A 230,686-nucleotide genomic window follows, 5' to 3' on the forward strand; every position below is an offset into this window, starting at 1 on the left:
GTGCTCGAGGACGCGGTCACCAAGTGGCATTCGGCTCTCGAGGTCCTCGCGGCCTCGGGCGAGCTCGGCCAGGGCAAGGTGTCCATCATCCGCATGACCCGGGTCATCGACGTCGATGGCACCCTGGTCCTCGTCGCGGGCTCCTCGTTCGCCAAGGACATCATCGACAAGTCCCGCGACCCCATCGGCCGTGCCCTCATGACCGCCTGGGGCAAGGAGGTCCCCTTCGAGGTCATGATCGACACCTCCGGGGACCCTGTGCCCCCGCCGGCGCCGCCCATCGCGCCACCGGTGGTCCACCCCACTGCCATGGCCGATGCCGGATCAGCGCCGTCGACCCTCTCCCCACCATCGGTGCCGTCGGGCGTCCCCCTTGCCCAGCAGATGCCGTCGGCCCTCATGGCGGGGCGCACCGACTTCGCGATGGGTGAGAACGGATCCTCGACGGGGAGCACCGGGTCCAATCCCTTCGCCGCCACGGCGCCCGCGGGCTCTGACGGCTCGACCCTCAACCCGCGCTACACCTTCGACGCCTACGTCACCGGCTCCTCCAACCGATTCGCGCACGCGGCGTCGATCGCCGTCGCCGAGGCTCCGGCGCGCGCCTACAATCCCCTGTTCATCTACGGGGGCTCCGGGCTGGGCAAGACCCACCTCCTCCACGCCATCGGCCACTACGCGCGCACGCTCGACCCCACGATGCGAATCAAGTACGTCAACTCCGAGGAGTTCACGGCCGATTTCATCGCCGCCGTGCGCGACAACCGCGACAACGGCAGCCTCGACTCCTTCAAGCGCCGCTACCGCGACGTCGACATCCTGCTCGTTGACGACATCCAGTTCCTGGCGGACAAGGAGCAGACCCTCGAGGAGTTCTTCCACACCTTCAACGCCCTCCACTCCGCGGGCAAGCAGGTGGTCCTCACCGCGGACCAGCCGCCCAAGGCCATGAACAACCTTGACGAGCGCCTGCGCTCGCGCTTCGAGTGGGGCCTGCTCGCCGACGTCCAACCGCCGGATCTCGAGACCCGCATGGCGATCCTCTCGCTCAAGGCTCGGGCCGAGGGACTCGACCTGCCCATGGACGTCCTGGAGTACATCGCCTCCCGGGTGACCACCAATATCCGCGAGCTCGAGGGCGCCCTTATCCGGGTGACCGCCTTCGCCTCGCTCAATCAGCAGACGATCGACCAGACCCTGGCCGAAATGGTCCTGCGGGACATCATCTCCGACCCCGCCAGCGAGGAGATCACCACCCCCCTCATCATGGCGCAGACGGCGGACTACTTCGGCATCACCGTGGACGACCTGTGCAGCGCCAACCGCTCGCGCCTCATCGTCCACGCGCGCCACATCGCCATGTACCTGTGCCGCGAGCTCACCGATCTCTCCCTGCCCAAGATCGGCCGGGAGTTCGGCGGACGCGACCACACCACCGTCATGAGCGCGGACAAGAAGATCCGCCAGCAGATGGCCGAGCGCCGCTCCACCTTCAATCAGGTCACCGAGATGACCAGCCGCATCAAGCAGGCGGCCCTGGAGCAGAACTGATCTCTCGTCGAGACCGGTCGAAAATAGGAGCGAGACCGGTCCTCCATCCACAGACCCGCATGTGAAACGGAGCGCTGGCGCCGTCACCGCACCCTCCGAACCGGTTTCGATCATCATTTCGACCGGTCTCGGATATAGGGGGTATGCCAACGATCATGAGGCCTATGTGACTCATGTGATTCGTGGGATGTTTGATCATTGATCCACGCCTGTGGACAGACCTGTGGACAACATCACCGACGCGGTGGACGCCGAGCCCCGGTCTGTGGCGCTCATCGGGTCTCGCTGTGACTCGGCCCTGATCGCTGCTGCGCCCCTCCACCCCTGCCATGCCCCAGGGCACCGAACCACTCCTTTGTCATTCCACACCCCCACCGGCGCCCAGCCAGCGCGGAAGTGCGTTTCCCACAGGATCCACACCTCCTACAACACCTACCAACTCACTACACCGACCCGAATCGCATGACCGGCCAACGAGGTGCCCGGCCCCCCAGCCCGAGCGCCTCCGGCCATGCGACGTGCGACCGACGCAGCAGGCGCCTCGTGCGCCAGGCGCAAACCGTCTACACTCGCCGATGTTGTTTGTCCGCACTCTCCTCAGGGGGCCACAGTGAAGCTCAGGGTCGACCGCGATGTCCTCGCGGAGGCTGTCACCTGGACAGCCCGCTCCGTTCCCGCCCGCCCGCCCGTGCCCGTCCTGGCCGGCGTGCGGCTGGAAGCCTCCGGATCGACACTCGTCCTGGCCTCCTTCGACTATGAGGTCTCCGCCCACTGCGAGGTGCCGGCCGACATCGAGACCGAGGGCGTCGTCCTCGTCTCCGGGCGCCTACTGGCGGACATCGCCAAGGCCCTGCCCGCCAAGCCGGTCGACCTCGAACTCGAGGGCACCAAGGTGATGGTCACCTGCGGCTCCTCGCATTTCTCCCTAGCCGCCATGGCCGCCGATGACTACCCGGCACTGCCCCCCATGCCCCAGGCCGCCGGCACGATCGACGCTCACGACCTCGCCCAGGCGGTCGCCCAGGTCTCCATCGCCGCCTCCCGCGACGAGACCCTGCCGCTGCTGACCTCCATCCAGGTCGATGTCCAGGGCGATGCCCTCACCCTTATGGCCACTGACCGCTACCGGCTCGCCGTGCGCGAGATGACCTGGACGCCGTCGGACTCCTCCTTGGAGACCACCGCCCTGCTCAAGGCGCGCACACTGTCCGACGTGGCCAAGTCGCTCACCTCCTCCGGAGACGTCACCCTCGCCCTGTCCGACGGCGGCGGGACCTCCTCGGGCCTTATCGGCTTCGAGGCCGGCGGGCGCCGCACCACGTCCCTGCTCACCGACGGCGACTACCCCCCGGTGCTGCGCCTCTTCCCCGAGCAGACCCTCATCCACGCCACCGTCGGGCGTGAGGAGCTCATGGCCGCGGTGCGGCGCGTCAGCCTCGTCGCCGAGCGCTCCACCCCGATCCACATGTCGTTCACCCAAGGGACCCTTACGCTCGAGGCCGGTCAGAGCGATGACGCCCAGGCCTCCGAGAGCATCGTGGCGCACCTGGAGGGCGAGGACATCGCCACCGCCTTCAACCCCGGCTACCTCCTCGACGGCCTCGGGGCCATCTCCGATCCCTACGTGCGCCTCGACTTCACCCACGCCTCGAAGCCCGCGGTCCTGACCGGCATGAGCGCGATCGGCGGCGAGGAGGACTCCTCCTTCCGCTACCTCATCATGCCGATCCGTTTCGGCGCCTGACCCGGCGCGAGGCCCCAACAACGTTCTCGCGCCGTCCTCGCGCACCGCTGTGTACGTCTCCGACCTGGCACTCGACGACTTCAGGTCCTATCGGCACCTCGTGGTGGGCCTGGAACCGGGCATCAGCGCGTTCATCGGCCCCAACGGGCAGGGCAAGACCAACCTCGTCGAGGCGATCGCCTACCTGTCCACGCTGAGCAGCCATCGCGTGGGCGCTGATCGGGCCCTCGTGCGGCGCGCGGATGACGGCGAGCAGCCCGGTGGCGCCGTCGTGCGGGCCAAGGTGGTCCACGGCGAGCGCCCCAGCGTCATCGAGATCGAGATCATCGCGGGCAGGGCCAACCGCGCCCGCCTCAATCGCGGTGCCTGCCGGCCGCGGGACCTCGCCGGGATACTGCGCACCGTCGTCTTCGCGCCCGAGGACCTCGCCCTCGTGCGCGACGAGCCCGGGGTGCGACGCCGCTTCCTCGACGATCTCGCCGTCATGCTGCGCCCCGCCCTCGCCGGGGTGCGCCTCGAGCACGACAAGATCCTCGCCCAGCGCGCGAGCCTCCTGCGCTCGGCGCGCGCCCACCGGGGCCGGGGCGCCTCCTCCTCCATCGAATCGATGATGTCCACCCTGGAGGTCTGGGACGCCCAGCTCGCCGCCGCTGCTTCACGGCTCATCGCCGCGCGCATCGAGGTGGTCCAGCGCCTGCGTCCCTGGGTCGAGTCCTGTTATGAGGCCGTCTCCGACAATCAGTCCGAGGCGCGCCTCGCGTACCGCTCCAGCCTCCTGGCCCATGAGGGCGCCATCGACCCCGAGCCCGGACCGGCGTGGGAGGAGGCGCTGACCGCCGAGAGCGGACTCGCCGATGCCGCGGCGGTGTCCGCCCGTCTGGAGTCGGCGATGGGCGGGCTCCACGCCCGTGAGATCGAGCGCGGCGCCAACCTCGTGGGCGCCCACCGCGACGACCTCTCCCTCTTCTTGGGCTCCCTGCCCGCCAAGGGCTTCGCCTCCCACGGCGAGCAATGGTCGCTGGCGCTGGCACTGCGCCTGGCTTCCTACGAGATGCTCCGGCACGACGTCGATGCCTACGGGGGCGACGGCGAGCCGGTCCTCATCCTCGACGATGTGTTCGCCTCACTCGATGACGGGCGCCGCGCCGCCCTGGCCGCCATGGTGGCCGGCGCTCAGCAGGTGCTGGTCACGGCCGCCGTCGACGCCGACGTGCCGGAGGGCCTGGCCGGAGTGCGATTCCGCGTGGCTGGATCGGAGGTGACCCGTGACTGAGCCCGCACGGGAGGCCGGAAACCAGGACGGACACCACCTCGGGGGAAGCGGGACCGGCTCCGCCGGGGACGGCGCGAGCCTCGCCTCGCGAGCCCTGTCCCGCGTGCGGGCCTCCGCATTCGAGCGCGGCCAGATGCGCGCCCCTGCGCGCTCCAGCGGGCGCGCGGGGGCGGATGATCCTGCGCCGTGGGACGCTCCCCGGCACCGCGTCGGCATCGACGGTGGCCGGGGCGGTGATCCCGGGAGCGAGGACTGGACGAATCGCGCGCCCGGGTTGGCCGCCGATCGCGGCCGTCCCGGCCCCAGCCGTTTCGACCCGCGAACCGCGAAGAAAGACCTCGCCCGCATGGTCGAACGCAAGGGGTGGGCGGGGATGCTCGCAGTGGCCGGCATCGCCGCCCGCTGGGAGGAGATCGTCGGCCGGTCCATCGCCGAGCACTCGCGCGTGGAGTCCTTCGAACCCGGCAGGATCACCATCAGGGCCTCATCCTCCAGCTGGGCGCAGCAGTTGCGGCTCATGATGCCCACGATTGCGCGGCGCATCAGTGAGGAGGCGGGTGGCGCTGCCGTCGATGTCCACGTGCTGGGGCCGGCCGGACCCACCTGGCGCCATGGCCGCTTCCCCGTGCGGGGCGGGCGCGGTCCCCGTGATACCTACGGCTGAGCGCCGCAGGGGCTGCCACGATCGCGCCCCGAGGCCCTTGCCCCAGGGCCACTCGGCACGCCCCATCTCCGAGGGTGACGCCCGGCACGCTCCGCTAGGCCCCCTGAGGTCGGGCTCAGGAACGGTTTCGCGATAAGATCGCCTCGGACAAGCCCATGTCGCGTCGAAGGCGTTGATGGCGCTGACACGTACCCCTCCCCACGGAGGGACCCCGCCTCCCAGGAGAGCCCTGTGAGAGCGGAATGCCGACGACCGTCCCGGCGACGCGGCGGGGCCACCGCCGCGCACCGCCCGGCCCGCCCGCACTGCGGGCGCGAGAACTGAGGAGCAGCAAACACGTGCCCGACCAGGACGCCTCTGAGAACTCTGTGCCCGAATCCAGCTCCGCCGGTGTGGCATCGCCCCAGGTGGAAACCCACCCGGCGACGCCCGCCTCGCCCGCGACTGCGGGATCCGCGGACTACGGCGCTTCCGACATCACGGTCCTGGAGGGACTGGAGGCCGTGCGCAAGCGTCCGGGCATGTACATCGGCTCCACCGGCGAGCGGGGCCTGCACCACCTCGTCTACGAGGTCGTCGACAACTCCGTCGACGAGGCCCTGGCCGGCTACTGCGATCACATCGAGGTCACGATCCTCGCCGATGGCGGGGTGCGCGTCGTCGACAACGGCCGCGGCATCCCCGTGGACATCCACCCCACCGAGGGCAGGCCCACCGTCGAGGTCGTCATGACGATCCTCCACGCCGGCGGCAAGTTCGGCGGCGGCGGCTATGCCGTCTCCGGCGGCCTGCACGGCGTGGGTATCAGCGTCGTCAACGCCCTGTCGACCCGTGTGGATACCGAGATCCGCCGTCAGGGATACGTATGGCGCATGTCCTTCGCCGACGGCGGCCGTCCCATCACCGAGCTCGTCAGGGGTGAGGAGACCGACGCCACCGGCACAACGCAGACCTTCTACCCCGACCCCGAGATCTTCGAGACGGTCGACTTCGACTACGAGACGCTGCGCCGACGCTTCCAGCAGATGGCCTTCCTCAACAGGGGGCTGCGGATCACGCTGAGGGACGAGCGCCCCAGTGCCGTCGAGGAGGGTGACGAGATCGCCGGGGACGAGGTCAAACCGAGCGATGAGGCTCCGGTGCCCGTCAAGGGGCACCGCTCCGACACCTTCTGCTACGAGAACGGGCTGCGCGATTACGTCGCCTTCCTCAACAAGTCCAAGAAGGTTGAGCTCGTCCATCCCGAGATCATCGACTTCGAGGCCGAGACCGTCCTCGAGGGCGCCCGGGCCATCAGCCTCGAGATCGCCATGCAGTGGACGAGCGCCTACTCCGAGTCCGTCCACACCTACGCCAACACCATCAACACTACCGAGGGCGGTACTCATGAGGAGGGCTTCCGCACCGCGCTGACCACCCTGGTCAACAAGTACGCCCGGGACAAGGGCCTGCTCAAGGACAAGGATGACAACCTCACCGGTGATGACATCCGCGAGGGCCTCACCGCCGTCATCTCCGTCAAGCTCTCCGAGCCGCAGTTCGAGGGCCAGACGAAGACCAAGCTCGGCAACACCGAGGCGCGCACCTTCGTCCTGCAGACCGTCAACGCCAAGCTCGGCGACTGGCTCGACTCCCACCCCGCGGACGCCAAGTCCGTCATCTCCAAGGCCCTCCAGGCGGCGGCCGCCCGGGTGGCCGCCCGCAAGGCCCGTGAGGCCACGCGCCGCAAGGGCGTCCTGGAATCCGCCTCCATGCCCGGCAAACTGCGCGACTGCTCGAGCCGCGACGCCGCCGACTGCGAGATCTTCATCGTCGAGGGGGACTCCGCGGGAGGCTCCGCCGTGGGCGGGCGCGATCCCGAGCACCAGGCCATCATGCCGATCCGCGGCAAGATCCTGAACGTGGAGAAGGCCCGCCTGGACCGCGCGCTGTCATCCGACACGATCCGCAGCCTCATCACTGCCTTCGGCACCGGTATCGGCGAGGACTTCGATCTTGCCAAGCTGCGCTACGGCAAGATCGTCATCATGGCCGACGCCGATGTCGACGGCCAGCACATCGCCACCCTCCTGCTCACACTCCTGTTCCGCTACATGCGTCCCCTCATCGAGCATGGGCACACCTATATCGCGATGCCGCCCTTGTACCGCCTCAAGTGGTCCAACGCGGACCACGAGTTCGCCTACTCCGACGCCGAGCGCGACAAGCTCCTCGCCGCGGGCGCTGACGCCGGTCACCGCCTGCCCAAGGAAGGAGGCATCCAGCGCTACAAGGGACTGGGCGAGATGAACGATCACGAGCTGTGGGAGACCACCATGGACCCCTCCTCCCGCATCCTCAAGCAGGTCACCCTCGATGAGGCCGCGAACGCCGATGAGACCTTCGCGATCCTCATGGGTGACGACGTCGAGCAGCGCCGCTCCTTCATCCAGCGCAACGCGACCGACGTCCGCTTCCTCGATATCTGATCGCCGCGGCCGGCGCCCCGCGCGCCGCCGTCGGCCCCACGCCACCGCCCGGCAGGGCACTCAAGGCACTGAAGGACACTGAAGGATCCACGTGAGCGACGAGACCACCACCCCCACCGACGTCCGCGGGCACGACCGCATCCAGCCGGTCGACCTCCAGATGGAGATGCAGCGCTCCTACCTGGACTATGCGATGAGCGTCATCGTCGGGCGCGCCCTGCCGGATGTGCGCGACGGCCTCAAGCCCGTCCACCGCCGCGTCCTGTACGCCATGTACGACGGCGGCTACCGACCTAACTCCTCCTTCTCCAAGTCCTCCCGCGTGGTGGGCGAGGTGATGGGGAACTACCACCCCCACGGTGACGCCGCCATCTACGACGCCCTCGCGCGCCTCGTGCAGTGGTGGTCCCTGCGCTACCCGCTCGTGGCCGGGCAGGGCAACTTCGGCACCCCCGGCAACCTGGGGCCGGCAGCTCCCAGGTACACCGAGTGCAAGATGGCCCCGCTGGCCATGGAGATGGTCCGGGACATCGACGAGGAGAGCGTCGACTTCCAGGACAACTACGACGGTAGGAACCAGGAGCCGGTCATCCTGCCGGCCCGCTTCCCCAACCTGCTCGTCAATGGCTCCGAGGGCATCGCGGTGGGCATGGCCACCCGCATCCCCCCGCACAACCTGCGCGAGGTCGCCCGCGGCGTCCAGTGGTTCCTCGACCACCCCGACGCCACTCGCGAGGAGCTCCTCGAGGCTCTTCTCGAGATCATCCCCGGTCCCGACTTCCCCACGGGCGCCACCATCCTGGGCCGGCGCGGCATCGAGGACGCCTACCGCACCGGGCGCGGCTCCATCACCCAGCGGGCCGTCGTCAACGTCGAGGAGATCCAGGGCCGCCAGTGCCTCGTCGTCACCGAGCTGCCCTACCAGGTCAACCCCGACAACCTCGCTGACAAGATCGCCCAGCTCGTGCGCGACGGGCAGGTCGGCGGGATCGCCGACATCCGCGACGAGACCTCCGGACGCACCGGTCAGCGCCTCGTCATCGTCCTCAAGCGCGACGCCGTCGCCAAAGTGGTCCTCAACAACCTCTACAAGCGCACCCCGCTGCAGGACAACTTCCCCGCCAACATGCTCGCCCTGGTGGACGGGGTGCCCCGCACGCTCAGCATCGACGGCTTTGTGCGCCACTGGGTGGACCACCAGATCGACGTCATCGTTCGACGCTCCCGCTACCGCCTGCGCAAGGCCGAGGAGCGCCTCCACATCCTGGAGGGCCTGCTCAAGGCCATCGACGCCCTCGACGCCGTCATCGCCCTCATCCGGCGCTCGCCGACAACCGAGGAGGCCCGCACCGGCCTCATGGGGCTGCTCGGCGTCGACGAGGCCCAGGCCGAGGCGATCCTGTCCCTCCAGTTGCGCCGCCTGGCCGCCCTGGAGCGCCTCAAGATCCAGACCGAGGCCGAGGACCTGCAGGCCAAGGTCGCCGATCTGCGCGACATCATCGCCTCCCCGCAGCGCCAGCGCGACATCGTCTCCAACGAGCTCGCGGAGATCGTCGACAAGTTCGGCGACGAGCGCCGCACGAGGATCGTCCCCTTCGACGGCGAGATGAGCATGGAGGATCTCATCCCCGAGGAGGATGTCGTCGTCATCATCACCCGCTCCGGCTACGCCAAGCGCACCCGCACCGACGCCTACCGCTCCCAGCACCGCGGCGGCAAGGGCGTGCGCGGCGCCGCCCTGCGCGAGGACGACGTCGTCCAGCACTTCGGGGTGACCACCACGCACCGCTGGCTGCTGTTCTTCACCAACCTCGGCCGGGTCTACCGCGCCAAGGCCTACGAGCTGCCCGAGGGCGGGCGCGACTCCAAGGGCCAGCACGTGGCCAACCTGCTCGCCTTCCAGCCGGGCGAGGAGATCGCCCAGGTCATGGAGCTCGGCGCCTACGACCAGGCCGACTACCTCGTGCTGGCCACGCGCCGCGGCCTGGTGAAGAAGACCCGCCTGTCCGAGTACGACTCCAACCGCTCGGGCGGCATCATCGCCATCAACCTGCGCGATGACGAGGACGGCAACCCCGATGAGCTCATCTCCGCCTCGCTCCTGTCGGCCGGCCAGGACCTACTGCTCGTCTCCCGCCACGGCCAGTCCCTGCGCTTCCACGCCGATGACTCCACCCTGCGCCCCACTGGGCGCGCCACGAGCGGCGTAACAGGGATGCGCTTCCGGGAGGGGGACTGCCTGCTCGCCATGGGCGTCATCGACCCCTCCTGGGAGAACGCCGACCTGTTCGTCGTCACCGAGGGCGGCTTCGCCAAGCGCACGAACGTGCGCGAATACCCGGTCAAGGGGCGCGGCGGTCTGGGTGTCAAGGTCGCCAATCTCGTCGAGGAGCGCGGCGACCTCGTGGGCGCGCTCGTCACCGTTCCCACCGATGAGGTGATGTGCATCATGGCCTCTGGCAAGGTGGTTCGCTCCGCCATCGCCGAGGTCTCCGTGACCGGCCGTGCCACACAGGGCGTGACCTTCGCGAAGCCGGACGACGGCGATCGCATTATCGCGGTGGCCCGCAATGCCGAGCACGACCTCGATGCCGATGACTCTGCACAGGCCCCCGCCGACGCGGTAGCGTTGAGCGAGGACGAGAGTGAGGACCAATGAGCCAGCCCGACGCCGCCCAGCCCATGAACGCATCCATCACAACGAACCCGCCCGCGGCCGGCGCGGCTGGCACCGGCAAGGGCGCCAAGCAGCCCGCGCTCGGCAGCCCCCGCCGCGTGCGGCTCGTGATCAATCGAGTCGACCCCTGGTCCGTTCTCAAGGTGTCCCTGCTGCTCAACGTGGCGATCGGCATCATGATGGTGGTCGGCGCGGCCATCGTGTGGTTCATGCTCGACTCGCTGCACGTGTTCTCCCAGATCCAGGACCTCGTGGGCTCCGTCGTCGAGACGCAGTCCAATGCCTTCACCGGCGTCGTGGAGTACATGAAGTTCTCCCGGGCCATTTCGATGTCCACGATCATCGCGGTCGTCAACCTCATCCTGAGCACCGCCCTGTGCACGCTTGCGGCCCTCATCTATAACGTCATCGCCTCTCTCGTGGGAGGGATTCATCTCACACTGGCGGATGACTGACCGATTTGGTCCTCCCAGACCCGATGAGATAATCTCGTCTGGTCTCAAGGGCCTATAGCTCAGTTGGTTAGAGCGCATCCCTGATAAGGATGAGGTCGCTGGTTCGAGTCCAGCTAGGCCCACGGCACCGCAGCGCGACGGCGAGGAGGCTCCACATGAGGAACCGGACGGCCCTGACCGCTGCGGTTTTCTCGTGCATGGGCGCGATCGCCTACGCGGCCTGGCTCACGTACGAGGCCGCTCGCAAGGAGCAGACCGCCTGGGTCGAGGTCACGGACCCGGTCGAGGAGATCTGACCCTTCCCCGAGGGGCCATGGCGCAATTGGTAGCGCACCTGCTTTGCAAGCAGGGGGTTACGGGTTCGAGTCCCGTTGGCTCCACTCCTGTCGTCCGCGATGGCGCGGCGCGCCGGGTCCTCCAGCAGGCGATGGCTGGTTCAGCGACTCCCGCCGGGACTCCGATGGCCCCGCCGCCCCACCGCGCCCGGAATCCCGCTGACGAATGGGACGTCATGGCATGGGAGGCGACTTCGCTGGACCTGTTGGAGACGGCGTTGATCGCCCCGTCCCGCAGAGGCGCGATGGCCCGCTGCCGATAGGACACGGCGGCCTCGGGGCGCGCCAGCAGCTCGTGGGCGATCCGGATGATGACCGGCCGAGGGCGCTTGCCCACAGGCTGCGAAGAGACTCGGCCGCTAGCCCTGTGGAGACCTGTGGACAGTCAAGCGACTGCAATTCCGGGCTTTCCCCACTTGGGGACAGCTCTGTGGAAAACCACAGCGCTGTTCTTCCACATGGTTATCCCCAGCTGTGGATGAACCACACTGATGTGATTCGTTGGCGAGAAGTTCCTCAGAGGCTCGCCAGGCGCAGCGCCACGAGGCTCACCAGTGCCAGCGCCACGGCGACGGTGCCAGCCGCCGAGAGTGCTCCCCGGCGCTCGCGGGGCGCCCAGGCGTAGACCGCGGCGACAACGCCTCCGGTAATGAGCCCTCCCAGGTGCCCCTGCCAGGAGATCCCAGCGGCGGTGAAGGAGAAGACCAGGTTGAGCACGAGGATCCCTACGATGCCCGTGGTGTCCCGTCCGAAGCGCCGCTGGATGACGAACATGGCGGCGAACAGGCCGAAGACCGCACCGGAGGCTCCCACCGTCGCGGTGCGCCAGTCCGGTGACCCCGGCGAGGACAGCCAGTACACCGCCGTCGATCCGCCCAGGGCGCTCAGCGCCATGAGCGCGCTGTAGCGCCAGCGGCCGAGCAGGGGCTCAAGGGCCTCGCCCAGCACCCACAGGGCCCACATGTTGAAGGCCAGGTGCATGATCGAGCCGTGCAGGAGAGCGCTGGTCAGCAGGCGCCACGGCTCAGCGCCCACGAAAGCCGGCACGAGTGCGAGCTCCCTGATCACGTTCAGCCCCATCCCCGTCGAGGCGGGGAGCTTCTGGGCGATGAAGACAGCGGCGCACACGGCGATGAGCGCCTTGGTGATGAGCGTGGAGCCGTCGGAGAGCCGCCCGCCGAGCGCCGTCGTCGGGACCCGGCGCCCGGCGCTGGCGCGAGCGGTGCAGTCCACGCAGTGCACGCCGACGGCGCTGGGCACCTGGCAGGTGGGACACACCGGGCGGCCGCAGCGCTGGCAGCGCACATAGGCCACCCGATCGGGGTGGCGCGGGCAGACCGGTGCGCCTGGGGTACCCGGGCCGCCCGCCGCCGTCACTGGACGACGCTCACCGAGGTGATGGTGACGTCCTTGAGGGGACGGTCCGTGCTGTCCGTCGGCGTCGCCGAGATCGCGTCCACCACGGCCTTCGACTCGTCGTCGGCGACGGCTCCGAAGATCGTGTGCTTGCCGTTCAGCCAGGCCGTGGGAGCGGTGGTGATGAAGAACTGCGAGCCGTTGGTGCCCTTGCCCATGTGACGGCCGGCATTGGCCATGGCCAGGACGTAGGGGGCGTCGAAGGTGAGACTCGGGTCGATCTCGTCGTCGAAGGTGTAGCCGGGGCCGCCGCGGCCGGTGCCCAGTGGGTCACCGCCCTGGATCATGAAGTTCGGGATGACCCGGTGGAAGACGACGTTCTCATACAGGGGCGCGTTGGAGCCCTCACCAGTGCGCGGATCCGTCCAGGTCCGCGACCCGGTGGCGAGCCCGACGAAGTTCTCAACGGTCACGGGCGCCTGCTCCGGGAAGAGGGACAGGCGGATATCTCCGAGGGTGGTGTGAAGAGTCGCTTCCATGGACTCATCGTCCCATGGGCGGGCGGTCGGGGCTCTCTCCGCTCACGGGTGGCGGGGCGTGTTCACCCCAGGCAAAACGCTGCCATCAAGAGCACCCGCCCGGGCGAGATACAGTGCCACCATGGGTCCCAGTTCGCCTCACGCCGCCCTGGCATCCCGCGACACGACCATTTGAACGCCCCCAGGAGGAGAGCGCCATGCCTTGCAAGACCGCCGACAAGAGGATCGACTCCGACCACCTCCGTCAGGAGGCCGCCAACCTCGCCGAGGCCATCGCCGAGCGGGCCGAGCGCGCCGCCGAGTGGGCCGCCCCGCGCGTCGCGCGCGCCGGGGAGAATGTCTCGCGCGCGGCCAAGGAGGCGCAGACGCGCATCGAGCCCGCTTACAGCGAGGCCCGCGCCCGCGTCGTCGACGACTACCTGCCGCGCGCCCAGCGCGCCGCCGAGGCCGCCCGCGCCGCGATCGCCGAGGCCCCGGCGCCCGTCGTCGCCCCCAAGAAGCGCCGCTGCCGCCGCGGCCTCAAGGTTCTCACCTGGACCACCGTGGTCGCCGCCGCCGCCGGTGCCGCCTACATCGCCTGGCGCCGCAGCCAGCCCGTCGAGGACCCGTGGGCCGAGGAGTACTGGGCCGACTCCGCCGAGGAGGGCGCCGAGGCCATTGAAGAGCCCACCGGGGCCTGAGCCCACCGGCTGATCGCGCCCGTGACCGCATGACGACGGCGCCCCCGACCTGACATGGTGGGGGCGCCGTCATCGATCATCGCCCGGGTGCGGTGCTGGCCGCAGGGTCGGCGAGGCCCTCGCGGGGGTCTACTTCCAGCGCAGCAGGCCGAGGAAGCCGACCATCATGATGATGAAGCCGATGTAGAGGTTCCCATTGGACAGCCAGTCGGCGGCGTGGTGGCTGAGGAAGTACGGCAGTGGGTACTTCCCCTTGAACAGGTAGGTCACCACGACCCACAGGAGCCCGATGACCATGAGCGCGACCATCGACGGCGCGTACCAGCTGGGGCTGCCGGTGCGCACTACCTTCTGGGGCACGCGGGACACGCGATTGGCCGCTGCGCGCGACTCCTCCTCGGCGGCCTTCGCCGCCTTGGCCGGGTTGCCGGAGCGCTTGACGCTGCGCTTCGCGTCATCATCAGATTTCTTGAGCTTGTTCAGCAGGGCCACGCGGGCCTCCTCCTAGCATGACGAGCCTGGGGAAGGGCTCGTGTGCGGGTACTAAAACGCTCCTAGCCTAGGGCATGGGCGGCGGCGAGCGAGAGATGGGACTGTGATCACGCTTGCCCCTACAGGCAGGGACGACGCCCTAGACTGGCGGCCGAGCGGCGGGCAGGCTACCAGTCCCGCCACAACCCTGGGGAAAGTCCTGCGGAAGACGGAGTGCGGATGACCACCATGAGGCACGGCGGCGCGGCGGCGCGCAAGAAGCACTCGGCACTCGACATCATGATCACCGGTGTCGGCGAGATCCTCATCACCGTGGGCCTCGTCATCGTCCTCTTCCTCACCTGGCAGCTGTGGTGGACGAGCCTGGACGCCCAGGAGGAGGCCGCCGCCACGCGCTACGCCTTCGAGAGCCAGCAGGTCGACTCCCCCAAGACCGAGGGCATCAAGCACTATGACGCCCCGCCCGCCTTCACCCCCGTCGGCAACGGGGAGACCATCGGCATGCTCATCGTCCCCAAGTGGTACGGCAAGACGAACAACAACATGCCCATCCTGGAGGGCACCGCCGCGGACATCCTCGACTCCGCCGTCGCCGGCCACTATCCCGAGACCCAGCAGGTGGGCGATATCGGCAACTTCGCCCTCGCCGGCCACCGGCGCACCTCCGGCAACTCCTTCCGGCGCATCGATCTCCTCGAGTCCGGCGACGAGGTGGTGGTGGCCACTAAGGACACCTGGTACGTCTACACCGTCACCGAGCACGAGATCGTGGCCCCGAGCGTCGTCGAGGTCATCGCGCCGGTGCCCCACCACCCCGAGATCGCGGCCACCGATCGCATGCTCACCCTGACCACCTGCCACTCGCTGACAGTCGGCGAGTGGGGCAATGACCACCGGTGGATCACCTACGCGAAGTTCTCCTACTGGATGCCCCGCTCCGAGGGCCGCCCGGCCTCGGTCCTCAACGACCCGGAGGTCAACTGATGTACGGATTGATCTGGCGCCGCCTGCCCGGACCGGTGTGGCTGCGCCTCATTGAGGCACTCGTCCTCGCTGCACTCGTGGTCCTCGGGTTGTTCGAGTTCGTCTTCCCGTGGGCCAACGAGACCTTCCACCTCTCTGGCGAGGCCACCGTATGACCGAGCATCCGCCCTCGGCCTCGCGCCCCGCCGCCCTATAGCCCCTCCTTACATGCGAGACCGGTCGATATCAGGATCGAGACCGGTTCGGAAGGAGTGGGTGGTAGCGCTGTCGGGGCGCGTGTTCAGCAAGGATGGCGGCGTTATCCACCGGAGTCGCACTTTCAACGTACCCTTCGGTGCTCACGGCACCGGTGCGCGCAGCACCCGTCGACGAGGACGATGCTCGGCGGGAGGGCGGCCGGTTCGCAATCTCGCCGTACTGATCGACCGGTCTCGGCGATAAGGAGGGGGTCAGCCGCCGGTTGGGGACGTGGTTTGGGTCGATGAAGGCTTCCCGCTCGGCTTCGGGGCGGGCGTTGTTGGCGCGGGCTGGTAGTCGAACTTCTTGTAGTCGATGGTGATCTGGGAACCGGCCTCCACCGAGCTGCCCGGCGCGGGCGAGGTCCCCGTGACCTCGCTGCTGTCCTTCTTGGCCTGGTCGGAGGTCTTCTCCGTGGTCGGACTGTTGACATTGTAGGTCAGGCCCGCGTCCTGAAGGGCCGACTGCGCCTGCTCCAGCGTCATGCCCTTGACATCGGGAACGGTGACCCGGCCGGTGGACAGCACGAGCGAGACAGTGGTGCCGCGCTGCACGGAGGTCCGTGCCACCGGATCAGTGCGGATAACCTTGTCCTTGCCCACTTCCGCGGAGTCCTCCGAGGTGGAGGTTCCCACCTTCAGACCCGCCTTCTCCAGGGCCTCGCGCGCCTCCTCCTGGGTCTTGCCGGAGACATCGGGGACATCCACCATGGCCGTGCCGAGCGAGTACTGAACTGTCACCGTGGAGCCGGGAGCCGCATCCGTGCCCGCAGCGGGGTCGGTGGATGCCGCGCGGCCCGAGGGAATCGTGTCAGAGGCGACGTCGTCGCCTTTGGCGTAGACCAGGCCGACGGACTCGATCGCCGCCTTGGCCTCCTGCTCCGATTTGCCCGTGACATCCGGGACGGCGACGGTGGTCGGCGTCGGCGAGGCGGTCGGCTTGGGATCGGCCCCGCCGAGGATCCCCGAGCTGACCGCCCATACGCCCAACCCGGCCGCGACGAGGAGCGCCGCGATGAGCAGCCATAGGCCGAGACGGTTCTTGGACTCGCGCTGGTCATCCTCCTCGACGGGCATGGGCAGGGGCTGGCGGGCCGCAGGGGGCGGCGGGGCGGGCGTCTCGGGGTGAGCGGGGCTGAAGGCGTCGGCCTGCTGCGGGAGCGTTGTCGTCGGAGCGGCGGCCCAGGCGGAGGCCGCGGGCGCGGACACGGCACTGCCCCGCTGCGCGGCCAGGAGGTCGGTGCGCATGTGGGCGGCATCCCCGTAGCGGTCATCGCGACGCTTGGCCAACGCCTTGAGGACCACCCGGTCGATCGCCTCCGGGATATCGGCGGCAATCGACGACGGCGGCTTGGGCACCTCCCGCACATGCTGGTAGGCGATGGCCACAGCGGAGTCGCCTGTGAACGGCGGTTGGCCGGTGAGGAGCTCGTAGAGGAGGCAGCCGGTGGAGTAGAGGTCCGAGCGGGCGTCCACGACCTCCCCGCGGGCCTGCTCGGGGGACAGGTACTGGGCGGTCCCGACGACGGCGTGCTGCTGGGTGACGGTCGCCGCGGAGTCCTCGATGGCGCGGGCGATGCCGAAATCCATGACCTTCACCGCGCCGGTGGAGGTGATCATGATGTTCCCGGGCTTGATGTCCCGGTGGACGATGCCGGCGTGGTGGGAGTACTCCAGGGCGTCGAGCACGCCGGTGACGATCTCGACCGCTTCGGGGATCGGGACGGCCTCGCCGTCGCCCAGGAGCTCGCGGACCGTATGGCCCTCCACGTACTCCATGACGATATACGGGACGGTGCGGCTCGTCCCGTCCGGCTGGACGAGGGCCTCCTCGCCGGAGTCGTAGACGGCGACGATCGAGGGATGGTTGAGCGCGGCGGCGGATTGGGCCTCGCGCTGGAAGCGGGTCTGGAACGTGGAGTCGCTGGCCAGGTCCGAGCGCAGGAGCTTGATGGCGATGACGCGGTTGAGGCGCCGGTCGTACCCGAGGTGCACCTCCGCCATGCCACCACGGCCGATGAGGTCACGGATCTCGTAGCGTCCGGCCAGGATCGCGGGGAACGTGTCGGTCACGGTGCCTCCTTGACTGAGGTGACGGGCACTGGGGCGGGGAAGCCGGAGGCCTGCGCGATCAACTCTGAGCCTGCTTCGCTCAGGGCTCCGGCGGTGGTGGGCGGTTGAGGGGCGGCGTCCGTCGTGCCCGGTTGCGCTGAGGCTAGGGTACTCATGAGCGCCACGACGGCGGCAATGAGGATGAGCACTGCTCCGGCGAGCATGAGCAGAGCTGAGACGGACAGGCTGCTCAGGAGCGGCAGGCCGAGGCGGCCCCGACCCGAGCTGCGGCGGGGGCGACGAGCATCACGCGCACGGTGGGACACCGGCAGGGCCCGCATGCGCGAGCCGTGCGTGCTCCGGCGGGCGCTGTGGATCTCGGGTCGGCGCTCGGGCCAGCGTTCGGGCGCTGTCTCGACGATCGCGGCGGCCCACTCCGCGGCACTTGCCGACGCTCGCGGGCGCTCGGCAGCCTTCGATGGCTTCGAGGACGTCGGCACGGCGCTCTGCTCGTCAGTGGCGGCACTGGCCGGAGAGGAGCTGGAGGACGCGGAAGCCCGGCCTCTGCCCGCTGCGCCGGTGCCGATGGCGCCACCGGCAGTGGGGGCGGCGCCCGACCCCCGGGCCGACCTGCCTGTTGAGGCCCAGGCGAGGCTGTCCTCGGGATCCCAGTGCTCCTCCGGCAGGTGGATGACGATCCGATCGAGGCGCCGGGCGAGCTCGCGAGCCGAGGCAGGCCGATCGGCGGGCTTCTTGGCCAGGAGTTCCATGACGACCTGGCGGACCTCGGGGGGCACGCTCTTGGGCATCGGCGGCACGGGCTCGTTGACATGCGCGAAGGCGATGTCCACCTGAGTGGACCCGGTGAAGGGGCGGCGGCCCACGAGAGCCTCGTAGGCGATGATCCCCAGGGCGTAGAGGTCGCCGGAGGGCTGGGCGGCATTGCCCATGGCCTGCTCGGGCGCCAGGTACTGGGCGGTGCCCATGACCATGCCGGTGGCGGTCATGGGCCGCTGGTGGGGGCCGGTGGAGATCCCGAAGTCGGTGAGCTTGGCCAGGCCCTCCCGGTTGATGAGGATGTTGGAGGGCTTGACATCGCGGTGGACGACGCCGGAGTCGTGGACCACCTGGAGGGCGCGGGCCACCTGTGCGAGGATCGGCAGGATCTCCGCGGGCGCCATCGTGCCCTTCTCCTCCAGGATGTCGGACAGGGCGCGGCCCTGCACGAGCTCCATGATGATCCAGCCCGAGCCCTTGCGCTCCCCGAAGTCCAGGACGACGGCGAGGTTGGGGTGGCGCAGTCCCCGGGAGTTGGCGGCCTCCGCCCTCAGGCGGGACAGAAAGATCTCATCCCCGGTGAGCTCGGGGCGGAGGATCTTGGCGGCGACGATCCGACCTGAGTTGAGATCGGTGGCGCGCCAGACCTCCCCCATGCCGCCCAGGGCGATGCGCTCCAGGAGCTGATAGCGGCCCTGGAGCTCGAGCCCCACCTGTGGGATCACTGGTTCACCGCCGCGTCGATGACGGCGGCCGCGATCGGCCCCGCCTCCGAACCACCGGTGGCGGTGGGTGAGGTCTGCTGGCCGCCGTCGATCACCACGGCCAGGGCGATGGACGGTTTGTTGATGTCCGTGCCGGCGAAGCCGACGAACCAGGTGACAGGGCCGCCCTCGTCGGAGCCGGTCTCCGCGGTGCCGGTCTTGCCGGCGACCTGCACGCCGGCGACCTGCGCGGTGGTCCCGGTGCCGGAGGAGACGGCGTCCTGCATGAGGCCGGCGAGGGTCTTGGCGGTCTTGGCGTCGATCGGGGTGCGGGCGACCTCGGGGCCCGTCGTCGAGACAACGGACAGATCGGCGTCCAGGGTGCGGGAGACCAGGTACGGCTTCATCTGCTTGCCGTCATTGGCGACCGTGGCGGCCACCTGCGCCATCTGGAGGGGGGTGACGCGCACGGACTGCTGGCCGATCCCCGCCATGGCGGTCTCCGCGGCGGAGGAATTGGCCGGGTAGGTGGAGGCCGTCACCGGCAGGGGGAAGTCGTCCTTCGTGCCGAAGCCCCAGGCCTCGGCCTCCTTGGCCAGGGAGTCATCGCCCACGTCCATGGCGAGCTGGGCGAAGGGCGTGTTGCAGGACTGCGCGAAGGCCGTGGACAGGGTCGCGGTGCCGTTGCCGCAGGACTCGCCCCGGTAGTTGGACAGCGAGTGGTTCGTGCCGGGCAGCGTGATCGAGTCCGGGGCGTCGAGGGAGGTGGAGGTGGTGACCTTGCCGGCGCGCAGCGCGGCCGAGGTGGTGAGGATCTTGAAGGTCGAGCCCGGGGGGTAGAGATCGCCGCCGGTCGCCCGGTTGACCAGTGGCTTGCCGGGGTCGGCGGAGTACTGGTCCCAGGCGGCGGATACGGTGGCGGCGTCGTGGGAGGCCAGTACATTGGGGTCGAAGGACGGGGAGGAGACGAGCGCCAGGACCGCCCCGGTGGACGGATCGAGCGCGACGACCGCGCCGCGCCTGCCCCCCAGCGCGTTCGAGGCGGCCTGCTGGGCCTGGGCGTTGATGGTCAGGTCCACCGACCCCCCTTCCTGGGAGGTGCCGGTGATGAGGGCCTTCACCCGCGAGGAGAACAGGGAGGGGTCATCCCCGTTGAGCACCTCGTTCTCGGACTTCTCCATGCCGGTCAGTTCGGAGCGGATCGGCGAGGAGTAGCCGGTCACCTGCGCGTAGAGCGAGCCGGAGGAGTAGACGCGCTGGTAGGAGTAGACGTCGTCGGAGGGCTGCGAGGAGGCCACGGGGGAACCGGCCACGAGGATCTGGCCGCGATGGGCCCCGAAGGCGGCGAAGGCCGCGCGCTGGTTGCGCCGGTCGGTGGTCAGACTGCCCTCGGAGGACTCCGATTCCCACAGCGCGGGGCGCGCGAAGCCCTGCACGCTGGTCACGGACACGGCCAGTGCGAGGAACATGATGGTCACGAGCATGGCGACCTGGTGGATCTGGCGGTTCATGGCTGGAGTCCCTCCACTCTCGGCGTCCTCTGGGGAGCCGTACCGGTCGGGGCGCTGCCCTGCTGCTTGCTCACGCCGTCGGGCGGAGTGTCGATGGTGATGTCCGGATCCTCGTCGAAGGAGCGGCCTGTGCCCGACGGCGTGCCGGCCGGGCCGTCCGCACCGTGCATCTCATCGAAGTCGAAATCGGGGTCGAGGACGAGCTTGCGCAGGCCCACCGGCAACTCGGCGGTGTCGATGATGCGCGGCGCCGTCGATGGCGGTCGGCGGGCGGCATCGGATAGGCGCATGAGGAGCGCGAGGATCACCCAGTTCGCCACCAGGGAGGAACCGCCGTAGGCCAGGAACGGCATCGTCAGCCCCGTCAGCGGTATGAGGCGGGTGACGCCGCCGACGACGACGAAGACCTGCAGCGCGATCGTGAAGGACAGGCCGGTGGCCAGGAGCTTGCCGAAGCCATCGCGCAGGCTCATGGCGGTGCGCAGGCCGCGCTCGACGAGCACGATGTACAGCACGAGGATCGCCAGGATGCCGGTCAGGCCCAACTCCTCGCCGATGGAGGAGACGATGAAGTCGGAGTTCGCGAAGGGCACGAGCGTGGGGTAGCCCTTGCCCCAGCCCGAGCCCGTCAGCCCGCCCGAGGCCATCCCGAACAGGGCGTCGGGCAACTGGCGCGACGAGTGCTCGTAGACGTCCCGGTCCATGGCGTGCAGCCAGTTCTGGATGCGCGCCTGCACGTGGGACAGGTGCGTGGCGGCGAACCAGGCGGCGGGCACGAACAGGCCGGCACCGATGAGCAGCCAGGAGGGCCGGTCCGTGGCCACGTACAGGGTGACGACGAACAGCCCGAACAGGAGCAGGGAGGTGCCCAGGTCGCTCTGGGCGACGAGCACCATGATGCTCACCCCCCACACGATGAGCAGCGGCACGAGGTGGCGGGCCCGGGGCAGATTGATCCCCATGACCCGGCGCCCCGCCAGGGCGAGGTTGTCGCGGTTGGCCACGAGGAAGGAGGCAAAGAAGACCGCGAGGAGCACCTTGGTGAGCTCGGCCGGCTGGAAGGACATGGGGCCGAGCCGGATCCAGATCCTCGCGCCGTTGATCTGCACGCCCAGGAATGGGATGAACGGCAGGATGAGGAAGACCAGGCCCGCGACCATCGCCGACCAGTCCCACCGGCGCAGGACGCGGTAGTCGGGGATCATGAGCACCGCGCAGAACAGGGCGATGCCCAGGCCCGTCCAGATCGCCTGGCGCGGCCCGACGTAGTACTGCCAGGCCTCGAGGATCTTGTAGGACATGTCGAGACGGGAGATCATCGCCAGGCCGATGCCGTTGAGCGCGATGGCGGTGGGCAGGATGACGGGGTCGGCCCAAGGGGCCTTCCACCGCACCCACAGGTGCACGATGATGCCGATGAGCACGAGGGCCCCGCCGAGCAGGAGGGCCTGGGCCGGGGAGGCGCCGGTGCGGTTGAGGGCGGTGAGGACGAAGCCACTCAGGCCGATGATGACGGCGACGACGATGAGCGCGGCCTCCGCCCAGCGTCCCGTGGTGCGTCGCGCGCCCAGGGGGCTGGCGGGGGGCGCGCTCATCGGTTGGCTCTCGGGCCCGCGGGATCGGAAGCGCACGTGATCACCCCTGCGTGGTCGCCGATGGTGTGGGCGGGGCGGGGAGCGTGGCGCTGGGCGCGGGCGTCGCTGAGCCGCTGGCGGTGGGTGTCGCCGGGAGGACGGTCGCGGCGGTTACCGTCTGGGAGACGTAGGCGCGGGCCTCCTCCAGCGAGTCCTTGGCAACCGTGCCGGCGAGCCGGGACCGCATCTCCGCGGTGAGGGTGTCCACCGGTGGAACGTCATAGGTCTCGACGACGTGGCTCAGGTGGATGGGACCCACAGACTGCGGGATCCCCTGGTAGATGGCGATCTGCTCCTGACCGTTGGCCGGGGCGGTGGTCACGTAGTACTGCCGCTGCGTCCACATGTACCCCAGGTCGAGGGCCGCGGCCAGGGCGATGAACAGGATGAGGGAGGCGACCAGTGAGCGGCGGCCGCGACGGCGCTGGGCCTCGGCGCGCTCGGCCTGCTTGGCGGCCTCCTCGGCGACGAGCTCGCGCTCGGAACGGCTGGCCTCCTTACCGGCCTTCGGATCGAGGCCCGCCACGAGGGCGGCGGCCTTGGCGGCCGGGGTGTCGGCGGAGCCCGGCGCGGGGCGCGCCGCGCTATCGGCGCCCTCGTCCTCCTCGCCCTCCTCCCCGGGCTCGGCGTCGGCCGGGGTTCCGGCGCTCTTGGCGCGGGCCGCGGCGGCCAGGGCGCGTCGGTTGGCGGCCGAGCCGACGACCTGGGTGTCGGACTGGGGCGACTCGTCGTCGTCGACGATATCGACGACGACGACGGTGACATTGTCCGGGCCGCCGGCGCGCAGTGCCAGATCGATGAGCTGGTCGGCGGCCATCCCCGGCTCGGGGATCGAGGTGAGGACCTCGCCGATAGTCTCAGCGGTGACCGGGCCGCACAGTCCGTCGGAGCACAGGAGCCAGCGGTCCCCGGGGACCGCCTCGCGGATCGACTCGTCGAGCTGGACGTCGCCCTCGGCGTCGCCCAGAACGCGCAGCAGGACGGAGCGCTGGGGGTGCCGGCGCGCCTGCTCGCGGGTGAGGCGGCCGGACTCCACGAGGTACTCCACGAAGGTGTGGTCGGTGGTGACCTGGGTGAACTCGCCGTCGCGCAGGAGGTAGGCGCGCGAGTCCCCGACGTGGACCATGGCGAGCTTGTTGCCGGAGCGCATGAGACCCACGCAGGTGGTGCCCAGTCCTGACAGCTCGGGGTCGGAGGCGGAGCGGTCGATGAGTTCGGCATGGGCGTCCTGAACCGCTGAGCGCAGGAGGCTGAGGAGCTCGCCGGCCTGGTGGGAGTCGGCGTCGAGGGGCGCCAGGTGCTCGATGGCGACCGCCGAGGCGATGTCCCCGCCGGCCGGGCCGCCCATGCCGTCGCACAGGACGCACAGGTGGGGGCCCGCGTAGGCGGAGTCCTGGTTGGACTGCCTCACGAGTCCGATATCGCTCCGGGCGGCGTAGCGCAGGGAGATCGTCATGGGCGCAGCTCCAAGGTGGTCTGACCGATCTTCACGGGCACGCCGATCGGCAGCTCGACGGCCCCGTGCACCGAGCGCCCGCCCAGCATGGTGCCGTTCGTGGAGCCCAAGTCCTCCAGCCACCAGGACCCGTCCTTGGGGAAGACGCGGGCGTGGCGGCTGGAGGCGTAGGAGTCATCGAGCACGAGGGTTGATGACGGCGATCGGCCGATGATGATCGACGAGGGGGAGAGGGGAACGGTGGAGCCGGCGAGCGGCCCCTCGGTGATGATGAGGCGGCGGGCGTCGTTGCGCCTGGGCGGCGCGGGCGGGGCCTGAGGGGCGAGCTGGCCCTGCCCCCGCTGCGCGCGGGGAGCGGAGGGGAGCGCGCGCCCGGGGCGCCCGATCGGGATATCGGCCATGTCGCGCTTCAGGACGCGGATGACGAGATATACGAAAACCCACAGCAGGACGATGAACCCCAGTCGCAGAGCAGTGAAGGCCAACTGGCTCAAGTGGCCGCTCCTACGGGTGACGGCGCCTGGTCGGCGCTCTGCGACCCGTCCCAGAACATGATCCGGGTGCGGCCGATCGTCAGCGTGTTGCCGTCCAGGAGGGTGGCGGCGTCGACCCTGTGGCCCTCGACGAAGGTGCCGTTGGTCGAGCCGAGATCGGTGGCGATGGCGTGACCCTGGGTCAGGCGGATCTCCAGGTGGCGGCGGGAGACGCCGGAGTCATCGACGATGATGTCCGCTTCGCTGCCGCGGCCGATGACCGTGACCTGTCCGGTGAGCAGGTAGCGCTGGCCGTCGATATCGAGGATCGGTTGGGTCGGCGACGGCGTGGCGACCGGGGTGGAGGCGCCGCGGCGCGTGGAGGAGTCGATCTCGATGGCCGAGGCCGTGAGGGCGGAGTCGGAGGCGAACACGACCTCCACGGGCCCGACGAAGGAGTAGCCCTGCTCGGCGGCGTGGGACGTGGCGACGTCGATGAGCTGGTGGGCCATCTCCTCCTCGCCCCAGGCGCGGACTTGCTCGATGGCGGTGGCGGGGAGCCGGACGCGGAAGTGGTTGGGAACCACGGAGCGGTCGCGCGCGAATGAGGCGGCCCGCTTGTCCATCGTCTCGCGGATCTTGGAGGCGATCTCGATCGGCTCGATGTCGTCCCCCAGCCGTGACATGGCACGGCTGGTGACGCTCCCTACGCCCTTCTCGAGCTTGTCCAGGAAACCCATGGACTCAACCTCCCTGTGTGGGGACCGTGCCCGGCCGCATGAGACCGGGTTCTCTCCGCGTCCATCGTAACCGCTGATCCGGTGCGAGCCGAGTGGGGTGCGTTGCAAGACGGTCGACATTCGCGGAGCGGTGCTCCCTGTGGAGGAGCCGGGTGACTGGTGTCACTTCCGAGGGGGAGGTCCTCAATTGGACTCCGGGGGCGCCCAGCGGCTATCGTCTCTCTCGCTTCTCGCGCGAGTGGCGGAATTGGTAGACGCGCACGGTTCAGGTCCGTGTGATCTCACGATCATGGGGGTTCGAGTCCCCCCTCGCGCACCGAATGCGGTGCGGGCCCGGTCCAGATGGACCGGGCCTTCGTCGTCGTAGTGGTGATCCCGGTTGTCCCGGCCGCTGGCTGCCCCGCGGTTCGGCGGGGTGGGGGACGGCGGCCACGTGCGGCTCAGGCGCGGCGTCGGCGCTCACCGAGGCGGGCGACCATGAGGCCGACGGCTGCTCCGCACCAGGAGCCGACGGCGTTCTGGGCGACGTTGGCCAGGCTCGGCCTGCGCTCCAGGGCGGGGATGAGCGCCTGGGCGAGCTCCGCGCCCGCTCCGATGAGGCAGCCCAGCAGTGCCCACGCCCACCAGGGCACCCTCGGCCAGGCCAGCGTGAGGATCGCCGTCAAGGGCGCCAGCATGACGAGGTTGAGAACGACGTCCTTGCCCGCCTCGCTCAGGAAGAACGGGCCGAGGAGGTCCTTCGTGGAGGCGATATCCCCTCCCGAGGGCCAGAGCACCGCCATGAGCACCGCGATCCCGTATAGCACCGCCAGAGCTCTCGCCGTCCTCCGGCGGGGGCCGGGGCGGTGGGCGTGCCCGGGCGTGGTGAGCTGATCAGGCCCGAGGAGGGGGAGCCCCTCGGCGGAGTCCGGATCGATGGTGCTGGGCGCTCTGACACGGGAGGAGTGCGAGGTCATGGGGGCGGGCACGCCTCTCAGCGTAGGTGCGGGACGGGACGGGTGTTGAGACCGCAGCGGCTCGAAATGATCACGAGGCCGGGTGATCGGCGCGAGACCGGTCGATACCAGGAGCGAGACCGGTCCTCCATCCACAGGCCCTCCCCGCCCCCGCAAGGGCTAGGAGGGCCTGTGGAGGACCGACCGGTCTCGATGCTGTTTTCGACCGGTCTCGGCGTGGTGGGGCCCGGGGATCAGCAGCAGCCGGTCTCGATGCTCTGCTCGGCGAGCTCGCGGCGGGCGCGCCAGTACTCCCTCTCGCTCATCGGTTCGTGATCCGGATGCTCGCGCCGGTGACGGGCGATGTAGCGCTCGTACCCGGATTCGCCGGTGAAGTCCCGCCACATGGCGCGCGCCTGGCGCAAGCCGTTGGGGAGCCCCGTCAGGGCGCGAGTCATCCGAGTCATCTCCTTCTCCAGCCGGTTGTCAGTGGGCGCCGTGGGGCGCCTGGCCTGGGATGAGCGCCGGGTCGCCCACGGTCTCGTACTCCTTGACGAGCTTCTTCTGCAACGGCGATGCGAACATCGTGCTCGGTGCGTAGAAGTTGGACTCCTGGTACGGGTCCTCGGAGTTCGAGGTGTTGCCCGTGCGGATCGACTTGACGACCCGCAGGAGTGCCATGACCATGACGAAGGCCACCATGACCACGAAGACGACGGACAGTGTGCCCTGGATCATCGTGTTGCGCACCACGGCCTGGGTGTCGGCGATCGCCGCGGCGTCGGTGAGCGTGGGCAGGAGCTTCTTGGCGTCGCGCCACTGCTGGAAGTAGCCCACACTCCGATCGGTGGAGAAGATCTTGTGCCACGACGCCGTGAAGGTGACCACCGTGTCGAAAACCAGCGGGATCATCGGGATCCACACGTACTTCGTGTAGCCCTTGCGCACCACCATGACCGTGCACACCAGCAGCGCGACGGCCGCGATGAGCTGGTTGGCGATGCCGAAGAGCGGGTAGAGGGTCTGAATCCCTCCTCGTGGATCGGTCACGCCCATGAGAAGCAGCGATCCCCAGGCCGCCACGACGACGGCGGTGGTCGCCCAGGCGCCCACGTGCCAGGAGGGGTCGCGGAACCTGGGCCAGATGTTGCCCAGGGCGTCGGAGAGCTGGAAGCGCGCCACACGGGTGACGGCGTCGACGGCCGAGAGGATGAACAGGGCCTCGAACATGATGGCGAAGTGGTACCAGAAGCCCATCATGGCCCTTCCGCCGCCGATCTGGTGGAGGATGTGCGACATCCCGACGCTGAGGGTCGGCGCCCCGCCGGTGCGCGAGACGATGCTGGGCTCGCCGACATCGGAGGCCACCTGCTTGAGCGCATCGGCGCCGGTATAGGTCGTGGGGGTGCCCGCCTCGTCCCAGGAGTCCCAGGTGGGCTCCATCCGGTTGCCGTGGGCGTCGGTGACGTTCAGGTTCTCGACGGCGGCATCGGCGATCTCGGCGCGCGCGGCGGCCTTGTCGTCGCCGTGGCGGGCGGCGGCCGTGGCGACGACGCCGGGGCCGGCGAGCTTGTTCATCGTAGCCTCGGAGGTGTTCATCGAGAAGTAGATGCCGGGGCTGAGCGAGACGGCCGCCGCCAGGGCCATGATCGCCACGAAGGACTCCATGAGCATGCCGGCGTAGCCGATCATGCGGACCTGCGACTCCTTCTGGATCATCTTGGGGCTGGTGCCCGAGGAGACCATGGCGTGCATGCCGGACAGGGCGCCGCAGGCGATGGTGATGAACAGGAACGGGAAGATCCCGCCGGCGAAAACCGGTCCCTCGGTGTTGAGGGCGAACTCGGAGACGGCGGCCATCTTGACGACGGGGTGCACGATGATGATCCCGATGGCCAGGACCGCGATGGTGCCGACCTTCATGAAGGTCGAGAGGTAGTCGCGCGGGGTGAGCAGCACCCATACCGGCAGGACGGCGGCGAGGAAGCCGTAGATGACCATGGCCCACACGAGTGTCGTGGGGGACAGGTGCAGGAACCTGCCGAAGGAGGACTCGGCCACCCATCGCCCGCCGATGATGACGCCGATGAGGATGGCGAAGCCGACGATGGAGACCTGTGTGATCCTGCCGGGCTGGACGTAGCGCAGCCAGAGGCCCATGCCGATGGCGATCGGGATGGTCATGCCGACGCTGAAGACGCCCCAGGGGGACTCGGCGAGGGCGTTGACGCAGACCATCGCGAGGACTGCGAGGACGATCATGAGCATGACGAAGACGACGATCGTGGCGACCGTGCCACCGATCTTGCCGATCTCATCGGTGGCCATTTGGCCCAGTGACCGCCCGCCGCGTCGCATGGAGAAGAACAGGACGAGCATGTCCTGCACGGCCCCGGCGACGACGACGCCCAGGATGATCCACAGTGTTCCGGGCAGGTACCCCATCTGGGCGGCCAGGACCGGACCGACCAGTGGTCCGGCGCCGGCGATGGCGGCGAAGTGGTGGCCGTAGAGGACCACGCGGTGGGTCGGGTCGAAGTCGCGGCCGTTGTTGATGCGCTCGGCCGGGGTCGCGTTGGTGTCATCGGGGCGCATGATCGTGCGCTGGATGAACAGGCCGTAGAAGCGGTAGCCGATGGCGTAGGTGCAGATGGCGGTCACCACGAACCAGATCGTGTTGACCCTCTCCCCGCGCGCCACCGCCAGCATCCACCAGCCCAGCACGCCCAGGGCGGTGATGACCACCCAGGTCGCGATGCGCTTGGGGGTCCAGGTGGTGTCCATCCTGGTGCCGACGGGCACGCCGGCCTTGTTCCTGATGATGAGGCGCTCCTCCTGGGGAGTGTAGGAGGGGATATCTCTTTGGTCTTGGGAGTCCATGGCTTCCCTTCTCGGCGCTGAGAGAGCGTTGTGCGGTGGGGATCAGAGGCGCGCTTGGGACAACGGCCTGGCACAGGCTACTCATTGCCCCGAGATTTGGCCATGTTGCGCACACCCGTGTCATCAAGAGAACGGCGCGCTGCCCGCCCCGGGGCGTATGGGCGGGCGCTGGCGACCGTCCACCGCTCGCGCGAAATGGGCCAGGAGCCTCTCCACCCCCGGGCGTCGTCGCCGTGCCCGGGGCAGCACCAGCAGGAGGCGGCGGCGCAGATCCAGTCCCACTGGCACGGTGCGGAGCTCACCGCTGCCCACGAAGCCCTCAGCGGCCGCATGGGGAACGACGGCGTGCGCCCCGGAATGGCGCACGGCTGTGAGGATCGCCGAGGTCGAGCCCAGTACGGGCGCGTCTGCGGGCACCGTGAGGCCCAGGCCGCCCAGCGCCTCCTCCAGCACCTTACGGGCGCCTGAGCCGGGCTCCCGCAGGACCAGGGTGCCGCAGCTGGTGGGATGCAGCAGCTCCTCGGCGCCCACGGGCGGCTCCCGCCGCGCCCAGGGGTGCCCCGGGCCGACTACCAGCACAAGCTCGTCCCTGCCCATGAGCCGCGACTCCAGCTGCTCACTGGCCCCGGCCCCCTCGATGAACCCGACCTCGGCACGGCCGCTGAGGACCCGATCCTGGACCGCCTGGGAGTTGCATACCTCCACTTGCGTGCCCACCTCCGCACCCGTGAGCCACACCGGCAGCAGCTGCTCCGCCACCGTGTAGGAGGCTGCGATCCGCACCGGTGCGGGGGCGGCGCGGAGTCCCTCCAGGGCGGCCCCCACCTCATCGAGCGCGGTGAGGGCCTCCTGGGCCAGGGCGAGGATCATCTCGCCCTCAGTAGTCAGCCGGGTGCCCGAGGTGGTGCGGTGCAGCAGCGCGGTGCCGGCGCTGCGCTCCAGACGGGCCAGAGTCGCCGAGACCGTTGGCTGGGCCAGCCCCAGTACCTGTGCGGCGGTCGAGATGGAGCCGGTCTCGGTCACGGTGATGAGTGCCTCCAGCTGCGCGGTGGTCGGACGCATAGCCACGCACTATAGCGCTCCAGGGATCCTGCTCTTGCCGGCGGTCGGCCTTGAACCCAGCATGGTCGGCGTGAAGAACCGTCCCACCGATCTGCTGCCGGGCCTGGCCCTGTGCGGCGCCGTCGCCATCGCCTCCATCCTCATCAACAGGCAGGTGCCACTGCTCTCCAGCATGCTCCTGGCCGTCCTGACGGGCCTGGTCCTGCGCAATATCGGCCTCATCCCCGGCAGCGCCGAGGCCGGGATCGCCTTGAGCGGCAGGACGCTCCTGCGCCTGGGCGTCGTCCTGCTCGGCCTACGGCTGTCGATCAGCGCCGTCCTGGCCCTGGGCTGGGGGGCCGTGGCGGTCATCGTCATGACTGTCACCACGGTCTTCCTGGGGACCCTGGGGCTGGGGCGCCTCCTGGGGCTGGGGCGCGCCACCTGCCTGCTCACCGCCACCGGCACCGCTATCTGCGGGGCGGCCGCGGTGGCCGGGGTGAGCGCCGTCGTGCGCCCCGGCCCGGGGGCGCGGCAGGACGAGGTCGAGGAGGCGGCGGCAACAGCGGTGGCCACTGTCACCCTCTACGGCACGCTCGCCGTCCTCCTCATGCCCCTGGCGGTCGGAGCCCTGGGCCTACCGGCGGTGCCCGCCGGGGTGTGGGTGGGCGCGTCGGTCCACGAGGTGGGTCAGGTCACGGCGACCGCCGGCGTCATCGGCGGGGAGGTGCTCGACGCCGCCGTGGTGGCCAAGCTCGGCCGGGTCGCCCTCCTGGCTCCCCTGGTGGCACTCGTCGGCGTGGCAGAGGGGCGTCGGGCCCGGCGCGAGCAGCAGCACAGTATCGAGCGCAGCGAGGTCAGCGCCGTTCTGGCCGGAGCGCCCGTCCCGCACCCCTCGCGCGTGACCCCGGTGGTGCCCCTGTTCGTGCTGGGATTCCTTGCCGCAGTGGCCCTGCGCTCCGTGGCCGGTGGAATCCTGCCGTCCTGGCTGCTGGCCGGGGCGGAGACCACCTCCGGCCTGCTGCTGACCATGGCCATGTGCTCCATGGGGGCGGGGGTCAACCTGCGCCGACTGGCGAGTGCCGGGCTACCGGCGCTGGGGCTGGGGGCCGGGGCCACCGCTATCGCCGTGCTGGTCTCACTGGCCGGCGTGCTGATGACGGTCGGCTGAGCGGCACTGGCGCGCGATGAGGGGATCCGGGCCCGATCGGGTCCACGCGCCCCTCAGGAGGGCCCGTCGTCCAGGTGCGCCACCAGGGATGCCGCCAGGCCCGTATAGGTCGCGGGCGTGAGTGCCAGGAGGCGCTCCTCCACGTCGGCGGGCATCCCCAGGTCCGTGATGAAGGCCCGCATCCCCGCGGCGCTCACCGCGCGACCGCGGGTCAGATCCTTGAGCCGCTCGTAGGGGTCGGCCATGCCCTCGGCGCCGGCCACCGACGCCGCCCGCATCGCCTGCTGCACCGGCTCCCCCAGCACCTCCCACGTGTCGTCCAGGTCCTGCGCGAGGCGGCTCGCATCGACGTCGAGACCGGCCAGACCCCGGCGGATGTTGTCGATGGCCAGTAGGGAGTGGCCCAGGCCGACGCCGATATTGCGCTGCGTCGTCGAATCGGTGAGATCGCGCTGGAGGCGGGAGGTCACCAGCGTGGCGGCGAGTGTGTCCAGCAGCGCCCCCGAGATCTCCAGGTTCGCCTCGGCGTTCTCGAAGCGGATCGGGTTGACCTTGTGCGGCATCGTCGACGAACCGGTGGAGCCCTGCGCGCTCAGGCGCTGGCGGAAGTAGCCCAGGGAGATGTAGGACCAGGCGTCCGTGGCCAGGTTGTGGGCGATCCGGCCGAAGCGCGCCACATCGGCGTAGAGCTCGGCCTGCCAGTCGTGGGACTCGATCTGCGTGGTCAGCGGGTTCCAGGTCAGGCCCAGGTGCTCCACGAAGGCGCGGGACACCGCCTCCCAGTCGGCCCCCGGCACGGCGACGACGTGCGCCCCGTAGGTGCCGGTGGCGCCGTTGATCTTGCCCAGGTACTCGGCGGCCTCGACACGGCGCGCCTGGCGGCCCAGCCGGTGGGCGAGCACGGCGATCTCCTTGCCGAGCGTGGTGGGCGTGGCGGGCTGGCCGTGCGTGCGCGCCAACATCGCGACATCGGCGTGCTCGCGAGCCATGGCGGTCAGGTCGGCCACGAGCCCGTGGGCCGCCGGGAGCCAGGCCTCGGTGATGGCCGAGCGGATCGTCAGGGCGTAGGCGAGGTTGTTGATGTCTTCGGAGGTGCAGAAGATGTGGACGATCTCGCCCACCTCCGGCAGGACGGAGGCCCCGCCGTCGGCGCCCGTGACCCCGGGGGCCTGGGCCGCGGCGGCGAGGCGGCGCTTGAGCAGGTACTCCACGGCCTTGACGTCGTGGCGGGTCTCGGCCTCGATGGCGGCGAGCTCGGCGATCTCGTTCGGCCCGAAGGTCTCCACGAGCCCGCGCAGGTAGGCGGTCTCGGTGTCGGTCAGGACGGGTGCCCCGGGGAGCACGCGGGTGGCAGTGAGGTGGATGAGCCACTCGATCTCGACGTGCAGGCGCGCCCGGTTGAGCGCGGCCTCGGAGAGGTGGTTGGTCAGCGGGGCGACGACGGCGCGGTAGCGGCCGTCGAGCGGGCCCAGGGCGATGGGGGGAGTCACGGTGGCGAGGTCGACCATGCGCTCATTGTGGCAGGTGCCGGGCGCCCCGCGCGGGGCGCCCGGCGGGAGGGCGGTCAATCGCGCTCGCGGTGGAGGGCGGCGACGACGACCGTCGAGACGACCGAGGCGATGAGCGCGGCCGGGATCGCCCCGGACCAGCCGTCCACCGTCAGCCCCACAGTCAGGCGGTCGCCAGCGGCGCCGCTGAGGAACTCCTCTGTGATCCAGCCCGTCAACCGCAGCATCGCCCCGTTGATCACGAGGGCGAACAGCCCGAGGGTGAGGAGGCGCAGGGGGAGGGTCAGCACCTTGACCACCGGCTTGACCACCGAGTTCACGGCGGCGAGCACCGCGCCGATGATGAGGAGGTTGGTGATCGTCGGCAGCGTCGTCGCGTTGGCGGGCAGGGACAGCGAAGCGGGCAGGAGGAGCGAGGCCAACCACAGCCCGGCGGCGTTCCCAACGATCCGGATGGCGAGTTCCATGCCCCTTATCCTGCCAGCCCCCGCGCGGGCCGCGCTGTGACAGGGACGTGAGGGGGCGTGGAGGCGCCCAGGAGGATGGCTGGACTTCGGTCCCGCTCTCGCTACGCTCAGCCCATGACGCATGACGACTCGCGCTCCACCGCTTCGCGGCGTGCCGCCCGCAGTCCCATCACCACCCGCCAGAATGAGTGGGAGGCCCGGTACTGCGGCGTTCACCGTCCGGGGACGGCATGAGCGAGCCGCTGGGCGGCGAGGGGACCGAGCCTCCCGAGCTTCCCGCCTGGATCGCCGAGTTCGTGCCCGTGGCCGATCGCGCCAGAGAGCCCCTGATCACCGCTCTTCCCTGGATCGGCGCCGGCGCCCTCCTCATGGCGGGCGCCGGCGCCTGGGCGGCCCGCCTCTCCTTGCGCGACCTGTCCGTGGTGCCCTGGCCCACAGCCCTGCTCCTCCTGGCCGTCGGCACCGTCCTCGCCCTCGACCGCGATCGGCCCGCGGACCACCGCCTGCCCGCGGGCGTGGTCACCGCCACCCGCGTCCTCCTCGTCGACCTCACCGTGAGCGCCCTGTCCCTCGGGCTGTGGATCGGGTTGCGTCTCGCCGGCGCCCCGCATGCGCTCCTGACCGCCACGACCTGCGCGGGCGGGGCCATGGCGATCGGCAACCTCGGGGCCTGGTTGCGCGCGGGCCTCGGCGCCCGGGCGCGCCGGACAGCGACAGCGCCGGCCGTGGTGGGTGCGCTGGCCGTCGTCGCGGCGGGACTCGCGGCGGGCATGGCCGGGGGGCCGCGACTGCCGGGCCCCTCCTGGTGGTGGGTGGGTGCGCTGGCCGTCGTCGCCGATATTGAGGCGGCGCTCGCCGTGCGCCGCGAGCGCGGGGCGCGTCGCCGGGGCGCGGCCGCCTGAGGCTCCCCCGCTCCTTGCGCGGGACGACCGCGGCGCGCTGGCCGTGCTCGGTCCCCGCCCCTTCCCCGTGAACCACAGGCCTCCTCATGTACGACCCAGGACGGCCCCTGGGGACTGCCCGTCCAGGGCACTGCGGGGCCGACCTACCGTCGAGCCATGGCACAGCTCGACATCGCGTCGGCCGGCACCGCAGTCGACGCCGCATCCGTTCCCTCCGCCGTCCCCGCCAGTTGGACAGGGCTGGCCGCCAGCCAGTGCCAGAGCGCCCTGGACTCGGCCGTCCTGCTCATCCCGGCCCTCAACCTGCTCCTCGACGCCGCCGCCAAAGCCGCCAAGGACTTCGACGCGATGCGAGGAGGCGCGTCATGACGCCCATGGCCGCCAGTCCGCTGAGCGCGGGCCCCGTCCTGCCGCCCAGCCCCCCGTCGACGCCGATGGGCCGGGCCCACCATGCCGAGCTCTCGGCGGATCCCCATCCCTCGCCGTCGGCGGATCCCCATCCCTCGCCGCCGCCCACCCAGGCGCCGAGGCCCGTGCCGACCGCCCAGGCGAGACCCGCTCCCACCCCGATGGAGCCGTCCTCAGCGACGCCAGTGACCATGGGTCACAGCTGGGCGATGACCCAGGGCCGCCCGCTCGTCCTCGTGGCCGGGGGGTCATCCATCTCAGTGAGCACGGCGGACCTGGATGCCCTCGCGGCCTCGCTCACCGCCGCCGCCGGCCAGCTCGACACCGCGGCGGCGCATGTGCGCAGTGCCAAGACCGACGCCGAGGGCGCGCCCGTCCCGGCGGACATCATCGCCCAGGACCCCAGTAACAACACGGCCATCATCGCTCAGACCGGCAGCTCCCTCCTTCCCGACGCCGATTCATCATTCGTCGCGGGCCTCGTCGAGCTGCCCGTGGCCGCCTTCGAGCGCAAGCGCGACGCCCTCATCTCCGCTTGCGACGACCTGCTCACGGGCGCCGGCTCGCTCAGCGCCGCCTCGAGCGTCCTCACCTCGCTGGCGGCGGACGTGTCAGCCTGCTCGCTCATGTACACCGACGCCGAGAACGGCGCCACGGTGCGCGCGGATGCCGACGTCGGCGCCCGCGCCCACGGCCCGTCCCAGGAGGCTCTCGCGGCCGGCGCGGTCATTGGGAGCGGGCTGCTGCTCACCGCCGGCGTCTGGCTGCCCACCGTCGTCCTCGTCGACATCCTCACCGCATACGGCCTCATGCCCGATGACGCCCAGGTGGTCCTGGAGAACCTGCAGCTCCTGCTCAAGAGCGACATCACCTCGGAGTGGGCCATGAGCAACCTCATCGGGCTGGCCTGTCTCGGCGCCTGGGCGAGGAAGGGGGAGACCGGCAGGGAGGGAGCTACCATCCAGGAGTTCCTGAGGGCCTCAGCGAGCCAGCTCGACGCCAGGGCGACGGCGGAGCTCCCCCCTGAGGTGCAGGTGGGCAGTCGAAAGGTGCCCACCTCCTCCCTCACGCCCATGCAGCGCGTCGCCTACGCCCTGGCGCTCGAATCGGAGAAGGCCGGGGCCACCCGCCACGGCGAGCCGACCGCCCTGCTCATCGCTCCGCACAATAGGAGGGGCGCCACGGGAACGGCCGTCCGCGTCCCGCCCGGCCCCCAGGACCCCTTCGGCCTGGGCAGCGACATCGCCGCTCAGGACCTCACGGGCAGTCGGATCGACTCGCCCCCATCGACCGCCTCCGAGCTCCTCGACCACGCCCGGACCATCAAGGGTCAAGCCCGGGCCGACGGCGCCGGCGCCATCTCGATCCTGCGCACGGACCACGCTGACGGCACGCGCAGCTGGGTGGTCGTCGTCCCCGGAACCACGGAGTGGACCAGCGGGGATACCAACCCCCAGGACCTCCAGACCAACCTCCAGGCCGTCTCCGGTCGCCCCACGGACATGGAGGCCGCCGTCGTCACGGCGATGAGGCAGTCAGGGATCCAGCCGGGCGAGGAGGTCGGGATCTACGGGCACTCCCAGGGCGCGATGACGGCGGTCAACATCGCCTCCGACCCCGCCGTCACCGAGAACTACACGATCACCAGCGTCCTCACCGCGGGCGGCCCCACCTCCGGGGTGGCCCTGCCGGACGGCACCCGCGCCCTCCACCTGGAGTCCACTAGCGATGTCGTGCCCGGGCTGGACGCCTCGACCAATCCGGTCACCCCCAACCGGGCCACCGCCTACGTCGACACCCGCGGGGGAGGCGCTCACAGCGAGTCGGTCTACGCCGACGCCGTGCGCGGCGTCGAGAGCAACGAGCAGGCCTTCGCCGACTACTCGCGCGACCTCTCCGGGCTCACCGGGGCGGGGGAGCAGGGGGCCACCACCACCGAGGTGGTCTTCGACGTCACCCGCGAGTACTGACGGAAGCCGGGAGAGCCGGGGCTCGGGCAGCCGGAATCGGGTGTCGGCGGCCGGGTGCGAGCGCGGAAGGCGGGGGTGCAGAAGTCCCCTTGGTGGGAGGATACGGGCATGAGCAGCACGAGCACCTCCGCCATGGGCGCCGCAGCGCCTGCTCCCGCCACCCCGGCCGTCCCGCTGCGCCGCGATATCGCCGCCCTGCCCGCCTACGTGCCCGGCGCCCGCCCCCAGGGCGAGGGCATTGCCAAGCTCTCCTCCAACGAGCTTCCCTACCCGGTCCAGGACTCCGTGCTCGCCGCCCTCACCGACGCCGCCGCGGGCGTCAACCGCTACCCGGAGATGACCGGGCAGCGGCTGGCCGAGGCCCTGGCCTCCCGGCACGCCGAGCACGGGATCGACCCCTGCCAGATCGTGCTCGGCAATGGCTCCGTGGCCCTCATCCAGCACCTGCTCGACACGGTCTGCGAACCGGGCGACGAGGTCGTCATCCCCTGGAGGTCCTTCGAGGCCTACCCGATCTGCATCGCTGTGGCCGGAGCGCGGGCCGTGCGCGTCCCCGTCACCGCCGAGGGCCGCCACGATGTGCCCGCCATGCTCGCCGCCTGCGGGCCGGCCACCCGGGTCATCATGGCCTGCACCCCGAACAACCCGACCGGTCCCGCTCTCACCGCCGCCGAGTTGGAGGCACTGGTGGATGGCGCCCCCGACGGCGTGCTCGTGCTCGTCGACGAGGCCTACCTCGACTTCGTCACCGATCCGGCGGTCGGCAACGCCCTCGATCTCCTGGCCGACCACCCCGGTCTCGTGGTCTCCCGAACCTTCTCCAAGGCTCACGCTCTGGCCGGCATGAGGGTGGGCTACCTCATGGCCGAGCCGGCGCTCGCTGCGGCGATCTGCTCCGTGACCACGCCCTTCGGGGTGAGCCTTCCCGCGCAGGCCGCTGCTGCCGCCGCCATCGCCCCACCGGCCTTGGCCGAGACGGCCGGGCGTGCGCGCGCCGTCGCCGCCGAGCGGGACCGGGTCCTCGCCGCACTGCGCGATCAGGGCTGGACGGTTCCGGATGCCCAGGGCAACTTCTATTGGCTCGAGGCGGGTGAGGAGGCCGCCCGCCTGGCTGCGCACTTCGAGGCGGCCGGCATCCTCGTGCGGCCCTTCGTCGGGGAGGGCGTGCGCGTCAGCGTGGGCACGCCCGAGGACAACGAGCGCGTTCTCGCCGCGACGGCCGCCTGGCCGGGCAAGCGCGCCTGACTGACCCGCTTCGCCTGCGCCCTCATCCCGCCCTTGCGCCCTCGCCTTCCACATACCGTCTCATCCCCGCGTTGCGCCCTCAAACTGCGAGGATGAGGGCGCAACGCCGGGCCGAGACGGTTTCTGCGGGCTGAGGGCGTTTCTGCTTAGGCGATCGTGACGAGGAGTAGGACGCAGAAGACCATCTCCACGATCCCCATCGTCCCCGGCCGCAGGGGCCGGTGCTTGAGGCGCACCTGGCGCCACTGGAGTCTCGGCATGACCCAGGCGCGGATCGCCAGCACGACCCACAGGATCGCGTGCGCCCAGGGGAGCCACCCACCAACGGCCAGCCATAGGGCGCCAGCCGCGACGACGGCGTGGGCGCCCACCGTCCATGCCAGCAACCGGTAGTTGAAGCGCTCGCGGATCATCGACTTGATGTACGGCACCGTGCCGCAGAAATAGGCCGCGGTCGACGCCGTCACCAACCACATCCAGGGCCAGCCCACCAGCCGGCCGTTCGGGCTGGATCCGGGCAGACCGGCGCCGTCGGCCCCGCCGGTGCCCAGGAATCCGCCTGCGCCGTGGACCGCCAGGCAGTAGGTGATGCCGGCCATGAGGCTGGCGGCCGCCGTCGTCGACAGACCGGAGGGCAGTGAGCGCTCACGGCCGCGCCACACCTCATGAGCGGCGATGCCCAGAAGTGGCAGCATCGGGACGGCCCACTGCAGCAGGTAGGGGGCCAGGAGGATCGTCAGCAGCCCCAGTCCCGCAGTGAGCCCCGTGTAGGTGACCATCGGGGGGATGAGGAGGGCGCGCTTGCGGGCTGAGCGCGTGCGCAGCCACTGGGACCAGGCCCAGTAGGTGAGGTAGCCGTTCCACCAGGCGGGCAGGAGCAGGAGGTTGAGCCAGCTCCAGCCGCCGACCACCCAGCCGACCATCGGCGGGACGATGAGCATCGCCCACGCTCCGTGCTGGTTCGGCACCCAGGCTCGGCGGCCCGGCTGGCGGCGGATCTGCTCCTGCGTGAGGCGGGGCTCGCGGCCCGGCCGACGGGGAGTCCGCTTCGACGGCGCGGAGGGACGGGTCTGCGTCATGCGGATCAGCCTACGGGCTCCGCCCACCAGCGTGTCAGCTCTGTCAGCTCCCGGGCGCCGCACCGTCGGGCTGCGCGATCGGGCGAAGATCGGGGTGGTGGTGCGGCCCCGCGGACCGGCACCACCACCCCTGAGGAGAGTCCGTCAGCTCCCGAGGGCCGCGGCGACGACCTTCTTGGCCTCCTCCTGAACGAGGGCGAGGTGCTCGGCGCCCTTGAAGGACTCGGCGTAGATCTTGTAGACGTCCTCCGTGCCGGATGGTCGGGCCGCGAACCAGGCGCTCTCGGTGGTCACCTTGAGGCCGCCGATGGGCTGGCCGTTGCCGGGGGCCTTGACGAGGCGCGCGGTGATGGGCTCACCGGCGAGCTCGGTGGCCGTGACGTCCTCAGGGGCCAGGGCGGCGAGCTTGGCCTTCTCCTCCTTGGAGGTGGCGGCGTCGATGCGCGCGTAGGCGGAGGCGCCGAAGCGCTCGACCTGCTCGTTGTGGAGCTGGGAGGGGGACTTGCCGGTGACGGCGATGATCTCGCTGGCCAGGAGCGCCAGGATGATGCCGTCCTTGTCCGTGGACCATACGGTGCCGTCCTTGCGCAGGAAGGAGGCGCCGGCGCTCTCCTCGCCGCCGAAGCCGACCGAGCCGTTGAGCAGGCCGGGCACGAAGTGCTTGAAGCCGACGGGCACCTCGATGAGTTCGCGCCCCATCGCGGCCACGACCCGGTCGATGAGGGAGGAGGAGACGAGGGTCTTGCCGACCTTCGCGTCGGCTCGCCAGCCGGGGCGGTGCGTGAAGAGGTACTCGATGGCGACGGCCAGGTAGTGGTTCGGATTCATGAGCCCGTCGGGGGTCACGATGCCGTGGCGATCTGAGTCGGCGTCGTTCCCGGTGGCGATGTCGTAGGGGGTGGCGCCGTCGGCGTCGGGGGTCATGGCGGTGCGCAGGGAGGCCATGGCGTTGGGTGAGGAGCAGTCCATGCGGATCTTGCCGTCCCAGTCCAGCGTCATGAAGGACCAGGCGGGGTCCACATTCGGGTTGACGACCGTGAGATCAAGGCCGTAGCGCTCGCCGATGGCGCCCCAGTAGTCCACGGAGGCCCCGCCCAGCGGGTCGGCGCCGATGCGCACGCCGGCGGCGCGGATGGCCTCCATGTCGATGACGCTCTCGAGGTCGGAGACATAGGTCTCGAGGTAGTCGTGCTTGACGACGTGGGGCCCCTGGAGGGCCTCGGCGATGGGCGTGCGCGGCACGTCCCGCCAGCCGGAGGCGAGCAGCTCGTTGGCCCGGGCGGCGATCCAGCTCGTGGCGTCGGAGTCGGCGGGGCCGCCGTGCGGCGGGTTGTACTTGAAGCCGCCGTCGCGCGGCGGGTTGTGGGAGGGGGTGACGACGATGCCGTCGGCCAGGCCGGGGCCGCTGGTGCGCGGGCCGGCCTCGGTGCCGGCGCCGTTGGCCAGGAGGATGGAGTGCGAGACGGCGGGGGTGGGCGTGTAGGAGCCGCGGGCGTCGACGGCGGTGGTGACGCCCGCGCCGACGAGCACCTCGATGGCGGTGCGCCAGGCGGGCTCGGACAGGGCGTGCGTGTCGCGGCCGATGTAGAGGACACCGTCGGTGCCCTGGGAGCGGCGGTACTCGACGATCGCCGCAGTGGTGGCCACGATGTGGGCCTCGTTGAAGGCGGTGTCGAGGGAGGAGCCGCGGTGCCCGGAGGTGCCGAAGACAACCTTCTGGGCGGGGTTGGCGGGGTCGGGGACGAGGTCGTAGTAGGCGGATGTGACCTCGTCGACGTTGATGAGGTCCTCGGGCTGGGCAATTGTTCCTGCGCGTGGGTGCATAAGAGCAGTGTGTCATGCGCCACCGCTGAGGCCGAGCGTATCCGCCAAATGGACGGAGGATCCACGTCCAGCGAGATGGAATGGAGGAGGGCCGCGTGGGCCGGATCCAGCCATGGTGGGAGGGGCGCGCTGCGCCGGCTCTGCGCATCCGCCAGTGCTCAGGGACGATGCCCGCCCTGACAGTGGCCGGGCGCCGGGCCGGCGCAGCGCTCATTGCGGCCGTCTCATCTATGGTGGCTGTTGTCCAGGCAACCCCGATCGAGAATCGCAGGAAACCCATGCCCACCCGTATCGCCACCACCCAGGCCCCGGCCGCCGTCGGCCCATACTCCCAGGCCGTGAGCGCCTCCGACGCGCCCGGCTCCCTCGTGTTCATCTCCGGCCAGGTGCCGCTCGACCCCGTCACCGGTGCGCTCGTCGACGGCGGCATCACCGCCCAGGCCGAGCAGTCCCTGAAGAACATCGGCGCGATCCTCGCCGAGGCCGGCCTGGGCTACGAGCACGTCGTCAAAACTACGGTCCTGCTGGCCGACATCGCCGATTTCGCCGCCGTCAACGAGGTCTACGCCCGCCGCTTCACCGGCGAGCCCCTGCCCGCCCGGGCCGCCTTCGCCGTCGCAGCCCTCCCGCTGGGGGCGCGCGTGGAGATCGAGGCCATTGCCGTTCGCCCCTGAGGGGGCTGAGTCGCGGTCGCCCCTTGGAGCCCCTGAAACGTTGGGATTCCTGGCTTGCTAGGCTGCCGTTATGACTTCCCCGCCCCCGCGACCCTCCGGGGGTCGCGTCCCTCCCGCGCTCATCACCAACGGCGTCATCGCAGCGATCTTCTTCGCCATCCCCCTGGCCCTCATCATCATGCTGGACCTCGATCCGGAAGGCTGGTTCATCGTCGCCGTGCTGGCGGCCCTCGGCGTTCTGATCGTGGAGCACGAGATCGTCGCCCCACCGCGGCGCGGCCGCCGGATGCTCCTCAAGGCGCAGGAGTCCTACGCGCGGGCCGAGGCCGGTGCCGGGGCCGCGAGCGCCGCCGCCGCCCGCATCCCCACCGGTGATGCCCATGGCGCCCAGGTCCTCAAGCGCCTGCGCTGGTACGAGGGGAGGCGGCGCGAGACCGGCGAGGTCCTCGCGGGCCTTGGGCGGATGCGCTGGATCGACTGGCACGACCCCGCCCTGAGCGAGGCCGCCGCCAAGCTGAGCGACGACGTCTCCGGCCTGAGCGCCATCAACGACGCCGTCCGCAACGCCGCCGCCCTCCTCACCCGGGCCCCGGGCTGGGAGGACGCCTGGGAGAACGAGTGCGGGCCGTTGCGCGAGGACCTGGACATCTTCCGCGAGCTCTGCCAGGAGGTGGGCGACGAGGCCCCGGCCGCGCCCCCCATCGCCGACTCCGAGCTCGGCTGGGCCCGCGCCTGCGGCGCCCGGCTCACCGCCCTGCGCGCCCAGCTCGCCTCCGGGGCCCTGCCCCCGGGCGCCGCCCTCGACGAGCTCGATGCGATGGCGGCGGAGATCCGCGCCCGCGCCGACGCCCTGGCCCGCCGCGCCCTCGCCGCCGAGGCCCCGCCCGGAGAGGAGGCGGGGCTCGCGCACTACCGCGAGTACATCGGCACCTGGAAGCTTCCCGATGATGATGACCGCTACGCGTACTCCGGAACCTGGCAGGACGACGACGAGACCGGTGCCAGCCCGGCCGCCGGCGAGAACGGGGAGCGGGCGGCGGTCTCCTACAATCCCGCAGCGACCATTCGCCTTCACGACTACTCCCCGGGCATTCGGGTCGCGGGCATCCGCTGGCGGGGCCTGGCGACGGCGTCGCAGTACTCCAGCCCGATCGAGCGCATCCTGGACGTGTACCTTCAATCGAGGAGCACGGGTAAGGAGTAGCTGCCGTAGCTGCCGGGGAGCCGCACCATGGGTCGAGCCGCGCGGCCGCGCCGTCGCCGCCCCCGACGGCGCCCGGGCCTGCGGGCAACCGCACGGGCTCCCGGTAGTCTTGCCCCCATGTCGAAGAAGAAGCGCCAGCGCCGTCAGTCCGACGCCGCCAAGGCCCCCAAGAAGCAGCAGGTACCCTTCGTCGCCCGCCCCTTCGAGGGCCTGGCGGACGAGGAGGACCTCGTCGCCATGATGCAGCTCATCCCGGCCGCCACCCTCACCGCCCGCCTCACCGAGGAGCACGGCGGCACCGAGATCACCTTCGTGAGCCTCCTGCCCGAGCTCGCCCAGGGCCTCAAGCGCGCCGACGGCGCGGTCCTCATCGCCCTGCAGACCTCCCTCCACTCCGGGGATGCCTCCCGCGACGTCGCCGCCGCCCTCCAGACCACCCTCGGCCTCGAGCCGGGCACGGGTCTGACCGCGAACGCCCTGCCCGAGCCCGGCCTGCGCCTGCAGGACATGCTCGACCCCTCCTTCGCATCCGAGTTCACCGTCCACGAGTCCTTCGGCTTCTGGCTCACCGACGAGCAGCGCGAGGACCCGGACACGGTGCGCGTCATCGAGGAGGCCAAGGACGACATCGCGCCCACCGAGCCCGTGCCGGGGGTGCCGCACGCCTACTGGTGCCGCATGAACGGCAAGGAGTTCGTGCGCTGGGTGCGCGGGGAGGATGAGGACGCGTTCTTCAACGCTTTCGCCCGCGTCCATGCCTCCCGCCAGTCCGACCTCGCCGAGGGCGTCCGCTTCATCGGCGCCTTCCGCGCCTGCGGCCTGGCGATCCCCGTGTGGGAGCTCCTCCCCGGCACGACGGCGGCCGACCTCACCGAGCCCATGCGGGCCATGGCCGAGCGCCTCGACGCCGCGCTCGCGGACGACTCGCCGCTCGACGCCGACGCCCGCCGCGCCAAGGCCGGCATCATCTCTCGCCAGGTGAACCTCTGACCCGCTGACCGGTGCCTCCAGCACTGAGAGGCGCCGTCCGCCCCGACGGGTGCGCTCAGCGCCAAGAGGTGCGGGGACACGCACCCCTCGGCGCCGGCGGCACCTGTCAGGGCGGGGCCCGCATCGGGCCGCCGCCTATTCGCCGTCGGCGGTCTCCTCGGGGAGCACCCAGGCGCGGGAGGCCTCGATACCGATCATGACGTCGTCGCCCTCGGCGTGGACGGAGGCGGGCTCAGGATCGGATTCCACGCACAGGATCGTGCCGGCCTCCGTCTCAACCTCGTACTCGACGTGATCGCCGTAGAACACGGAGGACAGCACCCGGCCGTGCGCGCCGACGAGCTCGCTGCCGCCTGCGCCGCCCGCGCCCTCACCCGTGCTCGGGCTCAGGCGCACCGACTCGGGCCGCACGATCACCGTGGCGCCGCTGCCGGAGGAGACCCCCTCGTGGCAGGGCGCCTGGATGGTCGCGCCGAGCACCCGCGCCGAGCAGCGCCCGCCATCGACGTCCCGGGCGGTGGCCGCCAGGAAGTTGGCCCGGCCGATGAAGTCGGCGACGAACACGCTGGCCGGCCTCCGGTAGATCTCCTCGGGAGTGGCCACCTGCTCGATCCGGCCGGCGTTCATCACCACGATCCGATCCGACATCGTCATGGCCTCGGCCTGGTCGTGCGTGACATAGATCGAGGTGATGCCCATGCGCTGCTGGAGGCGGCGGATCTCCAGGCGCATCCGCACGCGCAGCTTCGCATCCAGGTTGGACAGCGGCTCGTCGAAGAGCAGCACCTTGGGGCGCGTGACCATAGCGCGGGCCAGGGCCACGCGCTGCTGCTGCCCGCCGGAGAGCTCATTCGGCGCGCGATCCGCCAGGGAGTTCAGGTTCATTGAGGTCAGCGCCACCTCCACCTGCTCACGGATCTCCTCGGGCCCGGTACGGCGCAGCTTGAGCCCGTAGGCGATGTTCTCGCGCACGCTCAGGTGGGGGAACAGGGCGTAGGACTGGAAGACCATGGACATGGGACGCTTGTTGGGCGGCAGGGACACCATATTCCGGCCATCGAGGACCACCCGGCCGGAGGTGGCGTCCTCGAATCCGGCGATCATGCGCAGCGTCGTCGTCTTGCCGCAGCCCGAGGGCCCCAGGAGGGTGACGAACTCGCCGGGGGCGATGTCGAGGCTGACGCCGTGGACGGCGTGGACATCCTTGCCCCGGTTGGAGAAGACCTTGACGACATCGCGCAGCTCAAGGCGGCCGGTGGCGGTCGGGCCCGCCTCGGGGCCGGGCGCGGTGGGTGCGGACGGTGCGGGCATGGGGAGCCTCCTTGGCTCGGTGTGCTCGTAGGGGATTCGGGTGCTGGTACTCGGTCAGTGGGCAGGTCAGGTCCGGTCAGGGCTGGATGAGCGCCGACGGCGCCGGTGGGCGGTTCTAGCCGGCGTCGCTGCGGGCGCGGCCGGCGCGGCCCCGCATGAGGAGGTTGAGGCCGCCGATGACGGTCATGACGATGACGATGAGGATCGTGCAGAAGGCGAAGGCGTTGCCGAAGCGTCCGGCGTCGACCTCCGCGAGGATCTGGGAGGTCATGATCTTCGTGTGCGGCGTCGTGATGAAGATGATCGGGGACAGTGTCGTCATCGAGCGCGCGAAGGCGTAGACCAGGCCAGTGAGGAACGCCGGCCGGATGAGCGGCAGGGTGATGCGCCGGAAGGTCTGCGCCCCCGAGGCGCCCAGAGATGTCGAGGCCTCGTCGATCGCCTTGTCGATCTGGTGGAGGGAGGCGATGCCGGAGCGCTGGCCCGCGGGCATGGATCGCGCCGTGTACACCATGACGATCGCCAGGACACCGCCCATGACGGCCCCGCCCCCGGCCAGCGGCGGGATGATGTTGGCGCCGAGCATCGCCACCGGCTTGTTGAAGGTGACGAGGTAGCCGATGCCGATGACCGTGCCCGGAACGGCCAGTCCCAGCATCCCGAGGAAGTCGACGATCCCGGCGCCGCGCCTCATGCGCACGACGACCAGCCAGGCCACCAGCATCCCCAGCAGGCCCGCCACCGGGGTGGCCAGGAGCGCGAGGACCGTGGTGCCGACGATGGCGGCATTGCCGATGCCCGAGAGCACGTAGTCGAAGTGCCGCATGGTGAAGGCGTTGTTGACCCCCAGGATCTCCACGAGGCCTCCGACGACGACCGCGGCGTAGACGGCCACCACGAGCGCCAGGATCACCCCGCTCACCGCCAGCAGCGGCACGCGGGACGCTCCGCGCAGGAGCTTGAAGGAGCCGGCCGGCTTGCCGGTCACCGTGACCGTGGAGGCGCGCCCGGACCAGTACCGCTGCGCGAGGAAGACGAGCAGCGAGGGCACGAGCAGCACGAGGGAGTAGGCGGCGCCCGCGGCGGTGTTGTACTCGCCGGTGATGGCGATGTAGGCCCGCGAGGCCAGAACCGTGAAATCCCCGCCGATGACCAGGGGGTTGGCCAGGTCCGCGATCGCCTCGGTGAACAGCAGGAGGAAGGAGGCGCCCAGGCCCGGCACGAGCATCGGCAGGGTGACCGTGTGGAACACCGTCCAGCGCGAGGCGCCGAGGGAGGCGGCCGCCTCCTCCATGGCCGGGTCGAGGCTGCGCAGCATCCCCACCAGGTTCATGTAGGCCACCGGGAAGAAGGACAGCACGAGCACGAGCGTCAGGCCGCGCAGGCCGTAGATGTTCCAGTTCTGGCCGAGCATCTGGGTGGAGATGATGCCGTTGCGCCCGAACAGGGTGATGGCCGCCGTCGCCACCGCGAAGGGCGGGGAGACCACGGGCAGCAGGCAGATGAGGTGGAAGAGCCGTTTACCGCGGAAGCGCACCCGCACCTGTACATAGGCCAGGAGGAAGCCCACGAGTGTCCCGATGGCGCCTACGACGACTCCCAGCAGGAGCGTGTTGAGCACCGTGGTGCGATTCGTCGACGAGCTGATGATGCTGCGCAGGACGGCCATGCCCTTGCCGGACACGGCCTCGCCGAGGACGCGGGTCAGCGGTAGGAGGACCAGGGCGATGAGGGCGGCCAGGACGACGACGAGGATCGCGATCGACACCGGGTCCCGCTTGACGCGGGTGCGGGACCGACGCCCCGCCGGTGCCTGGCCGCGGGAGGCAGGGGCGACGGGGCCAGCGGGAGCGGTGCCCCCGGAGGAGGGGAGGGGGAAGGCAGTCATGGTGATGTCCTTACGCAGACGCCGACCGCGCCGTCACTGCTTGGGGGCGGCGGCGATCTCCTCGTCGAAGCGGGCGGTGAGCTCCGACTTCGCCTTGGCGGCCGCTGCGAAGTCGTAGTCGACCAGGGCGAGGGTGGACAGATCGACGCTCTTATCGCTCGGGGTGGCCTCCGGGTTGGTCAGCGCCTGGTAGGAGCCCACGGTCCGCCCGACGTTCTGCGCCTTGGCGGAGATGGCCCAGTCGATGTACTTCTGCGCCGAACTCTTGTGCTCCGAGCCCGCCACCAGGGCGATACCGCCGACCTCATAGCCCGTGCCCTCCTTGGGGAAGGAGACGACGAGGTCGCTCATGCCCTCCTCCTGGTACTTCACGCAGTCGTGGGAGAAGACCAGCCCGACGGCGACCTCCCCGCGCCCGGCGATCTGCCCGGGGGCGGTTCCCGACTTGGAGTACTGGAGGACGTTGTTGTGCATCTTCTTCATATAGTCCAGGCCGGCGTCCTCGCCGCCCAGGCGGGTGACCTGCGTCCACAGGGTGGTGAACGCGGTGCCGGAGGTCGAGGGGTGGGCGGTGGAGACCTGGCCTTTGAGGGCGGGGTCGAGGAGGTCGCCCCAGGAGTCGGGGACCTCCACCCCGAGCTTGTCGAGTTGGGCCTTGTTGGAGCAGAAGCCGAGCGCGCCGATGTACACGCCGGTCCAGTTGCCGTCGGCGTCCTTGTACTGGGCGGGGATCTTCTCGGCCTCGGGTGACGCGTAGGCCTCGATGAGCCCCTGGTTGGCGGCCTCCCCGTAGCCGTCGACGGGGCCGCCGTGCCATACGTCGAACTCGGGGCTGTCCTTGGCCGAGGCCAGACGGGCCACCGTCTCACCGGAAGACAGGCGCACATAGGTGGACTGGATGCCGGTGTCGGCGGTGAAGGCACTGGTCCAGGCCTGGCACAGGTCCTCCATGGCGCCGCAGGCGATGGTGATGGGGCCATCCCCGTCGCCGCCGGAGGATGAGCCGGTGGTGCCCGTGCATCCGGCGAGGCTGAGGCTCGCGGTCAGCAGAGCAGCGGCGGTGGTGCGGCGGAGAGGGGAGCGCATGGGGGTGCCTTTCTGTCGTCAGCGGCGCCTCATTGCGCCGATCGGATCCATCGTGTTCCGTGGGCGTGGTCATGATCCATGCCTCGACGGTCACGGATCGTGACAGTGCTGTTATGCGTGCCGCCATGCTTCACGCGTCGTCGAGCCGAGGCATGAGGTAGCCGCGCCCGCGCGCGGAGATGACGATCTGCGGGCCGATGCCCCGGGCCTGGAGGTGACGGCGCAGGCGGTAGACGGTGGTGCGCACCATCTCCCTGCCCCCGGAGTCGTCGCTCGTGCCCCAGACCTCGCCGAGCAACTCCTGCCAGGTGACGACCGTGTCATGGCGGCGGGCCAGCGCCGCCAGCAGTCTGGCCTCGGTATCCGGCAGCGGGATCGAGCGCCCCGCCCAGGAGACCCGCCCGGTGAGCGTGGAGACCCGCAGGGGCCCGTTCTCGATCGCCTCCGGGCCCGCCCCGGTGCGCCGGGTGACCGCGCGGGCCCGGAGGGCGAGCTCCCGGGGCGAGAAGGGCTTGGCCACGTAGTCATCGGCTCCGGCCTCGAGTCCGGCGATCCGGTCGAGCTCGTCGCCCAGCGCCGTCAGGAGGATGACGGGCGCTCCGATCCCCGCTGCCCGGATGCGGCGGCACAGGTCCACGCCGTTGGCGCCGGGGAGCATGACGTCGAGGATGACGAGGTCGATGGCCTGACCGGACAGGATCGTCCAGGCCTCCTCGGCGCTGGAGGCGCTCAGGCAGCTGAAGCCCTGGGTCTCGAGTGCGAAGGTGATGATGTAGACCATCTGCGGCTCGTCGTCGACGACGAGCGCGGACAGCGATGGCGGGGTTGGGGGCGCGATCACGACGGTTGGCCCTCCTTCGGTGGTGTGCCGCGGCGCAGGGGGAGCGAGAGGTAGACGGCGGTGCCCTTGGCCATGATCGTGTCGATGAGGACGCTGCCCGCGTGCGCCTCCATGATGCGCTGCGTGACGAGCATGCCCAGGCCCGCGCCCCGGCTCGCCGGGGCCGCCAGGGGGTTGGTTGTTGCGTACGGCTCGAAGGCCTGGCTGCGCTCGTGGGGGGTCATGCCCGGGCCGTCGTCCATGACGGTGATGAGTGCGTCCTCGGCCTCGGCGCTGACGCGCACCGTCACGGCGCTGCCTTCGGGGGAGTGGCGCAGGGCGTTGGTGACTGTGTTGGCGATGGCTTGGCGCAGGAGGCGGTGGTCGGCGTGCGCGCGGATGGGGCGGCCCCGCTCCTCCAGTCGGATCGGATTGCTCGCCGTGCGGCGCATCTCCTGGATGAGCTCGCGCACGAGGCCGCGCAGTTCCACGTGCGCCAGCCGCAGGGAGAACAGCTCGTGGCCCAGGCGGGCCTCGGTGAGGAAGTCCTCGGCCATCTGCTGGGCCTGGCGGGCGTTGTCCTGGATTGTGTGGACGAAGCGCCGCTGCACCTCGTTGAGCTCCCCGGGGGTTTCCTCGGCGAGGAGCTCGGCGGAGGCGCCTATGAGGGCTAGCGGCGTGCGGATCTCGTGCGCCAGGACGTCGCGCGGGGTCGCTCGGTCCTGGGCAGTGGCGCGCAGGCGCGCGTTGTCCAGGCGCACCAGGCGCAGGAGGTGGCGCTGCCGGGCGGCGATGCCGCAGGCCGCGGCAAGGACGAGGCACAGGGCGGCCAGAAGCGCGGGGGTCCAGGCGCTGGGCATGGGGTCATTGTGCCGCCTCGCCCGGGAGCACCCGCGCCGAGGGGCGCGTCCTGCGCCGAGAGGTGCCAAGAACACCGACCGGTGCGCTCTGCCCGCTCCTCTCGGTGCCGGCGGCACCCGTCAGGGGAGCGCATCCGGTCAGGGCAGAGCGCATCCGTCGGCGCGCGCGGGCCGGGAGTAAGGGGGCGGTGGAGCTGGGTGCGGTGCGGATGCGGGCGAGCTGGTCGGGGTTGGGCGTGATTCCTCCTCGCAGGGGATCGGGTCGGATACGTGACATCTCATCCGAGAATCGTTATCATTAATGTGTCGGCTCCAGTGGTGCGGAGCTCCAGGTGGCCGCCGCCGGAAGGCTCGCAAGCCCCGGCGGCGGCCACCTACCCTCCCGCGAGACCGGTCGAAAACAGCAACGAGACCGGTCGGAGCCGCCCGTCGCCCCCGCCGCGCCACTGCCCTGTGCTGATGCCGACGGCGCCCGGCCGCCCTGAGCTCCGGTCCTGGAGGGGCAATGCCCGTAACCGACGGCGCTGTCGGCGGGTGCTCACGCGACACGCGGGCGGCCCGCTGAGAAGAGATGGGGGGAGGACGGGGAGCCCGTCGCCGTTGACGGGACCCTGCGTCCAGGCTTCCACGCTCCGGCGGCGGTTTCCACCGCCCGCGGAAGCCACCTAGGCGAATGCATGGAATCCGCAAGCTTTCAGCAACAGAGCCGCTGCCCGTTGCCGAGCTGAGACCCGAGGAGGTGGTCGTCTGATCCCACACGGGAGCCCCGATCATGACTAGGCTTGCCCCGTGAGTTCGTCCTCCGCACCACGAGCCGATCAACGAGTCGCCGTGGTCATCCCCGCCAAGGACGAGGCCGACCGTATTGCGGCCACGGTCCGCGCCTGTCGCGCCATCCCGCGAGTCGACCTCGTCGTCGTCGTCGATGATGGATCCAGCGACTCCACTCAGAGCGCGGCGCGGTGCGCCGGCGCCGTCACCGTCCGTCACTCGGTGAGCCGGGGCAAGGCCTCCGCCATGGAGACCGGCGCGGGCGTCGTCGCCATGCGCGACTACGAGGACGGCCCCACCCGCCTCCTGCTCTTCCTCGACGGCGACCTCGGGGACTCCGCTGCCGCCTGCGCCGACCTGGTTCCACCGGTCCTCGACGGCGCAGCGGACATGTCCATCGCCGTCCTGCCCAAGCCGGCGGGCGCCGGCGGGCGGGGCCGCGTCGTGCGCGCCGCTCGCCGCGCCATCGCCGCCACCACCGGCTGGGCGCCGATCGCCCCTCTGTCCGGCCAGCGCTGCCTGACCCGGGCCGCCTACGACGCCGCCCAGCCCTTCGCCGAGGGCTGGGGCGTGGAGGTCGGCATGACCATCGACGTGCTCGTCGCGGGCCTGACCGTCATCGAGGTCCCCTGCGACATCCAGCACCGCGCCTCCGGGAATGACATGGCGGGCAAGCTGCACCGCGCCGCCCAGTACCGCGCCGTCATCCACGCCATCGCCCGGCGCAAGCTCCGCGGCCAGCGCGTGCCGATTCATGCGCGGGACGAGGGCGCGATCCGCGCGCAGGCGCCCTTCATGGCGTTCCGGGCCGTCAAGCCCGCCACCGATGACTCGCCGGCGGATGGGGCAGTCGATGAGCAGGGCGCCGGCGGCCAGGCGCCCGCCGAGGCGCGCCCCGCCTCCCGGGATTGAAGGGCCCGAGACACCCGTCGGGTGCGGGCCGGGCGCATCGCGAAGGCCCCGGGCTATCGCTCAGGCCGCTGCCCCGGGGACTCCGCCAGCAGCCCCCGAAGGATGAGGGGCGCCGCCGCCGCCGCTGAGATCACGGCCATGGACAGCCCCGAGTCGTTGAGCAGCGTTTCGACGACGACGAGCACCCCCAGCCCCACCAGTGATGCTCCGACCCAGCGCGGAGCGGCGGAACCCGTGACGAGCCACTGGTAGGCGGACTGCCCCTCGCGCCACGCCCGGTGCTCCCGGGCCCCCCACCAGGCCGCGCCGACGACGGCGACCAGCCCGGCCATCAGCGTCGCCAGGGCGAGTGCGTTGCTGAGGAAAGGGGCGATGAGCGCCCCGGCCTTGCGCCCCAGCGTGCCCCATGCCGAGCCGTCGGCGAGGCCCGCCGCGAAGCGCCCCAGGTGGGTGCGCCGATCAGCCGGGCGCACGAGGTCGAGGGCCGCCAGGATCGCCCCGACCACCAGCATGCCCGCGCCGGCGCCCAGGCCGGCGCGCAGTCGGCCGCGTCGGTCCAGCCGTGGAGCGGCGAGGGCGACGGCCAGCACCACGAGCACGGGCGCGAGCGTGAGCGCTCCTCCGAGGTCGGCGCCGAGCCAGGGAGCGCCGTCAAGCGCGAGGGCCCCACCGCCCATGAGCGCCACCAGCCCCAGGGCCCAGCCGCGGCCGGGGGGCGCGAGGACTCGGAGCGCGGCGATTGCGATGACGAGCGCGGCGGAGGCGATCGCGAACCCGGTGTTGGACATGCCGTAGAAGCGGCCCGCGACGACGGCGTCCATGCCCAGGGTCCCGTTGAAGGCCAGCGGCGCCCCGAGGGCGGCGTCGAGCAGCCAAGCCAGCGACGTGAGCCCCGCGACGAGCGCCACGGGATGCCCCACGGCCCGGGCGATGAGGGCGACGAGGGCGACGAGGGCGACGCCGATGACCAGGATCGAGGCGACGGCAGCGGCCACGGCGGCCGATGAGGGCTCGCCCGCCGACGCCCCGGCGCGCCACCAGGGAATGGCTCCGGACAAGAGCGCGGCGAGCGGCAGGCACGAGGTCGTCAGCGCGGCTCCGCGCAGAGCGATCAGTGCGCGCGGCGGGCGCGCGCGCCGCAGGGCGAGGGCTGCCGTGAGCGCGAGCATCCCGGAGGCGGCGATGAGGAGCAGAGCGGACGGGATCGTGGTCAGGTGGGAGGCGCGGGCGCGCAGGGCGTCGTCGGCGAGCGCCTCCACGGCGCTGGGGTCCGCGGAATCGGTAGCCCCCGGCTCCGCGCTCGCGGCCGAGGGAGGGGAATCGGGCAGGGCGAGGGCGCTGCCGGTCATCCGCGCGGAGGCGCCGCCCGGGTGGGGGCTCCCGGTGAGCGCGGCGAGGATCGTGGGGGCGAGGTCGGTGAGTTGGATGAGTCCTGCCTGGTGGGTGGACTCGCCGACGAGCAGCCCGCCGTCACGGCCCCGCGGGGAGGTGGTGCCCGCGGGCAGGATGCCGATCTGCGGGCTGGGACCCTCGGCGTCGGCAACGGAGACGATGACGACCCTCGCCTGCGGCATCGCGGCCAGGACCGCCTCGTGGGCCCGCGCCAGGGTCGTCACCCGCTGCTCGGCGGTGGCGGCCCCGGCGGCGGTGTCGACGAGGGCCAGCCCGCTGGGGCTGGAGGCCAGGAGGTCCTCGAGGCTGTCGCCGGTCGTTGCGGCCCCGCCCTCGGCGGCCAGTGCGAGGGAGGCGGTATCCCCGATGGCGGTGGCGGGCACGCCGGCCTCCGCCAGGGCAATGGCCAGCGCCCCGGGGCGGGCCTCGTAGCCGGAGTCTCTGGAGGTGGCCAGGGCGGATGCCGCGTCAGGGGCGTCCAGGCAGGCGGGGGTGGTCGGGGCGGATGCGGCGCCGGGGGGCAGGGCGCGGGCGCGGGACCCGGCGCCGAGGGTCATCCAGCCGTCGGCCGGGCAGGTGGCCGGGTTCGCCGAGCGCACGACGACATTGACGGGCTCGCCGCTGCTCGCGGCGTCGAGGAGGGAGCCGGCATCGCCGGCGGCGGGGGAAGAGGAGCCCGCGATCTCGCGAAGGCCTCCCCAGCTCAGATCGCGGGTCCCCAGTACCACGATGGGGGCGGGCGCAGCGGTTCCCCCGTCCTGCCGGGCGGCGGGGGGCGCCGTCGCCGGGGCCTGGGCGAAGGCGGTGGTGGCCATGCCGACCATCGTCAGGATCATCCCGAGGATGGTGAGCAGGATGATGCCGTAGACCACTGCGCGCGCGAAGCGCTGCTGGGGGTTCCGCCGTCGTCTGCTCACTCGAGAAGCCTACGGCCCCCGCGCGAGACCGGTCGAAACCAGTATCGAGACCGGTCGAAATGAGGGTCGAGACCGGTTCGGGGGCGGTGGGGCGGAGTCAGAAGACGTAGGAGTGGGCCGCCCTGGTGACGGCCACCTCCGGGTCGCCGCTCCCCGACAGTTCGACCGTCCCGGAGAAGGCGTACTTCACCGTCTGGTCCTTCGGGTTCTTGTTCCACGTGGAGGGCTTCTTCCGGTAGGTGAAGACGATCGTCCCGCTCTTGAAGATGGAGGTGTTGTCCATGGTCACCGTGCTCGCCGGAGTTGTCACTGAGAGCGACGCCAGATCCGTGGCCCGCAGCTCGTAGGGGCAGAAGCTGTCGGTATTGGTCGGCGGCGTCACGCAGCTCGCGGCCTTCTCGTTGATCTTGGTCAGGACGTACTGCTTGAGCTCCTCGGTCGGCTTGCCCTCGACGGCGAGAAGGATCCCTGAGGCGCCGCCGTCGCCGGGCAGGACCGTGACCGAGGATTCGTCAGTGGTGACATAGGCGGAGGTCGCCGACGTGCTGGTGATGGGGTAGATGCCGGGGTACATGTACTGGGTGGCGGTTCCGCCGGTGCGCTCCGAGGACGTCAGTCCCTTCGAGCCCTTGCCCGGGTTCTCCAGAGTGACCTCGGTGCCGCCCACGCTGAGGCCTCCCAATGACTCGGAGGACAGCTGGACGGGCATGGCCAGCGAGGTCTCCACCTTCCAGTTGTTGAGCAGGCCGAAGGACTTGTCCTCGGAGGACACGGTGAAGATCTGGGTGATCTGCTTGCCATTGAGGGACAGGGTGGCCTCGACCCGCTTCTTGTCGTTTCCCCTTCCTTTCTCCTCGACGTCGACCACGGTGATCCGCGATGTCGTCGCGGACATGGCCGAGTCCGTCAGGAGCGCGCGCTGATCGTTCGGCACTCCTGGGTCCACCATGGCCGTCGCCTCGGAGGCCTTCCCGGCGGCCACGAGATCGAGGTACTTCTCGACCTCCTTCTTGGGCGTGCGCTGGGAGTTGAGCACCTCGACGGCGATGAAGACGCCCATGAGGAGCGCGAGGCAGGCGACGACGGCGGCCGTGGCCAGTTTGAGGTGGCGGCGCGCCTGGGGGCTCATGAGGGGCGGGATGGCCGACGCGGATGCCGTGCCGCCCGCGGCGAGAGTCGCGCCTGCGGGGAATGATCCTGTGGCCGGGGCAGCGAGCGGGAGGGCGCCGGTGCCGGGCGCGCTGAGCGGGAAAGCCCCTGTACCGGGACTGACCGCGGGCACCTCCGGCGGTGGAGGCGTTGCCGCGGTGGGATCAGCGGAGGCGATCGGACTGGTCGAGATGGCCGGCGCTGGCGCGAACTGGTCGGATGCCATCGGGAGCGCTCCGGTGGTCGGCAGGCCCGTAATCCAGCGGTCGACAGCGGTGCCGCCACCGATGAGGCGCAGCAGCGGGCCCGCATGAGCGTGGAGCAGGCCGGGGATGTACTCGGCGAGCAAGGAGATCACCAGCAGGATGAGCGCGAGTGCGAGGGAGGACCACCACGATGCGCCGAGGGAGAAACCCGCGCTGCTGGACGCCAACCGTGCCACGGAGATGCCGATATGAACCCTCAGAGGAACCAGCAGGTGGAGCGCCACGACGGCGAGGACGAGAGCCGCGACCGGCATCTGCCAGACGCGCTCGAAGGAGGGTGCGGCCAGGCGCTGGCGGCGCGTGCCGATGCGCGCCGCGGCCACCACCAGGAGCACCAGGATCGCCAGGAACAGCAGGGCCGACCAGCCCCCCAGCGCATCCCAGGCCAGGATCGTCGTCCCGGCGTCGACCGGCATGTCCTCGAATATGTCCAAGGCGTTGCGCAAGTCCGTCGAGAGCGACACTCCGCCGAGCGTGCCCAGGCTGAGCGCGTAGACGAGCAGGTTGCCGAGGTAGACGGGGATGACGAGGATCGCAGGGGCGGCGTCCTTGAGCGCGGCGCCCACGATGGCGCCCAGTACGACGACGGGGCCGAGGACGACGCCGACAGCCCAGGCGAGCCCGCCGAGCTCGCGGACCAGCTGCTGGATGGCCTCGGGGGCGCGCGCCAGCAAGGCGCTACCAGCGCGCGCGGCCGTCAGTGCGCCGAAGACGAGGACCCAGACGCTGAGGAGGATCCACACCGGCGAGGCATGGATCTCGCCCTTCTCCAGGCCGCGGCTCATGCCGTCGCCGGACAGGGAGACGATGCCGGTCAGGAGGCAGGCGACGATGGCGGTGGCTAGTGCTTCCAGGGCCGCGCGCAGGGCGACGGCGCCGAACGGCCCCCAGGATTCGTCCTGGCGCGCGCGGCGGCGCGCGAGGAAGTAGACCGTCGTCGCCGCCGCTGCGAGTGTGCCCAGGGGGAGCATGGACGCCCCGATGGATACCGATCCGTGCGAGCCCTCGTCGATGCCGCCGGTCAGATGGCCGCCCAGGCTGTAGCCCATGGCGACGAGGAGCAGCGGGATTCCCGATGGCGCCTTGTCCGTGGAGGATGTGATGGCCACGAGGATGAGGATCGCGGAGATGAGCGCTGTGCCGAGCACCGCCGCGAGGGTCAGCAGGAAGGAGATCTGCGCGGGCGCACGGCCCAGCGGCGATAGCGCCTGCGACACGATGCTCGGCGGCGCCTGAAAGGCCGGCTGGCCGGGGAGCCCCTGGGCCGCGACCGGCTGGCCCGCGTAGGCGGTGCCGGAAGTGGGGCGGGGCTGCTCGGCGAGTGGCCGGAGCTCGGGGGCGGGCTGGGGCGGTGCTGTTGAATCCGGGGGCTGCGCCTCGGCCGCGGTGGGGCCGGAGGGGGGCTGATCATCTGGAACCGTGGATTCATCACTCATGATGCGCCTTTGAGATCGAGGGTGAGGTAGATCGCATCCTTGCATGAGTCCGCCCCTGACGTACGGTGAGTCCGCATTCTGGGGTTGCTCCCACCCTCTTGGCGAGACCGGTCGAAAATAGGAGCGAGACCGGTCCACGGACCGGTCTCGCTCCTATTTTCGACCGGTCTCGCGGACGGCTGCGGCGTGTCGCGACGGGCGCGGATACCCTCGGGCCCATGAGCGCTCCTGTCTGGTCCTTCCTCGGTCCCGCCGGCACCTTCAGTGAGATGGCCCTGCGCGCCGTCGCGCCCGCGGCCGTCGACGTCGAGCCCTGCCCCGATGTGCCCACCGCCCTGGACCGGGTGCGCGAGCGCGAGGCCGCCTCCGCCGTCGTCCCCATCGAGAACTCGGTCGAGGGCGGAGTCAACGCCACGATCGACAACCTCATCGCCTCCTCCCCGCTGGTCATCACCGCCGAGGTGGCCATCCCCATCACCTTCGTGCTCGCCGGTCGCGCCGGTACCCGCCTGGAGGACGTGCGCGCCGTCTCCACCCACCCCCACGCCTGGGCGCAGTGCCGCGGCTGGGCCCACGCCAACCTCCCCGACGCCGTCTACGTGGCCTCCACCTCCACCTCCGCCCCCGCCAAGGCGCTCGCCGAGGGCTCCGAGACCGGCTTCCAGGCGGTCCTGTGCAACCCGCTGGCCGCCCAGCAGTACGGCCTGGATGTGATCGCCGGCGGTGTGGCGGACAACCCCGATGCCGTCACCCGCTTCGTCGTGATCTCCCGGCCCGGGCGGGTCTGCGAGCCGACCGGCGCGGACAAGACGACGCTCATGGTCCAGCTCCCGCACGACCGCGCCGGCGCCCTGCTCGACATGCTCGAGCAGTTCAGCGCCCGCGGGGTCAACCTCTCGCGCATCGAGTCCCGCCCCGTGGGCGACTCCCTGGGCCGCTACCGCTTCAGCATCGATATCGAGGGGCATATCCGCGAGGAGCGCGTCCAGGCCGCCTTCATCGGCCTGCACCGGACCTGCCCCATGGTCCGCTTCCTCGGCTCCTACCCCCGGCTCGACGGCCGTCCGGTGGTGGTCAGCGCCGGCACGAGCGACAAGGACTTCACCGTGGCGCGCGCCTGGGTGGCCGACGTCCTCGCCGGCCGCACGCTCTAGCCGGACCCGCGCTCACCCCGTCCGCGGCACCCGGACGGCGACGGCGCCGGACTCGACGCGCACGCGCGCCCACCTGGCCGGGGCGAGGATCTCGCCGTCGATCTCCAGCGGGGCGGGCTCGACCAGGTTCACCACCGCCTCGCGCCCGCGGGCCAACCGCACGTCCGCTGCTCCCCGTCCGGGCGGCGAGTAGCGGGCGGGCGCGGGCGGCAGGACCTGGCGGGCGAGTGAGGCCCAGCCGACCAGGCCGTGCCTGACGTCGATCGCGGCCACGTCGAGCACGCCGTCGTCCATGCGGGCGCCCGGCAGCAGACGGATCCCGGCGGGCAGTCGACCTGAGTTCGCGATGAGCAGGCAGCGGGCGCGAGCCTCCTCCGGGGTCCCGCCGTCGACGGCTATGCGCATTGGCAGGCGCGGCGACCTCAGGCTCCGCGCGGCGGCGATCGCGTAGGCCCCCCAGCCGGTGCGGCGCTTGAGCCCGGCGCGGGTGGCGGCCACGAGCCGGGCGTCGAATCCGATCCCGGTGACCACCAGGCAGGGCTCAGGAGGCGCCCCGGCGGCCTCGAGCGCCTCCGTGCTCACCCGCAGAAGGTCGATCGGCGCTAACCGGTGCGCCGCCGTGCCCGCCGCCAGGCGCAGTGCGGGCCAGCGGCGCAACGGCAGGCCGAGGCCGCGGGCCGCGAGGTTCGCCGTGCCGAGTGGGATGATGCCGAGCTCCACCCCGCTGCGAGGGCCGCCGGCCCGGGCGATGCCGTCGGCCACGGCGCGTGCGGTCCCATCCCCGCCGACGGCGATGACCAGCCCCGCGCCGGCCTCCACGGCTCTGGCGGCTTGGCGCGCCCCGTGCTGTTCGGGGGCTGTGTCCGCCCAGTCGACGCGCGCCCACCCCGCGGCGCGCAGCTCGGCGGCGAGGGCGGCGCGCAGGCGCGGCGTCGCCCTCCGCTTGGAGGGGTTGATGACGACGCAGGCCAGCCCGCCCATTCGGCCGCGATCTGCTCAGGAGGCCGGCTCAGGCGGCCTCGGCGATCGGAGTCGGCTCCAGGACCGGCAGCCCGGTGGACCGCATGAGATCGGTGCCGATTGCGGCGAGCTGGGCGAAATCCTCGGTGCGCGAGGATGAGGCCCGGTGGACCAGGGCGATATGGCGCACCGGCGTGGGAGCGGCGAAGTGGGCCACGCCGTGGGCGTCCGCACTGCTGAGCATGCTCAGCGCGCCCTCGGGGATGACGGTGATGCCCACCCCGTGCGCCACCATCCGCATGACCGTCGACAGCGTCGTGGCCACCGCGATCGGGGGACGGTTGCCGTAGCGCTGGCACAGGGCGAGCGTCTGGTCGCGCAGGCAGTTGCCCTCGTCGAGGAGGAGGAGGTTCTCGTCATCGAGATTCTCGGGGGTGATGTCCTCGCGGCCCGCCCAGGGGTGGTCGGCGGCGGTGAGGATGATGAGCGGCTCATCGAACATCGGCACTGCGGTGATGCGGGGGGTGTCGGAGTCGACGGCGATGATGGCGGCATCGAGGCGGCCCTGGCCCAGCATGTCCAGGATGTCCCCGGTGACCATTTCGCGCATATCGGGCTGGAGCCGCGGGCGGTTCTCGCGCAGGCCGTCGAGCAGGACGGGCGCGGCATAGGGGGCGAGGGTCGGGATGATCCCCAGCCGTAGCGCCCCGGTCAGGGCCTCTCCCTGGTTCATGACGGCGTCGGAGAAGGCCTCCGCCGCGAGGACCGCCTCACGGGCGTAGGACAGCAGGGTCTCGCCGAGAGGGGTGACGAGCACGCGCCGCGTGGTGCGCTCGACGAGCTCCCCGCCCACACGCTTCTCCAGGGCGGTGATCGCCTGCGAGAGGCTGGGCTGGGAGACACCGAGGGTGGCAGCGGCCTCACCGAAGTGCTGGTGGTCGCACAGCGCGACGAAGGCGCGCAACTGCGAGAAGGAGGGCAGCGAGGAGGAGGGCATAGCGATTCCTGGGGTGAGGATGGGGGTGTGTATCGGGTCGGGAGGATGGAGGGATGCGGGATGCGCTCGTCCGCGCAGGGACGGGCCGCGTGAGGAGTCGGGCGGCCCAGGGCAGCCGCATTGGTCAGGTGAGCTCGCAGGTGGAGCCGCTATTGGCCTCACTATAGGCGCTTATCCAATGAATGCAGAAGTTTTCTAAGGAGCTCCGGAGTGTCTGCGTGATCAATGGTCATTGCGCGGGTGACCGCCACCGCTGCCGGCCCTCCGCCGCGCGCGGCCTCGACGGCGCGCCCCGGCCCGGCCGCTGGCTACACTCGGCCTCATGATCGATCTGCGCGAGCTCCGTGAGAACCCAGAGCCGTACCGCGCCAGCCAGCGCGCCCGCGGCGCCGACGTCGGCCTCGTCGAGCGCATCATCGCCGCTGACGAGTCCCGCCGTTGCCTCCTGGGCGCCTTCGAGGCCCTGCGGGCCGAGCAGAGGAGCGTGTCCAAGTCGATCGGCAAGGCCTCCCCGGGGGCCGAGCGCGATGCCGCTCTGGCCAGCGCCAAGGAGCTCGCCGAGCGGGTCAGGGCCGCCGAGGCCGCCGCGAATGGCGCCGCCGCCGAGCTCGACGATCTCGCCCGCCAGTTCCCTAACCTCATCGCCGGCGCCCCCACCGGGGGCGAGGAGGACTACGTCCTCCTGCGCCACGGGGGCGGCGAACCGCGCGACTTTGCTGCCGAGGGCTTCACCCCCGCCGACCATCTCGCCCTGGGCGAGGGCCTGGGCATCATCGACACGCGCCGCGGCGCGAAGGTCTCCGGCGCCCGCTTCTACTACCTCAAGGGCGCCGGCATGCGCCTGGAGCTCGCGCTCATGACCGCCGCCCTCGACCTGGCCGATCGCCACGGCTTCACCCCCATGACGACGCCGACCCTCGTATCTCCCGCCATCATGGGCGGTACCGGGTTCCTCGGCGCCCATAGCGACGAGATCTACTACCTCCCGGCGGATGACCTCTACCTGACCGGCACCTCCGAGGTGGCCCTGGCCGGCTACCACACCGATGAGATCCTCGACCTGACCGCCGGCCCCAAGCGCTACCTCGGCTGGTCCACCTGTTACCGGCGCGAGGCCGGCGCCGCCGGCAAGGACACCCGCGGCATCATCCGCGTCCACCAGTTCAACAAGGCCGAGATGTTCTCCTACTGCCGCCCCGAGGACGCCGAGGCGGAGCACGCCCGCCTCCTGGCCATGGAGGAGGAGATGTTGGCACTGGTCGGCCTGCCCTACCGGGTCATCGATACCGCCGCCGGGGACCTGGGCAGCTCGGCCGCCCGGAAGTTCGACTGCGAGGCCTGGCTGCCCACCCAGGAGCGCTGGATGGAGGTCACCTCCACCTCCAACTGCACCACCTTCCAGGCCCGGCGCCTGGGCATCCGCGAGCGGCGCGAGGGCGGCACCGCGCCGGTGGCCACGCTCAACGGCACCCTGGCCACCACCCGCTGGATGGTGGCGATCCTGGAGAACCAGCAGCGCGCCGACGGTGCCGTCGTCGTCCCCGAGGGCCTGCGCCCCTACATGGGCGGCCTCGAGGTCATCGAGCCCGTCGAGCGATGAGCCTGGACCGGTCGCGTCGCCCCGAGGCGGGGGCGGCAGAGGTGCCCGGCCCGGGTGAACGGTGGGGGGCGGCCGATGAGGTGCGCCCCTCGGGCGCGCCGCTGACGGACTTCGACCCCGACTCCGCCCCGGCCCTCAGCCTCGGCGGAGCCACCCATTACCCGGGACCCGCCGGGGCCCGCCCCCTGGATGACGACGCCTACGCCCGCCTCGTCGCCAACCGGGCCGAGGCCATCGCCCCGATCCTCGACGCCGCGGGCCCGGCCGCCCAGGCCGGACCGGCTGGGACCGCCGCCCCGGGCGCCCCGGGCTTTTGCCCGGCCCTGGGACCCGGGCTCATCGTCGCCCTCGACGTCGATGGCACCATCCTCGACCGCGACGGGCGCGTCTCCGATCGCGTCCACGCCGCGCTGTCCCGTCTGGACGCCGCCGGCGCCCGGATCGTCGTGTCCACGGGGCGCAGCGTCAGCGCTTCGCTGCCGGTGGCCCGCCATATCGGCGTCCGCCACGGCTGGATGGTCTGCGCCAACGGCGCTCTCACGCTGCGCCTGGACCCCGGCCTGGAGCGCGGGCACGAGGTCGTCGACTCGGTGACCTTCGATCCCGCGCACGTCATCTCCACGTTGCGCCGGGCCATCCCGGAGGGCATCTTCGCCGTTGAGGTCCCCGATGAGGGCTTCCTCGTCACCCGGCTCTTCCCCGACGGCGAGCTCATCGAGGACCAGCGCGTCGTCAGCTACGAGGAGATTGTCTCCCGGCCGGTCAACCGCGTGGTGCTGCGCGCACCGGCCATGAGCCTGGAGGAGTTCAGCGGTCTCGTGCGCTCCACGGGCTCCTCGACCGTCGAGGAGTACTCGATCGGCTGGACCTCCTGGCTCGACGTCGCCCCCGAGGGAGTCTCGAAGGCGACGGCGCTCGCGGGCCTGGCCGCTCGTCTGGGCACCGACGCCTCCCAGGTGGTGGCCGTGGGGGACGGCACCAATGACATCGAGATGCTCCGCTGGGCGGGCCTCGGCGTGGCCATGGGCTCGGCTCCCGACTCCGTCAAGGCCAGCGCCGACATCATCACCGAGTCGGTCTGGCATGATGGATGTGCTGCGGTCCTCGATGCCCTCGTCGATCTTCTGACCACTTGATCCCTGCGGGCCGCCGAGAGAGAAGAGCCCTGATGAGCCCCGTCATCCGCCGTCCCAATCCCGTCCGGCGCGCCAGAGGCGCCGGCATCGTGACCGGCGCCGCCGGCTCCGGCGGTGGCCCGGTGCTTCCCCGCCCCTCGCGCCGAGCCATGGGGGCGGTGACGGCGCGCGCCCTGGTCGGCGCCGCTCTGGCCGGCTGCGCGCCCAAGGGCGTCAGCGGTGCTCAGGCCGGCGGTGCGCCCGGCTGCAAGGCGGATCCTGCGCTGCGGGGCACCTCCCTCACGCTCACCTCCCCGCTGACGGGCGTCGAGGCGCAGCGCCTGGAGGCCTCCCTGGAGGCCTTCACCACCTGCACCGGCATCAGCGTCGTCCACACCGGCTCCGACATGCTCGAGGAGGACCTGTGCGCCGGGCGCCACGGTGATCTCGCGATCGTCCCCCAGGCGAGTATCGTCTCCGAGCTCGTCTCCGATGGTCGGCTGGTGGCCCTGTCCAACCAGGTCGGGGCGAACGTGGAGCGCGGATGGGAGCGCACCTGGGGCGATGCCGGGACCTACAACGGCACGCTCTACGCCGCGCCCCTCATGGCCGCCGTGAAGTCCTTCATCTGGTACTCGCCGGCGGCCTTCTTCAGGGCCGGTTACAAGGTGCCCACCACCTGGGCAGAATTGGAGTCCCTCACGAAGAAGATGGCTGCGGGCCCGGGCGCCACGGCCAGAGCGACGGCGAGCGCGAGCGCCCTTCCGAGTGGTGAGGCCGCCGCGCAGGCCTCCCCGAGCGCCAGTCCCGGGGCCAGCGCCGAGCATCCGGTGCCCTGGTGCCTGCCGGTGGCCGACGGCCCCACGAGTGGCTGGACGGTCACGGACTGGCTGGAGGATGCGATCCTGGCCACCCAGGGCCCGGGCGCCTATGACGCCTGGGGGGCGCACAGGGTGCCGCTCAACGACTCCGCCGTCGTGCGCGCCCTGGACTCGGTGGCCTCCCTCGTCCTCGCCGACGGGCATGTGCTCGGCGGACGGGCGGGCGCCTCGGCCATGACCCTGGAGGATGCCGCCACCGCTCTGGCCGAGGGCCGCTGCTACATGGTCCACGCCTCGAGTTCCTTCGAGACCCTCCTGCCCGACGGCGGCGCCGACCTCGACGCCTTCCTCGTGCCCAGCGCCTCGGATGATGAGACTCCCGTCCTCGTGGGCGGCGACTACCTCGTCTCCTTCTCCGACGGCCCGGGTGCGCAGGCGCTGGCCGAGTACATGACCAGCGCCGAGTGGGCGCAGACGAGGGCCGCGCTCGGCGGGGTGGCCACCGCCAACCAGCGTGTGGACGCCTCTTCCATCAGTTCGCGCGTGGGGCGGCGGGCCACCGAGATGCTCCAGTCGCGTTACTCCCTCATCCGCATGGATGCCTCTGACGGCATGCCCCCCGAGGTCGGCGTGCACGCGCTGTGGAGGGCACTGGCCTCCTGGGCCGCGGGATCCTTGGACTCCGAGGCTGCCCTCGCCCAGGCGGAGAGGGCCTGGCCCACCAGGTGAGCCCATCGGGTGGGCTGGCCCCGCCGACTGGTAGCCTGCGCTGCATCAGGCATGGGCGGCGAGGGCGCTCCGCCGCGTCCGCTCCCGCCCATGCGCACTGGGGCGAGGAGGGCTCATGGGACTGGGATGGTTCGGCGCGCCGGAGCACAACCGTTGGCTCGCCGAGGAGATGCAGGCGCTCCTGCGCCACGGGCGGGCCGCGCGGGTGCCTGCGGGCTTCGGCTGGATCGGGCCCGACGGCGCCGTGGACGCCTCGCGCCCCGTCGAGCTGTGGATCGCCGGCCGTATGACCTTCGCCTTCTCCCTGGGAACACTCCTGGGGGTCCCAGGCTGCCGCCGCTACGCCGATCATGGTGTGCGGGCCCTGTCCCGCGCGCTGCGCGACCGCACCCACGGGGGCTGGTACTCCGCCGTCGGCCATGAGTTGGACGCCGAGGGTCATGGCGTTCCCACTCGGGAGGCGGCTCGCAAGGAGTGCTACCAGCACGCCTTCGTCATGCTCGCCGCCGCTGCGGCGACGGCCGCGAACCGCCCCGGCGCCCATGAACTGCTCGCCGAGGCCTGCCGCGTCGTCGAGGCGCACTGGTGGGACGAGTCCTACGGGATGCCGATCGAGTCCTACGCCGTGGACTGGAGCGATCCTGAGGATTACCGCGGGCTCAATGCGGCGATGCACACGGTCGAGGCCTTCCTGGCCACCGCCGATGTCACCGGGGATCCGGTGTGGCTGGAGCGCGCCGTCCAGATCATCGACTCTGCCGTCAATGTCCACGCCCGCGACCATGACTGGCGCCTCCCCGAGCACTACGACACCGCTTGGCGCCCGCGCCTGGACTATAACGAGGACGCCCCCGACCACCCCTTCCGCCCCTACGGGGCCACGCCCGGGCACGGCCTGGAATGGGCGCGCCTGACGGTCCAGGCCCGCGCCGCGCTCGTGGGCCGCCGCCTGTCCGCGCCCGACTGGATGCTCGACGCCGCCGAGTCGCTTTTCGACCGTGCCCGCGTGGATGCCTGGAGGATCGACGGCGGGCCGGGCTTCGTCTACACCACGGACTTCGACGGTCGGCCCATCGTCCATGAGCGCATGCACTGGGTCGTTTGCGAGGGCATCTCCGCCGCCGCCGCGATCCGCCAAGCCCTGCTCGACGACGGCCGCGGCGAGATCGAGGTCGAGCTTTACGAGCACTGCTACCGCACGTGGCTGGACTACGCCGAGGAGTTCCTCATCGCCTCGCCCGGTGTGTGGTGGCACGAGCTCGACAGCTCCAATGCGCCGTCCGCGCGGACCTGGGACGGCCATCCGGATATCTACCACGCTCTCCAGGCGGTGCTCATGCCCCGGCTGCCGGTGTGGCCCTCGATGGCTCAGGCCATCGCCGAGGGCCGCCTCGACCGGCCCTCTTCGGCGCCGCCCGTCGAAGAGCATGGGAGGGGTTCGCGCCGTCGTGGGCTCTTCGGCCGTGGGTGAGGCGAGCCGGCGAGTGCCGTGAGCGCGGCGCCCTCCACGCAGTGACCGGCGTCCGACTGGCAACCGGCAGGGCACGATGCTGTAAGGTCGATCCTGCCCGGCGGTCGCGCCGGGCCAGGGAGGAATGACAGAGCGGCCGAATGTGGCGGTCTTGAAAACCGCTGTGCGCCTCGCGCACCGGGGGTTCGAATCCCTCTTCCTCCGCTGCGGCTGTCCGGCGCTCGCGCCTCGCTTTGCGGGGCCGGGACGCCCTGGGGTAGTCTCGCAGCGCGCTTCGCATCTGGAGACGTCGCATAGTGGCCTAGTGCGCCTCCCTGCTAAGGAGGTTGGGGTGGAAGCCCCTCGGGGGTTCGAATCCCCCCGTCTCCGCCGGACTAGCCCCGGGATCGCTCTCCCGGGGCTTCTCTGCGCTTGGTGGAGGGTGAGGGGCTTTCGCCCGGATGGAGCGTCAGGCCCGCCGCGCGGTGGCAACCCTGCCGCGCGTCCACAAGCGCAGTGCGCGGCGGCAACCGGGGGAGGACGGGCCCGGCCCACCCTCTCGCCTCATCCGGGCGGCCCATCCGAATGGCCTGGGATGGAGGATCATGGAGGATCGAGGTGTCTTGAGCGCCGATGGGCCGTTGAGGCACCGCCTGGCCGTCAGGAGCATCGCGGGGAGCGCTGCCCTGGACGGCTGCCTTGAGCGCCACGGCGTCGGGCTTCGAGCGCCTGCTGGATTTCCCAGGCGGTTCACAGTGAAGTCGAGGGTGTGCTCCCAGGTCCGCGGAGTTATATGGATGTTACCGCCGGGCGGAACGGATCGGGAGGGTTGGGGAGCCCGTTGATCGGTTCGGGCCGAGGCTGGTGCAGGTCTTAGGGAGCCTGCTCCAAGCGCTCCGGTGAAGGAGGCCGGCTCCTCCCTTGTCATGGGAACCGGGGGAGTTGAGCGGCCTCACGAACGAAGGGCCCGTGGGCCCGGGTGACACCCGGGCCCACGGGCCCTGATCGTTCCCGGAATACTTCTGACCGGCCGTGATGCTGACGAAGATCAACGACGGGGAGTCGCTTGGGGCGCATAGCCTGCTTCATGACCGTCGGGAGCAAGGGAGCGCCGGCACCACGGGCAGGAATGGAGAGGAAGGGCGGAGCGGATGCTGGACCGCGGGAGCGCTCTGAAGGCGGCCCTGATCGCCGGCTCCCATCCAGAGGATCAGGCGCACCCGGTCGGAGAGCTCTGCGCGGATGGGGAGCATCGCCATCGGGCTCTGGCGGGCCTACCGTGAGCCCAGCCCTGTGCCGCGCCTCACGGTCGGGCGATTTGGCGAGCCCAGGGGCTCGGCGTAAAGTCCTGCCTGTCGAAAACGACATGCGCCAGTAGCTCAACGGATAGAGCAGCTGACTACGGATCAGCAGGTTGGGGGTTCGAATCCCTTCTGGCGCACCAGCACCCCGTCATCGGCTGGATCGACAGTCGGAGTCGGGGTGTTTTCAATGCTCGGGAGGCCGAGTCCGGCCGACAGGCGCGGTCATGAACAACCCGAATCATGTTCTGACGAGACTCACTGCCCAGTCGCGGTGTCGGCGGGGCAGGTGGTGCCCTCGGTCGGGAGGCTGCCGTCCAGGAGGGTTTCGTTGACCGCCTTCGTCGCGCAGGAATTCCTGCCGACTGCCCCGTGGATGGCCTCGTCGACGCTGATGAGGCGGCTGCCGGTGAGCTCGCGGCCCAGGGACTCCGACCAGGCGTACGGCGTCGTCGGGTCGTTCTTGTTGCCGATCACGAGGACCGGGCCGGTGGTCGGCGAGGAGAAGGCCTGGTGCTGTGGGGCGGAGGCGGAGCGGCCCCAGCCGTGGCAGATCGCGTCCATGTAGGCCTTCCGCCCGCTGTAGGCCAGTGGTGCGGCCTTCTTGGCGTTGGCGGCCTGGGCGTCCCAGCCCGTCGCGTCGCCGAGGTTGGGGTAATCGGCGCAGTGCACCGCGTAGGAGACGTACGTGGTGTTCCACAGCTTGGTGAGCCGCTGGTCCGCCGTCAGGGGCGGCCATGTCCGGTTGCCCTTGCGGCTGGAGGCCTGCAGGGCGGCGCGGTACGTGCTGTAGAGCTTCGTGGCGTTGCGCGAGCTCATCGCCTCGCTCAGGCCGGGGAGAGACTGCGCCCAGTAGATGTCGGAGTGCTTGGCGATGTAGAGGATCATCGAGCGGAGCTCGGCGGAGCGCAGGGTCGTCGTGGTCGTGTCCAGTGCGAGGGGCTGGGCGTCGGCGCTCTCGATGAAGCCGAGCAGTTGCGCCCGCCCCTCCTCCGGGGTGCCGGTCAGGGGGCAGCCGGGGGCTGACTGGCAGGCGGTGATGTACTCGAGTGCCCGCCTCTCCGTGGAGGCCATGTCCTCGGAGTGGACCTGGGCGCGGGTGAGCGACGGATCGAGGGCGGAGTCCAGGATCATCGTCCCGGTGCGCTGGGGGAAGGCCCGGATGTAGGCGGCGCCGAGATAGGTGCCGTAGGAGGCGCCCAGGAAGCTCAGCTTCTCGTCGCCGAGGACGGAGCGAATGACGTCCATGTCCCGGATGACCGTTTGGGAGTCCATGTGGTCGAGGAGCTCGGGGACCTGGGAGTTCTGAGCGCAGGCTTTGGCGAGAGCGGCGCCTTGGGCCTGGGCCTCGGCGGCCGTCGTCGGGTCGGTGGAGGTCTCGGCCGCTCCACCGGCGGCCGCGTCCAGATCTGGGGACTCGGCCCCGCCACCGGCCGCGCCTCCCACCTGGGCGGCTTCGTCCGGGACAGTCGTCTCTTCGCTCTCGGGGGTGGCCTCCTGTCCCTCGGAGACCTGCTCAGAGGCCTGATCGGAGGCGGTGGCGAGGTCGGCGGCGGTCCAGCAGGTCAGCGGCGTGGACTTCCCGACGCCGCGCGGGTCGAAGCCGACGATGTCATAGGCGTTGCGAACCCGCGGCGACAGGGAGTCGGAGATGATGGGGACGTAGTCGAGCCCGGAGGCCCCGGGGCCACCGGGGTTGATGACGAGGCTGCCCTTCTCGCCCTTGCCGTCGGCGGCGATCATCTTGCGCAGCGCAAGTGTGATCGTCTGCCCGCCGGGCTGCGAGTAGTCCAGCGGGACCGCGATCGTCGCGCACGTGGACGCGTCGCCCAGGTCGCAGTTCTCCCATGCGACCGACTGGGACAGGAATGCGCTCAGGTCCGCAGCCCCGGGGGCGGCGCTGGGCGCGGTGGCCGCGGTGGCCGACGGCGATGCGGAGGCGGTCGGGCTGGCCGCAGCGGTGGTGCTGGTAGCGGGATCCGTCGCGGGTGCGACCGCTGCGCTCGATGCGGGTGCTACTGCGGCGGAGCTGGAGGAGGCCGCCGGTGCTGCCGGGCCGGGGGCACCGGGACCAGTGGCCCCCGGGCCGCCGGGGAGGCAGGCGGTGAGACCGAGCGACAGGGAAGCCGCTGAGAGAATGGCCAGGAGCGTGCGGTGACGTGCGCGAACCAGGGATCCCATAGGGGAAGCCTCAATCTCCTCTCATGCTTCGTGCATCCTCCTTAAGGATGAGGGTAAGGGTCTCTCATCTCGATGTTTGGGGTTCCTAGGGACGCTGGAGCGATGCATCGGCCGATTCGCCGCAGGACGACGGTCGTCCCCGCCGCGACTCGGTTAAGCTCTGGAGGTGAAGTTCCTCAACGGGCTGGACCCGTCCTTCGACCTGACCTACGACGACGTCTTCATGGTGCCCTCGCGGTCCTCCGTGGGCTCGCGCATGGGTGTGGACCTCACCACTGACGACGGCACCGGCACGACGATCCCGCTCGTCGTGGCCAATATGACAGCCGTCGCCGGCAAGCGCATGGCCGAGACCGTGGCCCGTCGCGGCGGGCTGACGATCATTCCGCAGGACATCCCCGTCGACGTCGTCATGGACACGATCGCCCAGGTCAAGGCCTCCCACCTGGTCTACGACACCCCCGTCACCGTCAAGCCCCACCACACCTGCGGCTACGCCATGGGCCTCATCCCCAAGCGCTCCCACGGCGCCGCCGTCGTCGTCGACCCGGAGACCGATCGGCCCGTGGGCATCGTGGATCTCTCCGACGCCTCCGACGTCGACCGCTTCACCCAGGTGCGCGCCGTCATGTCCACCGAGCTCGTCACCCTTCCCGAGGGCATCGACGCCCGCGAGGCCTTCAACCGCCTCAAGGCCGCCCGACGCCGCATGGCGCCCGTGGTCGACGCCGAGGGCCGCCTCGTCGGCGTCCTCACCCGCGCCGGGGCCGTGCGCTCCACGATCTACCGCCCCGCCGTCGATGTCGCGGGCCGCCTGCGCATCGGCGCCGCCATCGGCATGAACGGGGATCCCGCCGGGCGCGCCGCCGAGCTCGTCGAGGCCGGGGTGGATGTCATCGTCGTCGACACCGCCCACGGCCACCAGGACCGGATGCTCGACGCCGTCGCCTCCGTGCGCGCGGCCCTGCCCGAGGGGGCGCCGATCGCCGCCGGGAACGTCGTGACCGCTGCCGGCGTGCGCGACCTCGCCGCCGCCGGCGCCTCCATCATCAAGGTCGGGGTCGGCCCGGGCGCCATGTGCACCACCCGCATGCAGACCGGCGTGGGCCGGCCCCAGTTCTCCGCCGTCCTGGAGTGCTCGCAGGCCGCCCGCGACCTCGGGGCCTCCGTCTGGGCCGACGGCGGCGTGCGCCACCCCCGCGACGTCGCCCTCGCGCTCGCCGCCGGGGCCTCCAACGTCATGATCGGCTCCTGGTTCGCCGGCACCCACGAGTCTCCGGGCGACGCCCAGATCGACGCCGACGGGCGCGCCTACAAGGAGTCCTTCGGCATGGCCTCCACACGCGCGGTCCTCGGGCGCACCGAGGGGGAGAACGCCTTCGACCGGGCCCGCAAGGCCCTGTTCGAGGAGGGCATCAGCGGCGGACGCATGTACATCGACCCGGCCCGCCCCGGCGTCGAGGACCTCATCGACCAGATCATCTCTGGCGTGCGCTCCTCCTTCACCTACGCGGGTGCCGCCTCCATCGCCGAGTTCCGCGAGCGGGCGATCGTCGGCCTGCAGTCCGCCTCCGGCTACCGCGAGGGCGCCCCCGTCCCCGTCTCATGGTGAACATGCGGGTCAAGCCGCCATACTCCGAGTAACCGAGTAACCGAGTAACCGAGTAACTCAGTTACTCATGCACAGGCGGGCAGCCCGCATGAGTATGGGAGGGACGAGCGCGCGGACGATTCTCGGAGCAGAGCCGCGAGGCGGCCGGCGCGAGGCGCCGTGAATGCTCAGAACGCTCACCTGGACCCGGCCTCGAGGGCCTGGAGGAGGTCCGCGGTGAGATCCGCGGCGTCCTCGATGCCCACGCTCAGGCGCAGGAGGCGGTCGGACAGCCCGTAGGCGGCCCGCCGCTCCGGCGGGACATCGGCGTGGGTTTGCGCACTCGGGTTGGTCACGAGGGACTCCACGCCCCCGAGGGACTCGGCGAAGGTGAAGACCCTCAGGGCGGCGAGCATCGCCGCGATATCCACGCTCTCGGCCACCTCGAAGGACACCATCCCGCTGCGTCCCGGGTAGAGCACCCGATCCACCAGCGGGCTCGGATCGAGGGCCGCGGCGACGGCGCGCGCGTTGGCCTCATGCCGGTCCATGCGCACCCCCAGCGTCTTCAGGCCCCGCAGCAGCAGGAAGCAGTCGAAGGGGGACAGCGTCGCGCCGGTCGTGTTGAGCCGGTACTGGATGCGCTCGCCCGCCGTCTCGTCGGCGACGACGATCGCTCCGGCCATGACGTCGTTGTGCCCGCTCAAATACTTCGTTGCCGAGTACAGGACGATGTCGGCGCCGAGTTCCAGCGGTCGGCACAGGTACGGGGTGAGGAAGGTGTTGTCGACGGCGAACAGCGCCCCCGCGCTATGGGCCAGCCGGGCTGCGGTGGCCAGGTCGATGAGCGCCATCATCGGATTGGTCGGCGATTCTACGAGGACGAGCGAGGCGGGCCGGTCCGGCCCCAGGGCCTCGCGCAGGCCCTCGTCTCCCAGGACGAAGTCGACCTCGTAGGCGCCCTCTGAGGCGAGTACCTCCAGGAGCCGGTAGCTGCCGCCGTAGAGGTCCTCCAGCGCCACGATCCTCGAGCCGGCCGGGACCAGCGCGCGGATCGCCAACTCGATCGCCGCCATCCCCGAGGATAGGGCGAATCCGGCCGCTCCGCCGTCGAGCCTGGCCAGGGCGTCTTGGACGACGTCGCGGGTGGGGGAGGCGGTGCGCGTGTAGTCGTAACCGGTGGACTCGCCCAGGCCCGGGTGCCCGAAGGCCGTGGACAGGTGTATCGGCGTCGTGATCGCGCCGGTGAGCGGGTCGGTGCGGGTGCCTGCCTGTGCGAGCAGCGTGCTGATCCGCAGGGAGGGGCCGGTCCCGCGGGGACAGGCGGTGTCGACGTCCCACGTGGGATGGCGGTGGACCGGCGAGGTGCGGGCGGGGGAATGGGACGCGTCGGGGGTCCTGGTGCGGTCGGTGGTCGGAGTACTGGTCATGGTGGATCCTGGGTGCGCTGGTGGGGGCGGGGATGAACGCGTCCCGCCTAGGCCGACGGGAGCGGAGTCGGCGGGCGCCGCGAGCAGCGACGACCTCGGACTCTGACCGTGATTGGGGGACAGTGACGGCTGGCGCTGTCAGCGCATCCGCATTCGGCGCATGCCGTGGGCGCGCAGACGCTGGGCGCGGGGCATGCTCATCGAGGCCGTCATGGGACGGACGGTAATGCCACCACCGGCCGCTCGGTCAAGTGCCGCCCGGCATCTGGGCCGGACCTGATCCGCGGCGATGCCGTGCGATCTGTCTCATCCTTCACATAGTGCTCACACAGCGCGGTACTCTTGCCCTGGTCACGGTCGCTCAGGCGTGTCTCGGGCCGGCTTCCCCACTCCCGCTCATAGCCGAATCCCCTCGCTCCCCGAAGGAGAAGCCTGTGCGATTCCCGTCCTTCGCGCGCCTGCACACCGCCATGGGAGCCGCCGCGCTCTCGCTGCTGCTCGTCGTCCCCCAGGCGCTCTTGGCTCGGGCCGCCGCAGCGCCCCCGGCTCCCCCGATCCTCCAGCGGGCCGTCGGTGAGGCCGTCGGCCAGGCGCAGGCCGGTACCGCGGAGCGGGTCCGGGTCGTCGTCATGCTCAAGGACCAGCCCTCCTCGCCGTCGTCGGCAGCGGAGTCGGTCAATCTCGCCGCGCAGGACTCGCTCATCGCCGCCTGGAGTAGTGCCTACGGCCTGCAGGTCGATGACCGATTCGGCTACCTCGTCAACGGCATGACCGCCACCATGCCCGCGGATAGGGTCACCGCGCTCGCCCTCGACCCCGCCGTGGCATCGGTGCGCAAGGAGCGCGTCTACTACCCGAGCGAGTACTCGGCGCGCAATGAGGAGGGCGTCCCCGCGGCCCTGGCCGGCTATGGCGCCGACGGCACCGGCACGGTCATCTCCATCATCGACTACGGCATCGACCCCTCCCACCCCGACCTGCGCCTCGATGACTGCGGCGCCGCCAAGATCAAGGAAGTCAACCCCTCCGGAGGGCACTTCACCTGCAAAGTCCCCAACGGGTACAACTACGCCGACGAGTCCTTCGAGATCCGCGACCTCACCGGCTCCCAACACGGCCAGCACGTGGCCGGCATCGCCGCCGCCAATGGCTCCCAGGGCAGCGAGCCGGACTTCGCGGCCTCGGGGCGCATCGACGGCGTCGCCCCCAACGCCCAGCTGCTGGCCATGAAGGTCTTCTCCAATGACCCGGCCAAGGCGGGCCAGGCCCGCGACGGGGACATCATCGCCGCGATCGAGGACTCGGTGAAGATGGGCGCCGATGTCATCAACCTCTCCCTGGGCGGCCCCAATGGCGTGCCGGACTCCTCCGACGGCGCCAGGGCGGCCATCGAGCAGGCCCGCCGGGCGGGGGTCCTGACCGTCGCCGCCGCCGGTAACGATGGCCTCAACTTCTCCATCGCACAGGGCCCGGATGACGCGCTGGGCCGCTTCGACGACGGGACCGTGGCCAGCCCCGGCGTCCAGGGATCGGCGCTCACCGTCGCCTCCCTGAACAACTCCCAGTTCACGATTCCCAGCGGGTCTCTTGGCGAGGGCGAGAACGCCATCCCCTTCGACTACGCGCGGCTCGGCGGTGCCGCGCCGAGCACGGCATCGCGGGTGGTCGATGCGGGGCTCGGGCGCGCCCAGGACTACGCGGACGGGGCCGACCTCTCCGGAGCGATCGTGCTGGTCGAGCACGGGGAGAACCCCTTCACGGACAAGCTCGCCAACGCGCAGGCCCGCGGGGCCGCGGGCGTGCTCCTCTTCAACCCCCAGGCGGGTCAGGGCCGGCCCATCAACCCGGCCGGCGCCGAAGCCTACCCCCTGTTCTCCGCGATCATCCCACCCGACCGGGCGCAGGCGATCCGCCAGGCCCTCGCCGAGGACCCGGGCCGGAGGATCCGCTTCGACGGGCCGCCGACGTCGGCCCCCTACCCGGGAGGCACGGCCCCCTCGCCCTTCTCCTCCTGGGGCGCCACCCAGAACCTCGATTTCGAGCCGGAGATCGCTGGCATTGGCGGCGACGTCTACTCCACGGTCGGCTCCGCCGGCTACGCCACCATGGAGGGCAGCTCGATGGCGGCGCCGAACGTCTCGGCCATGGGGGCGCTCCTGCTCCACGACCTGGCCGCGCGCTACCCGCAGATCCAGGGCGCCGAGAGAATCGACCTGGTCAGGACCCTGCTCATGAACACGGCCCGCGTCCCCTCGGCGGCCGACGGCTCCCCAGCCGCTCCGCGCCAGGTGGGCGCCGGGCTGGCGCAGATCGACAAGGCCCTGGCCTCGCCCGTCAGCGCCACCGTCGACGGCGCTCCGTCGGTGGCGCTGCGCGAGGTGAACGCGCCCAGGGCCTTCACCATCACCCTGAAGAACCGTTCCGGCGCCGATGCCTCCTACACACTGCCCGCCCAGGAGGTGCTCACGGAGAGCAACGCCGCCGGTGCGCTGACCACCGTGTTCGTGTCCGCCACCGAGAGCCTGACGCCGTCGAGCACCGAGGTGACCGTGCCCGCGGGCGGCACAGCCACCGTGGATCTCACCCTCGCCCCGGACACTGCCTCCTCCCACTTCATCGAGGGCTGGGTCCGCCTCGTCTCCACCACGGGCGCGCCCGACCTCGTTGTCCCCTACATGGGATTCGTGGGCGACTGGAACGCCGAGTCCATCATCCAGCCCGAGGGCCGGACCTGGGGCATCGCCGGCGGCGCCACGGACACCACCGGTCTCATCGGGAGGGTTGACGCCTACACGGTCCCCGTCGCGGGGGCCGACGGCCAGCGCCGAGCGCTGTCGCCCAACGGCGACGGCAAGATGGACGCCGCCCTGCCCTCGCTCGTCATGATGCGCAACGCGCGGGACATCCACTACGAGGTCCTCGACACGGCGGGCAACCGGGTCGTCGATCTGGGCGATGAGCAGAACGTTCAACGCTTGACGGGCCGGATCTTCGCCAATCCCGCCTACAGCGGCAGCCTCGGCCACGCGGGAGCGGCCTTCGACGGCACCGCTTGGAACGCTCAGGCGGGCGCCTTCCGGGCGCTGCCCGACGGGCAGTACACATACCGGGTCTCCGCGCGCCTCAGCGAGGACTACGGCTGGCAGAACGTCGACCTCCCCCTGACGATCGACACCACCGCGCCCACCGTCACGATCCTGGGCAAGAGCGAATCCTCGGTGCGCTTCACCGTGGAGGACTCCGGCTCCGGGATTATGGGCGAGCCCATGGTGGTCCTGGCCGACGGCACGACCGCGCCCGTGGCAGAGCAGGCGGACGGCTCCTGGACGGCCACGCTCGCTGGCACCACGCCGTACGCGACGATCAGCGCGATCGACGCCGGCTTCAACGTCACCGAGAAGCATGTGATCTACGCCTCCTCCGGGATGTTCGTCGCCGTCGATGGCCACCTGGGCTCCGCCAGCGTCATCCTCGGCGCCGACCAGACCCGCGACATCCCCATCACCGGCTTCGTCACCCCCGACATCACGCGGGTGACCGTCGATGGCGCCGACGCCCCCCTCACGGGCGGTGAGTTCGCCGCCACCCTGGCCGGCAACCACCCCGCCGGCACGGTCATGGTGCGCGGCTACGGCGCCGACGGGGCCCTCATCGACGAGTTCGCCGTCGCCGTCATCCGCGACACGACCCCGCCCACCGTCACCCTCACCGGGGGCGTCGATGAGGCCGGACAGGTGATCGCCGGCGCCGACGGCGCGATCAGCCTGACCGGCGCCGTCTCCGACGACCGCGCCGAGCCGGCGGATATGACCCTGACCATCAATGGTCAGGGCGTGACGATCAAGGAGGACGGCACCTTCAGCCTCGCCACGACCCTCGACCCCTCCACGACCTCCCTCGGCATCGCGCTCAACGATGGGGCCAACACCTCCGCACTCACCGTCCCGGTCGCCGGCCGGGCGCAGGCGCCCGAGGTCGCCGCCATCAGCCTGACCAACGGCGAGTGCTACCGGAACATGATCTGCGAGGTCTCCTCCGGCTCGCCCGATCGCGGCGCCGACGGCGCCTTCACCCTGCGCGGCACCACCAGCGGGGGCGTGGCGAGCCTCGAGCTCACACCCGGCTCGCGCGCGGGGGATGACGGCGTGATCGGCGAGAACGCGCCCATCGCAGCGACCGTGGCGGCGGACGGTTCCTTCACCGCGCCCGTGCCTGCGCCGTCGGGTCTCACCCAGTACCGGGTGGTGGCCCGCGATGCGGCGGGAATGATCCTCACCGAGGGCGTCGTCAGCCTGTACGTGGATGTGATGCCCCCGTCAGCCGACTTCACCGAGCCGCCCCTCCACGGTGGCGAGCTCTACACCAACCAGGACTCGGTGGCCTTCACGGGCACCGTCTCCGACGACCAGTGGGGCTACAGCCTGCGCCTCAACAACGAGGTCGCGGCGGACTTCTTCCGCCGGACCAACCCCGGAGCGAACGTGAATGCGCAGGACTTCTCCGAGTCCCTCGCCGTCAAGGACGGTGACACGCTGTACGTCGGGGCGGTGGACAGTCTGGGCAACTCGCTTGAGGCCCGCATCCCCGTTCATGTGGACAAGGAGGCCCCCGGCGCCGCCCTCGACGCCAAGGATGGCGAGGTCATCCGCGACAAGCACGAGCTGACCGCCACCGCTACCGACCCCAATATGGCCGGCCTGTCGGTGAGTGTGGACGGCAAGGAGGTGGACTCGGTGTCCACATCCCGCGCCAAGCGGCGCACCGACGTCGAGGACGTCCTCGCACCGGCGGGCCGGGCGGCGGGCGGCGATGATGGCGGTGCGGCCCCTGGGGGGCCGGGCGGGCTCTTCGCCGAGCAGACCGGCTCGGTGGACGCGGGTGCCCTCAATATCGCCGTGCCCACGGCCGACATGGCGGCCGGGACCCACGTCATCACCATGACGGCCACGGATCTCGCCGGCAATACGACCACGCTGTCCAGGGCTGTGGTCGTTGATGCCGACGCCGTCATCAACGGGCCGGACTCGGCCACGGTGACCGTCGAGCCCGGAGGCCTCGCCGATCAGTCCGCCGTGGCAGCGAAGGTCCTCGCGCTCTACTCCGTGACTGACGACGGCTCGGCCACGGCCGCCGGTGACACCGCGCTGTCGCTGGCGCCGAGCACCGTGCTCGTGCCGGGGGAGAACACCGTGACCCTCGTGGCCACGGACGCCGCCGGCCGGATCGTGACCCGTCAGGTCACCATCACGATCTCCTCCCCGGAGCAGCCCTCGCCCGGGGGCGACGGTGGCAGCGGCGGCTCCGCTGGGACGGATGGTGCGACTGACGGCTCCGGGAGCACTGGCGCGCAAGGGACTGCGGATGGGCCGACCATCCGGCCCAGCCAGCCCGGTGAGCTGCCCGCCGTGCCTGTCCGGCCGGGCCAGGCTGTCGATGCCGGAGGCCGGTCCTCCGGGCGCCCCCCGATGAACGCGGGGGCCATGGCCAGCACCGGTGCCGACGCGGCGGCCGCACTGGGAATGGCGGCCGTGGCGCTCCTCGCCGGAGGGGCTGTTATCTGGCGCCGCCGTCGGAGCATGGAGCTGTCGAGCACTGCCGCTGAGTGAGACCCGGGCGCGCTGGGCGCTCACTGAGCAGGCGTCGCGAGTGGTTGGGGCCGCCGTCCTCTCAAGGGCGGCGGCCCCAACCGTGCGCTCAGTCCCGACGAAGTGCTGCTATCGTGCAATTTCCGAAAAAATTTTCCCCATTGACACCTGTCGTAGTAGCATGTGTGCGTGCTGCTGACATTCTCTGTCACCAACTTCCGATGCTTCACGGACGAGGCCGTCCTCGATCTCGTCCGTCCGTCCCTGAAGACTCTCATGCCCGGGCGCGACTCCTCCTGGATCCAGGAGACCCAGCGAGCGGCCGTGATCTACGGCGCCAACGCCTCTGGTAAGTCCACGCTGCTCGACGCCCTCGAGGCGCTGCACCGGGCCATCGGCGGTGCGCGCGGAATCCTCTACCAGCCGGACAGGTTCAGGCCGGGCGCCTCGGAGCCCACCACCTACCGGCTCGAGTTCACCGCCGAGGGCGGGCGCTTCGCCTACACGGTGACAGCCGAGGTCTGGGGTATCTCGAGCGAGGAGCTGTGGGAGGTCGGCAGGCGGTGGAAGAAGGTCTTCGCCCGGCGTCAGCCGAGCGCGACTGCTCCTTTGGAGATCTTGGCGGGTCCATCCCTTCGCGGAGCCAATCGCGAGGTCAAGAACCTGACGAGTGCGGATGACCTCTTCCTGGGCGTGGCCTTCCACTACCGCCACGAGACGCTCTTCCCCCTGGTCAAGGAGCTGCGCACCACGTCCTTCGTCCACCATTCGGACGATGGGAGGCTCGCGCGGATCCGCTGGCTCACGATCCGGCTCGCAGATGATCCCCAGGCGTGGGGCGAGATCAGCGCCGCCCTCTCCCAGATGGCGGACTTGGGCATTCTCCGCATCGAGCTTGAGGAGCAGGAGATCCCCCCGAAAGTACTCGAGGAGATCCGCTCCCTCGCCGAGCGCCTTCAGGGTGAGGACGTCGGGCTTCCTGATGAGTTGCTTCGCCAGCTCCGTCATTCCCTGGTCTTCATCCATCGCGGCCCCGACGGCGCCGAATGCCGTCTAGGACTCGGCGCTCAGAGTGAGGGCGCTCTCACCTGGCTCGCCACCGCCGGTCCGGCCATCCAGACCCTGCGTCAGGGCGGTGTGCTCGTCGTCGATGAGCTCGATGCGAGCCTCCACCCCCATCTCGCCTCCGCGCTCATTGAGATGTTCCAGGATCCGGATCTCAATACGACCGGCGCCCAGATCATCGCCACCACGCATGACGCGTCGCTGCTGGGCAACACGCCGACCCCCAGGCTCGAGGCCGCTGAGACGTGGTTCTGCGAGAAGGATGCTGACGGCTCCTCAAGCATTTACTCGCTCGCTGATTTCACGGATCTTCGCCGGGCCAGCAACAAGCAGAAGCGCTACCTCGTGGGCGCTCTCGGCGGTGTTCCCAGGGTCGATCCCTCAGGCCTGCGCCGCCTCCTCGCAGTTACGGGGGACTGAGATGGGTCGAGGAGGGCCGTCTCGGAGGCGCGCGCCCCGCCAGCAGCGCCGAGCGATCATGACGGCGAGAATCGATCTGACTTCCTGCGAGCTTGCGGGAAGCTGAGCAAGAAGAGCCGCCCGGTCCACGGCGTCGTCTCAGTGCCCTGCTTCGAGGTGTGGCTCGCCGCGCACTACTGCCAGGTCCGCAACTACCAGGACCAACATGACGCTCGGCGCCACTGCGCGCAGATCGCTCATGTGCGCGAGGGGGAGAAGTTCCTTCCCAAGGACTTCCCGTGGGATGCCGTTGCGGAGGCCGCCCAACGATGCCGGCTCGCGGGCGTCCCCGAGCCGGAGCTGGGCACGCAGGGTCCCTGCCCATCAACGACCATGCCCCACCTCATGCGCGGCCTCGGCCTCCTCTGAGGAGAACCGGTCTCGCTCCTATTTTCGACCGGTCTCGGCGAATGGGTTGGATCGGCAGGGGCGGGTCATGGGAGGGTGGGCCCATGAAGGACGCGAAGGGGCGTCGGCACACCGCGCCCAGTGCCCACCACGAGGCGCCGGTCAAGCACGGGGCCCCCGGGGCGGGGGAGTCCCGTGCCTACTGGCTCGATACCACCACCCTCGCCTGGCCCGCGAGCCTCCTGCCCACCGGCGTGCTCCCATCCGAGTTGGGCTCGACCGCTCGCCCGCCGGTCTCCTTCGACCTCATCGCCAGCCCGCGCGGCGGCACCGCGGTCGCGGATGGCCTGCTCAGCCTCGGCGACGGCGCCCTCGTCGTTCCTCTCGTCGTCGCCGGGATCATCGACGAGGTCCGTCCCGGGGCGCTCGCCACGCACCCGCCACTCGCCGGATACCTGGCTCTGAGCACGCAGGACGCCATCGCCGGGCCCCGATTGCCCGATGACGCCGTGGAGGCGGCGCTCACCGGTCAGCTGGTGATCGTGCAGCGCACGGTGGACTCCGACGCCGTCGGCCACTGGATCACCGCCTGCACCGGCGTTCAGATCTGGCCGATCCTCGACCTCCTCTACAGCGGCGCGGCCAGCCGCGACGGCTCCGCTCCCCTCGGTCCCACGTGGAGCAGCGGCGGCCGTCGCCAGGATGGGGAGGGCCCCGCCTTCGCGCTCTGGGCGCCCACCGCCGTCGAGGTCGCCCTCCTGAGCTGGGCCGCCGATGACCCCACCGGTTCCGTGCCCCTCATCGATGGCGAGCCCCTGCGCTCCCCCGCCCAGCGCCTGTCGGACGGTCGCTGGGAGGTGCCCGCGAGCCCTCGTATCAGCACGGGGGATCAGTACCTGTGGGAGGTCCGGGTCTACGTCCCCGCCACCGGGCGCATCGAGACGAACCTCGTCACCGACCCGTACTCCACCGCCCTGACGACGGACTCGCGCCGCAGCGTCGCCGTCGACCTCTCCGATCCGGCGCTCGCCCCCGCCGCCTGGGCGAACCAGGCCGCCCCCGTCGCGGGAAGCGAGCTCGGAGGAGACGCCGCCCGGGCCATCTACGAGCTCCACGTGCGTGACTTCTCCGCCGCGGACCCCACCTGCCCGGCCGAGTCGCGCGGGACCTACGCCGCCTTCAGCGCTGACAGCGCGGGAACCCGCAGCCTGCGCGAGCTCTCCGAGGCCGGCATCGACACGCTCCACCTCATGCCGACCTTCGATATCGCCTCCATCCCGGAGGACCGAGCCGCCCAGGCCGTCCCCGATATCCCCGACGGCGTCCACCCAGCCTCGCGCCGCCCCCAGGCGGCGATCGCCGCCGTTGCCGACGACGACGCCTATAACTGGGGCTACGACCCCTACCACTGGGGTGTCCCCGAGGGCTCCTACGCGCGCGCCGGGCACCAGGATGGCGGAGCCCGGATCATCGAGATGCGAGAGATGATCGGCGCCCTGCACGCCATGGGCCTCCAGGTGGTGCTCGACCAGGTGTACAACCACACCGCGGCCAGCGGGCAGGACCCGCGCTCCGTGCTGGACCGAATCGTGCCCGGCTATTACCACCGCCTCGATGCCGCCGGCGCCATCGAGGACTCCACGTGCGCGAACAACATCGCGACCGAGCGGTCCATGGCGGAGCGCCTCATGATCGACATGTGCGTGCGGTGGGCGCGTGACTACCGGGCGGACGGCTTCCGATTCGACCTCATGGGGCACCACTCCGCGGCCACGATGCGCGGCGTGCGCGAGGCCCTGCGTGCGGAGGCGGCTGAGGTGAACGGCCACGACCCCTTCCTCTACGGGGAGGGCTGGAACTTCGGGGAGGTGCGGGACAACAGGCTCTTCGTCCAGGCCGTGCAGGGCCAGTTGACGGGGACCGGCATCGGCTGCTTCAACGACCGCCTGCGCGATGCCCTGCGCGGCGGGAGCGTCGCGGATTCCGACCCGAGGGAGATCCAGGGGCTCGGGACGGGCCTGGCGCAGGCGCCCTCGCCCTTCGACACTCGTCCCGCGGATATCCGGCGGGCGGATCTCGTCTGGCGCGGCGATCTCATCCGCATCGCCCTGGCGGGCAACCTGCGCGACGTGGCGCTGCACTCCGGCCATGGCCACTGGGCGCGGGGCGATGAGCTGCGCTACGGCACGGATCCGGCCGCATTCGCCTCAGAGCCGGTGGAGTCCATCAATTATGTGGACGCCCATGACGACGAGACCCTCTTCGACGTCCTCGCCTACAAGCTCGCCCCGGACGAGCCGATGGAGGCCCGCGCGCGCATGGCGGCGCTGTGCCTGGGCGTGGTCGCGCTCGGGCAGTCGCCGGCGTTCTGGGCGGCCGGCGCGGAGATGCTGCGCTCGAAGTCCCTGGATCGCGATTCCTACAACTCCGGGGATCACTTCAACGCCCTCGACTGGTTATGCGCGGACAACGGTTGGGGACGGGGCCTGCCCCCTGCCGAGCGCAACTTCGACCGGTGGCTCATGCAGGCCGGGCTGCTCACTCGCCCCGGGCTGCGGCCCACCGCCGAGCGCATCGCCGCGACCCGCGCCCAGTGCCTCGACTTCCTGCGGCTGCGGCGATCCACCCCGTTGCTGGCGCTGGGCAGCGCCGAGCTCATCCGGGAACGGGTCTCCTTCCCGGTCACCGGCGATCCTGGCGTCATCGTCATGGTGATCGACGACGGCGCCGGGCCCGCTGATCTCGACCCGACCCTCGACGGCCTCGCCGTGGTCATCAACGCGGGAGCCCGGGAATCAGTGGTGCGCCCGGGCTCCATGATGGGGCGCGGATTCATCCTCAGCCCGATCCAGGCCGCGGGTGCGGATGGCGTCGTCAAGGGCACGGCCTTCAATCCGACCACGGGCGAGCTGTGCGTCCCCGCGCGCACGGTGGCGGTGCTCATCGAGCCCTGAGCGAGTGGGACGTCACTATCCTCCCGCCGGGGCGTCACCGCGTCACCGGTGGACGCCGGTGAGGCGCGCGCAAGGCATGGAGGAGCGGGGGAGCACAGGAAATAGCCCGGGCCCGTCTCGAGGAGACGGGCCCGGGCTCCGCACAGGAAGGTGAACGATATGGGGTGCGCCAGCTCAGCAGAGCCAGCCCATGAAGTAGGCGCAGCGGATGTGCCAGTAGGCCGGGGCGACGGCGTTGCCGGACCGGTCGAACTGGGAAGCGGCCTGAGGGGCCTTGGGGCTGGCCTCGGCGGCCGAGGCGGCCGGGGCGACAGCGGTGAGAAGAGAAGCGGCGAGGAGGGCGCCTGCCAGGGTGCGACGACGGGTCACGGTGATCTCCTATGTTGGGGTCAGGGAGCTCTGTAGTGGCTCCAGTCTTACGGGTTCATGGGACACCGCCATCGCCCCTAGGGTCAAGGGCTCTCATTCTTTTGTAGGACTGATTTGTCTCGGGAAGGTCCCGGAAGGATCCGCGCCGGGACCGAGTGGGAGGGTGAGTGTGAGGGTCCAGTGGTGGTCGGTGGTGGTGTGGGTGAGGGTTCCGTCGAGGGCTTGGGCGCGTTCGTGCAGTCCGATGAGTCCGAGTCCTGAGGTTAGGGCGGGGTCGGTGGGTCGGTGGTGGTCGGCGATGGGGTTGGTGGCCAGGAGGGTGGCTTGGTGGGGGGTGGCGCCGATGATGATGGTGCAGTGGGCGTCTTTGGCGGCGTATTTGGTCATGTTGGCGACGGTTTCGTCGAGGGCGCGGGTCAGGGTGGTGGTGATGGTGGGGGGTAGGTGGGTGAGTTCGCCGTCGGTGGTGATGGTGGCGTGTAGGCCGGCGTTGGTCAGGGTGGTGCGGGCGTTGGTGATGGCTTGGGTGAGGCTGGGGGTGGGTGCTGTGGGGGTGGGGGTGTCTTGGCGCAGGAGGCGCAGCATGGTGCGCAGGTCGGTTACCGACCGATGACCCATCGCCATGACGTCCTCCAGGGCGCTCGCCACGCACCGACTGCGCGGGTGCTGGCCCAGCGCCTGCTGGGCCAGGAGCACCATCTGGGTGTTGGCGCGGGCGAGGGTGTCGTGCAGGTCCCTCGCGATCGCGGTCCGCTGCGCGGCCAGGGCGGCGAGGCGCTCCGCCTCCATCCGCTCCATCTGCGCGCGGAAGTAGAGCAGGGCCATCCCCGCGCTCGCCGAGCCGCAGAGGAGGACCGGTGCCTGGAGGATCACGTAGGCGCCGGCGCCACCGGCCTGCGCGCGGAGGGTGACGTTGACGCAGGAGGACGCCAGGATGAGGCCCGCCTGTCGGAAGCGTCTGACGGGGATGAGGAGCGCGGGGCTGAGGAATCCTGCTGTCTCGAGTGGGGCCGCGAGGAGCAGGTGGGGCGCGGCGGCGATGCCCGTGGCCAGGGTGATCGGGACTGCCCAGGGGAAGCGGTCGATGAGCAGTAGGCAGGCAACCGCGAGAATGCTCGTGGTAAGTGTGAGATCCTGGAAGTATGTGACGAGCGCGGTCGCTTGGAAGACGACGAACGCTAATATGACGGCCAGGCGCAGGGCGTTCCGGGTCTGATACCGGTGCGGATCGAGCACGCCCAGGAATCTCATGAGAGGCCGCTCGAGAGGCCCCTGCGGTGCGCCTCGACGACGATCTCCAGCCTGCTCGCGACATTCATCTTCCGCATGATCGCGGAGACGTGGGTCTTCACCGTGGTCTCGGCGACGTTGAGGCGGCGGGCGATCTGGTGGTTGGAGCGCGCCTGGCACAGGAGCTCGAGGACCTCCTTCTCCCGCTCGGAGAGGTCGAGCTCCTCGGCGGCATTCGTCTTCGGGGGCTGGCCGGAGATGTAGCGGTCGAGGATCCTGCTCGTGGGGCCCGGCGAGAGAACCTTGTCGCCCTCGTGGATCGTGCGGATCGCGGCGATGAGCTCGGCCGGGGGCGTCGTCTTGAGGAGGAAGCCGGAGGCTCCCGCGGCCAGCCCTCCGTCGAGGAAGGTGTCGTCGTCGAAGGTCGTCAGGATGAGCACGCTCGTGGCCGGCGAGATCTCCCGCACGCGCCGGGTGGCCGTTACCCCGTCGAGGATGGGCATCTGCACATCCATGAGGACCACGTCGACGGTGCGCTCGTGGACGATGCTCACCGCGTCGGCGCCGTTCTCCGCCGTCGCCACCACCTCGATGCCGGGCGCGTCCCGCAGGGTGCTGGCGATGGTATTGCGCACGATCGGGTCGTCGTCGACGACGATGATGCGGATGTCGCGGTCAGTGGCTGAGGGGGGCATGGCTCGTCTCCAGGGAGAGTGGGAGGGTGAGTGTGAGGGTCCAGTGGTGGTCGGTGGTGGTGTGGGTGAGGGTTCCGTCGAGGGCTTGGGCGCGTTCGTGCAGTCCGATGAGTCCGAGTCCTGAGGTTAGGGCGGGGTCGGTGGGTCGGTGGTGGTCGGCGATGGGGTTGGTGGCCAGGAGGGTGGCTTGGTGGGGGGTGGCGCCGATGATGATGGTGCAGTGGGCGTCTTTGGCGGCGTATTTGGTCATGTTGGCGACGGTTTCGTCGAGGGCGCGGGTCAGGGTGGTGGTGATGGTGGGGGGTAGGTGGGTGAGTTCGCCGTCGGTGGTGATGGTGGCGTGTAGGCCGGCGTTGGTCAGGGTGGTGCGGGCGTTGGTGATGGCTTGGGTGAGGCTGGGGGTGGGTGCTGTGGGGGTGGGGGTGTCTTGGCGCAGGAGGCGCAGCATGGTGCGCAGGTCGGTTACCGACCGATGACCCATCGCCGCGATCTCGTCGAGGAGCGCGGCGACGCGCGGCTCCTCCTCCGCCAGGGGGCGCGCGGCCTGGACCCGCATGACCATCTGGGTGTTGGCGCGGGCGAGGGTGTCGTGCAGGTCCCTCGCGATCGCGGCCCGCTGCGTGCTCAGAGCCGCCTCCCGGAGCCTCCTCTCCCGCGCCACCATCTCGTGGGAGTAGCGCAGGACGAAGCCGATATTGGCGCCCGAGGCGAGCAGGAACACCTCAACCAGCGGCACATCCGTCAGGGGATAGCCGAGGATGAGCGCCGCCAGCCAGCCGGTGGGGAAGCAGAGGAAGAGCGAGGCCGCCTGGCGAACCCTGCCGTCGACGATGAGCAGGGGGATGATGGTGATGCTCGCCAGGAGCGCCGCGGTCAGGAATGACCTGGCCACGAGTGGGACGGTGACCACCATGAGGACGCAGGTGACCGTCCAGGGGAATCGGCGGCACAGCACTGGCGCGGGCACGGACAGCAGGGAGGCCGTCGTGTACAGGTCAGTGCCATTCGCGCTGAGGTCGGCTCCGGCCAGGAGCAGGAGGAGAGCGGTGAGAACGCCGCGGACCGTCCACTGGATACGGGGTGCGTGAGGCCGTTTCCGCCACGGGGTGCGGGGAGCGGGGAGCGTCCCCAGGGGTGCGGATGCCGGGCTCATATAGCGAGGCTAGCCCACCTTCCTGGACGGAAGGTGGGTCAGTCGGCGACGGTGGTGTTGCATCCGCCACGGGGTCGACGGCTCCGCGTCCATGGCGGCAAGCGGTCATCGCCGTCGACCTCAGGGCGAGCGATCCGCCTTTGGGAGGAGCGGCGTCGCGCGGAAGGCAGGATTCCGCCCCGGCGGCTGAGAGGCGATGCTGAATTGAGTCCGACGGCAGCCGGCGACCCGCCTCCTGCCGACCGGTGTCCGGGATCGCATCCATCGCGGTCGCGGATGTAATGAACCCTGATACTGCGACCGACTGCTGAGCGCCTGACGGCAACTGCCACGACGCGCTCCGGCACGGGAGGATTGAGCCCATGACCGCTGCCCTCGGCGCCTTCGCGACGCGCGATGGCCACGCCGCCGCGGTGAGCGCTCGGGGCGTCAAGCAGTCCTTCCGTGGGCGGGAGATCCTCCACGACGTCGACCTCGTGGTGGAGCCCGGGTCTTTCCACGGGCTGATCGGTCCGAGCGGAGCGGGCAAGACCGCGCTGCTGAAGGTCCTCTACGGCGCGCGGCGGGCTCAGGCCGGCGAGGTCTCCCTTCTCGGCCGCGCCCCCGACGGCCGCGACTGCGCGCTCCTGGCGCGGGTCGGCGTGCAGGGCGCGGTATCAGCCTTCTTCTCGCATGCCACCGTGTGGGAGCACCTGAGCACGGTGGCCTCCCTCATGGGGGCATCTCAGGCCCGCGCCCACCAGTTCCTCGACCAGATGGGCCTGGGCAGGCTGCGTGACTGGCGCGTGGAGTTGATCCCGGTGGGCGCCCGTCGAATGCTGGTCCTCGCCTCCGCGATGGTGCACCACCCGGAGGTCCTCTTCCTCGACGAGCCCATGGCCGATCTGGACACCTCGGAGCGAGCCGATCTCCTGGACGCGCTCGATGAGGCGCGTGACGAGGGGACTACCGTGGTCTGCGCCGCCCGCCTCCTCGGCGAGCTGGGGACCCTGTGCGATGCCGTCTCCGTTCTCGATGAGGGCCGAGTGGTCGCCGTCGGGCCGGCCTCCTCCTTCGTCGCCGACTCGAATCGGTGCCTGACCCCGCAGCTCGGTCGGACCGCTTTGCACCGGCCTCGGGGCCGCATCGGCGCGCTCGATCCCATGCCCGGCGTCCTGGGTTCCAGGGGGGTGCTGGCATGAGCCCCTACAAGGCGCTGACCCGCTCACTGGCCCGGACCTACCTGCGCGATCCCGTTGCTCTCGTCTTCTCCCTCGTGCTGTCGCCCGTGCTGCTCGTCGGCCTCACGTTTGCCACGGGCGGGCGGACCGTCGCGGCCTCGGGCCCGGTGCTCGACGTCATCGGTCCCGGCGTCATGACCTTCGCCGCGGCCTGCACCGGGGTGCTCGCCGGCGCTCGCGGTGTGGCCGATTGGCGGGACTCGGGCCTGGGAGCGCTTCTGCGCTGCGCGCCGGTGCGGGTGCCCACGCTCCTGTCCGCCGTGCTCAGCGTGGCGATCGTCGTCGCGCTCGTGCAGGCGCTCGTCCTCGCCGCCATCGGACTCGGCATGGGCGCCGGGATGACCGCTACGGCATGGATCCCCCTCGCTTTGGTCCCGACCGTCCTGGGGACGTTCCTGTTCTGCTCGGTCGGCGTCCTCGTGGGGGTCGTGGCACCGTCAGCCGCGGTGGCCACCGCCGTCGTCCTGGCGATCGTGGCTCCCATGGTCATTCTCTCGTCCGCTGCCGCGATGACTGGCTCCCTCCCCGGGGTCCAGGCCCTTTCCTCATTCCTTCCCACCACATACCTGCTGGATGGGCTGCGTTGGCCGCTGACGAGTGTCGGCGATGCCGCCCACGCCCTGTTCGGCTGGTCCATACTCGCCGCTGGCGGCGCTTCTCTCTTCGGGGCCGCCACGTGGTGCATGCGCTGGGAGTAAGCGGATTTGTGCGAGGGCCAAGCGCCCCGCCGAAACCACGCGCATGGTGAAAGCGCCTCTGCCCATCTCGGGCGGGGGCGCTTTCGCCTGTTCGAGCGGGCGGTGGCCGCCGCCCACCGGTCACCAAGGGCTGATCTTCCGATTACCGGCTTCTCAGTTACCTGCCGCCGGTCACTGGTTACCTGCTGCGAGCCGCTGGCTGTCGGTCGCCAAGGATCAGTCCCCGCCCGCCAGCCACCGCTCCTCGGGTCTTCCCCGCGCTGCGCCTTCGCCCCTGAGATACCGTTTCACCTCGAAGAAACCGTCTCGCCCCGGTGTTGCGCCCTCAAACTGCGAGAATGAGGGCGCAACACCGGGGCGAGACGGTATGTGCGGGCTGAGACCGTATCTGTGGGGTGAGGCGGTATCTGTAGGCCTAGGGCGTGTGAGTGCTCAGCGCAGGGGGACGATGCCGCCATTGGCGAGGATTTTCAGAAACCTCTCGGGTCGCATGAGGTCATCCCATGTCCATCGGATCACTTTGAGACCGGTAACGACCTCAATGCGGTTCTCCCTCTGACGCTCGTCGAGCAGGGCCCGCTCGGGAGCTATGCCGCTGACCTCGCGCCGGTATTTGCCCGCGCCGTCGAACTCTCCGACGCGCCGCAGCTCCGGCCAGGAAAAATCCACGCGGGCGACGAATCTCCCATCGCGGTCGTAGTAGGAGACCTGCAGGTCGGGAGTGGGCAGGTGCTGCTCGATGAGAACGGCACGGGACAGGCTCTCGCCCACGGATTCTGAGCGCGCGTCACCGTGCTTGAGACAGAGGCGCGCCCGTGAGTTGCCTTGGCGCCCTGGCTGGGTCGCGATGATGTCGAGCAGTTCCTCGGGCGTGGCGAGCCTCTCGCGGAGAACATGGTCGAGAGTGACGAGCCCGGATTGGAAGGAACGGTGGCGCATGAGGTCAACCGCGGTATGCGCTGGATCGGTCACCGGCAGGCCGTGCGCCATGACGATGGGGGTGTCCTCCGGGGCAGTGGCGACATGCGCCAGTGGCGTGGTGTCTCCGTGGCGGCCGCCAGGGAGCACGAACTGCAGACGACTCGGCAGGGGGCCGATCATGGGGATGCCTAGGACGACAGCGGCGGATTCGCGAGCGAGGACTCCGGTGCGCCGTCCGCGTGGCGCGTGCGCGTTGGCGAGGATCCTCACCAGGTGTCGTTTGGTGTAGGGCAGGGAGTCCCATTCCTTCCGCGGCGCGTAGACGCCGGGCCGTAGGCGGTAGAGCTCCGCGCGCGGTCCCTGGCTGCGCCGGAAGAGGGTGGAATGGGGGCCGCCCGCCGGGTCCTCGTCCGCGAGGAGCAGGTGGACCGGGCTGCTCAGTGGTGCTTGCCGGCCTGTGGTATTGGAGAGGAGCGCGCTCATGGGTACGACGGTCCCAGGAGGATTGCGCTCCTACCGAGCTCTCTCCACAGGGGTGACTGAGGGAGATGCCTCGGAGGCGGTGTGGTTCTCAGGATAGAGATACCGTCTCGCCCCCGAGATACCGTTTCACCTCGAAGAAACCGTCTCGCCCCGGTGTTGCGCCCTCAAACTGCGAGAATGAGGGCGCAACACCGGGGCGAGACGGTATGTGCGGGCTGAGACCGTATCTGCGGGGTGAGGCGGTATGCATTGCGGGCCGTGTTCCAGTTGGGGGCGCGGCCCGTCCGCGGTCCACTCCCGCTCAGGCCTGCTGGCCCCGGTGGACGGCTTCGAGCATGAGGGTGGCGACGTCGGCGACGCGCACATCCGCCCCCTCGCCGGCGACGCCGTCGGAGAGCATCGTGGTGCAGAAGGGGCAGGCGGTGGCGATGACTCGCGCGCCCGTGCCAATGGCCTCGCGTGAGCGCTCGACGGCGATGCGCGTCCCGATGGACTCCTCCATGAATGCCCTCGCCCCGCCGCCGCCGCAGCAGAAGGCCTCCTCGTGGTGGCGGGGCATCTCGACGGCGGTCGCGCCCGTGGCCTCCAGGAGCTCGCGCGGCGGGGAGTAGACGCGGTTGTGCCGCCCCAGGTAGCAGGCGTCGTGATAGGTGACAGCGGGGATGGTGCTGGGGACGGTACTGGCGGCGGTGGGTGAGGCGGCGCCGTCCCCCGGGGCGCTGCCGGCGCTGTCCGCGGCTCCGCTCCCAGACTCGGGCGGGGCCGGCCTCAGGCGCCCTTCGCGCACGAGGCGGTTGAGCAGCTGCGTGTGGTGCAGGACCTCGTACTGGCCGCCGACCTGCGGGTATTCGCGGGCCAGGGTGTTGAAGCAGTGCGCGCAGGTGACCACGATGCGCGTCGCCCCGGCCTCGTCGAGGGTTTCGATGTTCTGGGCGGCGAGCATCTGGAAAAGGATCTCGTTGCCGGCGCGGCGGGCCGGGTCGCCGGTGCAGGACTCGGCGTCGCCGAGCACCGCGAAGCTCACCCCCGCGGTGTGCAGGAGCTCGGCGACGGCGCGGGTGGTCTTCTTCGCGCGGTCCTCGAAGGCCCCGGCGCAGCCCACCCAGAAGAGGTAGTCGACGTCGGCTGCGGACTCCACGTCGTCCCCGATGACGGGCACGTCGAAGTCGAGTCCCTTGGCCCAGTCCATGCGCTTGCGGGCCGCCAGGCCCCAGGGGTTGCCCTTGGACTCGAGCTTGCGGAACATGCCGCCGAGCTCCTTGGGGAAGGCGGACTCCATGAGGACCTGCTGGCGGCGCACGTCCACCACGTGGTCGACGTGCTCGATGTCCACGGGGCACTGCTCCACGCAGGCGCCGCAGGTGGTGCAGGCCCACAGGACATCGGCGGGGATGACATCGCCCGCCAGGGGGGCGGGCCGGGCGGCGACGCCGGTCTCGGTGGGCGCGGCCTTGGCGGCCAGCAGCGCGCCGAGGATGTCGCCGGTGTGGGCCGAGCCTGGGGCGAGCCCGGCGCTGCCGGTGGGGCTGGAGATGCCCCGGGTGGGCAGGGCGTCGTCGTCAACCTCCTCAGGGGCGACCCCGAGCTCGGCGGCGGCGCGCAGGTAGGGCGCGGCGGCGGCCGCGTGGTCGCGCAGGGCCAGGGTGAAGAGCTTGGGGGACAGGGGCTTGCCGGTGTTCCAGGCGGGGCAGAGGTCCTGGCAGCGGCCGCACTCGGTGCAGGTGTTGAAGTCGAGCAGGCCCTTCCAGGTGAACTCCTCGATGCGCCCCACGCCCAGGCGCACCTCGGGGCCAGTGCCCTCGTCGGCGGCCTCCATGGCGGCGTCGAGGTCGTCCATCGTCTGGGCGGTGAGGGGGCTGCCGTTGGGCAGCGTGATGGGGGCGAGCGGTCCGAGGGCCTTGGAGCCGTCGAGCTCGCGGCGCGCGTAGATGTTGATGAAGGCGAGGAAGCGGTGCCAGGCCACGCCCATGGACGGCTGGCGGCCGACGACGACGAACCACGCCATGGATACCACCACCTTGATGGTGGCCACGATGGTGATCGCGGCGGCCAGGCCCGTGTATCCCAGGGGCTCGAGCGCGGCGCCGACCCAGGCGGTGAGCGGGAATCGCGTCCAGGTGGCCAGGGCGCGCTCCGCGGCGTCGGGGGAGGCGGCCAGGTGAGCGTGCTCCAGCATCCGCAGCGCGAGGACGCAGGCGACGACGGCGGCGATGATCCCCTCCACGAAATGCGCCTGGCGGGCGGTGGAGCCGGCGAAGCGGGAGGTGCGGGGGCGCGCGCCCCCCTCGGAGTCGGCGGCGTAGGGCGGTTCGGCCGCGCCCCGGCGGGTGAGGCGCCGGCGCACGGCCACGAGGTGGATGATGCCGGCCAGGCTCAGCCAGGCGATGATGTCGACGACCCACCCCCACCAGGCGGCGTGCCCGAGAAGCGGCAGGGTGAAGGCCGCGCCGCCGAGCACCTGCCCGTACCCGGTGACCAGGGTGAGGAAGAGCAGCGGGAAGCTGATCATGACCAGCCAGTGGGCGGCCCGGATCCAGGGGCGTCTCCGGAAGGCCCGGTGGTTGAGCGCGGCGGAGAGGGAGAGCCAGGCGCGGCGGCCGACGGGGCGCAGGCGCTCGCGGGGCACGGAGCGGCCGACCCGCAGTCTCCGGGCGATCGTCAGGCTGGCGCGGCCGAAGACGGTCACGCCGACGATGGTCGACACGAGCACGATGGCGGCGCAGACGGCCTGGAGAACCTCGAGCGATGTCACGGGCCCCAGCCTACGTGCGCGGCGGCGCCCCGCCCGTCATCAGGGCCGGCTGGTGAGCGCGTATGGGAGGGTGCGGGGCCCGGGGCGGTCGGGGCTGAGGGGCGCGTTGCGCAGGAGGCGGTCGGTCCGGTCCGGGTCGATGATCAGAGACCATCAGGCTCGGGGCCAACGGTTCCACGGCCCGCGACGTTCGGGAATGGGGAGTTCTCTCAGGAGGTGAGGGGGTTGTGGCCACGACCGCCGTACCAGGCGGCCGCCTTGCGGAGGGCGAGCTCGCGGGTCACGGCCAGCGCGGCTCCGGAGAGGGCGGCGAAGGCGACGACCTCCATGAGCCGGTAGTCCAGGAGCTGGGACTCGTCGTTGGGGGCCGGCTTGCCGGTGACGGTCTTCCAGACGGTGCCCAGCGCCCTGTCGGCGACGAAGCCGGCGGCCAGGGTGGCGACGGCAGCAGTCGCCTTCCAGGCGAAGTCAACGGTGGTCTTGCCGGGCATGGCGGGGCTCCTTCGGTCGGCGGGCGATGCGATGGGACGATCATGCCCCATCTTTGCGCCCTCACCCCCGAGATACCGTCTCATCCCAGCGTTGCGCCCTCAAACTGCAAGGATGAGGGCGCAACAGCGGGCCGAGACGGTATCTGCGGGCCGAGGGCGCAAGAAGAGGAAGGGGAAGAGATCCGGGGCGCGCAGTGGGACCGCATGACCCGCGCCCGGCTATGCTGGGGCCACTACGACAGGGGAGCGCCGAATCCCGCCGCCGATGGTGGGGCGGGCGCTGAGAGTGCGGGGAACCGCAGACCCTCGAACCTGCTCCGGCTCGCACCGGCGAAGGAAGTCGAGTTCTCCCCGCGCGCCGCCCGGGCGCGGGCCCTCCAGGCACCCGACCAGGAGGCATCATGACCGCTACGACCACCCCGACCAGCCCCAATGCCCCGCGCCGCACGGCTCCCGCGCCGATCCTCACCCGTCGCGCCCTGCTCGCCGGCTCGGCGGCCGTCACCGCTGCCACCGCCCTGACGGCCTGCGGCAAGAAGGGCGGCGACGACGCCAATACGATCACCGTCCTCACCCACGACGACTTCAACCTCCCCGAGGACCTCCTCGCCGCCTTCCAGAAGGACTCCGGCCTGACGGTGTCCATCTCGAAGTCCGGCAGCGGCGGCGAGCTCGCCAACCAGCTCGTCCTCACCAAGGACGCGCCACTGGGCGATGCCTTCTTCGGCGTCGACAACTCATTCATCTCCCGCTTGGCCGCGAGCGGCGTGGTCGATCCCGCCTCCACCATCACCCTGCCCGCCGGCGCCGAGGACTACCTCGTGGACGGCGCCGCCGCCATCGCCCCCATCGATTTCGGCGAGGTCGCCCTCAACTACGACGTCGCCTACCTCACCGATCACGGCCTCACGCCACCAGCCTCCTTCGAGGATCTCACCAAGCCCGAGAACAAGGGGCTCGCCGTCCTCATCAACCCCTCCACCTCCACCACCGGCCTGTGCTTCCTGCTGGCCACCATCGCGCATTTCGGGGAGGACGGCTTCGCCGACTACTGGAAGCGGCTCGTGGCCAACGGCGCCAAGATCGTCGAGGGCTGGACCGCCGCTTACAGCGTCGACTTCTCCGCGGGCGAGGGCAGGGGCGCCTATCCGATCGTCCTGTCCTACTCCTCCTCGCCCGCCGCCACCGTCAGCGCCGATGGGACGACGTCGACCACCGCCTCCGTCCCGGCCACCGCCTTCCGGCAGATCGAGTATGCGGGCGTCCTGGCCGGCGCCAAGAACCCCTCCGGCGCCAAGGCCTTCATCGAATGGCTCCTCAACAAGGACGTCCAGACGGCGATCCCCGACTCGATGTACATGTACCCCGTCAGCGCCGAGGCGACGCTCAGCCCCGCCATGACGACCTTCGGCGCCCTCTCGGCCTCCCCGCTCGCCCTCGATCCCGCCGCCATCGCCGACAAGCGCGAGACCTGGCTCGCCGCCTGGACCGAGGCCGTCGGGCAGTGAGGCCGGGGCCGGGTGCGGGGCGGCTCTCGCCTGTGGCGATGTCTCCACGCCAGGCAGGGGTGGGGGCGGCCCTCCGCGGGCGTGGCGGGGCCGGCGGGAGCGCCCCGAGGAACGAGGAGCGCGGATGGTAGTCCAGGAGGGCCGCCCTCGGCCCGGGCCTCATCGTTCGGGCCCCTCGCGCACCCCGGGGGAGGCGATCGGTTGGGCGGCGGCGGTCGCGGTGCCGCTCGCCTTCCTCGCGGTGCTGTTCTTCTGGCCGGTCGCCACGCTCATGGGTCGCGGCCTCGCCCCCGACGGCGCCCTCGACCTCACCGGCTTCGCCGAGGTCCTCACGGCCCCGCGCACCTGGCGGATCCTTGCCCAGACCCTCACTCAGGCGACGGCGGCCACCGTGATCTGCGTCGTTCTCGGCGTGCCCGGAGCGCTCGTTCTCTACCGGCGCTCCTTCCCGGGGCGCGACCTCCTGTGCGGGATCGTTATCGTGCCCTTCGTACTGCCCAGCGTCGTCGTCGGCGTCGCCTTCCACGCACTGGTCACGAAGGGCGGGCCGCTGGGAGGCCTCGGCCTGGACGGGACGCTCACCGCCGTCGTCGCCGCGCTGGTCTTCTTCAACTACGGGCTCGTCGTGCGCACCGTGGGCACCATGTGGTCCCGGCTCGACCCCCGCGCCGTCGAGGCCGCCCGCGCGCTCGGCGCCTCGCCGTGGCGGGCCTGGCGCACCGTCACCCTGCCGAGTCTCGCCCCCGCGATCGCGTCGGCCGCCTCGCTCACGTTCCTGTTCTGCGCCACCGCCTACGGGGTCGTGCTGGTCCTGGGCGGGGTGGGGATCGGCACCATCGAGACCGAGATCTACGTCCAGACCGCCCAGTACCTGAACCTGCGCGCGGCCGCCGTGCTGTCCGTCGTCCAGCTCTTCGTCATCGCCGCGGCCCTCTGGGGGGCCGAGCGCGCCCGCGCCGCCTCCACCGCCCGGCTCCGCCTGCGCCTCGACGTGCCCGCCACCCCGCTGCGCCGTGCCGACGTCCCCGCGCTCGCGCTCACCGCCGTCACCATCGGGGGGCTCCTGGCCGCCCCCGTGCTCGTGCTCGTGGTCCGCTCCCTGCGCCGGGGCGGGCGGTGGACTCTGGCGAACTACACGGACCTGGGCACGCGCGGCCAGGGGGGCGCCCTGCTCGTCACCGTCTGGGAGGCCGCCGCCACCTCCCTGCGCGCGGCCGTCGTGGCGGCCGCGATCGCGCTCGCGGTGGGCAGCGCGGTGAGCCTCGTGGTCTCGCGCAGCCCCCGCAGCCGCGCCCTGGCCCGTGCCGTCTCGCTCCTCGACGCCGCCTTCATGCTGCCGCTGGGCGTGTCCGCCGTGACGGTCGGCTTCGGCTTCCTCATCACCCTCGCCCCCACGGGCCTGACGGCGTCATGGTGGATCCTGCCGCTCGCCCAGGCCGTCGTGGCCGTGCCGCTCGTGGTGCGCACCCTCCTGCCGGCCCTGCGAGCCATCGATCCCCAGCAGCGCGAGGCCGCTGCCGCCCTCGGTGCCGGTCCGGGGCGCGTCCTGCTCACCGTCGATGGCCCGCACCTGGCGCGCGCCGGGGGCCTCGCCGCCGGATTCGCCCTGGCCACGAGCCTGGGGGAGTTCGGGGCGACCTCGTTCCTCGCTCGCCCCACCGAGCCGACCCTTCCCGTGGTGCTCTACCGCCTCATCGGCCGTCCCGGCGCGCAGAACCAGGGGATGGGCTTGGCCGCCGGTGTCATCCTGGCCGTCGGCACCGCCGTCCTCATGCTCGGCTGCGAGTGGTTGCAGAACCGCTGGGCGCGCCGCGAAGGCGCGCGTCCCGGCGAGCCCGGTACCCCTACGACCAGCAGGGAGGCCCTATGGCAGACGGACTGAGCATCGACGGGCTGCGGGTGGTCTACTCCGCAGGCCGGGGCGCTGGGCCGGTGGTGGCCGTCGACGGCGTCGGCCTGGAGATCCCCTCCGGGCGGATCACCGCGCTCCTGGGGGCCTCCGGGTCGGGCAAGTCCTCGTTGCTGCGTGCCGTGGCAGGCCTGGAGCCCGTTGCGGCCGGCGCCATCCGCTGGGACGGGCGCGACGTCGTCGCCACCCCGGTGCACAAGCGCGGATTCGGGCTCATGTTCCAGGAGGGCCAGCTCTTCCCCTTCCGGGACGTCGCCGGGAACGTCGGCTACGGGTTGACGGGCATGACCCGGGCCCAGCGGGCGCGCCGCGTCGCCGAGATGCTCGATCTCGTCGGTCTGCCCGGCTACGCGGCGCGGCCCATCACCACCCTGTCCGGCGGGCAGGCGCAGCGCGTCGCCCTGGCTCGAGCTCTCGCGCCCCGGCCCCGGCTCCTGCTGCTCGACGAGCCCCTGTCCGCGCTCGACCGCGCTCTGCGCGAGCAGCTCGCCGGCGACCTGCGCGCCATCCTCACCGAGCATGGCGCCACCGCCCTCTACGTCACCCACGACCAGGACGAGGCGATGACCGTCGCGGATGAGGTTGGTGTCATGGAGGCCGGACGGCTCTCGCGCCTGGCCGCCCCCGAGGCGCTGTGGGCCGATCCGGGCAGCGCGGGCGTCGCGGCCTTCCTCGGCTTCGCCCCGATCCTCGCCCGCGAGCAGGCCGAGGCCCTGGGCTGGGGGAGTCTGCTCGCGGGCGACCGGCCGGGCGCACGGGGGTCGCGGCTAGACGGAGCCGGCGTCGGGCTGGCGCTCGCCCCAGGGGCGCTTAGCATCGTCGGCCCGCAGGAGGGCGGACCGGGAGCCGATGGCGCTGGGACGCGCGGCTCCGCGGAGCTTCCGGGGGCGAGCGGGACGGTGCTCGCCAGGCGGATGCGCCGAGGCGGGGTCGAGGTGGATGTCTCCCTCGATGTCCCTGGTGGGCCGGCCGTCGTCGCTGCTGGGGCGGGCGGGGGCAACGGGTTGGCGAACGGGGTCGGCACGAGGGTCCGCCTGGGACTGGATCCGTCCCGCACCGCCATCATCGAGTTCTGATCGTGTCCTGCCGGCCGGGGTGTCGACTTGACGCGAGCGAATGCCCGACTAATCACATCCCGGCCTGAACGGCGGTATTCCCCGATACCCTCCCTACGAGGGGTCTGATGACGCGCGATCCCGGGCGAGACCCCGTCGTCGAGCAGCAGCATGATTCGCGCAGGAGGGAGGGGCTCATGGCGGCGTTATCCCTGGTAGGCGCGCATGCCCCCTCGCCAGTGATGGGCCGCCGCGTCGGGCCTCTCACTCCGTGGCGCACTCTGCGACGCGGATCACAGAACGGGTGTCGAGGCCGGTCGCCTGTGATCAAAACGCAACCAGAGTATCCTCTGCCCCATACGTCACGGGAATATCACGAAGGAGGGCTGATCGGCGCCCCCGGGCCCGGTCTTTCGGCGTATCGTCAGATGCCCGAGGGCCCTCCGATCCTCTCGTCTCGGCCCGGGCGTCCCGGCGGGTTCCCGTCCTCTCTGGCCTTCCGGGCTTCCCGGGCGCATCCCGCGCCGCCCCCGGTGCCGGGATAACGGGGCCGGATCCCCTCCCGCCATGACCTCCCGTCGGCTTCCTGAGCCGCCCTGACCGCCATCGGAAGGACCATCATGACAACCCGCGAGGACATCACTGCCAGGCTCGCACATACGGCCGGCCTGGAGCACACGCCGGCCGTGTCAGCGCTGACGGCCGAGGCCGTCACCTGGGCGGATGCCCTTGGCGCCGAGGTCCTCCAGGTCTCCTCCCGGGTCGCCCTCACCCGCGAGTACTTCCTGGGCAACGAGCAGTGGCGGGCGCTGGACCCGCTCAACTGGAGCCTCGCCCGGTTCTCCCAGCGGCCCGAGCTGTTCAGCTCCGAGGCGTTGCGCACTCTGACCTGGGACTGCACGTGGGCGGTGGCGGTCGCCGCGAGCAATCCCGCGGTCTCGGTGGAGCAGCTGCGGTTCCTCACGCGCAAGGTCGAGGCCTTCCACTCCTCCCAGGGCGGTGCGATGCGGGGCATCTACGGGCAGCGCTCCAAGGTCGCCTCCCTCCTGGGCCGCGAGGATGAGGCCGCCAAGGCCCTCGCGCAGTGGCGGCGCGCTGAGCCCGAGGAGGACCCGGCCCGCGACATCTACCAGCCCCTCCTCGAGATCGATTGGGCCACTCGCAACGAGGAGTGGGACCTCGCGGTGTCCACCGCCGCCCCGATCCTCAGCGGCGACGTGGGCGTGGGGCCGATGCGCGAGACCGTCCGCGCCGCCTCCCTCCTCGCCCTCCTGGCCTCGGGCCGCCCGGCAGCGGCCTGGAACGCCCACCTGCACGCCTACCGGGCCCAGGAGTCCAGCCCGGGCAGCCTGCGCTCGATAGCCCTGCACTGGCAGTACCTCGCCCTGTCCGGCAAGCCCGACCGCGCGCTCACCCTCCTGCGCCGCCACCTCGGCTGGCTCCCGACGGCGGAGTCCGGCGAGGTCCTCCTGACGGCCCTGCGCGGAGCGGCCCTCGTGCTGCGCGAGGCCGAGGCCGCGGGATGGGGCAACGAGATCCTCGGCGCCGACGCTCCCGTCCAGGCCACCTGGTGCCCCGATCCGGGCATCCCGGCGGTCGTGCGCATCGCCCAGGCGCGCGTCGACATGGAGGCCTGGGCCCGCCGCCTGGCCGGCCTCTACGACCGCCGCAACGGCAACCGCACCATCTCCGAACAGCTCGATCGCGACCTGGCCCGTCCCGTCATCGGCGACGGCGGGATCGTCCTGCCCTCGGCCGACTCCGAGCATCCCGGCACGGAGCCCCTCGACGAGAATCCGCCCCACAGCGCCCACGTCTCGCGCCTCGCCGGCCTGCTCGACCCCGACGACCAGCGCAGCCGTCGTGAGAACGACGCCTGGGCCGCCACCTTCGGCAGCCAGTCCGGCGAGGTCGGCATTGACGCGGCCTCCCTCAAGGGGGAAGCGCGGGCCGCCGCGATGTCCCCCGCCACCCCGGCCGGTGGGCAGGCGAGCATCGGCGCGAAGGAGACCGGGGGCATCACGGGCTCGGCCGGAAAGGCGGGCGCCGCCGGTTCCGAGGGCGCCGTCGGCGCGCTCTCCGCTGCCTCCGCCCAGGCGGCGCCCTCGTCCGCGCCGTCGGCCGTCTCAGCGCAGATGGCCCGGACGGCGCCACCGCCCCAGCCGGGCCAGGAGAGCATCGCCGGGCCGACGGACATGACTCCCGCCACCCCCGCCAGAGGCCACGCCCGCGTCCCCGCGCTCGGACCGGGCGGCCGCGGCGGCGTCCTTATGCCCGACTCCGTGCCGACCGCGCCCAGCAGCGGCGATGAGCGCCCTCCCTCCACGACCGCTCACGAATTGGTCGAGGATGTTCCGACGGCGCCGCACCAGCCAGTGACCGTTTCGGCGAGCCCGGCTGCTCCCGCCGGCCCCGTGGCCCCCTCCCCTGAGGTGGCGCGCCCGGACGGCATCGCCGCCCAGGCCTTCAGCGGTCCGGTCCGCCGCTCGATCGTGCAGCGGGTCGCCAATGAGTTCTCCGCCGAGGAGATCACCCCCGTCGAGGGGGCCGCCGATCGTGCCGGCGCTCCGTCCCGACCAGCCGCCTCGCCCGTCGCATACGGGTACGTGGCATCGCCGTCCCCGGCCTCCTCGAAGAGGGGCACCGTCCCCAATTGGGTCAGGGTGGCGCGGGCGGCCGAGGCCGCCCAGGCTGCCCGCTTGGCCCAGTCCGCTCAGGCCGCCCCGGCGGGCGAGGCCCCCGCGCCGCCGCCGGGCCCCGTCCCGCCCCCGCCACCACTGGTCTCCCCGGCGCCCGCCCCGGCCCTGACCGCTCCCGCCATCCTGGCCGATGTCGCCGATTTCGCCGATTTCGCCGATTTGAGGACCCCGACCACCCCGCCGGATGCCACGAGCTCCGATCCCCTGGCCGCCAGTAGCGCCGGGACTCCGTCAGTTCCGAGGAGCGTCTGCGCGCCCGCGACCCAGTCCGCGCCGCCCGCCCCGGTGGTGCCGTCGGGCCCCTCGGCTCCCTTGACCACCGCCTCCCCCGCGCTGCCCGCAGATACGCTGGTGACTGGCCCGATCCTGGCGCCCGCCTCCCCAGCGTCCCCGGCGCATGCCCCGCTGCCCGCGCCGATCGCGGAGCCCGGCTCCGACGCGGGCAGTGCCGGCAGCGCGCCCCACGCGCCGAGCGTTCCCGGCTCCCCGGAGGCCGTCAGCGCCCAGAGCGCCCCCGGCGCTGCCGTGGCCCCGACCGTCCTGCCCGAGCAGCTCGTGCCCGCCACCCCCTCCGGTGTGGGGAGCCGCTGCAAGCCCGAGCCGATCATGGAGGACACCTTGGCCCCCGACCTCGAGGGCCCCTACCCCGAGCTCGAGATCAAGCCCGTCATGCCCGTCTACGGCCCCAAGGATGCCGTCCTGCGCTACTCGCGCTCGCTGGCCAGGCTCGGCGCGGACCTGGATGGATTCGTCGTCGTCGACCGCGTGGCCGCCGGCGGGATCCTCGAGGCGGACTGGCCGGGCCCCGCCAACTTGCAGATCGAGACCGCCTTCCTGCGCGCCGACGCCAAGCGCCTCCTGCGCGACCACCAGGGCGCCATCCGTGAGCGCCACCGCATGCGCTCCTCCATCGGGGCGCGCGACGGCGAGCTCGGCTTCCTGCGCCTGGACATCCTCAGCCTGCGCGACGAGTTCGCGGCCGACGCCGCGGACGTCCCCGAGGGCGAGGGCCTCGACGCCGTCCGCGCCGCCGCCCTGTCCGAACGCGCCCATCACTACCTGGAGGCCCTGTGGGGGCTCGTCCAGGACTCCCTGGAGCGCCTCGGCGCGCTGGAGCGCGCCGGCAAGCGCGACAGCGCCGTCCAGGGCACCGAGTACCGCCGCCTCGTCCAGATGGGCAACACCGCCGCCGATCTCGCCCAGGTCCTCTCGGCGCTGTCCGACCCCGATGGCGCCGATGCCGCCATCGCGCTCTTCGAGTGGATCCTCGACGCCGTCCCCGAGGGGTTCCACGGCGACCATCCCGCCGACGACCTCGACCTCCTGCGGGCCCGGCGCCTCAACGAGGCCGGCTTCCCGCATCGCGCCAGCGACCTGGCTGACGGCGTCCTGCGCCGTCACGATCGCACTCCCGTGCTCGCCGCCGTGACCGCCCGCACTCTCCTCGCCGAGACCACCGCCGCCGATCACGCCACCAGCGTCTCGCTGGAGCAGCGGCGCGGGGCGGCCGACGCGCTCACCGCTCTCAAGGCCCCCGTGAGCGGCCCACTGGCCACGGTCTCACTGGGCCGCGCCCTGGCGCAGGACGGCCGTCCCGCCGAGGCCGTCGAGGCCTTCTCCGCAGCCCTGTCCGAACTGGGCGCCATCGACGCCCCCGGCGTCGAGCTCTACGTCCGGGGCCTGCTCGCCTCCGCGCAGTCCGACATGGGGGAGAGCCGGGGCGCCGTTGACAACGCCACCGCCGCTGCCCGGATCCTTGTGCGCGACGGCCACGTGGACAGGGCCATCGAACAGCTGACCACCGCGGTAACGGCCGCCGCCGACCTCGGCGACAACGCCACCGCCGCCGACCTGCACCGCCAGATCGCAGACCTCCATGGCACAGGCACTGAGGGCGGCAAGCGCCACCGCTCTCGCTCCCTTCGCGAGGCCGCCCGCGCCATCGTCGACGCGCCCGGCCGGGACGAGGCCGCCGAGCATCTTGACGAGGCGCGCATCCTCATGGAGGAGTCGCGCGAGCTGCTCGTGGAGTCCTTCTCCGGGAAGGACCGGGCCTGGGAGCGCGGCGCCTGGCACGACGCCTATGCGTTCATCCTGGGGCGCGTCGGCCATGACTCGGAGGTCGTCCCGTACTGCGAGGCCGCTGTCGAGGGATTCATGGCCAAGGACGACCGCCAGGCCGCAGCGGAGTCGCTGACCCGCATGATCCGCGCGCTCATGGAGCTCGATGAGCGTGATCAGGCGCGCCGCGCCTGCGAGCGCGTCCGCGAGCTCCTGGCCGATCCGGCATGGGAGGGCAGCGATGCGCTGGCCTTCGTCGACGAGGTGGCCCCGGCCCTGGCCTAGTGGGCGACGCGGTTGTCGTCCGGCGGGGGATCGTGGGCAGGGCCACCGATGAGCGCCGCAAACACTGCGCGGACCGCATGACAGGGCTCGCGAACTGGGGGACCATGTCCCTGTGGGGGTGACGTCGCCCTCCGCCGCGCACCGAGCACAGGGAGTTCTCATGGCCATCGCCACCTCGCACCGCTTCTCCGCCGACGATCTGCCCGTCGAGGCGGGCCGCTACCGGCTCGTCGCCTCGCCATCATGCCCCTGGTCGCGCAGGGTCCTCATCGCCCGGCGCGTGCTGGGCCTGACCCAGGCCATCGCGCTGTCCATGTGCTACGACCGGGGGGAGGACGGTTTCTGGGAGTTCACCGGCCCCGATGGCGAGCCCGGTACCGATGCCGTCCTGGGCGCCCGCTCCCTGGCCGAGGTCTACGCCACCACCCCCGGCTACGCCCCGCCCCCCACCGTCCCGGCCCTCGTGGACACCACCACCGGGCAGGTCGTGTCCGACGACTCCGGCACGCTTCTGTTCGACCTCGCCACAGCCTGGTGGGACCTGCACCGCGAGGGGGCCCCGGACCTCTACCCCTTGAACCGCCGCAACTCCACTGATGCCTGGGACGAGTGGATCGGTGAGCACATCAACCGCGGCCACGCCGTCGCCACCCACTGCGAGGACGAGGCCGAGGCGGCCGTGGCCGCGCAGGGCGTGCTCGTGGCCTTCGACGTCGTCGACACGATGCTCGCGCGCGCCACCCGCATGCACCCCTCTCGCGAGGGCGGCATGACACTGGTGGATCTACCACCGCTGTCCTCGCTCGTGTCCATCGGCCAGTTCCTGTGCGGCACCGAGCCCACCGGCTCCGACATCCGCCTGTTCACCACCGTCCAGGCCTACGAGTACGGCGGCCGCCAGTCCTACCCGGGCGGCGAGGCGCCCCAGATCAGCTTCTGGCCGGCCCTGTCGCGCTGGTTCCGCGCCCTGGAGCAGCGCCCCGGCTGGGTCAGCTCCGACGAGCGCGGCGCCCTGGGGCTGTGAGGCGAGGGACGACAACTCTCCGGCAGCAGCGCTCATCGGGCGGATCCTCACGCACTGGTGCGACCGCGGGACGGCGCACTGGGGGGCTCCATCGCGCGGAAAGCGCGCCGTCCGATTCCCTCCGGGAAAAGGACCGCACGCTCATCTGCTCAGGACGGGGTTGTAGAGGAGGCGGTTGGGGGTGGTCGGGCACTCCTCGCCCACCGACATGGGTGCGATGAGGCGGTCCGCCCGCAGATCCTCCAGCCGCGCCACCACGCGCTCGCGCAGGTTCCACGGGTCGATCGTGTTGAGGTAGATCTTCGTGCCGCCCTCGAAGCCCGCCAGCGTGGAGACCCTCCACTTCAGCGTCACATGCCACGGCATGGGCTGATCGACGTCGATCGGCTTGTGGTGCCACTCCTCATTGCTCGGCACGTCGGCACCCGTGGCGGCGTGCAGGGCGTGCAGGAGATCGGCGACGGCATCGACCTCCTCCCGGCTCATCCGCCACGGCTCGCAGATCGCCGATGTCGAATACACCTCCAGCGTGGGGTAGCGGTGCCCGAATCCCGCGAAGGCCACCGCGTGCTCATTCGACGCCACGAGCAGTCCCTGGTAGGCGGCGTAATCCACCGCCATCTCGTTGTACAGGTTCGGATTGGCCCGCACCTTCTCCAGCTCCAGCTGGGCGGAGACCCCGCGCTCGTCGATCGCCACGAGCTGCTTATGCAGATGGTCGAAGGACGCGCCGGCAGGCCGCAGCCAGTTCTGGAAGACCACCACATAGCGCACCCACCGGTTCGCCTCGTAGAGGTCGTGCATCGCGGACACGGCCAGGCGGATGTAGGCGCGGTGCTCAGTCGCGCTGAGCGTTCCCGAGCCCGCCAGGCCGGCCGAGTCGATCGCGTCGTCGGTGAAGTGGCGCCGGCTCACGATGACGTCGTGCCCGCCGGCGAAGAACGAGGCCAGGTAGGCGCGCCGCTCCGCGGCCCCCCAGGTCTCCCACATCGCAGGGTCGGTCCCGGAGGCGCGCAGCTTGGCCCGGGCGATGGATGCCGCGTGCTCGGCGCCGGCCGGATCGGCGAGATAGGCCTCCATGCGCTCGCGGGCGGCGTCGGGGATCTCGAAGCCGTGGTTGGCGCGCCAATAGTCGAAGGAGACGATCTCGAAGAGGTTGGGGATGCGTCGGAACTCCGCCGTTGTCGCGGCCAGCTCGGAGGCGGGGACGCCATCGATCCGCTCGAAGCCCCCGCCCGCTCCGACGACGACGCGCGACTTCTCCGGCGGGGTCTCGAAGTAGCGGCCCGAGCAGAACGCGCAGGCCCGCTCGCGCTCCCCGGGCGCCAGCGGGTGGCGCTCGACGACGGGATGGGCGATGGGCCGATTCCCGCGCCCGGGCACGGTCCACACCTCCGTGCCGGTGAAGGGGCTGATCTGCTTGATGGTCCCGTCGGCCAAGCGGGTGAGCGGCTCGGCGGTGGGGGAGTACGGCATGAGCATGCCCCCATTCTGGCCCGTCCATCCGTCCCCGGAGTGGGAACGAGGAGGGGAAGCGGCCTACCCGGCGGCGGCTCCGACGGCGGAGGATGCGCCGATGGCCGCGATCACCGCGGCGCTCACCGCGTTGGCGGCGGCCCTGACAGCGGTGCTGGCGGGGTCGGCCTCCGAGATGATCCTGATCCGGCGCTTCACCTCGCGCGTGCTCAGCCCGATGCGCTCCTTGGGCAGGGCGATGCGCGTCGCGTTCATCGCCTCCAGGATGCCGAGGAGCACGCCATCGGCCTCCTCGGCCGGGGCCTCGCCCCTGATGACGGCCTCGAGATGGGCGCGCAGCGCGGCCTCCGGGGCGGGGTTGAGCGCGGGGTAGCGGGTGAACCAGTTGAAGATCCCGCCCTTGGTCTCACCGAGGATCCCGGCGCTCTTCAGCGAGTCGGCGGTGAGCTCCAGTGCCCGCAGGCCGCCCCACCGCGCGATCGTGCCGATGCGCTTGCCGTCCTTCGGGGCCAGGGCGGCGAGCGCGGCGTCGAGGACGGGGTCGCCCGTGAGGGAGCGGTCGATGATGCGGATGGTCTTCTTCTTGTCCTCACTGATGCGGATCCGGCCGGCCTGAGCGAGGTCGATGAGCACTGCGGCGCGCAGCGCCACCGGCGCCATCGAACTGGCGCGGGACTCGCGAGAACCGGAGTCCGTGAGCAGGAGGAGGAGCAGTTTCTCGGCGATCAGCATGCTTCGGGTATAGGCGCGGGTTATGGGCCGCTTCCCATCCCGGAACCATCGCACAGGCGGATCGGCGGCCCCGGATGCTCAGCGGTTGTCGTCGACCGTGGCCACGATGATCGTCAGGGCCGCGAGGGTGTCCGTCATGGTGCGCAGGGGCTCGCCCGGGGCGTTCGTATCGGTGATCTCCTTGATCCGCCGGTACAACCCGCTCCAGCCCAGGCCCGTGCGCTCGCTGGGAAGCACCGCCCTGCCCAGGCCCAGCCCCTTGAGGATCGACAGCAGCACCTGATCAGCCGCGGTGGCGGGCCGCTTCCCGGCGAGAACCGCGATGAGGCGGTCCACGATCCCGGCCCCCGGCTCCGGGGCGGGGTCGGCGTCCTCGGGAGCGCCGTCGTCATCGGGCTCGGGGAGCCCGACTGCCCCATGCTCGGCGATGATGTCCTCCAAGGAGCACTCCCCGCGTCCGATGACCGAGGAGATCCGAATGCCCTCCCCGGTGGGGAGTTGGGAAAGGACATAGTCGAGGATGGGGTTGTTGGTCGGTGTGTCGTCGATGACGCGCATCATGGGATCCCGACCCGGGGTGAGGTCGAGTCTGCCAGCGAGGAGGAGGTCGGCGAGCACTGCGCCGCGCAGCCCGTAGATGCTGCGCAGGGCCCAGTCCCCGCTGCCTTCGCTGCTCCCGCTCAGGATCGGGAACAGCTGTTCAGAGATCAGCATGCCCACACGGTATGACGAATTCGCCGGGGTCTCCTCATTCTCTCGGCGGAATCTCAGGGTTCGTACTCACCGCGCTCCACGCGCATCACTCAAGTCGCGACGGCGGTCGCCCTCCGAGCGCGGGCACTGATGACGCCGACGGCGCTGCTGATCGAGGCGATCGCCTCCTTGATCGCGCCGGTGACCGGGGCCTGCTCCGCGATCTCCTTGATGCGCTGGGCGAGACCGGAGCGGCGCAGGCCCGTGCGCTCAGCCCTCAGGATCCTCCAGGCCGCACCGGTGGACTGCAGCAGCGCCAGGAGAGCGCTGTCGGCGGCGTCCGGGGCCCGGGTCCCCGCGATCTCGCCGTAGAGCCGCTCCCGCAGCTCGGCCTCCGGGCGGGGGTCGCGGGTGGGGAAGGCGGGAACGAGCGCGGTGGCGGTGCTCTCGGTCAGGACGCCGGCTTTGACGAGGGAGGCCCCGGCGGCGTCGTGGGCGCGCAGGTCGTCCCAGGTGACGGCGGAGGCGATGCGCCTGCCGTTCTTGGCCGACAGGGCGGCCAGGGCGTCGTCGAGCACGGGATGGCCCGTGGGCGTGGTGTCGACGATGCGCATCCGTGGGCGGCGCGCGGTGCGGGCGGTATCGGCCTCGATCCGGCCGGCCAGCATGAGATCGGACAGGAGGGCCCCGCGCAGCATGAGGTCGTTGTCGCTCGACCAGCCCTCGGGCCTCCCCGAGTCCTCGGTGAGCAGTAGGAGCAGCGACTCAACGATCAGCACGGCCTCAGGATAGGGGCGCGCCATCGCGGGGTGCTTCGGTCGATCAGCCGATCCGTCCTCCTACCAGCGGATGACACGGGGCGACGAGGGCGGGGAGCCGGCCTCCGCACCGGGAGCCCAACTGACCGGGCCGGCGGGCGGGAGCGCCGTCGTCGTAGCCGCAGGATCCGGGAACCACAGGCGGCGAGGTGCCCGTGCGCGGTCCGATTCTGTGGAGGAGCGTGCCCGAGGGGTCCCCGATGGGCTCACTCTCGGGGAGCGGGCATGGTGCCCGCGGGGCCGAGCGCCCCCGATCCCGAGGAGATCCCCATGAAGAACGCCCTGCTCACCCTCCACCGCGCCTGGGGCCTGGCCCATCCCGGCGCCGAGTACGCCCTGCTGACCGGGCCCATCGCCGCTGCCCTGGAGCGCGCCGAGGCAGCATCGCATACCGCCCCCGACGGCGGGGCGGACCCGGCGGGGGAGGCCGGCATGGCCACCGCCGAGTACGCCATCGGCACTCTCGCGGCGGCCGCCTTCGCCGGGTTGTTGCTGGCGATCATGCGCTCAGGGAGCCTGAGGGGCACGCTGCAGTCCCTCATCGAGTCGGCGCTGTCGGTCGGATGAGCGCCGCGCAGCCGCTCCCGCGCGCCCGCAGGCCGCCCGCGCCCCGGGGCGAGTCCGGCATGGCGACGGCGGAGCTCGCGGTCGCCATGCCCGCTGTCGTCATCGTCCTCCTCCTGGCCCTCTCCGCCCTCGCGGCCGGCGCCACCCAGATGCGCATCACCGACGCCGCCCGCGTGGGCGCGCGCCAGGCGGCCATCGGCGCAGATCCGCTGGCCGCCGCGAGCGCCGTCGTCCCCGCCGGCTCCTCCATCGCGGTGGGGGCCGAGGGGGATCTCACCTGCGTGAGCATCAGCCGAGGCGCGCCCGGGCCGCTCGGGCGCGCGGGGCTCGTGCTGCGGGCGCGGGCCTGCGCCTACACCGAGCCGGGCGGTGACGGGCGGTGAGGCGCGGTAGTGTGCGGAGGCCCGGGGAGGGGCTGCCGGCTCGGCCGGGCCGGGCGGGGCGTTGGGGGAGGCGCCTGGCGGGCGAGCGGGGTGAGGGGACGGTCCTCATGGTCGGCGTCATCGGGGTGCTCCTCGCGATCACCCTGGGCCTGAGCGGGCTCATGGGCGCGGAGGGTGCGGCCGGCCGGGCGCGGACCGCCGCCGATATGGCCGCGTTGGCCGGGGCGACCGCCCTGAACTCGATCGTCGCACCGGGTGATCCCTGTGCCGCGGCGCAGCGCCTCGCCTCCGCCAATGGCGCGACTCTCGACTCCTGCCGGGTCGAGGGCGGGGACGTCGTCGTCGGAGCCTCGGTGGATGCGATCATCCTCGGGGTGCCCCGTCAGGCGCGCGCCCGCGCCCGGGCCGGCCCCGCCGATGCCTCCCTCGCCCCATAGCCCCTCCCTATAACCGAGACCGGTCGAAAATAGGAGCGAGACCGGTCCGCGAGCCGGAGGAACGGCGCACGGGTCGGACTACGGGCCGCGGCGTGAAGAATCCGCAGGTAGCGCTATCATCACTCGCCATACCGCTGCGCTGCGGCCCGCCCCGATCCCCCATCCCCCCCATTCGAGATGAATCCCAATAACCAAACGCTCGTCCTGCGCGGTCTTCTCGACCTTCTTCCCCTGCATTTGCAACCGTTCACCCGTCGTGCGCTCGAAGACCTCGGGCCCGCGAAGGCGCGCATGGCACTCGAGGGCGCGCACGAGCGCCAGGGCCCCCTCGATCTCGCCGATCTCTCGGCGCAGATCCGCGTGCTCACGATGCGCGACGACGCCGGGCACTACCTCATCCCCCTGCCGATGGGCCTGGGCGCCAAGCTCCACGAGGTCCGCCGATGGCGCAATGACGTCGTTCATGGCGAGCGCCTCGACCCCGAGCGGAGCCTGGCCGCGCTGGTCGCCGTCAGCGAGGCGCTCCGGCTCATCGACGCCCCGGTCGCGGCACGTCACGAGGTGCATGGGCTCATCGAGAGGATCGACGGCGATTGGGTGTCCTCCGGGAGCCCCTTGGACGCCGTCGCGGTCGAGGCCTCCTGCGAGCCGGTGCTGAGCCGTGCCCACGCCATGGCGGGCATGAGCCTCCGGGTACGGCTGGCCATGAGCCCCACTGCGGCGCAGGTGCAGCACCTGCCCGTGGGGGAGGGTGAGGCCCGGCTATCCGCCGTCGGCCGACCGGGCGCCCCGACGGAGGGACTCGGCGCGATCGATGTCCGTGTGAGCGTCGTCGAGCGCGGCGGTGCCACCGAAATCACCGCGCCATGGACATTCCACTGGGATACCGCTGTGGGGCGCATGACGGCCACCGCTGATCTCGCGATGCTCGATGCCGCCCTGAGGGATGTCGAGCAGGACGGCCCGGCAGCGGTGAGGGTCGAGATGACCGCGGGGGACGGACGGTCGCAGGTGCGCTTTCTCGACGGACTCACGGTGCTGCCGCCGCGCCGCTGGACGCTGATCGGGTCGGGGCGCTGGGCGGGCTCGGCCCTGGCGGCGCTGGTGCGGCCGGATCAGGAATCGGATCGGGAGGTGGTGGGGGATATCGCTCATGCGGCTCGGAGGCAGGCCCGGCGGAGCGCGCCTGACGTCTTGGTGGACAAGGCCATCGCCGTCGTGCGCCAACGCGGGCTCGCCATCGAGCGCGCGCCGGGCGGATGGGCGGCAGGCGCGCATTCTGTGCGAACCGCCAGTGACATCCTCGACACCCGCTCGGCCTCGCCGTTGGAGGCCGCGGTCCTCCTCGCCGGGGTCCTGCGGGCGCTTCGTGTCCCGCCGACCCTCCTGCTCACGGATAACGGCGTGGTGCTGGCATACTCCCGGCACTCGGATCGCCCGGAGGCCGGTGATGCCGCAACCGATCGATTCGTCGAACTCGCGCGGTGCGGCGACATCGGGATTCTGGACCCGGCTCTCGCCATGAGCTCATCCGCGGCGCTTCTGCATCGTCTGAGGCGCCCTGCTCGTGAGCGCGCCCTCGACGCCATGCGCCAGGTCATCCTCGCGGTGGCCCTTGCCGAACCGCGCGAGGCGGAGGGCGAGCCCTTCCCAGAGCCGGAGGGGACTGCTGAGGAGGCGGGGCATGTCGTTGGGGGCCCGGCGAGCCCCTCCGACGCGGCCGATGACGCTCCAGCGTCCAACGATGAGGGGCCCGACGCCGAGCCGCCGTCCTCTGGCCCCCTGCCGGCGATGTCCGAGGTCGAGGCGTGGAAGCGGTCCTTGCTCGATGTCACCCGTCGCAACCCCCTCATCAATCGCGACTCGCGAATGGCCATCGAACTGCGCGTCCCCGAGGAGTTGCTCGCGCGCCTCGAGGACCTCGTCAACCAGCGCGACCGGGTAATGCTGCGCAGCGCCGATACCGGGTCGGGGAGCGCGCCCGAGGCCGGTGCGCGGGCTCCGGGGGAACTGCTCGGGCGCAGGATCGTCACCACCGCCCTCGAGGGTGAGGAGCATCAGCGGCGCCTGGCGTCGATGGCCGCCCAGGCGCGCACAGTGATCGAGGAGACCGGCGCCAACAATCTCTACCTGGCGCTGGGAACCCTCACCTGGAAATCAGCGGGGCGCATGCTGCGCTCCCCACTCATCCTGGTGCCGGTTCGCATCGAGCAGGACGAGGAGGAGTTCGGGATCGTCCTCGATGAGGCTGAGACCTCCACGCCCAACTACTCCCTGATCGAGCGCTTCATCGCCGACACGGGTATCGACCTGGCCGAATTGCGCGAGCCGATCCGAGATGGTCGGGGAATCGACGTCGAGGCGACGCTCCAGGCGGTTCAAGCGCGGCTCGCCGACTATCACCAGTACGCCGGGATCAGTCGCACGGCCCACCTGGGGCTCTTCCGCTTCTCCACCTACCGCATGTGGAAGGACCTGGAGGAATCCTGGCCCCAGCTGGCCCATAGCCCCGTGGTTCGCCGACTGGCCAGCGCTGAAGAGCGCGCCCCCGTTCCCGACGAGTCGGACGGTGGCACTGCGCGCGCGACCGCGCCCCTGTCCGCGCCCCATTCCCCGGAGCCGATGGAGGATCTCGACGCGCTGATCGAGAACCTGCCGCTCGATGCGGACTCCAGTCAGGCCCACGTCATCGCCGATGCTGTTACGGGCAGGAGCCTCGTCGTCGAGGGCCCGCCCGGAACCGGTAAATCACAGACGATCGCCAATCTCATCTTCCGCGCGGTACGCGAGGGCCTGTCCGTGATGTTCGTCGCGGAGAAGGCCTCCGCCCTGGAGGTGGTGGCCCGGCGACTGCGCGACGAGGCCGGTATGGGCTCCCTCCTCCTCAACCTCCACGACAACGGGATGCGGCCCACACAGGTGAGGCAGGCTCTGCGCGGCGCGCTCGAGACCAGTGCCGTCGGGTCCGGGAGCCGCGAGGCCGATGACCTGCGGTCCCGCATGGCCGAGCTGCGCCTCCACCTGCGCGCCTACCGGGCATCCCTGCACGGCGAGGACCCCGGGGACGGCGGCTTCTACGCCGCCCACCTCCCACGCGACGGCGGGGACTCCGATGCGGCCGGCGCGCCTGATGGACGCGGGGTCGCCGAGGATGCTCCCGACGCGGCGAGTTACTCCGCCGCCCTTGAGGAGTACCGCCGTGCTCGGGAGGCGTTGCGCGCCCTGCTGCCCGCCGAGCTCATGCACCTGGTTGCCGGACGTCGTGACCGAGTGCTCGCCGAGGCGGGGGCGCGGGGCGAGGAGCTGCGCCGTGAACTCGGGCGCCGTCGCTCCTCGAGCAGCGTGCGCGAGCTCATGGACCGCTACGGGGACCTCGTGGCGGCGATCACCCCTTGCATCCTCGTCTCCCCGGACTCCGTGGCGCGATTCCTCCCCGCCCATCGCACGCGCGTTGATCTCGTCGTCATCGATGAGGCATCCCAGATCACGACCGCTGGGGCCATTGGCGCGCTGGGGCGGGGGCGGACGGCGATCGTCGTCGGCGACCGCAGGCAGATGCCCCCGCCGAACGGCGCGACAGCGTCAGGTCGAGGTCAGGGCGCGTCCATCCTCGAGCGCTGCCTGGGCGCCGGGGTCCCTGAACGGGAGCTGACGTGGCACTACCGCAGCAGGGTGGAGTCACTCATCGCCTTCTCCAATAAGCGCTACTACGGTGGGAGGCTCCTGACCTTCCCGAGCCCTCTCGCCCTGCGTCCCGACGCCGATGCGGGCCCCGGGGGATACGGCGTCGTCCTGCGCAGGGTCAATGGCGAGTACTACGGGGCGGAGGATCGACGACGGCGCCGGGGAATCCGTCCCCATACGAACCCGGTGGAGGCCCGGCAGGTCGTCGAGGAGGTGCTGCGCCGATTCGAGGCCAGTCCGGAGGCGACGCCCTCCATCGGTGTCATCACCCTCAACGCGCATCAGCGCGACCTCATCGAGGAGCAGCTGCGCAAATGCGGATCGGCGCGCGTGCGCCGCGCCCTCCAGGAGCGCGACGGGCTGCTGGTGCGCAACCTGGACAACGTCCAGGGCGAGGAGCGGGACGTCATCCTGCTGTCCCTGACCTTCTCCAGCAAGAAAGGAGTGGGCGTCCCCCTCACCTTCGGCTCCCTGAGCCATGAGGGGGGCGAGCGCCGACTGAATGTCGCCCTGACTCGCGCCAGGCGCCAGATGATCGTCCTGTCCAGTTTCGATCCCGAGGACCTGCGCGCCGAGTTCTCCACCCACCAGGGGGTCAAGGACGTGAGGATGCTCCTGGAGACACTCCGCACGGACCGGCGTCCACGCGCGCTCCCCCGCACGAAGGACTCCGTGGACCCGTATCGGGTGGAGATCGCCGAGCGCCTGCGCGCGGCCGGAGTGGGGGCCACCACCGGGGTCGGCCATTCGAGCTTCGATATCGACCTGGTCCTCTCCCATCCCGGGCGTCCGCATGATCCCGCGGTGGCGGTGATGCTGGATGGTCCTGGCTGGAACCGGCGTGAGAGCGTGATGGACCGAGATCTCCTGCCCGTCGACGTCCTGAAGACGATGGGATGGCGGCGGGTCGAGCGCGTCTGCATCCCTCAGTGGGTGGCCGACCCCGACGGCGAGCTCGCCCGCCTCGCCGAGATGGCGGGCGGGGGAATCGCCATGACGGCGCTTGACGGCGCGGCGGCCGCGCCCGAGGCGCCCGACGATCCCGAGGCGCAGGAGTTCGTCGGCACCGGGACCCGGGCGGAGGGGGCCGCCTCCGGCGGGAGTGGGGCCGCTCGGCCCGCGCCCATCGCGGAGCGCCCGACCTCGAGGGACTACCAGGAGTGGAGGCCGGAGGGGGTCAGACCGCGCAGCATTCTCGACGCGGCCATTGAGGACGAGGAGGCCGCGTCGCAGGTCAAGGAGGTCGCCAAGGCGATTTGCGCTCAGGAGGGGCCCATCAGCTGGCATCGCCTCATCGTCGCGGTCTGCCGGGCCTTCGGTCTGTCGCGCACGACCGCCGGCCGCGAGGAGAAGGTCCGCCAGGTGCTGGGCGAGAGCTTCGCCTACCCTGATGGGGAGGGCTTCGTATGGCGCTCACTGGAGGCGTACAGGCTCCCGACCGGTTACCGGCGCAACGCCCTGGATCACGTGGGATCGATCGAGGAGATCCACCCGCGCGAGCTCGATGCGCTCATGCGCGACGTGCGTGGAGGAATACCGGAATGGTCCTCGTCGGAGGAGGTGTGCCGCGTCGCGCTGAGGAAGTTGAGCGTCAAGAAGCGCAGCCTGAATGCCCGAGGTGTGATGGAGGCGCTCCTGGCGGCGCTTCGCAGGGTCGAGGCCGAGGCCGACGCGCCCCGGGAGGCGTAGGCCGGGTGCCCCGGGCCCGCGCCCGGGGCATCGACCTGCTGCCGCCCCACCGGACCCCCTGCGCCGCGCCCTCACCCGCACCACGCGCGTCGCGCCCAGGCGCCGTCCCGCTCCTGGGCCGCCCCGGCCGGTAGGATCCCACCCGGTTCTCGCCCGAGGGCCGACGATGGGAGGAGAAGGAGAATATGGCCCACGCGTTTGTCTCACTGCTGTGGATCGTCGCCGTCGCTTTCCTCGCGCCGCTGATCTCCCTCAACATCCCGCACCGCATCGTCCCCGAGACCGTGCTGCTCATCCTGGGGGGCCTGCTCATCGGCCCGAGCGCTCTGGCGATCGCCGATAAGGGCGAGCCCATCACGTTCCTCTCCGAGCTCGGCCTGGGGTTCCTCTTCCTCATGGCGGGCTACGAGATCGACGTCAACGAGCTGCGCGGCAGCGGCGGCCGCCATGCCACCATCGCCTGGTTCGGCTCGCTCGCGCTCGCCTTCGCCACGGTCACCGCGGTGGGCGTGACCGGCGGGCCCCTGTCCGCCAACGGCATCGCCATCGCCATCGCCATGACCTCCACCGCGATCGGCACCATCCTGCCGATCCTGCGTGAGCGCGGCCTCCTGCCCACTGCCGTGGGCGCCGCGATCCTCAACCACGGCGCCGTCGGGGAGGTCGGCCCCGTCATCCTCATGGCCCTCCTGCTCGGAAGCCGCTCCACCTGGCAATCCGCCGCAGTGCTCGCCCTCTTCCTGGCCATCGCCCTGCTCATCGTGCGCTTCACCGACCGCGTCAAGGCCGCCGGGCAGCGCCTCGTCGCCCTCATCCACCTCGGAGGCTCCACGACCGCGCAGACCACCATCCGCGTCACCGTGCTGCTCCTGGTGGGCCTGTGCGCGCTCGCCGAGGTCTTCGACCTCGACGTCGTCCTGGGCGCTTTCGCCGCCGGCTTCATCCTGCGCTACGCCGTGCCCGACGGCAACCGCGAGCTGGAGGAGAAACTCGACGGCCTCGCCTACGGCTTCTTCGTGCCGATCTTCTTCGTCACCTCCGGCATGGCCATCGAGCTGGAGATCACCACCGACTCGATGACCTACCTGGGCGCCTTCCTCGTGCTCCTGGTCCTCACCCGCGGCCTGCCGGTCTGGCTCTCCGCCCGCCTCGAGCGCCGACGCGACGGCCTGCGCGCCTACTCCATGCGCCAGTGCCTGCAGATTGCCACGTACTCCACGACCGCCCTTCCGATCATCGTGGCCGTCACGCAGGTCGCGGTGACCGCGGGCGCCATGAGCCCGTCCATCGCCTCCACGCTCGTGCTCGCCGGCGCCGTGAGCGTCCTCCTCATGCCGCTGCTGGGCCTGGCCCTGGGCGCCGATGCCGACCACGTCCCGGCCGTCGAGGCCCTCGCCATCGTCCAGGGCCCGGTGGACTCGGTGGGCAGCGAGGTCAAGGGCGCCTCCACCTCAGCGATCACCGAGGAGGACGGGGAGATCCGCGTGGCCTCCAAGCCCCGCCAGCCCGCGTACCCGTCGACGGTGGAGCATGATCCGAACGACGGTGCCGCCCGGGCCGCGACTGCTGCCGGCCGGCTCGACGGCGGAACCGACCCGCAGCGCGCGGGCGGCACGGCCCGCCACGTCCTCCCCTCACTGCCCAAGCCTCTGCCCGGGTTGCGCCGCGGCGAGTCGCGCGTCACCCGACTGGGCCTGAGCGAGGAGGAGGCCGCCGCCTTGGTCGAGCGGCTGCGCCGGGTGGAGGAGGAGCGGACTCGCTGGCGCGAGCAGATGCGCCGCCAGATTCACCTCGATCGCGAGGAGTCCCAGCAGCGGCGCGCGGTCATGCGGGCGCAGCACCGAGCCCAGGTCCGCAAGGAATGGGACGAGCTGCGCGACATCAAGCGCCAGGTCCGCCGGGCGCGGCGCAACCGCGACTCCTGACTCCCCCTGCCGTGCCGGCCCGCCCCACCGCTCTCATGCGGGTCCTCAGTCCGAGTCCGGCTCCCGGCCGGCGAACTGGGCGGCGTGCAGCCGGGCATAGGCCCCACCGCGTTCCAGCAGCTCGGCGTGACGGCCCTGCTCCACGACGTCGCCGTGCTCCATGACGAGGATCGTGTCGGCGTCGCGGATCGTGGACAGTCGGTGCGCGATGACGAAGCTCGTCCGGCCCTCGCGCAGCCGGTTCATCGCCCGTTGGACCAGCAGCTCCGTGCGGGTGTCCACCGAGCTCGTCGCCTCATCGAGGATGAGGACGGCGGGGTTGGCGATGAAGGCGCGCGCGATCGTCAGCAGCTGGCGCTCACCGGTGGAGATATTCGCGCCGTCCTCCTCCAGGAGCGTGTCGTAGCCCTGTGGGAGGGCCTTGATGATGTGGTCGACGAAGCACGCCTCGGCGGCCGCCTCCACGTCCTCATCCGATGCCCTGGGCCGCCCGTAGCGGATGTTCTCGCGGATCGTCCCCTCGAACAGCCATGGCTCCTGCAGCACCATCCCCGTCCGACGGCGCACCTCATGGCGCGTCATCGACGCGATGTCCCGGCCGTCCAGGGTGATGCGGCCCCCGTCGAGCTCGTAGAAGCGCATGAGCAGGTTGACCAGGGTGGTCTTGCCCGCACCCGTCGGCCCGACGATCGCCACGGTGCGGCCGGGCTCCACGCGCAGGCAGAGGTCCCGGATGAGCTCGGTGCCGGGCGAGTAGGAGAAGCGGGCGTGCTCCACCTCGAGGACGCCGGCGCCGGCCGCGCCGTCGGGGCCCCGGTCCTCACCGGCGGCCAGGGCGCCCCCGGCCTGCTCGGCCAGGGCGCCCCCGGCGTCCGGGCTCTCCTCCTGGGCGTCGAGCAGCTCGAAGATGCGCTCGGCCGAGGCCGTGCCGGACTGCACCGAGGTGGCCATCGCGCCGAGCTGGCCCAGCGGCTGGGAGAACTGCTGGGAGTACTGGATGAAGGCCTGCACGCCGCCCAGGCTCAGCGACCCCGAGGCCACCATGATCCCGCCGACCACCGCGATCGCCACGTAGGAGACGTTCGAGATGACCAGCATGAGCGGCATCATGATGCCGGAAAGGAACTGCGCGCGCAGCGCCGATCGGTAGAGCTCGTCGTTCTCCGCGGCGAAAGCGTCCCGCACCGCTTGCGTGCGCCCGTACACCCGCACGAGGGCGTGCCCGGAGAAGGACTCCTCCACTCGCGTGTTGATGCGGCCCGTGCGCGCCCACTGGTGGGTGAAGGCCTTCTGGGAGCGCGGCCCGATGACCCCGAACACCCCGCCCATGAGCGGGATGATGGCGAGCGCCACCAGCGCCAGCCTCCAGGAGATCGACAGCATCATCCCCATGACGCCGATGACCGTGAGGATCGAGGTCAGCGCCCCGGACAGCGACTGCTGGAGCGTGTTGGTGACGTTGTCGACGTCGTTGGTCACGCGCGAGAGCATCTCGCCGCGCTGCATCTGATCGAAGTAGGACAGCGGCAGGCGGTGGATCTTGGCCTCCACCTGCTCGCGCAGCCGGTACATGGCGGTCACGGTGATGCGGTTGAGCAGGAAGCCCTGCAACCACATGAGGAGCGCGGAGGTCACGTACAGCACGAGGACGGTGGCGAGGATCGTGCCGAGGCGCTCGAAGTCGATGCCCCGGCCCGGATGCAGATCCATCGCGGCGGCCACATTAGCCATATCGGTCTCGCCCGCCGCGCGCAGGCCCTCGACCACCTCGGCCTTCGTGGCGCCCTCGGGCAGGCGCGAGGAGATGACGCCCTCGAAGATGACGTTCGTGGCGTTGCCCAGCACCTTGGGGGCGGCCACGGACAGGATGACCCCGATGACACTGGCCACCGTGATGATCACCAGCGTCCCCTTGAAGGGCGTCAGCAGGCCGATCATGCGGCGGAAGGAGGGCCAGAAGGCCTGAGCCCTGCCCGGGGGCGGGCCGGAGTGCCAGTCGTCGGAGGCGGCCCGCGCCGAGGCGGCGAGCCTGAGGTCCTCCTCGCTCAGCTCGGCGGCGCCGTCCGCGCGCTCGGCGCCCTTCGCGATCTTCGCGCGCGTGCCGCGCTCGTCGCTCTTGTCGCGGCTCATGCGGCCACCTCCTGTCCGAGCTGGGAGGAGACGATCTCCCGGTACACCTCGCAGGTGCCCAGCAGCTCCTCATGCGTGCCGGTGCCGACGAGCCGTCCGCCGTCGAGCACGAGGATCTGATCGGCGTCGGTGACGGTGGTGATCCTCTGGGCGACGACGATCTTCGTCACCCCGGCCGTGGCAGGCGCGAGGGCCGCGCGCAGGCGGGTGTCCGTGGACACGTCGAGCGCGGAGAAGGAGTCGTCGAAGATGAGGACGTCCGGGCGGCGCACGAGGGCGCGGGCGATGGCCAGACGCTGGCGCTGCCCGCCTGAGACGTTCGTGCCTCCCTGGGCGATGACCGCCTCCAGACCGCCGTCCATCTCCTCCACGAAGTCGCGGGCCTGGGCGACCTCCAGGGCTGCCCACAGCTCGTCGTCGGTGGCCTCCTCGCGGCCGAGCCGCAGGTTCGTGGCGACCGTGCCGGCGAAGAGGAAGGGCTTCTGGGGGACGAGGCCGAGGGTGGCCCACAGGGCCTCGGGCTCAGCGCGGCGCACATCCAGGCCGCCCATGAGCACCTCGCCGTCGGTGGCGTCGACGAGCCGGGCCAGCAGGGACACGAGCGTGGACTTGCCCGAGCCGGTGGAGCCGACGATCGCCGTCGTCGACCCGGGGGCGACGCGGAAGGAGACGCCGGCCAGAACGGCCGCCTCGGCGCCGGGGTAGGAGAAGGCGACGTCGCGCATCTCCACGCTGCCGGGCTCCGGGAAAGCGGTGACGGCGTCCTCCGCGACGGTCAGCGACGAGTCGATGGCCAGGACCTCACCGATGCGCTCGGCGCACACGGCCGCGCGCGGGATCATCATCGTCATGAAGGAGGCCATGACGATGCCCATGAGGATCTGCATGAGGTAGGCCATGAAGGCGATGAGGGTGCCGACCTCCACGTCACCCGAGCCCACACGGTGGCCGCCGTACCAGAGGACGCCGACGATCGTGACATCCAGGATGAGCATGACCAGCGGGAACAGGACGACGAAGAGGCGGCCCACGCGCTCGCCCACCCATGCCATGTCGTGGTTGACGACGGCGAAGCGCTCGGTCTCGGCCTGCTCGCGCACGAAGGCGCGCACCACGCGGATACCGGTGAGCTGCTCGCGCAGGACCCGGTTGATGGCGTCGAGCCGGTCCTGGTAGGAGCGGAAGAGCGGCACCATGCGCCATACGATGAGGCCGACGATCAACAGCAGCACCGGCACGCTCACGGCGATGAGCCAGGCGAGGCCCGGGGCTCGCGTGACCGCCATGATGATGCCGCCCACCGCCATGATCGGCGCCATGACGAGCATGGTGCAGCCCATGAGGACGAGCATCTGGACCTGCTGGACGTCGTTGGTGTTGCGGGTGATGAGGGAGCCGGCGCCGAAGGAGGAGACCTCCCGCTCGGAGAAGGAGCCGACCCGGTGGAAAATCTTGGCCCGCAGGTCCCGCCCCAGGCCCATGGCCGATCGCGCCGCCAGGTAGGTGGCGAGCACGGTGCAGGCGCCCTGGGCGGCGCTCACGGTGAGCATGAGTCCGCCGGTGCGCCAGATGTAGCCGGTGTCGCCGGTGGCCACGCCGCGGTTGATGATGTCCGCGTTGAGAGTCGGCAGGTAGAGCGAGGCTATGACCTGTGCGAACTCGAGAACGAGCACGCAGGCCAGCAGGCCGTAGTAAGGGCGCAGGTGCGTCCTCAGCAGTTGTAGCAGCACGCGAGTGAGCCTAGACCCCTCACGCCGTGTCAGGACAAGGGGACCGCCGCCTGCGCGGCCTGGGCGAGCAGTCGCAGCAGGGCGATGGCGCCGGCCTTGTCCAGGGGCTCGTTGTTGTTGCCGCATTTGGGGGACTGGATGCAGCTGGGGCAGCCGTCGGCGCAGCGGCACTGGGTGACGACATCGAGCGTGGCCTCCAGCCAACGCGCCCCGGCGCGGTGCCCGCGCTCCGCGAATCCTGCGCCCCCGGCGGCGCCATCGTGGACGAACACGGTGGGGCGCATGGTCTGGGGGTGCAGCGCGGTGGACAGCCCGCCGATGTCCCAGCGATCGCAGGTGGCCAGGAGGGGGAGGATGCCGATGGAGGCGTGCTCGGCGGCGTGCAGGGCGCCGGGCAGCCGGGCCGGGGTGACGCCGACGGCCTCGCAGGCCTCGAGAGGGATCGTCCACCAGACGGCGGCGGTGGGCAGGACGCGCTCGGGCATGTCCAGCGGGTGCTGGGAGACCACCTCCATACGGGGCAGGGCGAGCTTGTTGTAGCCGGTGACCTGGCTGGTGACCTCCACGCTGCCGAGGTTCCAGGTGAGGCCATCGCCCCAGGTCTCGGCGCTCCGCTCGGCGAGGATGCGCACGCTGGAGCGCTCGCGGGCCCGGGTCCGGTAACCCACGGCCAGACGCGGGGTGACGATGGCGGCCTCCTGGGTGAGCTCCTCGACGACGTAGGCGCGCCCCTGGTGCATGTAGACGGCGCCGGCATGGAGGGAGGAGTCGGCGCTGGCGCCGGGCGCGGTGCCGATGACGGTGCCGGAGAGGGACTCGACGATGGGGACCTCGGGCGAGCCGTCCCCGCGCAGAGTGGTGAGGTCCTGGGGGCGCCCGGGCAGGGCGGCGTTCCAGAACCAGCCGGTGGGGCGCCGCCGCAGGGCCCCGCGCTCGGCGAGGTCGGCCAGGAGGCTCTCATCGGGGAGGCCGAAGAGGTCGAGGTCGGCCTCGCGAAGGGGCGCCTCGGAGGCGGCCGCGCACAGGTGCGGGGCGAGGACGTAGGGGTTGGCGGGGTCGAAGACGGTGGCTTCGGGGGCGGTGAGGACGTCCTCGGGGTGATGGACGAGGTAGGCGTCGAGGGGGTTGTCGGAGGCGATGAGGACGGCGACGCCGGGGCTGCCCGCGCGCCCGGCGCGCCCGGCCTGCTGGCCCAGCGAGACGCGGGTGCCGGGCCATCCGGCGATGAGGACGGCGTCCAGGCCGGTCACGTCGATGCCCAGCTCGAGGGCGTTCGTGGTGGACAGGGCGCGCAAGCGGCCCTGGCGCAGGTCCGTTTCCAGGTCTCGGCGCTCCTCGGGCAGGTAGCCGCCCCGATAGGCGGCGACGGCGTCGGCCAAGTCGGCCAGTGGCGGGCCGGAGCGGGTGAGGATGCGGCGTGCGTGCTCGGCGACGATCTCCGCGGAGCGGCGCGAGCGCACGAAGACGAGGGCCCGGGCTCCGGCGCTGAGAAGGTCGACGAGCACCTCGGAGGCCTCGGCGGTCGCCGAGCGGCGCGGCGAGGGCAGGTCCGGGGCGTTGGGGGTGTCGGCGGGGCCCGAGCCGGGATCGGCCGTGGAGACGGCGGGGTCGGCACCCCACGGATCGATGAGGGCTGGCTGCCAGAGGGCCAGCGCGCGCTCCCCGGCGGGGGCGCCGTCGTCCGTGATGGCGACGACATCGGCGGGCGGGGCCCCGATGAGGCGCGCGGCGGTGAGGGCGGGCTCGGCGGCGGTGGCCGAGGCGGCGAGGACCGTGGGCCCCGGGGAGTCCGGGTTCAGGCGGCGGGCGAGGCGCAGGAGGCGGCGCAGGACGAGGGCGACATGCGCCCCGAGGACTCCCCGGTAGGCGTGGCACTCGTCGACGATGACGTAGCGCAGTGAGCGCAGGAGGCGGGCCCAGCGCTCATGGCCGGGCAGGAGGGAGAAATGGAGGAAGTCGGGGTTGGTCAGGACGATGTCGGCGTGGGCGCGGGCCCAGTCGCGCTCGGGCAGGGGAGTGTCCCCGTCGCAGGTGCCGGAGCGCAGGGTGAGGCGCGGCGCGCCTGCGGTGCCTGCCTGGACGGCCTCGATGCGGGCGGAGAGGCGGTCGAGGGCGGCGGCCTGATCGGCGGCGAGGGCCTTGGTGGGTGCGAGGTAGAGGGCGGTGGGGCGATGGCCGTGGGCGGAGATGCGGTGCCCGGTGCCGCTGGCGTGAGCGGCGCGCTGGGCGCCGAGGACGTCGGAGACGGCGGGGAGCCAGGCGGCCAGTGACTTCCCGGAGCCAGTGCCGGTGGCGATGACGGTGTGGTGGCCGGCGTGGAGGGAGTCGGCGGCTCGGGCCTGGTGGATCCAGGGCCGAGGGATGCCGGAGGCGACCAGGGCGGCGACGAGGGCCGGGTCGGCCCAGGACGGCCAGTCGGCCGGGCGGGCCGGTCGGGCGGGTGTGCGCTCGAGGTGGACCAGCCTGCCGTCGCGCGCGCCGATGGTCTCCAGCAGTGCGGTGAGATCTCGCGCGGGAAGAGGCGCAGCCGAGATGGGCGCTGCGGGGGCCGGTTCGATGGGCTCCGCGGGTGGCTCAGGACTCACCGCCCCAGTCTGCCCCAGCCCGGCGGCCCTTCCGCCTGCCGAGATCGTCCCTTCGATGCCGGCCTCGGTCTCTATCGGCTGATGGCGTCATCGAGGGCGCGATGTCGGCGATGAGGGTGGCCGCCATCTGAGGAGCGCCGTGTCCAGCGCCTCGCGGATCCGTTCCTCCTGACCGCTGTCATTCGTTCTGAGGCGCAAGAGCGGGATATTGCAAGAGGTGAGAATTGAGTCCTTGGTCCGATCGCGCCGGATCCGCTCCTCTGAGCATTCGTGCTGGGAACCATCGACCTCGATCACTAGAACGAGCCGCTTGGACACTTGTCCTGGACGCCCACGATCCGTGGATCCCCCAGCTCGCCGACACGAGCTCGACCTCCATACGGAGGGCCACGTTCTGACGGTGAGCGGTCTGCGCGGCGACGGGGAGGGGCCCGACGCGGATACGACCGCGGACCTGCTGGAGGAGGCGCGCCGGTGATCGGCTCAGCCGACGTCGTCTCGTATGGCGGGCCCGAATCGCGGCACATGCGCACAGCGCGGGCGACAGCTGCGGACAGCGAATCGGGGTCGTCGGTGGTGGACGGGGACACGGAGAAAGCCACAAGCATGATGCCAGCGTGGGCCGTTGCTCAGCGGGCGGGACCGGTTTCGATTGCGATATCGACCGGTTTCGATGCTGTTTTCTACCGGTTTCGGTGGGAGGACGGGGCGCAGGTCCAGAGCTCGTCGCACCGGGGGGCGCTGGCCTCCACCAGTGCGGCATTGGGAAGATCGACGACGCGCACCCAGTGGGCCGCAGCCACGCGGTCCCGCCCGAAGCTCATATGCCGCGCCACGAGCCGGGCGGCCAGCTCCTCGCGCCCCACCACCAGCATGATGAGCAGGTCGATGCGCTCACGCGCAGCCTGCCAGCCGCCCTCGCCCAGTGCCAGGTAATTCCCCTCCGTGACGACGACTCCGCCCCCGGACACCCGCGTGCCCGCGGCCACCGGCTCATGCAAGTCGCGCCGGTAGACCGGCGCCAGCACCTCCTCGCCGCGCCGCACTCGGTCCAGGGTCACGAGGTAGCCGCCCACATCGAAGGTGTCCGGAGCGCCCTTGCGCCCATGGCGCCCCAGCTCGTCGAGCACCGCGTTGGACATGTGGAAGCCATCCATCGGCACCTCGCCCGCCAGCGCCCCCGCCTCGGCCAGGAGCCCCGTCAGCTCGCGCGCCGCCGTCGACTTCCCGGATCCCGGCGCCCCCGTGAGCCCTACGATCACGCGCCCACCCGGATCGCGCCCGATCTGCCGCGTCAGGCGCTCGGCTAGGTCGGCGGCGAGATCGGCGGCGGTGCCGCTGCGGGTGATCGGCGGGGCAGTGGACGCGTCGGCCTTGGGCAGCATGACTCGATTGTGCTCACACCGAGGGTGCGCACGCACGCCCCTGCCGGGTCTGCCCCTCGCCCGCACGCGCGCTCGGGGGCGCCGTCGAGCCCCGTAGGACGAGTTCGGTGGGGATGATGATGCTCCTCGAGCCGTCCACCACTCCAGAGGCCACCTGCTCCAGGACGAGGCGCACCATCTCCCGCCCATGGCGCTTGAAGTCCTGGTGGACCGTCGTCAGCGGCGGGAAGCTGAACTCGCCCAGGTCCAGTCCGTCGAAGCCGACGACGGACACATCGGCCGGCACGGCGCGCCCCTGCTCGTGCATGGCGCGGATGAGGCCGAGCGCCGTTTCGTCATTCGCGCACAGCACGGCCGTCACCTCGGGGTCGGCGGCCAGGCGCAGGCCCGCCCGGTACCCGGAGGCCGCGCTCCAGTCCCCGGGCAGCGGCTCGGGCGTTGGCGCGCCGGCCTCCCGCAGGCTCGCCGCCCATGCGGCGCGGCGGATGAGCGCGGATTGCGAGCCCTCGGGGCCGGCCACGTGGTGGACGGTCCGGTGTCCCAGGGCGAGCAGGTGACTGATGGCCTCGCGTACCCCGCCGGCCTGATCCGCGCTGACCGAGGGGTAGTAGCCCATGAGCGCGGAGTCGGAGACGGCCACGGGCATGGTCGGCGGCAGGGCGAGGTGCTCGCGCCCCGCCCGTCCCGCCTGGACGACGACGAGCCCGTCGATGGCCTGGTGGGCGAGCCGGACCGCCGCCGTGCGCATGTCATCGGACTCGGGCCGTTCCACCTGCACGAGGCTCACCGCGTAGCCCGCGTTCGTCGCCTCCTCGACGACGCCCGCCGTGGTCAGGGCCTCACCGGTGCGCTGGATCTGCTGGGTGAGGACGCCGATCGCCTTGAAGGAGCCGCGGCGCAGCGCCTGAGCCGCGCGGTTGGGGGAGTAGCCGAGCTGGCTCATGGCCCGTAGCACGCGCTCGCGGGTGGCCGGGCGAACATTGCCGGCGCCCATGGAGACGCGTGAGGCCGTCTGTGTGGAGACGCCGGCCAGGCGGGCGACATCGCCGAGCGACGGCGCCCCCGAACTCCTGCTCCCACCGGCCATGGCGCGAGGCTATCAGGGGTGGATATCGGCATTCTGCCGCCATTTCGTGGTGACGTTCCCATGGTTGGGGCCAGGTGAGGTCCGATGCGCGGGTGCGAACGAGCCATTCTCTTGCCCATGTTGCGGATCACCTTTATGATAACGTCAACATTAAGGAGCTCGAACGGGCCGCATCGGAGCGGGCCGCCCCCAACGCCGCCAGTCGCAGGAGACCGCAAGCGATGATCATCCCCCGACACTACGAGGACCTCGGCGTCCTCCACGAGAACACCCTTCCTGCCCGCGCCTACTACGTCCCCGCCTCCACCCCGCCCGACCCCAGCCCCTGGAAGCGCCAGGACTCCGACCGCTTCCAACTCCTGTCGGGCACCTGGCGCTTCGCCTACCTGCCGTCGGTCCGCGACCTCTCCATTCCCTTCTGGGAGGGCGAGGCCGCCCCCGGCCCAGCGGCCTGGGCCGTCCTCGACTTCGCCGAGGTGCCCGTGCCCAGCACCTGGCAGCACACCGGCTACGACCACCACCAGTACACGAACGTCCGCTACCCCATCCCCTTCGACCCGCCCCGCGTCCCCCAGGACAACCCCTGCGGCGCCTACCTGCGCGAATTCGACTACACCCCCATTGCCGAGGCCCCCTGCGCGCATCTCGTCTTCGAGGGCGTCGACTCCTGCTTCTACGTCTGGCTCAACGGCGCCTACGTCGGCTACAGCCAGGTCTCCCACGCCACGAGCGAGTTCGACGTCACCGAGCACATCCGCCCCGGCGCCAACCGCCTCGCCGTCCTCGTCCTCAAGTGGTGCGACGGCACCTACATGGAGGATCAGGACAAGTTCCGCACCAGTGGCATCTTCCGCGACGTCTACCTCCTGGCCCGCCCGCGCGCCTCCCTCCTCGACTACGCCGTCACCACCACCCTCGGCGATGGGGGCGCTGCCGACGCCCCCGCCGCCGTCGAGATCCGGGCCTCCTACCGGGGCGGGGCCGTCCCCACCAGGGCAGTGCTGACGGACCGCGACGGCCTCACGGTGGCCTCGGGCGCCCTCGAGCCCGACGCCGCCCCGGCAGCGGGCGCCGCTGGCACGGAGGCGGCCGACGACCGGGCCGACGCCCCCTACACCCACCGGCTGCGACTGGAGGTTCCCCATCCGCACCCCTGGACCGCGGAGGACCCCTACCTCTATACCGTCACCCTCATCACTCCCGGCGAGTCCATCGCCGACCGCGTTGGCCTGAGGGAGGTCAGCGCCGACGGCGCCGTCGTGCGCCTCAACGGCCGGCCCATCACCCTGCGCGGCGTCAACCGCCATGACTCCGATCCCGTCACCGGGCCCGCCATCGACCTCGCCCATATGCGGCGCGACCTGCGGCTCATGAAGGAGCACAACATCAACGCGGTGCGCTCCTCCCATTACCCGAACGACCCTCGCTTCTACCAGCTCTGCGATGAATACGGCCTCTACGTCATGTCCGAGGCGGACAACGAGAGCCATGGCGCCCAGACCCGCTTCCTCGCCGACCCCTCCTGGGATAACCGGGCCGAGCACTGGAACGAGCCCATCGCCGACAATCCCGAGTGGACCGGGGCCACTATCGACCGCATGCGCCTGTGCGTCCACCGGGAGAAGAACCGCCCCAGCGTCATCGCCTGGTCCGCCGGAAACGAGTGCGCCTACGGATGCACTTTCGAAGCGGCGCTGGCCTGGGTCAAGGGCTTCGACCCCACGCGCCTGACCCACTACGAGAGCGCCTTCCACCGCAGTTCCAGGCGCGCCTACGACTACTCCGATCTCGACCTCTACTCGCGGATGTACCCCGGCCTCGATGAGATCCGCGCCTACCTCGACTCCGATCCGGACAAGCCCTTCCTCCTCGTGGAGTACTGCCACGCCATGGGCAATGGCCCCGGCGACCTCGAGGACTACTGGGAGATCATCCGGGCCGATGAGCGCATGTGCGGCGGATTCGTCTGGGAGTGGTGCGATCACGCCGTCGCCGCCGGCACCGACCCGGATGGGCGCGTCATCTACCTCTACGGCGGGGACAGCGGCGAGCAGATCCATGACGGCAACTTCTGCGTCGACGGCCTCGTCTCACCGGATCGCGCGCCCCACTCCGGGCTCGCCGAGCTCAAGAACGTCCAGCGCCCCGCGCGCGTGGTCTCCTACGACGCCGAGGCCGGCATCCTCACCCTACGCAACGAGCTCGACCACACCGACCTGGCCTCCTACGCCCGCGCGACCTACGAGCTCACCCGCGACGGCGAGAGCCTGGCCAGCGGGGACATTCCCTTGACGGCGCCCATCCCGCCCCACAGCGAGGCCTGCCTCCCGCTGCCCCTGAGCATCCCGGACACCGGGCGCTGCCACCTTCTCATCACCTACCGCCTCGCCCGCGACGAGCCCCTTCTCCGCGCCGGCCACGAGCTCGGATTCGATGAGGTCGCCCTGCCCGGTGCGGATCGCCGCCACCGGGCGGTGGCCGCCCTGGATGAGCGCCCCGCCCCCCGGGGCCCCGTGACCGCCATGCGGAGCGGAGGGCGGATCGACGTCGTCGCCCCCGGGCTCACCTGCTCCTTCGATACGCGTACCGCCCTGCCCACGAGCATCCGCGCCGGCTCCGCCGAGCTCCTGGACCGCCCGGCCGAGCTCATCATCTGGCGCGCTCCCACGGACAACGACTGCCATATCCGCGCCGAATGGGAGCGCGCCGGCTACCACTGGGCGACGGCGCGCGCCGAGGGCCTGCGGGTCGTGGAGCCCTCCGAGGAGGGCCGCGTGGTCCTGAGCGCTGGGATAGCCATGGTCGCTCCCGCCCTCCAGCCCGCCCTGCGCGGCACCATCACCTGGACCGTCCGGGCCGACGGCGATATCGACCTCGCGCTCGACATGAGCCGCACCGAGGGCTTCCCCGCCCTGCCGCGCCTGGGCCTGCGGCTCTTCCTCCCCGAGAGGATGGACCGGGTGTCCTACTACGGGCTGGGCCCCGGCGGCGCTTACATCGACAAGCGCCGCGCCAGCCGCCACGGCGAGTTCGCCGCCGCCCTGCGCGAGCTGCACGAGGACCACATCAAGCCCCAGGAGAACGGCAGTCACACCGACTGCGACTACGTCGCCGTCGTCAGCGGCGATGGGGCGGGAGGAGCGGCGCCCGGTGGGCCGCGCCCCGGCCTGACCGCCATCGGCCGCAGCCCCTTCTCCTTCAACGCCTCCCCCTACACCGCGGAGGAGCTGGCGGCCCGCCGCCACAACACCGAGCTCGTCGAGTGCGGCTCCACGGTCCTCACCCTCGACGCCGCCATGGCGGGCATCGGGTCGAACAGCTGCGGGCCCGTCCTCGCCGAGCGCTACCGGGTGGCCGAGCGCGATCTCGCCCTGACCCTCACCCTCCGTCCGAGCTGCGAGGAGAACCGGTGAGGAGCGCGCAGAGCCCTCAGGACCCATCGAGCGCCGAGGAGCGCGGATGCCTCACGTGGCGCAGCAAGGTGGGATACGGCTCCGGGGGCGTGGCGGGCGACGTCGTCGTCCGCATCATCGCCGTCGTCGGGCGCTGTCGTTAGCATGGGCCCACCGCGGCCGGCCGCGGTGGGCCCATCCCTTTCGGAGGAAGAACATGCACGATCCCATCAAGCTCATCGACCGCGTTCAGGCGATCAACTGGAACCGCCTCGTCGACGACAAGGACCTCGAGGTCTGGGACCGCCTCACCGGGAACTTCTGGCTGCCCGAGAAGGTGCCGCTGTCCAACGACATCCAGTCCTGGGCCACCCTGACCGAGGCCGAGAAGAACATGACCACCCGCGTGTTCACCGGCCTGACCCTCCTGGACACCATCCAGGGCACCGTCGGTGCCGTCTCCCTCATCCCGGACGCCCGCACCACCCATGAGGAGGCGGTCTACACCAACATCGCCTTCATGGAGTCCGTGCACGCCCGCTCCTACTCCTCGATCTTCTCCACCCTCATCTCAACGGCGGAGATCGACGAGGCCTTCCGATGGAGCGAGGAGAACCAGAACCTCCAGCGCAAGGCCCAGATCATCCTCGACTACTACCGGGGCGACGACCCGGAGAAGCGCAAGGTCGCCTCCACCATGCTGGAGTCCTTCCTCTTCTACTCCGGCTTCTACGCCCCCATGTACTGGTCCAGCCACGCCAAGCTCACCAACACCGCCGACCTCATCCGCCTCATCATCCGCGACGAGGCCGTGCACGGCTACTACATCGGCTACAAGTACCAGCTGGCGGTGCGCGAGTCCTCCCCGGAGCGCCAGGCGGAGCTGCGCGAGTACACCCTCGACCTGCTCATGGAGCTGTACGACAACGAGGAGCAGTACACCGAGGACCTCTACGACGAGCTGGGCCTGACGGAGGACGTCAAGAAGTTCCTGCGCTACAACGCCAACAAGGCCCTCATGAACCTGGGCTACGAGGCCGTCTTCCCCGCCGAGACCGTCGATGTCAACCCCGCGATCATCGCCTCCCTGTCCCCCAACGCGGATGAGAACCACGACTTCTTCTCCGGCTCCGGATCCTCCTACGTGATGGGCACCGCCGAGGCCACCGAAGATGATGACTGGGACTTCTGATGTGACCGAGGGGGCGGATGCGCCCATGAGGCCCCGGCCGACGGTCCCGCCCGTCTACCGGGGATCCAGCAAGGTGACGCAGGCCCGCGCCCGCAACTGGGGGCTCGACGACGTCATCGACGCCGCCTTCTTCGCCTTCGCCGCGGGCGCCGCCCTCTGGCTGGCCTGGCTCGTCATCGGCGCCGGATGGCACCCGACCCCCTGGGCCCTCCTCGCAGGAATAGCCTTCTGGGGCCTGCTCGCCTACCTCGCGATCCCCCGTATCCACCAGGTCCTCACCTGGCTCTATGTCCCCGACTACTTCATCGGGCGCACCCGCACGCCCGACGGCCTCCTCGGCGACCCCGTCAACCTCGCCCTCCTGGGCGACGAGGAGGACCTCCACGAGGCCATGCGCAGCGCCGGCTGGGTGCGGGCCGACCCGATCACGCCGCGCTCGAGCTGGCGCATCATCATCTCCTCCCTCCTGCGCCGCTCCTACCCCGGCGCGCCGGTGTCCACCCTCCAGCTCTTCGGCCGCGCCCAGGACGTCGCCTACCAGAAGGAGGTTGAGGGCAACCCCTCCCAGCGCCACCACGTGCGCCTGTGGCACACCCCCGCGAACTGGGTGCTTCCCGGCGGACGCGCCGTTGACTGGCTGGCCGCCGCCACCTACGACCGCGCCGTCGGCCTGTCCACCCTCACCCTCCAGGTGACCCACAAGATCGATGCGGATATCGACGTCGAGCGCGACTACGTCGTCGACGACATCCGATGGGCCTCCCCAGCCGCCACCCTCCAGATCTGGCCCGACTTCTTCACTGCTTACCACGACAAGAACGGCGGGGGCGACCAGGTCATCACCGACGGCGACCTCTACGTCCTCGACCTCCACGACGTCGTGCCCGATTCCCAGCACTCCGTGGAGCTGGCCCGCGCCAGGGCTGCCGATAAGCGCGCCTCGCGGCACAGGCCGGGCCAGCTCGTCATCGCGCTCGGCCTCATCGCGCTGCTCGTCGCCGCCAGGATCGGCTCGACGATCGCCTCAGCCGCCCTGTCCACGACGATCGACCTCCTCTGGTCCAGCGGGGTCAGCGATGCGCGGACCGTCGTCTACGCGGCGGTGGGCACCATCTCGGTCATCCTCACGCTCGTGGTCCTCGGCCTGGGGTGGGCGGCCTGGAACGGTCACCCGCGAAGTCGGATCGGCCTGCTCATCGTGCTCGCCCTGAGCGTGAGCATTGACATGTCCCAGGTGGCGGCCCTGGGCGTGCGCCACGCGCCCGCCTGGATCCTCACCACCTCCGCGCTCGCCGTCCTCGCCCTCCTGGCACTCACCGCGCGCCCCGTCCACCGCTGGGAGCGGGCGCGCAAGGCCGAGCGACGCGCCGCCCGCCGGCCCGAGCGCGTCCAGCGGCCCTAGGCGCGCCGCGAGCCCGCCGATCCGGTCCGGGGCCCGGGCGCTGAAGGGGGACGGCGCCCGGGCCGCCCTCCCGTTCGGGCCCGTTCCAACCCCATCCACCGGGCCCGGTCGGCGAGCCCCGCTACCCTGGCCCCATGAGCGACTACCTCGTGGGCCCCGCCGGCGAGCCCGCCCCAGCGCCGACGATCCCGCCGCTGCCGGCGCATGTGCGCTTCGGCATCCCCTTCAACGGGGTCGTCCCCCTGTGGTTCGACGGCGACCAGATCGCCTGGTACCGGCCCGCCGATGGCACTGATCTCGCCGATGTCCTGGGGCTGGGGCACGTGGAGACCGAGCCCGGGCCCTCCTGCGTGCCCGAGGGGTGGGCTGAGCGCGTCGAGGTCGGGACGCTGGAGGAGGGCGGCCTGCGCCTGCGCGCCGAGGGCCCCACCGGGCGGCGCGCCATCAACGACGCCGGCACGGGCGTCCTCATCCCCCTCGACGGGCCGTTGAGCGTGCCCGAGGCGATGAGCGGGGGCTTCGACACGGCATCCTTCGCCGTCCACATCGCCCGGCTCATGCTGAGGGCGGCTCGCGACGGCGCCATCCTCGTCTTCACCCTGCGCGCTCCTCGCGACCCCGAGGCCCACCACATCCTCTCCGTGCCCTCCGAGGTGGACTCCCAGCGCGTCATGCGCTTCCACTTGGGAACGCTCATGGAGATGGAGGGGGGCGCATGGGACAAGGCGGATCGGCGGGGCGGCATGTCGCTGCTCGACCTGTCCATCCCCTACGAGTCCCTCCTGGCCGGCGCCGGTCCCGAGGCCGAGCGGGGCCTGGACGCCGGCCTGCTCATCGAGCTCGCCGAGCCCGTCGTCGCCTGCCTGCTCAAGCCCGGCTTCCCCTTCGCCCTGGGCTGCTCCTACGTGATGCCCCAGCAAGGCTGACCGCCTCCGCGCCGGTGAGGCGGGCGCCGGCCCTCGCGCCCTGTCGACCCCGCGCCCCTCACAGGCTCCTCGCGCAGCAGGCCTGGAAATGAGCAGTGCTTCCGACTCCGACTCCCGGGCCGCGCCGCTCAGCGGGTCCGCGCCAGGGCGGTGACGCGGGACATGAACTCGGTGAGGAACCTCTCGGCGTCGACGGCCACGGCCGCCCGGCTCGTCCTCGGGGCGCTCAGGCGCTCCACATCCCCGATGGTGCGCCCCCGGGTCGGGCCCTCCAGATCCACCGCGAGGTTGATGGGCAGCATCGTCACCAAGGAGGGGTCCACGGCGACGCCGACCGCCAGCGGATCGTGCAGGCCGCAGCCGCCGAGCCCGGGCGCCGTCGTCTCATAGGCCCGGATGTAGTAGTCCGTCATATCCGCCAGGAAATCTCCCGCGGCCGTCCCCAGCTCGCGCCAGCGGCGCGTGTGCTCATAGGTGAGCAGGGTCCGGAGGGTGACGTCGAGGCCGACCATCGTGGCGCTCACCCCCGAGCGCAGGACGGCGTCGGCGGCCTCCGGGTCCTGGCTGATATTCGCCTCCGACCACGGGCTGACATTCCCGCTCACCGTGAGCGCCCCGCCCATGAGCACCACGGTCAGCCGCTCAGCCAGGCCCGGGTCCTTCTTCAGGGAGGCTGCCAGGTTGGTCAGCGGACCAGTGGGCACGTACACGAGATCCTCCCCGTGGGCGCGGGAGGCCTCGATGATGAAGTCGACGGCGCTCGTCCCCTCCACGGCGCGGGGCGAGGGAGTCAGTGCCGCATCGCCCAGGCCGTTGCGGCCGTGGATGAAGGCGGAGATCTCCAGAACCTCGAAGCCGTCGCGGGCCAGGGCGTGGGGCAGGCCGGGGTAGACGGGCACATGCGGCGCTCCGAGCAGGTCGAGCACCGCCAGGCAGTTGCGCGCCGAGTCCTCCACGAGGACATTGCCGTAGGTGGTGGTGATGCCGATGAGCTCGGCCTCCGGGCTGCCCAGGGCGTAGGCGATCGCCAGGGCGTCGTCGATGCCGGTGTCCAGATCCAGAATGAGCTTACGGGTCATGATTCGCTCCTCCCTCACCAGACGAACAGACCGACCATTCCGGCCGATAGCAGCGAGACGAGGATCCCGGACAGGAGCATCCGGCCCACGTTCTTGGAGATGAGGTCATTGCGCTCCTTGTCCACCAGGCCCTTGAAGCAGCCGATGATCATGCCGAGCGTCCCGAAGTTCGCGAAGGATGTCAGGAAGACGGTGAGTACCGCCTGGTAGTGGCGCGCGTAGTCGCCGATGTGGGGCTGCACCTGCCCCATGGCCACGAACTCGTTGGTGACCAGCTTGAGGCCCATGATCCGGGACATGTCCCAGGCGGTGGAGGTGTCCAGGCCCAGCAGGAGCGCGGGTCCGTACATGACGACGCCGAGCGCCGACTCCAGGGAGAGCGGCTCCCAGATCGCTCCGAGGATCTTGTTGATGAGGGCCGCCAGGGCCACGAAGGTGATGACGTTGGCGGTGATGATGAGGATGAGCTTGCCGGCGCCCAGGATCGAGTCGCCCAGGAAGGAGAAGAACGGTTCCTTCGCCGCTCTGCTCTGCGCGCCGTCGGCGTCCTCGGAGTCGTCGACACCCTCGTAGGTGACGATGATGTCCTCCTCGGGCGGCACGTGGACGGGGTAGAGCATGGAGGTGACGATGAGCGCGTTGAGGCAGTTGAGGGGCACCGCTGTCAGTACGAACTCCGCCGGAACGATCTGGATGTAGGCCGCCAGGATCGATGCCGTCACGCAGCTCATCGACATCATGGCGATGACGACGTTGCGCGCCGGGCTCATCCGCTGCACCTGCAGCTTGGAGACCGCCAGGGCCTCCGTGTTGCCCAGGAACATCATCTCGATGGAGTAGAAGGCCTCGAACTTGGGCTGGCGGGTGACCGCGCTGAGTCCCCAGCCGATCCACTTGATGAGCCAGGGCAGGAAGCCGATATAGGTGAGGATGTCGAAGACGGGCACCACCAGCAGGATCGGCAGCAGGGCGCTGACCACGAAGTTCACGGGCGTCGGGTCCACTCCCTCGGCCCCCACCCAGTTCGCCAGGGCGAAGTTGATGCCCTTCCAGGCCACGGAGACGAGCTCGTTGAAGCCCGCGGCCGCGCCCTCGATGGCCGCGCGCCCCCAGGTGAAGCTCGTGAGGACCCAGGCGATCACGAGGTTGAGGGCGGTCAGGATCGCCACGGACTGCCAAGGGATCCTCTTGCGGTCATGGGAGAGCAGCCAGCCCGCCGCCAGGAAGACGGCGATGCCCAGGACGTTGATGGCCAAGTACATGATCGGTTCCTTCGAGAGACGCTCGGGGGCGGGGAGGGGATGAGTCAACCGAGGCGCGCGAGCGCGTCGGCCACGAGCTCCCAGAAGCGCTCGGCGTCCAGTCCCGTCCCCACCCGGGTGGTGCAGGCGGGGTCGGAGTCGTCGACGAGCGCGCGCATGTCGGTCACGGTCATCCCGTAGGTCAGCGTCCCGCGCAGCTCGACGTCGATCGGGCAGCGCCTGGTGGGAATGAGGCTCGGGTCGATGACGCGGGCGACGGCGCAGGGGTCGTGCGTGGGCGGATCCGGGAAGGCCTCCTGATCCCGGTAGGTGGAGCGGAAGAAGTCCATCAGCCCGCCGACGGCATCGGCCAGGCGCGGGTTCGCCTCGCACAGATCCGCCTGGACCTCGGGAGTGCACAGCGCCCGGTGGGTGACGTCCAGCCCGATCATGGTCACGGGCCAGGACTCGTTGAATACGATCTGGGCGGCCTCGGGATCGCACAGGATGTTGAACTCGGCCACCGGCGTCGCGTTGCCGACCCCGTAGGCGCCGCCCATGAGGACGATCTCCTTGACCCGCGCGACGATGCGCGGCTCCAGGCGGGCCGCCATCGCGATATTCGTCAGCGGACCCGTGGGGACGATCGTGATCGTCCCGGGCTCACGGCCCATGATCGTCTCGATGAGCCAGTCGACGGCGTGCTGGGCGGCGAGCGGTCGGGACGGTTCGGGCAGGTCGACGCCGTCGAGACCGGTCTCGCCGTGGATGTAGGCGGCGTCAATGGGCCGGCGGATGAGGGGGCGCCGGCAGCCGGCGTGGATGGGCGTCTCCGGGCGGCCCGCGAGTTCGCAGACGGCGCGGGCGTTATGGGTGACCTTGTCCAGGCCGTGGTTGCCGCCGATCGTCGTGATGCCGATCAGGTCGACCTCGGGGCTGCCCAGCGCGAGGAGGATCGCGATGGCGTCATCATGACCCGGGTCGCAGTCGAGAATCATCGTGGTGGCCACATTCGACTCCTTCGTCAGCGTGACTGCCAGGGAGGGCGCGCCGGACAAGGGGCGAGTGGGCCGGCGCCCCTGATCGGCGACTCCCATTCTAGGCCATCGATCATCGGAAAAGGCGGGGATGGCAGGGGAACGGGCGGTACCCTGATAGCCCGTCCGCCCAAGCGAAGGAGCTCATGCCATGGGGCGCGTCATCGTCGTCGGATCGGTCAACCAGGACATCACCGTCACCGTCGAGCGCTTCCCCGCGCCGGGGGAGACCCTGGCGGGGACATCCACGAGCTACAGGCTCGGCGGCAAGGGAGCCAACCAGGCCGCGGCCGCCGCTCACGGGGGCGCCGAGGCCCTGCTCGTCGGCCGTGTGGGCGGGGATGCCGCAGGCATCACCCTGCGCGAGGAGCTGCGCGGCCACGGCGTGGACGTGAGCGCGCTGCGCACGGATGAGGAGAACACCACCGGTATCGCGTTCATCACCGTCAGCGCCACCGGGGAGAACACGATCATCCTCGACGCCGGCGCCAACGCCCGCGTCACCGGCGCGCAGGCCGCCGAGGCGATCGACGTGGGCGTCGACGACGTCGTCGTCCTCCAGGGGGAGGTCCCGGCAGTGACCAATGAGGAGGTCATCGAATGGGCCCACCGGGCCGGGGCCCGTGTGGTCCTCAACCTCGCGCCCGTCTACTCGATCGCGCCGGAGACCCTGGCCGGCGTCGATGTGCTCGTGGTCAACGAGACCGAGTGCGGGCTCGTACTGGGCTCGCCCGCGCCCGGTAGTCCGGAGGAGGCGCTCGCGGCGGCGGCCGCCCTGCGCGAGCGGGGGATCGCGGGCGTGCTCGTCACGCTCGGCGCCGCCGGGGCGGTGTGGGCCTGCGCCGAGGGCAGCGGGCATATGCCGGCCATTGATCTGGGGCCCGTGGTGGATACGACGGGCGCCGGGGATGCGAGCGTCGGCGTGCTCGCCGCTGCGCTCGCCGCGGGGCACGGCTTCGCCTCGGCCGTGGCCGAGGGCATGCGCGCCGGCTCGACGGCGGTCCTCGCCGCCGGCGCCGCCGCCTCCTACGTGGCTATCGCCCCCGTCTCCTGAGCGAGACCGGTCGAAATCACGATCGAAACCGGTCACAGTTCTCGGGGGCCACTGCCGTACCAGCCGCGCGGGACTGAGGGTCGCCCGCGGGCTCCCGGCCGGCCTCAGGCGGCCAGTGCCTCGCGCATGACGTCCAGACCCACGCTGCCCAGGCGCAGCGCCCTGGCGTGGAATGCCTTGAGGGAGTCATCGGCCCCTGCCGCGCGCGCCGCCGCCAACGAGGCGTCCCGCGCCTCCTCCCATAGGCGCTGCCCGACGGCGTAGGACGGCGCCTGCCCCGGCCAGCCCAGGTAACGGTCCAGCTCGAAGCGCAGGAAGGACTCGCCCATCGCGGCATTGGCCCGCAGGAAGGCCCATGCCGAGCCCGCGTCCCAGTGCCCCTCGCCCACGCCCGGCAGGGCGGCGAGCTCAGCGGGCCGCTCCTTGCGCAGGTGCACGCCGATGTCGAGCACGACGCGCGCCGCCCGCAGCCGCTGGGAATCCAGCATCCCCATGCGGTCGGCCGGGTCTTCCTGGAAGCCGAGGTCCGCCATGAGCCGCTCGGCGTACAGGGCCCAGCCCTCGCCGTGCCCACTGACCCAGCAGCCGTGGCGTCGCCAGGAATTGAGCTCATCGCGCAGAAGAGTTTGCATGCCGATCTGAAGGTGATGCCCCGGCGCCCCCTCGTGGAACACCGTGGTGCGCTCCTGCCAGGTCGCGAAGTCCTCCGTCCCGGCCGGAACGGACCACCACATGCGGCCCGGGCGGGAGAAGTCGTCGCTCGGCGCGGTGTAGTAGATGCCGCCGGTGGACGACGGCGCGATCCGGCACTCCAGGGCGCGCAGGGGGGCGGGGATGTCGAACTGGGTGCCGTCGAGCGCCGAGATCGCCGCGTCCGAGGTCTCCTGCATCCAGGCCCGCAGCGCCTCCGTGCCGCGCACCTGCCGTGAGGCGTCGGCGCCCAACCGCTCCAGGGCCTCGGCCACGGTGGTGCCCGGCCCGTAGAGCGAGGCTGCGATGTCCTGCTGTTCGGCGTCGATGGCCGCCAGGCGCTCCCTGCCCCACTCGTAGGTCTCGTCCAGGTCGATGCGCGTGCCCAGGAATTCCCGGCTGAATCTCTCGTAGCGCTCGCGGTCCACGGCGTCGTCGCCGGTGGCGAGCGGAGAGATATCGGTGGCCAGCCAGCGGGCCGCCTCGGCGTATGCGGCACGGGCCTCGCGCGCGGCCGCCCGCAGGTCCGTTGTGAGGGCGGCTGGCAGGGCGCCGCCGTCGGCGAGGCGCGCCCCCTCGATCAGTGCCGTGAAGGATGACGACGCCCTCCCGGCCTGGTCCTGGGCCTGCTTGATGCAGGCGCGCACCTGCCGAGCGGCGGGGGCGAGCCCGCGCGCGGCCGCCACCCGCAGCGACTCGCGGTGCCCTGCGAGAGCCCCGGGCACCGCCCGCAGGGCGGAGGCGAAGCTCTCCCAGTCGCCCGCGGTGGCCATGGGGTGGTTGTCGAAGGTATCGCGAATCGTCTGGATCGGAGAGGCGATGTTGTTCAGCGCCCGCAGGTCCTCGCCGGCCTCATGCAACTCGTCCTCGACGCCGAAGCGCTCGCGCATGGCTGCGATCGTCACACGGTCGACGTCGTCGACGGGGGCGGCGGTATCGAGCGCGGCCAGGGTCTGGGCGCGCAGATCGGCTAGAGCCGAGAAGCCGGCGGGGGAGTAGTCGTCCAGGGCGCCGAGTCGGCCGGGCAGGCCGGAGTAGAGGGCGAATTCGGGGGACAGTGCTGCCAGGCGCTCCGCATAGCGCTCGGCGACGGCGTCGACCGCGGTGGGCGTGCGAGGGGACGCGGGATGTGCGGGGGTCCCGTAGGACGCGCGGGGATCAGTCATGGGGGCGAGCCTAAGGGCGGACCTGGCACGATCGGGTCATGATCTCGAATCCCACCGGCTCCGTCCCCGGCGAGCCCCGCGTCCTGCCCGTCCCGCGCGACCCCGACGGTCCCTACCGGGTCATAATGGTGTGCACGGGCAACATCTGCCGCTCCGCGATGGCGGAGGTTGTCCTCCTCGATCGGCTCGGCGCGGCGGGCCTGGCCGGGCGCGTGGAGGTGGCCTCCTCCGGGGTCTCCGGCGAGGAGCGCGGCAACCCGATGGACTCGCGGGCCAGGCGTCTTCTGCTCGCCAGCGGCTACGGCGAGGGCTGCGACGGCGGGGGAGCGGTGGCGGCGCGCATCGCCTCGCACCGGGCCCACCGCATCACGGATGCCGAAATCGCGGGCTCCGATCTCATCCTGGCGATGACCGCCTCGCATGAGCGCGAGCTGATGCGCCGCGCGCAGCGGGCGGGCGTCATCATCGACGAGCCGGAGGGGCCCCGGAGCGCGGGGCGGCGCATCCGCATGTTCCGCGAGTTCGACCCCAAGAGCGCGGCGGATCTGGCGGCGATCGCGCAGGGGCTGGTCTCCCGGTCGCGGCTCGACGCGCCCGACCCCTGGTACGGCGGGATGGAGGACTTCGAGGACACCCTGGCGATGGTCGAGCGCGTCGTCGATGAGCTCGCCCCCGCCCTGTCCGTCCTCATGCGAGACCGGTTGATATAGCGATCGAGACCGGCCGGTTCTCCACAGGCTCTCCCCGCCGCGAGAGTGGAGGAGGGCCTGTGGGTGGCGAACCGGTCTCGGTGCTGTTTTCGACCGGTCTCGCACGGATTGATCAGTGGGAGGGGCGGGGGAGGCGGGCGCTCAGCCAGCCGGTGAGGGTCGCCAGGTACTCGCCGCGGGCGGGCTCGGGGGAGAGCGCGAGGTCGTGCACCCCGCCGGGGATCTGCCGCACGGTGACATCCTCGCCGAGGAACGGCGCGCGCTCCACCATCTGCGTGACGTCGAGCACCGCGTCCGCCCGCAGCACCGCCTCGCGACCGGCGCCGGGGGCCGCCGACGCCGTCGAGCAGCACAGGAGCACCGGCGCCTCGATCCCCAGGCCATGGCGCACCCGCCGCTGCATGCGGCGCACGCTCGTGAGGAAGCCCGCTCGCGCCGGCCAACCGGGCGAGGGCTTGAGTGCGAGGTCCCAGTCCCACTCCCCGCCCCATCTGGCGTGCAGGGAGCGGGTGTAGGGGTCGGCCTCGAAGGCGTCCTCGTCATCCGCCTCCGGCGCTGCCGGGTTCGTGATGACCCGCCCCGGCATCCACCGCGACATGAGGTCCACCGCCGCAGTGCCGTAGGAGCGCATGAAGCCCGAGGCGTTGAGATCCAGCCACGGCGAGTTCAGTGTGATGGCCGCGACCCGTCCCGGGTGGTCCGCCGCCCACAGCACCGCGGACAGCCCGCCCGTGGAGTGCGCGTTGAGGACGACGGCGTCGTGCCCCTTCTCCTCGCGCAGGATCCGCACCGCCTCGGTGATCTCCTCGTCGTAGACGAGCAGGTCCGTGGTGTCGTGCGGGAAGGAGCCCTCGGGAAGGTCGGCGCTCGCCCGCCCGCAGCCGCGCATCTCCAGGGCGTAGAACTCGTAGCCCGCTCCACCGAGCGCGGCCGACAGGTGCGTCTGGAAGAAGTAGTCGGTCCGGCCGTGGATGTACAGCACCGCCCGCGCGTGCCGGGCGGCCCCGGCGCCGCGTTGGTGGACGAGGATCGCGTGATCCGCCCCGGGCGCGGCTTCGGAAGGGGTGACGGGGATATGGCGTGCCACCCAGGGCCCGCCCAGGAGGTCCGGGAAGATCATGGTCATGCAGGCATCGTAGATCCGGGTGGCCCCTCCCGTGCCGCGTCGCCATTCCGTGACCTTGGTCCCGGAATCGCCGCCCGGCTTGCGCGCCGGCGACTCGGCTTTATACCGTTCTCCTGACCATCCAGAGCAGTTGAGAGACCTGGCTCGACGACGCTGCAGCAACCCCCTGAGAGGGTGAGGGTGCTTCCGCCAGGACCGATGGAGGACTCATGAGCGATCCGAACCCGGGTACCGAGCCGATCAAGGCTGGCGCCGTCGGCGCTGACGCGCTCGCCGACGCCGGATCGGCGGAGGGCTCGATGATCTCCCTGCGCGACGTCGTCAAGGTCTACACCCTGCGCGACGGCACGCAGGTCCGCGCCCTCGACGGTCTCACCCTCAATGTGCCCGCGGGCTCGATCCATGGGATCGTGGGGACCTCCGGCGCCGGCAAATCCACGCTCATCCGCTGCCTGACCGCCCTCGAGCCCGTCACCCACGGCGAGGTGCGCGTCGCCGGCCAGGACATGACCGCCCTGCGGCCCCGCGAGCTGCGCGAGGCCCGCCGCAGGATCGGCATGGTCTTCCAGCACGCCAACCTGCTCGACTCGCGCACGACGGCGCAGAACATCGCTTACCCGCTCGCCCTGGCCGGCGTTGCCAAGGGGGAGCGCCACGAGACGGTCGCCCAGATGCTCGACCTCGTGGGCCTCGCCGATCGCGGCGGCTCCTACCCCAGCCAGCTCTCCGGTGGCCAGAAGCAGCGCGTCGGCATCGCCCGTGCGCTGGCGGATCAGCCCGCCGTGCTCCTGTGCGACGAGCCCACCAGCGCTCTCGATCCCGAGACCACCCGCTCGATCCTCGACCTCATCAAGGATGTGCGCGACCGCCTCGGCGTCACCGTCGTCATCATCACCCACGAGATGAGCGTCGTGCGCCAGGTCTGCGACTCCGTGAGCCTCCTGGAGGCCGGCCGCATCGTGGAGTCCGGGCCGATCGAGGAGGTCGTCTCCGACGTCGACTCGCGCCTGTCCCACGAGCTCGTGCCCGTCCCCGCGATCCCGGATGGCTCGCCGGCCGAGGGCGACGCCGTCATCGACGTCGCGCTCACCGCCCACCCGGGCCAGCCGGCAGCCGCGCACGTGCTCGCCATCGCCTCCGAGCACGGCGCGGACGTGGTCGGGGGAGTCTTCGAGACCCTGGGGCGGGCCCAGGTCGGCCGCCTCGCCCTGACCGTCCCCGCCGAGAGGGCCCCCGGCGTCGTCGACGCCCTGGCCGCCGTCGGCGCCACTGCGGAGGTGCGCTCATGATCGCCCTGAAAGTCGCTGCCCACCTGGAGCCCCTCGGCGTCCTGCCCACGGGCGCGCGGGACAGGAGATGGCTGGACAACCCCGCCATCACGGACAAGCTCTGGCCCGCCACCGTGGAGACCTTCGAGATGACCCTCATCTCCGGGGCACTTGCGGTGCTGCTCGGCCTCCTGCTGGGGCTGGCCCTGGTGACCACGGGCAAGCGCGGTCAGCACTCCAACCGCGTCGTCTACGAGGTCCTCTCCCAGGTCGTCAACATCGGCCGCTCGCTGCCCTTCATCATCCTCATGGTGGCGATCCTGCCGCTGACCCGCATCATCGCCGGTTCCTCGCTCGGCTGGCAGGCGGCCTGCGTCCCCCTGACCGTGGGGGCCATCCCCTTCTACGCGCGCCTGGTGGAGACCGCCGTCAACAACGTGGAGGCCGGGAAGGTCGAGGCGGCCCTCATGATGGGCGCCTCCGGCAATCAGATCACCTGGGGCGTGCTCGTGCGCGAGGCCCTGCCCACCCTCATCCAGTCGGCCACGGTCACGCTCATCACGCTGCTGGGCTACTCGGCGATGGCGGGCGCCGTCGGTGGCGGCGGGCTGGGCGACCTGGCCGTGCAGTACGGCTTCCAGCGCAACCAGATCGACGTCATGATCGTCACCGTCGTCCTCATCGTCCTCATCGTCGGCATCATCCAGCTCGCGGGCGACATGCTCAGCCGGCTGGTGGACCACCGCTGAGGCCCCGCCAGTCGGCACCGAGCGCTTTGACGACGGCGCGCATCGCTGGAACACGATCGAACCCGCCCCAGCACCACAGCCCCTCCATCGAAAGGAAACCCCATGATCACGCTCCTGCCCTCCCCGATCTCCCGGCGCGCCTTCGCCACCGGTGCCCTGACCGCCGCCGTCGCCGCCACCCTGGCCGCCTGCGGCTCAGACTCCGGCAACCAGCTCAAGGGCGCGAAGAAGGACGGTGACACCGTCGTCATCTCCATCGGGGCCACCCCTCAGCCCCACGTCACGATGCTCACCCATATCAAGGACAACCTCCTGTCCGGCACCGGCATCGACCTGGACATCAAGGAGATCAACGACTACACGACGCCGAACATCAGCCTCAACGACGGCTCCATCGCCGCCAACTTCTTCCAGACGCCCAACTACCTCAAGCAGCAGATCGAGGAGCACGGCTACGACTTCGTGTCCATCGCGGACGTTCACGTGGAGCCCATGGGCATCTACTCCAAGAAGGCCACCACGATCGAGGAGATCCCCGAGGGCGGGCAGATCGTCCTCAACAACGACCCGGCCAACACCGCCCGCGGCTTCAAGCTGCTCGAGGCCGCAGGCCTCCTCACCCTCGACCCCGCCGCCAAGCTTCCCACCGACTCCGATGTGACTGACAACCCGCACAACTTCAGCTTCACGACGGTCGACGGCGCCCAGGTCGCCAATACGATGCAGGACGCCGCCGCCGTGGTCCTCAATGGGAACTACGCCCTCGACGCCGGGCTCACGCCCGCTGTCGACGCCCTGAAGCTCGAGTCCGTCGACGCCGCCCCGGCGAACCAGCTCGTGGTGCGCTCGGAGGACAAGGACAACGCGTCCCTCAAGAAGCTCGCCGAGATCATGAACTCCGCGGGCTTCAAGTCCTACATCGAGAGCACCTGGGCCGACGGCTCCGTTCGCCCGGCCTTCTGATCGCCTTGCCCGGGTCCTCGGCCTCACCGGGTCCGCGGTTCCCCGGCCCCGGCCTTCACTGACTGGTCCGGTCGCGCGCTCGCGCGACCGGACCAGTCAGTTCGCTGTGGAAGTGCTCTGGTCACTGCCCCAGGGGCGGCGACCATCGTGCATGGCCACGAGAATAGCAACCGAACCGTGATGATCCGGCGATGGCCTCCCCGACATGGTCGTTGCGGGGTGTGAGGCTGCGGATGCCGAGGCGGGTATCACCGTCGCCGCGATCCGTTCACGGGATCGGCGAATGGGGCGACGAGCCCACTATCAGAGGTGCGATGTGCGGATCCGCGCCCTGTCCGGTGGTTTCAATCCACGATGCCGTAGAGGCGGTCCCCGGCGTCGCCCAGGCCCGGCACGATGTAGCCCAGCTCGTTGAGGCGGTCATCCACCGCGGCCGTCACCACCGTGACATTCGCGCGGTCCCCGATGGTCTCCTCCAGGTATGTCAGGCCCTCCGGCGCCGCCAGCAGGCACAGGGCCGTCACATCCCGCGCGCCCCGGTCCAGCAGGTAGTTCGTGGCGTCCGTGAGTGTGTGGCCGGTGGCGAGCATCGGGTCGACGATGAAGCACTGGCGCCCCGAGAGATCATCCGGCAGGCGGTTGGCGTAGGTGTCCACCTCCAGGGTCTGCTCATCGCGCTTCATCCCCAGGAACCCCACCTCGGCCGTGGGCAGGAGGCGCGTCATGCCCTCCAGCATTCCCAGGCCCGCCCGAAGGATCGGCACGACGATCGGCCGCGGCGCCGCGATCCGGTGGCACTGCGCCATTGCCACCGGTGTGGCGATCTCCACCGGCTCGGTGCGCACATGGCGCGTCGCCTCATAGGCCAGCAGAGTGACGAGCTCGTCCACGAGCTGGCGGAACACCGCCGAGTTCGTCGTCCGGTCCCGCAGGACCGCCAGCTTGTGATCGATGAGGGGGTGGTCGACGTCGATGAGATGCATGGGATCAGCCTACGGCGCTCGGGGCGCCGGCGCGGCTGCTGCGGGGCCCGGTTCAGGCGTTGCCCAGATAGTCCAGCCAGCTCTCGTAGTGGTCCAGCACGTCGTGGGCCACCTGGTCCGCGGTCCAATCCATGACGTCGTAGCCCTGGCCGCCGCCGCGCGGGCGCACTTCCAGTCGCACCGTGAGGTCATCCGCCTCATGGACGACGACGCCGAAGGCCGCCACCGGGGCCTGCACCATCCGAACCACGTAGCGGAAGGAGTCGAGCCCGCTGGAGCGCTCAACCGCGGGCGCCACTGTTCCACCCTCCGCCGCGCCCTCGGAGGTCGGGGTCACGGCCAGCTCGGCGGCATTCTCGCCATAGCCGGCCTCGGGCCCCGCTGTGACCAGGAGGGTGGCGCGGCCCAGGAAGTTGCGCTCGTCGTCGGGGTCCTGCGCCTCCGGACCCTCCACGTACACCTCGGCTACCAGGTCCTCCTTGCGCAGCTCAGCGGCCACCGCCTCCAGGGCCGGCACGATCCTGGTGCCCAGGGCGCGCTGGGCCTGGGCGGGGGAGACCGACTCGAAGGTGTGCGACAGCCGATCCCGCCACGAGATGCGCTTGAGGCCCGCGGCCGTGCCCGTCAGGCCCAGCGCGCGGTTCCGGAAGACGTGCGAGCGGGCATCGCGGTGGCTCGCCTCCGTGTACAGCGCCTTCCACAGCCCGTACATGACCAGCAGTAGAACAGCGCTGAAGGGCAGTGCCATGACGATCGTCGCCTGCTGGAGGATCGGGATGCCGCCCGCCAGCAGCATGGCGATCGTCAGCACGCCCACGAGCACCGCCCAGAAGATCCGCAGCCACGGCCGGGCGTCGCCCTCATCCCCGGTGTGCGTGCGCGTGGACAGATTCGCCATCACCAGGGCGCCCGAGTCCGCCGAGGTCACGTAGAACAGGATCCCGATGAACAGCGAGAGCGCCACCAGGGCGGGGCCCCCGGGAAGGGCCTTGAGCAGCGCGTAGAAGCCCTGCTCCGGGGCGGAGGCCGTGAGCTCGGTGAAGGCCCGGTCGCCGCCCCGCACAATGGACAGGGCGTGATTGCCGAAGATCGACACCCACATGATGACGTAGGTCAGCGGCAGCGCCAGCGAGCCGAGCACGAACTGGCGGATCGTGCGGCCGCGCGAGATGCGCGCCAGGAACACCCCCACGAAGGCGGCCCACGTGATCCACCACGCCCAGAAGAACAGGGTCCAGCCGTTGAGCCACTCGGCGGGGCGGTTCCAGGCGTAGGTCTCCAGGGTCAGGCCCGGGAACGAGGTGACATAGTCGCCGATCGAGCCCACCAGCGCATCCAGCAGGAATGCCGTGTCCCCCGTGATCAGCACCCACAGCGCCAGGGCGATCGCCAGCAGGACGTTGATGTTCGAGAGCATGCGCACCCCCCGGTCCACTCCCGAGACCGCCGACGCCGTCGCCATGAGGACTGACAGCGCCACGAGCCCGATCTGGGCCGCTGTGCCCTGCGGGATGCCGAACAGGATCGTCAGCGCGACATTCAGCTGGACGATCCCCACACCGAGGGAGGCCGCGATCCCGATCGCACCGCCGATGAGTGCGGCCGCGTCCACGACGTCGCCGAGGATCCCATCCGTGCGGTGGCCCAGGATCGGGCGCAGCGTGGCGCGAACCGCGAGCGGCTGGCGGCGCCGGTAGGCGAAGTAGGCCAGTGACATCCCCAACAGGGAGTACAGGCCCCAGCCCGACACCCCGTAGTGGAGGAGGGTCAGGACGATCGCGTTGCGGGCGGCCTCCTCGGTCTCGGGAGCCCCCGTGGGCGGCGCGAGGTACTGGGAGACGGGCTCGGCGACGGCGAAGAACATGATCCCCGTGCCCACGCCCGCCGCGAAGAGCATCGCCGCCCAGGAGAACGTGGAGAACTCCGGGGTGGAGTTGGAGGGCCCCAGCCGCGTGGTGCCGTAGCGCGACAGCGCCAGGAAGACGACGAACACGAGGACCGCCGTGATCTCCAGGATGTAGAACGAGCCGAACCAGCGCGACGCCCAGGCGACGGCGGTGTCGAAGATGCCCTGGATGGTGCGCGGGACGAGGATCGCCGTGAGAGCGAGGGCGCCGATGACTCCTCCCGAGATCACGAACACAGTGGTGTTGAGGCTCTTGTCAGGGGCCCCTTCGGAGTCGTTGGCCCCGGGGGAGTCCTGGGGTGTGAGAGGGGGTCGATCCGTCTGAGTGCTCACTTGCTGTCTCCTTCTCCCCGAGTCCCAAAGGCGTCACGTCTGTAGGTCATTCACCCTCCCGATGCTGGGAGGATCCTGGGAATGGCAGATCGGAGCGATGACGGTCCGAGGTGGCGGCGATGGGAGCACCGCCGTCGAGGGGGCGGGGCGGCGCGGGCAGCGCGAGCGGCGATCGCGCGCCGGCGGGTCCTGCGGCTTGTGGGAGGCTTGGGGCGTGACCGATCCATCCTCGCCCACGCCCCGCGCCCTCGCCGGGGCCGCTTCGGGCGCCCGGTGCCCGGCGCTCCTGGAGGAGCGCTACGGCGCCGCGATGGACCGCGCACTCGCCCTGGCGGAGGGGGCCGCGCGGGCCGGGGAGGTGCCCGTGGGCGCCGTCGTCCTGGATGCCGGCGGCGAGGTCCTCGCCGGGGCGGCCAACGCCCGCCGAACCGAGTGCGACCCGACCGCCCACGCCGAGATCCGGGCCCTGCGCGCCGCCGGGAAGGTACTGGGCGACTCCCACCTGGACGGCTGCTCGCTGGTTGTGACGTTGGAGCCCTGCACCATGTGCGCCGGCGCGATCCAACTGGCGAGGCTCGCCCGCGTGGTGCTGGCCGCCTGGGAGTCGCGCACCGGGGCCTGCGGCTCGATCCGCGACGTGCTGCGCGACCCCCGGGCGAACCATCGGGTAGAGGTCGTCGCCGGGCTGCGTGCCGAGGCCTCTGCCGCCCTCCTCCAGGACTTCTTCGCCCCCCGCCGCTGAACCTCTCTCATTTCGTCGAGACCGGTCGAAAACAGCATCGAAACCGGGCGGTTCTCCACAGGCGGGCGCGTAGCATTAGCGTGTGCGCCTTGGTGGATAAGGGCAGGGCGGTCGGCGAGCGGCAGAGGAGAGTTCAATGAGCGGCGAGATGACCCTCCAGGCCTTCCTGGACCATGTCGACGCCGGCAGGCCGGTGTGCCCTGGAACTCCCGAGGGCGCCTTCCAGGGCGCCTTCGCCATCGAGACGCAGCGCCTCACGGCCGAGCTCAACTCCGTTTTCCACGATCCCGACGGGATCCGCGATCTGCTGTCCCGGATCGCCCACCGCCCGGTGCCCGAAACACTGCGGCTCTTCCCGCCCTTCACCACCGACTTCGGCGCCAACACCCACTTCGGCGACGACGTGTTCATCAACTCCGGGTGCCGCTTCCAGGATCAGGGCGGCATTTGGATCGGCGATCGCTGCTTCATCGGGCACGACGTCGTCATGGCGACCCTCGATCACGGCCTCGCCGTCGTCGACCGCGCCACCACCTACCCCGCCCCCATCCGGCTCGGAGACGATGTCTGGGTCGGCGCCAAGGCCGTCATCACCAAGGGCGTGACCGTGGGTGACGGGTCGGTCGTCGCCGCGGGCGCCGTCGTCACGCGGGATGTGCCCGTGGGCGTCATCGTCGGCGGAGTCCCCGCCGTGGTTCTGCGCGAGATCCCGGCCTCCTGAGGCCGCCCGCCGCCCATCGAGACCGGTCGAAAATAGGAGCGAGACCGGTCCGCCGACCGGTCTCGCTCCTATTTTCGACCGGTCTCGCGCAGGGGAGGGTGAGGGAGGTCGCAGGGGCGGTCGGTTGGGCCGGAAGCTCACGTGCGTGTACCCTCGACGCCTGAGGTAGCGTGTCCGAGCGGCCGAAGGTGCAGATCTCGAAAGTCTGTGTGGTTCATAGCCACCCTGGGTTCGAATCCCAGCGCTACCGCCAGTAAGTGAGGGCTCCGATCCGCGTGATCGGGGCCCTCATTCGTGGCTCGTCGGGCGCTTTGCGCTGGTCGTGCTCCGCACCCAGTGGTGCCGTCTGCGCCCAGAGCGGCGCCAGCGGCTCACACGTACTGGCGCGCCTGGTTGACCGCCTCCATCCCGTAGCCGCCGCCGAAGAGGAACACGTGGATCATGAGCATGTGCAGGCGGTGCAGTCCCACCCGCTCGCGCCACCCGGCGGCCAGCGGTGAGACCTCGTTGTAGGCCCCGATGATCCGCGTGAGATGCGACTGCCCGAACATCCCCAGCGCTGCCAGATCTGTCTCCGCATGCGCGCCCTGCGCCATCGGGTCGATGAGGACGCCGACATCGCCCGGCAGGCCGCCGCTCGAACCCGAGCCGGCTGCCGCCGCTCGCGCCGTGCCCCCGGTCAGCCGCGGCCCGAGCCCCGTGCCCGACGGCGCCCAGTCGGTCTCCCCGACCGGCACCCACAGCACGTTGCCGCACCACAGGTCCCCATGCGTGCGGGAGACCGCGCGCGCCTGCCCCCGCGCCGCTGCCCCCGCCTCGACGAGCGCCGGCTGCGGGGAGTCGAAGACGCCGTCGGCAAGCCGCGAGCAGACCCTGTCCAGCACCCGCGCGCCCCTCTCGCTCAGCGCTCCGGAGTCCCGGCAGTCGGCGATGTAGGCGCCAATGCGGTCCTCGGCGTAGAAGGCTCCCCACGGTCGGCTGATGACCGCCGGATCGGAGGAATCATGGGGACGCAGCCGGATGCGCGAGCGCCCCATTTGCCCGATGCCGTCCCATCCCGGGGGAGATGCCCCGAAGAACGGGGCGCCCGCTGCGTGGGTGACCGCCAAGGCGCGGCCGAAGGCCTCCGCGGCCTCGGCCGTGGTGCCCCCGTGGCTGAGCCGCGGCTCCTCGATCCATCCCTCGCCCTGCGTCACCGGGACGACGTGCGCGCCGCCGTCGGGCATCGCCTCGGCGAGCCAGTTCAGGCCCTGCGCCTCCACCGCCGTGGAGACCGGCCCCTCATCAACCTTGCGGAACACGCTCGCGCTCATGGGGCCAGCCTGGCACGCCCGGGCACCGACGCGCAGCAGGCCGGCGCGAGGCGGGCAGTCCCCGCTCAAGCCCCGGCGCCGCGCCCTGCAGGCTGCGAGCGCGGCGGAGTCGCGAGTCGGGGCGCTCCGTCCTCAGGCCCGGGAGCGGCGCCGCCCCGTCCCTCGAGTCGCCGGGGCGGACCACGGGTCCTCCGGCCAGGCGTGCTTCGGGTAGCGCCCGCGCAGCTCGGCGCGCACCTGGGGGTACCCCTGGGCCCAGAAGGAGGCGAGGTCATCCGTCACCGCGACGGGCCTGCGCGCCGGGGAGAGCAGGTGGATGAGCACCGGGACCCGCCCACCCGCCACGCGCGGCGTGCTCGCCCAGCCGAAGCACTCCTGCACCCGCACCGCCAGCACCGGGCGGGGCAGTGACTCGCCGTCGTCGCCCGTATAGGCCAGACGGACATGCGAGCCGGACGGCACCTCCAGGCGCTCCGGGGCGAGCTCATCGAGCCGCGCCGCCTCGGGCCACGGAAGGAGCGACCGCAGCGCGGCCAGCGTGTCCAGTCTCCGCAGAACGAAGCGCCCGCCGCCCGCCATGAGCGCCTGGACGGCCGGTCCCAGCCACGTCTCGGCAGCGTCCACCAGCGATTCGTCGTCCATCGCCGGCCAGGGCTCGCCGATCTCGGTGCTCAGCAGCGCCAGGCGGCCGCGCAGTTCACGCGCCCCGTCGCTCCAGGGCAGGATTCCCAGGCCCTCCTCCCGTACTGCCCGGGCGACGGCGCTCGCGGCCTCGTCCGGGCTCGGCGGCGGGCCGGGAGCGGTGGCCAGGACGATCGCACCGAGGCAGCGGGCGCGCTCCGTGCGCAGGCGGACATCAGCCCACACGGTCCGGGCCTCCTCGCTGAGCCGATCCGCGGCGACGGCGAGGGCCACCTCCTCGTCAAGAGGGGCCGCCGCCCGGATGAGGGCATCGCCGCAGCCCGGGGAGCGGTCGACGTCGGCCACCGCCAGCCAGCGCGAGGAGGCGAGTGGGGAATCCGCCGGCAGACGCAGGCCCGTGCCACCCACGCTCGCGTAGGCGCCCTCCGCCCGCGCCCGCCCGGGGATGGGGCCGACGGGACGCGAAGAGCCACCGGGCGCGGCCTGACCGGTCGAGCCCGCTGGACCGGCTGAGCCCGTCGAGTCGCGGCGACGCGCGATCCACTCGGGGTGGGCCAGCGCCGCCACCAGCGCAACCGATTCCTCTGCGCCGCCCAGTCCGCCCAGTCCGCTGAGCCTGTCGAGGCCGCCAAGAGCCCGGGCGCCGTCGGTCCCCGGAGTGCTCAGGGCACTGAAGTGGCCCGGGGCGCGCAGCGCCTCCTGGGCACCCGCCGCCGCGCCCGAGCCCCTCGCGGCCCCCGCGTCGGCGAGCGCGCGCATGACCGATCGCTCAAGACGCGCGGCCTCCTGGCTCCACTGCCAGGCGTTCCGCGCGCCCGTCCGGCGCTCGCGGACCGACCTCGCCAGCGCCGTCAGATCCGCTCCCGGCGCCCGCAGGTCAGAGGTGAGGAGCGCCGCGGCGCGAGCGGCTGGCCGAGCCCCGATCATGCCCGCCGCCACGAGAAGAGCCCGGGCCTGACGCGCCGGCGCCGGGATCGCCGCGACAGCCCGGCCCAGCGGGGTGATCGCGCCCATGCCCGGTGCCCGGCCTCCATCGGTGTCGATGTGGTCGTCTCCCACGTCGCCGCCCCTCCCACTGGGCTCAAGCAGCCCGAGTGAGACCAGTGCCTCCTCGGCGGCCCGCATCGCCGCCGCCGGCGGTGGATCGATCCAGGCCGGCGAGTGCAGCCCCACCCCGCCGGGGGCGCCCCAGGCCGCCAGCTCCAGGGCGAGCCCGGTGAGGTCGGCGGACAGGATCTCCGGGGTGGGGGAGGCCGCTGCGCGCGCCCAGTCCGAGGCCGTGCAGCACCGGTAGACCGCGCCCGGCCCCTCGCGGCCGGCGCGCCCCGCCCGCTGAGCCCCCGCCGACCGCGACTCTCCCACCGTGGTCAGCCAGCTCATCGAGCGGGCGACGTCGAGGCGCGGCTCGCGCGCGAGCGTCGAGTCGACGACGATCCGCACCCCCGGCACGGTCAGCGAGGACTCGGCGACATTCGTCGACACGATCACCCGACGCCGCCCCGGCGGGCTCGGTGCCAGTGCCGCGTCCTGCGCCGCCGCGGGAAGCCGCCCGTGCAACGGCAGCACATCCGCTCCTCCCGCGCTGCCCCCGGCCCCCGGCGGGCTCTGGCGCAGGCGGGTGACGACGTCGTCGACCTCCCGCGCGCCGGGGAGGAAGACGAGAACATCGCCGTCGTGCTCCGCCAGCGCCCGCACCGTGGTCGCGGCGATATGCGCGAGAAAGTCCCTCGGCACCCCGCGCGGGCCCAGCCGCGCCGTGGTCGTGGGCGGCGGCGCCCAGTGCTCGGTGATGGGGTGGAGCGCGCCGGGCACATCGAGCAGCGGGGCGAGCGCTCCGGCCTCCCCCGCTCCGCCGCCGGCGCTCTCGACGCCCGTGCCCCCAGTCGCCCCGCCGAGCAGCTCGCGCAGACGATCCGCGTCCAGCGTCGCCGACATCGCGATGAGGGTGAGGTCCTCACGCAGCCCCGCGCGCGTATCGAGCAGCAGTGCGAGGAGGAGATCGGCGTCGAGCGCCCGCTCATGGACCTCGTCGAGGATGACGGCGCCCACGCCCGGCAGGTCCGGCTCGGTCTGGAGGCGGCGCAGGAGGAGGCCCGCCGTGACGACCTCGATGCGGGTGTCCGGCCCGGTGCGGCGCTCTCCGCGCACCGCGTAGCCGACGGTTCCTCCGGCCTCCTCGCCCAGCAGGTCGGCCAGGCGCCGCGCGGTGGCCCTGGCGGCCACGCGGCGCGGCTGGGTGACGATGACGCGCCCGACGGCCCCGCCCTCCCCGGCCTCGAAGAGCGCCCGCGCCACGAGCGGCGGCACGAGCGTGGTCTTGCCCGTTCCGGGAGGGGCCGTGACGACGAGGGCCGGCGCCCCGCCGTCGGGAGCGGGGGAGGCCAGCATGGAGCGCAGCCGCGACAACCCGGCGACGACGGGGAGGGCGGGCGGCGAGGCCAGGAGCGCCTCGAGGGCGGCCTGCCCGGGTGCGCCCGGACTCGTGCGATTGGCCGGTGTCATGGGGGCATTGTCCCCCAGGGCGCCCCGCGGACTCGGCCGCAGCCTCGCGCCGCTCCGCGCGCTCGCGTGCCCCGCCAGTCGGTCAACTCGATCGAGAAGGGGAAATGCGATCCCTCCCTGCCGCCGGCTTTGATCAGCGGTCCGCCCGGCGGCACGGCGGCGACGGGTCTCATAGGGTCCTGACAGCGTGAACGGGTAGGCTGGACCCGGAGCACTCGGAGACAACCGGAGGGAGACCCCGTGGCAACGTCCCCCGCCGCCGGAACATGGGACGAGGACCCCGCAGGCGCCTCCATCGTTCTCGCCACGGGCCGTGCCCGCCACGACCTGCTCGTCATCGCCGAGCCCGCGCTCCTGACCGACCTCGACGACGCCTGGGGGCGCCCGTCCTCCCGCGTCCGCCTCTCCTTCCTCCCCGGTGTCTCCGCGCCCGGCTCCTCGGGTCAGGAGGACTCCCTCATGTCCTACGACCGCGGGGGTCTCGGCGTGCTCGTCGCCCGCGGCCGCACCTGCCTGTTCGAGGGCCGCGCCGCCCGCCGCACCACCGCCTTCGCCCGCATCGCCGCGGGCGCCGGCGTTCGCGCCGCCCTCCTCGTCGGTCGCGCCTCCTCACTGGGATCCCAGCAGCTCGGGGACCTCCTCGCCATGGGCGACCACCTCAACCTCTCCGGCACCCCTCTCTTCCCCGCCACCGGCCCCGTCGAGGCCACCTGGGATGAGCCCCTCACGGAGGTCGTCGCCGGTGTCGACGGCGTCAGCGGCAGCGCCGTCGCCGCACTCGTCCCCGGGCCGGTGCGCCCCGGCCGCGCCGAGGCCGCGGTCCTCGGGGGGCTCGGCGCCGACGTCGTTGTCATGGATACGGTCGCCGAGGCCATGGCCCTGGCGGTGCGGGGGGTCAAGGTAGCGGGCCTGCTCTACGTCGATTCGATCGCGGGCGCGCCCCCGCGCCCGGGCTCGGGCCGTCGTAGCGCCGCCCGGGCGGCGGGCCGCCGCGCCGCCGTCACCCCGCCGGTCGGGATGCCCGTGGCTCACAGGCCCGCGCCGGTCGTGATCTGCGACGTCATCGAGGCCGCTCTGGCCACTCTGGGCTGATCCGCGGGCTTAGCGCAGGGGGCGCCTCCGGCCCGTGGGCGGCCGCCAGTCAGTCCCGGGCGAAGTGCTCGAAGAAGCGGGCGATGATCCGGCCCGCCACGTGCTCCCCGCCGCGCACGACGCGCAGGAGCTCGTCGACCTGCCCGGGATGCCCGTAGCCGGCGTCGGTGTAGATGCTTATGCGCTGGGCGAAGCGGTCGGCATCGAGCTCGGGATTGAACTGGGTGCCGTAGACCGAGGAGCCCACCCGGAGCATCTGCACGGGGCAGTCTGGGGAGGAGGCGAGCAGCACGGCGTGCTCGGGCACGCCCACGGCGCCCTCATGGTGCCCCACGAGCACGGTGAAGGAGGGCGGCATCCCCTCCAGGAGCGGGTCGTGGCGCCCCTCCTCGGTGAGGAACACCTCCGCTGTGCCCAGGGTCTGACCGAACTCGGCCGACGTGGCCGTGCCGAGGTGGGCGGCCAGGACTTCCAGGCCGAACCCGGTGGCCAGGACGGGAACCCCCTTGGTCAGGGCGACGGCGATCAACTCGCTCACCTGCTCCTCGATGCGCAGCTGGGAGCGGCTCTTGGAGGCCTCGGGCGTGGAGACGTTGTAGGGGCTTCCGCCGATGAGGACGCCGGAGACGTCCTCGGCGTTGAAGGAGCCGAGGAAGTCGACCTCCTCGAGCAGCACATGGGTCAGGTCCGCGCGATCGATCCGGCCCAGGGACAGGAAGGACTCGTACTCGTCCTCGGCGGCGCTGATCTCGGGACGCGTCGATACCATGATGAAGGGCTTCATGCGATCCACCCTAGGCCAGGCCTCGCTACGGGCAGATGTCATGGCCGCTGCCCGAACGGGCGGGGCCCGTGCTCGGGCGCGCTCATCCTGCGGTCGCCACGATGGCCACGAGGATCCACAGCTGGAGGACGGACGCCGTTGCCCCCACGACGATGGCCAGGCGCGCAAGCGTCCGGCCGGTGCCGTAGGAGCGCCGCAGCCGCCGGAGCGCCCAGATGCCCAGGCCCGCGGCGGCCAGCCCCACCAGGGGGATGAAGGAGAGGATCGCGCACAGGAGCGCCGCCGTGGCGACGCCGTCGGTGCGCACCGGGGGCGCCTGGTAGCCGGGTCCGGAGAGGATCTGCGTCGGATCGAGGGACTCGGTTCCCGGGAACGGGGCGCGCGGCGAGGCCATGGCAGTATCCTCACCCCGGCGGGCCGCCGCCCGCATCCTCTTGGCGGAGGAACCCGCGAGCGCCCCCGAACCCACGGGAGGCGACGCCGCTAGTCCTTCCCCAACCCGCGACAGGAGAAGCGCAGTGCCCTCATCGCCCCTATCGTCCTCATCCCCGCTCTTCCGGGGCTGGTCCCTCCATGGGGACGGACGATCCATCAGGCCCGGCGCCGTCGTCACCGCCTCGGAGCGCCTCTCATGGCCGCGCACCGTCGGCATCGGCATGCAGCACATCGTCGCCATGTTCGGCGCGACCTTCCTCGTGCCCCTCCTGACCGGCTTCGACCCGGCGACGACGCTGTTCTTCACCGGACTGGGCACTCTGCTGTTCCTCGTGGTGACCTCCGGGCGCCTGCCCTCCTACCTGGGATCCTCCTTCGCCCTCATCGCGCCGATCGCCGCCGTCACCGGCTTCGACGCCAAGAGCGGGGCGCCCCTCGACCAGGCCAGGGCCTCGCTCGCACAGGGCGGCATCATCATGGCGGGCGTCTCGCTGCTGCTCATCGGCGCCATCGTCCATGTCGCGGGCGTGACCTGGATCGATCGTCTCATGCCGCCGATCGTCACCGGCGCCATCGTCTCCCTCATCGGATTCAACCTGGCTCCCGCTGCCTGGAGCAATGTCAGGACCGCGCCGGTGACCGCCGTCGTCACCATCGTGGCGATCCTGCTCATCACCGTCCTGTTCAAGGGCATCATGGGGCGACTGGCGATCCTGCTGGGCGTGCTCGTGGGCTACGCCACCGCGATGGTCCGCGGCGAGGTGGACTACTCCGCCATCGACGCCGCTGGCTGGGTGGGCGCCCCGCACTTGCGCGCCCCGTCCTTCGACCTCAGCCTCATGGGCCTGTTCGTGCCGGTCGTGCTCGTCCTCATCGCTGAGAACATCGGCCACGTGAAGTCCGTCTCCGCGATGACCGGGGAGAACCTGGACGGCCTCACCGGTCGCGCCCTCATCTCCGACGGCCTGTCCACGATCCTGGCCGGGGCCGGCGGCGGCTCGGGAACCACCACCTACGCCGAGAACATCGGTGTCATGGCCGCCACCCGCGTCTACTCCACCGCCGCCTACGTCGTCGCCGCCATCGGCGCGCTGGGCCTGTCGATGCTGCCGAAGTTCGGCGCCCTCATCAACACGATTCCCGCAGGCGTGCTCGGCGGCGCTGCCACGATCCTCTACGGCATGATCGGCATGCTCGGCGTGCGCATCTGGGTGCAGAACCGCGTGGACTTCTCCGACCCGGTCAACCTCAACACCGCCGCCGTCGCGATGGTCGTGGCGATCGCCGACTACACTTGGGTCATCGGCGATATGACCTTCTCCGGGATCGCGCTGGGCTCCGGCGCCGCGATCGTCGTCTACCACTCCATGCGAGCCATCTCGAAGGCGCGGGGCACGAGCCTCGAGGAGGTCTCGCCCGCCTCCGCGCCCGCGGGCACCGAGTTGGAGGGCCCCGCCTACTCCCGGCGCAGCGTCAAGAAGCAGGCCACGATCCGCGCTGCCGGTCCGGGCCCCGAATAAGAGCTCCCCGGCCCCGTGCCATCAACGACTTCGCGCCGTCGTCCGCAGTAGTCCTGCGAGCGACGGCGCGAATCCGCTGGGGGCTGCTCGCGTGCGTGCGGAGCGGCTCAGTGGACGGTGGCCACCGGCTCCTCGGGGGCCACGGATGTGCAGGATGATGGCGCCTTGATCGACTCCCCGGCGGTGAGCTCGCCTATGGCATTGGGGGACATGAGGCCGGAGGTGTAGTCGGTGCCGATGATCACGGAGACCGAGGTGTCGGTGGGGTCCCGATTGGTGTCGAGCAGGACGATGACGATGCCGTTGAAGGCGCGCGCCAGGGAGTAGGCGTTGGTGAGCCCCGCGCGGGATGTGGAGATAGCGACATCGCCGTTGTAGTCGCCGTTGGGCCAGTCGGAGCGCTCGAGGATCGTCATGCCCGCCCGCTCCAGGGAGTCGCCGACGACGCCGGCCAGCCCCGCGTTCTGGGTGCCGTTGTAGACCCTGACCTGGATGGTGGTGAGGTCCACCGTGGTCGCCCCGGCGGGTGGGCAGGGCTGGGCGACGGAGGTCGCGGAGGCCTTGGGATCGGCTGAGAAGCCCGGGTCGTAGGAGGGGAGCAGCCCCGTGTGCACGCCGATGCTGGTCACGAGGACGATGGCGAGGGCAACCAGCACCGAGCCGATGACGACCTTCTGCCGGTGCTGAAGGTGTCGACGGTACTCAGATCGAGGGTCCGAAGCGCTCATGCTCCCCAGACTAATGGACCGGTGCCAGGAGCGAGGGCTGTGGCCCATGATAGTGGGTGGTCCGCTACGTGGCGCGGGGAGTCGATCAGGCCGGCGGGGGCGGTGCCAGGAGCGGGCGCCCTGAATCGTCGAGTTCCAGGATCCTGCCGTGGATGATGGTGCGCCCGTGGAGGGCCGCGCGCAGGGCACGGTGCAGGCCCGTCTCCAGGTAGAGGCCGCCGCGCCAGGACACGATATGTGCGAACAGATCCCCGTAGAAGGTGGAGTCCTCATCGAGCAGATCGCGCAGGTCGAGGGTGGCGCGAGTGGTGATGAGCTGGTCGAGCCGCACTTGGCGGGGGGCGATCGTCGCCCACACGCGTTGCTCCCTCGCCCCGTGATCGGGGTAGGGCGCGGACTCCCCCACGGCCTTGAAGATCACGGCCTCATGCTAGCGGTTGATCCGGGGGCGCGTTCGGCATGACAGGAGCCCGCGGCCCCGAGTGGCGATTCCCGGGGCCGCGGGCCCTTCGTTCATGAGGCTGATCGACTTCCCCCGGTTCCCATGACAGGGGAGGAGGCAGCCTCCTTCGTCGAAACGACCGGCACGGGCTCCCTAGGACCCTTGCCGGCCTCGATGCCTCTCGGGTCAACGGGTTCCCCAACCCTCGCGTCGCGCATCGTCCGACGGTGAGGCCATTGAACCCATGTCACCTGAAAGAAACCTGAAGGCATGCCTGGGCGCGCCCGGGGTGTGGCGCGGCCCCGGCTCCATGGAGTGGCGGGCATCACTGGGGGGTGGGAATGCCTTGAGGTGCTCAGGGGTTGAGTCAGTCGGGCTCAAGACAAGCGGTTGGGAAGTTGACAATGACTGACTCAATCACAATCCTTGAGCGCATACGACTCAATCAGGGGCCCATGCCCCGCAAGCCCACGAGCATCAAGGAGCGCCACATGGCACGCGCCGTCGGAATCGACCTCGGAACCACCAACTCCGCCATCGCCGTCCTCGAGGGCGGCGAGCCCACCATCATCCCCAACGCCGAGGGCGGCCGCACCACGCCCTCCGTCGTCGCCTTCTCCAAGTCCGGTGAAGTCCTCGTCGGCGAGGTGGCCAAGCGCCAGGCGGTCACCAACGTCGACCGCACTATCTCCTCCGTCAAGCGCCACATGGGCACTGACTGGACCGTCGACATCGATGACAAGAAGTACACCGCCCAGGAGATCAGCGCCCGCATCCTGGCCAAGCTCAAGGCCGACGCCGAGGCCTACCTCGGTGAGAGCGTCACCAACGCCGTCATCACCGTCCCGGCCTACTTCAACGACGCCGAGCGCCAGGCCACCAAGGAGGCCGGCACCATCGCGGGCCTGACCGTCGACCGCATCGTCAACGAGCCCACCGCCGCGGCTCTCGCCTACGGCCTGGACAAGGGCAAGGAGGATGAGCTCATCCTCGTCTTCGACCTGGGCGGCGGCACCTTCGACGTCTCCCTGCTGGAGGTCGGCAAGGACGAGGATGGCTTCTCCACCATCCAGGTGCGCGCCACCAACGGTGACAACCGCCTGGGCGGCGACGACTGGGACGCCCGCATCGTCGACTGGCTCGTCAAGCGCGTCAAGGACTCCTCGGGGGTCGATCTGTCCAAGGACAAGATCGCCATGCAGCGCCTCAAGGACGCCGCCGAGCAGGCCAAGAAGGAGCTCTCCAGTGCGATGAGCACCAACATCAACCTGCAGTACCTGTCCATGAGCGAGGCCGGCCCGATCCACCTCGACGAGCGCCTCACCCGCGCCCAGTTCCAGGACATGACCGCGGACCTGCTTGAGCGCACCAAGATCCCCTTCCACAACGTCATCAAGGACGCCGGCGTCTCCCTGTCGGAGATCGACCACGTCGTCCTCGTCGGCGGCTCCACCCGCATGCCGGCCGTCTCCGACGTCGTGCGCGAGCTCACCGGAGGCAAGGAGCCCAACAAGGGCGTCAACCCGGACGAGGTCGTGGCGCTGGGCGCCTCCCTGCAGGCCGGTGTCATCCAGGGTGACCGCAAGGACGTCCTGCTCATCGACGTCACCCCCCTGAGCTTGGGCATCGAGACCAAGGGCGGCGTCATGACCAAGCTCATCGAGCGCAACACGGCCATCCCCACCAAGCGCTCGGAGACCTTCTCCACCGCCGAGGACAACCAGCCCTCCGTGCTCATCCAGGTCTACCAGGGCGAGCGTGAGTTCGCCCGCGACAACAAGCCGCTGGGCACCTTCGAGCTCACCGGCATCGCCCCGGCCCCCCGCAGCATCCCGCAGATCGAGGTCACCTTCGACATCGACGCCAACGGCATCGTCCACGTCTCCGCCAAGGACCGCGGCACCGGCAAGGAGCAGTCGATGACGATCTCCGGCGGCTCCGCGCTGCCCAAGGAGGACATCGACCGCATGGTCAAGGAGGCTGAGGCGCACGCCGCCGAGGACAAGAAGCGCCGCGAGGAGACTGAGACCCGCAACCTCGCTGAGCAGCAGGCCTACTCCATCGAGAAGCTCCTGAACGAGAACAAGGACAAGCTGCCGGCCGAGGTCCACGACGAGGTCAAGACCGCTGTCGACGATCTCAAGAAGGCCCTGGAGGGCACTGACGCCGAGGCGATCAAGACCGCCCAGGAGAAGCTGTCCAGCGTCTCCCAGAAGATCGGCGAGGCCCTCTACGCCTCCGAGCAGGCGGCCCAGGCCGACTCCGGCGCGGCGGGCGCTTCCGCCGGTGCCGCCGGTGCCTCGGCCGGCGATGAGGACATCGTCGACGCCGAGATCGTCGACGAGGAGTCCAAGTGAGTGCGGGCCCCAGCGCTTCCGAGGGCGACGGCGCGGACTGCGAGCCCATCGACCCGAGCCTCGCCGAGGCGGTCGAGTCCGCCTTCGACGGCGTCGACCTCGACACCGCCCCGAGTGGCACCGCCCGGGCGGCGGGTGATGACGAGGGCGCCGGGCGCCTCGAGCAGGAGGCGCAGGACCAGCCCGATCCCTTGGCCGAGGCCAGGGCCGAGAGTGCCCGCCTGACCGACGAGCTCGCCCGCGCCCGCGCGGACCTGTACAACCTCCAGCAGGAGTACCAGGGGTTCGTGCGCCGCTCTCGCGAATCGGTGGCGGCCTACCAGGAGGCCGGCGCCGCCGGCGTCGTCGAGGCCCTCATCCCGGTCCTCGACGAGGCCGAGCTCGCCCGCCAGCACGGCGACCTCACCGGTCCCTTCGAGACCACGGTCACCAAGCTCGAGACGATCCTGGGGGACAAGTTCGCCCTGGAGCGCTTCGGCGCCGTGGGCGAGACCTTCGACCCCACCATCCACGAGGCCCTCATGGCGGTGGAGTCCACCGAGGTCGACGAGCCGACGATCGCCCTCGTCCTCCAGCCCGGCTACCGTCTCGGCGAGCGGGTCGTGCGGCCCGCCCGCGTGCAGGTCTCCAACCCGGCCTGACCCAGCAGCGCCGGGCGGGACTGGTGGCGTGGGTCCGGCCCGAACGGGCACGCGCCACCAGCCGGGCCCCGCTCGCCCCGCCCGGCGGGGCGAGCGAGAACAAGTGCACAGCCGCAAGGAACGAACTAACGACCACCCCAGTGAGGAGGAGGTGACCCATGGCCAGCCAGGACTGGATGACCAAGGACTTCTACGCGGTCCTCGGCGTCGCCAAGGACGCCGACTCCGCGGCCATCAAGAAGGCCTACCGCAAGCTCGCCAAGCACTACCACCCCGATCGCAATCCCGACGACGCCGTCGCCGCAGAGCGCTTCAAGGAGGTCGGCGAGGCCTACGCGGTCCTGTCCGACGCCAAGGAGCGTGAGCAGTACGACGCTATCCGCAACATGACCGGCGGCGGTGCCCGGTTCACCGCCGGGGGCACCGGCGGCGGGGGCGGCTTCGAGGACATCCTTTCCTCCATGTTCGGCGGGGGCGGCAATGTCCGCTTCTCCACCGGCGGCACCGAGCCCGACCTCGACGAGCTTCTGCGCATGTTCGGCGGTACGCCCAGCCCTACCCGGCGCAATGGCCGCCCTGGCGCCTTCAACTTCGGGGGCTTCGGCGGTGCGCCAGAGGCCACCAAGGGCTCCGACGTCATCACCAGCGCGACGCTGTCCCTGCGCGATGCCGTGGCCGGCGCCACTGTCGAGCTCACCGCGGACAAGCGCACCATGACCGTGCGCATCCCCGCCGGTGTCCATGACGGCCAGAGGATCCGCCTGGCCGGCAAGGGCCGCCCCGGCAACCACGGGGGGCCCAACGGGGACATGATCGTCACGATCTCCGTGGCCAAGCACCCCGTCTACTCCATCGATGGCGCCAACCTGCGCATGGACCTGCCCGTCTCGCTGGCCGAGGCCGCGCTCGGCGCCGACGTCGAGGTCCCGCTCCTCAACGGGTCCCACAAGAGGGTCCGCATCAAGCCGGGGACGCCCTCGGGGACCGTCCTGCGGATCCCCGGCGCGGGCATCGCCACTGCCAAGCACACGGGCGACCTGCTCGTCACCGTCGAGGTCGCCGTGCCGAAGAAGCTTTCGAAGAGCGCCAAGAAGGCCCTTCAGGACTTCGACGCCGCTATGGAGGGCACCGATCCGCGCGCCACGCTGAGGGCTGAGGCCGCAAGATGAACGCCCGGCGAGCCTCGCGCGCCACCGGCCAGAGCCTTGACTTTCTCGCCGAGGACGCGGCCGACCGCGCCGTCTACGTCATCTCCGTGGCTGCCGAGCTCGCCGGCATGCACCCCCAGACCCTGCGCCAGTACGATCGCCTCGGACTCGTTCGCCCTGCTCGGACCCCCGGGCGGGGGAGGCGCTACTCCCACCACGACGTCGAGCGGCTGCGCCGCATCCAGGCTCTCAGTCGGGAGGGCGTCAACCTGGAGGGCATCGCCCGCATCCTCGCCCTCGAGTCCCGCGTGGAGGGCCTGGAGGACGAGAATCGGCTCCTGCGCCTCCGGCAAGCCGCCTTCGAGAGGGTCTTCGCCGCGGCCGCCGACGGAGAGGTCCAGGTAGTCCCCTCCAGGGGAGGGCGCCCCATCCGGGTCGAGCGGCAGGTGCCGGGCGCTCTGGGCCGATGAGGCGCCGCCCTCGGGAGACGATCGTCCGCCCGGGAGGATTCCCGCCTCAGGAGAGGAGCCTCGTGCCCGTGTTCACAGGCGCTCCTCCCGGTGCTTTGCGGACCGTCATGCCCCGTCCTGCCGACGATCTTGTAGTCTGATGCGGTCCCCCATATCAAGGAGATCCCACGATGTCTCAGCCGATGACCCCCGGCCCGCCCTATCACCGGCAGTCAGCGCCCTCCGCCCCCGGTGCCCCCGGCGGCTATCAGGCCCAGTACCAGCATCCCCAGCCGGCGCAGTACGCTCCGGGCCAGCAGATGCCCGGTCAGCCGGCCCCGGCCAGGCCCGCGGGCGACTCGATGCTCAGCGCCCTGTTCAACGGCTCCGTCGGTTTCGCGGGCAAGCACGCCCACCAGATCTTCCTTGTCGCGGCCCTGTGCTACGGGGGTGGCTGGCTGCTCGACGTCATCACCGGGCTGGCCATCACTGCGGGAATCGAATACGGGGCATCCGCGGCCTGGATGCGCTTCCTGTTCTCCACGCTCCTGGGCGACGGTGCCCGCGTCCTCGCCCAGCTCCTCCTGTTCCGCCTGATCCTGGAGATCGCGCGTCACCTATCCCTCAGGGGCCCACAGGATTGATCTGAGCGGGAGCTGACCATCGGGATCCCCTATGAGTGAGGGTGCCCCGTCTGCAACCCAGCGGTTGAGCGTTTCCTGAAGCGGTTCCTCCTCGTGGACGAGATGTCCGCTCCCCTCCTGAGAGAAGAATGCCCCCATGCCCTCCCATTTCCACCCCGCTCCCTCAGGAGGTAACGCCGTGACCAACCGCCCCGCTTTGGCCGTGCGTTTCCTGTCCCGCTACCTCTTCGCCGCCGGTGCGATCTCCCTGCTCTACAGCACGCCGCTGTTCTCCGTGCCGGTGGTCGGTGAGGCCATAGGCTTCATCCTCACGTGGCTCATCCCCCTGCCGATCGTCGACTGGGTCTCAGGAGTGCTCCTGCTCCTGCTGGGCTCGGGCATCGCCCGGCGCAAGCGCGCGGCGTGGATCATTATGGTCATCGGCCTGGGCTTCAGCCTGCTCGTCTTCTCCGGTCTGATCGCCTCCGTCTTCCTGGCCCCGGCCGAAGTCGTCGCCGAGGAGTCGGCTGATGTCGTCCTCGAGGGGGCTCCGGCTGATGTCGTCCTCGCCGAGGAGTCCCCCTGGATGCTCGTCGTCAACGTGCTCATCCTCGTGGCACTGCTCATCATCCTGTTGCTCCGACGGCGGGATTTCACGGTGCGCTCGCCGCGCGGCAATGGGGGGCGCGCCGTCCTGGTCCTGGTCGTGAGCTCCGTCATCGTCCTCCAGCTCGGTATCCTCGGCTCCTTCCTATACGGGGGATTCGGCATCAGGCAGGCCAAGAGATTCATTATCGAACTCCTCAGTGATCCCGATGCCTCATCGCCCGTGCCGGACTGGCTCTTCGCTCTTGTCGGCCTGGGGCTCGCTCTCAGCCTCCTCGCCGCCGTCGCGGTCATGCTGCGCTCCCAGCGCAGCGAGGCGCGCCTGAGCGTCGACGAGGAAATGCGGGTGCGCGAGCTCCTGGCCGCCAGCCCGAACGACTCTCTCGGCTACTTCGCCACCCGGCGGGACAAGTCGGTCTTCCTGCGCGAGCACGGCGGTGTCGTCTACCGAGTCGGCCTGGGTGTGGCTCTCGCCTCCGGCGATCCCCTTGGTGACCCCGCCGGCTGGTCTGCTTCCGCCCTGGCCTTCAAGCGCCATGCTGAGTCCTACGGCTGGGTGCCCGCCGTGATCGGCGCCTCCGAGGCCGGCGCCCGGGCCTACACCGAGGCTGGGCTGCACGCTCTGCGGCTGGGCGATGAGGCCGTGCTGTCCACCGCGAGTTTCGGCATCAACAACCTGCCGGAGGTGCGCCGTGCCGTGGTCAAGCTCACCGGGCTCGGATACACCACCCGCATCCGGCGCCACCGCTCCATCCCCGACTCCGAGCTGGAGCACTTATTCCGCCTGGCCGGGCACTGGCTCGACGGCGAGCCCGAGCGCGGCTTCTCCATGGCGTTGGGCCGCTTCGCCGACCCCTCCGACGGCGAGTGCCTCATGGTGGAGGCGCTCTTCCCCGAGGGCGATGAGCGTGGGGAGATCGCCGGCCTGCTGTCCTTCGCCCCCTGGGGCGCCGATGGCGTCAGCCTCGATCTCATGCGCCGCCATCCCCGGGTGGATAACGGCATCACCGAGCTCATGGTCGCCGCGCTCATGAACGACGGCCGCGAGCTCGGCATCCATCGCGTCTCCCTCAATTTCGCCGTGTTCCGCTCGGCTTTCACCGAGGGCTCCCGGATCGGTGCAGGCCCCATCCAGCGGCTGTGGCGGCGCGTCCTCCTGTTCGCCTCGAGATGGTGGCAGCTCGAGGCCCTCTACCGCTCCAACGCCAAGTACGACCCCGAATGGGTGCCGCGCCTCATCTGCTACCCCGAGCCCAGTGATTTCACCCGGGTCGCCGCGGCCATGGCCGTCGCGGAGGGCTTTGTCAACGTGCCCCGATGGCTCTGCCCCGTCCCCGATCAGGATCAGCGCAGTGCGGAGGAGTCCGCCCTCCTCCTCGCCACCACCGCCGGTTCGACCGTCGCTCGTCCGGCGCCCAAGCCCTCCGACCAGATCGTGGGCCGTGCTGCCGCGCGCGCGGCCATGCTTGCGGACGGCATCGATCCCTACCCCGCGTCGGTGACGGTTGACGCCGCCTGCGCCACCGCCGAGGGAACCTGCTCCGTGGCCGGGCGAGTGCTGACGATCCGCGATCACGGCGGTGTCATCTTCGCCACCCTGCGCGACGCCAGTGGCGACATTCAGATCCTCCTGGAGACCGAGCGCGTCGGCGACGAGGCCCTCGCCTCCTTCCGGCGCCTGGTGCGCGGCGGTGATCAGATCGCCGTCACCGGCACCATCGGGATGTCGCGCACGGGAACGCGCAGCCTGCTCGCCGTCTCCTGGATGATGACCTCCAAGGCGCTGCGCCCCCTGCCGGACAAGCGCCGGGGCATCCAGAACCCCGAGGCCAGGGTCCGCCTGCGCCATGTGGACCTCATCGTCAATCCGCGTCAGCGCGCCATGGTGCGGTCCCGCTCGGCCGCCATTCAGGCCGTGCGCTCCACACTGCTGGGGCGCGATTACCTGGAGGTCGAGACTCCGATCCTCCAACCCGTCCACGGCGGTGCCAACGCTCGCCCCTTCCGCACTCATATCAATGCCTATGACCTTGGGCTCTACCTGCGCATCGCCCCCGAGCTCTACCTCAAACGTCTCATGGTGGGCGGTCTGGAGAGGGTCTTCGAGATCGGGCGCAACTTCCGCAACGAGGGCGCGGATAGCACCCACAACCCCGAGTTCACGATGCTGGAGGCCTACCAGGCGCACGCCGACTACAACGTCATGAAGGACGTCATGCGGGACATGATCATCGCTGCCTCCCGGGCCGCCACCGGATCGACGATTGTGCGCGGCAGCGTCGACGGCGTCGAGCACGAGATCGATCTCGCCTCGCCCTGGCGAACCGTCACCATCGCCGAGGCCGTCTCCGCCGGGCTCGGCGAGGAGGTCGGTACTCAGACCTCGGTGGCCGAGCTGCGCCGCCACGCGCAGGGCGTCGGCATGCCATACGACCCCAAGTGGGGGTGGGGGATGCTGATGCAGGAGCTCTACGAGCACCTGGCCGAGGGCACGACGGTGGAACCGACCTTCTTCTCCGACTTCCCGGCCGATACTTCGCCGCTGACCCGCCAGCATCGGCGCGACGCGAGGCTGGCCGAGCGCTGGGACCTCATCATCTTCGGCTCGGAGGTTGGCACCGCTTACTCCGAGCTCGTCGACCCCGTCATCCAGCGCGAGCGGCTTACTGCGCAGTCCCTGGCCGCCGCAGGGGGGGACTTGGAGGCAATGGAGCTCGATGAGTCGTTCCTCGCAGCCCTGGAGCAGGGCATGCCTCCCTCGGGCGGCCTGGGCATGGGCCTGGACCGGCTCGTCATGATGCTCACAGGCGCCTCTATCCGCGAGACTATCGCCTTCCCGCTGGTCAGGCCCGGACGATGAGCGGGCGGATCCTGGCGATCCTCGCCGTCGTCCTCTACAACACGTGGCTGGCCTGGCCCCTCAACGGCAGCCCCGACGCCCTCCTGGGATACGTCTCCGAGCTCGCCGCCGCCGACCAGCCCTTCCACGACTTCTTCCGCGCCGCCGACATCGCCGCCGCCGCCGTGTTCGCGGCGATCGCCCTCCTCGGCCGACGAGACTGGGCGGGGTGGATCGGCGCCCGCTGGAGTCAGCGTCTCTGCCTCGCCCTGCTCGGGGTGGCGGTCGGCACGGCCCTCGATGCGATCTTCAACCTGCCCTGCGCCGAGAGCAGGGACCAGGCCTGCGCCGCCGTGCCGAGCATGGGACGGCGGCTGCACGAGGCGGCCTCCGTTTTCACCTCGACGGCGCAGGTCGCCATGATCGTCATCGTCGCCCTGGCGCTCGCTGCCTGCAGGGGGTGGAACCGGCGGGTCCGGCAGGTGGTCTGGCTGGCCGCGGTGGTGACCGTGCTGCTGCTCATCAGCGTGGCGGCTCCCTACGTGCTCCCAGGCGCGCAGGGACCCGTCCAGATCGTGCAGATCCTCCTGTGCTCGCTCTGGATCGCCCACCTGGCGTGGCGCCTGCCTCGGGAGCAGCATGACTGATGCGCAGCGCCGCTGGGAGGGCCGGATCGCCGAGCACGCCGTCCACCGCCGCCCGGGATCCGGACCTGCCGTGCTCTTCCTCAACGGGTGCGGCATGGCCTCGGTGGCATGGGAGACCGTGGTCAAGGCCCTGCCGGGGCGCGCCATCATCGCCGTCGACCGTCCCGGACGATGCGGCGGCTCCGTCAATGAGGGTGCTCCCGACCTCCTCAGCGGGACACGGATCCTGGCCCGGATCATCGATGGTGATGAGCCGGTGATCATCGTGGCCCACTCCATGTCCTCCTTCCAGGCCGAGGCCCTGGCGCGTCTGCGCCCGGATGCGGTGGCGGGGATCGTGCTCGCCGACCCGGCAGTGGAGGTGGGTGTCCGCATCGGCCATCTGCGCCGCGCAGCGGCAAAGGCGCTGGCCGGCGCGGTGGGCGCCGCCCTCCGCCTCGACCCGCTGCGCGGCGCGGCAGCCGCCGTGGTCCGGTTCGGGATGCGGCGGGAGACCTCGCACCCGGAAGCGGTAGACGACCCGCTGTGGCGCGCCTGCCATGAAACTCGCGAGGCCTTGTCCGCCGCTGCCGCCGAGCTCGCGTCCTACAGCGCTCAGGCAGCCGATCTGACCGCGCTGCGCGATGAGCGGGGCGGGCCCGTGGCGGCCCCTGTGATCGTCCTGGAGGGCAGGCCCTTCCATTCCGACTACCAGGAGCAGGCTCTCGATACGGTCTTCTCCCGCTTGGAGATCCGGCGACTGCCGCAATCGCGGCACCTGATGATGCTCGACGCCCCCGAGGCGATCGTCCGTGCCATCAACGACTTGAGCGAGGGCGCCGTCCCCGCGCCGTGACGCGACGGCACGCGGCGAGCCTCTCGCACTACCGCACTGCACGTGTGGGGCCCCACGCGCATGGCGTGGGGCCCCACACGACGGCGGCCGGGATGCCGGGCTCGTCGGAGCGAGCGCGGCGCAGCAGCGCTGCGCCGCTGATGGTCACTCGTTGCCGAGCTTGGAGTCGACGGTCTCGACGGCGGAATCGATCCTCTCGTCGAACTTGCCGCCGGTGACCTTCTTGGCGGCGCCGGCCGCGGCGCCGAGGACCTTGTCGCTGATGGTCTCGGCCTTGTCGCTCTTGAGGGCCTCGCTGGCCTTGTCCCTGAGGTCGTCGATCCCCATGGTGCTCTCCCTTCCGTGAGGGGACGCCGCGCCGGACGGCGCGTGCCCGGCATGATGAAATCAGATACAGTCCCGCAGGGCAAATTGATGATCCCCACAACAGGGTGCGGCAAGCGCGAACAGATGCCTGAGGCCGGGCCCTGCCCCGCCTCGGCCAGGACTCCCGGATCACCACTGCCAGGTGGGGCGCGACGCCTCCGCGGTAGTGGCGGCCAGGCGCAGGGCCTGCTGGACAGCGCGGGGGAGCAGCGAGTGGACGAGTCTGTAGGAGTCCTCGACGAGCTCGTGGGCGGTATCGGCATCGTACCCGGGTGCGGTGAGGTCGATGCTCACCCAGTGCCTCTTGGACTGGTGGAAGCCGGGTTCGGTCCAGGGGATGGAGTGTCGCACGGCGATGGCATCCTCCGGGTCGAGCTTCACGTTGACGATGAGCCTGCCGTCGGTGTGGGTCAGGAGCAGCGCGAAGAGCCGGGGGCCGATGCTCGCCACGCTCGTGCCCCACTCGGGCTTGTGTCCCACCCAGGCCCCGGGAAGCGTGGCCGCGTAGTCGAGGAGCTCCGAGGCGCGCTCCAGGGCGGATCCGGTGGATACCATGTCCGAAGGGTACGTCCGTGGAGCCGGGTCGGATCGTCGCCGTCGGCCAACTGCTGATCATGCCTGTCGCCACGGCGGTGACGGGAGGGCTACTCATCCTCCTGGCACGGCGCCGACGGCAGCTCCAGGGCGGCGACCAGCCCTCCGCCCGGTCGTGGTGCCAGGCTCAGCTTGCCTGAGTGGGCAACCGCTACGGCTGAGACGATCGCCAGGCCGAGTCCATGACCGCTGCCGCGTGTGCGACCTCGGCCCGCGCCGCGCACGAAGGGCTCGCACAGGGTCTCCAGGTCCTCCTCGGATACGAGCGGGCCGGTGTTGGCCACTGAGACCTCGACCGTCCCGCCCTGCCCCGGTGAGCTTGCTCGAGGCTCGGCGCCGCTGATGGTCGTGGACACGCTGCCGCCCGGCCGGTTGTGGCGCACTGCGTTGCGCACGAGGTTGGACACGGCCTGACGCAGCAGTACCGGGTCGCCCTCGACCACGGCGCTCGCGCGCGGCGGGCGGGGCAGGCTCACCTGGTGGCAGCGGGCCTCCTCGGCCGCGTCCGCCAGCACCGAGCGCAGGATCCCCGCCAGGTCCACGCGCTCGTGGGCCAGGGTGCCGGACTGCGCCTGGGCCAGGTCCAGCAGGGCGTCTACCGTCTCCACGTTGGCGCGGTTGGTCTCGCGCACCCGCTCGGCCATGGTCCGCAGCTGCTCGACCGAGGCCTCGGGGTCCGCCAGTGTCACGTCGATCATCGCCTGGGTCGTGGCCAGGGGCGTGCGCAGCTCGTGGGAGGCGTTGGAGGCGAAGCGCCGGTGCGCGGTGAACGAGGCCTCCAGCGATGCCAGCATGTGGTCGAAGGTGTCCGCCAGGTCGCGGATCTCGTCGTGGGGGCCGTGCAGGTCCAGCCTCTGGCCGAGGTCACCGTGCGCCGCACGCCTGGAGGCCTCGCTCATGGCTGACAGCGGCGCCAGCATGCGCCCGGCTACGACCCACCCGATCACGGCGGACAGCAGCGACAGCAGCAGGAGGGCGCCGAGGGAGATGACGAGCATCGTCCTGAAGAACTCGGACATCATGAGCGCCAGGTACAGCTGGATCTCGACGGCGTCGTCCCCCTCCTCGGGCAGGATCGGCTCGAAGCTGACCGGTACGAGCCGCATGTACAGGTAGACGACGGCGGCCAGGACCGTGCCGGAGGCCGTCACCAGGCCCGCGTAACTCAGGGTCAGGCGGGTGCGCAGCGTCAGACGGCGACGGCGCCACGTGCTGGTCCTCCGCACCGCTCCTCAGCTCCCGAAGCGGTAGCCGGCACCTGGGACCGTCTGGATCACCCACGGCTGCCCCAGGCGCTTGCGCAGGTGGGAGATCGTCACCCGGATCGAGCTGGTGAAGGGGTCGGCGTTCGCGTCCCACGCCTTCTCCAGGAGGGTCTCGGCGGATAGTACGCCGCCGTCGGCTTCCATGAGGACCCGCAGGACCGCGAACTCCTTGGGGCTGAGCTGTACCTGTTGCCCGTCACGAGCCACCTCCCTGCGGAAGGGATCCAGGCGCACGCCGTTGGCCTGGAGCACCGGGGTGCGGGCCGGCTGGCTGCGCCGGCCCAGGGCCAGTAGGCGCGCCACGAGCTCGGGGAACTCGAAGGGCTTGGTGAGGTAGTCGTCCGCGCCGATCGACAGGCCCCTGACGCGCTCGTCCAGGGACCTGGCGGCCGTGAGCATGAGGACCCTGGTGCGCGGGAAGTCCGTGACCAGGCGTGCGCAGAGCTGATCGCCGTGCATCCCCGGCAGGTCCCGGTCCAGGACGACGACGTCATAGTCGGTCGTGCTGATCGCCTCCAGGGCCTCCAGCCCGTCGCCGATCACGTCCACGGCCATCGACTCGCGGCGCAGGCCCCGGGCGATCGCCTCTGCCAGGTAGGACTCGTCCTCAACCACCAGGACACGCATGAGATCCCTTCAGCCTTCCTCATCATCCCTCCCAAATCTTACGCGGTGGCCTGGCATCCTCCCGGGATGGGGCCGGGCCCTGCCGCTCACGCGTCCTGCGACTGCTCGAAGGGGCCTTGCCGCTCACGCCGGCGCCGGGAGTGGTGTTATCCCGTCTGCGCCCGGCTTTTACGCTACGACAACAAAGAGGCTCATATTGTCGCAGCCATGTCAGTATCGCCAACAACGTCATCGGCAGCGCCTGCTGCATCCCGCGCCGCGCGTATCGTCGGGCTCGACATCGCTCGCGCGATCGCCCTGATCGGGATGATCATCGCGCACATCATGATGCCGCAGGGAGAGGCAGGGGTGCTCTTCATCGGCTTCCCCTCCGCGCTGTTCGCCGTGCTCGCGGGCGTTTCCCTGTCGATCATGTCCACCCGCGGCGTCCGTGAGGGCGGGACGGCCCTGGCCTCCTCCCGGCACGCACTCATGGTCCGCGGCGCCCTGCTCATCGTCATCCACCAGCTCATCGATCCCTTCTCAGGGGACATCTCCGTCGTGCTGCAGGCTTTCGGCATCTGCTACATCGCCCTCGCCTGTGTCCCGCGGTGGACCAACCGCGCCCTGGCCGTGCTGCTGCTGTGGCTTGCCATCGCCTCCGCCGTCGTGCACGCCGTGTCCTTTATGACCGTCCTGCCTCCCTTCCTCGTCGCCCCCTACCCGGCGGTGACCTGGGCCGCCTACATGGTGGTGGGCGTGCTGGTGCACCGTCTGCTGGTCGCCGCGTCGGTGCCTGCCCAGGCGATGGTCGCCGTGGCCGGTCTCCTGGCCGCCGTGACCGGTACCTACCTGAGCGACGTCGTGAACATCGACTCCGCCTTCCAGGGAAGCCGCGACCGGCTGCTCCTCCTGGCGCTGATCAACCCGGAGACCCACACCGGTAGCTTTGTCGACCTCGTCTCGGCCACCGGCGGCGCTCTGGTGGTCATCAGCCTGAGCCTCATCGCCGGCAGGGCAGGACGGTGGCTGTACCCGCTGCAGGCTATGGGGTCGATGTCCCTGACCGTGTACGTCGTCCACGTGCTGACTGCGGGCGCCGTCCTGACTGCCTCCGGCCCGACGTACTTCCCGATGCTGGCGGTGGGAACGGTCCTGGGGAGCATGGCAGTGGCCATGATCATCCGCACACGCTTCAACCACGGCCCCCTGGAGTGGGCGGTGCGCCGCATCGTGCAGACCGTCTCCTGCACGACCCTGCCGCCCCGGCCCGCCCTCGGGCGCTCCGGAGCCCTCCGCTCCCCGTCCACCGCACAGCACACTGCCACCGACCTGAACTGAAAGGAACACCATGAAAATCCTGCGCCCCATTCGCGCCGTCGTGGCCACCTCGGCCATCGCCCTGACGATCCTGCTCCCGGCGACAGCCGCCCAGGCGCTGGAGTCCAGCACCTTCGCCGAGGAGAATGACGAGTCCAATGCCGTCGTCTCCGAGGAGCTCGGCACGGGTAGTGAGGCGGGTGGCTGCACCGGCGCCGCGATCGCCCCCCACTGGGTGCTCACCGCCCGCCACTGCGTCGACACGTACCCCAACCCCGCCGGGTCGGTGCGCCTCGGCCAGGGAAGCAACCAGCGCACGGTGGCCATCGACCGGTGGGAGGTCGCTCCCGCTGGTGACTTCGCCCTTCTGCACACCGTGGAGGACATGGGCCTGTCCAGCTACCCCACGCTCGCCTCCAAGACCCCTGACTCCGGTGAGGGCACCATGTACGGCTGGTCCGAGGACGGCTCCGGCGGCCAGACCCGCCTGCCCACAGCGCGCGGCAAGATCGAGGGCTTCAGCGAGATCTCCCTCTACGAGGGCGCCCCCTCCATCCAGGTCACGGCGCAGGACGGCGCCAAGACCCAGGCCGGCGACTCCGGGGCTCCCCTGTTCGTCAACGGCGAGCTCGTCGGAGTGCTCTCCGCGAGCCTTGACACCGAGGGCGATGACACGCGCTCCAGTAACGCCGCTTACGCCCAGGTGGCGGAGCAGCGTGAGTGGATCATGGGAGTGGTCGACGGCAGCAACAAGGGCTCGGGCGGGGCCAGGAGCGACGACGCCGTGTCGGGCTCCGACGGGCTGAGTCCGCTGTGGATCGGTGGTGGGGCTGTCGCCCTGGTGGCTGCCGGTGCCGGCACCTACTTTGTCATGCGCCGCCGTCCGGACGCCCAGGAGTCCGAGGGCGGGGACCGCGGCGAGCAGTGAGGCGCGGCTGAGCGGGCCGTTCCGGTCGACCGCTCGAAGCCGGTGGTCCCCACCGCCCCGAATACCGGGGCGGTGGGGACCACCTCGTGGTGCGGGACCGCTCACGGCTCTCCTTCGGCGGGATCCGGCGCCTGCGGGGGAGGACGGGCGAGGATCGCGCAGAGTTGAGTGGAATAGACTCACCCTTGCGGGGGTTGCTCCCGTCGAAGATGCCCGGACCGTCCGGCGGCGTCGCACTCAGGTCCTCAAGGAGGCCCGCATATGGACACCAACTACACCACCCGTGCCCAGGAGGCGATCGGCGGGGCTGCGCAGGCCGCTGCTGCGAGCGGCAACCCGCAGGTGGAGACGAGCCATCTCCTCAGCGAGCTCCTCTCCCAGGCGGATGGCGTCGCACCGGCGCTGCTGGTAGCGGCCGTCGGCGCTGAGCAGCGCACGGCCGTCGGCGCTGCCGCGCGGCGCGCCCTCCTCGCCCTGCCCACGTCCTCCGGCGCCACCACTGGCCGCCCCCAGGCCTCCCGGGCCCTGCTCGCCGCCCTGGAGAGGGCCGCCACCCGGGCCGGGGCCCTCGGCGACGACTACGTCTCCACCGAGCACCTTCTCATCGCCCTCGCCGAGGGAGACCCCGCCGATCCCGCTGCCGGCGCGCTGAGGGAGGCGGGCGCTACCGCGGAGGCCCTGGCCGCCGCGCTTCCCGAGGTCCGCGGCTCCGGGCGAGTGACCTCCGCCAACCCCGAGGGCACCTACAACACCCTCGATAAGTACGGCACCGACCTCACCGGGGCTGCCCGCGAGGGCAGACTCGATCCCGTCATCGGCCGCGATTCCGAGATCCGTCGTGTCATCCAGGTCCTCAGCCGCAGGACCAAGAACAACCCTGTCCTCATCGGTGAGCCCGGTGTCGGCAAGACCGCCGTCGTCGAGGGCCTCGCTCAGCGCATCGTCGCCGGCGACGTTCCCGACTCCCTGCGCGGCAAGCGCCTGATCTCTCTCGACCTGGCCGGCATGGTCGCAGGGGCCAAGTATCGCGGAGAGTTCGAGGAGAGGCTCAAGGCCGTTCTGAAGGAGATCAAGGACTCCGACGGCGAGGTCGTCACTTTCATCGACGAGCTGCACACCGTCGTGGGCGCGGGCGGTGGGAGCGGGGGCGCCATGGACGCCGGCAACATGCTCAAGCCCATGCTCGCCCGTGGCGAGCTGCGCCTGGTCGGTGCCACCACGCTCGATGAGTACCGCGAGCGCATTGAGAAGGACCCCGCCCTGGAGCGGCGCTTCCAGCAGGTCCTCGTCGGTGAGCCCAGTGTGGAGGACACAGTCGCGATCCTGCGCGGCATCGCCCCCAAGTATGAGGCCCACCACCACGTGACGATCTCCGACGGCGCCCTGGTCGCTGCCGCCTCCCTGTCGGACCGCTACATCTCTGGCCGCCAACTGCCCGATAAGGCCATCGACCTGGTGGACGAGGCCGCCTCGCGGCTGCGCATGGAGCTCGACTCCAGCCCGGTCGAGATCGATGAGCTGCGCCGCCGCGTGGACCGCATGCGCATGGAGGAGGCCTACCTCGCCGAGTCCCTCGGGGCCGACGGCCGGGAGGGACCTTCCGCGGGCGGCGCCGACTCCATCGAGACCGCCGCCGACGTGGAGCGCCTCGAGCGCCTTCGCGCTGAGCTCGCTGATGCTTCTGAGGAGCTGGCCGCGCTGATCACCCGCTGGGAGGCCGAGAAGGCCGGTCACAACCGCATCGGCGAGTTGCGAGCCGCCCTCGACGAGCTGTCCACCAAGGCCGACCTCGCTGAGCGCGAGGGCCGCTTCGAGGAGGCCGGGCGCCTGCGCTACGGGGAGATGCCCTCCCTCGAGACCCAGATCCGGCAGGCCGAGGCCGCTGAGACCGCTTCCGCCGTCGCCGGCCCCGACGGCCTCGCGCGCGAGGGCACCGAGCCGATGATCGCCGAGAAGGTCGGCGCCGCGGAGATCGCCGAGGTTGTCGCCGCCTGGACCGGCATCCCCGTGGGGCGCCTGCTCCAGGGCGAGTCCGCCAAACTGCTCCGTATGGAGGGGGTCATCGGTGAGCGCCTCATCGGTCAGAGGGCCGCCGTCGCCGCCGTGTGCGATGCCGTACGGCGCTCGCGGGCCGGCGTGTCAGACCCGGACCGCCCCACTGCGTCCTTCCTCTTCCTCGGCCCCACGGGCGTGGGCAAGACCGAGCTGGCGAAGTCGCTCGCGGACTTCCTCTTCGATGACGAGCGCGCCATCGTGCGACTCGACATGTCGGAATACTCCGAGAAGCACTCGGTGGCCCGGCTTGTGGGCGCGCCTCCCGGGTACGTCGGCTACGAGGAGGGCGGTCACCTCACTGAGGCCGTGCGTCGCCGCCCCTACTCGGTGGTGCTGCTCGATGAGGTGGAGAAGGCCCACCCGGAGGTCTTCGACCTGCTCCTCCAGGTGCTCGACGACGGTCGGCTCACCGACGGCCAGGGGCGCACCGTGGACTTCCGCAACACGATCCTCGTGCTCACCTCCAACCTCGGTTCGCACTTCCTCATCGATCCGCTGCTCAGCCCCGACGAGAAGCGCAGTGAGGTCATGGCGCGGGTCCGCGCCCACTTCAAGCCCGAGTTCCTCAACCGGCTCGACGACACTCTTGTCTTCGACCCGCTGACCAAGGAGGAGCTGGGCCGGATTGTCGAGATCCAGCTCGCCCGGATGGCTGAGCGACTGGCGGACCGGCGCCTCACGCTCATCGTCACCGACGCCGCCCGCCAGTGGCTGGCAGATGAGGGTTACGACCCTGCCTTCGGGGCGCGGCCCCTGCGCCGCCTCGTCCAGCGGGAGATCGGGGACCGCCTGGCCAGGCTCATCTTGGCCGGGGAGGTCCTGGATGGCCAGGAGATCGTCGCAGACCTCAGCGAGGACGGGCCTGCTGCCGGTCTCGCCCTGCGGGCCGTGGGCGCGGGGCGCGCCCCAAGCGCGTCAAGCGCGCCAGCGGGGCCGCCCGCATAGAGCGACGCATCGCGATGGCGCGCCCGGCCAGGAAAAGGTCGGGCGCGCCATCGCGCATAGCGCTCGTGGTGCCGCTCCCCGCGCCCCGCAAAGAGGGCGGGTGGACGAGCATCGGGTACCTGCAGGGGTATGGGTTGCGGGTGATCCTGAATGCCAACCATGTATGTCGGATGACCGTAGGGATGGCGATATCCCACTAAGAGCGGCTCCTATTTCAGGATGTTATTTTTCTGTTACTATTTATGTGAGAAGCGATCCTGAAGGACGTGGGTATAGTATGCCCGATTTCACATGTGTCGTCCGTGAGGAACGAAAAAGGGGCCCCGCACCTCAGTGCGGGGCCCCGGTCGGGTACGGGGGCGCGGTCCCTGAAACGCGCGAGTCCCGAGCGCCGCGGCATGTCATCGGAGTCCCTGATCTCCTCGTGCCGGGGCGTTTCCCGACGGCGTCATCATATGCGACTTGATCGCCGCGAAGCACATTCGTCGCTCAGAAGTTGTCGTGGAATGGGATCTCGCCGAGTCCCGATCCGTTCGAAACGGCGGAGAATCGCCAGATCGGAGCCCCGGCGCCCGCGGGATCACATTTCCGTAACGAGATGTCGGAGCTCATGGATCGGTCCGTGAATATGCCTGACGATCCTCATGAGAAGACCTTCACAGCGCGCTCGCGAATTGGCGGTCCGGATTGACCCCGTGGCCCAGGGCGCGGATCTCCTCGACCAGTCCCCTCTCCAGGCCCTCCCGGGACAGGGAGCAACAGGGGGAGGGGGTTCAACGGTGTTTATCGTGCCCCCCGGTGCTGATCCGGAGACGGCGCGGTGCCGGCAGTGGCGGCACCGCCTGTGGGGGCATCCCGCCGGTCCTCTCGCAGGAGGGCATGGGGCGTCACCGAGGTCAGGTCGGGCACGACGACGAGCCCGGGATCGGCGGGGAACACCTTGGTCGCGCCGATCTGGACCACATGGATCCCATTGGCACGGGCCGAGGCCACGCCCGTCGCCGAGTCCTCCACGACGACGCATTCCGCAGGGGTCAGGCCGAGTCGCTCGACCGCCGTGGCGTAGGGGAGGGGGTCGGGCTTGGCACCCGCGCCGTCGTCCCCCGTGATGGTCACGGCGAACACGTCCCCCAGGGCGCGCGCCACGCTCTCGACGATCCGGCGGGGGGAAGCGGACACGATCGCCTGCGCGACTCCGCGCTGCGCCAAGGCCGAGGTGATCCGCTCCGCGCCGGGGAGCAAGGGAGGGGAGGCCGCCACGCGTGCCCCGACGTCGTCGGCGATCGCGGTGAAGAGATCCCCGGCGGCCGGGTCCGTCCAGTCGGAGACGGCGCCCGTCTCCGCGATGAGTCGCCGCGCCGTCTCGATGGACGCTCCGGTGAGGCGTTCCACGATCCCCCGGGTGGGAGCGCCCCCGGCCTCGCGGGTGCGGGTGACGAAGGCCTCATCCCAGAACGGTTGGGAGTCCATGAGAGTGCCATCCATGTCCCACAGGACTGCTCGGATCGTGAAGCCCGGATGGGAGGGAAGAACTGTGACCGCCATCCCATGAGCGTAGCGCGCGGCGCGTGCCCACGGGGCCTCCCTGTGGCATCGTGGGCACGGAGCATCGATCCGGGAGGAGGCCCGCCCGTGAGCCGTATGGAGCGCCGGGCGACGATGGCGGATATCGCGAGCGCCGCCGGAGTGTCGCGGACCACCGTCTCCTTCGTCCTCAACGACCGCCCGGACTCGCGCATCCCCCAGGCCACGCGGGCGAGGGTCCTCCGGGCCGCGAAGGAGCTCGACTACCGGCCGCAGGGGACGGCGCGCCTCGCCCACCCCCGGTCGAGCAGCGCCCTAGGCGTGGTCACCGACATCCTCACCGGCCCGCAGGCCTCCTCCATCATCCGCGGCATGCAGGACGCCGCCCTGCGCGAGGGCATGCCCTTACTCCTCATCCCCACCACGGGGCGCGCGGAGGACGACCGCCGCGCCGTCGCCTCGCTCCTGGAGCACCGGGTGGGCGCCGTCCTCCAGGCGCGCGCCAGTGGCGCCCAGGTCACCTTGCCGGCCGAGGCCCGTGACATCCCCACGATCCTCGTCAACTGCCAGTCATCGGACAGCGGGCGTCCCAGCGTCCGACCCGATGAGGAGCGCATCGCCCGTCTCGAGGCCGATGCGCTCCTCACCGGGGAGCACCGGGACATCGGCGTCATCGAGATCTCCGGGGCCGACGTCGGTGCCCGGCCCCGGCGTGACGGCTACCGGGCCAGCTTCACGCGCGCCGGGATCGACTGGGATGGCGTTGCCACCGCCGTCGGGTACGGCACCATCCAGGGCGGCTACCGGGCCGCGGGCCAGCTCCTCGACGCCAACCCGTGGACGACCGCCCTCCTGTGCGGCAACAACAGGATGGCGATCGGCGCCTACGACGCTGTGCGCGAGCGCGGCCTGCGCGTGCGCGACGATGTCGCCATCATCGGCATCGACGACGAGGACCTCGCCCCCGTGCAGCTCCGCCCCGGCCTGACCTGCGTGGCGCTTCCCTTCGAGGAGATGGGCAGGGTCGGCGTCGAGCGCCTGGCGGCCATGCTGAGGGGTGAGAGCGTGCCGGCCCGGACCCTGCTGCCAGGGCGGCTGGTGCGCCGCGCCTCCATCTGAGCGCCGGTCCGGGGCGACGTGGGCCGGGCCGGGCCCGAGCCGGCTTGGATCATGGCAGGATCATGGCATGGCAACCCAGGACACCCAGCACTGGGCGGACCCGCAGGACGAGGCCGCGGGCCGCCCGAGCATCGTCTTCCGCTCCGCCTACGACCAGGGATTCGCTCGCGTCGCCGCCGTCACCCTGCCTGTCGTGCCCGGCGACCCGGATAAGAACGCCGCCGCCATCATCGACCAGGCCCGGGCGCTCGGGGAGGACGGCGTCTGCCTCGCCGCCTTCCCCGAGCTGTGCCTAACCGGTTACGCCATCGACGACCTCCTCCACGCCGATGTCCTCCTCGATGCGGCGCTGGCCGCCATCGAGACCATCCGGGCCGCGAGCGAGGACTTCCTTCCAGCGATCGTCATCGGGGCCCCGATCCGCGTGGGCGATCGCCTGTTCAACTGCGCCGTCGTCATCGCCGGAGGGGCCGTGCGCGGCGTCGCCCCCAAGTCCTACCTGCCCACCTACCGCGAGTTCTACGAGGCCCGGCACTTCGCCGCCGGCGACGCTCCTGAGGTCGACCAGCGCCGCGCGCGCCTGCGGGGGGTGCGGGGGCCCGGGGGGCCGGGAGTCACGGGAACCGCTGACGCGACCGTGCCCTTCGGTCCCCACCTGCTCTTCGACGTCGCCGACGTCCCTGGCCTCGTTTTCCACGTGGAGGTCTGCGAGGACATGTGGGTGCCCGTCCCGCCGTCGTCCGTGGCCGCGCTCGCGGGAGCCACGGTGCTGCTCAACATCTCCTCCTCGCCGATCACCGTCGGCCGTGCCGAGGACCGTCACCTCCTGGCGCGCTCCTCCTCGGCCCGGGGCCTGGCCGCCTATGTCTACGCGGCCGCTGGGCAGGGCGAGTCGAGTACGGATCTGGCCTGGGACGGCCAGACCATGATCTACGAGAACGGCGAGTTGCTCGCCTCTTCCGAGCGCTTCCCGGACGGGCCGCGCGCCACCATTGCCGACGTCGATATCGAGGGGATGCGCGCCGAGCGACTGCGTCAGGGGACCTTCGAGGACAACGCCCGCACCTTGGCGCGCGCCGCCGGTGCTGCGCCCGCACCGGGTCCCGCCTCCTTCGCCAACCCCCGGGCCTTCGAGCGCATCGAGATCCCTGCTGCTGATCTGCGCGCGCCTCGGACGGATATTGGGCTGCGGCGGCGCGTGGACCGCTTCCCCTTCGTGCCGGACGATCCGGCGCGCCTGGCCCAGGACTGTTACGAGGCCTATTCCATCCAGGTCGAGGCGCTCGTCCAGCGCCTGCGCGCCATCGGCAACCCCAAGATCGTTATCGGCGTTTCAGGGGGGCTCGACTCCACCCAGGCTCTCATCGTGGCCGCCCGCGCCATGGACCGCCTGGGCCGCCCCCGCTCCGACATCCTGGCCTACACGATGCCCGGCTTCGCCACGAGCGCCACCACCCGCCGCAACGCCGAGGACCTCGCCGTCGGGCTCGGCTGCGCCTTCTCTGAACTCGACATCCGCCCCACCGCCACGCAGATGCTCACGGAGATGGGGCACCCCTACGGGCGCGGCGAGCGCGGTCCCGAGGTCTACGACGTCACTTTCGAGAACGTCCAGGCAGGACTGCGCACCGACTTCCTGTTCCGTATCGCCAACGCCCGTGGCGGGATCGTGCTGGGCACGGGGGACCTCTCCGAGCTGGCGCTGGGTTGGTGCACCTTCGGCGTGGGCGACCACATGGCCCACTACGGGGTGAACGCGGGGATCCCCAAGACCCTCATCCAGCACCTCATCCGCTGGGTGGTGGCCGAGCGGATCTTCGACGAGGCCGTCGGGCGCACGCTGCTGTCCATCCTCGACACCGAGATCAGCCCCGAGCTGGTGCCCGGTAGTCAGGACGAGCCCATGCAGTCCACTCAATCGCGGATCGGCCCCTACGCCCTCCAGGACTTCACCCTGTGGCACGTGCTGCGCAGGGGCTCGCGGCCCAGCCGGATCGCCTTCCTGGCGGAGAAGGCCTGGTCCAACGCCTCCGAGGGCGATTGGCCGCAGGGCCTGCCCGAGGCGGACCGGGTCGCCTACGCGCTTCCGGAGATCCGGCGTTGGGAACTGCTGTTCCTCAAGCGCTTCTTCGCCAACCAGTTCAAGCGCTCGACCCTGCCCAACGGCCCGAAGGTCGTTGCCGGGGGATCGCTGTCCCCCCGCGGGGACTGGCGCATGCCCTCCGATGTGAGTGGCACCGCCTGGATCGCCGAGCTCGAGCGCAACGTCCCCCAGTCCTAGTCCTCCTCCGTCCCGCCCGCCTTCCCCTCGCCGAGACCGGTCGATATCAAGAGCGAGACCGGTCCGCCATCCACAGGGATGATGGCCGGCGTCCACGCACCAGCCCTGTCTGTGGATATTGGGCCGGTCTCGCTCCCATTTTCGACCGGTCTCGGCGAGAGGGCTAGGGGGTCAGGCGGCCGGTGACGGGATCCAGGTAGTACCAGGCACCGTCGATCCACTGCCAGCCTGCGGTCATCGCCCCGTCGGGGGCCAGGTAGTACCAGTGGCCGGCCACGGCGATCCAGCCGGTCAGCATGTGACCCCAGGCCGGCTCGAGGAAGTACCAGTGACCGTTGACGGCCTGCCATCCCGTGGCCATGGTGCCGTCGGGGCGCAGGTAGTACCACAGGTTGCCGACCCTCGCCCATCCGGTGGCCATGGCCCCGGTGGCGGGGTCGAGGTAGTACCAGGAGCCGTCGTCCTTGAGCCAGCCCTTCACCGCCTGGCCCGTGGCCGGGTCGATGTAGGTCCACGCGCTACCGGTCCACACCCACCCCGTTGACGGAGCCGGGTCCGGGTCGGGACTGGGCGCCGGGGAGCGGTAGTCGGCCAGCGCCTGCGAGGTGAGGCCTGTGGCCACCGCCACGCCGCCCTCGGAGAACAGGCTCACGCCCGTGGCGTCCTGCGAGGGGTAGACGGCGGAGGTGATGACCGCCTCGCCGTCGTTTGCGAAGACCTCCACGCTGGAGCGGTCCACCACGAGGCGCAGACGCAGCAGACCATCGGCGCCCAGGCTCACCGGAGCGCGCGAGATCGAGGGGAAGGCGGGGCTGAATCCGACCTCCCCGGAATGGGTGCGATCGACGTAGACCTGCCCGATCTGCGCGTCGTAGCCGACGATCGTCTCCTGGCTGTCGCCCACGAGGACCTTGACCCCCGCGCGCGCCGAGGAACCAGGATCGAGCGTGAGGCTGAGGTCATAGGACGAGCCCGCTGCGGAGGGGAGATCGACGGCGCCGTCCACGGTGAGCCCCGATGCCGTCACCGGCTGGCCCGAGTGGAGGGTGGCCAGCGCCTCCACCGGGGTGGACACCACGCGGAGCTGCCCGCCCACGGTGCGCAGCTTGTACGTCCGGGGCAGGGTCATCGCGGTGCGCCATGTGCTCGTGGGGGTGCCGTTGACGTACGACCAGTTCGACATCCACCCGATTCCGTAGCGCTTGCCGTTGGGGGCGCCGTTCCAGGTGACCGCCGCGTAGTTGTCCCGGCCCTGGTCGAGGATCGGCATGACATCGCGCTGGGAGAAGCCAGCCGTGCTCGACGCGGTGATCGAGTCGACGAGGATGTGCCCGTACTCGGAGGTCGCGTTATTGTCCTCGATGACGAGCGTCGCCTGCTTGCCCTGCCAGGAGCGCAGGTCAAGGCTCGTCCAGTCCAATGACTCGCTCTGACTTCCCGTGGCGGAGGCGACGACGGTGCCGTCCACCACGACGTTGACCGAGGTGTTCGAGGCCGACGGCGTGGCGGCCCGATCCGACAACCGCACCTCGTCGAGAAGGATGTGGCCCCAGCCGCCGGTCGCTGTGTCGGTCACGACGATCGTTGCCTGGCTGCCCCGCAGGTCGGAGACGTCCCAGCTCTGCCAGTTGAGCTCTTCGAGGTCGCGGCCCGAGGCGCTCCTGACCACCTGCCCGTTGACGACGAGGTCCACCGTGGTCTGCCCGGCGCCCGAGGCGGCCGTGGCGGAGCCGCCGCCGATATGCAGGTTGATGTGGTCGGCGTCGATCGTGAAGGCAGGTGAGGTCGCAGTGCCGGTGGTCTCATCTGTGCCCCGTCCACTGGCCGAGTCGTAGTACGAGTTGAGCAGGCCCGGGCCGCGCTGGTTGATCACCGCTTGCTGAGGCGGGTTGGCGCCGGTGGACGGGGCGGTGCCGAAGGCGTTGCCGGTCACGGTCCAGCCGTCCCAGGTGCCGGAGTCGAAGCCGGTCAGGAGCGTGCCGCCCCCGTCGTCGCCGGTGGCCGCGGCGTCGTAGGGGTGCTTGCCGCCGCCCACGAGCATGTTGAGGTAGGGGGCGGAGATGGTGAACGGAGCGGAGGTGGCCGAGCCGGTCGCGGCATCGGAGCCCTGGCCGGTGGACGCGTCGTAGAAGGTGTTGACCAGGCCGGGGCCCTGCTGCCCGGTGAACGGCTGCTGGCCGGGCGTGGCGCCGGTGGACGGGGCGGTGCCGAAGGCGTTGCCGGTCACGCTCCAGCCGTCCCAGGCGCCCGAGTCGAAACCGGCCAGGACCGTGCCCTCGCTGCCGTCGTAGGAGGGCAGGGGGTCGGCGGTGAAGGCGGAGCCGTTCCAATCACCGACGAAGTACTTGGTCTGCCCGACCTGTCCCGCTACGGACAGGGAGAGCACCCACTTGACCTCGGTGGGGTCGTCGTCGACGGCGAGGGGGAAGAAGTCGGGGCACTCCCAGACGGCGGTCGTGTCGCCCACGCCGCCGAACTCGGATTCGAAGCTCCAGTCGATGAGGTTGGGCGAGGAGTAGAAGCGCACCTTGTGCTCTGTGGCGACGACGGCCACGAGCACCCAGCGCTGGGACACCGTGTCCCAGAAGACCTTGGGGTCGCGGAACTCCTTGGAGCCGATGTCGAGCACAGGGGCGGCGTTATTGAGATTGGTCCAGGTCATCCCGTGGTCCGTGGAGTAGGACAGGGACTGGGCCTGGATGCCCGTGGCATTGTCGGCGCGGGTCCACAGTGCCACCAGCGGCGGCGCCTCGGGGGTGCCGAGGCCCGAGGTGTTGGTCGCGTCGTAGACGGCCGAGCCGGAGAAGACTCCGTAGGCATCCGTCGCGGGGATGGCGACTGGCTGCTCGGTCCAGTGGATGAGGTCGAGCGAGGTCGCATGGCCCCATGACATGTTGCCCCAGGCGAGGCCGTAGGGGTTGTACTGGTAGAAGAGGTGATAGGTGCCGTTCTCATAGACGAGGCCGTTGGGGTCGTTCATCCAGTTCGCGGCGGGGGTGTAGTGGGCCCGGGGCCGCCAGGCCTCGCTCCGGGAGGCGTCGGCGGCCGTTGCCGGGGATGGGGTGGTGCCGAGCAGAACCCCGGAGAGCATCAGGGCGAGCGCAGCGGTGAGGGCGACGACAAGGGGCGATCGTCTCATGGCATCTCCTTCGATGGCAGGGCTGGGTTGTGCATGCGCCCAGCTCAGACCCATTCTGGCGAAGTGGGGCGCGCGGGGGTGCCGATCGCATCGCCGGAGGGCTCCTGTTATCAAGCCGTGATCTTCATGGGGCGGTTGAGCGGTGGGCTGCGAGGCGCAGGGGCCGGTGCTGCCTGGTGCTGGACCGCTCGCGCCAGCACTTGCGACCGGTTTCGGTGCTGTTTTCGACCGGTCTCGGCGAGGAGGGGGCGGACGGCGGTCGGATCGACATAAATGTGACAAAGATTACATCTAGCGCTCATGTTAGCGGCGGCCTCATGTGAGCCATGCAATATCGATGGCGTGGCGGGCGTCTCATTGCTAACACTTGGGCTCGCGCGTTGCTAACGCAAGTTATCTCCGGTGATACCGGGGCCCAACGAGCCCTATCGGCCGGTGAGAGCGCCTATTGTCCCTGTCGCCACATCGTTTGCCGACGTCGGGCCCGCTCGCCGTCGGCCCGACTGGAAGGCGGTTATCCGTGGTATCCGTGATCATCGCTGCTCATGGGCGTATGGCGGAGGGGCTGCTCGGCTCCTCCGCCATGATCGTCGGCCCGAGCGACGACGTCGTCGCCATCACCTTCGAGCAATCGGAGGGGCCTGACAACCTCCTCGCCAAGTACGCCGCGGCCGTTGAGGCCTCGCCGTCCGAGCAGCACCTCATCCTGTGCGACCTCTTCGGCGGGAGCCCCTACAACGCCGCGGCGCGCTTCGCAGCGGAGCGCCCCGACGCCGACGTCGTCTCCGGCGCCAATCTGCCCATGCTCGTCGAGGTCCTCGCCCGCCGCATGGCCGGCGCGAGCCTGCCCGAACTCGTCGAGGTCGCCCGCACCGCCGGCAGGGCCGGCATCAAGATCCTCTCCGAGGAGTACACCCCCACCACCCCCACCATCTCTGACGACGAAGGAGACGAGCTCTGATGGACATCAAGCTCCTGCGTATCGATTCCCGCCTGGTTCACGGACAGGTCGCCAACAACTGGGCGGGCTCCCTGGGCGCCGAGGCGATCCTCGCGGTCTCGGACAGCGCCGCCAACGACGAGCTGCGCAAGTCCCTCCTCCTTCAAACCGGTGGTGGCAAGGTGAAGGTCCACGTCCTGGGCGTGGAGAAGGCGGCCAGGGTCTACAAGAACCCCAAGTACGCCGCCCTCAAGGCCATCATCGTCGTCGAGACGCCCGGGGACATCGTCCGCCTCCTCGACCTCGGGCTCGAGGCCGGCGAGGTCAATGTGGGCGGCATGACCTTCAAGCAGGGGACCTCGCAGGTATCCCAGGCCGTCTACGCCTCCCCCGAGGATGTCGCCGCCTTCGCCGAGATCGACTCGCGCGGCATCCTCCAGTACATCCAGCAGGTCCCCTCCACGGGTCGCTCCGACCTCATGCCCACCCTCAAGTCGAAGGGGCTGCTATGAGGCCGGCCTCGCGCTGAGCCCATGCGAAAGGTTCTCCCATGCATGACATCTCCACAATCCAGATCATCCTGGTCACCATCGTCGCCTTCGTCGCGGGGCTGGGAAGCGTCCTCGACGAGCGCCAGTTCCACCGTCCCCTCGTCGCCTGCACCCTGACGGGACTCGCCCTGGGCCAGCCCACCGTCGGCATCGTCGTCGGGGGCACCCTGGAGCTGATCGCGCTGGGCTGGCTGAACGTCGGCGCCGCCATGGCCCCCGACGCGGCCCTGGCCTCGACCGTCTCCACCGTCATCGCCGTCGCCTCCATGGGCGGCGATGGCGGTACGAAGGCGGCCATCGACGCCGCCATCAGTGTCGCCGTCCCACTCGCCGTCGCTGGTCAGGCCCTGACGATCTTCGTGCGAACAATCGCAGTGTTCTTCGCCCACCAAGCCGATCGATACGCCAAGCAGGCCAACTACCGGGGCATCGTGGTCATGCACTTCGCCGCCCTGGGCCTCCAGGGCCTGCGCGTGGCCATCCCCACCGCGATCGTCGCGGCGCTGGCCTCCGGCGACGCCGTCCACAAGGCGCTGGACGCCATCCCCGAGGTCATTACCAAGGGCCTGGGAATCGCCGGCGGGTTCATCGTCGTCGTCGGATACGCGATGGTCATCAACATGATGAAGGCGCGCAAGCTCATGCCCTTCTTCTTCCTGGGCTTCGTCTTCGCCACCTTCGCCACGACGATTGCCGGCAGGGGCTCCGTCTCCGACCCCCAGGGCGCCGGAGACATGGCGAACTGGGTCCTCCAGGTCATGCCGACAGGAGTGACGCTAGTGGGCCTGGGCATCGTGGGCGCCTGCCTCGCCGTCATCTACACCCAGCTCAACCCCGAGTTCGCCAAGCCGGCCCCCGCACCCCAGCCGGCTCCCACACCCGCCGGTGGTGCCTGGGCGGACGATGACCTCGACGACGAGCTCGACTGAGTGAATGGAGAACGTGATCATGACTTCCACCACGACCGCCGCCCCTGAGCGCGCCCTGACCAACAGGGACTTGCAGTCCATGTACTGGCGCTCGACGACGCTCCTGGGCTCCTTCAACTTCGAGCGCATGCAGGCGATGGGCTTCTGCTTCACCCTCATGCCCGCGATCAAGAAGGTCTACAAGGGCGACAAGGCCGCCCAGGCCGCCGCCCTCGAGCGCCACCTGGAGTTCTACAACACCCACCCGTGGGTGTCCTCCGTCGTCTTCGGCATCACCGCCGCCATGGAGGAGCAGCGCGCCAAGGGCGAGCCCATCGGCGACGACACCATCACCAACGTCAAGATCGGCCTCATGGGGCCGCTCGCCGGAGTCGGTGACCCCATCTTCTGGGGAACCGCCCGGCCCGTCCTCGCGGCCCTGGGCGCCTCGCTGGCGCTCGACGGCTCCATCGTGGGGCCGCTGCTGTTCTTCCTGGGCATCAACGTCCTGCGCGTGGCCACGCGCTGGTACGGGCTCAAGCTCGGCTATGAGCGGGGCACCGCGATGGTCACCGAGGTCGGCGGCGGCCAGCTCAAGAAGATCACCCAGATGGCCGCCGTCATGGGGCTCTTCGTCATGGGCGCCTTGGTCTCGAAGTGGACGACGATCAACTTCCCGGCCGTGGTCGCGTCGGTCGAGGACAGGGACACCGGCGTCGTGGCCGACACGACGCTGCAGATGATCCTCGATCAGCTGCTGCCGGGACTGGCCGCGCTGGGCCTGACCTTCCTGTGCATGTGGCTGCTCAACAAGAAGGTCAACGCGCTGTGGATCATCCTGGGCATGTTCGTCGTCGGCATCCTCGGCGCCTGGACGGGCCTCCTCGGCTGAGCCGAACCGGGCCCCATGCCCTAGGCTGCGAGGGGCGCGCGGAGCACCGCTCCCGCGCCCCTCGCGCGTACAGGCGCCGTGCCCGCGCCAGGCCCGAGCAAGCCCGGAGATCCGCCAGTCCAGCCAGAAGCCCAACGGAGGGCCCATGCGACGCCTCATCGTCACCGACCTCGACTCCACCATCATCTTCAACCGCGGCGTCTCCCGGGCGGACCGCGAGGCCATGACGCGCTGGCGGGCCGCCGGCAACCTGCTCGCCATCGACACCGGCAAATCCATCTTCGCCGCGCGCGGCGTCCTGGAGCCCGAAGGCGTGCGCTTCGACTACGGCATCGTCTTCACCGGTGCCGTCCTCATCGACAGCGACTACCGGGTCCTCGCGGCCCGTTATCTCCCCGATGGAGTCGCCCGCGCCATTGTCGAGGACACCGCCGAACTGCCGGGTGTGACCACCTACGCCACCACGATTGCACAGGACTACATCCTGGCTGACAACAACGGTGACGCATCCCCCATCCTCCAGGTCTTCGAACCCATGAGTGCCGCGCAGATGGGCGAGCATCGCTTCATCGGAGTGCCGCTGCGCGTCACCGACGACTTCCTGCGCGAGCGCATCGAGATCGAGGCCGCCGAGCGCTGGGGGACGGGGATCGAGTGCCATCGCAACCTCGAGTTCCTCGACATCGTGCCGACCGGATCCTCCAAGGGGCACGGGCTCGCCGAGCTCCTCGCCGGTCCCCTGGCGGACACCCGCGCCTCGGAGGGTCTCGAGGTATGGACCATCGGGGACTCCTACAACGATGTCTCCATGCACGCCCTCGCGGACCACCCCATCACCCTGCCTTGGGCCCCGCCCGAGGTGAGCCGGGCCTGCGAGCGCGTGGTCGGCTCCATGGCCGAGCTCATCGACGGCCTCCTCGGTCAGGCTCCGCCGCTTCCCTGAGATGTGATGGCCGTCATCGCCCTGGTATCAGGGTTGCATGCCGCGCCGCCTCCACGCCCGCCGCCGCTCCTCCCAGCGCGTCCCCATCAACTACGCCATCTACTGCTTCGGCGCCGAGGGCTACATGCGCACCGGCTGCTGGAAGGACGACGTCGGCTGGCACTACTACACCCCTCCACCGGGTGGCTCGGCCTGGACGAGTGGTACTACACGGACCCCTCCAGCGGCATCATGGCCACCGGCAGCCGGAGCACCGGCGGCAGGACCCACTGGTTCTACGACTGGAGCGGGATCCGAATGCCGCGGGTGCTTCAGAGGGGCTCAGCTCTTGGAGGCGCTGTGGCGGTACACGTTCGTCTCGCGCAGCTCGAAGCCGCAGCGCTGGTAGAGGCGGTTGGCCGCCTCGCGGGATGGGCGCGAGGTGAGGTCGACGGTGCGGGCCCCGAGCTCCTGGGCGTGGGCGACCGCTGCCTCGACGAGCTGCCTGCCGGCGCCCTGTCCGCGCGTCTCGGCGTCGACGACGACGTCCTCCACCCAGGCCCGCAGGCCCGTGGGGATCGTGAAGGTCGCCAGGGTCAGCATGCCCAGGATCGGGGCGGGGCCCTCCCCGGCGGGGGAATCGGGGCGGAAGGCGAAGAGGTAGACGCCGTCCTGAGCCAGAAGGGCCTCGCACTGCTCGGCGGTGAGCGCGGGGGCGCTTCGGGAGAGCTGGGGGATGAGGCGCTCCATCGCCTCGACGAGCTCGGGTCCGGCCTGGGTGACGATCTCGGTGGACATCGTGATGCCTCTCTGCGTGACTGCCGTGGGATGCGCGCCGCGTGAGGGCCGGCGCGAATGCCCTGAGCCTAGCGGCGATGGCCCGGGGCGCGGGCAGGCCGGGCACACGGCGTCAGCATCGGGAGTAGTCTCGGGGGACCCAGCGCGGCACCGTTGGGACGAGCATCCAGCCGGAGGAGGCCCCGCCATGACCGAGCGCACCGAGCCGACCCAGGCGACTGGGCTGAGCGATCCTGCCGGGGGCGGCGCGCCGCCCGCCCCGGAGCGCGCCTTCGAGGCCCATGAGATCTTCTTCTCCACCACCGACGCGGCCGGTCGCATCCGCCGTGCCAACTCGATCTTCATGAGGTTGTCCGGCTACCCGCGCGGGGCGCTCGTGGGCCGGGCCCACAACGTGGTGCGCCACGCCGTCATGCCCGCCGGACTCTTCCGTGGGGTGTGGGAGGACATCGAGGCCGGCCACGCGGCAAGCGCCTACATCACCAATCGGGCCTCCGACGGCGGGCAATACCGGGTCTTCGCCACCATCGTCCCCTCGGGCAGCGGCTACCTGTCCATCCGCACCCTCCCCCAGCTCACCGAGCAGCGTGACGCCTTCGAGAGGGCCTACGGCCGCGTGAGGGAGGTCGAGGCGGCCTCGGCCGCGCTCGGCTCCACCCGCCGGGAGGTCGCGGCCGCGGGACAGGCGGCGCTGGGTCGCGAGTTGGAGGCGCTGGGGTACGAGTCCACCGTGGACTTCACCCGGCGGGCAGTGGCCTCCGAGGTGGCCGCGCTCGTGGCCGCCGGGGTCGGCATCCCGAGCGCGGAGGGCGCCGAGGGGCCAGTGGCCCGCGTGCTGGCGGAGATGCACGCGATCGAGGAGGCCACCAGCGACCATCTCGCCCTGCTCGACGAGCTCGCCCGCCTCGTGCGCCTCCTGGAGCGCCGCGCCACCGAGATCCGGGCGCTCTCGGCGAGGCTGGCCGAGCTGCGCGCCGCCCTGCGCGCCACGCGGGATGAGGTCGCGCGCCTCGGCGCGGCGCGGGCCGGGGAGGGCGCGGGTGCGGACGGCGGGGCTCAGGGCTTCGAGGAGCATTACCGGAGGGTGGACGCCCTCGTCCTGGAATGCGCCGAGGAGCTCCGGCCGCTGGCCGGGCAGGTCTCCGAGCTGCGCGGCGACGCCTATTCCGTGCGCTTCGCCATCGCCCTCATGCGCCTGCACAACCTCGCCTCGGGGTTCTTCGCCGCCCAGATCCTCGCCGGGGATGATGACGTGGCCGAGAACGATGCCGTCGGCTCCCTCGAGGAGCTGACGAGCGCCCTGAACGAGGGCATCTCGCGACTCACCGACCACCGGGCCCTGCTGGAGGCCAGGCGCGCACTCGTCGGCGGGGAGCTCGACGCCGTCGCCGAGGAGCTCGCAGCCACGCGGGGGCCGCTCACCGAGCTCCTGACCGAGGCCGCTGCGGTGGATGCGGGGCAGAGCGAGGCGGCGCGGAGGGCCGCTGCCCTCATCGGGGATGGCTTCCCCGAGGCGCGCGACCTGGCGGACTTGGCGGGGGCCATCCGCGATCTGGAGATCCCCGCGCTGGCCGCTGAGATCCAGGAGCGCATCACCGCCGTGCGACGCGCCCTGGCCGAGTTGCGCTGAGTTGTGCTGAGCGTCGACTAGCACTTTTCGCGCTGACGGGTGCGCGAATCACCGATCGGTGCGAGCAGGACGCGCCGCTGGGGACAGGCGGCACCGCTCAGGGCGGGTGGCGCCGCCTCAGCGCGCGAGCTCGACGAGCACCTCGGCGTGCGAGGTGTGTGGGAACATGTCGAACAGGCGCGCGCGGCGCACGCGCAGCGATGGCATCCTCGCCAGATCGATGGCGAGCGTCGCCGGATTGCACGAGGAGTACAGCACTCGCGCCACCCCCGAGGCCTCGATCCGCCCCGCCAGCTCCTCCCCGATCCCGCGCCTCGGCGGGTTGACGACGAGAAGATCCGGAAGCCCGCCGAGCTCTCGCGCTGCCGAGGGATCGAGCACGCGGGCATCGCCGGTCTCGAACCGAACCCGATCAGCGGGCAGTCCCGCCAGCGCCGCCGAGGCCCGCGCGCCGTCGACCGCCGCGGACGAGATCTCCACCCCGAGCACGCTCGGTCCGCGATCCCCGCCCTGACCCGTCGCTCCCGCGAGCGCCAGCGCGAAACCGCCCACTCCGCAGAACAGGTCCCACATTCGCCGCGCCGGTCCCGCGCCATCGGGGGAGTCGGCCGCCCAGTCGCGGGCGGTCGCGTACAACGCCTCAGCCACGGCGGTATTCGTCTGGAAGAAGGAGCGCGTCGGCAGATGGAGCGCCAGCTCGCGCGGAGCGGATGCCGTTGGCCCTCCCGATGCCGCCCGCGTCCCACCCGGCAGTGACAGGCGCATGAGCAGGCTGTCCTCCTCGGTGAGCACGATCTCCTCGTCCCCCTCCAGGATGGCCTGGTGGATGGGCTGGATATTCGCGCTGGCCACGGCGAGCGTTGGCAGGAGTCCCCGTAGGTGTGCCAGCCCGTCGCGCAGTCGCCCCACCAGGCGCCGGCTGCGCAGGACGAAGCGGACCATGAGGTCACCGTCAGGGGAGGCGGTGACAAGGAGGTGCTTGAGCTCGCCGCGACGACTCGGGATGGAGTAGGGCTCCAGCCCCGCCCGGCCGATGAACCCGGCGAGCACCGGCAGGGCTTCCTCGATCGCCGGCACATGGAGAGGGCAGGAGCGCAGGTCGACGGCGCCGCCCCAACGATCCGCCAGGCCCAGGACCGGCGTGCCCGCCATCCCGCTGACCGCCATCTTCGCCTTGTTGCGGAAGTGCAGAGGCTCGCTCATGGCCGGGGGCTCCCAGACGGCGTCGGGAACATGCGCGCCCAGTCGCTGGGCGACGGCGCCCTGCTTCGCCGTCAGTTGATCGGGAAGCGCCATGCCCATTCGCGGGCAGGAGCGGCAGGCGCCCGAGTCGTGCAGTGCGCACGAGGTTCCCGACGGCATTGCCGGCGCGGGCGGCGCATCCGGGCCGGGGGCGCCGGCAATACGGTCGGCAATACGGTCAATGGGCACGCCCGAGGATATCCCGGTCGCCGGCATCAGAGTCGACATCAATGCCGAATCAATGCCGACCCCGCTGGCCTCGCCCGCCTCGCCCGCGCACGGCACACTGCTCTCATGAGCCCATCCGACGCCACCCCCAGTGCCCCGCCCGCCACCGCTGTCCCCGCCGCAGCCCTCCTCGTGCTCCCGCGCACCGGGATCGGCACTGACGTCCACGCGTTCGCCGCCGCCGACTCCGGCACGCCCTTGCGCCTGGCCTGCCTGGACTGGCCCGGTGAGATCGGGCTGGCGGGACACTCCGACGGCGACGTCGTCGCCCACGCCTGCTGCGACGCCCTCTTCTCCGCCGCCGCCCTGGGCGATCTCGGCTCCAACTTCGGCACCGCCGAGCCGCAGTGGAAGGGCGCCGCGGGCAGCGCGCTCCTGGCCGAGGCGGCGCGGCGCGTGCGGGCCGCCGGCTTCGAGATCGGCAATATCGCCGTCCAGCTCGTCGGCGAGCGCCCCCGAATCGCCCCCCGCATGGCCGAGGCCACCGCCGCGCTCAGCCGGGCCGCTGCCGCGCCCGTCCATTTCTCCGCCACCACCACCGACCATCTCGGCTTCCTCGGACGGGCCGAGGGGCTGCTCGCCATCGCCACCGCCCTCGTCCACCCCGTCGACCCGCCCGCGCGCCCCTGACCCGGGCCACCGATCCGGGTCGCCCCGCTCCTCGACGGGCCCACCGGATAGGCTGCCCCCGTGAGCACCGAGACCACCGACGCCCCGGCACTGGCCCTGCGCCTGTACGACTCCGCCGCGCGCGACGTCGTCCCCCTGGCCCCCACCGTCACCCCCGGGGTGGTCGGAATTTATCTGTGCGGCGCCACCGTCCAGGGTTCCCCGCATATCGGTCACATGCGCTCCGGCATCGCCTTCGATGTGCTTCGCCGCTGGCTGGAGCGCTGCGGGCAGAGGGTCATCCTCATCCGCAACGTGACCGACATCGACGACAAGATCCTGGCCAAGTCCGCCGCCGCCGAGCCGCCGGTTCAGTGGTGGGCCTGGGCGCAGCGCTTCGAGCGCGAGTTCGACGCCGCCTACCGCGCCCTGGGAATCGCGCCCCCCACCTACGAGCCGCGCGCTACCGGCCATATCCCCGAGATGATCGATCTCATCTCCCGTCTCATCGACGCCGGGCACGCCTATGTCGGCTCGCCCGGCAACGTCTACTTCGACGTCACCTCCCTGCCCGACTACGGCTCCCTCACCAACCAGCGCCCTGAGGACCTGTCCACCACGGAGGACGAGGCCCAGATCGACGCCGACGTCGAGGCGGACAAGCGCTCCCCGCGCGACTTCGCCCTGTGGAAGGCCGCCAAGCCCGGCGAGCCCGACGACGCCGCCTGGGACGCCCCCTGGGGGCGCGGCCGCCCCGGCTGGCACCTGGAATGCTCCGCCATGAGCCGGCGCTACCTGGGTGACGAGTTCGACATTCACGGCGGTGGCATCGACCTGCGATTCCCCCACCATGAGAATGAGCAGGCCCAGTCCCACGGCGCCGGCTGGGGCTTCGCCCGTCACTGGGTCCACAACGCCTGGGTGACCGTCAAGGGCGAGAAGATGAGCAAGTCCCTGGGCAACTCACTGGTCGTGGCCGAGCTGCTCAAGGCCTACCCCGCCCCCGTGCTGCGCCTGGCGCTGGGCACTGTTCACCACCGCTCCACGGTCGAGTTCTCCGAGGAGACCCTCGCAGACGCCGCCGCCCTCTGGGAGCGCCTGGCTGGCGCGATCACTCGTGCGCTCGAGCTTCTCCCCGGTGAGGCGGACGGCCCGGCCGGCCCCGTGGACGCCCCCGCCCGCGAGTTGCGCTCGCGGTCCCTGCCGGGCGAGTTCACCGCGGCCATGGATGAGGACCTCAACCTCGCCGGGGCCATGGCCTGCGTCCACGCCACCCTCAAGGCCCTCAATGCCATGCTCGCCGCGCCGTCCCCCGAGCCGACGGCGGTCGCCGCCGCGGCCCTCGACCTGCGCGCCATGCTCGACGTCCTCGGCCTCGACCCCCTCTCCGAGCCCTGGAGGGCGGGCGTGCTCGGCGGCGCCGGGTCCGACGGCCCCGACGCCGCCATGGGCGCCCTCGACCACCTCGTGACCGCGCTCCTCGACGAGCGCTCGGCCGCGCGCGCCGCCAAGGACTGGGCTCGCGCCGACTCCCTGCGCGACCAGCTCGCCGCGGCGGGCGTCGTTGTCGAGGACTCCGCGGGCGGCGCCCGCTGGCACCTCGCGTGATCACCGCCTGACCCAATCCCGGCTCGGGGGCGGATCGCTGCCCGCGCCGCAACCCCACGAAACGTAGACAGGAGGGCATGCGATGCCCGGCAACGAGCAGTACCCCGGTCCCCGGCGCCGCCCCGGATCCAAGAAGGGCCCCACGAAGGGCTCGGGCGGCAATCGCCGCCAGCGCCTGGAGGGCAAGGGCCCCACGCCCAAGGCCGAGAACCGTGTCGGCCACCCCAAGGCGCTCGCCAAGGCCCGAGCTGAGGCCCGCGCCTCCGGGGCCAATCAGCGGGTCAACCAGATGGAGCGCCTCAAGAGGGGCTTCCGCGTGCCCGAGGGATTCGAGATCGTCTGCGGTCGCAACGCCGTGGCCGAGGCCGCCCGCGCGGGCGTGCCCATCAGCCGCGTCTTCATGGCCGTCTCGGCCGCCTCCGATGACCGGCTCGGTGTCGTCGTGCGTCGCGCGGCCCTGCTGGGCGCCCCCGTCCTGGAGACCACCCGGCTCGACCTCGACGCCCTCACCGACCGTGCCGCCCACCAGGGGGTGGCCATCGAGGTCCCCGCCTACGAGTACACCGCCGCCGCCGACCTCCTCGACCGCGCTCGCTCGCTCGGTCGCACGCCCCTGCTCGTCGCCCTCGACCAGGTCACCGATCCTCACAACCTGGGGGCAGTCCTGCGCTCTGCCGGGGCTTTCGGGGCCGACGGCGTGATCATCCCCGAGCGCCGCAGCGCCGGGGTCACCGCCACTGCCTGGAAGGTGTCCGCCGGCGCGGCCGCCCGCGTGCGCGTGGCCCGCGAGACCAACCTGGTGCGGGCCCTGCGGCAGCTGAAGAAGGAGGGGTGCTTCGTCGTCGGGCTCGACGGCGGGGGCGATACACCGGTGGGGGGGCTCCCCCTGGCCGATGCCCCCCTCGTCGTCGTCACTGGCGCCGAGGGCGCGGGGCTGTCCAGACTCGTGCGCGAGACCTGCGACGTCATCGCCTCGATCCCGATCTCCGCGAGCGTGGAGTCCCTCAACGCCGCCGTGGCCACGGGTATCACCCTGTACGAGGTGGACCGCCTGCGCCGCGCGGTGGCCCAGGGCTGAGCGGGCGGGTCGGGTCTCGCCATCCCGGGCTGATCGCGCCCCCGGCGGCCGCAACCGCGCTCGGGCTCTGCGCTCTGCGCTCTGCGCCCCGGCGCGGGGCCTGGAGCCGCCCTCATTCACACGCGGACCATATTGCTGCCACAATGGGCTGCAGCCAACCCCGAGGAGACCGCCATGGCACAGGACGCATCGCAGCGCTGGAACCGCACGGAGGGCGTCGTCATCGCCCCCGGCACGGCGCCCCAGGAGGTGGCCGAGCGCCTGGACTCCGAGCGCGTCGTCGCGCGCCTCGAGTGGTACCCGAGCACACCCCACCTGCTGTCCATCACCCTGCTCGCCGACGCCGAGGCGCGGGTCGCCGTCACTCCGCCCACTCGCGGCGGCGTCGTTCCCGGCATGGGGGTCAGCGAGCTGGCCGAGTCCCTGGCGCGCGCCTTCGACGCCTCGGCGACGATCGGCCCCGCCTCCTTCGACGCGCTCCCCGCTGACACCGAGCTGCCCGGGCTCGCCCGCCATGGCACGCCGACGGCCCGCACCGTCATCGTCTCCCCGATCAGCGCTTACATGGTGCCTCTGCAGGCCACGCTTCTCGAGCGGCCGCTGGCGGTGGCCACTGTCCCGCAGATCGATCGGCGCATCGTCCTGCACTCCGGTGAGGGCCTGTCGCTCGGGATGTTCGGCTGGGACGAGGAGTCCTTGCCCGCGCTCGTCCTGACGGTCGACGAGGGCGACATGACCGTTCGCGCCGTGACCACCGGGGACTCCGAGGACGACGCCGTCTTCTCCTGGGGCATGACCTCCCAGTACGTGTGGGGCGGGGTCGCCGAGCCCGGGCCCGCGCTGAGCGCCGTGGTGGACGGCCTCCTCACCGACGTCATGGACGCGTCGGCGATCGCCGCCGCCGTCCCGGGAGCCGATGCCGAGGCCGTTGCCAGGGCCCTGGCAACTCCGGGCGCCGCGGGCCTGACCGCGATGATCAATGCCCTGGGATTGCCGGGCTGGGTGGACAGAGTGCTCTCCGGGGCGCTGGCGCCCGTGGAGGTTCCGGGCGTCGTCGTCCACGAGCCCCGTGGTCTGGCCAATGCAGTCACCCGTTCCGTCGGCCTCATGGTGAGCGACCCGGGCACACCCGGCCAGGCGATCCGGCAGGCCTACGTGGAGACCGTCACGGAGAAGCCGTGGACGGTGCGCGCCGCGCTCGTGCTCGAGGGCGGGATCGGCGGGGCGCTGCTCGGAGCGGCGCTGCGCCGTCGCGGTGGGACCCACAAGGGGGTGGCGGCAGTGGGCGCGATGGTGCTCGTCGACGCGGTCCTCCAGGCCTCGCTGGCCTCCGTTGTGCGTCATCGTGAGCTGCGCCGCCGCGCGGACGAGGAGACGCGCCTCGTCGAGACCCAGCTCGTCTCTGACTGATCCACCGAGACCGGTCTCGCATATTGGGGGAAGTGATCACTCGCCCTTGAACTTCATGTCGGCGGTGAAACCGAAGGGGTTGGCGCTGTAGGCCTCGGCCGTCTCTTCATCGCGGGCCGCGAACTCGGCGTCATCCTCGATGGGCGGCTCGTCGTCATCGGTGAAGATCGCCTCCATCTCCTGGCTGTCCCCGAGCGACAGGTAGGACTCCTCGTCCCAGTGCTGGGGGAGCACATGGGCGATGTAGTCCTGAGCGGCCTCATCGATGGAGATATCCCGGCGCTGCGCCTCGGACATGTACCAACGGTGCTCCAGCACCTCGTGGAAGATCTCCGCGCTCTGGAGCTTGCGGCGCAGCTCGATCGGCACGGACTGGATGGTCGGCTCGAAGACCTCGGCGAGCCAGATATGCGCCACTTGCTCGAGCGGCCGATCCCGCATCCCGTGTGTGACCCGGTAGGCCTCCAGATCGTTGAGCATGCGGCGGCCCTGGCGCTCCTGGACATCCAGTCCCGTCAGGCGCAGCAGGCGGCGATGGTAGTAGCCGGCATCGACCACCTTGGGCTGGATGACCAGGTGCTCCCCGGTCTCATCCGTGCGCATGGTCAGCTCTCCGACGTCGAATCCCTGATCGTTGAGCTGCTCGATACGACGGCGCACCCGCCAGCGCTCGCTCATGGAGAAGGACTCCTCACCAGTGAGGATCTCCCACAGATCGTGGTATCGCTCGACGATCCGGTCCCCGACCCCGATCGTGTCCACGCTCGGCTCCAAGAGTGCCCCGGCCTGCAGGTCCATGAGTTCACCGATGATATTCGTGCGGGCGACGTCGATGTCGTACAGGCGCTTGCCCTCCGTCAGACCCCCCTCGGGGTAGAGCTCTCCCGTCTCGGCGTCCACGAGGTAGGCGGCGAAGGATCCCGCGTCCCTGCGGAACAGCGTGTTCGACAGGGAGACGTCCCCCCAGTAGAAGCCCAGCAGATGGAGGCGCACGAGCAGCACCGCGAGGGCATCGATGAGGCGCGTGGCCGTGTCGGCGCTCATGTATCGGCTGAACAGGGCCCGGTAGGGCAGGGAGTAGGACAGGTGCTCAGTGACGAGGGCGGAGTTCAGGCGCTCGCCGTCGGCGCTCATGCGGCCGGTGATGACTGCGGTCGGGGTGACGCAGGGGGCGCCCAGTCGCACGAGGTCGCGCAGTAGCTCGTACTCGCGGTGCGCCGCCGCCTCGCCGATCTCCTTGACCGCGATGACGCGCTCGGAGAGGTTGACGAAGCGCACGACGTGGCGTGACAGCCCGCGCGGCAGGGCGGCGAGAACATCCGGGGGCCATTCCTCCAGGGGGATCTCCCAGGGCAGGTCGAGGAGGGCCGGATCGATCGTCGCGGCCGAGATCTGCATGGACATGAGCATGCGACGATTCTTGCAGGAATCCCGTGCCGCCGGGCACCCAGGTGCATGAGATCATGACGCCGGCCGGGCGGTGAGTCGGGCGGCTGGTCGCGGCGTCTGCAACCTCATGACTCGCAACAACTAGTGTTTTCGCGCCCACTGGGGCGGAAATCCCCGACTGGTGCGGGTGGGACGCCACTGGGCGCAGCTAGCACCGCTCGGGGTGGGCGGCACTTATGAAGAGGCGCTCGCCGCTGCGCGGGAGCCGGCTCTGCGCCGTCCGGCGCCGCCCCACCGGCAATCGCGCCGGCGCTCTCCGCTCCACTACGGCGGAGCCCCGCCCCCGCCGTGGCGGGAACGGGGCTCAGACGATGACCCGCGAGAGGGTCGTGGGGCTCGCGATCAAGCGGGCAGGCGCTCGCCGGTGGCCGCGGAGAAGATGTGCTCCTGGCCGGGCTTGATGCGCACGTGGACCGTCTCGCCAGCACCCGGAGCGGTGCGCGGGGGAACACGGACGATGATCTGGCTGGAGTCCTCGCCGCTGCCGAGCTTGTCCTCCGAACCCTCGGCGCCCACGAGCTCGCCGTAGATGTAGGCGTCGCTTCCGAGCTCCTCGACGAAAGACACGCGCACTGGGATCGAGTGCTCATCGGAGGCGGAGACCACCTCGAGGGACTCGGGGCGGAACCCGATGGTGATCTTGCCGCCGTCCTCGGGCTTGATGGCGTCGAGGGTGGCGCGGCTCAACTGGATCCTGGCGGAGCCGATGGAGGCGACATCGCCGTTGACGGTGAAGTGCCCCAGGTTCATCGCGGGGGAGCCGATGAAGCCGGCCACGAACTCATTGGCGGGCTTGTCGTACATCTCACGAGGGGTGCCGACCTGCTGAAGGAGGCCATCCTTGAGGACGGCGATGCGGTCTCCCATGGTGAGGGCCTCGGTCTGGTCGTGGGTGACGTAGACCGTGGTGACGCCCAGCGAGCGCTGGAGGGAGGCGATCTGCGTGCGGGTCTGGACGCGGAGCTTGGCGTCCAGGTTGGACAGGGGCTCGTCCATGAGGAAGACCTTGGGCTTGCGCACGATGGCGCGGCCCATGGCCACGCGCTGGCGCTGGCCACCGGACAGGGCCTTGGGCTTGCGGTCGAGGTACTCGGTCAGGCCCAGGATCTTGGCGGCCTCGCGGACGCGCTTGTCGATTTCCTCCTTGGGGGTGCCGGCGATCTTCAGGGCGAAGCCCATGTTGTCGTGCACGCTCATGTGCGGGTACAGGGCGTAGTTCTGGAAGACCATGGCGATGTCGCGGTCCTTGGGCTGGACATCGGTGACGTCCCGGTCGCCGATGAGGATGCGGCCGGAGTTGACGTCCTCCAGGCCGGCGAGCATGCGGAGCGATGTTGACTTCCCGCAGCCGGACGGGCCGACGAGGACGAGGAACTCGCCGTCGGCGATCTCGAGGTTGAGCTGGTCTACCGAGGGGCGGTCATTGCCCGGGTAGATGCGGGTGGCGTGATCAAAGGTCACGGTAGCCATGGAGTTATTCCCTTCACCGGCAGGTACGTGCCGGACGATCCGTGGTGGAGAGGTGCCGGGATGTCAGCGTTGACGGAGGTTGACGGAGTTCGGTCGAGCCGGGCAGCGCGTGGCGTCCTTGGTGCGGTGCCGGGGCGGAAGCCCCCGACAGAAGACATAGTGTCATGGCGCACTCCCGAGCGCGACACCTGTCAGGACGAGACCTGGCAAACATTGTGTGAACTGCCTCACATGCTTGGTCTATCCGGCTCGGCCGGTACCCTGGCCGCATGACGCAGCCCTCTGCCCCTCGTTCTCCGTTGATCGGCGGACTGCGGGCGGGCGCTACCGTCGGCGGCTACCGGCTCCTGCGGCGCCTCGGCGCCGGGGGCATGGGCGCGGTCTGGGAGGCGGTCGATGGAGCCGGCGGCCGCGTCGCCATGAAGATCCTCCATCCGCAGATCGCCGTCGACCCCATGGCGCGGCGCCGTCTCGACCGGGAGGCCCAGGTCCTGGCCAGGGTGCGCGACGCCGGTGTTGCTCGCATCCTCGATATCGAGACCGGCGACTCCGAGTCCGCCCACGGCATGACCTTCGTCATCACCGAGCTCGTCGAGGGCCCCACCCTCCAGTGCGAGGTCGACCGCGAGGGCGCCTACGACCTCGCCACCGACGCCCGCGACCTGTCCGACCTCGCTCATGGCCTGGTCGACGCCCTGCGCGCCGTCCACGACGCCGGTGTCATCCACCGCGACCTCAAGCCCTCCAACGTCATGCTGGGCGCGCAGGGCCCCGTCCTCATCGACTTCGGCATCGCCCAGGTCGCCGACGACGTCCGCCTCACCCAGACCGGCCAGGTCACCGGGACCCCGGGATTCATCCCGCCCGAGATGCTCGACGGCGGCGAGCCCGGCCCCGGCGTCGACTGGTACGCCTGCGCGGGTGTGCTCCTCTTCGCGGTCACCGGGCGTGCGCCCTTCGGTTCCGGCCCCTGGCAGGTGGTCTTCCGCCGCGTCTACGCCGGCACGCCCGAGCTCGGTGATCTTCCCGAGGAGTGCCCCGCCCTGGCGCGGGCCTTCCGCGCCGCCCTGGAGCCCAAGGCGGCGGACCGCCTCTCGATCGATGGGCTTCTGTCCGTCCTCGATGAGATCGCCGACGGCGGGGATGGCTCCCGGGCGCTCGCCGTGGTCCTGCCCGGGGCCGGCAGCGCTGGGCCGCTGCCGTCCTCGGGAGCGTCGGACGGCGCCTATGGGATGCCGACGGCGAACGGGCCGAGCCCGACATCGGTCCAGCGTCCGGGGGGCAGTCCCACGATGGCCCCTGCGGCCTCCGGTGACGGCGCCACCCCGGGATCCTATGGGAGCGGCCCCGCGCTGACTCCTTTCGAGGGTGCTGCTGTCGATGCGCGGGCCGGCGGGATGGTGCTGCCCGTCTTCTACGCCCCGGGCTCCGGCGGCGCGATCGGCGGGGCAGCCGTCGGCCGCGCCGCAGCCCAGGCCGCCCGGCTGATGCCGGCCGCGATCTTTCCCCAGGCCCAGGGGGTGGGGGCCCCCGTCCCCGGCCCGACCGCATCGGGCCGGCCGACTGGTCCCGTCAACACCGGACTGATGGGCGTGCGGACTGATTCCGCCGGGGCGCTCGGCCCCGCCGGCCCCGATGCCCGTCCCATCCCGGTCGGGACGTCCGGAGGCGCGGATGCCCCGACCGCCGTGCTCCCCGACTGGACTCGCGAGCCCCGGCGCCGTCGCACGATGATCCTGTGCGTCGGCTTCCTCCTCGTCATGCTCGCCATGTGGGTGCCTGTCTGGGTGACATTGGTCGCATCCATTCTCGTAGTGCTCGCGGGCGCCGCGGGCCGTGGGGATGACGACCGGCGTTGGCGCAGGCTCCAGAAGGGGAGCGCGACGGCGGCGGACACCGCCCGCATGTGGGCCTCGAGCCCGCTCTACCTGCTGCGCTCCGCCGGGGCGGCGCTGCCCGCGATCCTGCTCGCCGGCGTCGTCGCTGCTGGCCTCTACTTCTTGCTCCGGGATCCGATGGGCGTGGAGGTCGGTATGGACCCGTCGATCCTCACGGGCATGCATCTGCGCCATCGCAGGGCCCTTCTTCTGGCGGGCTGCGAGCTCGTCTTCCTGCTCATCCTGTGGTTCGTCCCCTGGGGTGCGTCCACTCGGCGCGGAGGCGCCAAGATCGTGTCCGCCTTCATGCCCGGTCGGCCGATCCGCGTGCTGTGGGCCGTCGTGCTCCTGTCCCTCGGCGTCGGGTGTCTCGTGCTGGAGATGCTCATGCGCCTCCCGCCGGCGACGCTCAGCCCTCTCCCGTGAGGGGGCGGCGGCGTCGGCGATCGTCGGGGGATCCGGCGCGGGACGGGGGCGGGTCTCACTGACGGGGACGCGGCCCCGGCGCCCCGGGGCAGCGGCAATTCGCCGCCCCTTCCCGAAGAGTGAATATTCAATTATCATCGGTGTGAACTATCGTGCAACGATACTCGTAACGATATCCATGCAGAGTCGGAGGAGTCGATCATGGCCTCGAATGATCCCCGCCCAACTAAGGCCGAGCGCCGCGAGAACGCCCGCGCCAAGGCTCAGGCCCTGCGCGAGGAGCAGGTCCGCAAGGCACGCCGTGCCGCTCTCACGCGCCGCGCCCTCATCGGGGCCGGAGCCGTCGCCGTCGTCGGCGGAGTCGGCGGGACCATCTGGTACTCGAAGTCCGCTGAGGAGGCCAAGAAGAACAGCAAACTGCCCTCCGCCGTCCGTGACGACGGCTCCTGGACCTACGGGTCCGATCTCGCGGTGGGCTCCTCCAACGCCGACGCCCCCGTCCTGGACGTCTACTTCGACTACTCCTGCCACTTCTGCGCCGTCTTCGAGACGACGCACGCCGAGGAGATGAGAACACTCGTCTCCGACGGAAAGATCACCCTCGCCATCCACCCGGCGCAGACCCTCGGCCAGGACTGGACCAACATGGCCTACAACGCCATGGGCGCCGTCCTCGACAACGAGCCCGCCAAGGCCCTCGACTACCACAACGCCCTGCTCTCCCGCCTCAAGACCGCTTTCTCCCAGCAGGACGCGAGCATGCTCACCGGGAGTGCCATCGACGACGTCGCCTCTCAGGCCGGACTGTCCTCGGATACCCGCAGCGCCATCAAGGAGGCGGTGAAATCCTCCGGTTACCAGAAGTGGATCGACACCTCCACCCAGGCCTTCAGAGATGGCGGCTTCCAGGGCACCCCGACGATCGTGTACAACGGGCAGCAGGTCGACCTGGGGCTGCTCCAGGCCGAGAACAGCCTGGCCGACTACGTCAACAGCCAGCAGGGCGCAGCGCCGACCGCGCCCGCCGCGACACCCGGCTCCTGAGAGCGTCCCGCGATCCTCGGCGTATGTGCCACACTTGCGCCCGGGCCTCGTACCGAGGCCCGCGCTGCCGCGTTAGCTCAGCTGGTAGAGCAGCTGTCTTGTAAACAGCAGGTCGCCGGTTCGAACCCGGCACGCGGCTCCACGCCCATCGTCCCTGAGCGGCACGCAGATCGGGACGCGCGGCGCGCCCCTCCCGCGTCGATGCGCGGGAGGGGCGCGACTCCGCGGGGCCGGCCGGTGCTGCGGGTCATGCCTCCGTGCGCCGTTTGCCGATGATGTCGACGGCGACGGCGAGCAGGAGGACCAGCCCCTTGATGGTCTGCTGCCATGCGGAGTCGACCGCCATGATCGACAGTCCCATGTTGAGCACGCCCATGATGAGCGCTCCGATGATCGCCCCGGACACCCTGCCGATACCCCCTGAGACCGCGGTGCCCCCGATGTAGGCGGCCGCGATCGCATCCATCTCATACAGGTTGCCGGCCGTGGAGACCGCGGCCCCCGCGCGGGAGGTCGTCACGATGGCCGCCAGTGAGGCGAGGAAGCCCATGTTGACGAACAGCAGGAAATCGACTTTGCGCACATCGACGCCCGACAGGCGCGCGGCCCGCGCCCTGGGCGTGGGCCTGGGAGCGGCCATCAATATCCTCGACATCCCCGTCGTCGTGCTCGGCGGCCATCTCTCCCCGCTGACCGAGGTGCTGCGCCCCGAGCTGGAGGAGGAGCTGCGCGCGCGTCCTGGCCTCGGCGTGGTTCCCCCGCAGGTGCTCAGGGCCGACAATGACCAGATGTCCGGGGCCACGGGCGCGGCCTGGGCGCTATTGGAGGGGGTCGTCGCGGATCCCAGCGCCTGGATGTAGGGCGCCGCCTGCGGGCCTCACCCACTCGGGTCCCCTCGACTCCGGCGCCGGATGCCGGGCATGAGGCGGTGACGCGGGAGGATGGGCCCATGAGCTCCCACGACTCGCTCCTCTCCTCCGCCCTGGGCGGGCAGGCCACGCCGCCCGACCCCGCATCCCCAGCACGGTCGGCATCCCCTCCCGCTCCCGTTCTCACCGCGCGCCAGGCCGCCGAGCTGCGAGCGGATCTGGAGGAGTCCGGATGGGATATCGACGCCGTCACTGGCCTCATCGGAAGCGTCGCCGAGGCCGCCCTGCGCCGGGAGATCCGCCTGCCCGCCCTGCGCGCCGCACGGGCCGCCCTGGAGGCGGGGCGCTCGGCGGATGCCGGGCCCGGCCCGGTCGCCGTTCTGACCGCGCTGTTCATGCTCGGCGAGCCCGTGAGGGTGGGAGAGCTCGATAGGGCCCTCCCGCGCACCGGGGCGCTCGGCGCTGCCCGGATCGGCCTCGTCGCGCTGGAGGGGCGCGAGGGGGCCGAGGGCCGCGGGGACTGCCCGGGACGGGCCGCGCTCGCGCGCGCCCTGGTGGACCTGCGCCCTCACGAGGCGCGCGACGACACTGGAGAGGCGCGCTGGTGGGTGGCCTCCGACGTCGGGGAGCTCGTCTCGGGGCGGGCCCTGGCCCCCGATCACGTGCTCGGCATCGGCGGCGCCGGCCTCACCCTGGCCGGGCTCGCACCGCGGCGGCCGGTGGGCGACGCGCTCGACCTGGGGTGCGGCTGCGGCATCCAGACCCTCTACCTCGCCCGACACGCCGAGCGCATCACCGCCACCGACATCTCCGAGCGCGCCCTGGCCTTCACCGCCTTCAACGCCGCGCTCGCCGGCATCGTCCCCGAGCGCCTCGAGCTCCTCGCGGGCTCCTTCCTGGAGCCGCTCGGTCGACGCCGGTACGACCTCATCGTCTCCAACCCGCCCTTCGTCCTCACCCCGCCCGCCGTGCGGGAGGCCGGTCTGCCGCTCATGGAGTACCGCGACGCCGGTGGGCCCGTTCTGCCGCGCCTCGTGCCGGGCCTCGCCGGGAGGCTGGCCGACGGCGGCACCCTGGTCATGCTCGGCAACTGGGAGCACGGGGCCGGTGCCGACTGGCGGGCGAGCGTGGGGGAGTGGTTCCCCGACGACGTCGACGCCTGGGTCATCGAGCGCGACGCCCAGGACCCGGTCGAGTACGCCACCATGTGGCTGCGCGACGGCGGCCTGGCCCCTGAGCGCGAGCGGGATGCCTTTGAGGCCGCCCTGGGCGCCTGGATCGGTGATTTCGAGGCGCGCGGCGTCGAGGCGATCGGCTTCGGCTACCTCCTCGCGCATCGTCCCGAGGCCGTGGACGCCGCGGGTCCCCATCGCAGACCCTGGCGCGTCCTGGAGGAGGTGAGCACGAGCCCGTCCGGGGCCCTGGGGGCGCATGTTGCGGCGTCGATCGCCGTCCGCGGACGTCTGGCCCTCCTGGATGACGACGACGTCGCCGCCCTGAGGCCGATCGTCGCCGCCGACGTGACTGAGGAGCGCTACCTCGTGCCCGGGCGCGCCGACCCCAGCGTCATCCTCCTGCGCCAGGGCGGCGGACTGGGGCGCTCCGTCCAGGCGGGTACCGCCCTGGCCGCGCTCATCGGCGTGGCCGACGGCGAATTGTCCATCGCTCAGATCGCGGGCGCCGTCGCCGCGCTCCTGGACGCCGACGCCGAGGCGCTCACCGGTGAGCTCGTGGCCCAGTGCCGGGATCTCGCCGCCTGGGGAATGCTCGAGCTTCCCTCCGCCCCCTGATCAGGCGCCGAGACCGGTCGAAAACAGGAGCGAGACCGGTTCGGGGCCGGGCGGCGGGAGCGATCGAAGTGCCGGGCGGTTGCGGCACCGCATCGGATGGTGACGCGGTGATCCCGCAAGGCGGTCGGCCTCGTGCCCGGCACGAGCCTGTCGATATGGTGAGGTTCACCTGATAATCGGCCGACCGGTGGAGAGAGCCCGCATGACCAACCCCTGGGAGATTTACGACGCGCTCATCGACGACCTCCCCGATGACGCTCGCGTGACTGCCGTCCACCGCGGCCCGCAGTGGACGCGCGTCTTCAACGACGGCGGCGGCTGCGGCGCGGGTTATACCATCGACGCCCACTCGCGCCCGGCGCTCAGCGCAGGCTCCCCAGCGGAGGGCCGCTTGCTCCGTGACGTCGCCTCGCTGGTGAAGTCCTGGAACCTGGCCGAGGCGAGCGTGGGCCTCGCCGCGATCAACTCCTGGTACTCCCGCCAGGAGACCGCCGTCGCCAATGGCTTCGCGCCGACGGGGGAAGGAGTGGGGTGGAGAGAGGTCTTCGACCCCTACAACGAGCGCTTCGCCGGAGGCCGCATCGGCATCATCGGGCACTTCCCCTTCGCCCGGGGAGCGCTGACCCGCGCCGCGGAGGTCCTCATCCTGGAGCGCGACCCGCGTCCCGGTGACTACCCCGATACCGCTTGCGAGTACTTGCTCGCGGATTGCGACGCCGTCCTCGTCTCGTCGTCGAGCCTCGTCAACAAGACGATGCCCCGGCTCATCGAGCTCGCCGTCGGCGGGGGAGCGCACACGGTCCTCGTGGGGCCGTCGACGCCGATGCACCCCCTCTTCCTCGATCTCGGCGTCGACACGATCACCGGCTGGGTAGCGGACCGCGGCCTGGAGGCAGGCATGCTCGATGTCCTGCCCGGCATCGGCCCCGGCCGCCGCATGCATCTGCACCGCGTTCCGTCCTGACCGCGATGGGCGGGATGCGGGGCGCCATGGGCGGACCGGTCTCGCTCCTGATATCGACCGGTCTCGTCGCCGTTTTCGACCGGTCTCGATGATTAGGGGAGGCGCCAGTCGACGGGGGCGGCGCCCTGCTCGACCAGCAGCGCGTTGGCGCGCGAGAACGGCCGCGAGCCGAAGAACCCCCGGGAGGCGCTCAACGGCGAGGGATGCGGCGAGGCGATGATCGGCGTCGATCCCAGCATCGGGGTCAGCGACTGCGCGGGCCGACCCCACAGGATCGCCACCAGCGGGCCGCCGCGCTCCACCAGCGCCTCGATCGCCCGCTGTGTCACCTGCTCCCAGCCCCATCCCTTGTGCGAGGCCGGCGAGCCCGGCCGGACCGTCAGCACCCTGTTGAGCAGCATGACCCCCTGGCAGGACCACGGGGTGAGGTCGCCGGAGGTCGGCCGCGGCACGCCGAGATCGCTCACGAGCTCGGTGAAGATGTTCTCCAGGCTCCGGGGCGGGCGCACGCCCGGCGCCACGGAGAAGCTGAGCCCCATGGGGTGGCCCGGCGTCGGGTACGGGTCCTGCCCCACGATGAGGACGCGCACATCGTCGAGCGGATAGGTGAAGGCGCGAAGCACATCCGTGCCCGCCGGCAAGTAGCCGCGCCCCTCGGCGATCTCCTGGCGCAGGCGCGCGCCGATCCCATGGATCGTCGGCTCCACGGGCGCCAGGGCGCGCGCCCACGAGGGGTCGATGATCCGGTCGAGTGGCTGGGGCTCACGGGACTCGCTCATGCCCCGAGCGTAGAGCGTTATCGCCGTCGAGTCTGCATGAGCGAGATCCGGCATGGACGCTTCGGCCAACCCGCTCCGGAGCCCGCCGGGCCGCTCGCGCCCATGGATCAGCGGGCAGATATAACCACGCCCTCGTCGTGTCCGCTGCGCCGGGGGCGGCGGGCCGGTATTCTGCCCGCGTGAGCCACTACGACTACCCCGACGACGAGTTCGACGACGGCAGGGGCGCTGGACCCGCGCCGATCGGCGTTCACCGTGCCGAGCTCCCCGCCTGGCGGAGCTGGGTATCCCTTCTCGCTGTGCTCATCCTGGTCCCGATCCTGGCCTGGGGGGCCGTCAAGCTCCTGGGCCACTCCAGCAACAACTCCGCGAGCACGGCGGGAACGACGACGGCGACCCCCGCCGACACCGGCGCACCCGCCCCGGGGGGCTCCGCCACCCCCAGCGACGGCGCGGGTGACGCCTCCGCCTCCGCCGCGCCGACGGGCGAGGCCGACATGTCCACCGGCATCACGCTCTACAACGGCACCTCCATCCAGGGCCTGGCGGGCCGCACTGGCGAGAGGCTGACCGCCGCCGGATACACGCAGGTCAATGTCTCGCCGGGCGCCTACACCGTCGAGCAGCCCACGAAGACCACCGTGTACTACAACTCGGCCGAGCAGGCCGCCACGGCCCAGGCGGTCGTCGCCGCCCTCGGAGGCGGCGAGGCCGTGGAGGACCCGGGGCAGGCTCAGTCCAACCCGATCGTCATCATCCTGCGCGAGGACTACCCGGGCGCCTCCGAGGGCGGCGCCGCCACCACCTCAGAGAATGGCCCCAACGGCGCCACTCCCGAGGCGCACAACGGCGGCATCGATAACGGCAGGGGCAACAACCGCTGATGAGCGCCTGATGGGCGACGGACGCGCGCCCGACCCCGCCGCCCCGATTGAGGCGCCGTCGCGCGGCACGGGCACGGGGGCCCTGCGCCGCCGGACCGCCATCTCCCTGCCCCTCCTCGTCGGGGGCGCGCTCGCGGCCATCCCCGCGATCACGCGCCTGACCGCGCGCCCCGAGCCAACCCTGCTCAGCGAGGGGCTCGCCGTCGGGGCCGGCGGCCTCGTCCTCCCGCTCGCCCCCGGGACCTCCATCGACTACCTCCCCGGCACTCGCGTGCCCTCCTCGGCCGCCGATCCCCTGGCCCTCGACGACGCCGCACGCGCCGCGGCCCGTACCTCCTTCCAGCGGCGCGCCTCCGGCGCCCGCCTTCCGCAGGGCCGGTGGCAGGGCCTCGCCGCGGACGCTCTGGTCGACCTCCTCGCCCTCACGAGCCCCACCCTCGCCGTTGAGCCCGCGCCCGCCACGGATGCGGCAGTCCCATCCGCCCGGGCCGAGGGCTTCCCGGTGGGTGCCGTCGTCGCCGGTCCCGTGAGCGCATGGCGTTACGTGTGGCCGCGCGACGCCTCCTTCTCGGCCGTCGCCCTCGACGCCGTGGGCCTGAGGGCGGAGGCCCTATCCATCCTCCGCAGGCTCGCCGCGCTGCAGCTCCCCGACGGCGGATTCGAGGCCCGCTACAACGCCGTCGGCCAGGTGCCGGATGGCCGTCCCCGCCAAGAGGATGGAGCGGGCTGGTTCCTCTGGGCGCTCGGTCGGATCATCGCGGGGCGATGGGGCGACCCGACCGGTGGAGCCGGCCCGGTCAACCCGGCCGACCTGGAAGACCTGGCCGATCCCGCCGGCCGGGCCGCCGACCGACTGATGACCCTCACGTCCACGCCCTCACATCTGCCCCCGGCCGGCCCCGACTACTGGGAGGTGCCCGAGAGGCGGACCACCCTCGGCCTGGCCGCGCCCGTCCTCCTGGGACTGGAGGGGGCGCTCGCGCTCGCGGACTCGCTCCTGGCTGAACGCGTCGGCCCGGTGGAGGGCGCGCCGACGGGCGCACCCGCCACCGGCCCGTCCCCCGTCATCTCGAGCCGTGAGGCGCTTGTCCGGCGGGTGGAGGAGGTGCGGGCCGCCATCGAGTTCTCCTTCCACCCCGGCTGGGGCCGCCACGTGCGCGACGACGACGTCGACGCCGCGATCGCGCTCGTCGGCCCGCCCTTCACCCGGGCTCTTGCCGGCAGCGCGCGAGTTCGCGTCGGCGCCCGAGCGCGGATGACCCGCGCGGCGGGCGGCCTCGCCCCGGGCTCGGGCTGGCGCGACGACGGCGTCTCCTGGACTCCGGAGACAGCCCTCCTGGCCTGGTCGGCAGCGGCACTGGGAGAGCGGACCGAGGCCGAGGAGCTCATGACCTGGCTGGAATCGCACCGCACAGCGGCGGGCGCCCTGGCGGAGAAAGTCCTGTCGGATGGGCGGCCCGCCGGCCCCGCGCCCCTGGCATGGACCTGTGCGCTCGTGCTGCTGGCGGCCGGCGAGCTCGCCGGCTGACAGACTCGGGGCCGTCGGGATGCCCGTCCGGCGCATCCACTGGAGGGGCTGGTTCGCCGTCGGGGGAAGCCGGGCGCGTGGCGCGGCGGGCGTCTTGCACTCGGGCACCGAGAGTGCCAGCATTGCCGTTAGCACTCGGAGCCTTCGAGTGACAATCGACCCGGCTGGGACGTGAGGACCGGCGCTGGGCGTGACGTGAACGCCCGGAGTCGATCCGTCCGTCGCGGGCGCGGACCAGCCACCCACCACGCAGTGGAGGAACACAATGCCCAAGATCATCGCTTTCGAGGAGGAGGCCCGCCGCGGCATGGAGCGCGGCCTCAACGTCCTCGCCGACACCGTCAAGGTCACCCTCGGCCCCAAGGGCCGCAACGTCGTGCTCGACAAGAAGTGGGGCGCCCCCACGATCACCAATGACGGCGTGACCATCGCCAAGGAGATCGAGCTCGAGGACCCCTACGAGAAGATCGGCGCTGAGCTCGTCAAGGAGGTCGCCAAGAAGACCGACGATGTCGCCGGCGACGGCACCACCACCGCCACCGTGCTCGCCCAGGCGCTCGTGCGCGAGGGCCTGCGCAACGTCGCGGCCGGTGCCAACCCGATCGCCCTGCGCCGCGGCATCGACAAGGCCGTGGCCGCCGTCGTCGAGCGCCTCCTCGCCGACGCCAAGGACGTCGAGACCCAGGACGAGATCGCGGCCACCGCCTCCATCTCCGCCGCCGACCCCCAGATCGGCGAGTTCATCGCCGAGGCCCTGGAGAAGGTCGGCCACGAGGGCGTCATCACCGTCGAGGAGTCCAACACCTTCGGCCTCGAGCTCGAGGTCACCGAGGGCATGCGCTTCGACAAGGGCTTCATCTCCCCTTACTTCGTCACCGACGCCGACCGCCAGGAGGCCGTCCTCGAGGACGCCTACGTCCTGCTCGTGGAGTCCAAGATCTCCAACGTCAAGGACCTCCTGCCGCTGCTGGAGAAGGTCATGCAGGCCGGCAAGCCGCTGGCGATCGTCGCCGAGGACGTCGAGGCCGAGGCCCTGGCCACCCTCGTCGTCAACCGCATTCGCGGCACCTTCAAGTCCGTGGCCGTCAAGGCCCCCGGCTTCGGTGACCGCCGCAAGGCGATGCTGCAGGACATGGCGATCCTCACCGGAGGCACCGTCATCTCCGAGACCGTCGGCCTCAAGCTGGAGAACGCCACCATCGAGGACCTGGGCCAGGCCCGCAAGGTCGTCGTCACCAAGGACGAGACCACGATCGTCGAGGGCGCCGGTGACAAGGAGGCCATCGAGGCCCGTGTCGCCCAGATCCGCGGCGAGATCGAGAAGTCCGACTCCGACTACGACCGCGAGAAGCTCTCCGAGCGCCTCGCCAAGCTGGCCGGCGGCGTCGCCGTCCTCAAGTCCGGTGCTGCCACCGAGGTGGAGCTCAAGGAGCGCAAGCACCGCATCGAGGACGCCGTGCGCAATGCCAAGGCCGCCGTGGAGGAGGGCATCGTTGCTGGTGGTGGGGTGGCCCTCATTCAGGCCTCCGCCGCCCTGGAGGGCCTCGAGCTCTCCGACGACGAGGCCACCGGCGCCGCGATCGTCAAGGTCGCCCTGGAGGCCCCGCTCAAGCAGATCGCCGTCAACGCCGGCTACGAGGGCGGCGTCGTGGTGGATCGCGTGCGCAACCTGCCCACCGGTGAGGGCCTCAACGCTGCCACCGGCGAGTACGTGAACCTGCTCGGGGCCGGCATCGCCGACCCGGTCAAGGTCACTCGCTCCGCCCTGCAGAACGCTGCCTCCATCGCGGGTCTCTTCCTCACCACCGAGGCCGTCGTGGCGGACAAGCCGGAGCCCCCGGCCGCCCCGGCCGCCGGCGGCGACGAGATGGGCGGCATGTACTGATCCGCTCCTCCCCTCAAGGGGACTTCTCAGGGGCGTTTGTCCCTGGGCCCATCGACGGCGGGCCGTTCCACTGGGTTTTCAGTGGGGCGGCCCACCGTCGTGCGGAGCGGCTCACTCGGGGACGAAGAGAGCCTGGTTGCCGGACTCGGCGCGGGAGTAGGAGTCGGCCGACAGGCCGAGGGCGGCGCGGAGCATGTCGAGGCTGTCCTGGACCCGCAACTGGGTGAGGTGCCAGGCTGCCGCCGCCGCGCTCATGGACATGGACGCAGTGCCCGACCAGGTGGTCTCCAGCGCGGCGATGTCGCTGTTCATGGCGTCGACCTCGGCCTGGATGGTGGAGATGCGGGTGGCGGTCCGGCTGGCGGTATCGGAGACCGCCTGGGTGTCGACGGAGAAGACGGGCATGATGGGGGCCTTTCCTGCGTGGGGGGGGGGTAGCGCCGGGCGGCGCCGTCGATTCCACGGTAGGCGCCCGCCGAAGACCCCTCAGTCGTTCGCGCACAGGCCTGCCCGAGCGCTGCGCGCAGCGGTGCCTGTGGTGCGGGGCCCGGGGTCGCAGCAGTAGAGGGCCGACGATAGAAGGGTGCGGTGGCTCAGAGGTCCCCGGCCCCGTCGTCGACGACCTCATCGAGAATCGGCATGAACTCACCGGTACGGGCCTCGCGGGCGATCTTGGCCTCCTCGGTCTTGAGGCGCAGGCGCTCGGCCATGCGCTCGCGCTCCGCCTGGACCATCGCCTGGCGGTCGCGTGGCTCAGGCCCCTCCGCGGCACGGGGAGACGACAGGAGGCGGTCGATGTCCTCGGCGCAGGTCTCCATCGAGGTGGCGTGCTCGTCATGCTCGCGCTGCCTCTCATGGGCGCGCGGGATCCCCCGCGCGGGCGTCTGCGGCGAGGGCGTGGACGGCGCCGATGGGATGGAGCCCGATTCCGCTGGGGGCGTCGGCGGGATCGAGGGGGGCAGGACCTCGGGGCGCGTCTGCGCGGCGGGCCGGGTGGGGGACGGAGGCGCCGGGGCCTCCATCGGCTCGGTGGGCTGGATGCGCTCCGGGGCCGCCGTCGAGGGCACCGGAGCGCTCGGAGTCGTGGACGCGGGGGCCGCCTCGGTGGGAGCCGGGACGGCCCTCATCCCACGCGCGGCGCCGTCGGCGGTCCCGGGGGAGCGGAGGTCGTTGCTCGGCGGAGCCCCTCCAGCGGCCATCTTCGCCAGAGCGCACTCGATCCTGCTCTTCTCGGCGGCCAGGTTCTGCCGGGCGGGCAGCTCCCAGCGCTCACCGAGAGGCGAGGAGAAGAGGCGGTCGCGATCCAGGAGCCGGGTGATGATCGCCAGGCGCGCCTCGTAGTAGCGCTCGTCGGGGATATGGGCGTACTCCTCGCGCACTGCCATCCGGTACTTCTTGTACAGCTGCGGCTCGACGGCGAGAGTTCCCAGGTCCGCGTCATTGAGGGCGCTGGCGTCCATGTCGTTGGCCGGGAGCGTATGACTCTTGAGGTTGAGGATGAGGGCGCAGACCCGATCCACCGTGGCGCCCGGGACACCCAGGGCGGCGAGCTCCTTGGCGGCCAGGGCGGCCGAGGCGACCTCGTCCTCACCGCCGTTGCGCTGGTAGGTCTCCTTGGTCTCCGCGGAGAACACGCAGCCGTGGTACCAGGCCGCGATGCGCATGACATCGGGGTAGTGGGACTCGTCCGCGAGCTCGTCCACGCGGGCGAGCATGTCGATGACGTGCTTGAGGTTGTGGAAGCGGCGGTCCGATGTGGACCAGCGCTCGATCAGTGCCTGACCGGCAGCGCGGAGCCGCTCCGGATCGGCCGTCGTGCCCAGGGCCTTGAGGCTGCGCACGAAGGCGGGGAGCAGCCACTGCGGCGCGTCGCTGACGGCCATGCCATGCCTCCGATGCCTCACAGGAGATAACAGAACAGTTGCCATCGTAGGACTGCGGGGCGGCAAAGTCGAAGCGCGATCGTGTTCCACCCGCCACCCCGGGCAGTGCTCCCCATCGGGGCCCGCGCTGGAGCCTCCGACCTGCTGCGGCGCCCCGTGCCTCGTTCCGCGCCTGCCCTCACGCGGTCCAGGGCCCGTCGCCCGCCGACGCGGGGGCCTGCTCGGGGTGGGCCAGAGGGAGCTCGATGCGCACGGTGGCGCCGCCGCCCGGGGTGGGGGTGATGCCGATCGTCCCGTGGTGGCGCTGGACGATCGCGGCGACGATCGACAGGCCGAGGCCCGATCCGCCGGTCTCCCGGTTACGGGAGGTGTCCGCCCGGTAGAAGCGCTGGAACACCTTGCTCGCGTCCGCAGGGGCGATCCCCGGGCCATGATCGCGCACCTCGATGATGGCCGAGCGGCCGCCGATCGGCCCCAGCGCGATCTCCACCGGGGTCCCCGCGGGCGTGTGACGCACTACGTTTCCCAGGAGGTTGGTGACGACCTGGGCGAGCCGGTCGCGGTCCCCCATGACCGTCAGCGGCTGGGGGTCCGCGGGGGCACCGTCGAGCCTCAGCAGCGCGCAGTCGCGCTCGGGGGCCAGGACCACCATGTCCGTGAGCGCTCCGGCGCACACGGCGGTGAGATCGACGGGGGCAGTGTCCATCTTGCGGCCCTCATCCATGCGGGCCAGCTGGAGGAGGTCCTCGACGAGGCGGCCCATCCGGGTGGCCTCGGACTCGATGCGCCCCATGACCTCGCTCGTGCGCTCCACGGGCACGCCGCCCATGCGGTAGAGCTCGCCGTAGCCCTGGATCGCCGACAGCGGTGTGCGCAACTCGTGGGAGGCATCGGAGACGAAGCGGGTCATGCGCTCCTGCGCGGTGACCTGTACGGAGAAGGCATGCTCGTTCTGCTGGAGCATCGTGTTGAGGGCCTGCTGCAACGAGCCGACCTCCGTCATCGGCGGTTCGGTCACCGGCACGCGCGCGGAGAGGTCGCCCCGGGAGATGCGGCCCGCCACGCCCTCGATCTGCCGCAGCGGGCCGAAGGAGCGGTGGACGAGGTAGGTGGCCAGTCCTGCGCCGACGAGGACGACGACGACGTCCGCCACAGCGACGACGAGCCTGGTCTGCTCCACGGTCTCCTGGACATTGCGCAGCGGCAGAGCGATGGCCACGACGCCGGTGTAGTTCCCGTCCTGATCCTTGATCTCCAGGGGCAGGACGCGCCAGTAGTGGCCCGGCAGCGAGGAGGCGACGGTGAAGGGGTTGCCGTCGCCCAGCGAGAGCGTGCCCAGGGATGGGATCCCGTATTCCGCCGTTGTCTTCTCATTGACCATCCGGCCGATCTTGCCGCCCGCGTACTGCGCCTCCATGTAGTAGGTGGTGGGGGCCTGCGAGCTCCTGCCGTCCTGCCGGAGGTACTCCAGGCCCCGGTCTCCGATCGTCCGGGAGGTCACCTTGAGCTGGTCATCGACCTGCCCCATGAGATGGGTCTGCAGCAGCTGGGTGGTGACCAGGGAGGTGGCCAGGAGTCCGACGGTGAGCAGGCCCGTGGTGATGAGCGCCAGTCGCGTGCGCAGCGGCTGGGAGTGCCAGTAGCGCCTGGAGTCGACGATGGGGCGGAAGCGGTCCCGCCTCCGGGATGGCGGCATCACTCGCCCTTGGGCTCGCGCAGCATGTAGCCCACGCCGCGACGGGTCTGGATGAGAGGCACCACTGTGGTGCCGTCGAGCGCCTCGATCTGGTCCACCTTCCGGCGCAGGTAGGAGATATAGGACTCCACGATCGCGGCGTCCCCGCTCCAGTCGTACTCCCAGACGTGGTCGAGGATCTGGGTCTTGGAGACCACGCGCCCCGCGTTGATCATGAGGTAGCGCAGCAGCTTGAACTCGGTGGGCGACAGCTCCACCTCGACGCCGGCGCGGTGGACCTCGTGCGCGTCCTCGTCGAGGATGAGGTCGGCCACGCGCAGCGTGCCGTCGTCCCCTTCGTCGACGGCGTGGGTGCGGCGCAGGATGGCGCGGATTCGGGCGACGACCTCCTCCAGGCCGAAGGGCTTGGTGACGTAGTCGTCCCCGCCCACCGTCAGGCCCTGGATCTTGTCATCCATGTCGTCTCGGGCGGTGAGGAACAGGATTGGCGTGGCGTTGTCCCTCTCCCGCACGCGCCTGGCTACCGTGAATCCATCCATGTCCGGGAGCATGACGTCCAGGACGATGAGGTCGGGATCGTCGGACTCGATGGTGCGCAGTGCCTGATTCCCATCGGTGGCGGTGACGACCTCGAACCCCGCGAAGCGCAGGGAGGAGGCGAGCAGGTCGCGGATGTTCGGCTCGTCGTCGACAACGAGGAGCTTGGCCTCGGTCGATGCCTGAGGCGTGCCGGTGCGCGTGTCGAGATCCATGCGCCCATTGTCGCAAGATTCCTGGAAGTTGCCTGAACGGGCGCTGGGAATCCTGGATGGCGGGGCGGGAGCGCCTCGGGACGCCGGGCCCGCCGCTCAGATGAACTGCAGCGGGTCGAACTCCTGCAGTGGGATGATCCGGATGCGCGGCAGCACGGAGGTGAAGGCGTCGACGTCGTACTCCAGGTCGTGGATCCTCAGGCCCCTGGTCTCCAGGGCGGCCAGATGGGAGTTGAGGAACTCCCGGAAGCACAGGACGCCGACCTGAGCGCCGCCGTCGAGGAGCCGCTCGACCTGGGGGATGTAGTCGCCGTCGTGACTGCCCAGGAGCACTTGGAGGCGGGCGGAGGCATCCTCCTCGCGCTGGGCGGCGAGACGCTCGGCCAAGGCATCGAGGGTCCGCTGGATACCGGTGTCCACCACCTTCTCATCGACGGAGCCGGAGCCGGACAGCGGGATCGGGCGGTAGTCCATCGCCATAAGCGCCTGGATGAAGCCCATCGGCATGTGACCGCTCGTGGCGTTGAGGAAGAACAGACCGTGGGCGTCCTCGCCCTGGCCGTCCGACGATGTCGTGTCCGACAAGGAGTCGCAGAAGGACAGGACGCGGTCCCACCTGGGGCGCTCATCGGGCTCGGGGCGACGTCCGAGCACGCTCATGCCGAGGGTGGCGTCGATGTTCTCACCATCAATGAGGAGATAGGTAGGGGCGCTCATGCGCTTATCGTAGCCGGGCGGCGCGGGGGTAAGCGCAGTGCGAGGCGGGTGGGGCGGCGGGATTCGATCCGCGGGCCGGTCGCCCGGGCCATCGGGCGCTGGGCGCCCTCAGGCGCTTCCGCCGGGCCCGATGCCGGCCCTGCGGATCGAATCCTGCCGCATCCTGCGCTGCGCCGGGCGCGTCAGTACGAGGAGGCGTCCTCGTCGGTGACGCGCTGGGCGGCGGGCCTGCTCTGGGCCTTGAGGGCCTCGAAGGCGGCGTTGATGGCCTCGTCCCCGTCGGTGATCTGGGCGGGGGCGGCGGACGCGGAGGGCAGCGCCCCCTTGCCGCCGGACTTGAGCGCGGCCAGGCGGGCCTCGGCCTCGATCTGGGTGTCGGAGGCCTCCAACTCGGCGAACTGGGACTCCAGGGAGGATCCCGCCAGCTCCATCTGCCCGGCGGCCTGCGCCTCGACGCGGCGCACCTGCTCCTCGTAGCGGGAGAGCTCGGAAGTGGGGTCCATGACGTTGATCGAGCTGATCGCCCCCTGGACCTTGACCTGCGCCTCGGCGGTCCTCTGGCGGGCGATGAGCTGGTCGCGACGGGACTTCAGCTCGCCGAGCTTGACCTCCATCTGGTTCAGCCCCGTCTTGAGCTGCTCGACCACCTGGCGCTGGGAGGCGATCATCGGCTCGGCCTCCTTGGCCTCCTTCTCCGCCGTGATCTGCTTGGTGATGGCCACCTTGGCCAGGGAGTCCCACTTATCGGCGCCCGCGATGTCACCGGCGGCGCGCATCTCGTCGGCCTTGCGGGAGGCGGCCAGGGCCTTGGCCCCCCAGTCCCTGGCCTCGGCGACGTCGGCCTCGTAGTCCTTCTCCGTCAGGCGCAGATTGCCGATGGTCTGGGCGACCGCCTGCTTGGCCTCGGCGATGGAGTTCGTGTAGTCGCGCACGAGCTGGTTGAGCATCTTCTCCGGGTCCTCAGCGCGATCGAGGAGGGCGTTGATGTTCGCGCGGGTCAGTTGGGCGATACGGCCCAGGATCGACTGCTTCTCAGCCATGTTGGAGTTCCCTTCGGGTGGTGGTTGAGGTGATGGGGTTGAACAGTGGTGAGGGGCTCAGAAGTCCCCGCCGGAGCCGCCGAAGTCGCCGCCGCCGAAGTCTCCACCGAAACCTCCGAAGTCGCCGCCGCCCCAGCCGCCGATGTGGTGGGGACGGTCGTCGTCGAATAGCCCGCCCATGAGGATCCCCCCGAGCACGAGCGAGCCGAGGTCCAGGCCGCCGCCGCGGTGGCCGTACCCCCCGGAGTAGTTGGAATAGGAGCCCCAGGCGTCACCGGCATCGCGCACATCGGCCTCCGCCAGGGCCTGCGCTTGCGCCACCAGCGGCTCGCCGGCGGCTACCTCGGCCAGGGCCGCCTGTGGGTCCGTGGACTGCATGGCAGTGGCCGCCGAGGCGTGGCGGGCCGCCTCGGACAGGGCGGTGCGGGCCGACGAGCCGACAGCGCCGCGGTGCGTGGTGATGTAGGCGGTCACGGACTGCACCTGCGAGTTGAGGCGCGACAGGCGCGAACCCAACTGGCTGCGGGCTCGCGAGTCGTTCTCCTCCCTCGCCCGTGCCGGGGCGAGGGCGGCATCGATCGCGGTCTCGGCGCGGCTGAGGTGGTCCAGCGCGGCCAGGGGGTCGCCGACCACATGATCGCCGCTGACCGGGGCGGACGGGTCGGTGCTGGCCCTCCCGGAGGCGGCGCGGCCCTCGGCGATGGCGGCCTCGGCGTCGGCCACGAGCGGGGCGAGGGTGGCACTGGGCACCTGGTCGGCCAGGCGCTTGGCGTCCACGAGATCGGAGGACAGGGAGGCGATCGCCGCCGCGAGGTCGGTCGAGGCCGTGCTCAAGCGCTCATTGGCGCTGGCCACCTGGGCCGCCAGGGCGCCGGCCTGGGCGATCGATCCCTGGGCGATGCGCACCTGCTCGACGGCGGTGGACTGCTGCCCGGCGTCGGCGCTGGCCCCGGCCTGCTTCAGGGCGGTGCGGCCCGCGGCCAGCAGCCTTTCGGCGCGCACGGGCGCCTCGGAGACCGAGGTGAGGGCTGAGGCGGGGTAGGTGGCGCGCAGCGTCACCAGGAGCGTCTTGGCCATGGTGATGGCCTGCTCGGTTTCGTCAGCGCGCTGGGCGGTCTCGGACATGGAGGTCGGCAGGGCGGACTCGATGCCGCGCCGCTCCTCGAAGAGCTGCTTCTGCGCCTGGATCGCGCCCATGGCCCGCTGGCAGCGGTCGAGGATCTCCCCGTACATCTGGCGCTGCTGGGGCTCGGTCTCGGGGATATCGTCGTCGAGGATCTTGCGCAGCTCGAAGCAGCGGCTCAGGTGGGCCTTGGCCTGGCCCAGCGCCTCGGTGAAGGAGTCGGTCGCGGACAGGCCGAACTGCGCCTGGGCGTAGGACAGCTCCTCGTCAGCGGCGCGCATCGCGTCATCAGCGGTTACGAGGGCGGCGCCCGCCTGGGCGATGAGCTGGTCCAGGGGCACCGGGCCGGCCTGCTCAGGCGCCTTCTTCTTGCGATTCCAGAACACGGTGTCCTCCTGGGTGGATGAGGGGTCCGACTTACGGCGGCGCGAGATGGCGTAGGCGGCCGCCCCCGCAGCGGCCGCGCCCCCACCCGCCAGCAGCACGAGGCCCGTGGCCGACATACCCGATGAGCCCTCGTCCCCGCTCCTGCTGCCGCCCTTGGCCTCGGCCAGGAGCCTCGGAAGAGCGGCGACGGCGCCGTCGAAGTCGTGGGAGCGCATGTAGGAGCCGATGGCGCTGCCCAGCTCGCTGCGCTTGGAGGCCGGGATGTCGCTGCCGGTGGCCAGGTAGTAGGAGTTTGATCCCGAGGCCGGCATGTTGATGACGAGCAGGGCGTCCGAGGCGCCCATGCCCTTGGCGCTCCACTCCTTCTTGGCCAGGGCCTCGGCCCTGCTCGTCTCATCGGTGGCCGTGAGGATCGACAGGGTGATGCCATCCTTCGCGGCCCTCTCGACGGCGGAGGCGGCTGCGGCGTTGTCCAGGATGCTCGCGCCGTCGACGACGCGAGCGGCCGCCCCCGTGGCCGGAGAGCCCGATGTCGGTGCCCCGGCCGTCATCGCGGCGGGATCGCCGATGGCAGTGGATGCCGGTGCCGATGACCGGGCATCGGCGGTGGGTGCGACGAGGGTTCCCGCGCCCGAGATGAGCAAGACGAGGAGGAGCGGGATGGTCGGGCGCCGGGCGTCGCAGGGATGGCGCGCGGGGCGGGGTGTCGATAGCATCGCGGCCCATCGTCGCCGTTGCGGAGCGCCTGAGGCAACTCGTTTCGCCCACGCCTGAGCGATCTGCTCATGGGCTCAAGGGCTCGGCCGCTGCCGAGCCCCGAGACCCACCGGACCCGGGACCATCATCGAGTGCATCTGGACGAAGAACCCCGATGCCGGTCATCATCCTGCGCGCCCCGACCGGCCCTTCTCTCACAGGTCGTCGACTTCGATGATCTCGTAGGCATATCCCTGCTCGGCGAGGAAGCGCTGGCGGTGGGCGGCGAACTCCTGTTCCTTCGTATCGCGCGCGACGACCGTGTAGAAGTGGGCCTGGCGGCCGTCGGACTTGGGGCGCACGATGCGCCCCAGGCGCTGCGCCTCCTCCTGGCGCGAGCCGAAGGAGCCGCTGACCTGCACGGCCACCGAGGCGCCGGGCAGATCGATGGAGAAGTTGGCGACCTTGGACACGACGAGCGTGGTGACCTGACCGGCGCGGAAGGCGTCGTAGAGGCGTTGGCGCTCGCGCACCGTCGTCGCCCCCGTGATGAGCGGAGCCCCCAGGTGCTCGGCGATCTCCTCGAGCTGGTCGACGTACTGGCCGATGACGAGCGCGCTCTCACCGCGGTGGCGCGCCAGGAGCGCCTCGACGACGCCGACCTTGGCGGGCGCGGTCGCGGCCAGCCGGTAGCGGTCGGGCGCCTCCGCCGTCGCGTAGACCATCCTCTCGCCGGCGTCGAGGCTCAGGCGCACCTCGGTGCACACGGCCGGCGCGATCCACCCCTGGTTCTCCAGGTCCTTCCAGGGCGCGTCGTAGCGCTTGGGGCCGATGAGGCTGAACACCTCGTCCTCACGCCCGTCCTCGCGCACGAGCGTCGCCGTCAGCCCGAGACGACGGCGCGCCTGGAGGTCCGCTGTCATGCGGAAGACCGGGGCGGGCAGCAGGTGCACCTCGTCGTAGACGATGAGGCCCCAGTCGTGCGCGTCGAGCAGGTCGAGGTGCGGGTAGACGCCCTTGCGGCGGGTGGTGAGCACCTGGTAGGTGGCGATGGTGACCGGGCGGATCTCCTTGCGCGAGCCCGAGTACTCGCCGATCTCATCGGCGGTGAGGGAGGTGAAGCGGATGAGCTCCTCCTTCCACTGGCGCGCCGAGACCGCGTTGGTGACGAGCACGAGCGTCGTCGTCGAGCTGCGCGCCATGCAGGCGGCGCCCACGAGGGTCTTACCCGCTCCGCAGGGCAGGACGACGACGCCGCTGCCGCCCGCCCAGAAGGCGTCCACCGCCTGCGCCTGGTAGGGGCGCAGGGCGAAGGCGCCGGGGGCGTGCGCGGCGGCCGCGGCCGGGTCGTCCGCCAGGGTGATGGGGTGCTTCTCGCCGTCGACGTAGCCGGCGAGGTCCTCGGCGGGCCAGCCCAGCTTGATGAGCGCCTGCTTGAGGCTGCCGCGCTCGGAGGGGTGGACGATGACGTCCTCGGGGGACAGGCGCTCGCCGAGCATGCCCGCGGTGCGCTTGGAGCGCATGACCTCCTCGAGCACGGGCACGTCCATGGCGTGCAGCACGAGCCCGTGCACCGGGTCGGACAGCAGCTGGAGGCGGCCGTAGCGGCCCATCGTCTCAGCGACCTCGGTGAGCAGGGAGTGGGGGACCGGGAAGCGCGAGTAGCTGATGAGGACGTGGACGACCGTCTCGGGGTCCAGCCCGGCGGCGCGGGCGTTCCACAGCGCCAGTGGCGTGATGCGGTAGGTGTGGACGTGCTCGGGGGCACGCTCGAGCTCGGCGAAGGGGGCGATCGCGCGGCGGGCCTCGTCGGCGGCCGGGTGGGCGACCTCCAGCAGGACGGTCTTGTCGCTCTGGACGATGAGGGGTCCGTCGGGCAGGTCGGGTGTGGCGGGCATGGGGGGAGTATCGCCCTGCCGGCGCCGTAGAGGGGACGAGTGCTCACCGACGGCGGCGGTGCCGGCCGCTACTCCCCGTGCTGGCGGGAGATGAATCCGGCCATGCCCGGGACGGTGAAGGCGATGACGCCGTGGTCGGGCGCGTACACGATGCCCTTGCGGATGAGGGAGTTGCGGACCCCGCTCTGGCTCTGGATGGTCCGGTCCAGCCGGCTGGCGACCTCGCCGCTGCCGATGCCGTCCTCGCCCTCGGGGCACATGGCCCGCAGGTAGCGCTTCTCCGCCTGGGTCGTGCGGTCCCAGCGGGCGCGGAAGAACCCGTTGTCGAGCTGGGTCAGACCCGAGGCGACGCCGAGCTCGGCCGCTCGGCGGTCGATGCGCCTGTCGGATGCGGCGTCCCACGCCTCCTGCCCGAACTGCTGGATGAAGTACGGGTAGCGCCCGGAGCGGTCCACGACGTGCGACAAGGCGTCGTCGTCCCACGTCACGCCCTCCGCCTTGGCGGGATCGGCGAGCGCTGCGGCAGCGCCATCCGGGTCGAGGCGCTCAACCTTGACGAACCGGAACCGCTCAGAGTAGGACCGCGCCTCTGAGAGCGTCTGCGGGAGGCTGGGAAGACCCGCGAGCGCGAAGAGCACCGGCCAGTCGTCCTGGGCCGCGGCGTGGGAGACGGCCGCCACCGTGGTGAGGTCCTCGGCTGAGAGGTCCTGCGCCTCATCGATGAGGAGCGCGAGCCCGCCGCCCTCTTCCGCGGCCGCGAGCGAGACGTCCTTGAGGATCTTCTTGAGATCGGTCTCAAGCACTCCCGAGTCGGCGCCGCCGCCGCTCTGCCCGCTCAGGTCGATGCCGAAGGACCATGAGCCCGTCTGGTCGTAGGAGGCCTTGAAGGACAGGGCGGTCTTGAGGGCGCGCAGCAGGCGCGTGCCGGCGGCGGGGCGCGCGAGGTCGCTCAGGGGGCCGTACAGCCCCTCGCCGACGATCTCGCGAAGGCCCCTGCTGGTTCCGGCCTCGACCTGGACCGTGATCCACTCGCGCTTGTCCGCATCGTGGCGCAGGCGGGTGAGGAGGACGGTCTTGCCGACTCCTCGCAGCCCGTAGAGCACGAGCGGTTGGTCCGTCGTCCCGCGCTCGGCGCGGCGCAGCATGACGTCCCAGACGCCGATGACGTCATCGCGTCCCACGAGCGCGGCGGGACGACGGCCTGCTCCGGGAACGTAGGGGTTGAGCACGGGGTCCATGACGCCCTCCGAATCTGTAGGCCTACTAGGTGAGTGTAGTGTGTTCAGATACGCGTATATACGGGTACATACACGTGTATACGTGTCAATATTCCTGTAGACGTCGGGGACGCGGGGTGGGGTGGCGCGGGGCTGTACCGTTGGTGGGATGAGCAGTGAGGAGACGCGGCGGCGCGCGGCGAGCGCACCAGTCCCGGCGACGGTGGAGGACCTGGCCGCGCGCCTGACCGCCCTGCCCGACCGCGAGATCGCCGACCTCCTCCTGGCCCGCCCGGACCTGCTGTCCCCGCCGTCCTCCTCCTTCACCGCGCTCGCGGCCCGCGCCGCCGGGCGAACCAGCACCGATCTCGCCCTCGCCCAGCTCGACGCGGCCGCCATCGTCGTCGCCGAGGGCCTCGTCATCCCCGTCCTCGGGCAAGCAGGGCCCGTCGGCACTGCCGGCTCCGACGACCTCGCCGCACTCCTCGCCGATCGACTGTCCCTGCCCCTCGAGACCGTCGCCGACCGGCTCTCCCAGCTCTCCCGCCTCGCCCTGACGATCTCGAACCGGCCCGCCCCCGGCCTCGCCGAGGCCCTCGCGCCCGGCACCGCCTCCTGGCCCCCGCCCGCCGAAGACCTCACCGGCCCCAGCCCCGACTCGCTGACCATCATCGAGCCCCGGACCATCGCCGCCGAGTCCGCCCAGCACGCCGAGGAGGCCGTCCGCCTCGTCACCGCGCTCCTGCGCGAGTGGTTGCGCGAGCCGGGCCCCCTCCTGCGCACCGGCGGCGTCGGCGTGCGCCCCCTGGCCCGCACAGCCGGGGCCCTCGGCCTGGCCCCTGCCCAGGTCGCCACCATTGTCGAGATCGCCGCCGCCGCGGGCCTCCTCGGCCTCGACGACGACGGGGCTGCCTGGCTCCCCGCAGCCCCCGCCCTGGTCTGGCTCTCCCATGGCGACGCCCCGCCCCTGCCCGAGCGCTGGGCCGCCCTCGCCACCGCATGGGCCTCCAGCGCCCGCACTCCGTGGCTGGTCGGCAGCCGCAGTGAGGATGGCGTCCTGAGAGCAGTGCTCGGCGACGCCGCCGAGGCCCCCTGGGCCCGCTCCCTGCGGCACCGCATCCTGCACCTCCTGGCCACGCTGCCCGACGGCGCCTCCGCCACTCCCGGCTTCGTGCGCGCGGCCCTCACCGCGGCCCGCCCCCGCCGCCCCATCCCCGAGGGTGCCATCACCGCGATCCTCGCTGAGGCCGAGCTCCTGGGGATCACAGGTGCCGGAGCGCTCTCGCGCGCGGGCCGCGCCCTGGCCGAGCACGCGTTCCCGGGCGCCGATGCGGATCCGGCCTCCCTGGGCGTCCTGGAGGACGCGCTTGCCGCCGACCTGCCCGAGCCGGTGCCCATGCTGCTGCTCCAGTCCGACCTCACCGCGATCGTTCCGGGCCGTCCCGTCGCGCCGCTCGCCGCCCTGCTCGAACGCAGCGCCGTTGTCGAATCGCGCGGCGGCGCCCTCACCCTCCGATTCACCCCCGACTCCGTGCGCGGCGCCCTCGACGCGGGTTTGAGCGCCACCGAGCTCCTCGACGCGCTCGGCGCCTACAGTCCCGTCCCCCTGCCGGGGGCGCTGGAGGCCCTTGTTGAGGACGCCGCCCGCCGCCACGGGGCGATCCGCGTGCGGCCCATCGCCTCGATCCTGCGCGTCCCCGACCCGGCCACTGCTGCGGGCCTCCTCACCGAGTCCCGGCTGGCCGGCCTCGGCCTGAACGAGGCCGCCCCCGGGATCATCACCGCGACCGCCAGTGCCGGGCAGGTCCTGCGCGAGCTGCGGGCCACGGGGCTCGCGCCCGTCATGGAGGACGGGCAGGGCCGCCTCGTCATCGACGGCGCCGCTCTCGCCCCGGGCGGTGCCGATGGTGCGCGCGGCCGGGGCGCCGCGCCCGAGCCCACCCGGCCGGGCCACGTCATCGCCTCCCGACGCCGCGCCCCCACCAACCGGGAGCTCGCCGTCATGGTTGGCAGGATGCGCGCCGGCCAGGAGGCCCTCGCCGCCGCCGGGCCGACCGTTGTCGCGAGTGACCCCGTCCACGCCCTGGCCGTCCTGCGGCAGGGGCAGGCCAACCGCTCCCTGCTGCGCCTGCGTCTGGCGGGACCCGACGGTGAGGTCCAGGAGAGGACGGTGCGGGTGCGCGCCGTCGAGCCCGGGCGGGTCAGGCTCGCCGACGTCGTGCGCGAGACCGAGGTGACCGTCGCCATCCACCGCATCGTCTCCGTGGAGCCGATCAGCCGGGACTGACCGGCGCCCACGTCCCTGGGAGGGCGCCCCGCGACGGGCCCGCCGGCGGGCGGGGCGTGGACACCCCCTCTACACTGGGGCGCGTGACTGGAACCGAGAGCGCCGTGGCCGGTGCGACCTCCCCCGAGATGAGCGCGACTCCGCAGAGCCCCGAGGCCCCCGAGGTCCCCCGGGGAAGCATCGGGACCGCCAGCGACCCCGCCACCGCGGCCCTGGTCCGCGGGGGCTCGCTGCCCACGGCGTCCCAGGCCGCTCTCGCCGCCAAGGACCGCACGCTGACCAGTGCGACCGCCGTCGAACTCGCGCGGGCCGCCCTTATGGAGATCACGATCCCCGAGACCATCGGGGCCCACACGGCCGCCCGCGCGGACGCCGAGCGCCTCGTCACCCATCTCTTCGAGTGCACCCTGGCCGGCTACCGCGGCTGGCGCTGGGCCGTCACGATGAGCCGCTCGCCGCGCTCGCGGACGGCCACCGTGGTCGAGCTCGAGCTGCTGCCCGGCGAGGACGCGCTCCTCGCCCCCGTGTGGGTGCCCTGGGCGGACCGCCTGGCCCCCGGGGATGTCGGCCGCTCCGACCGGCTCCCCCTGCGAGAGACCGACGAGCGTCTCGAGCCCGGCTGGGAGGCCACCGGCGACGAGGAGGGGGACAGGGTCGCTCTCGATGAGCTGGACCTCGGGCGCGCGCGGGTCCTCAGCCCCGAGGGCGTCCAGCGCGCCGCCCAGCGCTGGTACGACGGCGACCACGGCCCCCACGCCGACGGCGTCCGCAAGGCCCACGCCACGTGCTCCACATGCGGCTTCTTCATCCCCATGACGGGGCCCTTCCGGCAGGCCTTCGGGATCTGCGCCAATGAGTGGGCCCCCGACGACGGCGCCGTCGTCTCCCTCGACCACGGCTGCGGCGCCCACTCCGAGACCGATGTGCCCGACCAGGGGCCGGAGTGGCCGGTGGCGCCCTCCCGCGTCGACGAGGGCCGCATGGAGGTCGTCGCCTCCGACGGCCGGGACCTGCGCGGTGGTGTCTCATTGGATGAGGTGGCCGAGGAGGGCCCTCCGGCTGGGGGAACGGCGGGGCCCGTCGCCGAGCGATCCGCCGAGGAGGCGGCCGGGCCCGCCGCCGACGAGGCCCCGCAAGCCCCGGGCCCCGTCGGCGTCGCACCCGGGGCCGAGACCCGGGCGCCCGTGGGCGATGATGAGCCGGGGCCCGCCGGCACCGGCGAGGATCGCGCCGTCTCCGCGCGCGACGCCGTCGCGGGTCTGGCCGCCGAGCTCGGCGCGGAGCGCTCCACCGGGCCCTCGGGCGGGCCCGATGCCGAGGATGAGGCGGCTGACTCAGTGACCCCCCTGACCAGCCTTGCCGACCTCGAGGCCCTCATGCCCACCCGCGCCTGAGCCCCCGCCGACCCCGCTCATGAGCGCGGCGACGTCGTCGGGGAAGGGGAAGCTGCCGGGGCGGTAGTTGCAGGAGGCGTCCTCCGCATGGAGATCGCCGGTCATGTTGTAGGCGCGCGCCCGACTGCCGCCGCACACGGCCTTGTACTCGCAGGCCCCGCAGCGGCCCTTCAGCAGACCCGGGTCGCGCACGCCGGTGAACACCTCGGAGCGGCGGTAGATCTCAGTCAGCGAGGAGTCGCGCACGTTCCCTGCGCTCTTCTCCAGGAAGCCCGAGGGCGTCACCTCCCCGGTGTGGGAGACGAACACGAAGCCGCTGCCCGAGCTCACGGTGATCGGCGGGCGCCGCCGCCGGGGCCCCGAGTCGAGCCCGAGCTCGGCGATGCGCTCACGCAACTGGCGGTACAGGGGCCCGTACCCCATGATCCGCATCATCTCCTCGTCGGTGACGCCCCGATCGGCGAGGACCTGGCGCTGGAGGCACACGCGCCGGAAGTGGTGCCCCTCGGTGGTGCGCACGGGGACGGCCTCGCCCATGTCGTAGAAGGCGCCGAGCACGTCCTCCACCTCATCGGCGTCCAGAGCGCCCAAGTCGATGCCGCGCCCCGTGGGCACCAGGAGGAATCCGGACCAGGTCATCGCCCCGTGCTCGCGCACCAGGGCGGCGATATCCGGCAGCTCATGGACGTTGTGGCGCGCCACCACGGAGTTGATCTGCACCTTCATCCCCAGCTCGCGGGCGGCCTCCCAGCCGGCGATCGTGCGGTCGAAGGTGCGCTCCAATCCCCGGAAGGCGTCGTGCGTGGCGGCCGTGGCGCCGTCGATGGACAGGGAGATGGCGCCGACACCTGCCTCCTGCAGCTCGGAGAGCGCCTCCTTGGTGAGCTTGTCCGTCCCCGACGGCGAGAGCGCCACATGCAGTCCCAGTTCCGTCCCGTAGGCGGCCAGCTCGGCCAGGTCCGGCCGCTCGAAGCAGTCGCCCCCGGTGATGATGAAGATGACGGCGGGCCTGCCGAAGGCGGCCGCCTCGTCCATGAGCGCCTTCGCCTCATCCAGGCCCAGTTCGAGGGGGCTGCGCAGTGGGATGGCCTCGGCTCGGCAGTGGCGGCAGGCCAGGGCGCAGGCGCGAGTGGCCTCCCAGGTGACGAGCATCGGGCGCTGGGCGGGGTCATGGCGCTGGACGCGCACCGGCCGGGCGGAGGGGCGCCGGGCGGGGGCCGCGGGCGACGGCGTCATGCCAGCCCCTCGATCGGCTCGCCCGCGGGTGAGGCGGCCACGATTCCGGCGTTGCGCACGATCCGCTCCATCGCGCCCACGGGTCGTCCGCCCGCGCCATGCGGGGTGAGGATGAGGTTCGGGGCGTCCCAGAGCGGGGAATCGGCCGGGAGCGGCTCCGGATCGGTGACGTCCAGGCCGGCGGCGGCGATCCTCCCCTCGTGCAGCGCGGCGTTCAGGGCCGATGCGTCCACCGTGGATCCCCGTCCCGTGTTGACCACGATAGCGCGCCGCGGCAGCAGGGCCAGCCGCCGGGCATCGAGGGCCCCGGCCGTGGACGGCGTGGCGGGCAGGATCATGACGAGCAGGTCAGTGGTGGGCAGGGCGGCGTCGATGTCGTCCACGGCGATCACCTTGTAGCCCGCCCGCGTTCCCGCGCTGCGGGCCACCCCGCGCACGTGGGCGCCGACGGCACTCAGCAGCCGCGCGGTGGCCTGGCCGATCGCGCCGAAGCCCCAGATGAGCGCGCGGGCGCCGATGAGGGTGGTCAGGCGGTCGGGATCGTGCAAGGGCTTCGCCCCGCCGAGCTCATGGGCCCACCGGTGCTCGTGCTGCGCCGCCAGCGCCCGGGGCAGGGATCGCGCGCAGGCCAGGGCGAGGGCCAGCGTGTGCTCGGCCACCGTCGCGTCGTGGAAGTGCCGCCCCGTGGTGATCGCGACGGAGTCGGGCAAGCCCGCGGCGAGGATGGCGTCCGGCCCGGCGGCGAGGGTCTGGATCCAGCGCAGGCTCGTCATGTAACCGGCCATCTCCCGCAGAGTCGCGAAGGCCCGAGCGCCGCCCATTCCCCACAGGATCATCGCCTCCGCATCGCGGTGCTCGGGAGGGACCGGAGCGGTCTCATCGAAGACGACCACCTCGTGGCCGTCGGCGCTCAGAGGCGATGGATCGAGGTGGGAGGTGGCCGTGAGCAGGATCTTCATGGGTCCATTATGGTTCGCCCGCGCCGCCGTCGGCTCCTGACACGGTGTCGTGGCCGCCTCCGGGGTCTGCGACAATGGGGCAGCGTGAGCACCACTTCGCCCGGGCGCACCGCGCCCTCCCGCCCCGCCCCCTCCGCCTTCCTGCCGGCTCTCGACCGCTTCTTCCGCATCACCGAGCGCGGCTCGACCGTCGCCCGCGAGCTCCGCGGCGGCGTCGTCACCTTCTTCACGATGAGCTACATCCTCGTGCTGAACCCGCTCATCCTCGGCAGCGCTCTCGCGGGCGACGGCGATGTGACCAGCGCCAAGGCGAAGATCGCCGCCGGCACCGCGCTCATCGCCGGGGTCATGACGATCCTCATGGGCGTCGTCGCCAACTACCCGCTGGCCATGGCCGCCGGGCTCGGCATCAACGCGATGGTCGCCTACACGATCGTCGGCAATCACGGCATGACCTTCGCCGACGCCATGGGCATCGTCGTCATCGAGGGCGTCATCATCCTCATCCTCGTCCTCACCGGCTTCCGCGAGGCCGTCTTCCGGGCCGTCCCGCCCTTCCTGCGCACCGCCATCAGCGTGGGCATCGGCCTGTTCATCGCCCTCATCGGGCTGGTGGACGCCAAGGTCGTGCGCGCCGGCGGCACGCCCCTCGAGCTCGGCCTGGGCGGCTCCCTCAAGGGCTGGCCCGTCATCGTCTTCCTGCTCGGCCTGTTCCTGACCGTCATCCTGCACATTCGCAAGGTCCGCGGCGCCATCCTCATCGGCATCGTCAGCGCCACGCTCCTGGCCGTCATCATCGAGGCCGTCCAGGGCCTGGGCGCCTTCGAGGAGGGCTCCAACCCCACGGGCTGGGCGCTGAGCGTCCCCTCGTTGAGCGGCAGCCCCGTCTCCGTGCCGGACCTGTCGGGCCTGGGCCACTTCTCCCTGCTGGGCTCCTTCGAGAAGGCCGGCGCCGTGTCGATCGTCCTGCTCGTCTTCTCCATGATGCTCGCCGACTTCTTCGACACGATGGGCACGATGGTGGCCATCGGCGCCGAGGGGGGCCTCCTCGACGAGGACGGCAACCCTCCGCGCACCCGCGAGATCCTCGTGGTGGACTCCGTGGGCGCCATCGTCGGCGGCCTCGGCGCGGTGTCCTCCAACACCTCTTACGTGGAGTCCGCGGCGGGCGTCGGAGAGGGTGCGCGCACGGGCCTGGCGAACGTCGTCACCGGGGCCCTGTTCCTCACCTCGGTCTTCCTGTCGCCGCTCGTCGCGATGGTCCCCTACGAGGCGGCCACCCCCGCGCTCGTCGTCGTCGGCTTCCTCATGATGACCCAGGTGGCAGACATCGATTGGAAGCGGCCCGAGCTGGGCATCCCCGCCTTCGTGACCATCATCATGATGCCGTTCTCCTACTCGATCACCAATGGCATCGGGGCGGGCTTCCTGACCTACGCGCTCGTCGAGATCGCCGTCGGCCGTGCGCGCCGGGTCCACCCGCTCATGTGGTTGACCGCGGCGCTGTTCGCGGTCTACTTCACGATGGCGCCCATCAAGGAGATCCTCGGCCTTGCCTGAGCCGGCCAGCACTGCCAGCACGACCCCGGGGTCCTCCGCGCTCGCGGAGGACCCCGCCTGGTCCGAGCAGGGCCGTACCTTCGCCTCCCTGCGATTCCACAACTACCGGATCTGGTTCTTCGCCGCCCTCGTGGCCAACACGGGCACCTGGATGCAGCGGGTCGCCCAGGACTGGCTCGTCCTGCGCATCCTCACCGACGACTCGGCCACCGCCACCGGCATCACCACCGCGCTTCAGTTCCTCCCCGCCCTCCTCCTGTCCGCCCACGCCGGGCTCGTCGCGGATCGCGTCGATCAGCGGCGCTTCCTCATCGCCACCCAGTCGGCGATGGGGCTGGTCTCCCTCGTCCTGGGGCTGGCGGTCATCTCCGGCCATGCCCGGCTCTGGCACGTCTACCTCGCGGCCCTGGCCTCTGGCGCCGCGGCCGCCTACGACGCCCCGGCCCGCCAGAGCTTCGTGGCGCAGCTGGTCCCGGCCGGCTCGCGGGCCAACGCGATGGGCCTCAACGCCGCCTCCTTCAACGCTGCCCGACTCCTGGGCCCGGCGTCGGCGGGCGTCGTCATCGCCTGGGTCGGAGCGGGCGTCGTCTTCGAGATCAACGCCGCTAGCTTCCTGTTCCCCGCGCTCGCCCTCATCCTCATGCGCGGTGACGAGCTCCGGCCCGTCGCCAGGGTCCCTCGCTCCAAGGGCCAGTTGCGCGAGGGCCTGGCCTGCGTCCGGCACCGCACCGACATCCTCGTCATCATCGGCGTCGTCACGGTCGTGTCGACCTTCTCCCTCAACTTCCAGCTCACGATGGCCGCCATGGTGCGCAGTGTCTTCCACCTGGAGTCCGACGCCTACGGCACGGTCTCCTCGGTCTTCGCAATCGGATCGCTCGCGGGCGCCCTGTGGGCGGCCAGGCGTCGCTCCCCCCGCGTGCGCACCGTGGTGACGGGCTCCTTCTTCCTCGGGCTGTTCACCATCGTGATGGCGCTCATGCCCACCTATATCGCCTTCGCCGTGGCGACCATCCCGGTGGGCCTGTGCGTGCTCACCGTTCTGACCGGCGCGAACCAGGCAATCCAGCTCTCCGTGCCCGATGAGGTGCGCGGCAGGGTCATCAGCATCTACATCATCGCCCAGCTGGGGACGACCCCGATCGGCGCCCCCATCATGGGAGGCCTCGCCGACGCCTGGGGCCCTCGGGCCTCCCTGCTCGTCGGGGGAGCGGCAGCCGTCCTGGTCTCGGTGGCGGCGCTGGTGTGGACGCGCCGCCGCTGGCGCCTGGAGCTGGCCCACTCATCGACACGCCCCTACCTGCGCATGACGGGTCCGCGCGAGCGCTCCGCCGCCGGGGGCGTCCCCGAGCAGCCCCCGGCGGGCGGCGCTCCGGGGTCCGCGCGCGAGTGACCGATATCCTTCTCCCAGTCCCCGCGCCCGACGAGAGGGGCGGCGCGAGGGCCTGGCCGCCCGTGTGGGCGGGAAACCGTCGTCGCAGGAGGCGCGAGCGCATATGAGCGAGCTCATCGACACCACCGAGATGTACCTCAAGACCGTCTACGAGTTGGAAGAGGACGGCGTCACCCCTCTTCGCGCGCGGATTGTCGATCGTCTCGACCACTCGGGCCCCACGGTCTCCCAGACGGTGGCGCGCATGGAGCGCGATGGGCTCATCAGGGTCACGGAGGACCGCTCGCTGGAGCTCACCGAGGAGGGTCGGCGCCGGGCCACGGAGGTGATCCGCAAGCACCGCCTTGCTGAAAGGCTGCTGCTCGACGTCGTCGGCGTCGATCGGCGCTACATCCACGACGAGGCCTGCCGCTGGGAGCACGTCATGAGCGAGAGGGTCGAGGACCGGCTCGCCGAGATCCTCGGGGACGTGGCCTCCGATCCCTTCGGCAATCCCATCCCCGGCAGGCGGGCCGACCACCCCGCGCCGGGGGAGGACGAGGCGAGCGCCGACCGCGTGGCCCGCGACGGCGTCGGATCCGCCGTCGTGCGCCGGATCGGCGAGCCGATCCAGGCCGACGCCGAGCTCCTGGGCCTGATGGAGGACGCGGAGATCCGCGCGGGCGCCCGCGTGGAGCTGCGCGGATCGGCCGGGGGCGTGCGCATCGTGGGGCCCACGGGC

The 230,686-nt window shown here is 71.3% G+C and carries 174 protein-coding genes, 8 tRNA genes, 1 pseudogene and 1 riboswitch (1 of these 184 cut by a window edge); of the genes and pseudogenes, 100 read left to right on the forward strand and 83 right to left on the reverse strand.

Annotation, left to right across the window (positions count from 1 at the left end; all coding sequences use genetic code 11):
- From dnaA to B6G06_RS00045, 10 genes are all read left to right on the forward strand, one after another.
- Positions 1-1,551 (forward strand): chromosomal replication initiator protein DnaA, encoded by a 1,551-nt coding sequence (gene dnaA, locus B6G06_RS00005; RefSeq protein WP_081170318.1) that lies wholly within the window; start codon positions 1-3, stop codon positions 1,549-1,551.
- 610 nt (positions 1,552-2,161) lie between these two features.
- Positions 2,162-3,295 (forward strand): DNA polymerase III subunit beta, encoded by a 1,134-nt coding sequence (gene dnaN, locus B6G06_RS00010; RefSeq protein WP_080462309.1) that lies wholly within the window; start codon positions 2,162-2,164, stop codon positions 3,293-3,295.
- A gap of 49 nt (positions 3,296-3,344) precedes the next feature.
- The gene (gene recF, locus B6G06_RS00015) at positions 3,345-4,568 is read left to right on the forward strand and encodes a DNA replication/repair protein RecF (protein WP_080462310.1); all 1,224 of its coding nucleotides are present in this window, start codon (positions 3,345-3,347) and stop codon (positions 4,566-4,568) included.
- The gene (locus B6G06_RS00020; RefSeq protein ID WP_188640662.1) at positions 4,561-5,232 is read left to right on the forward strand and encodes a DciA family protein; all 672 of its coding nucleotides are present in this window, start codon (positions 4,561-4,563) and stop codon (positions 5,230-5,232) included. The genes recF and B6G06_RS00020 overlap by 8 nt, the downstream gene beginning before the upstream one ends.
- Positions 5,233-5,639: 407 nt before the next feature.
- The gene (gyrB, locus tag B6G06_RS00025) at positions 5,640-7,700 is read left to right on the forward strand and encodes a DNA topoisomerase (ATP-hydrolyzing) subunit B (RefSeq protein WP_080462397.1); all 2,061 of its coding nucleotides are present in this window, start codon (positions 5,640-5,642) and stop codon (positions 7,698-7,700) included.
- A 91-nt stretch (positions 7,701-7,791) separates the two neighbouring features.
- Positions 7,792-10,359 carry a DNA gyrase subunit A gene (gene gyrA / locus B6G06_RS00030; protein WP_081170320.1) on the forward strand — a complete coding sequence of 856 codons (2,568 nt, stop codon included), beginning with the start codon at positions 7,792-7,794 and terminating at the stop codon, positions 10,357-10,359.
- On the forward strand, positions 10,356-10,832 hold the full coding sequence (locus B6G06_RS00035; protein WP_080462312.1) for a DUF3566 domain-containing protein: 477 nt from the start codon (positions 10,356-10,358) through the stop codon (positions 10,830-10,832). Before gyrA ends, B6G06_RS00035 begins: the two co-directional genes overlap by 4 nt.
- Positions 10,833-10,880: 48 nt before the next feature.
- Positions 10,881-10,954 (forward strand) — tRNA-Ile (locus tag B6G06_RS00040).
- A gap of 33 nt (positions 10,955-10,987) precedes the next feature.
- Complete coding sequence (locus tag B6G06_RS10145; RefSeq protein WP_164505168.1) at positions 10,988-11,128, forward strand: hypothetical protein; 141 nt, start codon at positions 10,988-10,990, stop codon at positions 11,126-11,128.
- Between the two features lie 11 nt (positions 11,129-11,139).
- A tRNA-Ala gene (locus B6G06_RS00045) sits at positions 11,140-11,212 on the forward strand.
- 471 nt (positions 11,213-11,683) lie between these two features.
- On the opposite strand, the gene B6G06_RS00050 is transcribed toward B6G06_RS00045, so the two are convergent.
- Both B6G06_RS00050 and B6G06_RS00055 read right to left on the reverse strand, forming a co-directional pair.
- A complete protein-coding gene (locus tag B6G06_RS00050) occupies positions 11,684-12,427 on the reverse strand; it encodes a rhomboid family intramembrane serine protease (RefSeq protein ID WP_338025864.1) in 744 nt (247 codons plus the stop codon).
- 113 nt (positions 12,428-12,540) lie between these two features.
- On the reverse strand, positions 12,541-13,062 hold the full coding sequence (locus B6G06_RS00055; RefSeq protein ID WP_080462314.1) for a peptidylprolyl isomerase: 522 nt from the start codon (positions 13,060-13,062) through the stop codon (positions 12,541-12,543).
- A 197-nt stretch (positions 13,063-13,259) separates the two neighbouring features.
- On the opposite strand from B6G06_RS00055, the gene B6G06_RS00060 reads away from it, so the two are divergent.
- The gene (locus tag B6G06_RS00060; protein WP_081170325.1) at positions 13,260-13,742 is read left to right on the forward strand and encodes a hypothetical protein; all 483 of its coding nucleotides are present in this window, start codon (positions 13,260-13,262) and stop codon (positions 13,740-13,742) included.
- 129 nt (positions 13,743-13,871) lie between these two features.
- Here the strand turns inward: B6G06_RS00060 and B6G06_RS00065 are convergent, their stop codons facing one another.
- Entirely contained in the window at positions 13,872-14,234 is a 363-nt protein-coding gene (locus B6G06_RS00065; protein WP_095532462.1) for a cell division protein CrgA, read from the reverse strand.
- Positions 14,235-14,462: 228 nt separating this feature from the next.
- On the opposite strand from B6G06_RS00065, the gene B6G06_RS00070 reads away from it, so the two are divergent.
- Both B6G06_RS00070 and B6G06_RS10150 read left to right on the forward strand, forming a co-directional pair.
- Positions 14,463-15,218 (forward strand): class E sortase, encoded by a 756-nt coding sequence (locus tag B6G06_RS00070; protein WP_081172096.1) that lies wholly within the window; start codon positions 14,463-14,465, stop codon positions 15,216-15,218.
- Complete coding sequence (locus tag B6G06_RS10150) at positions 15,218-15,373, forward strand: hypothetical protein (RefSeq protein WP_164505169.1); 156 nt, start codon at positions 15,218-15,220, stop codon at positions 15,371-15,373. Before B6G06_RS00070 ends, B6G06_RS10150 begins: the two co-directional genes overlap by 1 nt.
- A 294-nt stretch (positions 15,374-15,667) precedes the next feature.
- On the opposite strand, the gene pknB is transcribed toward B6G06_RS10150, so the two are convergent.
- The 7 genes from pknB to B6G06_RS00105 are packed head-to-tail and all read right to left on the reverse strand — an operon-like array spanning position 15,668 to position 24,801.
- Positions 15,668-17,527: a Stk1 family PASTA domain-containing Ser/Thr kinase gene (gene pknB / locus B6G06_RS00075; protein WP_081170327.1), complete on the reverse strand. Its 1,860-nt coding sequence runs from the start codon at positions 17,525-17,527 to the stop codon at positions 15,668-15,670.
- A complete protein-coding gene (locus tag B6G06_RS00080) occupies positions 17,524-18,996 on the reverse strand; it encodes a serine/threonine-protein kinase (protein WP_240494062.1) in 1,473 nt (490 codons plus the stop codon). Before B6G06_RS00080 ends, pknB begins: the two co-directional genes overlap by 4 nt.
- 8 nt (positions 18,997-19,004) lie before the next feature.
- On the reverse strand, positions 19,005-20,498 hold the full coding sequence (locus tag B6G06_RS00085) for a peptidoglycan D,D-transpeptidase FtsI family protein (protein WP_081170332.1): 1,494 nt from the start codon (positions 20,496-20,498) through the stop codon (positions 19,005-19,007).
- Positions 20,495-22,093, reverse strand: a complete 1,599-nt coding sequence (locus B6G06_RS00090; RefSeq protein WP_081170334.1) for an FtsW/RodA/SpoVE family cell cycle protein — start codon at positions 22,091-22,093, stop codon at positions 20,495-20,497. Before B6G06_RS00090 ends, B6G06_RS00085 begins: the two co-directional genes overlap by 4 nt.
- A 40-nt stretch (positions 22,094-22,133) precedes the next feature.
- On the reverse strand, positions 22,134-23,588 hold the full coding sequence (locus B6G06_RS00095; RefSeq protein WP_081170336.1) for a PP2C family protein-serine/threonine phosphatase: 1,455 nt from the start codon (positions 23,586-23,588) through the stop codon (positions 22,134-22,136).
- Positions 23,585-24,082, reverse strand: a complete 498-nt coding sequence (locus B6G06_RS00100; RefSeq protein ID WP_080462321.1) for an FHA domain-containing protein FhaB/FipA — start codon at positions 24,080-24,082, stop codon at positions 23,585-23,587. Before B6G06_RS00100 ends, B6G06_RS00095 begins: the two co-directional genes overlap by 4 nt.
- A complete protein-coding gene (locus tag B6G06_RS00105) occupies positions 24,079-24,801 on the reverse strand; it encodes an FhaA domain-containing protein (RefSeq protein WP_081170338.1) in 723 nt (240 codons plus the stop codon). The genes B6G06_RS00100 and B6G06_RS00105 overlap by 4 nt, the downstream gene beginning before the upstream one ends.
- Positions 24,802-25,033: 232 nt before the next feature.
- On the opposite strand from B6G06_RS00105, the gene B6G06_RS00110 reads away from it, so the two are divergent.
- Positions 25,034-25,117, forward strand: a tRNA-Leu gene (locus B6G06_RS00110).
- A 124-nt stretch (positions 25,118-25,241) separates the two neighbouring features.
- On the opposite strand, the gene B6G06_RS10345 is transcribed toward B6G06_RS00110, so the two are convergent.
- The 4 genes from B6G06_RS10345 to B6G06_RS00130 all read right to left on the reverse strand — a co-directional run bounded on the left by B6G06_RS10345 (position 25,242) and on the right by B6G06_RS00130 (position 29,678).
- A complete protein-coding gene (locus tag B6G06_RS10345; protein WP_240494063.1) occupies positions 25,242-25,769 on the reverse strand; it encodes a VanZ family protein in 528 nt (175 codons plus the stop codon).
- A 221-nt stretch (positions 25,770-25,990) separates the two neighbouring features.
- Entirely contained in the window at positions 25,991-26,194 is a 204-nt protein-coding gene (locus B6G06_RS00120) for a YbdD/YjiX family protein (protein ID WP_080462323.1), read from the reverse strand.
- Between the two features lie 28 nt (positions 26,195-26,222).
- A complete protein-coding gene (locus tag B6G06_RS00125; RefSeq protein WP_080462324.1) occupies positions 26,223-28,616 on the reverse strand; it encodes a carbon starvation CstA family protein in 2,394 nt (797 codons plus the stop codon).
- A gap of 123 nt (positions 28,617-28,739) precedes the next feature.
- Entirely contained in the window at positions 28,740-29,678 is a 939-nt protein-coding gene (locus tag B6G06_RS00130; RefSeq protein ID WP_081170340.1) for a LysR family transcriptional regulator, read from the reverse strand.
- A gap of 70 nt (positions 29,679-29,748) precedes the next feature.
- Here B6G06_RS00130 and B6G06_RS00135 point away from each other — a divergent pair, with 70 nt between their 5' ends.
- Entirely contained in the window at positions 29,749-30,828 is a 1,080-nt protein-coding gene (locus tag B6G06_RS00135) for a YeiH family protein (protein WP_229657815.1), read from the forward strand.
- A 53-nt stretch (positions 30,829-30,881) separates the two neighbouring features.
- On the opposite strand, the gene purB is transcribed toward B6G06_RS00135, so the two are convergent.
- The gene (gene purB / locus B6G06_RS00140; protein WP_080462327.1) at positions 30,882-32,336 is read right to left on the reverse strand and encodes an adenylosuccinate lyase; all 1,455 of its coding nucleotides are present in this window, start codon (positions 32,334-32,336) and stop codon (positions 30,882-30,884) included.
- A gap of 56 nt (positions 32,337-32,392) precedes the next feature.
- Positions 32,393-32,803, reverse strand: a complete 411-nt coding sequence (locus B6G06_RS00145) for a phage holin family protein (RefSeq protein ID WP_081170342.1) — start codon at positions 32,801-32,803, stop codon at positions 32,393-32,395.
- Positions 32,804-33,033: 230 nt separating this feature from the next.
- Between B6G06_RS00145 and B6G06_RS00150 the strand changes: the two genes are divergently transcribed.
- The 4 genes from B6G06_RS00150 (at position 33,034) to hisC (ending at position 37,328) form a co-directional block, all read left to right on the forward strand.
- Positions 33,034-33,705 carry a hypothetical protein gene (locus B6G06_RS00150; protein ID WP_080462329.1) on the forward strand — a complete coding sequence of 224 codons (672 nt, stop codon included), beginning with the start codon at positions 33,034-33,036 and terminating at the stop codon, positions 33,703-33,705.
- A gap of 156 nt (positions 33,706-33,861) precedes the next feature.
- A complete protein-coding gene (locus tag B6G06_RS00155) occupies positions 33,862-34,074 on the forward strand; it encodes a hypothetical protein (protein WP_080462330.1) in 213 nt (70 codons plus the stop codon).
- Positions 34,071-36,083, forward strand: coding sequence for a hypothetical protein (locus tag B6G06_RS00160; RefSeq protein ID WP_125898858.1), 2,013 nt, complete (start codon positions 34,071-34,073; stop codon positions 36,081-36,083). Before B6G06_RS00155 ends, B6G06_RS00160 begins: the two co-directional genes overlap by 4 nt.
- A 108-nt stretch (positions 36,084-36,191) precedes the next feature.
- Positions 36,192-37,328, forward strand: a complete 1,137-nt coding sequence (gene hisC, locus B6G06_RS00165; protein ID WP_081170347.1) for a histidinol-phosphate transaminase — start codon at positions 36,192-36,194, stop codon at positions 37,326-37,328.
- Positions 37,329-37,474: 146 nt separating this feature from the next.
- Here the strand turns inward: hisC and B6G06_RS00170 are convergent, their stop codons facing one another.
- Positions 37,475-38,407, reverse strand: a complete 933-nt coding sequence (locus tag B6G06_RS00170; RefSeq protein ID WP_080462333.1) for a YwiC-like family protein — start codon at positions 38,405-38,407, stop codon at positions 37,475-37,477.
- 144 nt (positions 38,408-38,551) lie between these two features.
- The gene (gene pgm / locus B6G06_RS00175; protein ID WP_081170349.1) at positions 38,552-40,231 is read right to left on the reverse strand and encodes a phosphoglucomutase (alpha-D-glucose-1,6-bisphosphate-dependent); all 1,680 of its coding nucleotides are present in this window, start codon (positions 40,229-40,231) and stop codon (positions 38,552-38,554) included.
- Between the two features lie 278 nt (positions 40,232-40,509).
- Between pgm and B6G06_RS00180 the strand changes: the two genes are divergently transcribed.
- The 3 genes from B6G06_RS00180 (at position 40,510) to B6G06_RS00190 (ending at position 43,099) form a co-directional block, all read left to right on the forward strand.
- Positions 40,510-40,905 carry a Rid family detoxifying hydrolase gene (locus tag B6G06_RS00180; protein WP_080462335.1) on the forward strand — a complete coding sequence of 132 codons (396 nt, stop codon included), beginning with the start codon at positions 40,510-40,512 and terminating at the stop codon, positions 40,903-40,905.
- A 70-nt stretch (positions 40,906-40,975) separates the two neighbouring features.
- Positions 40,976-42,109 carry a DUF5129 domain-containing protein gene (locus B6G06_RS00185; RefSeq protein ID WP_081170351.1) on the forward strand — a complete coding sequence of 378 codons (1,134 nt, stop codon included), beginning with the start codon at positions 40,976-40,978 and terminating at the stop codon, positions 42,107-42,109.
- Between the two features lie 117 nt (positions 42,110-42,226).
- Entirely contained in the window at positions 42,227-43,099 is an 873-nt protein-coding gene (locus B6G06_RS00190; protein ID WP_080462337.1) for a DUF5926 family protein, read from the forward strand.
- A 135-nt stretch (positions 43,100-43,234) separates the two neighbouring features.
- On the opposite strand, the gene B6G06_RS00195 is transcribed toward B6G06_RS00190, so the two are convergent.
- The 5 genes from B6G06_RS00195 to B6G06_RS00215 form a co-directional block, all read right to left on the reverse strand.
- The gene (locus B6G06_RS00195; protein ID WP_080462338.1) at positions 43,235-44,410 is read right to left on the reverse strand and encodes an ABC transporter ATP-binding protein; all 1,176 of its coding nucleotides are present in this window, start codon (positions 44,408-44,410) and stop codon (positions 43,235-43,237) included.
- A gap of 115 nt (positions 44,411-44,525) precedes the next feature.
- The gene (locus tag B6G06_RS00200) at positions 44,526-46,298 is read right to left on the reverse strand and encodes an ABC transporter permease (protein ID WP_080462339.1); all 1,773 of its coding nucleotides are present in this window, start codon (positions 46,296-46,298) and stop codon (positions 44,526-44,528) included.
- Between the two features lie 33 nt (positions 46,299-46,331).
- On the reverse strand, positions 46,332-47,384 hold the full coding sequence (locus B6G06_RS00205; protein ID WP_081170353.1) for an ABC transporter substrate-binding protein: 1,053 nt from the start codon (positions 47,382-47,384) through the stop codon (positions 46,332-46,334).
- 130 nt (positions 47,385-47,514) lie between these two features.
- Positions 47,515-48,225, reverse strand: coding sequence for a response regulator transcription factor (locus B6G06_RS00210; protein ID WP_081170356.1), 711 nt, complete (start codon positions 48,223-48,225; stop codon positions 47,515-47,517).
- On the reverse strand, positions 48,222-49,064 hold the full coding sequence (locus B6G06_RS00215; RefSeq protein ID WP_081170358.1) for a sensor histidine kinase: 843 nt from the start codon (positions 49,062-49,064) through the stop codon (positions 48,222-48,224). Before B6G06_RS00215 ends, B6G06_RS00210 begins: the two co-directional genes overlap by 4 nt.
- Positions 49,065-49,853: 789 nt before the next feature.
- Between B6G06_RS00215 and B6G06_RS00220 the strand changes: the two genes are divergently transcribed.
- Positions 49,854-50,747 (forward strand): glycosyltransferase, encoded by an 894-nt coding sequence (locus B6G06_RS00220; protein WP_081170360.1) that lies wholly within the window; start codon positions 49,854-49,856, stop codon positions 50,745-50,747.
- 53 nt (positions 50,748-50,800) lie between these two features.
- Here the strand turns inward: B6G06_RS00220 and B6G06_RS10585 are convergent, their stop codons facing one another.
- Complete coding sequence (locus tag B6G06_RS10585; RefSeq protein ID WP_125898859.1) at positions 50,801-53,056, reverse strand: hypothetical protein; 2,256 nt, start codon at positions 53,054-53,056, stop codon at positions 50,801-50,803.
- Positions 53,057-53,153: 97 nt separating this feature from the next.
- Positions 53,154-55,907, reverse strand: a complete 2,754-nt coding sequence (locus B6G06_RS00230) for a hypothetical protein (protein ID WP_081170364.1) — start codon at positions 55,905-55,907, stop codon at positions 53,154-53,156.
- Between the two features lie 218 nt (positions 55,908-56,125).
- On the opposite strand from B6G06_RS00230, the gene pheA reads away from it, so the two are divergent.
- A complete protein-coding gene (gene pheA, locus B6G06_RS00235; protein ID WP_080462346.1) occupies positions 56,126-57,061 on the forward strand; it encodes a prephenate dehydratase in 936 nt (311 codons plus the stop codon).
- A gap of 12 nt (positions 57,062-57,073) precedes the next feature.
- Here pheA and B6G06_RS00240 read toward each other — a convergent pair whose 3' ends face one another.
- Both B6G06_RS00240 and B6G06_RS00245 read right to left on the reverse strand, forming a co-directional pair.
- Positions 57,074-58,042, reverse strand: a complete 969-nt coding sequence (locus B6G06_RS00240; RefSeq protein WP_080462347.1) for a diacylglycerol/lipid kinase family protein — start codon at positions 58,040-58,042, stop codon at positions 57,074-57,076.
- Between the two features lie 28 nt (positions 58,043-58,070).
- Positions 58,071-59,018: a LysR substrate-binding domain-containing protein gene (locus B6G06_RS00245; RefSeq protein WP_080462348.1), complete on the reverse strand. Its 948-nt coding sequence runs from the start codon at positions 59,016-59,018 to the stop codon at positions 58,071-58,073.
- A gap of 322 nt (positions 59,019-59,340) precedes the next feature.
- Between B6G06_RS00245 and serS the strand changes: the two genes are divergently transcribed.
- From serS to B6G06_RS00280, 7 genes are all read left to right on the forward strand, one after another.
- A complete protein-coding gene (serS, locus tag B6G06_RS00250) occupies positions 59,341-60,618 on the forward strand; it encodes a serine--tRNA ligase (RefSeq protein WP_080462349.1) in 1,278 nt (425 codons plus the stop codon).
- Entirely contained in the window at positions 60,615-61,754 is a 1,140-nt protein-coding gene (locus B6G06_RS00255; protein WP_081170366.1) for an HAD family hydrolase, read from the forward strand. Before serS ends, B6G06_RS00255 begins: the two co-directional genes overlap by 4 nt.
- A gap of 32 nt (positions 61,755-61,786) precedes the next feature.
- On the forward strand, positions 61,787-63,283 hold the full coding sequence (locus B6G06_RS00260; RefSeq protein WP_158082818.1) for an ABC transporter substrate-binding protein: 1,497 nt from the start codon (positions 61,787-61,789) through the stop codon (positions 63,281-63,283).
- A gap of 115 nt (positions 63,284-63,398) precedes the next feature.
- A complete protein-coding gene (locus B6G06_RS00265) occupies positions 63,399-64,754 on the forward strand; it encodes an AGE family epimerase/isomerase (protein WP_081170368.1) in 1,356 nt (451 codons plus the stop codon).
- 118 nt (positions 64,755-64,872) lie between these two features.
- Positions 64,873-64,958 (forward strand) — tRNA-Ser (locus B6G06_RS00270).
- Between the two features lie 78 nt (positions 64,959-65,036).
- A tRNA-Ser gene (locus B6G06_RS00275) sits at positions 65,037-65,123 on the forward strand.
- A gap of 978 nt (positions 65,124-66,101) precedes the next feature.
- Positions 66,102-66,177: transfer RNA gene (locus B6G06_RS00280), tRNA-Arg, on the forward strand.
- A 115-nt stretch (positions 66,178-66,292) separates the two neighbouring features.
- Here B6G06_RS00280 and B6G06_RS00285 read toward each other — a convergent pair.
- Positions 66,293-68,215: an alpha/beta hydrolase gene (locus B6G06_RS00285; protein ID WP_081170370.1), complete on the reverse strand. Its 1,923-nt coding sequence runs from the start codon at positions 68,213-68,215 to the stop codon at positions 66,293-66,295.
- A gap of 166 nt (positions 68,216-68,381) precedes the next feature.
- Here B6G06_RS00285 and B6G06_RS00290 point away from each other — a divergent pair, with 166 nt between their 5' ends.
- Entirely contained in the window at positions 68,382-69,827 is a 1,446-nt protein-coding gene (locus B6G06_RS00290) for a GuaB1 family IMP dehydrogenase-related protein (RefSeq protein WP_081170373.1), read from the forward strand.
- Positions 69,828-70,003: 176 nt separating this feature from the next.
- Here B6G06_RS00290 and B6G06_RS00295 read toward each other — a convergent pair whose 3' ends face one another.
- A complete protein-coding gene (locus B6G06_RS00295; RefSeq protein ID WP_081170375.1) occupies positions 70,004-71,236 on the reverse strand; it encodes a PLP-dependent transferase in 1,233 nt (410 codons plus the stop codon).
- 434 nt (positions 71,237-71,670) lie between these two features.
- Between B6G06_RS00295 and B6G06_RS00300 the strand changes: the two genes are divergently transcribed.
- The 4 genes from B6G06_RS00300 to pulA all read left to right on the forward strand — a co-directional run bounded on the left by B6G06_RS00300 (position 71,671) and on the right by pulA (position 81,647).
- Positions 71,671-76,842: a S8 family serine peptidase gene (locus B6G06_RS00300; RefSeq protein ID WP_081170377.1), complete on the forward strand. Its 5,172-nt coding sequence runs from the start codon at positions 71,671-71,673 to the stop codon at positions 76,840-76,842.
- A gap of 168 nt (positions 76,843-77,010) precedes the next feature.
- Positions 77,011-78,306, forward strand: coding sequence for an AAA family ATPase (locus B6G06_RS00305; protein WP_081170379.1), 1,296 nt, complete (start codon positions 77,011-77,013; stop codon positions 78,304-78,306).
- A gap of 102 nt (positions 78,307-78,408) precedes the next feature.
- Entirely contained in the window at positions 78,409-78,714 is a 306-nt protein-coding gene (locus B6G06_RS00310) for an RloB domain-containing protein (RefSeq protein ID WP_240494135.1), read from the forward strand.
- Between the two features lie 83 nt (positions 78,715-78,797).
- Positions 78,798-81,647, forward strand: coding sequence for a pullulanase-type alpha-1,6-glucosidase (gene pulA / locus B6G06_RS00315; RefSeq protein WP_081170383.1), 2,850 nt, complete (start codon positions 78,798-78,800; stop codon positions 81,645-81,647).
- Between the two features lie 174 nt (positions 81,648-81,821).
- Here the strand turns inward: pulA and B6G06_RS00320 are convergent, their stop codons facing one another.
- The 4 genes from B6G06_RS00320 to B6G06_RS10590 form a co-directional block, all read right to left on the reverse strand.
- The gene (locus B6G06_RS00320; protein ID WP_080462358.1) at positions 81,822-82,016 is read right to left on the reverse strand and encodes a hypothetical protein; all 195 of its coding nucleotides are present in this window, start codon (positions 82,014-82,016) and stop codon (positions 81,822-81,824) included.
- Positions 82,017-82,109: 93 nt separating this feature from the next.
- On the reverse strand, positions 82,110-83,267 hold the full coding sequence (locus B6G06_RS00325) for a sensor histidine kinase (protein ID WP_081170385.1): 1,158 nt from the start codon (positions 83,265-83,267) through the stop codon (positions 82,110-82,112).
- Entirely contained in the window at positions 83,264-83,941 is a 678-nt protein-coding gene (locus B6G06_RS00330) for a response regulator transcription factor (protein WP_080463529.1), read from the reverse strand. Before B6G06_RS00330 ends, B6G06_RS00325 begins: the two co-directional genes overlap by 4 nt.
- On the reverse strand, positions 83,922-85,094 hold the full coding sequence (locus B6G06_RS10590) for a sensor histidine kinase (protein ID WP_081170387.1): 1,173 nt from the start codon (positions 85,092-85,094) through the stop codon (positions 83,922-83,924). The genes B6G06_RS00330 and B6G06_RS10590 overlap by 20 nt, the downstream gene beginning before the upstream one ends.
- A 362-nt stretch (positions 85,095-85,456) precedes the next feature.
- On the opposite strand from B6G06_RS10590, the gene B6G06_RS00340 reads away from it, so the two are divergent.
- Together B6G06_RS00340 and B6G06_RS00345 are read left to right on the forward strand one after the other, a co-directional pair.
- A complete protein-coding gene (locus B6G06_RS00340; RefSeq protein ID WP_081170390.1) occupies positions 85,457-86,275 on the forward strand; it encodes an ATP-binding cassette domain-containing protein in 819 nt (272 codons plus the stop codon).
- Positions 86,272-87,012, forward strand: a complete 741-nt coding sequence (locus B6G06_RS00345; protein WP_081170392.1) for an ABC transporter permease — start codon at positions 86,272-86,274, stop codon at positions 87,010-87,012. Before B6G06_RS00340 ends, B6G06_RS00345 begins: the two co-directional genes overlap by 4 nt.
- Positions 87,013-87,444: 432 nt before the next feature.
- Here the strand turns inward: B6G06_RS00345 and B6G06_RS00350 are convergent, their stop codons facing one another.
- The 3 genes from B6G06_RS00350 to B6G06_RS00360 all read right to left on the reverse strand — a co-directional run bounded on the left by B6G06_RS00350 (position 87,445) and on the right by B6G06_RS00360 (position 91,659).
- On the reverse strand, positions 87,445-88,416 hold the full coding sequence (locus tag B6G06_RS00350) for a hypothetical protein (protein ID WP_081170394.1): 972 nt from the start codon (positions 88,414-88,416) through the stop codon (positions 87,445-87,447).
- A 301-nt stretch (positions 88,417-88,717) separates the two neighbouring features.
- Entirely contained in the window at positions 88,718-91,168 is a 2,451-nt protein-coding gene (locus B6G06_RS00355) for a (Fe-S)-binding protein (RefSeq protein WP_081170396.1), read from the reverse strand.
- Between the two features lie 209 nt (positions 91,169-91,377).
- Positions 91,378-91,659: a DUF4235 domain-containing protein gene (locus B6G06_RS00360; RefSeq protein ID WP_080462915.1), complete on the reverse strand. Its 282-nt coding sequence runs from the start codon at positions 91,657-91,659 to the stop codon at positions 91,378-91,380.
- Between the two features lie 401 nt (positions 91,660-92,060).
- Here B6G06_RS00360 and B6G06_RS00365 point away from each other — a divergent pair, with 401 nt between their 5' ends.
- From B6G06_RS00365 to B6G06_RS00385, 5 genes are all read left to right on the forward strand, one after another.
- A complete protein-coding gene (locus tag B6G06_RS00365) occupies positions 92,061-93,167 on the forward strand; it encodes a thiamine ABC transporter substrate-binding protein (protein ID WP_081170398.1) in 1,107 nt (368 codons plus the stop codon).
- 124 nt (positions 93,168-93,291) lie between these two features.
- A complete protein-coding gene (locus B6G06_RS00370) occupies positions 93,292-95,049 on the forward strand; it encodes an ABC transporter permease (protein WP_240494064.1) in 1,758 nt (585 codons plus the stop codon).
- Positions 95,034-96,152 carry an ABC transporter ATP-binding protein gene (locus tag B6G06_RS00375; protein WP_081170400.1) on the forward strand — a complete coding sequence of 373 codons (1,119 nt, stop codon included), beginning with the start codon at positions 95,034-95,036 and terminating at the stop codon, positions 96,150-96,152. Before B6G06_RS00370 ends, B6G06_RS00375 begins: the two co-directional genes overlap by 16 nt.
- Positions 96,153-96,751: 599 nt before the next feature.
- Positions 96,752-101,176 carry a coiled-coil domain-containing protein gene (locus tag B6G06_RS00380; protein WP_081170402.1) on the forward strand — a complete coding sequence of 1,475 codons (4,425 nt, stop codon included), beginning with the start codon at positions 96,752-96,754 and terminating at the stop codon, positions 101,174-101,176.
- Positions 101,177-101,336: 160 nt separating this feature from the next.
- Positions 101,337-102,200, forward strand: a complete 864-nt coding sequence (locus B6G06_RS00385; RefSeq protein WP_080462911.1) for a glutathione S-transferase family protein — start codon at positions 101,337-101,339, stop codon at positions 102,198-102,200.
- Positions 102,201-102,341: 141 nt separating this feature from the next.
- Here B6G06_RS00385 and B6G06_RS00390 read toward each other — a convergent pair whose 3' ends face one another.
- The 4 genes from B6G06_RS00390 to B6G06_RS00405 all read right to left on the reverse strand — a co-directional run bounded on the left by B6G06_RS00390 (position 102,342) and on the right by B6G06_RS00405 (position 105,880).
- On the reverse strand, positions 102,342-103,682 hold the full coding sequence (locus B6G06_RS00390; RefSeq protein ID WP_081170404.1) for a DUF4921 family protein: 1,341 nt from the start codon (positions 103,680-103,682) through the stop codon (positions 102,342-102,344).
- 57 nt (positions 103,683-103,739) lie between these two features.
- Positions 103,740-104,408 carry a GOLPH3/VPS74 family protein gene (locus B6G06_RS00395; RefSeq protein WP_081170406.1) on the reverse strand — a complete coding sequence of 223 codons (669 nt, stop codon included), beginning with the start codon at positions 104,406-104,408 and terminating at the stop codon, positions 103,740-103,742.
- A 78-nt stretch (positions 104,409-104,486) separates the two neighbouring features.
- Positions 104,487-105,122 carry a GOLPH3/VPS74 family protein gene (locus B6G06_RS00400; RefSeq protein ID WP_080462907.1) on the reverse strand — a complete coding sequence of 212 codons (636 nt, stop codon included), beginning with the start codon at positions 105,120-105,122 and terminating at the stop codon, positions 104,487-104,489.
- A gap of 89 nt (positions 105,123-105,211) precedes the next feature.
- Positions 105,212-105,880: a GOLPH3/VPS74 family protein gene (locus B6G06_RS00405; protein ID WP_164505170.1), complete on the reverse strand. Its 669-nt coding sequence runs from the start codon at positions 105,878-105,880 to the stop codon at positions 105,212-105,214.
- A 309-nt stretch (positions 105,881-106,189) separates the two neighbouring features.
- On the opposite strand from B6G06_RS00405, the gene B6G06_RS00410 reads away from it, so the two are divergent.
- The 5 genes from B6G06_RS00410 to B6G06_RS00430 all read left to right on the forward strand — a co-directional run bounded on the left by B6G06_RS00410 (position 106,190) and on the right by B6G06_RS00430 (position 114,604).
- Entirely contained in the window at positions 106,190-106,486 is a 297-nt protein-coding gene (locus B6G06_RS00410; RefSeq protein WP_081172100.1) for a DUF4244 domain-containing protein, read from the forward strand.
- Positions 106,483-106,869 (forward strand): TadE family type IV pilus minor pilin, encoded by a 387-nt coding sequence (locus B6G06_RS00415; protein ID WP_080462905.1) that lies wholly within the window; start codon positions 106,483-106,485, stop codon positions 106,867-106,869. The genes B6G06_RS00410 and B6G06_RS00415 overlap by 4 nt, the downstream gene beginning before the upstream one ends.
- 11 nt (positions 106,870-106,880) lie before the next feature.
- Positions 106,881-107,306: an Rv3654c family TadE-like protein gene (locus B6G06_RS00420; RefSeq protein ID WP_338025866.1), complete on the forward strand. Its 426-nt coding sequence runs from the start codon at positions 106,881-106,883 to the stop codon at positions 107,304-107,306.
- 177 nt (positions 107,307-107,483) lie between these two features.
- The gene (locus tag B6G06_RS00425; protein ID WP_240494065.1) at positions 107,484-112,679 is read left to right on the forward strand and encodes a DUF4011 domain-containing protein; all 5,196 of its coding nucleotides are present in this window, start codon (positions 107,484-107,486) and stop codon (positions 112,677-112,679) included.
- Positions 112,680-112,864: 185 nt separating this feature from the next.
- A complete protein-coding gene (locus B6G06_RS00430; RefSeq protein WP_080462902.1) occupies positions 112,865-114,604 on the forward strand; it encodes a cation:proton antiporter in 1,740 nt (579 codons plus the stop codon).
- Between the two features lie 45 nt (positions 114,605-114,649).
- Here the strand turns inward: B6G06_RS00430 and B6G06_RS00435 are convergent, their stop codons facing one another.
- From B6G06_RS00435 to B6G06_RS00465, 7 genes and pseudogenes are all read right to left on the reverse strand, one after another.
- Entirely contained in the window at positions 114,650-116,734 is a 2,085-nt protein-coding gene (locus tag B6G06_RS00435) for an ABC transporter ATP-binding protein (protein WP_081170412.1), read from the reverse strand.
- Positions 116,731-118,464 (reverse strand): ABC transporter ATP-binding protein, encoded by a 1,734-nt coding sequence (locus tag B6G06_RS00440; RefSeq protein WP_081170414.1) that lies wholly within the window; start codon positions 118,462-118,464, stop codon positions 116,731-116,733. Before B6G06_RS00440 ends, B6G06_RS00435 begins: the two co-directional genes overlap by 4 nt.
- A 29-nt stretch (positions 118,465-118,493) precedes the next feature.
- On the reverse strand, positions 118,494-121,049 hold the full coding sequence (locus B6G06_RS00445; RefSeq protein WP_420807195.1) for a DEAD/DEAH box helicase: 2,556 nt from the start codon (positions 121,047-121,049) through the stop codon (positions 118,494-118,496).
- 87 nt (positions 121,050-121,136) lie between these two features.
- Positions 121,137-121,367 carry a DUF2726 domain-containing protein gene (locus B6G06_RS10705; RefSeq protein WP_080462898.1) on the reverse strand — a complete coding sequence of 77 codons (231 nt, stop codon included), beginning with the start codon at positions 121,365-121,367 and terminating at the stop codon, positions 121,137-121,139.
- Between the two features lie 170 nt (positions 121,368-121,537).
- Positions 121,538-121,657 (reverse strand): annotated as a pseudogene (locus B6G06_RS10365) (thiamine-binding protein); the annotation flags it as partial.
- 75 nt (positions 121,658-121,732) lie between these two features.
- A complete protein-coding gene (locus B6G06_RS00460) occupies positions 121,733-122,434 on the reverse strand; it encodes a nucleoside/nucleotide kinase family protein (protein WP_080462896.1) in 702 nt (233 codons plus the stop codon).
- Positions 122,435-122,447: 13 nt separating this feature from the next.
- Positions 122,448-123,521 carry a LacI family DNA-binding transcriptional regulator gene (locus tag B6G06_RS00465; RefSeq protein WP_080462895.1) on the reverse strand — a complete coding sequence of 358 codons (1,074 nt, stop codon included), beginning with the start codon at positions 123,519-123,521 and terminating at the stop codon, positions 122,448-122,450.
- Between the two features lie 221 nt (positions 123,522-123,742).
- Here B6G06_RS00465 and B6G06_RS00470 point away from each other — a divergent pair, with 221 nt between their 5' ends.
- The 5 genes from B6G06_RS00470 to B6G06_RS00485 all read left to right on the forward strand — a co-directional run bounded on the left by B6G06_RS00470 (position 123,743) and on the right by B6G06_RS00485 (position 130,433).
- On the forward strand, positions 123,743-126,934 hold the full coding sequence (locus B6G06_RS00470; protein WP_081170420.1) for a glycoside hydrolase family 2 TIM barrel-domain containing protein: 3,192 nt from the start codon (positions 123,743-123,745) through the stop codon (positions 126,932-126,934).
- Positions 126,931-127,077, forward strand: coding sequence for a hypothetical protein (locus tag B6G06_RS10155; RefSeq protein WP_158082833.1), 147 nt, complete (start codon positions 126,931-126,933; stop codon positions 127,075-127,077). The genes B6G06_RS00470 and B6G06_RS10155 overlap by 4 nt, the downstream gene beginning before the upstream one ends.
- Before the next feature lie 53 nt (positions 127,078-127,130).
- On the forward strand, positions 127,131-128,105 hold the full coding sequence (nrdF, locus tag B6G06_RS00475; protein WP_081170422.1) for a class 1b ribonucleoside-diphosphate reductase subunit beta: 975 nt from the start codon (positions 127,131-127,133) through the stop codon (positions 128,103-128,105).
- A 25-nt stretch (positions 128,106-128,130) separates the two neighbouring features.
- The gene (locus B6G06_RS00480; protein WP_229657812.1) at positions 128,131-129,507 is read left to right on the forward strand and encodes an LssY C-terminal domain-containing protein; all 1,377 of its coding nucleotides are present in this window, start codon (positions 128,131-128,133) and stop codon (positions 129,505-129,507) included.
- Between the two features lie 134 nt (positions 129,508-129,641).
- Positions 129,642-130,433 carry a hypothetical protein gene (locus B6G06_RS00485; protein WP_240494066.1) on the forward strand — a complete coding sequence of 264 codons (792 nt, stop codon included), beginning with the start codon at positions 129,642-129,644 and terminating at the stop codon, positions 130,431-130,433.
- A gap of 128 nt (positions 130,434-130,561) precedes the next feature.
- Here the strand turns inward: B6G06_RS00485 and B6G06_RS00490 are convergent, their stop codons facing one another.
- From B6G06_RS00490 to uriH, 3 genes are read right to left on the reverse strand one after another with little or no spacing between them, the layout of a single operon-like run.
- Positions 130,562-131,512 carry a nucleoside hydrolase gene (locus B6G06_RS00490; protein ID WP_080462892.1) on the reverse strand — a complete coding sequence of 317 codons (951 nt, stop codon included), beginning with the start codon at positions 131,510-131,512 and terminating at the stop codon, positions 130,562-130,564.
- 14 nt (positions 131,513-131,526) lie between these two features.
- Positions 131,527-132,774: a NupC/NupG family nucleoside CNT transporter gene (locus B6G06_RS00495; RefSeq protein WP_081170424.1), complete on the reverse strand. Its 1,248-nt coding sequence runs from the start codon at positions 132,772-132,774 to the stop codon at positions 131,527-131,529.
- 44 nt (positions 132,775-132,818) lie between these two features.
- Complete coding sequence (gene uriH / locus B6G06_RS00500; RefSeq protein ID WP_080462930.1) at positions 132,819-133,763, reverse strand: uridine-preferring nucleoside hydrolase UriH; 945 nt, start codon at positions 133,761-133,763, stop codon at positions 132,819-132,821.
- A gap of 178 nt (positions 133,764-133,941) precedes the next feature.
- Between uriH and B6G06_RS00505 the strand changes: the two genes are divergently transcribed.
- Positions 133,942-134,844: a PfkB family carbohydrate kinase gene (locus B6G06_RS00505; RefSeq protein WP_080462890.1), complete on the forward strand. Its 903-nt coding sequence runs from the start codon at positions 133,942-133,944 to the stop codon at positions 134,842-134,844.
- Between the two features lie 104 nt (positions 134,845-134,948).
- On the opposite strand, the gene B6G06_RS00510 is transcribed toward B6G06_RS00505, so the two are convergent.
- Positions 134,949-136,700: a DUF885 domain-containing protein gene (locus B6G06_RS00510; RefSeq protein ID WP_081170426.1), complete on the reverse strand. Its 1,752-nt coding sequence runs from the start codon at positions 136,698-136,700 to the stop codon at positions 134,949-134,951.
- 38 nt (positions 136,701-136,738) lie between these two features.
- Here B6G06_RS00510 and B6G06_RS00515 point away from each other — a divergent pair, with 38 nt between their 5' ends.
- A complete protein-coding gene (locus tag B6G06_RS00515) occupies positions 136,739-137,410 on the forward strand; it encodes a low molecular weight protein-tyrosine-phosphatase (RefSeq protein WP_081170428.1) in 672 nt (223 codons plus the stop codon).
- A 112-nt stretch (positions 137,411-137,522) separates the two neighbouring features.
- On the opposite strand, the gene B6G06_RS00520 is transcribed toward B6G06_RS00515, so the two are convergent.
- Positions 137,523-138,536 (reverse strand): alpha/beta fold hydrolase, encoded by a 1,014-nt coding sequence (locus B6G06_RS00520; protein WP_081170430.1) that lies wholly within the window; start codon positions 138,534-138,536, stop codon positions 137,523-137,525.
- Positions 138,537-138,650: 114 nt separating this feature from the next.
- A riboswitch (SAM riboswitch) is annotated at positions 138,651-138,741 on the forward strand.
- 4 nt (positions 138,742-138,745) lie between these two features.
- Here B6G06_RS00520 and B6G06_RS00525 point away from each other — a divergent pair.
- From B6G06_RS00525 to B6G06_RS00535, 3 genes are all read left to right on the forward strand, one after another.
- Positions 138,746-139,825, forward strand: a complete 1,080-nt coding sequence (locus B6G06_RS00525; protein ID WP_080462886.1) for a methionine ABC transporter ATP-binding protein — start codon at positions 138,746-138,748, stop codon at positions 139,823-139,825.
- Entirely contained in the window at positions 139,822-140,553 is a 732-nt protein-coding gene (locus B6G06_RS00530) for a methionine ABC transporter permease (protein ID WP_240494067.1), read from the forward strand. The genes B6G06_RS00525 and B6G06_RS00530 overlap by 4 nt, the downstream gene beginning before the upstream one ends.
- Before the next feature lie 102 nt (positions 140,554-140,655).
- Positions 140,656-141,516 (forward strand): MetQ/NlpA family ABC transporter substrate-binding protein, encoded by an 861-nt coding sequence (locus B6G06_RS00535; RefSeq protein ID WP_240494068.1) that lies wholly within the window; start codon positions 140,656-140,658, stop codon positions 141,514-141,516.
- A 344-nt stretch (positions 141,517-141,860) separates the two neighbouring features.
- Here B6G06_RS00535 and upp read toward each other — a convergent pair whose 3' ends face one another.
- Complete coding sequence (upp, locus tag B6G06_RS00540; protein ID WP_080462885.1) at positions 141,861-142,499, reverse strand: uracil phosphoribosyltransferase; 639 nt, start codon at positions 142,497-142,499, stop codon at positions 141,861-141,863.
- 52 nt (positions 142,500-142,551) lie between these two features.
- Positions 142,552-144,738 (reverse strand): choline BCCT transporter BetT, encoded by a 2,187-nt coding sequence (betT, locus tag B6G06_RS00545; RefSeq protein ID WP_081170432.1) that lies wholly within the window; start codon positions 144,736-144,738, stop codon positions 142,552-142,554.
- Between the two features lie 310 nt (positions 144,739-145,048).
- Here betT and B6G06_RS00550 point away from each other — a divergent pair, with 310 nt between their 5' ends.
- From B6G06_RS00550 to B6G06_RS10160, 3 genes are all read left to right on the forward strand, one after another.
- Positions 145,049-145,480 (forward strand): nucleoside deaminase, encoded by a 432-nt coding sequence (locus B6G06_RS00550; protein ID WP_080462927.1) that lies wholly within the window; start codon positions 145,049-145,051, stop codon positions 145,478-145,480.
- Positions 145,481-145,616: 136 nt separating this feature from the next.
- Positions 145,617-146,201 carry a DapH/DapD/GlmU-related protein gene (locus B6G06_RS00555; RefSeq protein ID WP_125898860.1) on the forward strand — a complete coding sequence of 195 codons (585 nt, stop codon included), beginning with the start codon at positions 145,617-145,619 and terminating at the stop codon, positions 146,199-146,201.
- Positions 146,202-146,365: 164 nt separating this feature from the next.
- Positions 146,366-146,454, forward strand: a tRNA-Ser gene (locus tag B6G06_RS10160).
- 118 nt (positions 146,455-146,572) lie between these two features.
- Here B6G06_RS10160 and B6G06_RS00560 read toward each other — a convergent pair.
- Together B6G06_RS00560 and B6G06_RS00565 are read right to left on the reverse strand one after the other, a co-directional pair.
- Positions 146,573-147,514, reverse strand: coding sequence for a fructosamine kinase family protein (locus tag B6G06_RS00560; RefSeq protein WP_080462883.1), 942 nt, complete (start codon positions 147,512-147,514; stop codon positions 146,573-146,575).
- 132 nt (positions 147,515-147,646) lie between these two features.
- Complete coding sequence (locus B6G06_RS00565; protein ID WP_081170434.1) at positions 147,647-150,658, reverse strand: ATP-dependent RNA helicase; 3,012 nt, start codon at positions 150,656-150,658, stop codon at positions 147,647-147,649.
- Positions 150,659-150,898: 240 nt separating this feature from the next.
- Between B6G06_RS00565 and B6G06_RS00570 the strand changes: the two genes are divergently transcribed.
- Positions 150,899-151,750, forward strand: coding sequence for a nucleoside phosphorylase-I family protein (locus B6G06_RS00570; RefSeq protein WP_080462881.1), 852 nt, complete (start codon positions 150,899-150,901; stop codon positions 151,748-151,750).
- Positions 151,751-151,799: 49 nt separating this feature from the next.
- Here the strand turns inward: B6G06_RS00570 and B6G06_RS00575 are convergent, their stop codons facing one another.
- Both B6G06_RS00575 and B6G06_RS00580 read right to left on the reverse strand, forming a co-directional pair.
- Positions 151,800-152,534, reverse strand: coding sequence for a glutamine amidotransferase-related protein (locus B6G06_RS00575; RefSeq protein WP_080462880.1), 735 nt, complete (start codon positions 152,532-152,534; stop codon positions 151,800-151,802).
- 82 nt (positions 152,535-152,616) lie between these two features.
- A complete protein-coding gene (locus B6G06_RS00580; RefSeq protein ID WP_095532497.1) occupies positions 152,617-152,928 on the reverse strand; it encodes a DUF4190 domain-containing protein in 312 nt (103 codons plus the stop codon).
- Between the two features lie 124 nt (positions 152,929-153,052).
- On the opposite strand from B6G06_RS00580, the gene B6G06_RS00585 reads away from it, so the two are divergent.
- Positions 153,053-154,489: a uracil-xanthine permease family protein gene (locus B6G06_RS00585; RefSeq protein WP_081170436.1), complete on the forward strand. Its 1,437-nt coding sequence runs from the start codon at positions 153,053-153,055 to the stop codon at positions 154,487-154,489.
- A 107-nt stretch (positions 154,490-154,596) separates the two neighbouring features.
- Here B6G06_RS00585 and B6G06_RS00590 read toward each other — a convergent pair whose 3' ends face one another.
- On the reverse strand, positions 154,597-155,217 hold the full coding sequence (locus B6G06_RS00590; RefSeq protein WP_158082832.1) for a LytR C-terminal domain-containing protein: 621 nt from the start codon (positions 155,215-155,217) through the stop codon (positions 154,597-154,599).
- An 85-nt stretch (positions 155,218-155,302) separates the two neighbouring features.
- Positions 155,303-155,638, reverse strand: coding sequence for an antitoxin VapB (locus B6G06_RS00595; RefSeq protein ID WP_080462877.1), 336 nt, complete (start codon positions 155,636-155,638; stop codon positions 155,303-155,305).
- A 512-nt stretch (positions 155,639-156,150) separates the two neighbouring features.
- On the opposite strand from B6G06_RS00595, the gene dnaK reads away from it, so the two are divergent.
- The 8 genes from dnaK (at position 156,151) to B6G06_RS00635 (ending at position 165,804) form a co-directional block, all read left to right on the forward strand.
- Positions 156,151-158,016, forward strand: a complete 1,866-nt coding sequence (gene dnaK / locus B6G06_RS00600; protein WP_080462924.1) for a molecular chaperone DnaK — start codon at positions 156,151-156,153, stop codon at positions 158,014-158,016.
- Entirely contained in the window at positions 158,013-158,657 is a 645-nt protein-coding gene (locus B6G06_RS00605) for a nucleotide exchange factor GrpE (RefSeq protein WP_081170438.1), read from the forward strand. The genes dnaK and B6G06_RS00605 overlap by 4 nt, the downstream gene beginning before the upstream one ends.
- A gap of 158 nt (positions 158,658-158,815) precedes the next feature.
- Entirely contained in the window at positions 158,816-159,826 is a 1,011-nt protein-coding gene (locus B6G06_RS00610) for a DnaJ C-terminal domain-containing protein (RefSeq protein WP_081170440.1), read from the forward strand.
- Positions 159,823-160,275 carry a heat shock protein transcriptional repressor HspR gene (locus B6G06_RS00615; RefSeq protein ID WP_081170442.1) on the forward strand — a complete coding sequence of 151 codons (453 nt, stop codon included), beginning with the start codon at positions 159,823-159,825 and terminating at the stop codon, positions 160,273-160,275. Before B6G06_RS00610 ends, B6G06_RS00615 begins: the two co-directional genes overlap by 4 nt.
- A 170-nt stretch (positions 160,276-160,445) precedes the next feature.
- Positions 160,446-160,898, forward strand: a complete 453-nt coding sequence (locus B6G06_RS00620; protein ID WP_125898861.1) for a hypothetical protein — start codon at positions 160,446-160,448, stop codon at positions 160,896-160,898.
- Between the two features lie 178 nt (positions 160,899-161,076).
- Positions 161,077-164,343 (forward strand): bifunctional lysylphosphatidylglycerol synthetase/lysine--tRNA ligase LysX, encoded by a 3,267-nt coding sequence (lysX, locus tag B6G06_RS00625; protein ID WP_081170446.1) that lies wholly within the window; start codon positions 161,077-161,079, stop codon positions 164,341-164,343.
- Complete coding sequence (locus B6G06_RS00630) at positions 164,340-164,969, forward strand: DUF998 domain-containing protein (RefSeq protein ID WP_081170448.1); 630 nt, start codon at positions 164,340-164,342, stop codon at positions 164,967-164,969. The genes lysX and B6G06_RS00630 overlap by 4 nt, the downstream gene beginning before the upstream one ends.
- A complete protein-coding gene (locus tag B6G06_RS00635; RefSeq protein WP_081170450.1) occupies positions 164,962-165,804 on the forward strand; it encodes an alpha/beta fold hydrolase in 843 nt (280 codons plus the stop codon). Before B6G06_RS00630 ends, B6G06_RS00635 begins: the two co-directional genes overlap by 8 nt.
- A 144-nt stretch (positions 165,805-165,948) precedes the next feature.
- On the opposite strand, the gene B6G06_RS00640 is transcribed toward B6G06_RS00635, so the two are convergent.
- The 4 genes from B6G06_RS00640 to B6G06_RS00655 all read right to left on the reverse strand — a co-directional run bounded on the left by B6G06_RS00640 (position 165,949) and on the right by B6G06_RS00655 (position 168,656).
- The gene (locus B6G06_RS00640; RefSeq protein ID WP_080462869.1) at positions 165,949-166,131 is read right to left on the reverse strand and encodes an Rv0909 family putative TA system antitoxin; all 183 of its coding nucleotides are present in this window, start codon (positions 166,129-166,131) and stop codon (positions 165,949-165,951) included.
- Positions 166,132-166,299: 168 nt separating this feature from the next.
- Positions 166,300-166,725 (reverse strand): MmcQ/YjbR family DNA-binding protein, encoded by a 426-nt coding sequence (locus B6G06_RS00645; RefSeq protein ID WP_081170452.1) that lies wholly within the window; start codon positions 166,723-166,725, stop codon positions 166,300-166,302.
- Between the two features lie 89 nt (positions 166,726-166,814).
- The gene (locus B6G06_RS00650; protein WP_080462867.1) at positions 166,815-167,990 is read right to left on the reverse strand and encodes a sensor histidine kinase; all 1,176 of its coding nucleotides are present in this window, start codon (positions 167,988-167,990) and stop codon (positions 166,815-166,817) included.
- A 6-nt stretch (positions 167,991-167,996) separates the two neighbouring features.
- The gene (locus B6G06_RS00655; protein ID WP_080462866.1) at positions 167,997-168,656 is read right to left on the reverse strand and encodes a response regulator transcription factor; all 660 of its coding nucleotides are present in this window, start codon (positions 168,654-168,656) and stop codon (positions 167,997-167,999) included.
- Positions 168,657-168,980: 324 nt separating this feature from the next.
- Here B6G06_RS00655 and B6G06_RS00660 point away from each other — a divergent pair, with 324 nt between their 5' ends.
- From B6G06_RS00660 to B6G06_RS00670, 3 genes are all read left to right on the forward strand, one after another.
- Positions 168,981-169,976, forward strand: a complete 996-nt coding sequence (locus B6G06_RS00660; RefSeq protein WP_164505171.1) for a DUF418 domain-containing protein — start codon at positions 168,981-168,983, stop codon at positions 169,974-169,976.
- 10 nt (positions 169,977-169,986) lie between these two features.
- A complete protein-coding gene (locus B6G06_RS00665) occupies positions 169,987-170,883 on the forward strand; it encodes a S1 family peptidase (RefSeq protein WP_080462864.1) in 897 nt (298 codons plus the stop codon).
- A 261-nt stretch (positions 170,884-171,144) separates the two neighbouring features.
- A complete protein-coding gene (locus B6G06_RS00670) occupies positions 171,145-173,883 on the forward strand; it encodes an ATP-dependent Clp protease ATP-binding subunit (protein WP_080462863.1) in 2,739 nt (912 codons plus the stop codon).
- 783 nt (positions 173,884-174,666) lie between these two features.
- Here B6G06_RS00670 and B6G06_RS00675 read toward each other — a convergent pair.
- Entirely contained in the window at positions 174,667-175,428 is a 762-nt protein-coding gene (locus B6G06_RS00675; protein WP_081170456.1) for an HAD family hydrolase, read from the reverse strand.
- A gap of 96 nt (positions 175,429-175,524) precedes the next feature.
- Between B6G06_RS00675 and B6G06_RS00680 the strand changes: the two genes are divergently transcribed.
- Together B6G06_RS00680 and B6G06_RS00685 are read left to right on the forward strand one after the other, a co-directional pair.
- Positions 175,525-176,526, forward strand: coding sequence for a LacI family DNA-binding transcriptional regulator (locus B6G06_RS00680; RefSeq protein WP_240494108.1), 1,002 nt, complete (start codon positions 175,525-175,527; stop codon positions 176,524-176,526).
- A gap of 67 nt (positions 176,527-176,593) precedes the next feature.
- Positions 176,594-178,807: an NAD(+) synthase gene (locus tag B6G06_RS00685; protein ID WP_081170458.1), complete on the forward strand. Its 2,214-nt coding sequence runs from the start codon at positions 176,594-176,596 to the stop codon at positions 178,805-178,807.
- 163 nt (positions 178,808-178,970) lie between these two features.
- On the opposite strand, the gene B6G06_RS10595 is transcribed toward B6G06_RS00685, so the two are convergent.
- Positions 178,971-181,946, reverse strand: coding sequence for a GH32 C-terminal domain-containing protein (locus tag B6G06_RS10595; protein ID WP_164505172.1), 2,976 nt, complete (start codon positions 181,944-181,946; stop codon positions 178,971-178,973).
- A gap of 520 nt (positions 181,947-182,466) precedes the next feature.
- Between B6G06_RS10595 and B6G06_RS00695 the strand changes: the two genes are divergently transcribed.
- From B6G06_RS00695 to B6G06_RS00715, 5 genes are all read left to right on the forward strand, one after another.
- Positions 182,467-182,907, forward strand: coding sequence for a PTS sugar transporter subunit IIA (locus B6G06_RS00695; RefSeq protein ID WP_081170462.1), 441 nt, complete (start codon positions 182,467-182,469; stop codon positions 182,905-182,907).
- Positions 182,907-183,398 (forward strand): PTS sugar transporter subunit IIB, encoded by a 492-nt coding sequence (locus B6G06_RS00700; protein WP_080462858.1) that lies wholly within the window; start codon positions 182,907-182,909, stop codon positions 183,396-183,398. The genes B6G06_RS00695 and B6G06_RS00700 overlap by 1 nt, the downstream gene beginning before the upstream one ends.
- Before the next feature lie 38 nt (positions 183,399-183,436).
- Positions 183,437-184,366 carry a PTS mannose/fructose/sorbose transporter subunit IIC gene (locus B6G06_RS00705; protein WP_081170464.1) on the forward strand — a complete coding sequence of 310 codons (930 nt, stop codon included), beginning with the start codon at positions 183,437-183,439 and terminating at the stop codon, positions 184,364-184,366.
- A gap of 19 nt (positions 184,367-184,385) precedes the next feature.
- Positions 184,386-185,237, forward strand: a complete 852-nt coding sequence (locus B6G06_RS00710) for a PTS system mannose/fructose/sorbose family transporter subunit IID (RefSeq protein WP_095532502.1) — start codon at positions 184,386-184,388, stop codon at positions 185,235-185,237.
- A 145-nt stretch (positions 185,238-185,382) separates the two neighbouring features.
- Complete coding sequence (locus B6G06_RS00715; RefSeq protein WP_080462856.1) at positions 185,383-186,180, forward strand: HAD family hydrolase; 798 nt, start codon at positions 185,383-185,385, stop codon at positions 186,178-186,180.
- Positions 186,181-186,501: 321 nt separating this feature from the next.
- Here the strand turns inward: B6G06_RS00715 and B6G06_RS00720 are convergent, their stop codons facing one another.
- Positions 186,502-186,957, reverse strand: coding sequence for a GNAT family N-acetyltransferase (locus B6G06_RS00720; RefSeq protein ID WP_081170466.1), 456 nt, complete (start codon positions 186,955-186,957; stop codon positions 186,502-186,504).
- Positions 186,958-187,144: 187 nt separating this feature from the next.
- Here B6G06_RS00720 and B6G06_RS00725 point away from each other — a divergent pair, with 187 nt between their 5' ends.
- Positions 187,145-188,587, forward strand: coding sequence for a chemotaxis protein (locus B6G06_RS00725; protein WP_081170468.1), 1,443 nt, complete (start codon positions 187,145-187,147; stop codon positions 188,585-188,587).
- A 117-nt stretch (positions 188,588-188,704) separates the two neighbouring features.
- Here B6G06_RS00725 and B6G06_RS00730 read toward each other — a convergent pair whose 3' ends face one another.
- Positions 188,705-189,949: a methyltransferase domain-containing protein gene (locus tag B6G06_RS00730; RefSeq protein WP_081170470.1), complete on the reverse strand. Its 1,245-nt coding sequence runs from the start codon at positions 189,947-189,949 to the stop codon at positions 188,705-188,707.
- Between the two features lie 174 nt (positions 189,950-190,123).
- Between B6G06_RS00730 and ispF the strand changes: the two genes are divergently transcribed.
- The 4 genes from ispF to B6G06_RS00750 all read left to right on the forward strand — a co-directional run bounded on the left by ispF (position 190,124) and on the right by B6G06_RS00750 (position 194,762).
- Positions 190,124-190,687 (forward strand): 2-C-methyl-D-erythritol 2,4-cyclodiphosphate synthase, encoded by a 564-nt coding sequence (gene ispF, locus B6G06_RS00735; RefSeq protein ID WP_080462852.1) that lies wholly within the window; start codon positions 190,124-190,126, stop codon positions 190,685-190,687.
- A 60-nt stretch (positions 190,688-190,747) separates the two neighbouring features.
- Positions 190,748-192,274: a cysteine--tRNA ligase gene (gene cysS, locus B6G06_RS00740; protein ID WP_081170472.1), complete on the forward strand. Its 1,527-nt coding sequence runs from the start codon at positions 190,748-190,750 to the stop codon at positions 192,272-192,274.
- A gap of 82 nt (positions 192,275-192,356) precedes the next feature.
- Complete coding sequence (rlmB, locus tag B6G06_RS00745; RefSeq protein WP_080462850.1) at positions 192,357-193,352, forward strand: 23S rRNA (guanosine(2251)-2'-O)-methyltransferase RlmB; 996 nt, start codon at positions 192,357-192,359, stop codon at positions 193,350-193,352.
- A gap of 174 nt (positions 193,353-193,526) precedes the next feature.
- The gene (locus B6G06_RS00750; RefSeq protein WP_081170474.1) at positions 193,527-194,762 is read left to right on the forward strand and encodes a hypothetical protein; all 1,236 of its coding nucleotides are present in this window, start codon (positions 193,527-193,529) and stop codon (positions 194,760-194,762) included.
- A gap of 36 nt (positions 194,763-194,798) precedes the next feature.
- Here B6G06_RS00750 and B6G06_RS00755 read toward each other — a convergent pair whose 3' ends face one another.
- Positions 194,799-196,172 (reverse strand): DUF4032 domain-containing protein, encoded by a 1,374-nt coding sequence (locus B6G06_RS00755; RefSeq protein ID WP_080462848.1) that lies wholly within the window; start codon positions 196,170-196,172, stop codon positions 194,799-194,801.
- Positions 196,173-196,553: 381 nt separating this feature from the next.
- Positions 196,554-197,681, reverse strand: coding sequence for an ABC transporter ATP-binding protein (locus B6G06_RS00760; protein ID WP_080462847.1), 1,128 nt, complete (start codon positions 197,679-197,681; stop codon positions 196,554-196,556).
- 269 nt (positions 197,682-197,950) lie between these two features.
- On the opposite strand from B6G06_RS00760, the gene B6G06_RS00765 reads away from it, so the two are divergent.
- The 3 genes from B6G06_RS00765 to B6G06_RS00775 all read left to right on the forward strand — a co-directional run bounded on the left by B6G06_RS00765 (position 197,951) and on the right by B6G06_RS00775 (position 201,170).
- Complete coding sequence (locus tag B6G06_RS00765; RefSeq protein WP_081170476.1) at positions 197,951-199,984, forward strand: serine/threonine-protein kinase; 2,034 nt, start codon at positions 197,951-197,953, stop codon at positions 199,982-199,984.
- A gap of 201 nt (positions 199,985-200,185) precedes the next feature.
- Positions 200,186-201,028 (forward strand): DsbA family protein, encoded by an 843-nt coding sequence (locus B6G06_RS00770; RefSeq protein ID WP_080462845.1) that lies wholly within the window; start codon positions 200,186-200,188, stop codon positions 201,026-201,028.
- 66 nt (positions 201,029-201,094) lie between these two features.
- A tRNA-Thr gene (locus B6G06_RS00775) sits at positions 201,095-201,170 on the forward strand.
- Positions 201,171-201,275: 105 nt separating this feature from the next.
- Here the strand turns inward: B6G06_RS00775 and B6G06_RS00780 are convergent.
- Entirely contained in the window at positions 201,276-201,611 is a 336-nt protein-coding gene (locus B6G06_RS00780) for an ABC transporter permease subunit (protein ID WP_240494069.1), read from the reverse strand.
- On the opposite strand from B6G06_RS00780, the gene B6G06_RS00785 reads away from it, so the two are divergent.
- From B6G06_RS00785 to B6G06_RS00795, 3 genes are all read left to right on the forward strand, one after another.
- On the forward strand, positions 201,604-201,888 hold the full coding sequence (locus B6G06_RS00785; RefSeq protein ID WP_240494070.1) for an ROK family protein: 285 nt from the start codon (positions 201,604-201,606) through the stop codon (positions 201,886-201,888). The two genes, B6G06_RS00780 and B6G06_RS00785, sit on opposite strands and share 8 nt — an antisense overlap.
- 89 nt (positions 201,889-201,977) lie before the next feature.
- Positions 201,978-203,687, forward strand: a complete 1,710-nt coding sequence (locus tag B6G06_RS00790) for a DUF7059 domain-containing protein (RefSeq protein WP_081170480.1) — start codon at positions 201,978-201,980, stop codon at positions 203,685-203,687.
- A gap of 202 nt (positions 203,688-203,889) precedes the next feature.
- Complete coding sequence (locus tag B6G06_RS00795) at positions 203,890-204,651, forward strand: Rossmann-like domain-containing protein (protein WP_080462843.1); 762 nt, start codon at positions 203,890-203,892, stop codon at positions 204,649-204,651.
- Positions 204,652-204,743: 92 nt separating this feature from the next.
- Here the strand turns inward: B6G06_RS00795 and B6G06_RS00800 are convergent, their stop codons facing one another.
- The gene (locus B6G06_RS00800; RefSeq protein ID WP_080462842.1) at positions 204,744-205,430 is read right to left on the reverse strand and encodes a uracil-DNA glycosylase; all 687 of its coding nucleotides are present in this window, start codon (positions 205,428-205,430) and stop codon (positions 204,744-204,746) included.
- 179 nt (positions 205,431-205,609) lie between these two features.
- On the opposite strand from B6G06_RS00800, the gene B6G06_RS00805 reads away from it, so the two are divergent.
- From B6G06_RS00805 to groL, 3 genes are all read left to right on the forward strand, one after another.
- Positions 205,610-206,314 (forward strand): LytR C-terminal domain-containing protein, encoded by a 705-nt coding sequence (locus B6G06_RS00805; RefSeq protein ID WP_080462841.1) that lies wholly within the window; start codon positions 205,610-205,612, stop codon positions 206,312-206,314.
- Positions 206,315-206,324: 10 nt separating this feature from the next.
- The gene (locus B6G06_RS00810; protein ID WP_095532495.1) at positions 206,325-207,842 is read left to right on the forward strand and encodes a glycoside hydrolase family 15 protein; all 1,518 of its coding nucleotides are present in this window, start codon (positions 206,325-206,327) and stop codon (positions 207,840-207,842) included.
- Positions 207,843-208,107: 265 nt separating this feature from the next.
- Positions 208,108-209,727, forward strand: coding sequence for a chaperonin GroEL (gene groL / locus B6G06_RS00815; RefSeq protein ID WP_080462840.1), 1,620 nt, complete (start codon positions 208,108-208,110; stop codon positions 209,725-209,727).
- Positions 209,728-209,838: 111 nt separating this feature from the next.
- On the opposite strand, the gene B6G06_RS00820 is transcribed toward groL, so the two are convergent.
- The 9 genes from B6G06_RS00820 to B6G06_RS00860 form a co-directional block, all read right to left on the reverse strand.
- Complete coding sequence (locus B6G06_RS00820) at positions 209,839-210,132, reverse strand: WXG100 family type VII secretion target (RefSeq protein ID WP_080462839.1); 294 nt, start codon at positions 210,130-210,132, stop codon at positions 209,839-209,841.
- Positions 210,133-210,320: 188 nt separating this feature from the next.
- Complete coding sequence (locus B6G06_RS00825) at positions 210,321-211,610, reverse strand: hypothetical protein (RefSeq protein WP_080462838.1); 1,290 nt, start codon at positions 211,608-211,610, stop codon at positions 210,321-210,323.
- A 178-nt stretch (positions 211,611-211,788) separates the two neighbouring features.
- Positions 211,789-213,306, reverse strand: a complete 1,518-nt coding sequence (locus B6G06_RS00830; RefSeq protein WP_080462837.1) for a sensor histidine kinase — start codon at positions 213,304-213,306, stop codon at positions 211,789-211,791.
- Positions 213,306-214,058, reverse strand: coding sequence for a response regulator transcription factor (locus tag B6G06_RS00835; protein ID WP_080462836.1), 753 nt, complete (start codon positions 214,056-214,058; stop codon positions 213,306-213,308). The genes B6G06_RS00830 and B6G06_RS00835 overlap by 1 nt, the downstream gene beginning before the upstream one ends.
- Positions 214,059-214,154: 96 nt before the next feature.
- Positions 214,155-214,775: an NYN domain-containing protein gene (locus B6G06_RS00840; RefSeq protein WP_080462835.1), complete on the reverse strand. Its 621-nt coding sequence runs from the start codon at positions 214,773-214,775 to the stop codon at positions 214,155-214,157.
- Between the two features lie 182 nt (positions 214,776-214,957).
- On the reverse strand, positions 214,958-215,815 hold the full coding sequence (locus B6G06_RS00845) for a PspA/IM30 family protein (RefSeq protein ID WP_080462834.1): 858 nt from the start codon (positions 215,813-215,815) through the stop codon (positions 214,958-214,960).
- 57 nt (positions 215,816-215,872) lie between these two features.
- Entirely contained in the window at positions 215,873-218,041 is a 2,169-nt protein-coding gene (locus B6G06_RS00850; RefSeq protein ID WP_081170482.1) for a coiled-coil domain-containing protein, read from the reverse strand.
- 195 nt (positions 218,042-218,236) lie between these two features.
- Complete coding sequence (locus B6G06_RS00855) at positions 218,237-219,919, reverse strand: DNA repair helicase XPB (RefSeq protein WP_081170484.1); 1,683 nt, start codon at positions 219,917-219,919, stop codon at positions 218,237-218,239.
- A 68-nt stretch (positions 219,920-219,987) separates the two neighbouring features.
- Positions 219,988-221,157 carry an ATP-binding protein gene (locus B6G06_RS00860; RefSeq protein ID WP_080462831.1) on the reverse strand — a complete coding sequence of 390 codons (1,170 nt, stop codon included), beginning with the start codon at positions 221,155-221,157 and terminating at the stop codon, positions 219,988-219,990.
- A gap of 148 nt (positions 221,158-221,305) precedes the next feature.
- On the opposite strand from B6G06_RS00860, the gene B6G06_RS00865 reads away from it, so the two are divergent.
- Both B6G06_RS00865 and B6G06_RS00870 read left to right on the forward strand, forming a co-directional pair.
- Positions 221,306-223,423: a helicase-associated domain-containing protein gene (locus B6G06_RS00865; protein WP_081170487.1), complete on the forward strand. Its 2,118-nt coding sequence runs from the start codon at positions 221,306-221,308 to the stop codon at positions 223,421-223,423.
- A gap of 83 nt (positions 223,424-223,506) precedes the next feature.
- Positions 223,507-224,817 (forward strand): DUF3027 domain-containing protein, encoded by a 1,311-nt coding sequence (locus B6G06_RS00870; RefSeq protein ID WP_240494071.1) that lies wholly within the window; start codon positions 223,507-223,509, stop codon positions 224,815-224,817.
- Here B6G06_RS00870 and B6G06_RS00875 read toward each other — a convergent pair.
- Positions 224,758-226,053, reverse strand: coding sequence for a TIGR04053 family radical SAM/SPASM domain-containing protein (locus B6G06_RS00875; protein WP_240494072.1), 1,296 nt, complete (start codon positions 226,051-226,053; stop codon positions 224,758-224,760). The genes B6G06_RS00870 and B6G06_RS00875 overlap by 60 nt on opposite strands.
- Positions 226,050-227,012, reverse strand: coding sequence for an NAD(P)-dependent oxidoreductase (locus B6G06_RS00880; protein WP_080462828.1), 963 nt, complete (start codon positions 227,010-227,012; stop codon positions 226,050-226,052). The genes B6G06_RS00875 and B6G06_RS00880 overlap by 4 nt, the downstream gene beginning before the upstream one ends.
- Positions 227,013-227,096: 84 nt before the next feature.
- Here B6G06_RS00880 and B6G06_RS00885 point away from each other — a divergent pair, with 84 nt between their 5' ends.
- The 3 genes from B6G06_RS00885 to B6G06_RS00895 form a co-directional block, all read left to right on the forward strand.
- Entirely contained in the window at positions 227,097-228,572 is a 1,476-nt protein-coding gene (locus tag B6G06_RS00885; protein WP_080462827.1) for an NCS2 family permease, read from the forward strand.
- An 88-nt stretch (positions 228,573-228,660) separates the two neighbouring features.
- Positions 228,661-229,965 (forward strand): MFS transporter, encoded by a 1,305-nt coding sequence (locus B6G06_RS00890; RefSeq protein ID WP_240494109.1) that lies wholly within the window; start codon positions 228,661-228,663, stop codon positions 229,963-229,965.
- 103 nt (positions 229,966-230,068) lie between these two features.
- Positions 230,069-230,686, forward strand: the 5' portion of a protein-coding gene (locus tag B6G06_RS00895; RefSeq protein WP_080462825.1) for a metal-dependent transcriptional regulator. The gene runs 69 nt beyond the window's last position; the window shows 618 of its 687 coding nt (coding positions 1-618); the start codon lies at positions 230,069-230,071; its stop codon lies off the right edge, out of view.

It is taken from the genome of Actinomyces gaoshouyii, from assembly GCF_002076915.1.
Taxonomy (GTDB): Bacteria; Actinomycetota; Actinomycetes; order Actinomycetales; family Actinomycetaceae; genus Actinomyces; species Actinomyces gaoshouyii.

Bases quoted from the DNA above. Each gene is read 5' to 3' on its own strand.
- B6G06_RS00035 (WP_080462312.1), top strand. From the start codon at position 10,356: ATGAGCCAGCCCGACGCCGCCCAGCCCATGAACGCATCCATCACAACG.
- B6G06_RS10145 (WP_164505168.1), top strand. From the start codon at position 10,988: ATGAGGAACCGGACGGCCCTGACCGCTGCGGTTTTCTCGTGCATGGGC.
- B6G06_RS00055 (WP_080462314.1), bottom strand. From the start codon at position 13,062: ATGGAAGCGACTCTTCACACCACCCTCGGAGATATCCGCCTGTCCCTC.
- B6G06_RS00060 (WP_081170325.1), top strand. From the start codon at position 13,260: ATGCCTTGCAAGACCGCCGACAAGAGGATCGACTCCGACCACCTCCGT.
- B6G06_RS00070 (WP_081172096.1), top strand. From the start codon at position 14,463: ATGAGGCACGGCGGCGCGGCGGCGCGCAAGAAGCACTCGGCACTCGAC.
- B6G06_RS10150 (WP_164505169.1), top strand. From the start codon at position 15,218: ATGTACGGATTGATCTGGCGCCGCCTGCCCGGACCGGTGTGGCTGCGC.
- B6G06_RS00085 (WP_081170332.1), bottom strand. From the start codon at position 20,498: ATGAACCGCCAGATCCACCAGGTCGCCATGCTCGTGACCATCATGTTC.
- B6G06_RS00090 (WP_081170334.1), bottom strand. From the start codon at position 22,093: ATGAGCGCGCCCCCCGCCAGCCCCCTGGGCGCGCGACGCACCACGGGA.
- B6G06_RS00095 (WP_081170336.1), bottom strand. From the start codon at position 23,588: ATGACGATCTCCCTGCGCTACGCCGCCCGGAGCGATATCGGACTCGTG.
- B6G06_RS00105 (WP_081170338.1), bottom strand. From the start codon at position 24,801: ATGGGTTTCCTGGACAAGCTCGAGAAGGGCGTAGGGAGCGTCACCAGC.
- B6G06_RS00120 (WP_080462323.1), bottom strand. From the start codon at position 26,194: ATGACTCGCGCCCTGACGGGGCTCCCCAACGGCTTGCGCCAGGCGCGC.
- B6G06_RS00125 (WP_080462324.1), bottom strand. From the start codon at position 28,616: ATGGACTCCCAAGACCAAAGAGATATCCCCTCCTACACTCCCCAGGAG.
- B6G06_RS00130 (WP_081170340.1), bottom strand. From the start codon at position 29,678: ATGCGTCCGACCACCGCGCAGCTGGAGGCACTCATCACCGTGACCGAG.
- purB (WP_080462327.1), bottom strand. From the start codon at position 32,336: ATGGTCGACCTCGCCACCGTGACTCCCCCCATCGCCCTGGGCCCGCTC.
- B6G06_RS00145 (WP_081170342.1), bottom strand. From the start codon at position 32,803: ATGGAACTCGCCATCCGGATCGTTGGGAACGCCGCCGGGCTGTGGTTG.
- B6G06_RS00150 (WP_080462329.1), top strand. From the start codon at position 33,034: ATGAGCGAGCCGCTGGGCGGCGAGGGGACCGAGCCTCCCGAGCTTCCC.
- B6G06_RS00155 (WP_080462330.1), top strand. From the start codon at position 33,862: ATGGCACAGCTCGACATCGCGTCGGCCGGCACCGCAGTCGACGCCGCA.
- B6G06_RS00160 (WP_125898858.1), top strand. From the start codon at position 34,071: ATGACGCCCATGGCCGCCAGTCCGCTGAGCGCGGGCCCCGTCCTGCCG.
- hisC (WP_081170347.1), top strand. From the start codon at position 36,192: ATGAGCAGCACGAGCACCTCCGCCATGGGCGCCGCAGCGCCTGCTCCC.
- B6G06_RS00170 (WP_080462333.1), bottom strand. From the start codon at position 38,407: ATGACGCAGACCCGTCCCTCCGCGCCGTCGAAGCGGACTCCCCGTCGG.
- pgm (WP_081170349.1), bottom strand. From the start codon at position 40,231: ATGCACCCACGCGCAGGAACAATTGCCCAGCCCGAGGACCTCATCAAC.
- B6G06_RS00180 (WP_080462335.1), top strand. From the start codon at position 40,510: ATGCCCACCCGTATCGCCACCACCCAGGCCCCGGCCGCCGTCGGCCCA.
- B6G06_RS00185 (WP_081170351.1), top strand. From the start codon at position 40,976: ATGACTTCCCCGCCCCCGCGACCCTCCGGGGGTCGCGTCCCTCCCGCG.
- B6G06_RS00190 (WP_080462337.1), top strand. From the start codon at position 42,227: ATGTCGAAGAAGAAGCGCCAGCGCCGTCAGTCCGACGCCGCCAAGGCC.
- B6G06_RS00195 (WP_080462338.1), bottom strand. From the start codon at position 44,410: ATGCCCGCACCGTCCGCACCCACCGCGCCCGGCCCCGAGGCGGGCCCG.
- B6G06_RS00200 (WP_080462339.1), bottom strand. From the start codon at position 46,298: ATGACTGCCTTCCCCCTCCCCTCCTCCGGGGGCACCGCTCCCGCTGGC.
- B6G06_RS00205 (WP_081170353.1), bottom strand. From the start codon at position 47,384: ATGCGCTCCCCTCTCCGCCGCACCACCGCCGCTGCTCTGCTGACCGCG.
- B6G06_RS00215 (WP_081170358.1), bottom strand. From the start codon at position 49,064: ATGCCCAGCGCCTGGACCCCCGCGCTTCTGGCCGCCCTGTGCCTCGTC.
- B6G06_RS00230 (WP_081170364.1), bottom strand. From the start codon at position 55,907: ATGAGTGATGAATCCACGGTTCCAGATGATCAGCCCCCCTCCGGCCCC.
- pheA (WP_080462346.1), top strand. From the start codon at position 56,126: ATGAGCGCTCCTGTCTGGTCCTTCCTCGGTCCCGCCGGCACCTTCAGT.
- B6G06_RS00240 (WP_080462347.1), bottom strand. From the start codon at position 58,042: ATGGGCGGGCTGGCCTGCGTCGTCATCAACCCCTCCAAGCGGAGGGCG.
- B6G06_RS00245 (WP_080462348.1), bottom strand. From the start codon at position 59,018: ATGCCCTCCTCCTCGCTGCCCTCCTTCTCGCAGTTGCGCGCCTTCGTC.
- serS (WP_080462349.1), top strand. From the start codon at position 59,341: ATGATCGATCTGCGCGAGCTCCGTGAGAACCCAGAGCCGTACCGCGCC.
- B6G06_RS00255 (WP_081170366.1), top strand. From the start codon at position 60,615: ATGAGCCTGGACCGGTCGCGTCGCCCCGAGGCGGGGGCGGCAGAGGTG.
- B6G06_RS00260 (WP_158082818.1), top strand. From the start codon at position 61,787: ATGAGCCCCGTCATCCGCCGTCCCAATCCCGTCCGGCGCGCCAGAGGC.
- B6G06_RS00265 (WP_081170368.1), top strand. From the start codon at position 63,399: ATGGGACTGGGATGGTTCGGCGCGCCGGAGCACAACCGTTGGCTCGCC.
- B6G06_RS00285 (WP_081170370.1), bottom strand. From the start codon at position 68,215: ATGGGATCCCTGGTTCGCGCACGTCACCGCACGCTCCTGGCCATTCTC.
- B6G06_RS00295 (WP_081170375.1), bottom strand. From the start codon at position 71,236: ATGACCAGTACTCCGACCACCGACCGCACCAGGACCCCCGACGCGTCC.
- pulA (WP_081170383.1), top strand. From the start codon at position 78,798: ATGAAGGACGCGAAGGGGCGTCGGCACACCGCGCCCAGTGCCCACCAC.
- B6G06_RS00325 (WP_081170385.1), bottom strand. From the start codon at position 83,267: ATGAGATTCCTGGGCGTGCTCGATCCGCACCGGTATCAGACCCGGAAC.
- B6G06_RS00330 (WP_080463529.1), bottom strand. From the start codon at position 83,941: ATGCCCCCCTCAGCCACTGACCGCGACATCCGCATCATCGTCGTCGAC.
- B6G06_RS10590 (WP_081170387.1), bottom strand. From the start codon at position 85,094: ATGAGCCCGGCATCCGCACCCCTGGGGACGCTCCCCGCTCCCCGCACC.
- B6G06_RS00340 (WP_081170390.1), top strand. From the start codon at position 85,457: ATGACCGCTGCCCTCGGCGCCTTCGCGACGCGCGATGGCCACGCCGCC.
- B6G06_RS00345 (WP_081170392.1), top strand. From the start codon at position 86,272: ATGAGCCCCTACAAGGCGCTGACCCGCTCACTGGCCCGGACCTACCTG.
- B6G06_RS00350 (WP_081170394.1), bottom strand. From the start codon at position 88,416: ATGAGCGCGCTCCTCTCCAATACCACAGGCCGGCAAGCACCACTGAGC.
- B6G06_RS00360 (WP_080462915.1), bottom strand. From the start codon at position 91,659: ATGCCCGGCAAGACCACCGTTGACTTCGCCTGGAAGGCGACTGCTGCC.
- B6G06_RS00365 (WP_081170398.1), top strand. From the start codon at position 92,061: ATGACCGCTACGACCACCCCGACCAGCCCCAATGCCCCGCGCCGCACG.
- B6G06_RS00370 (WP_240494064.1), top strand. From the start codon at position 93,292: ATGGTAGTCCAGGAGGGCCGCCCTCGGCCCGGGCCTCATCGTTCGGGC.
- B6G06_RS00375 (WP_081170400.1), top strand. From the start codon at position 95,034: ATGGCAGACGGACTGAGCATCGACGGGCTGCGGGTGGTCTACTCCGCA.
- B6G06_RS00380 (WP_081170402.1), top strand. From the start codon at position 96,752: ATGACAACCCGCGAGGACATCACTGCCAGGCTCGCACATACGGCCGGC.
- B6G06_RS00385 (WP_080462911.1), top strand. From the start codon at position 101,337: ATGGCCATCGCCACCTCGCACCGCTTCTCCGCCGACGATCTGCCCGTC.
- B6G06_RS00390 (WP_081170404.1), bottom strand. From the start codon at position 103,682: ATGCTCATGCCGTACTCCCCCACCGCCGAGCCGCTCACCCGCTTGGCC.
- B6G06_RS00395 (WP_081170406.1), bottom strand. From the start codon at position 104,408: ATGCTGATCGCCGAGAAACTGCTCCTCCTCCTGCTCACGGACTCCGGT.
- B6G06_RS00400 (WP_080462907.1), bottom strand. From the start codon at position 105,122: ATGCTGATCTCTGAACAGCTGTTCCCGATCCTGAGCGGGAGCAGCGAA.
- B6G06_RS00410 (WP_081172100.1), top strand. From the start codon at position 106,190: ATGAAGAACGCCCTGCTCACCCTCCACCGCGCCTGGGGCCTGGCCCAT.
- B6G06_RS00415 (WP_080462905.1), top strand. From the start codon at position 106,483: ATGAGCGCCGCGCAGCCGCTCCCGCGCGCCCGCAGGCCGCCCGCGCCC.
- B6G06_RS00425 (WP_240494065.1), top strand. From the start codon at position 107,484: ATGAATCCCAATAACCAAACGCTCGTCCTGCGCGGTCTTCTCGACCTT.
- B6G06_RS00430 (WP_080462902.1), top strand. From the start codon at position 112,865: ATGGCCCACGCGTTTGTCTCACTGCTGTGGATCGTCGCCGTCGCTTTC.
- B6G06_RS00435 (WP_081170412.1), bottom strand. From the start codon at position 116,734: ATGAGCCGCGACAAGAGCGACGAGCGCGGCACGCGCGCGAAGATCGCG.
- B6G06_RS00460 (WP_080462896.1), bottom strand. From the start codon at position 122,434: ATGCTGCCCAAGGCCGACGCGTCCACTGCCCCGCCGATCACCCGCAGC.
- B6G06_RS00465 (WP_080462895.1), bottom strand. From the start codon at position 123,521: ATGGCCGGTGGGAGCAGGAGTTCGGGGGCGCCGTCGCTCGGCGATGTC.
- B6G06_RS00470 (WP_081170420.1), top strand. From the start codon at position 123,743: ATGATCATCCCCCGACACTACGAGGACCTCGGCGTCCTCCACGAGAAC.
- nrdF (WP_081170422.1), top strand. From the start codon at position 127,131: ATGCACGATCCCATCAAGCTCATCGACCGCGTTCAGGCGATCAACTGG.
- B6G06_RS00480 (WP_229657812.1), top strand. From the start codon at position 128,131: ATGAGGCCCCGGCCGACGGTCCCGCCCGTCTACCGGGGATCCAGCAAG.
- B6G06_RS00485 (WP_240494066.1), top strand. From the start codon at position 129,642: ATGAGCGACTACCTCGTGGGCCCCGCCGGCGAGCCCGCCCCAGCGCCG.
- B6G06_RS00490 (WP_080462892.1), bottom strand. From the start codon at position 131,512: ATGACCCGTAAGCTCATTCTGGATCTGGACACCGGCATCGACGACGCC.
- B6G06_RS00495 (WP_081170424.1), bottom strand. From the start codon at position 132,774: ATGTACTTGGCCATCAACGTCCTGGGCATCGCCGTCTTCCTGGCGGCG.
- B6G06_RS00505 (WP_080462890.1), top strand. From the start codon at position 133,942: ATGGGGCGCGTCATCGTCGTCGGATCGGTCAACCAGGACATCACCGTC.
- B6G06_RS00510 (WP_081170426.1), bottom strand. From the start codon at position 136,700: ATGACTGATCCCCGCGCGTCCTACGGGACCCCCGCACATCCCGCGTCC.
- B6G06_RS00515 (WP_081170428.1), top strand. From the start codon at position 136,739: ATGATCTCGAATCCCACCGGCTCCGTCCCCGGCGAGCCCCGCGTCCTG.
- B6G06_RS00520 (WP_081170430.1), bottom strand. From the start codon at position 138,536: ATGACCATGATCTTCCCGGACCTCCTGGGCGGGCCCTGGGTGGCACGC.
- B6G06_RS00525 (WP_080462886.1), top strand. From the start codon at position 138,746: ATGAGCGATCCGAACCCGGGTACCGAGCCGATCAAGGCTGGCGCCGTC.
- B6G06_RS00530 (WP_240494067.1), top strand. From the start codon at position 139,822: ATGATCGCCCTGAAAGTCGCTGCCCACCTGGAGCCCCTCGGCGTCCTG.
- B6G06_RS00535 (WP_240494068.1), top strand. From the start codon at position 140,656: ATGATCACGCTCCTGCCCTCCCCGATCTCCCGGCGCGCCTTCGCCACC.
- upp (WP_080462885.1), bottom strand. From the start codon at position 142,499: ATGCATCTCATCGACGTCGACCACCCCCTCATCGATCACAAGCTGGCG.
- B6G06_RS00550 (WP_080462927.1), top strand. From the start codon at position 145,049: ATGGACCGCGCACTCGCCCTGGCGGAGGGGGCCGCGCGGGCCGGGGAG.
- B6G06_RS00555 (WP_125898860.1), top strand. From the start codon at position 145,617: ATGAGCGGCGAGATGACCCTCCAGGCCTTCCTGGACCATGTCGACGCC.
- B6G06_RS00560 (WP_080462883.1), bottom strand. From the start codon at position 147,514: ATGAGCGCGAGCGTGTTCCGCAAGGTTGATGAGGGGCCGGTCTCCACG.
- B6G06_RS00565 (WP_081170434.1), bottom strand. From the start codon at position 150,658: ATGACACCGGCCAATCGCACGAGTCCGGGCGCACCCGGGCAGGCCGCC.
- B6G06_RS00575 (WP_080462880.1), bottom strand. From the start codon at position 152,534: ATGAAGCCCTTCATCATGGTATCGACGCGTCCCGAGATCAGCGCCGCC.
- B6G06_RS00580 (WP_095532497.1), bottom strand. From the start codon at position 152,928: ATGGCCTCGCCGCGCGCCCCGTTCCCGGGAACCGAGTCCCTCGATCCG.
- B6G06_RS00590 (WP_158082832.1), bottom strand. From the start codon at position 155,217: ATGAGCGCTTCGGACCCTCGATCTGAGTACCGTCGACACCTTCAGCAC.
- dnaK (WP_080462924.1), top strand. From the start codon at position 156,151: ATGGCACGCGCCGTCGGAATCGACCTCGGAACCACCAACTCCGCCATC.
- B6G06_RS00610 (WP_081170440.1), top strand. From the start codon at position 158,816: ATGGCCAGCCAGGACTGGATGACCAAGGACTTCTACGCGGTCCTCGGC.
- B6G06_RS00615 (WP_081170442.1), top strand. From the start codon at position 159,823: ATGAACGCCCGGCGAGCCTCGCGCGCCACCGGCCAGAGCCTTGACTTT.
- B6G06_RS00620 (WP_125898861.1), top strand. From the start codon at position 160,446: ATGTCTCAGCCGATGACCCCCGGCCCGCCCTATCACCGGCAGTCAGCG.
- B6G06_RS00630 (WP_081170448.1), top strand. From the start codon at position 164,340: ATGAGCGGGCGGATCCTGGCGATCCTCGCCGTCGTCCTCTACAACACG.
- B6G06_RS00635 (WP_081170450.1), top strand. From the start codon at position 164,962: ATGACTGATGCGCAGCGCCGCTGGGAGGGCCGGATCGCCGAGCACGCC.
- B6G06_RS00640 (WP_080462869.1), bottom strand. From the start codon at position 166,131: ATGGGGATCGACGACCTCAGGGACAAGGCCAGCGAGGCCCTCAAGAGC.
- B6G06_RS00645 (WP_081170452.1), bottom strand. From the start codon at position 166,725: ATGGTATCCACCGGATCCGCCCTGGAGCGCGCCTCGGAGCTCCTCGAC.
- B6G06_RS00655 (WP_080462866.1), bottom strand. From the start codon at position 168,656: ATGCGTGTCCTGGTGGTTGAGGACGAGTCCTACCTGGCAGAGGCGATC.
- B6G06_RS00660 (WP_164505171.1), top strand. From the start codon at position 168,981: ATGATGCCGCAGGGAGAGGCAGGGGTGCTCTTCATCGGCTTCCCCTCC.
- B6G06_RS00665 (WP_080462864.1), top strand. From the start codon at position 169,987: ATGAAAATCCTGCGCCCCATTCGCGCCGTCGTGGCCACCTCGGCCATC.
- B6G06_RS00670 (WP_080462863.1), top strand. From the start codon at position 171,145: ATGGACACCAACTACACCACCCGTGCCCAGGAGGCGATCGGCGGGGCT.
- B6G06_RS00675 (WP_081170456.1), bottom strand. From the start codon at position 175,428: ATGGCGGTCACAGTTCTTCCCTCCCATCCGGGCTTCACGATCCGAGCA.
- B6G06_RS00680 (WP_240494108.1), top strand. From the start codon at position 175,525: ATGGAGCGCCGGGCGACGATGGCGGATATCGCGAGCGCCGCCGGAGTG.
- B6G06_RS00685 (WP_081170458.1), top strand. From the start codon at position 176,594: ATGGCAACCCAGGACACCCAGCACTGGGCGGACCCGCAGGACGAGGCC.
- B6G06_RS10595 (WP_164505172.1), bottom strand. From the start codon at position 181,946: ATGAGACGATCGCCCCTTGTCGTCGCCCTCACCGCTGCGCTCGCCCTG.
- B6G06_RS00700 (WP_080462858.1), top strand. From the start codon at position 182,907: ATGGACATCAAGCTCCTGCGTATCGATTCCCGCCTGGTTCACGGACAG.
- B6G06_RS00705 (WP_081170464.1), top strand. From the start codon at position 183,437: ATGCATGACATCTCCACAATCCAGATCATCCTGGTCACCATCGTCGCC.
- B6G06_RS00710 (WP_095532502.1), top strand. From the start codon at position 184,386: ATGACTTCCACCACGACCGCCGCCCCTGAGCGCGCCCTGACCAACAGG.
- B6G06_RS00715 (WP_080462856.1), top strand. From the start codon at position 185,383: ATGCGACGCCTCATCGTCACCGACCTCGACTCCACCATCATCTTCAAC.
- B6G06_RS00720 (WP_081170466.1), bottom strand. From the start codon at position 186,957: ATGTCCACCGAGATCGTCACCCAGGCCGGACCCGAGCTCGTCGAGGCG.
- B6G06_RS00725 (WP_081170468.1), top strand. From the start codon at position 187,145: ATGACCGAGCGCACCGAGCCGACCCAGGCGACTGGGCTGAGCGATCCT.
- B6G06_RS00730 (WP_081170470.1), bottom strand. From the start codon at position 189,949: ATGCCGTCGGGAACCTCGTGCGCACTGCACGACTCGGGCGCCTGCCGC.
- ispF (WP_080462852.1), top strand. From the start codon at position 190,124: ATGAGCCCATCCGACGCCACCCCCAGTGCCCCGCCCGCCACCGCTGTC.
- rlmB (WP_080462850.1), top strand. From the start codon at position 192,357: ATGCCCGGCAACGAGCAGTACCCCGGTCCCCGGCGCCGCCCCGGATCC.
- B6G06_RS00750 (WP_081170474.1), top strand. From the start codon at position 193,527: ATGGCACAGGACGCATCGCAGCGCTGGAACCGCACGGAGGGCGTCGTC.
- B6G06_RS00755 (WP_080462848.1), bottom strand. From the start codon at position 196,172: ATGCTCATGTCCATGCAGATCTCGGCCGCGACGATCGATCCGGCCCTC.
- B6G06_RS00760 (WP_080462847.1), bottom strand. From the start codon at position 197,681: ATGGCTACCGTGACCTTTGATCACGCCACCCGCATCTACCCGGGCAAT.
- B6G06_RS00765 (WP_081170476.1), top strand. From the start codon at position 197,951: ATGACGCAGCCCTCTGCCCCTCGTTCTCCGTTGATCGGCGGACTGCGG.
- B6G06_RS00770 (WP_080462845.1), top strand. From the start codon at position 200,186: ATGGCCTCGAATGATCCCCGCCCAACTAAGGCCGAGCGCCGCGAGAAC.
- B6G06_RS00790 (WP_081170480.1), top strand. From the start codon at position 201,978: ATGAGCTCCCACGACTCGCTCCTCTCCTCCGCCCTGGGCGGGCAGGCC.
- B6G06_RS00795 (WP_080462843.1), top strand. From the start codon at position 203,890: ATGACCAACCCCTGGGAGATTTACGACGCGCTCATCGACGACCTCCCC.
- B6G06_RS00800 (WP_080462842.1), bottom strand. From the start codon at position 205,430: ATGAGCGAGTCCCGTGAGCCCCAGCCACTCGACCGGATCATCGACCCC.
- B6G06_RS00810 (WP_095532495.1), top strand. From the start codon at position 206,325: ATGGGCGACGGACGCGCGCCCGACCCCGCCGCCCCGATTGAGGCGCCG.
- groL (WP_080462840.1), top strand. From the start codon at position 208,108: ATGCCCAAGATCATCGCTTTCGAGGAGGAGGCCCGCCGCGGCATGGAG.
- B6G06_RS00820 (WP_080462839.1), bottom strand. From the start codon at position 210,132: ATGCCCGTCTTCTCCGTCGACACCCAGGCGGTCTCCGATACCGCCAGC.
- B6G06_RS00825 (WP_080462838.1), bottom strand. From the start codon at position 211,610: ATGGCCGTCAGCGACGCGCCGCAGTGGCTGCTCCCCGCCTTCGTGCGC.
- B6G06_RS00830 (WP_080462837.1), bottom strand. From the start codon at position 213,306: ATGCCGCCATCCCGGAGGCGGGACCGCTTCCGCCCCATCGTCGACTCC.
- B6G06_RS00835 (WP_080462836.1), bottom strand. From the start codon at position 214,058: ATGGATCTCGACACGCGCACCGGCACGCCTCAGGCATCGACCGAGGCC.
- B6G06_RS00840 (WP_080462835.1), bottom strand. From the start codon at position 214,775: ATGAGCGCCCCTACCTATCTCCTCATTGATGGTGAGAACATCGACGCC.
- B6G06_RS00845 (WP_080462834.1), bottom strand. From the start codon at position 215,815: ATGGCTGAGAAGCAGTCGATCCTGGGCCGTATCGCCCAACTGACCCGC.
- B6G06_RS00850 (WP_081170482.1), bottom strand. From the start codon at position 218,041: ATGCTATCGACACCCCGCCCCGCGCGCCATCCCTGCGACGCCCGGCGC.
- B6G06_RS00855 (WP_081170484.1), bottom strand. From the start codon at position 219,919: ATGCCCGCCACACCCGACCTGCCCGACGGACCCCTCATCGTCCAGAGC.
- B6G06_RS00860 (WP_080462831.1), bottom strand. From the start codon at position 221,157: ATGGACCCCGTGCTCAACCCCTACGTTCCCGGAGCAGGCCGTCGTCCC.
- B6G06_RS00865 (WP_081170487.1), top strand. From the start codon at position 221,306: ATGAGCAGTGAGGAGACGCGGCGGCGCGCGGCGAGCGCACCAGTCCCG.
- B6G06_RS00875 (WP_240494072.1), bottom strand. From the start codon at position 226,053: ATGACGCCGTCGCCCGCGGCCCCCGCCCGGCGCCCCTCCGCCCGGCCG.
- B6G06_RS00880 (WP_080462828.1), bottom strand. From the start codon at position 227,012: ATGAAGATCCTGCTCACGGCCACCTCCCACCTCGATCCATCGCCTCTG.